Origin of the sequence: Pseudomonas sp. B14(2017) (genome assembly GCF_002113255.1) — a bacterium.
GTDB lineage: Bacteria > Pseudomonadota > Gammaproteobacteria > Pseudomonadales > Pseudomonadaceae > Aquipseudomonas > Aquipseudomonas putida_Z.
In genome coordinates, this window is the sequence record NZ_NEJY01000012.1 from 1 (window position 1) to 188,335 (window position 188,335).

Annotated in this window: 167 protein-coding genes, 4 tRNA genes and 3 pseudogenes; 72 read left to right on the forward strand and 102 right to left on the reverse strand. The window is 62.7% G+C overall.

Features of this window, described 5'->3' with window-relative positions:
* The 6 genes from CAG34_RS13705 to gabP all read right to left on the reverse strand — a co-directional run.
* Positions 1-402: aldehyde dehydrogenase family protein (locus tag CAG34_RS13705; RefSeq protein WP_143516476.1), on the reverse strand; the 402-nt coding region annotated here is incomplete at its 3' end.
* A gap of 2 nt (positions 403-404) precedes the next feature.
* The gene (locus CAG34_RS13710; protein WP_025340215.1) at positions 405-1,307 is read right to left on the reverse strand and encodes a dihydrodipicolinate synthase family protein; all 903 of its coding nucleotides are present in this window, start codon (positions 1,305-1,307) and stop codon (positions 405-407) included.
* Between the two features lie 74 nt (positions 1,308-1,381).
* Positions 1,382-2,710, reverse strand: coding sequence for an MFS transporter (locus CAG34_RS13715; RefSeq protein WP_085590589.1), 1,329 nt, complete (start codon positions 2,708-2,710; stop codon positions 1,382-1,384).
* Between the two features lie 182 nt (positions 2,711-2,892).
* The gene (locus CAG34_RS13720; RefSeq protein WP_025340217.1) at positions 2,893-4,212 is read right to left on the reverse strand and encodes an FAD-binding oxidoreductase; all 1,320 of its coding nucleotides are present in this window, start codon (positions 4,210-4,212) and stop codon (positions 2,893-2,895) included.
* 61 nt (positions 4,213-4,273) lie between these two features.
* Positions 4,274-4,990, reverse strand: a complete 717-nt coding sequence (locus CAG34_RS13725; protein ID WP_025340218.1) for a GntR family transcriptional regulator — start codon at positions 4,988-4,990, stop codon at positions 4,274-4,276.
* A 317-nt stretch (positions 4,991-5,307) separates the two neighbouring features.
* A complete protein-coding gene (gene gabP, locus CAG34_RS13730; RefSeq protein WP_025340219.1) occupies positions 5,308-6,705 on the reverse strand; it encodes a GABA permease in 1,398 nt (465 codons plus the stop codon).
* A gap of 274 nt (positions 6,706-6,979) precedes the next feature.
* Between gabP and CAG34_RS13735 the strand changes: the two genes are divergently transcribed.
* Positions 6,980-7,321, forward strand: coding sequence for a DUF2892 domain-containing protein (locus tag CAG34_RS13735; protein ID WP_085590592.1), 342 nt, complete (start codon positions 6,980-6,982; stop codon positions 7,319-7,321).
* A gap of 132 nt (positions 7,322-7,453) precedes the next feature.
* On the opposite strand, the gene CAG34_RS13740 is transcribed toward CAG34_RS13735, so the two are convergent.
* Together CAG34_RS13740 and CAG34_RS13745 are read right to left on the reverse strand one after the other, a co-directional pair.
* Positions 7,454-8,662, reverse strand: coding sequence for a hypothetical protein (locus tag CAG34_RS13740; protein ID WP_085590594.1), 1,209 nt, complete (start codon positions 8,660-8,662; stop codon positions 7,454-7,456).
* 41 nt (positions 8,663-8,703) lie between these two features.
* Entirely contained in the window at positions 8,704-9,153 is a 450-nt protein-coding gene (locus tag CAG34_RS13745; protein ID WP_025340222.1) for a YcgN family cysteine cluster protein, read from the reverse strand.
* 144 nt (positions 9,154-9,297) lie between these two features.
* Between CAG34_RS13745 and CAG34_RS13750 the strand changes: the two genes are divergently transcribed.
* The gene (locus CAG34_RS13750; RefSeq protein WP_025340223.1) at positions 9,298-9,891 is read left to right on the forward strand and encodes a nitroreductase family protein; all 594 of its coding nucleotides are present in this window, start codon (positions 9,298-9,300) and stop codon (positions 9,889-9,891) included.
* A 127-nt stretch (positions 9,892-10,018) separates the two neighbouring features.
* Here the strand turns inward: CAG34_RS13750 and CAG34_RS13755 are convergent, their stop codons facing one another.
* The 5 genes from CAG34_RS13755 to CAG34_RS13775 form a co-directional block, all read right to left on the reverse strand.
* Entirely contained in the window at positions 10,019-10,951 is a 933-nt protein-coding gene (locus CAG34_RS13755) for a D-2-hydroxyacid dehydrogenase (protein ID WP_085590597.1), read from the reverse strand.
* A 2-nt stretch (positions 10,952-10,953) separates the two neighbouring features.
* The gene (locus CAG34_RS13760; protein ID WP_015271354.1) at positions 10,954-11,247 is read right to left on the reverse strand and encodes a YcgL domain-containing protein; all 294 of its coding nucleotides are present in this window, start codon (positions 11,245-11,247) and stop codon (positions 10,954-10,956) included.
* On the reverse strand, positions 11,244-12,377 hold the full coding sequence (rnd, locus tag CAG34_RS13765; RefSeq protein WP_075046034.1) for a ribonuclease D: 1,134 nt from the start codon (positions 12,375-12,377) through the stop codon (positions 11,244-11,246). Before rnd ends, CAG34_RS13760 begins: the two co-directional genes overlap by 4 nt.
* Before the next feature lie 275 nt (positions 12,378-12,652).
* Positions 12,653-14,290 carry a phosphoethanolamine transferase gene (locus CAG34_RS13770; RefSeq protein WP_085590599.1) on the reverse strand — a complete coding sequence of 546 codons (1,638 nt, stop codon included), beginning with the start codon at positions 14,288-14,290 and terminating at the stop codon, positions 12,653-12,655.
* 165 nt (positions 14,291-14,455) lie between these two features.
* A complete protein-coding gene (locus tag CAG34_RS13775; protein ID WP_085590601.1) occupies positions 14,456-14,821 on the reverse strand; it encodes a 5-carboxymethyl-2-hydroxymuconate Delta-isomerase in 366 nt (121 codons plus the stop codon).
* Positions 14,822-14,937: 116 nt separating this feature from the next.
* Here CAG34_RS13775 and CAG34_RS13780 point away from each other — a divergent pair, with 116 nt between their 5' ends.
* Positions 14,938-15,174 carry a YdcH family protein gene (locus tag CAG34_RS13780; RefSeq protein ID WP_075046038.1) on the forward strand — a complete coding sequence of 79 codons (237 nt, stop codon included), beginning with the start codon at positions 14,938-14,940 and terminating at the stop codon, positions 15,172-15,174.
* Between the two features lie 123 nt (positions 15,175-15,297).
* Here CAG34_RS13780 and CAG34_RS13785 read toward each other — a convergent pair whose 3' ends face one another.
* The gene (locus CAG34_RS13785; RefSeq protein WP_085590603.1) at positions 15,298-16,479 is read right to left on the reverse strand and encodes a PLP-dependent aspartate aminotransferase family protein; all 1,182 of its coding nucleotides are present in this window, start codon (positions 16,477-16,479) and stop codon (positions 15,298-15,300) included.
* A gap of 92 nt (positions 16,480-16,571) precedes the next feature.
* Here CAG34_RS13785 and CAG34_RS13790 point away from each other — a divergent pair, with 92 nt between their 5' ends.
* Positions 16,572-17,033 carry an Lrp/AsnC family transcriptional regulator gene (locus CAG34_RS13790; protein WP_015271359.1) on the forward strand — a complete coding sequence of 154 codons (462 nt, stop codon included), beginning with the start codon at positions 16,572-16,574 and terminating at the stop codon, positions 17,031-17,033.
* 127 nt (positions 17,034-17,160) lie between these two features.
* On the opposite strand, the gene CAG34_RS13795 is transcribed toward CAG34_RS13790, so the two are convergent.
* Complete coding sequence (locus CAG34_RS13795; protein WP_085590605.1) at positions 17,161-19,491, reverse strand: FdhF/YdeP family oxidoreductase; 2,331 nt, start codon at positions 19,489-19,491, stop codon at positions 17,161-17,163.
* 348 nt (positions 19,492-19,839) lie between these two features.
* On the opposite strand from CAG34_RS13795, the gene moaA reads away from it, so the two are divergent.
* Both moaA and CAG34_RS13805 read left to right on the forward strand, forming a co-directional pair.
* Positions 19,840-20,844 (forward strand): GTP 3',8-cyclase MoaA, encoded by a 1,005-nt coding sequence (moaA, locus tag CAG34_RS13800; protein WP_075046042.1) that lies wholly within the window; start codon positions 19,840-19,842, stop codon positions 20,842-20,844.
* Between the two features lie 20 nt (positions 20,845-20,864).
* A complete protein-coding gene (locus CAG34_RS13805; RefSeq protein ID WP_085590607.1) occupies positions 20,865-21,764 on the forward strand; it encodes a bestrophin family protein in 900 nt (299 codons plus the stop codon).
* Positions 21,765-21,894: 130 nt separating this feature from the next.
* On the opposite strand, the gene moaB is transcribed toward CAG34_RS13805, so the two are convergent.
* The gene (moaB, locus tag CAG34_RS13810) at positions 21,895-22,434 is read right to left on the reverse strand and encodes a molybdenum cofactor biosynthesis protein B (protein WP_003259533.1); all 540 of its coding nucleotides are present in this window, start codon (positions 22,432-22,434) and stop codon (positions 21,895-21,897) included.
* 140 nt (positions 22,435-22,574) lie between these two features.
* Here moaB and CAG34_RS13815 point away from each other — a divergent pair, with 140 nt between their 5' ends.
* A complete protein-coding gene (locus tag CAG34_RS13815; RefSeq protein WP_025340233.1) occupies positions 22,575-23,462 on the forward strand; it encodes a LysR family transcriptional regulator in 888 nt (295 codons plus the stop codon).
* Between the two features lie 142 nt (positions 23,463-23,604).
* Positions 23,605-24,507 carry a DUF6216 family protein gene (locus tag CAG34_RS13820; protein ID WP_085590609.1) on the forward strand — a complete coding sequence of 301 codons (903 nt, stop codon included), beginning with the start codon at positions 23,605-23,607 and terminating at the stop codon, positions 24,505-24,507.
* Here the strand turns inward: CAG34_RS13820 and CAG34_RS13825 are convergent.
* Positions 24,473-25,243: an AraC family transcriptional regulator gene (locus CAG34_RS13825; RefSeq protein ID WP_085590611.1), complete on the reverse strand. Its 771-nt coding sequence runs from the start codon at positions 25,241-25,243 to the stop codon at positions 24,473-24,475. The genes CAG34_RS13820 and CAG34_RS13825 overlap by 35 nt on opposite strands.
* Positions 25,244-25,621: 378 nt before the next feature.
* Here CAG34_RS13825 and CAG34_RS13830 point away from each other — a divergent pair, with 378 nt between their 5' ends.
* From CAG34_RS13830 to CAG34_RS13855, 5 genes are all read left to right on the forward strand, one after another.
* Positions 25,622-27,238, forward strand: a complete 1,617-nt coding sequence (locus tag CAG34_RS13830; RefSeq protein WP_015271365.1) for an APC family permease — start codon at positions 25,622-25,624, stop codon at positions 27,236-27,238.
* 148 nt (positions 27,239-27,386) lie between these two features.
* A complete protein-coding gene (locus CAG34_RS13835; protein ID WP_085590613.1) occupies positions 27,387-28,313 on the forward strand; it encodes a 4-hydroxyproline epimerase in 927 nt (308 codons plus the stop codon).
* Between the two features lie 46 nt (positions 28,314-28,359).
* A complete protein-coding gene (locus CAG34_RS13840) occupies positions 28,360-29,307 on the forward strand; it encodes a dihydrodipicolinate synthase family protein (RefSeq protein ID WP_085590615.1) in 948 nt (315 codons plus the stop codon).
* A 189-nt stretch (positions 29,308-29,496) separates the two neighbouring features.
* On the forward strand, positions 29,497-31,074 hold the full coding sequence (locus CAG34_RS13850) for an aldehyde dehydrogenase (NADP(+)) (RefSeq protein WP_085590619.1): 1,578 nt from the start codon (positions 29,497-29,499) through the stop codon (positions 31,072-31,074).
* Positions 31,075-31,076: 2 nt separating this feature from the next.
* Complete coding sequence (locus CAG34_RS13855; protein ID WP_085590621.1) at positions 31,077-32,324, forward strand: FAD-binding oxidoreductase; 1,248 nt, start codon at positions 31,077-31,079, stop codon at positions 32,322-32,324.
* Positions 32,325-32,459: 135 nt separating this feature from the next.
* Here the strand turns inward: CAG34_RS13855 and xenA are convergent, their stop codons facing one another.
* Positions 32,460-33,551, reverse strand: a complete 1,092-nt coding sequence (xenA, locus tag CAG34_RS13860; RefSeq protein WP_085590623.1) for a xenobiotic reductase XenA — start codon at positions 33,549-33,551, stop codon at positions 32,460-32,462.
* A 50-nt stretch (positions 33,552-33,601) separates the two neighbouring features.
* On the opposite strand from xenA, the gene CAG34_RS13865 reads away from it, so the two are divergent.
* On the forward strand, positions 33,602-33,937 hold the full coding sequence (locus tag CAG34_RS13865; RefSeq protein WP_085590625.1) for a helix-turn-helix transcriptional regulator: 336 nt from the start codon (positions 33,602-33,604) through the stop codon (positions 33,935-33,937).
* Between the two features lie 120 nt (positions 33,938-34,057).
* Here the strand turns inward: CAG34_RS13865 and CAG34_RS13870 are convergent, their stop codons facing one another.
* From CAG34_RS13870 to CAG34_RS13885, 4 genes are all read right to left on the reverse strand, one after another.
* On the reverse strand, positions 34,058-34,675 hold the full coding sequence (locus CAG34_RS13870; RefSeq protein WP_085590627.1) for a metalloregulator ArsR/SmtB family transcription factor: 618 nt from the start codon (positions 34,673-34,675) through the stop codon (positions 34,058-34,060).
* Entirely contained in the window at positions 34,675-35,319 is a 645-nt protein-coding gene (locus CAG34_RS13875; protein WP_013973786.1) for a hypothetical protein, read from the reverse strand. The genes CAG34_RS13870 and CAG34_RS13875 overlap by 1 nt, the downstream gene beginning before the upstream one ends.
* A gap of 261 nt (positions 35,320-35,580) precedes the next feature.
* Positions 35,581-37,218 carry a malate dehydrogenase (quinone) gene (gene mqo, locus CAG34_RS13880; protein WP_075046052.1) on the reverse strand — a complete coding sequence of 546 codons (1,638 nt, stop codon included), beginning with the start codon at positions 37,216-37,218 and terminating at the stop codon, positions 35,581-35,583.
* Between the two features lie 328 nt (positions 37,219-37,546).
* The gene (locus tag CAG34_RS13885) at positions 37,547-37,738 is read right to left on the reverse strand and encodes a YhfL family protein (RefSeq protein ID WP_003254720.1); all 192 of its coding nucleotides are present in this window, start codon (positions 37,736-37,738) and stop codon (positions 37,547-37,549) included.
* A gap of 257 nt (positions 37,739-37,995) precedes the next feature.
* Here CAG34_RS13885 and CAG34_RS13890 point away from each other — a divergent pair, with 257 nt between their 5' ends.
* The 7 genes from CAG34_RS13890 to CAG34_RS13920 all read left to right on the forward strand — a co-directional run bounded on the left by CAG34_RS13890 (position 37,996) and on the right by CAG34_RS13920 (position 42,745).
* A complete protein-coding gene (locus CAG34_RS13890) occupies positions 37,996-38,613 on the forward strand; it encodes a LysE family transporter (RefSeq protein WP_025340245.1) in 618 nt (205 codons plus the stop codon).
* Between the two features lie 440 nt (positions 38,614-39,053).
* Entirely contained in the window at positions 39,054-39,317 is a 264-nt protein-coding gene (locus CAG34_RS13895) for a hypothetical protein (RefSeq protein WP_025340251.1), read from the forward strand.
* A gap of 136 nt (positions 39,318-39,453) precedes the next feature.
* Positions 39,454-39,726, forward strand: a complete 273-nt coding sequence (locus tag CAG34_RS13900) for a DUF3077 domain-containing protein (protein ID WP_025340252.1) — start codon at positions 39,454-39,456, stop codon at positions 39,724-39,726.
* Between the two features lie 339 nt (positions 39,727-40,065).
* A complete protein-coding gene (locus CAG34_RS13905; protein ID WP_085590629.1) occupies positions 40,066-40,374 on the forward strand; it encodes a type II toxin-antitoxin system RelE/ParE family toxin in 309 nt (102 codons plus the stop codon).
* A complete protein-coding gene (locus CAG34_RS13910) occupies positions 40,371-40,721 on the forward strand; it encodes an addiction module antidote protein (RefSeq protein WP_085590631.1) in 351 nt (116 codons plus the stop codon). Before CAG34_RS13905 ends, CAG34_RS13910 begins: the two co-directional genes overlap by 4 nt.
* A 260-nt stretch (positions 40,722-40,981) precedes the next feature.
* Complete coding sequence (locus tag CAG34_RS13915; RefSeq protein ID WP_085590633.1) at positions 40,982-41,188, forward strand: hypothetical protein; 207 nt, start codon at positions 40,982-40,984, stop codon at positions 41,186-41,188.
* A gap of 255 nt (positions 41,189-41,443) precedes the next feature.
* Positions 41,444-42,745: a hypothetical protein gene (locus CAG34_RS13920; protein WP_085590635.1), complete on the forward strand. Its 1,302-nt coding sequence runs from the start codon at positions 41,444-41,446 to the stop codon at positions 42,743-42,745.
* A 129-nt stretch (positions 42,746-42,874) separates the two neighbouring features.
* Here the strand turns inward: CAG34_RS13920 and umuC are convergent.
* Positions 42,875-44,150 (reverse strand): annotated as a pseudogene (umuC, locus tag CAG34_RS13925) (translesion error-prone DNA polymerase V subunit UmuC).
* Between the two features lie 80 nt (positions 44,151-44,230).
* Here umuC and CAG34_RS13930 point away from each other — a divergent pair.
* Genes CAG34_RS13930 through CAG34_RS13945 form a run of 4 tightly spaced genes read left to right on the forward strand, consistent with a single transcriptional unit; the run spans position 44,231 to position 49,347 of the window.
* Entirely contained in the window at positions 44,231-45,400 is a 1,170-nt protein-coding gene (locus CAG34_RS13930) for a tyrosine-type recombinase/integrase (RefSeq protein WP_085590784.1), read from the forward strand.
* On the forward strand, positions 45,375-47,051 hold the full coding sequence (locus CAG34_RS13935; protein ID WP_085590637.1) for a hypothetical protein: 1,677 nt from the start codon (positions 45,375-45,377) through the stop codon (positions 47,049-47,051). Before CAG34_RS13930 ends, CAG34_RS13935 begins: the two co-directional genes overlap by 26 nt.
* Complete coding sequence (locus CAG34_RS13940) at positions 47,048-48,937, forward strand: integrase (protein ID WP_085590639.1); 1,890 nt, start codon at positions 47,048-47,050, stop codon at positions 48,935-48,937. The genes CAG34_RS13935 and CAG34_RS13940 overlap by 4 nt, the downstream gene beginning before the upstream one ends.
* Complete coding sequence (locus CAG34_RS13945) at positions 48,934-49,347, forward strand: TetR family transcriptional regulator (protein WP_085590641.1); 414 nt, start codon at positions 48,934-48,936, stop codon at positions 49,345-49,347. The genes CAG34_RS13940 and CAG34_RS13945 overlap by 4 nt, the downstream gene beginning before the upstream one ends.
* Before the next feature lie 241 nt (positions 49,348-49,588).
* Here CAG34_RS13945 and CAG34_RS13950 read toward each other — a convergent pair whose 3' ends face one another.
* A complete protein-coding gene (locus CAG34_RS13950; protein WP_085590643.1) occupies positions 49,589-49,966 on the reverse strand; it encodes a helix-turn-helix domain-containing protein in 378 nt (125 codons plus the stop codon).
* A 99-nt stretch (positions 49,967-50,065) separates the two neighbouring features.
* On the opposite strand from CAG34_RS13950, the gene CAG34_RS13955 reads away from it, so the two are divergent.
* Positions 50,066-50,815 (forward strand): NADPH-dependent F420 reductase, encoded by a 750-nt coding sequence (locus CAG34_RS13955; RefSeq protein ID WP_085590645.1) that lies wholly within the window; start codon positions 50,066-50,068, stop codon positions 50,813-50,815.
* Between the two features lie 107 nt (positions 50,816-50,922).
* Here CAG34_RS13955 and CAG34_RS13960 read toward each other — a convergent pair whose 3' ends face one another.
* From CAG34_RS13960 to CAG34_RS13995, 8 genes are all read right to left on the reverse strand, one after another.
* Positions 50,923-51,486 (reverse strand): TetR/AcrR family transcriptional regulator, encoded by a 564-nt coding sequence (locus CAG34_RS13960; protein WP_085590647.1) that lies wholly within the window; start codon positions 51,484-51,486, stop codon positions 50,923-50,925.
* Between the two features lie 2 nt (positions 51,487-51,488).
* Positions 51,489-52,772 (reverse strand): beta-ketoacyl-ACP synthase II, encoded by a 1,284-nt coding sequence (gene fabF / locus CAG34_RS13965; RefSeq protein WP_085590649.1) that lies wholly within the window; start codon positions 52,770-52,772, stop codon positions 51,489-51,491.
* A 102-nt stretch (positions 52,773-52,874) separates the two neighbouring features.
* The gene (locus CAG34_RS13970; protein ID WP_085590651.1) at positions 52,875-53,420 is read right to left on the reverse strand and encodes a PaaI family thioesterase; all 546 of its coding nucleotides are present in this window, start codon (positions 53,418-53,420) and stop codon (positions 52,875-52,877) included.
* Between the two features lie 31 nt (positions 53,421-53,451).
* Positions 53,452-54,930 carry an MFS transporter gene (locus CAG34_RS13975; RefSeq protein ID WP_085590653.1) on the reverse strand — a complete coding sequence of 493 codons (1,479 nt, stop codon included), beginning with the start codon at positions 54,928-54,930 and terminating at the stop codon, positions 53,452-53,454.
* Between the two features lie 61 nt (positions 54,931-54,991).
* Complete coding sequence (locus CAG34_RS13980) at positions 54,992-55,798, reverse strand: oxidoreductase (protein ID WP_085590654.1); 807 nt, start codon at positions 55,796-55,798, stop codon at positions 54,992-54,994.
* Positions 55,799-55,813: 15 nt separating this feature from the next.
* A complete protein-coding gene (locus tag CAG34_RS13985) occupies positions 55,814-58,945 on the reverse strand; it encodes an efflux RND transporter permease subunit (RefSeq protein ID WP_085590656.1) in 3,132 nt (1,043 codons plus the stop codon).
* Positions 58,942-60,057 carry an efflux RND transporter periplasmic adaptor subunit gene (locus CAG34_RS13990; RefSeq protein WP_085590658.1) on the reverse strand — a complete coding sequence of 372 codons (1,116 nt, stop codon included), beginning with the start codon at positions 60,055-60,057 and terminating at the stop codon, positions 58,942-58,944. The genes CAG34_RS13985 and CAG34_RS13990 overlap by 4 nt, the downstream gene beginning before the upstream one ends.
* A 74-nt stretch (positions 60,058-60,131) precedes the next feature.
* A complete protein-coding gene (locus tag CAG34_RS13995) occupies positions 60,132-60,749 on the reverse strand; it encodes a TetR/AcrR family transcriptional regulator (RefSeq protein WP_085590660.1) in 618 nt (205 codons plus the stop codon).
* 95 nt (positions 60,750-60,844) lie between these two features.
* On the opposite strand from CAG34_RS13995, the gene CAG34_RS14000 reads away from it, so the two are divergent.
* Complete coding sequence (locus CAG34_RS14000; RefSeq protein WP_085590662.1) at positions 60,845-62,302, forward strand: efflux transporter outer membrane subunit; 1,458 nt, start codon at positions 60,845-60,847, stop codon at positions 62,300-62,302.
* 125 nt (positions 62,303-62,427) lie between these two features.
* A complete protein-coding gene (locus CAG34_RS14005) occupies positions 62,428-63,000 on the forward strand; it encodes a TetR/AcrR family transcriptional regulator (RefSeq protein ID WP_085590664.1) in 573 nt (190 codons plus the stop codon).
* Positions 63,001-63,376: 376 nt separating this feature from the next.
* Here CAG34_RS14005 and CAG34_RS14010 read toward each other — a convergent pair whose 3' ends face one another.
* Positions 63,377-63,805, reverse strand: a complete 429-nt coding sequence (locus tag CAG34_RS14010; protein ID WP_085590666.1) for a LexA family transcriptional regulator — start codon at positions 63,803-63,805, stop codon at positions 63,377-63,379.
* Between the two features lie 337 nt (positions 63,806-64,142).
* Between CAG34_RS14010 and CAG34_RS14015 the strand changes: the two genes are divergently transcribed.
* Positions 64,143-65,363, forward strand: a complete 1,221-nt coding sequence (locus CAG34_RS14015; RefSeq protein WP_085590668.1) for an AAA family ATPase — start codon at positions 64,143-64,145, stop codon at positions 65,361-65,363.
* Positions 65,350-66,018 (forward strand): HNH endonuclease, encoded by a 669-nt coding sequence (locus CAG34_RS28110; protein WP_143493930.1) that lies wholly within the window; start codon positions 65,350-65,352, stop codon positions 66,016-66,018. Before CAG34_RS14015 ends, CAG34_RS28110 begins: the two co-directional genes overlap by 14 nt.
* Before the next feature lie 8 nt (positions 66,019-66,026).
* Here CAG34_RS28110 and CAG34_RS29210 read toward each other — a convergent pair whose 3' ends face one another.
* Positions 66,027-67,088: a DNA adenine methylase gene (locus CAG34_RS29210; protein WP_085590672.1), complete on the reverse strand. Its 1,062-nt coding sequence runs from the start codon at positions 67,086-67,088 to the stop codon at positions 66,027-66,029.
* Positions 67,089-67,136: 48 nt separating this feature from the next.
* Between CAG34_RS29210 and CAG34_RS14030 the strand changes: the two genes are divergently transcribed.
* On the forward strand, positions 67,137-67,823 hold the full coding sequence (locus tag CAG34_RS14030; protein ID WP_256573555.1) for a tyrosine-type recombinase/integrase: 687 nt from the start codon (positions 67,137-67,139) through the stop codon (positions 67,821-67,823).
* On the opposite strand, the gene CAG34_RS14035 is transcribed toward CAG34_RS14030, so the two are convergent.
* The 6 genes from CAG34_RS14035 to dapA form a co-directional block, all read right to left on the reverse strand.
* Positions 67,820-68,683: a hypothetical protein gene (locus tag CAG34_RS14035; protein WP_143493928.1), complete on the reverse strand. Its 864-nt coding sequence runs from the start codon at positions 68,681-68,683 to the stop codon at positions 67,820-67,822. The genes CAG34_RS14030 and CAG34_RS14035 overlap by 4 nt on opposite strands.
* Positions 68,684-69,019: 336 nt before the next feature.
* Positions 69,020-69,109 (reverse strand) — tRNA-Ser (locus tag CAG34_RS14040).
* Positions 69,110-69,200: 91 nt separating this feature from the next.
* The gene (purC, locus tag CAG34_RS14045) at positions 69,201-69,911 is read right to left on the reverse strand and encodes a phosphoribosylaminoimidazolesuccinocarboxamide synthase (RefSeq protein WP_004375217.1); all 711 of its coding nucleotides are present in this window, start codon (positions 69,909-69,911) and stop codon (positions 69,201-69,203) included.
* A gap of 30 nt (positions 69,912-69,941) precedes the next feature.
* A complete protein-coding gene (locus CAG34_RS14050; RefSeq protein WP_012273748.1) occupies positions 69,942-70,700 on the reverse strand; it encodes an MBL fold metallo-hydrolase in 759 nt (252 codons plus the stop codon).
* Entirely contained in the window at positions 70,701-71,822 is a 1,122-nt protein-coding gene (gene bamC, locus CAG34_RS14055) for an outer membrane protein assembly factor BamC (RefSeq protein ID WP_004375223.1), read from the reverse strand. It lies immediately after the preceding gene.
* 15 nt (positions 71,823-71,837) lie between these two features.
* Positions 71,838-72,725: a 4-hydroxy-tetrahydrodipicolinate synthase gene (dapA, locus tag CAG34_RS14060; protein ID WP_025340253.1), complete on the reverse strand. Its 888-nt coding sequence runs from the start codon at positions 72,723-72,725 to the stop codon at positions 71,838-71,840.
* Positions 72,726-72,984: 259 nt separating this feature from the next.
* On the opposite strand from dapA, the gene CAG34_RS14065 reads away from it, so the two are divergent.
* Positions 72,985-73,545 (forward strand): glycine cleavage system protein R, encoded by a 561-nt coding sequence (locus tag CAG34_RS14065; protein WP_013973793.1) that lies wholly within the window; start codon positions 72,985-72,987, stop codon positions 73,543-73,545.
* Positions 73,546-73,556: 11 nt separating this feature from the next.
* Positions 73,557-74,030 carry a peroxiredoxin gene (locus tag CAG34_RS14070; RefSeq protein WP_013973794.1) on the forward strand — a complete coding sequence of 158 codons (474 nt, stop codon included), beginning with the start codon at positions 73,557-73,559 and terminating at the stop codon, positions 74,028-74,030.
* 124 nt (positions 74,031-74,154) lie between these two features.
* On the opposite strand, the gene CAG34_RS14075 is transcribed toward CAG34_RS14070, so the two are convergent.
* Together CAG34_RS14075 and CAG34_RS14080 are read right to left on the reverse strand one after the other, a co-directional pair.
* Entirely contained in the window at positions 74,155-75,225 is a 1,071-nt protein-coding gene (locus CAG34_RS14075) for an AI-2E family transporter (RefSeq protein ID WP_075046054.1), read from the reverse strand.
* A gap of 19 nt (positions 75,226-75,244) precedes the next feature.
* Positions 75,245-75,484, reverse strand: coding sequence for a sulfurtransferase TusA family protein (locus tag CAG34_RS14080; protein ID WP_004375233.1), 240 nt, complete (start codon positions 75,482-75,484; stop codon positions 75,245-75,247).
* A 122-nt stretch (positions 75,485-75,606) separates the two neighbouring features.
* Here CAG34_RS14080 and CAG34_RS14085 point away from each other — a divergent pair, with 122 nt between their 5' ends.
* The gene (locus CAG34_RS14085) at positions 75,607-77,043 is read left to right on the forward strand and encodes a M48 family metalloprotease (protein WP_025340255.1); all 1,437 of its coding nucleotides are present in this window, start codon (positions 75,607-75,609) and stop codon (positions 77,041-77,043) included.
* A 109-nt stretch (positions 77,044-77,152) separates the two neighbouring features.
* Here the strand turns inward: CAG34_RS14085 and nadA are convergent, their stop codons facing one another.
* Together nadA and CAG34_RS14095 are read right to left on the reverse strand one after the other, a co-directional pair.
* Positions 77,153-78,211, reverse strand: a complete 1,059-nt coding sequence (gene nadA / locus CAG34_RS14090) for a quinolinate synthase NadA (protein ID WP_003254747.1) — start codon at positions 78,209-78,211, stop codon at positions 77,153-77,155.
* Positions 78,212-78,484: 273 nt separating this feature from the next.
* Positions 78,485-79,993: a YdgA family protein gene (locus CAG34_RS14095; protein ID WP_025340256.1), complete on the reverse strand. Its 1,509-nt coding sequence runs from the start codon at positions 79,991-79,993 to the stop codon at positions 78,485-78,487.
* A gap of 445 nt (positions 79,994-80,438) precedes the next feature.
* Here CAG34_RS14095 and CAG34_RS14100 point away from each other — a divergent pair, with 445 nt between their 5' ends.
* From CAG34_RS14100 to CAG34_RS14110, 4 genes and pseudogenes are all read left to right on the forward strand, one after another.
* Positions 80,439-81,791, forward strand: coding sequence for an APC family permease (locus CAG34_RS14100; protein WP_075046057.1), 1,353 nt, complete (start codon positions 80,439-80,441; stop codon positions 81,789-81,791).
* A gap of 285 nt (positions 81,792-82,076) precedes the next feature.
* A pseudogene (locus tag CAG34_RS29470) lies at positions 82,077-83,063 on the forward strand (HAMP domain-containing protein); the annotation flags it as partial.
* A gap of 102 nt (positions 83,064-83,165) precedes the next feature.
* Positions 83,166-83,921, forward strand: a complete 756-nt coding sequence (locus CAG34_RS29475; RefSeq protein WP_371858046.1) for a methyl-accepting chemotaxis protein — start codon at positions 83,166-83,168, stop codon at positions 83,919-83,921.
* A gap of 147 nt (positions 83,922-84,068) precedes the next feature.
* Positions 84,069-85,028 carry a cation diffusion facilitator family transporter gene (locus CAG34_RS14110; protein ID WP_085590678.1) on the forward strand — a complete coding sequence of 320 codons (960 nt, stop codon included), beginning with the start codon at positions 84,069-84,071 and terminating at the stop codon, positions 85,026-85,028.
* A 178-nt stretch (positions 85,029-85,206) separates the two neighbouring features.
* On the opposite strand, the gene CAG34_RS14115 is transcribed toward CAG34_RS14110, so the two are convergent.
* The 18 genes from CAG34_RS14115 to CAG34_RS14200 form a co-directional block, all read right to left on the reverse strand.
* Positions 85,207-85,282 (reverse strand) — tRNA-Lys (locus CAG34_RS14115).
* Between the two features lie 60 nt (positions 85,283-85,342).
* A complete protein-coding gene (gene queC, locus CAG34_RS14120; RefSeq protein ID WP_013973801.1) occupies positions 85,343-86,017 on the reverse strand; it encodes a 7-cyano-7-deazaguanine synthase QueC in 675 nt (224 codons plus the stop codon).
* A gap of 17 nt (positions 86,018-86,034) precedes the next feature.
* The gene (gene queE, locus CAG34_RS14125) at positions 86,035-86,682 is read right to left on the reverse strand and encodes a 7-carboxy-7-deazaguanine synthase QueE (RefSeq protein ID WP_015271468.1); all 648 of its coding nucleotides are present in this window, start codon (positions 86,680-86,682) and stop codon (positions 86,035-86,037) included.
* Between the two features lie 160 nt (positions 86,683-86,842).
* A complete protein-coding gene (gene ybgF, locus CAG34_RS14130) occupies positions 86,843-87,649 on the reverse strand; it encodes a tol-pal system protein YbgF (RefSeq protein ID WP_004375252.1) in 807 nt (268 codons plus the stop codon).
* 6 nt (positions 87,650-87,655) lie between these two features.
* Positions 87,656-88,156 (reverse strand): peptidoglycan-associated lipoprotein Pal, encoded by a 501-nt coding sequence (gene pal / locus CAG34_RS14135; protein WP_003254755.1) that lies wholly within the window; start codon positions 88,154-88,156, stop codon positions 87,656-87,658.
* Positions 88,157-88,209: 53 nt separating this feature from the next.
* Positions 88,210-89,481 (reverse strand): Tol-Pal system beta propeller repeat protein TolB, encoded by a 1,272-nt coding sequence (tolB, locus tag CAG34_RS14140; protein WP_038408273.1) that lies wholly within the window; start codon positions 89,479-89,481, stop codon positions 88,210-88,212.
* Between the two features lie 26 nt (positions 89,482-89,507).
* Positions 89,508-90,605, reverse strand: a complete 1,098-nt coding sequence (gene tolA, locus CAG34_RS14145) for a cell envelope integrity protein TolA (RefSeq protein ID WP_038408274.1) — start codon at positions 90,603-90,605, stop codon at positions 89,508-89,510.
* Positions 90,605-91,057, reverse strand: a complete 453-nt coding sequence (gene tolR / locus CAG34_RS14150) for a protein TolR (protein ID WP_003254760.1) — start codon at positions 91,055-91,057, stop codon at positions 90,605-90,607. Before tolR ends, tolA begins: the two co-directional genes overlap by 1 nt.
* 14 nt (positions 91,058-91,071) lie before the next feature.
* Positions 91,072-91,767, reverse strand: coding sequence for a protein TolQ (gene tolQ, locus CAG34_RS14155; RefSeq protein WP_015271471.1), 696 nt, complete (start codon positions 91,765-91,767; stop codon positions 91,072-91,074).
* A gap of 2 nt (positions 91,768-91,769) precedes the next feature.
* Positions 91,770-92,222: a tol-pal system-associated acyl-CoA thioesterase gene (ybgC, locus tag CAG34_RS14160; protein ID WP_085590680.1), complete on the reverse strand. Its 453-nt coding sequence runs from the start codon at positions 92,220-92,222 to the stop codon at positions 91,770-91,772.
* Between the two features lie 125 nt (positions 92,223-92,347).
* Positions 92,348-93,394: a Holliday junction branch migration DNA helicase RuvB gene (gene ruvB, locus CAG34_RS14165; protein ID WP_085590682.1), complete on the reverse strand. Its 1,047-nt coding sequence runs from the start codon at positions 93,392-93,394 to the stop codon at positions 92,348-92,350.
* Positions 93,391-94,008, reverse strand: coding sequence for a Holliday junction branch migration protein RuvA (gene ruvA, locus CAG34_RS14170; RefSeq protein ID WP_085590684.1), 618 nt, complete (start codon positions 94,006-94,008; stop codon positions 93,391-93,393). The genes ruvB and ruvA overlap by 4 nt, the downstream gene beginning before the upstream one ends.
* Before the next feature lie 109 nt (positions 94,009-94,117).
* Positions 94,118-94,642 (reverse strand): crossover junction endodeoxyribonuclease RuvC, encoded by a 525-nt coding sequence (gene ruvC, locus CAG34_RS14175; protein ID WP_004375291.1) that lies wholly within the window; start codon positions 94,640-94,642, stop codon positions 94,118-94,120.
* A gap of 294 nt (positions 94,643-94,936) precedes the next feature.
* On the reverse strand, positions 94,937-95,683 hold the full coding sequence (locus tag CAG34_RS14180) for a YebC/PmpR family DNA-binding transcriptional regulator (protein ID WP_013973810.1): 747 nt from the start codon (positions 95,681-95,683) through the stop codon (positions 94,937-94,939).
* Positions 95,684-95,797: 114 nt separating this feature from the next.
* Positions 95,798-97,573 carry an aspartate--tRNA ligase gene (gene aspS, locus CAG34_RS14185; RefSeq protein WP_025340263.1) on the reverse strand — a complete coding sequence of 592 codons (1,776 nt, stop codon included), beginning with the start codon at positions 97,571-97,573 and terminating at the stop codon, positions 95,798-95,800.
* A 95-nt stretch (positions 97,574-97,668) separates the two neighbouring features.
* Positions 97,669-97,890: an FmdB family zinc ribbon protein gene (locus CAG34_RS14190; RefSeq protein WP_003254776.1), complete on the reverse strand. Its 222-nt coding sequence runs from the start codon at positions 97,888-97,890 to the stop codon at positions 97,669-97,671.
* Positions 97,891-97,982: 92 nt separating this feature from the next.
* Positions 97,983-98,312: a ribbon-helix-helix domain-containing protein gene (locus CAG34_RS14195; protein WP_085590686.1), complete on the reverse strand. Its 330-nt coding sequence runs from the start codon at positions 98,310-98,312 to the stop codon at positions 97,983-97,985.
* 239 nt (positions 98,313-98,551) lie between these two features.
* The gene (locus CAG34_RS14200) at positions 98,552-99,025 is read right to left on the reverse strand and encodes a Dps family protein (RefSeq protein WP_025340264.1); all 474 of its coding nucleotides are present in this window, start codon (positions 99,023-99,025) and stop codon (positions 98,552-98,554) included.
* Positions 99,026-99,304: 279 nt separating this feature from the next.
* Here CAG34_RS14200 and CAG34_RS29325 point away from each other — a divergent pair, with 279 nt between their 5' ends.
* A complete protein-coding gene (locus tag CAG34_RS29325; RefSeq protein WP_025340265.1) occupies positions 99,305-99,898 on the forward strand; it encodes a cold shock domain-containing protein in 594 nt (197 codons plus the stop codon).
* A 59-nt stretch (positions 99,899-99,957) separates the two neighbouring features.
* On the opposite strand, the gene CAG34_RS14210 is transcribed toward CAG34_RS29325, so the two are convergent.
* Positions 99,958-100,164 carry a SlyX family protein gene (locus tag CAG34_RS14210; protein ID WP_085590688.1) on the reverse strand — a complete coding sequence of 69 codons (207 nt, stop codon included), beginning with the start codon at positions 100,162-100,164 and terminating at the stop codon, positions 99,958-99,960.
* A gap of 1 nt (position 100,165) precedes the next feature.
* Entirely contained in the window at positions 100,166-100,585 is a 420-nt protein-coding gene (locus CAG34_RS14215) for an HIT domain-containing protein (protein ID WP_025340267.1), read from the reverse strand.
* 692 nt (positions 100,586-101,277) lie between these two features.
* On the opposite strand from CAG34_RS14215, the gene CAG34_RS14220 reads away from it, so the two are divergent.
* From CAG34_RS14220 to CAG34_RS14230, 3 genes are all read left to right on the forward strand, one after another.
* Positions 101,278-102,543, forward strand: a complete 1,266-nt coding sequence (locus CAG34_RS14220) for an OprD family porin (protein ID WP_025340268.1) — start codon at positions 101,278-101,280, stop codon at positions 102,541-102,543.
* Between the two features lie 160 nt (positions 102,544-102,703).
* The gene (locus CAG34_RS14225; RefSeq protein ID WP_085590690.1) at positions 102,704-104,419 is read left to right on the forward strand and encodes a proline--tRNA ligase; all 1,716 of its coding nucleotides are present in this window, start codon (positions 102,704-102,706) and stop codon (positions 104,417-104,419) included.
* Positions 104,420-104,439: 20 nt separating this feature from the next.
* Positions 104,440-105,393: a hypothetical protein gene (locus CAG34_RS14230; RefSeq protein ID WP_023661807.1), complete on the forward strand. Its 954-nt coding sequence runs from the start codon at positions 104,440-104,442 to the stop codon at positions 105,391-105,393.
* Between the two features lie 168 nt (positions 105,394-105,561).
* Here the strand turns inward: CAG34_RS14230 and dinB are convergent, their stop codons facing one another.
* Complete coding sequence (gene dinB / locus CAG34_RS14235; RefSeq protein WP_170978906.1) at positions 105,562-106,620, reverse strand: DNA polymerase IV; 1,059 nt, start codon at positions 106,618-106,620, stop codon at positions 105,562-105,564.
* A 220-nt stretch (positions 106,621-106,840) separates the two neighbouring features.
* On the opposite strand from dinB, the gene CAG34_RS14245 reads away from it, so the two are divergent.
* The 4 genes from CAG34_RS14245 (at position 106,841) to CAG34_RS14260 (ending at position 111,323) form a co-directional block, all read left to right on the forward strand.
* A tRNA-Met gene (locus tag CAG34_RS14245) sits at positions 106,841-106,917 on the forward strand.
* Between the two features lie 134 nt (positions 106,918-107,051).
* Positions 107,052-107,128: transfer RNA gene (locus CAG34_RS14250), tRNA-Met, on the forward strand.
* Between the two features lie 260 nt (positions 107,129-107,388).
* Positions 107,389-110,031, forward strand: a complete 2,643-nt coding sequence (mprF, locus tag CAG34_RS14255; protein ID WP_085590694.1) for a bifunctional lysylphosphatidylglycerol flippase/synthetase MprF — start codon at positions 107,389-107,391, stop codon at positions 110,029-110,031.
* Positions 110,031-111,323, forward strand: a complete 1,293-nt coding sequence (locus CAG34_RS14260) for a virulence factor family protein (RefSeq protein ID WP_085590697.1) — start codon at positions 110,031-110,033, stop codon at positions 111,321-111,323. The genes mprF and CAG34_RS14260 overlap by 1 nt, the downstream gene beginning before the upstream one ends.
* 195 nt (positions 111,324-111,518) lie before the next feature.
* Here CAG34_RS14260 and CAG34_RS14265 read toward each other — a convergent pair whose 3' ends face one another.
* The 3 genes from CAG34_RS14265 to CAG34_RS14275 form a co-directional block, all read right to left on the reverse strand.
* On the reverse strand, positions 111,519-113,429 hold the full coding sequence (locus tag CAG34_RS14265) for a potassium transporter Kup (RefSeq protein ID WP_085590699.1): 1,911 nt from the start codon (positions 113,427-113,429) through the stop codon (positions 111,519-111,521).
* Positions 113,430-113,580: 151 nt separating this feature from the next.
* Positions 113,581-113,907, reverse strand: coding sequence for a helix-turn-helix transcriptional regulator (locus CAG34_RS14270; RefSeq protein ID WP_085590701.1), 327 nt, complete (start codon positions 113,905-113,907; stop codon positions 113,581-113,583).
* A complete protein-coding gene (locus tag CAG34_RS14275) occupies positions 113,891-114,145 on the reverse strand; it encodes a type II toxin-antitoxin system RelE/ParE family toxin (RefSeq protein WP_075046069.1) in 255 nt (84 codons plus the stop codon). The genes CAG34_RS14270 and CAG34_RS14275 overlap by 17 nt, the downstream gene beginning before the upstream one ends.
* Before the next feature lie 310 nt (positions 114,146-114,455).
* Between CAG34_RS14275 and rimO the strand changes: the two genes are divergently transcribed.
* Positions 114,456-115,787 carry a 30S ribosomal protein S12 methylthiotransferase RimO gene (rimO, locus tag CAG34_RS14280; protein ID WP_013973825.1) on the forward strand — a complete coding sequence of 444 codons (1,332 nt, stop codon included), beginning with the start codon at positions 114,456-114,458 and terminating at the stop codon, positions 115,785-115,787.
* A gap of 99 nt (positions 115,788-115,886) precedes the next feature.
* On the opposite strand, the gene CAG34_RS14285 is transcribed toward rimO, so the two are convergent.
* From CAG34_RS14285 to CAG34_RS29215, 4 genes are all read right to left on the reverse strand, one after another.
* Positions 115,887-116,636 (reverse strand): hypothetical protein, encoded by a 750-nt coding sequence (locus CAG34_RS14285; protein WP_024087593.1) that lies wholly within the window; start codon positions 116,634-116,636, stop codon positions 115,887-115,889.
* 55 nt (positions 116,637-116,691) lie between these two features.
* The gene (locus CAG34_RS14290; protein ID WP_085590703.1) at positions 116,692-118,356 is read right to left on the reverse strand and encodes a DUF5666 domain-containing protein; all 1,665 of its coding nucleotides are present in this window, start codon (positions 118,354-118,356) and stop codon (positions 116,692-116,694) included.
* Entirely contained in the window at positions 118,353-119,198 is an 846-nt protein-coding gene (locus tag CAG34_RS14295) for a DUF6502 family protein (protein WP_025340275.1), read from the reverse strand. The genes CAG34_RS14290 and CAG34_RS14295 overlap by 4 nt, the downstream gene beginning before the upstream one ends.
* A 197-nt stretch (positions 119,199-119,395) precedes the next feature.
* Complete coding sequence (locus CAG34_RS29215) at positions 119,396-119,992, reverse strand: hypothetical protein (protein WP_085590705.1); 597 nt, start codon at positions 119,990-119,992, stop codon at positions 119,396-119,398.
* Between the two features lie 200 nt (positions 119,993-120,192).
* Between CAG34_RS29215 and CAG34_RS14305 the strand changes: the two genes are divergently transcribed.
* The 4 genes from CAG34_RS14305 to tsaA all read left to right on the forward strand — a co-directional run bounded on the left by CAG34_RS14305 (position 120,193) and on the right by tsaA (position 122,642).
* The gene (locus tag CAG34_RS14305) at positions 120,193-120,645 is read left to right on the forward strand and encodes a GNAT family N-acetyltransferase (RefSeq protein ID WP_025340277.1); all 453 of its coding nucleotides are present in this window, start codon (positions 120,193-120,195) and stop codon (positions 120,643-120,645) included.
* A gap of 77 nt (positions 120,646-120,722) precedes the next feature.
* Positions 120,723-121,433, forward strand: coding sequence for an rRNA pseudouridine synthase (locus CAG34_RS14310; RefSeq protein WP_013973831.1), 711 nt, complete (start codon positions 120,723-120,725; stop codon positions 121,431-121,433).
* 48 nt (positions 121,434-121,481) lie between these two features.
* Entirely contained in the window at positions 121,482-121,943 is a 462-nt protein-coding gene (locus tag CAG34_RS14315; RefSeq protein WP_013973832.1) for a DUF1456 family protein, read from the forward strand.
* 6 nt (positions 121,944-121,949) lie between these two features.
* A complete protein-coding gene (gene tsaA / locus CAG34_RS14320) occupies positions 121,950-122,642 on the forward strand; it encodes a tRNA (N6-threonylcarbamoyladenosine(37)-N6)-methyltransferase TrmO (protein ID WP_085590707.1) in 693 nt (230 codons plus the stop codon).
* Positions 122,643-122,822: 180 nt separating this feature from the next.
* Here tsaA and CAG34_RS14325 read toward each other — a convergent pair whose 3' ends face one another.
* The 4 genes from CAG34_RS14325 to CAG34_RS14345 all read right to left on the reverse strand — a co-directional run bounded on the left by CAG34_RS14325 (position 122,823) and on the right by CAG34_RS14345 (position 127,333).
* Complete coding sequence (locus tag CAG34_RS14325) at positions 122,823-124,145, reverse strand: dicarboxylate/amino acid:cation symporter (protein ID WP_025340279.1); 1,323 nt, start codon at positions 124,143-124,145, stop codon at positions 122,823-122,825.
* A 411-nt stretch (positions 124,146-124,556) separates the two neighbouring features.
* A complete protein-coding gene (locus CAG34_RS14335; protein WP_085590711.1) occupies positions 124,557-125,903 on the reverse strand; it encodes an ATP-binding protein in 1,347 nt (448 codons plus the stop codon).
* The gene (locus tag CAG34_RS14340) at positions 125,900-126,577 is read right to left on the reverse strand and encodes a response regulator (protein WP_025340281.1); all 678 of its coding nucleotides are present in this window, start codon (positions 126,575-126,577) and stop codon (positions 125,900-125,902) included. Before CAG34_RS14340 ends, CAG34_RS14335 begins: the two co-directional genes overlap by 4 nt.
* A gap of 150 nt (positions 126,578-126,727) precedes the next feature.
* Positions 126,728-127,333: an outer membrane beta-barrel protein gene (locus CAG34_RS14345; RefSeq protein ID WP_013973837.1), complete on the reverse strand. Its 606-nt coding sequence runs from the start codon at positions 127,331-127,333 to the stop codon at positions 126,728-126,730.
* Between the two features lie 129 nt (positions 127,334-127,462).
* On the opposite strand from CAG34_RS14345, the gene CAG34_RS14350 reads away from it, so the two are divergent.
* Positions 127,463-128,254, forward strand: coding sequence for a dienelactone hydrolase family protein (locus tag CAG34_RS14350; RefSeq protein WP_085590713.1), 792 nt, complete (start codon positions 127,463-127,465; stop codon positions 128,252-128,254).
* Between the two features lie 178 nt (positions 128,255-128,432).
* Complete coding sequence (locus CAG34_RS14355; protein WP_085590715.1) at positions 128,433-129,134, forward strand: 4'-phosphopantetheinyl transferase; 702 nt, start codon at positions 128,433-128,435, stop codon at positions 129,132-129,134.
* Between the two features lie 3 nt (positions 129,135-129,137).
* Here the strand turns inward: CAG34_RS14355 and CAG34_RS14360 are convergent, their stop codons facing one another.
* Together CAG34_RS14360 and CAG34_RS14365 are read right to left on the reverse strand one after the other, a co-directional pair.
* Entirely contained in the window at positions 129,138-130,745 is a 1,608-nt protein-coding gene (locus CAG34_RS14360) for an ATP-binding protein (RefSeq protein ID WP_085590717.1), read from the reverse strand.
* Positions 130,742-131,440 (reverse strand): response regulator transcription factor, encoded by a 699-nt coding sequence (locus CAG34_RS14365; protein ID WP_085590720.1) that lies wholly within the window; start codon positions 131,438-131,440, stop codon positions 130,742-130,744. Before CAG34_RS14365 ends, CAG34_RS14360 begins: the two co-directional genes overlap by 4 nt.
* 830 nt (positions 131,441-132,270) lie before the next feature.
* Here CAG34_RS14365 and CAG34_RS14375 point away from each other — a divergent pair.
* From CAG34_RS14375 to CAG34_RS14395, 5 genes are all read left to right on the forward strand, one after another.
* The gene (locus CAG34_RS14375) at positions 132,271-135,150 is read left to right on the forward strand and encodes a ribonucleoside-diphosphate reductase subunit alpha (RefSeq protein ID WP_085590722.1); all 2,880 of its coding nucleotides are present in this window, start codon (positions 132,271-132,273) and stop codon (positions 135,148-135,150) included.
* 681 nt (positions 135,151-135,831) lie between these two features.
* Entirely contained in the window at positions 135,832-137,082 is a 1,251-nt protein-coding gene (locus CAG34_RS14380; protein ID WP_024087598.1) for a ribonucleotide-diphosphate reductase subunit beta, read from the forward strand.
* Positions 137,083-137,194: 112 nt separating this feature from the next.
* Positions 137,195-137,998 carry an FRG domain-containing protein gene (locus CAG34_RS14385; protein ID WP_085590724.1) on the forward strand — a complete coding sequence of 268 codons (804 nt, stop codon included), beginning with the start codon at positions 137,195-137,197 and terminating at the stop codon, positions 137,996-137,998.
* The gene (locus CAG34_RS14390; RefSeq protein ID WP_085590726.1) at positions 137,995-139,059 is read left to right on the forward strand and encodes a DUF262 domain-containing protein; all 1,065 of its coding nucleotides are present in this window, start codon (positions 137,995-137,997) and stop codon (positions 139,057-139,059) included. The genes CAG34_RS14385 and CAG34_RS14390 overlap by 4 nt, the downstream gene beginning before the upstream one ends.
* A 380-nt stretch (positions 139,060-139,439) precedes the next feature.
* On the forward strand, positions 139,440-139,976 hold the full coding sequence (locus tag CAG34_RS14395; protein ID WP_085590728.1) for a Bro-N domain-containing protein: 537 nt from the start codon (positions 139,440-139,442) through the stop codon (positions 139,974-139,976).
* 721 nt (positions 139,977-140,697) lie between these two features.
* Here the strand turns inward: CAG34_RS14395 and CAG34_RS14410 are convergent.
* The 15 genes from CAG34_RS14410 to tagH all read right to left on the reverse strand — a co-directional run bounded on the left by CAG34_RS14410 (position 140,698) and on the right by tagH (position 159,791).
* Positions 140,698-141,159: a hypothetical protein gene (locus CAG34_RS14410; RefSeq protein ID WP_085590734.1), complete on the reverse strand. Its 462-nt coding sequence runs from the start codon at positions 141,157-141,159 to the stop codon at positions 140,698-140,700.
* Positions 141,160-141,190: 31 nt separating this feature from the next.
* Entirely contained in the window at positions 141,191-141,631 is a 441-nt protein-coding gene (locus tag CAG34_RS14415) for a hypothetical protein (RefSeq protein ID WP_075046084.1), read from the reverse strand.
* Entirely contained in the window at positions 141,628-142,521 is an 894-nt protein-coding gene (locus tag CAG34_RS14420) for a hypothetical protein (RefSeq protein ID WP_038408275.1), read from the reverse strand. The genes CAG34_RS14415 and CAG34_RS14420 overlap by 4 nt, the downstream gene beginning before the upstream one ends.
* 125 nt (positions 142,522-142,646) lie before the next feature.
* The gene (gene tagQ, locus CAG34_RS14425; RefSeq protein ID WP_025340301.1) at positions 142,647-143,552 is read right to left on the reverse strand and encodes a type VI secretion system-associated lipoprotein TagQ; all 906 of its coding nucleotides are present in this window, start codon (positions 143,550-143,552) and stop codon (positions 142,647-142,649) included.
* Positions 143,553-143,623: 71 nt separating this feature from the next.
* On the reverse strand, positions 143,624-145,420 hold the full coding sequence (locus CAG34_RS14430) for an SUMF1/EgtB/PvdO family nonheme iron enzyme (RefSeq protein ID WP_085590736.1): 1,797 nt from the start codon (positions 145,418-145,420) through the stop codon (positions 143,624-143,626).
* Entirely contained in the window at positions 145,413-146,615 is a 1,203-nt protein-coding gene (locus CAG34_RS14435; protein ID WP_085590738.1) for a hypothetical protein, read from the reverse strand. Before CAG34_RS14435 ends, CAG34_RS14430 begins: the two co-directional genes overlap by 8 nt.
* Positions 146,615-147,319: an ATP-binding cassette domain-containing protein gene (locus CAG34_RS14440; RefSeq protein ID WP_085590740.1), complete on the reverse strand. Its 705-nt coding sequence runs from the start codon at positions 147,317-147,319 to the stop codon at positions 146,615-146,617. The genes CAG34_RS14435 and CAG34_RS14440 overlap by 1 nt, the downstream gene beginning before the upstream one ends.
* Positions 147,319-150,336, reverse strand: coding sequence for a serine/threonine-protein kinase (locus tag CAG34_RS14445; protein ID WP_085590743.1), 3,018 nt, complete (start codon positions 150,334-150,336; stop codon positions 147,319-147,321). Before CAG34_RS14445 ends, CAG34_RS14440 begins: the two co-directional genes overlap by 1 nt.
* Positions 150,333-151,052, reverse strand: coding sequence for a PP2C family serine/threonine-protein phosphatase (locus CAG34_RS14450; protein ID WP_085590745.1), 720 nt, complete (start codon positions 151,050-151,052; stop codon positions 150,333-150,335). The genes CAG34_RS14445 and CAG34_RS14450 overlap by 4 nt, the downstream gene beginning before the upstream one ends.
* On the reverse strand, positions 151,049-151,705 hold the full coding sequence (gene tagF / locus CAG34_RS14455; protein ID WP_085590747.1) for a type VI secretion system-associated protein TagF: 657 nt from the start codon (positions 151,703-151,705) through the stop codon (positions 151,049-151,051). Before tagF ends, CAG34_RS14450 begins: the two co-directional genes overlap by 4 nt.
* The gene (tssM, locus tag CAG34_RS14460; RefSeq protein WP_085590749.1) at positions 151,702-155,211 is read right to left on the reverse strand and encodes a type VI secretion system membrane subunit TssM; all 3,510 of its coding nucleotides are present in this window, start codon (positions 155,209-155,211) and stop codon (positions 151,702-151,704) included. Before tssM ends, tagF begins: the two co-directional genes overlap by 4 nt.
* The gene (locus tag CAG34_RS14465; RefSeq protein WP_085590751.1) at positions 155,208-156,515 is read right to left on the reverse strand and encodes a DotU family type VI secretion system protein; all 1,308 of its coding nucleotides are present in this window, start codon (positions 156,513-156,515) and stop codon (positions 155,208-155,210) included. Before CAG34_RS14465 ends, tssM begins: the two co-directional genes overlap by 4 nt.
* A 6-nt stretch (positions 156,516-156,521) precedes the next feature.
* The gene (tssK, locus tag CAG34_RS14470) at positions 156,522-157,856 is read right to left on the reverse strand and encodes a type VI secretion system baseplate subunit TssK (RefSeq protein WP_085590753.1); all 1,335 of its coding nucleotides are present in this window, start codon (positions 157,854-157,856) and stop codon (positions 156,522-156,524) included.
* A 15-nt stretch (positions 157,857-157,871) separates the two neighbouring features.
* Complete coding sequence (gene tssJ / locus CAG34_RS14475; RefSeq protein WP_025340311.1) at positions 157,872-158,369, reverse strand: type VI secretion system lipoprotein TssJ; 498 nt, start codon at positions 158,367-158,369, stop codon at positions 157,872-157,874.
* A 39-nt stretch (positions 158,370-158,408) separates the two neighbouring features.
* On the reverse strand, positions 158,409-159,791 hold the full coding sequence (gene tagH, locus CAG34_RS14480; protein WP_085590756.1) for a type VI secretion system-associated FHA domain protein TagH: 1,383 nt from the start codon (positions 159,789-159,791) through the stop codon (positions 158,409-158,411).
* Positions 159,792-160,187: 396 nt separating this feature from the next.
* Here tagH and tssA point away from each other — a divergent pair, with 396 nt between their 5' ends.
* The 14 genes from tssA to CAG34_RS14550 all read left to right on the forward strand — a co-directional run bounded on the left by tssA (position 160,188) and on the right by CAG34_RS14550 (position 178,275).
* Entirely contained in the window at positions 160,188-161,225 is a 1,038-nt protein-coding gene (gene tssA, locus CAG34_RS14485) for a type VI secretion system protein TssA (RefSeq protein ID WP_085590758.1), read from the forward strand.
* A 72-nt stretch (positions 161,226-161,297) separates the two neighbouring features.
* Positions 161,298-161,813: a type VI secretion system contractile sheath small subunit gene (tssB, locus tag CAG34_RS14490; RefSeq protein WP_025340314.1), complete on the forward strand. Its 516-nt coding sequence runs from the start codon at positions 161,298-161,300 to the stop codon at positions 161,811-161,813.
* An 11-nt stretch (positions 161,814-161,824) separates the two neighbouring features.
* Positions 161,825-163,321: a type VI secretion system contractile sheath large subunit gene (tssC, locus tag CAG34_RS14495; protein ID WP_025340315.1), complete on the forward strand. Its 1,497-nt coding sequence runs from the start codon at positions 161,825-161,827 to the stop codon at positions 163,319-163,321.
* A gap of 71 nt (positions 163,322-163,392) precedes the next feature.
* On the forward strand, positions 163,393-163,881 hold the full coding sequence (locus CAG34_RS14500) for a type VI secretion system tube protein Hcp (protein WP_025340316.1): 489 nt from the start codon (positions 163,393-163,395) through the stop codon (positions 163,879-163,881).
* 70 nt (positions 163,882-163,951) lie between these two features.
* Complete coding sequence (locus tag CAG34_RS14505) at positions 163,952-164,392, forward strand: type VI secretion system amidase effector protein Tae4 (RefSeq protein WP_025340317.1); 441 nt, start codon at positions 163,952-163,954, stop codon at positions 164,390-164,392.
* On the forward strand, positions 164,389-164,829 hold the full coding sequence (locus tag CAG34_RS29025) for a hypothetical protein (protein ID WP_178080885.1): 441 nt from the start codon (positions 164,389-164,391) through the stop codon (positions 164,827-164,829). The genes CAG34_RS14505 and CAG34_RS29025 overlap by 4 nt, the downstream gene beginning before the upstream one ends.
* Positions 164,823-165,338, forward strand: coding sequence for a type VI secretion system baseplate subunit TssE (gene tssE, locus CAG34_RS14515; protein ID WP_025340319.1), 516 nt, complete (start codon positions 164,823-164,825; stop codon positions 165,336-165,338). The genes CAG34_RS29025 and tssE overlap by 7 nt, the downstream gene beginning before the upstream one ends.
* On the forward strand, positions 165,335-167,197 hold the full coding sequence (gene tssF, locus CAG34_RS14520) for a type VI secretion system baseplate subunit TssF (RefSeq protein ID WP_025340320.1): 1,863 nt from the start codon (positions 165,335-165,337) through the stop codon (positions 167,195-167,197). Before tssE ends, tssF begins: the two co-directional genes overlap by 4 nt.
* Positions 167,194-168,210 carry a type VI secretion system baseplate subunit TssG gene (tssG, locus tag CAG34_RS14525; RefSeq protein WP_085590759.1) on the forward strand — a complete coding sequence of 339 codons (1,017 nt, stop codon included), beginning with the start codon at positions 167,194-167,196 and terminating at the stop codon, positions 168,208-168,210. Before tssF ends, tssG begins: the two co-directional genes overlap by 4 nt.
* On the forward strand, positions 168,203-170,878 hold the full coding sequence (gene tssH / locus CAG34_RS14530; protein ID WP_085590761.1) for a type VI secretion system ATPase TssH: 2,676 nt from the start codon (positions 168,203-168,205) through the stop codon (positions 170,876-170,878). The genes tssG and tssH overlap by 8 nt, the downstream gene beginning before the upstream one ends.
* A gap of 11 nt (positions 170,879-170,889) precedes the next feature.
* Positions 170,890-172,827: a type VI secretion system tip protein VgrG gene (locus CAG34_RS14535; RefSeq protein ID WP_025340323.1), complete on the forward strand. Its 1,938-nt coding sequence runs from the start codon at positions 170,890-170,892 to the stop codon at positions 172,825-172,827.
* An 11-nt stretch (positions 172,828-172,838) separates the two neighbouring features.
* Positions 172,839-173,273 (forward strand): DcrB-related protein, encoded by a 435-nt coding sequence (locus CAG34_RS14540; protein WP_085590763.1) that lies wholly within the window; start codon positions 172,839-172,841, stop codon positions 173,271-173,273.
* Positions 173,274-173,282: 9 nt separating this feature from the next.
* Positions 173,283-177,683 carry an RHS repeat-associated core domain-containing protein gene (locus tag CAG34_RS14545; protein WP_085590765.1) on the forward strand — a complete coding sequence of 1,467 codons (4,401 nt, stop codon included), beginning with the start codon at positions 173,283-173,285 and terminating at the stop codon, positions 177,681-177,683.
* A gap of 1 nt (position 177,684) precedes the next feature.
* Complete coding sequence (locus tag CAG34_RS14550) at positions 177,685-178,275, forward strand: hypothetical protein (RefSeq protein WP_178080886.1); 591 nt, start codon at positions 177,685-177,687, stop codon at positions 178,273-178,275.
* A gap of 1 nt (position 178,276) precedes the next feature.
* Here CAG34_RS14550 and CAG34_RS14555 read toward each other — a convergent pair whose 3' ends face one another.
* From CAG34_RS14555 to CAG34_RS29220, 9 genes and pseudogenes are all read right to left on the reverse strand, one after another.
* Positions 178,277-179,173 (reverse strand): LysR family transcriptional regulator, encoded by an 897-nt coding sequence (locus tag CAG34_RS14555; RefSeq protein WP_085590767.1) that lies wholly within the window; start codon positions 179,171-179,173, stop codon positions 178,277-178,279.
* 174 nt (positions 179,174-179,347) lie between these two features.
* Entirely contained in the window at positions 179,348-181,384 is a 2,037-nt protein-coding gene (locus CAG34_RS14560) for a pyridoxamine 5'-phosphate oxidase family protein (RefSeq protein ID WP_085590769.1), read from the reverse strand.
* 27 nt (positions 181,385-181,411) lie between these two features.
* Positions 181,412-182,041 carry a glutathione S-transferase family protein gene (locus tag CAG34_RS14565; RefSeq protein ID WP_085590771.1) on the reverse strand — a complete coding sequence of 210 codons (630 nt, stop codon included), beginning with the start codon at positions 182,039-182,041 and terminating at the stop codon, positions 181,412-181,414.
* 274 nt (positions 182,042-182,315) lie between these two features.
* Complete coding sequence (locus CAG34_RS14570; RefSeq protein ID WP_085590774.1) at positions 182,316-182,867, reverse strand: UPF0149 family protein; 552 nt, start codon at positions 182,865-182,867, stop codon at positions 182,316-182,318.
* A gap of 91 nt (positions 182,868-182,958) precedes the next feature.
* Positions 182,959-183,948 carry an asparaginase gene (locus tag CAG34_RS14575; RefSeq protein ID WP_085590776.1) on the reverse strand — a complete coding sequence of 330 codons (990 nt, stop codon included), beginning with the start codon at positions 183,946-183,948 and terminating at the stop codon, positions 182,959-182,961.
* Entirely contained in the window at positions 183,945-185,099 is a 1,155-nt protein-coding gene (locus tag CAG34_RS14580) for a hypothetical protein (protein ID WP_085590779.1), read from the reverse strand. Before CAG34_RS14580 ends, CAG34_RS14575 begins: the two co-directional genes overlap by 4 nt.
* Positions 185,100-185,109: 10 nt before the next feature.
* Entirely contained in the window at positions 185,110-186,006 is an 897-nt protein-coding gene (locus CAG34_RS14585; protein ID WP_085590781.1) for a nitrilase family protein, read from the reverse strand.
* 144 nt (positions 186,007-186,150) lie between these two features.
* Positions 186,151-188,088, reverse strand: a pseudogene (locus CAG34_RS14590) (flavin monoamine oxidase family protein).
* 144 nt (positions 188,089-188,232) lie between these two features.
* A partial coding sequence (locus CAG34_RS29220) for a hypothetical protein (RefSeq protein WP_232109555.1) occupies positions 188,233-188,335 on the reverse strand: 103 nt, incomplete at its 5' end.

Sequence of the window (188,335 nt, forward strand, 5' to 3'; positions counted from 1 at the left end):
CTCGGCGTGCCAGCGGATGGTGTGGATGGTTTCCGGCACGTCGACGTTCTGGCACTCGCTGACCGGCTTGCCGCTGTCCAGCGCTTCCAGCACGGCCAGCTCGTGAGCGTTGTCTTCCAGCAGCTGGGCGAACTTCAGCAGCACGTGCTTGCGGTCGTTCGGCTGCATCTTCGACCAGGTGCCCTGTTCGAACACGCGCTTGGCGGCGGCCACGGCCACGTTCACGTCGTTGACGTCGCAGGCGGCGACTTCGGCCAGCTGCTTGCTGGTGGCCGGGTTGGTGGTGACGAAGGTGTTGCCCGAGATGGCATCGCGGAACTCACCGTCGATGAACGCCTGGGTACGCAGTTGCAGTTCGGCGGCGAGGGCCGCGTATTGTTGCTTGCTCAGCAAATCGGCCATTTTCAGGCACCTCCGGTGATCTGTGCGATGTTGCGCTTGAGTTCAGTGACCACGCGCTGCAGTTCCTGCTTCTCGGCGGCATCCAGGTCATACAGCGGCTTGCGTACGCCACCGGTGCTCAGGCCATTGAGGGCGCAGCCGTACTTGATCGACTGGACGAACTTGCCGCCTTCGAGGAAGTCCATCAGCGGCATCATGGCGCCCATGATCTTGCGGCCTTTGTCGAAGTCCTTCTCGATTACACAGGCCTCGTACAGGGCCACGTGCTCGCGCGGGATGAAGTTGGAGCCGGCGCAGACCCAGCTCTTGGCACCCCAGGCAAAGAACTCCAGGGCCTGGTCGTCCCAGCCGCACGACAGCTGGATGTTCGGGCGCTGGATGGCCAGGCGGTGCAGCTGGCCCATGTCACCGGAGCTTTCCTTGATGGCGACGATGTTCTTCACGTCGGCCACGGCGTCGAAGAACTCTTCACCCATGCTCACGCTCATGCGGCCCGGGTAGTTGTAGAGCATGATCGGCAGGCCGGCGGCGGCGTCGACGGCTTTGACGTGCAGGGCGATTTCCTGCTGGGTCGGCAGTGCGTACGGCGGGGTGCCCACCAGCAGTGCGTCGGCCTTGATTTCCTTGGCGTGCTGGGCGAAAGCCACGGCGTCTTCGGTGCGGATGCCACCGGTGCCGACGATCAGTGGCAGGCGGCCGGCCAGCACGTCCTTGGCCTGGGCGGCCAGGTCGATGCGCTCCTGAGTGGTGTGGGCGTAGTACTCGCCGGTGGAGCCACCAATGATGACGCCGTGGATTTTCGACTCGACCAGGTATTCGAGGACCTCGGCGAACGCCGCCTTGTCGATCGAGCCGTCCGCAGCCAGCGGAGTGATTGCCGGGGTGTAGATGCCTTCGAATTTCACGGTAGGTTCTCCAGTGCGTTGCTCAGTGTTGTAAAGGCCGCAGCGGATCGACGCTGCGGCGGGTCGTCATGAATTCAGCTCAGCGAAGCCGCTTGTTGCAGGTTCAGCGAGCGGGTTTCCGGGGCCAGGGCAACGGAGAACGCCAGGCCGACGAAGGTCACCGCGGCGGCGGCATACATGGTGGCGCCGATGCCATAGCTATCGAGGCCGATGGGCACCAGCCAGGTGCCGACCGCGGCACCGACCCGCGACATTGAGGTGCCCACGCCAACGGCACCGGCACGGATTTCGGTAGGGAACAGTTCGTTGGGGTACACCAGCTGCAACACCTGGGCGCCACCGATGAACAAGGCGTAGGCGCCGAACAGGGCGAGGATCAGCATCTCGTTGCCGTTGCTGAAAGCGCCCAGGCCCAGTAACGCCAGCCCCGACCAGAAGAAGCTGTGCAGCAGCGTGGTGCGGCGGCCGATGGTGTTCAGCAGGCGGGTGCCGATGATGCAACCGACCACGAACAGGCAGGTGATGGCGACCGAGCCGATGGCGGCCCAGTCCCCTTTCAGGTTCAGTGCACCCAACACTTTCGGAGCGAAGGCGTAGACGGCGAACACCGGGATCACCGAGCAGGTCCAGAACATGGTGACGAACAGCATGCGCTTGCCGTAGCCGGAGTGCAGCAGGCTGAGGAACGACAGCTTGCGGGTCTTGGGCTCTTCCGGCAGGTTCTTCAGCGAGAAATCTCTGCCGTAGACGCGCTTGATCACCTGCTCGGCTTCGGCCGAACGGCCTTTGCTGATCAGCCAGCGCGGCGATTCGGGGGTGCCTATACGGATAGCGAACAACAGCGCGCCGATCACCGAGGCACTGGCCAGCACCAGGCGCCAGGCATCATCGCCACCGTGGCGCAGGATCGCTTCACCGACCATGTAGGCACAGGCGGCACCGGCGAACCAGAGCACGGTCAGGGTGGCCAGGCGTGGGCCACGGTTCTTCTTGGGCAGGAACTCCACCAGCAGCGAGGTGGCCACCGGGTATTCGATGCCCACCGCGATGCCGATGGCGAAGCGCAGCAGGAACAGGACCATCGCCGATTCCACCCAGAACTGCGCGATCGAGGCCAGGATGAACAGGGTCGGGCCGACGAAGAACACGCGCTTGCGGCCGAAGCGGTCGGTCAACCAGCCGCCGAAGAAGCCACCGAAGAAAATGCCGATCAGCGCCGAAGCGGCGATCATGCCCTGCCAGAAACTGGTCAGGTTGAGGCCTGCCGACATCTGCACCATGGCAACGCCGATGATGCTCAATACATAGCCATCGACGAACGAGCCGCCACCGGAACGCAGGGTCAGCAACTGGTGAAAGTTGTTGATCGGTACATCTTCAATCGAAACATTTGGACTTGTCATTGTTGTTCCTGCCACTTCTGTTACATGCACATATTCAAGACGAGCGTGCCCGCGAAACTGAAAACAGCGTTCAGCCCCGGGTGACCGGCCTGTTGGCCGATCATCAATTTCGGGCAAAGGGTGCCCGTGCCGGCGAAATCGCCACCGGCATCAAGTGTTCAAAGTTGCAACGCCGTCAGCGGTCAGCTTTCTTTGCCAGCGCGGAACTGCCCCCACATCAGGTTGGCGTTCAAGCCCAGGGAAACCAGGGGCTGCGGCGGGTTTGCACAAGGCCCGGGAGCATTGAGCAAGAACTCGATCAGTTCGTTCTTGTCGCCGGCCAGCCAGTCGGCCAGCAACTTGCCGGTGACAGTGCCACGGGTAACACCCAGGCCGTTGCAGCACAGTGCGCCGACAACATTGGGCGCCAACTTGCCAAAGAACCCCATGTGGTTGCGCGACAGTGCCAGTGCACCGCCCCAGGTGTATTCGAAGTTCACCCCGGGCAACATCGGGAAACGTCGGGCGAACGATTCGCGGTGGCGCTGGACGAAGCGGTCCAGGTATTTGCGGTTGCTGCGCCCGTCGGGGTTGTAGCTGAAGCTGTTGCGGATCAGCAGGCGGTTGTCGACGGTGCGGCGCATGGTGGTGCCAAACGGGTCGGCCGGGATCACGCCCCAGTACGGTTTGCCGCCCAGCCGCGCCTGCTCTTCCTCGGTCAGCGGGCGGGTGATGCTGCCGTAGGTGAACACCGGCAGCATGCGGCCCTTGAGGAAGCCGAAGCTCATGCCGAAGGCGTTGGTGGTGAGCACCAGCTTGTCGGCGGTGATCGAACCGTTGGCATGACGCAGCACTACCTTGTCGCCGTAGTCGACCTCGGTGATGGGCGTGCGTTCATACAGCGAAACGTTGGACGGCAGGCTGTCGGCCAGGCCTTTGACCAGCGCCGACGGCTGCAGCAAGGCGGTGCCGGGGGTGAACAGGCCCTTGCGGTAGAAATGCGTGCCGATGTGCTCGGGCAGGTCGCGGCCTTCGATCACTTCATAGGGCTGGCCGAGCTTGTCCAGGCCGCGGCGGTAGGCATCCAGCACGGCGATGCCGCGGTCCTCGACGGCCGCCTGGTACTTGCCGCAGTGGCGGAACTGGCACTCGATGTCGTAGCGCTCGATCAGCTCCTTGAGGTAGGACTGGCCGCCCAGGTTGAGCTTGAGGATGGTCTTGGCGATGTCGATGTCGCCGATGTAGTCCTCGGCGCCGATGTCGTGCGGCAGGTCGATGGCAAAGCCAGCGTTGCGCCCGGAGGTGCCAAAGCCGACCTCCTGGGCCTCGATCAGCACGATCTCGTCGTCCGGGAAGTTCGTTGCCAGCTGCCGTGCCGCAGCCAGGCCGGTGAAACCGGCGCCGACCACCACCCAGCGCGCCTGGCTGTGGCCACTGTGGGCCGGCCTTGGCGTGCGGGGCTTGCTCAGGTGATACCAGCCACAGGTGGCATCATCGGCAGGTAACGAACTAATTCTTGTCATGTCACTAACCTGGTTCTTGTTGTCGACGGGTGGTCAGCGCCTGCGGCCTGACCTTGGTAACTCATATCTGAATCGGTACATCCAGCCCTTGCGGCGCGGCGTACTCGGCCATGCGCCGGCGCGACAGCTCGAAGTGCTCGCGCACCAGCTGGCCGGCAGCTTGCGGGTCGCGGCGCTCGATGGCCTGAATCATCTGCTCGTGCTGCTCGCAGGCCATCTCGAGGTCGTGCTGCATGTCATCGGTGGTCGGGTGGCGGTAGAAAATCTTGCCCAGCCGGGTGTGGTCGATCAGCAGGCGACGCAGGCTTGGCAGCAGGTAGTCGTTGTGCGCCATCTTGCCGATTTCCAGGTGGAAGGCGTCGTTGTAGAGCACACGGTTTTCCACATCGCGCTCTTCGATGGCCTGGCGGAACATCGCCTGGATACCTTTGAGCACTTCGATCTCGGCGGCGCTGGCATAGGTGGCGGCCAGCTGGGTGGTGGCGACGTAGATCAGCGGGGCGGCGACGAAGAAGCTGTGCAGCGACTCGTGGTTCATGGCAGCGACACGTGGCGCGCGGTTGGCTTCCAGTTCGATGTAGCCTTCGGCGGCGATCTGGCGCAGCAGCTCACGCACTGGCGGGCGCGACAGGCCGAACTCGTCGCACAGGGCCAGTTCGTCCACCACCGCGCCCGGGGCCAGTTCCATGCTGAGGATCCGGCGGCGCAGCGCTTCGGCAAGGACGGCCTTGCGGTCCTGCGGCACTTCTGCACTGAGTGGTTGGACGGTGGCTTTCATGGCGGCCTTCTTTGTTGTCATAGAGCTGTGTCTACTATTTGTATAACGACTATAGGGCACTGTTAGACAATATGTCTACAGCATTTTCGATGAACGGTGAAATCTGTCTGGGCCTTTGTTTTCAGGGGGTCCAGCGGGTTCAGGGGTGAGATTAAACACCCCTTGGGGCTGCATTGCCAAACCGGGCAGGAAATTATCCAGATCAGACAAATGGGCAAAATTTGCCGGCCCTTTCGCGGGCGAGCCCGCGAAAGGGCCGGCACAAACAAAAAAGCCACCTGCAGGCAGGTGGCTCTCTTCCATTCACACAAATCCCTTCACGCGGTTGCCAAGGCCTCCCGCCGCGCATGCCGCTTGCTGGTAATCACCCCCAGCACCAGGATCACCAGGGCCAGCGCCAGGGTCAGCGATACCTCCATGCGGTGCTTGGGCATGACGAACATGGTGCCGAGGGCAAAGATGATGAAACCAATCACCGCATAGGTCAGCCATGGGTACAGCCACATGCGGAAGGCAATCTCGACATTCTGCCGCTGCAGGATGGCGCGCATGCGCAGTTGCGAGAAGGCAATCGCCAGGTACACCAGCAACGCGATCGACCCGGAACTGGCCAGCAGGAAGGCAAACACTTCGGCCGGGGCGAAGTAGTTGACGATGGTCGCCAGCATGCCGATCAGCGTGCTGCCAATCACCGCCGCACGTGGTACGCCCACCTTCGAGGTGCGCTGGATGAAGCCTGGCGCATCACCACGCTTGCTCAGCGAGTAGAGCATCCGCGACGAAATGTAGATCGACGAGTTCAGGCAACTGGCCACCGCCACCAGTACCACGATGTCCACCAGCTGCTTGGCGTAAGGAATGTTCATGATTTCCAGCGCTCGCTGGTACGAACCTTGTACCGGCAGCAGCGGGTCGTTCCACGCCACCACCGAGATGATCACGAAGATCGACAGCAGGTAGAACACGCTGATGCGCCAGATCACCGAACGGGTGGCCTTGGCGATGTTGCGCGCCGGGTCTTTCGATTCGGAGGCGGCGATGGTGACCGCTTCGGTGCCCAGGTAGCTGAACATGGTGGTCAGCAAGGCGCCGATGATTGCGGTCCAGCCATTGGGCATGAAGCCGCCCTGCTGCTCCAGCAGAAGTGGCAGGCCACTGACTTCACGCCCCGGCAATACGCCGGCCAGGGCTGCGGCGCCGAGGGCGATGAAGGCGACGATGGCGATGACCTTGAGCATGGCGAACCAGAACTCGAACTCGCCGTACTTGGCCACGCTGAACAGGTTGGTGGCGGTCAGCAGCACGGTCATGCTCAGGGCGAAGAACCAGGCATCGATGTGCGGGAACCAGTTGTTGAGCACCACGCCGGCGGCAATGGCTTCGATGGGAATCACCAGCACCCAGAACCACCAGTACAGCCAGCCGATGGTAAAGCCGGCCCAGCGGCCGATCGCGCGGTCTGCGTAGGTGGAGAACGAGCCGGTATCGGGGCTGGCGACGGCCATTTCCCCGAGCATGCGCATCACCAGCACCACCAGCGCGCCGGCCAGTGCATAGGCGACGATGGCTGAAGGGCCGGCCGCCGCAATGGCGTGCCCGGAGCCGATGAACAACCCGGCACCGATCACCCCGGCGATGGAGAGCATGGTCACATGGCGTTGCTTGAAGCCTTGCGCCAGCTGATTGCTGGCGCCACTCGCGCTTGTCATTGTCATCCTGATCCCTGCTTTTGTTTTCTTTGTGGGGGGGACGTGAAGCTCCTGGATCGAAACCCAGCGTGGATGAGCTTCGCGCCCGGTCACGGTACGCCAGCGAGGGGGCGGTCAAGTTGCCTGGATCCGCCACGGACTTGACCATAAGTGACATCGGCTGCTTTGAAAGGTGCATGGCAGAGCCTTCCATGCGACAGGGGATGTCGTTCGGCATACCGAGTGAACGATGACAGCGGCCAGCGGGTCAGCTGCTTACACTTCACGAGGAGGCCTTGCCATGCTCGATGTCCATTCCGCGACGGCATCGTCGCAGCACAATGTTCATGGGCTGGAACGGGTCAGCTCGCTGGCCGGGGGGGCGCTGATGTTCAGCAAGGGGATGCGCCATGGCGGCCTGGTCGGCTTGCTGCAGATGGTGGTGGGAGGTTTGGCGGTGGCCCGCGGGGTCAGCGGACATTGCTCGACCAAGGCCTGGTGGCAGCGGCATCGCCAGGAATACCAGCGGTTGCGTGCGGACATCGAGCGCAGTGCGGCGGAGCTGGAGGCGTTGCGGGCCAGTGCCGACGCGGCGACGCAGGGGGTGACGGTGACCGGGAAGGATCCGTTGGCTGGCAGTTGAGTTTTGCACTGCCTGTGCCGGCCCTTTCGCGGGCACGCCCGCTCCCACAGGGACGGCACCGTCTTGAGGGCAGTACATTACCTGTGGGAGCGGGCGTGCCCGCGAAAGGGCCAGCACTGGCAATAGAGAGGCCTAGCGCAACGCCTTGCTCTGCAACACCTCGGAGCGCCGCCCCAGCACGTTCTCGCTGATCTGTATGAAGTCTTCGGTGCTGACGCTGGGCAGGCGCATCAGCCCGCGCGCCACATCGTCCAGCGAGCGTTTGGCCTGGGTATGGATGCGGATTTCCTTGTCCAGCGCCTGCAGCAACATCACCCCCCGCGCCACTTGCGCCGGGGTGGCATGCTCGCCCTTGAGCCGGGTGACCTTGGCGCCCTGCTTGCTCAGGCGCGCCTGCCAGGCCTGGTAACGGTCGTCACTCACCCCGCCCGAGCGGCGCAGCAACTCGCTGGCGTAGTAGTCGGTCAGGCTTTCCACCAGCCAGTCACTGCCGTCACGCCCATGGATCTGCGCAAACAGTTGCACCACTTCGCGCAGCAACGGGCTGCTGCCGTTCTCGCTGACCATAGGCCGGGCACTGTGCAGGTACAACGAGCCCTGCGCGGCCATCGCCCCGCGCCACATGCCGTCGCGGGCACCGACCAACAGCAGCTTCGGCGGGTTGCGCGGGAACACCGCCTGCAATTGCGGCCAGACAAATGTCAGCATGGTCAGGTTGTCCATGCGCCGCATACCCTGCCCCACCGGTGCGGCCACGGTGACCTCGGTTTCGCCCAGGCGGGCGCGGCGGCTACCCAAGTCGCCGGCGAGCATCCAGCCGGTGGGGCGGTCGAACAGGCGCGAAACGTTGTCGATGCGGAACTTGTCCTTGCCGATGCGCGGCCAGGAGGTCTCGATGCTCTTCCAGCCTTCGGGCAGGTCGAACGCCAGCCGCGCCACCAGCTCGGTGCCATCCTGCTGGTCGAGGCGCGCAGGCGGTACCAGCTGGTCGCCGAGGAACAGCGCCCAATGCGGGGTGATGCGCGACGAATAGGCGCCGCTGCCGCGTTTCTGGTCCAGCTGCACGCGGTAGCTGAGGCTGGTCTTGCCGGCCGCCGGTTGCCACACGCCGCGCTGGCCCTGCAGTTGCCATTGGCCATCAGCCTGGAAGCCGCTGTAGGCCCCGGCCTTGCCCAGGTCGAAGTCCAGGCTGCGCACGGCACTGCCTTCGGCCAAGGTGAGGCGGACCTCCGCCTGGCCACTGGCCGGCAACAGGCGCACCTGGTAGTCGAGGTCGACCTTTTTCGCCCAGGCCGGCGAACTGGCCATCAGGCCAAACAGCAACAACAGCTGGCAACGCATACAGAAACTCCTTGTTTCACCGTGGCAGCGGGCCGCGCCGGTCAGCTGGCGCGGAAGATCAGGTGGTCTTCCCAGTCGTCTTCGTGCACATCGTGTTCACTGAGCATGCGCCCCGACTGGGAAATGCGCTGTTCATGGACCTGCTGGCGATCGCCGCAGACCAGGTGGTGCCAGGCCGGCAGGTCCTTGCCCTCACTGACCAGGCGGTAGCCGCAGGTGCTCGGCAGCCACTTGAACTGGTCGGCCTTGCCCGGGGTGAGCTGGATGCAGTCAGGTACCTGGGCGAAGCGGTTGGGGTAATCGCTGCACTGGCAGGTGTGCAGATCCAGCAGTTTGCAGGCGATGCGCGTGTAATAGACGCTGTTGTCGTCCTCGTCCTCGAGCTTTTGCAGGCAGCACAGGCCGCAGCCGTCGCACAGCGACTCCCACTCTTGCGGGCTGAGTTGTTCGAGGGTCTTGCGCCGCCAGAACGGCGCGTTTTCAGCGATCATGACACGGGTTTCCTGCATTCATCTTGGGGCCACGGCGCGCGGCGGCGCCAGTCTAGAGCCTGGCCTTCGGCAAAGCCAGACCGCTTGTCAGTCGCGACGCGACGCAGTAGCGTGCGCGTTTCCCGTCCTTTTGCAGGAGCCGCCATGAGCGCCACCCCCCGCATTGCCGATTACGCCATCAACGAGCAATTCATCAACCGCTGGTCGCCACGTGCCTTCACCGCCGAGCCGATCAGCGAAGAAACCCTGCTGAGCTTCCTCGAAGCTGCACGCTGGGCGCCGTCGGCGAACAACTCGCAACCTTGGCGCTTCCTGTATGCCCGCCGCGACACGCCGAACTGGGAGCGTTACCTGAACCTGCTGGTGCCGGCCAACCGCAGCTGGGCGCAACAGGCTTCGGCGCTGGTGCTGGTGATTTCCAAGACCACCTACGCCGCCCCGGGCGCCACGGAAGAAAGACCGGCGCTGTGGCACACCTTCGACACCGGCTCCGCCTGGGGGCACCTGGCCCTGCAAGCCAGCATCAGCGGCTGGCATACCCATGGCATGGCCGGTTTCGACCAGGAACTGGCGCGTCAGGAGTTGAAGGTTCCTGAAGGCTACGTGTTGCATGCCATGGTGGCGATCGGCAAGCTGGGCGACAAGGCCAGCCTGAACGAAGCGCTGCAGGCGCGTGAAGTACCGAGCCCGCGCAAGCCACTGAGCGAGCTGGCTGCCGAGGGTGATTTCAGCCTGTAAGCCTTGCATTGGCTGTACCGGCCTTTTCGCGGGCTCGCCCGCTCCCACAGGTACAACACACCCTTCGAGGGCGGTGCAATACCTGTGGGAGCGAGCCCGCGAAGAGGCCGGTACAGGCACTACAAAATCAATAGCCCCGGGCGAAGTCCACTTCACCTCGCAACCCCTGCCCCGCCACATACGCCCGCACATTCTCGACAAACAACCGCACCATCGCCGCCGGCGAGGTGGGCGCCGAGCTGTGCCCGGTCAGCAGCAAGCCCCACGCCGTCCAGAACGGGTGTTGCCTGGGCAACGGCTCCTGCCGGCAGACATCGATCACCGCCCCCGCCAGGTGCCCTTCCTTCAGCGCCTCGACCAGGTCAGCGTCGACCACCGCCACCCCACGCCCGGCATTGATGAACAGCGCCGTGGGCTGGAAGCACTTGAACAGTGCCGCGTCATACAGGTCGTGGGTGGCCGGGGTATCCGGCAGCAGGTTGAGCACGTAGTCGACCTGGCCAACCATGCGCGGCAGGTCGGCCAACGCCGCTACCTCGACGAACGGCGCCTGCTCGCGGGCGCTGCTGGCAACGCCATATAGCACCACGCCAAACGCCTGCAGGAACTCGGCCACCCGCTGGCCAATGTCGCCAGTGCCGACGATCAGCACCTTGCGCCCTTCCAGGGTACGCCCCGGGCGGTCGTCCCAACGCCGCTCGACCTGGCTGACCAGGCGCAACAGCACCTCGCGCTCATGGCCGAGCATGTAGGTAAGCATGTACTCGGCCATCACCTGGCCAAAGATGCCCACGGCGCGGGTCAGGCGATAGTCGCGCGGCAGGCCCTCGGCCAGCAGCGGGGTGATACCGGCCCAGGTGGACTGCATCCAGGCCGGCTTGTGGCCCTGGCGCAGCAGGCTTGCCAGCAGGTCCGGCTGGCCCAGCCACACCGGGCACTGTGGCGCCTGGCCGGCCAGTTCGGCGGAGTCGCCGCTGGTCAGGATCTCCAGCTCTGGCGCGGCTGCACGCAAAATCTCGGCGTATCGAGCATGATCATGCTCAGCAATCAGTACTCGCATGATCAGGCAGGGTCGTTACGGCGCAGCAACTCTTCGGGCAGATGCTCGATGTAGTCGTCTTCCGGCGGCGGCATCTGCAGGTGGTAACCCTGGTTGTCGAGGTTTTCCAGCACCTTGGCGATGTCCTCGCGGGCCAGCTTGCGCTCGGGGGTAAGCACCAGGTCAAAGGCGTGCACGGGGGTGCCGAAGAACGGCAGCAGGCCTTCGGGCACGCGCTCCAGGCCGTCGGCCTTGAGCACGTACAGGTACATTTCGTTCTTGCGGGGGCTCTTGTAGATAGAGCAAATGCGTTTCATCGGGTCTCTCCGGCGCCTGCCAGGCTGTCCAGCAGGGCCTGGCCCATGCGCTCACGGCGCCAGCCGCGCAGCGAATCGGGCAATTGATAGGGGCCATTGGGATAGCCGCTCTTGAGCAGCGCTTCCAGGGCTTTTTTGCGCAGCATCAGCTCGGGGGCAATGCCCAGGCGCTCACCTTCGGCCTGGCCGATGGCACGCAGCTGCTTGAGGATGCCGCTGGCCTCGATCGGCAAAGGCTCGGGCAAGGCCTGTGGCCATTGTTCGGCTGGCAGGCTGGCGGCACGCTTGATCAGCTGGATGAGGAACTCACCGTCCTGACGAATGGTGCGTGGATGCATCTCGTCGATCTTGGCCAGCGCCGACAGGTTGTTCGGCTGGCTCTTGGCCATGGGCCACAGCGAGTGCTCCTTGAGAATGCGGTTGCGCGGCACGTCGCGGTTGCGCGCTTCACGCTCGCGCCAGGCGCACAGCTCACGCAGCACTGCCAGTTGCTGGGGGGCCAGCTTCCAGGCCAGCTTGACGTCGCGGTACAGGCTTTCGGGCTCGACTTCGCGGCGCAATGCGGCCACCAGCTCGGCGCCGTCCTCCAGCACCCAGGCGTACTTGTCGTCACTCAGGCGCGGGCGCAACACGGTGAACAGCTCGGCCAGGTGCACGGCATCCTCGGCGGCATAGCTGACCTGGGTTTCCGAGAGCGGGCGCTGCAGCCAGTCGGAGCGGGTTTCGCCCTTGGGCAGGTCGATCCCCAGCACTTCCTGCACCAGGCGCGAATAGCCCATGGAGAAGCCCAGGTTCAGGTAGCCGGCGGCCAGTTGGGTGTCGAACAGCGGCTGTGGCAGCTTGCCGGTCAGGCGCAGCAGCACTTCGAGGTCTTCGCTGCAGGCGTGCAGCACCTTGACCACGCCGCTGTCATCCAGCAGTTCGGCCAGCGGTTGCCAGTTACCGATCAGCAACGGGTCGATCAGGAAGGCACGCTGGCCATCGCCGATCTGGATCAGCCCGGCTTTCGGGTAGAAGGTGTCGACCCGCATGAATTCGGTGTCGACGGCGACAAAGGGCAGCTGATGCCAGTCGCGGCAGTGTTCGGCCAGGCTCTGGTCGTCACGGATCCAGTGTATTTCGATGGCCACGAGGCTCTCCCACTAACATTGGCGCGCAGTATATACGGCGCGGGCACTGCTGGTGAAACCCGGGCCATCCTTGATATCGATCAGTGGTGCTGTTGTGCGTGTTCAGGCAGCAGCAACTCTCGTGCGCAAAATCCGCAAGCTTCGCGATCCCTGTGGGAGCGGGCATGCCCGCGAACACGGGCTAAGCCCGTGCCATCCACCGCGTCGCCTGCTTCGCGGGCATGCCCGCTCCCACAAAGACCGCGCAAGCTAGCGGTTTTTGAATGCGCTTCGCCTTAGCGCTTGGCCGCCAGCCATGGCCGGCAGCTGGCGAACATGTCCAGCGACTGCTGGTAGACCTCGGTGTGCACCTGCAACAGGCCGAGCATCGAGTGGAACAGGTTGTCCTGCGACAGCGGTGCATCGCTGAGCTTGGCCAGGCAGTCGGTGTCGACGCCAAAGTCCTCCTTGTAGCTGTCGGAGAACCAGGTCAGCAGCGGCACGTGCTTCTGCTGCTCGGGGGCGATGGCGTAAGGCGTGCCGTGCAGGAACAGGTTGTATTCACCCAGCGACTCGCCATGGTCGGACAGGTAGATCATCGCCGTGTCGACCTTGTCCTGCTTGCTGCGCAGGGTGTCGATCAGCGAGGCCAGCACCTTGTCGGTATAGGCCAGGGTGTTGTCGTAGCCGTTGACGATTTCCTGCTCGCTGCACTGGTCCAGCGCGTTGCTCTGGCACACCGGGGCAAAGCGCTGGTCGGCGCCGGGGTAGCGCTTGAAGTATTCAGGCCCGTGGCTGCCCATCTGATGCAGCACCAGCACGGTGTCCTTGTCGAGGTTGTCGATCAGCTCACCCAGGCCCTGCAGCAGGATCTGGTCATGGCATTCACCATCAGCGCACAACTGCGGGTCCTTGAGTTTGCTGACATCGATGAACTGCACGCGGTCGCAGGTGCCCTTGCAGCCCGACTGGTTGTCACGCCACTGCACCGCCAGGCCGGTACGCTGGAGGATGTCCAGCAACCCTTCGCGGTTCTTCGCCACGCGGGCATCGTAGTCCTTGCGCTTCATGCCAGAGAACATGCACGGCACCGAAACGGCGGTTTCCGTGCCGCAGGAGTGCACATCGGAGAACGCCAGCAGGCCCTGTTCCCTGGCAAGGTTCGGTGTGGTATCGCGGTTGTAGCCGAGCACGCCGAAGTGATCTGCCCGCGCACTTTCACCCACCACCAGCACGGTCAGCGACTTGCGTTCGTGTTTTTGCCAGGCGGCATCACGCCTGGCATCTTCACCATAATGCTGGAAGGGCCGCGATGCGGTACCGACGCGCTCGCTGACATAACCAATGGAGGCACCCACGATGTTGCTGGGGGTGAGCATCAGGCGCAGTTCGTGGTGGTTGCGAAACAGCGACGACAGGCCCTGGTAGTTGACCAGTGCCACCGAGCCCAGGGCCACCACGCAGGCACCGCCAACCACCAGCTTGCCGAGCAGTTCACGGTGCCAGGCGCGATAGGCGATCGGCGCCTTCCACAACAGCACCGAAGGCACTACACCGAGGCCCAGGATATACAAGGCAAACTTCAACGAAAGCAGGTCACGCACTTCCGCCACGTTGGTTTCCGCGATATTGCGGAACATGCCCGCATCAATAAGTACGCCGTACTGGTTCATGAAGTAAGCCACACCCGCGCCACTCATGAACAACACGATAAGTATTGGCTTCAATACATAACGGAAGGCGAACAACGTGAGGATCAGGTTGAACGCGAACAGCATCAGCACGGCAAACGCCAGGCTCAGCCAAAGCCCCGGCAAACCGGGCGGCACGACCTGTTCAAGATGCTGCCAGAGGAAGACATTGAAGCCGATCAGCAGGTAAAGGCTGGCCAGCAGCGTGACCCATTCAGTCCGCAGGGATTTGAAGTTAAGCATCAGTGTTCGCAATCAAGAGTGATTATCAGCCCGAGGGCCTGCGCGGCACCGGGGAAACTTGGCTGAACTCTAGAAAGCGTGCCATCAATATTTTGTGAAAAAGACGCCAACAAATTCGTGAGCAGGCGCCTTTTCTACATTAAAAGAAGTTCATTCAGCGCTTGTTCAGCCTGGCAGGCGTTCCTTGGCATACGGCTCGCGGTCGATGTCCAGCACTTCAACGCACAGCTGGATGTCCAGCCCCGGTTGCTCGTGGATGGCCTCACGCAGCACATCCAGCAGGCTGGCGGACAGTTGCTTCTTCACCTCGGGCGAGCGCCCGCTGAGGATGGCCAGGCGCACATGGGCAAAGGCACGCTCGCCGGGCGCGGTGCCCACCCGATAGTGCTTGAAGGCTTCGGCGCGGCTTTTGATATCGGCCTCGTCGGCGAACTGGCCACTTCCGACCAGGGCATGGTTCAGGCGCAGTAGCAGGACGTCGACATTCAGCTCGCGCAGGTTGTCGCTGTATTCGAGGTTCAGGTGAGGCATGGCGCAGGTTCCGGGTCACGGGGAGATGCGACAGCCTACCCCAGTCCCCTACCTGCGCAAAGACGACTATCCTCAAAGGTCAGAACCATCCGCCAACCCCCGACAGAGGTGAAGAAATGCCAGTTCCGCATGATCTGCTCGCTGACCTGCACGTTACCGCTGATGCATTCCAGGCGCTCATGGACAAGGACCAGACGCTGCACTCACTGCACAAGGAATACAACGCCAAAGACAAAGAGGTGGTCGCCGCCGAAGGCAACGGCACCAACGACGAGGCCGTCAACCGCCTGCGCAAGGAACGGTTGCTGATCAAGGACAAGATCGAACGGATCATTCATCCGCCCAAATCCTGACAGGAATTCATTGAATCCACCGGCCTCTTCGCGGGTGAACCCGCTCCCACAGGTACAGCGCCAGACCTGAAGGCAGCGGAGCCCCTGTGGGAGCGGGTTTACCCGCGAAGAGGCCAACAGCCCTCACATACCAGCCGCAGCCTTCAACGCCCCATCCAGGTCCTCGACCAGGTCGCGGTAATCCTCGATCCCCACCGACAACCGCAGCAGGTTTTCGCTGATCCCCATCACGCCCTTCTGCTCCGGGCTCAGCGAGCAGTGCGACATACTCCAGGAGTGGTTGATCATGCTTTCCACCCCGCCCAGCGAGTCGGCCAGCACGAAGATCTGCAGCGCCTCCACCAGGCGGTTGAGCGCGGCGCGGTCGCCCTTGACCTTCATCGCCACCACCGCCCCGCCACTGCGCATCTGCCGTTTGCACAGCTCATGCTGCGGGTGGCTCTCCAGCCCCGGGTAATACACCTGCTCGATCTGCGCGTGGCTTTCGAGGAAGCGCGCCACCTGCAGGGCATTGGCACACTGGCGCTCCATGCGCACATCCAGGGTCTTCAGACCGCGCAGGGCCAGGTAGCAGTCGAACGGCCCCTGCACCGCGCCAATCGCCATGCTGATGCGGCGCAGGCGCGCCAACAGCGCATCATTGGCAGCTACCACCACGCCACCGGTGAGGTCGGAGTGGCCGCCGATGTACTTGCTGGCCGAGTGCATCACCAGGTCCACGCCCAGGGTGATCGGGCGCTGGTTCCACGGCGAGCAGAAGGTGTTGTCGATGCAGGTGAGGATGCCCCGCGCCTTGGCCAGGTCGCACACCGCCTTGATGTCGACCAGGTGCAGCAACGGGTTGGTCGGCGATTCGATCCAGATCAGCTGGGTTTCCGGCTTGATGGCGGCGGCCACCGCCTCGAGGTCGTTGAGGTCGACGTAGGTGGTGGTCAGGCCCGAGGTGCGGCTGCGGTAGTCTTCCATGATGCGGAAGGTGCCGCCGTACACGCCGTTCATCACCACCACGTGGGCATCCTTGGGCAGCAACTCCAGCACGGTGGCGGTGGCGTTCACACCCGAGGCGCAGGCGACCGCGCCAACGCCCTCTTCCAGGGCGGCGACACAGGTTTCATAGGCATGCCGGGTGGGGTTGCCGACGCGGCTGTAGGAGTATTCCGGCTTGTCGTCCAGGCTGCGCTTGGTGAACGAGCTGGCGGTGACGATCGCCGGGAAAATAGCGTTATCGGCGACGCTGAACTGCTCACCGGCGTGAATGGTACGGGTGGCGAAATTGCGCGGCTTGTCGGACATGGTCAGGCCCATTGGCAGAGTGAAAGCTGCAACTATCGCACAACCCAAATCTTCTAGCCTTGGGGTAATCTGTGAAATATTTTTCTCCACGGCCCACGCGCGATATGGACAGCTTCGACCAGCACATTCTCACCCTGCTTCAGCGCGACGCCTCGATCTCGCTCAAGGACCTGGCCGAGGCCGTAAACCTGTCTACCACGCCGTGCTGGAAGCGGGTCAAGCGCCTGGAGGAAGACGGCTACATTGTCGGCCGTGTCGCCCTGCTAGACCCGGAACGGCTGGGGTTGGGGCTGACGGTGTTCGTCCAGCTCAAGACCCAGCGCCACGACAGCGCCTGGCTGGAGCAGTTTGCCGCGACCGTGACCGGGTTCGAGGAAGTGATGGAGTTCTACCGCATGTCGGGGGACTGGGATTACATGCTGCGGGTGGTGGTGGGGGATATTGCGGCGTATGACCGGTTTTACAAAAAGCTGATCACCAGTACTGATGGGCTGTCGAACATCACTTCCAGTTTTGCCATGGAGCAGATGAAGTACACCACGGCTTACCCGGTGAACCGTTCCTGATTCCTGTATGGCAGTACCGGCCCTATCGCCGGCAAGCCAGCTCCCACAGGTACGTCACAGGTTCTGAAATCTGTGCGGTCCCTGTGGGAGCTGGCTTGCCGGCGATAGGGCCCTTGCAGGCTACCTGTCAATCCGCGGCCAGCACCGCCGCAATCCGGTTCCCGGCCTTGGCTTTCTCGACCTTGATCGCCACGAACTTCGAGGTCGGGGTATAGGTCCCCTCGCCATAGCTTTCCAGCGGCACCAGCGGGTTGGTCTCCGGGTAATAGGCCGCCGCCTGCCCCTCGGGTACGTCATACGCCACCAGGCGGAAGCCTGACACGCGCCGCTCCACGCCATCCTCCCACAGCGACACCAGGTCCACATGCTCGCCCGGCTCGAAGCCCATCCGGCGGATGTCCACCTCGTTGACGAACACCACTTCACGCAGGCCGAAAACCCCGCGATAACGGTCGTCCAGGCCATACAGGGTGGTGTTGTACTGGTCGTGCGAGCGCAGGGTCTGCAGGATCAGGTCGGGCTTGTCACCGCGCGCCAGCACCTTGGCATTCACCAGTTGCTCCGGCAGCTGGTGCGGGCTGAAGCGCGCCTTGCCTGTGGCTGTGCGCCAGGTACGGTCGGCGGCGTTGTTGCCCAGGTGGAAGCCGCCCGGGTGCTGCAGGCGCTCGTTGAAATCGGTAAAGCCGGGGATCACATCGGCAATCATGCTGCGGATACGGCCATAGTCGGCAACTGCGTATTCCCAGTCGATCGGCTGCTTGCCCAGGGTCGCCTGGGCCATGCCGGCGATAATCCACGGCTCCGAGCGCAGGTGCGGCGAGCGCGGGCGCAGTTGGCCGTGGGAGATGTGCACCATGCTGAAGGTATCCTCCACGGTCACGCCTTGCGGCCCGCTGGCCTGCATGTCGATTTCGGTACGGCCCAGGCACGGCAGGATCAACGCATCGCGGCCGGTGACCAGGTGCGAGCGGTTGAGCTTGGTGGAAATCTGCACGGTCAGCGCGCAATTGCGCATGGCCGCATGAGTGCGCGGCGTATCCGGCGTGGCCTGGGCAAAGTTGCCACCCAGGCCGATGAACACCTTGGCCCGCTCCTCTTCCATGGCTTTGATCGCCAGCACGGCGTTGTGCCCGTGGGCACGCGGCACGCGGAACTGGAAGCGTTTTTCAATGGCATCGAGCAGCGCCGCCCCGGGCTTCTCGTCGATGCCCATGGTGCGGTCGCCCTGCACGTTGCTGTGGCCACGCACCGGTGACAGGCCGGCACCGGGCTTGCCGACGTTACCGCGCAGCAGCTGCAGGTTGACGATTTCCTGAACGGTCGGCACCGAGTGGCGGTGCTGGGTGACGCCCATGGCCCAGCACATGATTACCCGTTCGGCCTTGCGGTACATGCGCGCGGCCAGTTCGATCTCGGCCTGGGTCAGGCCCGATTGCTCGACGATGTGCCCCCAGGGCGTGGCATCCACGGTTTCCAGGTATGCGTCGATGCCACTGGTGTGCTCGGCGATGAAGGCATGGTCGAACACCGCCGGTTCGCCATTGGTCTGGGCTTCGCGTTCCCACTGCAGCAGGTACTTGGCAATGCCGCGCATCACTGCCATGTCACCGCCCAGGGCCGGGCGGAAGTAGGCCGTGTTGGTTGGTTCGGAGCCATTGCTGAGCATCTCGAACGGGTGCTGCGGGTGCTGGAAGCGCTCCAGGCCGCGCTCCTTGAGCGGGTTGAAACAGACCACCTGGGCACCACGCTTCACCGCTTCACGCAGCGGTTCGAGCATGCGCGGGTGGTTGGTGCCGGGGTTCTGGCCGATGACGAAGATGGCGTCGGCCAGCTCCAGGTCGTGGAACACCACGGTGCCCTTGCCCACGCCGAGGGTTTCCGACATGCCCACGCCGCTGGCTTCATGGCACATGTTCGAGCAGTCGGGGAAGTTATTGGTGCCGTAGGCGCGGACGAACAGCTGGTAGAGGAACGCCGCCTCGTTGCTGGCCCGGCCCGAGGTGTAGAACTCGGCCTGGTCGGGCGATTCGAGTGCGCGCAAGTGTTGGGCAACCAGCGCAAAGGCTTCTTCCCAGCTGGTTTCCACATAGTGGTCGGTGGCCGCGTCGTAGCGCATCGGGTGGGTCAGGCGGCCCTGGTACTCCAGCCAGTAGTCGGTCTGCTCGGCCAGCGCACTGACGCTGTACCTGGCGAAGAATGCCGGGTCCACCGAGCGGCCGGTAGCTTCCCAGTTGACTGCCTTGGCGCCGTTCTCGCAGAACTTGACCATGTCGTTTTCCGGCGACTCGCCCCAGGCGCAACCGGGGCAGTCGAAGCCGCCGTTCTGGTTGGTCTTGAGCATGGCCCGCAGGTTCTTGAAGGCATTGTCGCTGCCCAGCCAGCTCTTGGTCACGCTCTTGAGCGCCCCCCAGCCGGCGGCGGCGCCCTTGTAGTCCCTGATGTGTTGGTCCTGGCTCATGCGATGAATCCTCACGCTTCGATGCTTTTTTTCAGCCTATGGAGCGTGGGGTAGAGCCGTCCAATCGAAAGATCTTACGGGGTGATAGGTGGTTTCGATCATGGGCTGGAACCGCGTCGCGGCCTTCGCGGGTGAACCCGCTCCCACAGGGCCACCACTGGTTTCGAGCCCTGCGCTTTACCTGTGGGAGCGGGTTTACCCGCGAATTGGGCGACGCGGTCAACACTTTGAAATACGTGGCCTACAGCCATGATAGAGGCCATCGATCAATCGGTCGGACAAAGCAATTTGACGGCCCTGCGCCCAAGTTATAGCTTGAATCGAGTCCCTACCCATTCGAGCGCGAACGTGGAACAGAACAGCCGGGCCCTGATCGACGGCTTCAACCGGAAAATCGACTACCTGCGGATGTCGGTCACCGACCGCTGCGACTTCCGTTGCGTGTACTGCATGGCCGAAGACATGCAGTTCCTGCCGCGCCAGCAAATCCTCAGCCTCGAGGAACTGTTCCAGGTGGCCGAGCGTTTCGTCGCCCTCGGCACCCGCAAGATCCGCCTGACCGGCGGCGAGCCGCTTGTGCGCCAGGGCATCGTCGACCTGTGCGGGCGCATCGCCGCCCTGCCCGGCCTGCGCGAATTGTGCCTGACCAGCAACGGCTCGCAACTCGGGCGCCTGGCCCAGCCGCTGTTCGACGCCGGTGTCACGCGCCTGAACATCAGCCTCGACAGCCTGGACGCCGAGCGCTTCAAGCAACTGACCCGCACCGGCGACCTGCACCAGGTCATCGCCGGCATCGACGCCGCCCGCCAGGCCGGCTTCAAGCGCACCAAGCTCAACTGCGTGGTCCTCAAGGGCCGCAACGATCATGAACTGGTCGACCTGGTGCGCTTTGCCATCGACCGCGAACTGGACATCACCTTCATCGAAGAAATGCCCTTGGGCGTGATCAGCGAACATGAACGCGGCGAGTCGTTCTGCTCCAGTGACGAAGTACGTGCGCTGCTGGCCGAGCAGTTCACATTGGTCGAATCGACCGAGTCGTCCCAGGGCCCGGCCCGCTACTGGCGCCTGGCCGAAGCCGCCAATACTCGGGTCGGCTTCATTTCGCCACACAGCCACAACTTCTGCGCCACCTGCAACCGCGTGCGCCTCACCGTCGAAGGCCGCCTGCTGCTGTGCCTGGGCAATGAACATTCGGTGGACCTGAAGCAGGTGCTGCGCGCCCACCCCGGCAACCCCGAACGCCTGGAAAAGGCCATTCGTGACTCGCTGCACCTCAAGCCCTACCGCCATCATTTCGAAGTCGGTGGCGACGTGCAGATCCTGCGCTTCATGAACATGACCGGCGGCTAGGCAGCCGTCTCTGGATTTCCATGATCGTCCACCCCACCCCCGATGTGCTGCGTGTGCTGTTCACCCTCAAGGGTTCGATCGTCAAACGTATTGCCCTGCGCTGCCTGACGGTCACCCTGCTGGCCGCGCTGATCGTGTTGGTCGAGCGACATTTCCCGGCGTTTTTCTACCCGGTCAGCGCCACCCCGTTCACCTTGCTGGGCCTGTCGCTGTCGATTTTCATGAGTTTTCGCAACAACGCCTGCTATGACCGCTGGTGGGAGGGGCGCAAGGCCTGGGGCAAGCTGATCATCGAAACCCGTTCGTTCGTGCGCGAAAGCCTGGTGATTACCGACGAAACCCTGCGTGCCGAACTGTTGCGCAGCCTGTGCGGCTTTGCCCATGCGCTGAATGCACGGCTGCGCAGCGAGGACGAACTGGCCGCCGCCCGGCCCTGGCTGGCCCGGCCCGAAGCGATTACCCCGCACAACGTGTGCGACGCCATCCTGCGCGAAATCGGCGGGCACTGCTCGCGGCTGGCAACACAGCAGCAGATCAGTGACTGGCGCTACAGCCTGCTGGAGCAGCGGCTGGTGGGCCTGACCGAAGTGCAGGCCACCTGCGAGCGGATCAAGGGCACACCGTTGCCGTTCCCCTACACGCTGTTGCTGCACCGCACCATCTACATCTTCTGCCTGCTGCTGCCGTTTGCCCTGGCCGAGCCGCTGGGCTGGCTGGCGCCGCTGTTCACCACCATCGTGGGGTATACGTTCTTCGGGCTGGATGCGATTGGCAACGAACTGGAAGACCCGTTCGGGCGCGATGAGAACGACCTGCCGACCGATGCCATGGTGCGGACCGTGGAGCGCGATGTGCTGGCGGGGTTGGGGGAACAACAGCTACCGCCGGCGTTGTTGCCGGTGGACCATGTATTGAGCTGATGGATTGTTGTTGCCTGTCCTGGCCTCTTCGCGGGCTTGCCCGCTCCCACAGGGTCACCACTGCCCTCAAGACCTGTGGAGTACCTGTGGGAGCGGGCAAGCCCGCGAAGAGGCCAGGACAGGAGAAAATTCAGCCCCGGCTTGCACAGGCCTCGATCGGCTTCAGGTGCTTGACGAAGTTGCACGGCCGGTGCCGCGCATCCAGCTGCTCCGCCAGGATGCCCTCCCACGCCGTACGGCAGGCCCCGGTGGAGCCCGGCAGGCAGCACACCAACGTGCGGTTGGACAGCCCGGCCAGCGCCCGGCTCTGCACGGTCGAGGTGCCGATATCGAGAATCGACAGGGCACGGAACAGTTCGCCAAAGCCATCGATGCGCTTGTCCAGCAGGCACTCGACCGCTTCCGGCGTGCTGTCACGCCCGGTAAAACCGGTACCGCCGGTGATCAGCACCACCTGCACCTGCTCGTCGGCAATCCAGGTGGCGACCTGGGCGCGGATCTTGTAAAGGTCGTCCTTGAGCAACGCCCGCGCCACCAGGCGGTGGCCGATCTCCACCGAGCGGCTGGCCAGCAGCTCACCAGAGGTGTCGTTGTCGTAGGTACGGGTGTCGCTGACAGTCAGCACGGCGATGTTGAGCGGTACGAAGACCGCGTCGGGTTGGACGCGCACGGTGGGGCTCCTCGAGTGGCAGTGCCGCCACGCTAGAGGCATGGCCCGGGGGCGTCCAATCGATATGGCGTACCGACTGATCAATGACATCTATCGCAGACGTGGGTTAAGGTCTGCATAACCCGATACCAGGCACTTCCATGGACATCAAGCAACTCAAATTCCTCATCGCGCTCGACCAGACACGCCACTTCGGCCAGGCGGCGGCGCTATGCCATATCACCCAGCCGACGCTGTCCATGCGCCTGCGCAACCTGGAGGACGAGCTGGACCTGGTGCTGGTCAAGCGCGGCCAGCGCTTCGAAGGTTTCACCGAGGCCGGCGAGCGCATCCTGGCCTGGGCCCGTACTCTGCTCGCCGCCCACGACGGCCTGCAGGCCGAGGCCGCCAGCTGCCGCGGCCAGGTGGTCGGCAGCCTGCGCCTGGGCACGGTGCCGCTGGCCAGTTTCAACCCCATGCACCTGCTGCTGCCGCTGCGTGAAAAATACCCCGAGCTGCACTTCCAGATCAGCTCGCTCAGTTCGGAACAGGTCATCGACGGGCTCAGCCGCAACCAGCTCGACCTGGGCATCTGCTACCTGGACCAGGTCAACACCAGTTTCTTCGAAGTGATCGAACTTGGCACCACCACCATGGGCCTGTTGCACGATACCCGGCACTTCAAGTTCACCAGCGACACCCTGCGCTGGGACGAGCTGGGCGACATTCCGCTGGGCCTGCTGAGCAAGGGCATGCACTACCGCCAGTCGCTGGACCTGAGTTTCCGCAGCCGTGGCCTGGAGCCGAATGCGGTACTGGAAAGCGACTCGAGCTTCCAGCTGATCCAGGCCATCAACACCGGCATGTGCTGCGCGGTCATGCCGCTGGGCTGCGGCCTGGAAGACCTGAGCGAGCACCTGCGCATCCTGCCGGTGGCCGACGCCGCCATCCACAGCCCGGTCGGCCTGCTGCTACGCCGCAGCGAACCGCGTTCGGCAATTGCCGAGCAGTGCTTCGATGAGGCGCGGGCGCTGTTCGTCACGTGCTAATTCGCTGGCTAGCGAATTTTCCTACTGCAACATAGGACATTTCGCTAGCGACAAGATGCTCTCCCCGCTTTTATCCTCCTTCGCTCACCAGGCGGTGCGAGAACGCGCAGCCGTTTCTTATCCCATTGTCCAAGGATCTGACATGACGACACCTCCAACCGCTTCCACGCCATTGGTATGGAGTGCCGAAAACTTAGCCCCGCTGGGAGGGCTCGGCGTTCTGGGGATGGTTCTGTTGCTGGTGTGGTTTATCCAAAGCAGAGCCGGGTCGCTCTATTTTCTGCGCGATCTAATCTGGCGAAGTTTTGGTGGAAAAAAAGAGTTCGACGACCTCTCGGAGCTGAACCAGATGCGCAGAGAGTTACGTGAAATCGAGTTTTTCAGATACGAATTCAATATTCCTGCAAACAACTTGCGCGAAGCACGACTCGCTCATCGCTGGATCGTCGCCAACGGTTTTGCCCCAAGCGATATCGGCCGCAGCCGCAGATACATGGATTGGAGCGATTTTGATTCTCCAACATTTGCGGTCAAGCGGTTCACCTGGTGGAAATACACGCTGGTTGTAACGTCGATGCTTTTGCTCATCGGGGCATTTACGCCGTTTTCGCTTTTCGGGAATTCGAAGTACTTGATGGTTTCGTTGAAGAACTCACCCGACACGCCCTCGTTCTACCTATCTTCAGACAACATCAAGTTCAAAATGTGGCCAGATAGGGTTCTAATGCCAGAACAATGCCGCTCAGCCGAAACCTTGAAACCCTTTTTAGAAGACTTTCCTGAAAAGGAGCTGGACACCGTCTGCTCGTTTTTTATGGACCCTGCCTACGAATCACACGTGACGAAAGGGCTTGAGGCGCAACGTTCGTTACTGGCTGGCATAGCGTTCGCCAGTATGATGGGATTGATTTTGCTGGTACTGAAGCTTGCCCGTATGCAGAGGGCGCAATCGCTGTACCAGCAGTGGCAGAACCGCACTCCGTCCGAGTCACAGGCAACGCCCTCGCCCATTACGCCATCGCCCGCCGATACTGCCTCGGCGTGAAGCCGGTCAGTTGCTTGAACTGGCGGCTGAAGGCGCTGTGGTCGGTATAGCCGCAGCACATCGCCACTTCAGTTATTGGTAGTTCCGAGTGCAGCAAACGGTGGGCGTGCTCCAGGCGCGCCTTGTGGATCATCTGCCGTGGCGTGAGGTGGAACACCCGCTTGCAGTAGCGCTCCAGCTGGGCCACGGAAATGCCGGCGATACGGGTCAGCTCGCCCATGCTGATCGGCTGGTGGAAATGCCGACGGATATGCTCGTCCACCGCCGCCAGGCGCTGGTAGGCGGGGTGGCTGTCGGCGGCTGACTGCAAGTCGACCGAGATGCCGACCAGGCCGATGATCTCGCCGGCCTGGTTGTACAGCGGGCGCTTGTGGGTAAGGCACCAGCCAGGCTCGCGGCTGCCGTACAGGTGCAGCTCCAGCTGGTCTTCCAGCACCAGGCCCTCCTTGAGAACGCGACGGTCCTGCTCGGTGTAGCCGGGGCCCAGCTGTGCCGGGAACACTTCGGCGCTGGTCTTGCCCAGCAGCGGTTGCAGGCGCTTGAGGCCACAGCGCTGGACCAGGGTGTTGTTGGCCAGCACATAGCGGGCGGCCGGGTCCTTGATGAAGATCGCGGCGTTGGGGATGGCGTCGAGGATCGGCAGCAGCAGGGACACACCGGCGAGCAGGGCCTCGAGGTTGGCGGGGCGGTGCTGGTCGAGGGACTGGTACAGGGTTGCCAGGGGGGTGTCGGTCATCTGTCGGTTCTCTGTTGGCTGTGCCGGCCCTTTCGCGGGCACGCCCGCTCCCACAGGTCCCCCACAAATTTCGAATCCTGTGCTGTACCTGTGGGAGCGGGCGCGCCCGCGAAGAGGCCAACGATACCCACATACCTCTACAGCCCTTGCTCGGTATGGCTTACAGCCTATCCACCACCTTGCCATCCCGCCATTTCTTTTTTGCAACTGTGCCGATTTCGTCATCCCCCCTGCAGAAAACCATCAAGAACCGCCGCCCCGATCGGTCCACTCTATGCCCCACGCAAGCCGCCCCAAGTCCTACAAGAGCGCGGCCCAAAAAGCCGCATCTCGTGACATCAGACCTGCCTATCCAATAACCAACAAAAAGGCGAACCCATGTCAGGCAAATTCAAAAAACAGTTGTCATTGCTGGACCTCACCTTCATCGGCCTAGGCGCCATCTTCGGCTCCGGCTGGCTGTTCGCCGCCAGCCACGTCTCGGCCATCGCCGGCCCGGCCGGCATCCTGTCCTGGTTCCTTGGCGGCTTCGCCGTACTGTTGCTGGGCATCGTCTATTGCGAACTGGGCGCCGCCCTGCCACGTGCCGGGGGCGTGGTGCGCTACCCGGTGTACTCCCACGGCCCGCTGCTCGGCTACTTGATGGGTTTCATCACCCTGATCGCCTTTTCCAGCCTGATCGCCATCGAAGTGGTCGCTTCGCGCCAATACGCCGCCGCCTGGTTCCCCGGGCTGACCAAGGCCGGCTCCAGCGACCCGACCGTGCTCGGCTGGCTGGTGCAGTTCGCCCTGCTGGGGCTGTTCTTCTTCCTCAACTACCGCAGCGTGAAAACCTTCGCCAAGGCCAACAACCTGGTCAGTGTGTTCAAGTTCATCGTGCCGCTGCTGGTGATCGGCGTGCTGTTCACCTTCTTCAAGCCGGAAAACTTCGAGGTCCAGGGCTTTGCCCCGTTCGGTCTGTCCGGCGTTGAAATGGCGGTATCGGCCGGTGGCATCATCTTCGCCTACCTGGGCCTGACGCCGATCATTTCGGTGGCCAGCGAGGTGAAGAACCCGCAACGCACCATCCCCATCGCGCTGATCCTCTCGGTACTGCTGTCCACCGCGATCTACGCCCTGCTGCAACTGGCCTTCCTCGGCAGCGTGCCGACCGAAATGCTGAGCAACGGCTGGGCCGCAGTGACCAAGGAACTGGCCCTGCCCTACCGCGACATCGCCCTGGCCCTGGGTGTGGGCTGGCTGGCCTACCTGGTGGTGGCCGACGCGGTGATCTCGCCCAGCGGCTGCGGCAACATCTACATGAACGCCACCCCGCGCGTGGTCTATGGCTGGGCGCAGACCGGCACCTTCTTCAAGTACTTCACCCGTATCGACGCCGAGTCCGGCATCCCGCGCCCGGCGCTGTGGCTGACCTTTGGCCTGTCAGTGTTCTGGACCCTGCCGTTCCCGTCCTGGGAAGCGCTGATCAACGTGGTTTCCGCCGCCCTGGTACTGAGCTACGCCGTGGCCCCGGTCACCGTCGCCGCCCTGCGCCGCAACGCCCCCGACATGCCGCGCCCGTTCCGGGTCAAGGGCATGGGTGTGCTCGGTCCACTGTCATTCATCATCGCCGCGCTGATCGTGTACTGGTCGGGCTGGAAGACCGTGTCGTGGCTGCTGGCCCTGCAGATCGTGATGTTCGTGCTTTACCTGCTGTGCGGCCGCTTCGTGCCGACCCAGCACCTGTCGCTGGCCCAGCAAGTGCGCTCGTCGGCGTGGCTGATCGGCTTCTACGCGGTGACCATCCTGCTGTCGTGGCTGGGCAGCTTCGGCGGCCTGGGAGTACTCGGCCACCCGTTCGACACCGTGGTCGTGGCCGCTTGTGCGCTGGGCATCTACTACTGGGGCGCTGCCACCGGCGTGCCTGCCCACCTGGTGCGCCTGGAAGGTGAGGACGAAAGCGAAGCCAGCCATGAACCTCTGGTAGGCCAGCGGCCGGCTGCACTGGCTCCGTAACGGCTACTGGCCCTATCGCCGGCAAGCCGGCTCCCACAGGGGCCGCGCTGACCCAGAGGCCGATGCAATACCTGTGGGAGCTGGCTTGCCGGCGATGAGGCCCGCACAAACAGCACAAGACTTGGCTGATCAAAGAATGGACAAGCTCATGAAACAGATTCACGTCATCGACTCGCACACCGGCGGGGAACCGACCCGCCTGGTGATGAAAGGCTTCCCGCAACTGCATGGCCGCAGCATGGCCGAGCAGCGCGACGAGCTGCGCGAGCTGCACGACCAGTGGCGCCGCGCCTGCCTGCTGGAACCACGTGGCAACGATGTGTTGGTCGGTGCGCTGTACTGCCCACCGGTATCGGCCGACGCCACTTGCGGGGTGATCTTCTTCAACAACGCTGGCTACCTGAACATGTGCGGCCACGGCACCATCGGCCTGGTCGCCTCGCTGCAGCACCTGGGCCTGATCGCACCGGGCGTGCACAAGATCGACACCCCGGTCGGCCAGGTCAGCGCCACCCTGCATGAAGACGGCGCCATAACCGTCGGCAACGTGCCGTCCTACCGCTACCGCCGGCAGGTGCTGGTGGACGTGCCCGGCCATGGCCTGGTGCGCGGCGACATCGCCTGGGGTGGCAATTGGTTTTTCCTCGTATCCGAACACGGCCAGCGCATCGAGCTGGGCAACCGCGAGGCGCTGACCGAGTACACCTGGGCGATGCTCAAGGCCCTCGAAGCCCAGGGCATCACCGGTGAAAACGGTGCCCCCATCGACCACGTCGAACTGTTCGCCGACGACGCCAACGCCGACAGCCGCAACTTCGTGATGTGCCCCGGCAAGGCCTACGACCGCTCGCCCTGCGGCACGGGCACCAGCGCCAAGCTGGCCTGCCTGGCCGCCGACGGCAAGCTCGACGAAGGCCAGACCTGGGTACAGGCCAGTATCACCGGCAGCCAGTTCCAGGGCCGCTACGAGCGCGACGGAGAACACATTCGCCCGTTCATCACCGGCCGCGCCTACATGACCGCCGACAGCACCCTGCTGATCGACGAACAGGACCCGTTCGCCTGGGGCATCTGACCCCGGCTTTTTCCAAAAAAATCGAATATCGCGAGGAGTGACAACAATGACCAACAACATCTTCACCGGCACCATGCCCGCCCTGATGACCCCCTGCACCGCCGAGCGCAAGCCGGACTTCGACGCCCTGGTGCGCAAGGGCTGCGAGCTGATCGAGGCCGGCATGAGCGCCGTGGTGTACTGCGGCTCGATGGGCGACTGGCCGCTGCTGACCGAAGCCGAGCGCCAGGAAGGCGTGGCGCGCCTGGTGGCCGCCGGCATCCCGACCATCGTCGGTACCGGCGCGGTGAACACCCGTGAGGCGGTATCCCACGCAGCCCACGCGGCCAAGGTTGGCGCCGCCGGCCTTATGGTCATCCCCCGCGTGCTCAGCCGCGGCGCCTCGCTGATTGCCCAGAAGCACCACTTCTCGGCCATCCTGGCAGCCGCGCCGAAGCTGCCGGCGGTGATCTACAACAGCCCCTACTACGGCTTCGCCACCCGCGCCGACCTGTTCTTCGAACTGCGCAGCGAGTTCCCCAACCTGATCGGCTTCAAGGAGTTCGGCGGTGGTGCCGACCTGCGCTACGCCGCCGAGCACATCACCTCCAAGGATGATGACGTGACCCTGATGGTCGGCGTCGACACCCAGGTGGTGCATGGCTTCGTCAACTGCAACGCCACCGGCGCCATCACCGGCATCGGCAACGCTCTGCCGCGTGAGGTGCTGCACCTGGTGAGCCTGAGCAAACAGGCGGCCAAGGGTGATGCCAAGGCCCGCCGCCTGGCGCGTGAACTGGAGGCGGCGCTGGCGGTGCTGTCGTCGTTCGATGAAGGCTGCGACCTGGTGCTCTACTACAAGCACCTGATGGTGCTGAACGGTGACAGCGAATACAGCCTGCACTTCAACGAGACCGACGTGCTGACCGACGCCCAGCGCAACTATGCCGAGCAGCAGTACGCGCTGTTCCGCAGCTGGTACGCCAGCTGGTCGGCTGAGCAGAACCTGGCCTAAGCAGCCACTGCTTTCTCTGTGGGAGCGGGCATGCCCGCGAAGCAGGCGACTCGGTGCCTGGCACCGGCTTTGCCGGTGTTCGCGGGCTCGCCCGCTCCCACAGGTTTAGTGCGAGGCTCAGAAAGTGCCCGCTCCCACAGGGTAAGCAGTACACCCTTGCAACTGCATGTAATTTCCAAAGGAGGCTCCATGACCCTCACAGGCAACCTGCTGATCGGCCAGACGCCGGTAACCGGCAGCCGCGAAGCGATCCGTGCCATCGACCCGGCCACCGGCCAGGCGCTGGAACCGGCCTACCTCGGCGGCACCGGCGAACACGTGGCCCAGGCCTGCGCCCTGGCCTGGGCGGCGTTCGATGCCTACCGCGAAACCTCGCTCGAGCAACGGGCACAATTCCTCGAAACCATCGCCACGCAGATCGAAGCGCTGGGCGATGCCCTGATCGATCGCGCCGTGGCCGAAAGCGGCCTGCCCAAGGCGCGCATCCAGGGCGAACGTGGCCGCACCTGCACCCAACTGCGCACCTTCGCCCGTGTGGTGCGGGCCGGCGAATGGCTGGATGTGCGGGTCGACAACGCCCTGCCCGAGCGCCAGCCCCTGCCGCGTGCCGACCTGCGCCAGCGCCAGGTGGCCCTGGGGCCGGTGGCGGTATTCGGCGCCAGCAATTTCCCATTGGCCTTCTCGGTGGCCGGTGGCGACACCGCCTCGGCCCTGGCCGCCGGTTGCCCGGTGGTGGTCAAGGCCCACGGCGCCCACCCGGGCACCAGCGAGCTGGTCGGCCAGGCAGTGGCAAAGGCCGTGAAGCAGTGCGGCTTGCCGGCCGGTGTGTTTTCGCTGTTGTACGGCTCCGGTCGTGAAGTGGGCATTGCGCTGGTCAGCGACCCGCGCATCAAGGCCGTTGGCTTTACCGGCTCGCGCAGCGGTGGCATTGCGCTGTGCCAGGCGGCCCAGGCCCGCCCGGAGCCGATCCCGGTGTACGCCGAAATGAGCTCGATCAACCCGGTGTTCCTGTTCGACACCGCCCTGCAGACCCGCGCCGAGGCGTTGGCACAAGGCTTCGTCGCCTCGCTGACCCAGGGTGCCGGCCAGTTCTGCACCAACCCCGGCCTGGTGATTGCCCGCCAGGGGCCGGCGTTGCAGCGTTTCATCGACGCCGCCAGCGAACACGTGCGCCAGGCTGCAGCGCAGACCATGCTCACCCCGGGCATCTTCAGTGCCTACCAGGCCGGTGTCGGCGCCCTGGCCGCAAACGCCAATGCCCAGGCCGCCGCCAGTGGCCAGGCCGGGCAAGGCCCCAACCAGTGCCAGGCGCAGCTGTTCGTGACCCAGGCCGAAGCGTTCCTCGCCGACCCGGCGTTGCAGGCCGAAGTCTTCGGCGCGGCGTCGCTGGTGGTGGCCTGCGCCAACGCTGAGCAAGTCCGCCAGGTGGCCGAGCATCTGGAAGGCCAACTGACCGCCACCCTGCAACTGGACGATGCCGACATCGACAGCGCCCGCGCCCTGCTGCCGACCCTTGAGCGCAAGGCTGGCCGCATCCTGGTCAATGGCTGGCCGACCGGTGTAGAGGTATGCGACGCGATGGTCCACGGCGGGCCGTTCCCGGCCACCTCCGATGCCCGTACCACTTCGGTGGGCACGGCGGCGATCCTGCGCTTCCTGCGCCCGGTGTGCTACCAGGACTTCCCCGATGCCCTGCTGCCGCAGGCGCTGAAACACGGCAACCCGCTGCAACTGCGGCGCCTGCTCGACGGTAAACGGGAAGGCTGAGCATGGTCGAAACCGCTGAAACCGATATCGCCGTGGTCGGCGCCGGCATTGTCGGCGTCGCCTGTGCCCTGCAACTGGCCCGCCAAGGCCGCCGGGTAACCCTGGTGGACCGCCAGGCACCCGGCCAGGGCGCGTCCTACGGCAACGCCGGGCACCTGGCCACCGAGCAGGTATTCCCGATTGCCGACCTGTCGATTCTCAAACGCCTGCCGCGCATGCTGCTGGACCCGATGGGCCCGCTGCGCCTGGACTGGAAGTACCTGCCCAAGGCCATGCCGTGGCTCACCCGCCTGCTGCTCAACCTGCGCCCGGGCCCGTTTCAGCGCAGCGTGGCCGGCATCCGCACGTTGAACGAAGGCAGCCTGGGTGCCTGGCAGCGGCTGCTGGGTTCGATCGGGCGCAGCGAACTGTTCCAGGAAGATGGCTCGTTGCTGGTGTTCGAGCGGCCGGAGTCGCGCCAGGCCCTGGAGGCCTTGCGCGCCCGCATGCAACAGCAGGCGGTGCCGGTGGACTTCTGGTCGGCCAACACCGTGCGCGAGGCGGCGCCGCAACTGAGCCCGTCGTTGCAGGGTGGGCTGTTCTTCCCACGTACCGGGCACTTCATCGACCCCTACCGGGTGGTGTGCGAACTGTTCGAAGCGGCCAAGGCCAGTGGCGTGCGCTTTATCCAGGCGCAGGTCGATGGCGGGCGGCTGCATAGCGGTGGGGTCAGCCTGGCCAGCGACCAGGGCACCCTCGATGCCCGCCAGGTGCTGATCAGTTGTGGCGCGCATTCTGCGCGGTTGACCGGCGCGCTGACCGGCAAGCAAGTGCCGCTGGACACCGAGCGCGGCTACCACCTGATGTTGCCTGGCGAGCATCAGCGTTTGCCGTTTGCCGTTACATCGCTGGAGCGCAAGTTCATCATGACGCCCATGGCCGAGGGCTTGCGCCTGGCCGGCACGGTGGAATTCGCCGGGCTGGACGCGCCGCCGAGCATGCAGCGGGCGTGGCAGTTGCACCGCTTGAGCAAGGGGTTGTTCCGGAGGGACCTGAGTGTTGAAGGAGCGACGCCGTGGATGGGCTTCCGGCCTTCGTTGCCAGATTCGTTGCCGGTGATCGACCGGGTGTGTGATGGGCGGGTGCTGTTGGCGTTCGGGCATCAGCACCTGGGGTTGACCCAGGCGGCGGTGACGGCGGAATGGGTGGGGCGGTTGGCTGACAGGGAGAGTGGGGCTGATATGGCGGCTTACCGGTTGGATCGGTTCTAAGATTCGGGGGCCGCTGTGCGGCCCATTCGCCGGCAAGCCAGCTCCCACAGGTACCGCATAGACCTCAAGCCCTGTGCGGTACCTGTGGGAGCTGGCTTGCCGGCGATTGGGCTGCAAAGCAGCCCCTTTTATGCCTCAGCGATAACGCTCGAGCCAGTGCGCATACGGTGCCGGCAAGGTCCAGGAGGCTTTCTCCACGCCCAACTCCTTGGCCGCAAAGTAAGCCCAGTGCGGGTCTGCCAGGTGCGCACGCCCTACCGATACCAGGTCCAGCTGGTTGACCTGCAGCGCCGCTTCCGCCAGTTGCGGGGTACCAAACCCCCACGCCGAGGTCACCGGCAGCTTCGCCTCACGACGCACGCGCTCGGCAATCGGCCCCATGAACGCCGGGCCCCATGGGATCTTGGTGTCGGGAATGGTAAAGCCGACACTCACGCTCAGCAGGTCGAGGCCGCCAGCCTTGAAGCGGCGTGCCAGTTCGATCGACTCTTCCAGGGTCTGCTCATCGCGGCCGTCGTATTCCAGCACACCAAAACGCGCGGTCAGTGGCAGGTTCTCTGGCCATACCTCACGCACCGCTGCCAGGGTTTCCAGCAGGAAGCGGCTGCGGTTGTCAAAGCTGCCACCGTAGGCGTCGGTACGCTTGTTGGAGTGTTCGGAGAAGAAGCTCTGGCCCAGGTAGCCATGGGCAAAGTGCAGTTCGATCCACTCGAAACCGGCATCGCGCGCACGGCGGGCGGCATCGACAAAGTCCTGCTTGACCCGGGCGATGTCGTCCAGGGTCATCTCGCGCGGCACTTGTGGCAGGTGCGCGCCGAAGGCGATGGCGGACGGGGCGATGGTTTCCCAGCCGCGGGCGTCGTCGGCGGCAATGTGGTCGTCACCTTCCCACGGGCGGTTGGCGCTGGCCTTGCGCCCGGCGTGGGCAATCTGGATACCCGGCACGGAACCGGCGGCCTTGATTGCCTGCACCACCGGCACGAAAGCCTGGGCGTGGGCGTCGCTCCAGATACCGGCGCAACCGGGGGTGATGCGCCCTTCCGGTGCCACGGCAGTGGCCTCGACCACCAGCAGGCCGGCACCGCCACGGGCCAGGCCGGCCAGGTGCACGTGGTGCCAGTCGTTGATCATGCCGTCCTCGGCCATGTACTGGCACATCGGCGGAATGGCAATGCGGTTGCGCAGGGTGACGTCCTTGAGGGTATAGGGTTCGAACAAGGCGGACATGAGCAAGCTCCCGGGCTGTCTGATTACGATAGTTCGATCATAATCGAACTATGGCAATTAATGATAGCCCCGTTATCATGACGACCATGCGAGCCTATCAACATCCCAACTCTGAAGACCTTACCTTGGAACGCCTGCTCTATGCCCTGAGCGACCCGGTGCGCCTGGGTATCGTGCGCCACCTGGCGGGCGTGGCCGAAGCCAGCTGCGGCGAGCTGGACGGTGGCCGGCCGAAGTCGAGCATGTCCCACCATTTTCGCGTGCTGCGTGATGCGGGGTTGGTGCATACCCGCAATGTGGGGACTACCCATATGAATTCGTTGCGTAGCGAGATGCTGGGGGAGCGGTTTCCCGGGTTGCTGGACTGCATTCTGCGGCAGAGCTGATTTTTCCTGCCCCGGCCCTATCGCCGGCAAGCCAGCTCCCACAGGTACTCCACAGTTCCTGAGACCTGTGGAGTACCTGTGGGAGCTGGCTTGCCGGCGATAGGGCCAGAACAGGCAACATCAGTTCTCTTTCTTGCCCAGGGCAAACCGGCACACCTGCCCTCCCCTGAGCATGCACTCCTCATGGCTGACCTCGGCCCCACCCAAGGCCCCGATCAGCGCCAGGTCCAGCTCGCACACCACCGGGTGCGCCTTGGCCAGGTGATGGAACACGCAATTGTGCGCAACGATCTGCGGCTCGCCCCCCGAGCGGAAGAACACCTGCGCCTCGTACCCGGCATTGTTCATGTGCTCGACGATGCGTGCTTCATCCACCACTTGGTGCTCCAGGTCCGCCGCCAGCTTGCGCCCCAGCTGGCGCATCAGCGCCTGCAATGCCTCCTGTCCCAGCAAGCCGGCCACTTCCGCAATCAGCAGGTTGGCCAGCAACGGGTACTGCCGCGGGAACAGTTCGCGGGCCTGTTCGGTCAGCTCGTGCAACTGCTCCGGGCGGCGCCCGGTGGGCCGGGTAGCGCCACGCTTGACCAGGCCGTCGCGCTCCAGCGCTGCCAGGTGCTGGCGCACCGCCGTGCGGGTGATGGCCAGGGCCTGCGCCAGGTCGTCGATGCTCATGCCGGCCGGCTGGAGCAGCAACGCATGGAGCAGGTCCTGTTGGGTACGGCCCAGGCCTTCGAGCATCAGAATTTGTCCGGGAACTGTTTGACCAACGCCGCAGCCAGGGCGTCGGACAGGGTCAGGATATGCTCGCGCATCATCGCCCAGGTGCGCGCCTCGCCCACGTAGTCAGCGGCCGCCAGCTGGTCGATCTGGGCCACGTGGTGCCCGCCGTGGGCGCTGAGCAGCGTCAGCAGGGTCGGCTCGGGCAGGTTCGGGTTGGCCTTGGCCAGGAACGCGGCGATGGCCTTGGCATTGCTGGTCAGCTCATTGACCGCGGCTTGCTGGCCTTTTTTGTCCTTGGCCACGGTGGCGTCGCTGTAGTGCTTTATGGCGCCCCAGTGGCCGGCCAGCAGTTTCAGCAACTGATCGGCGGCGGGCTGGCCGTACAGTGGGGCAATGCTGTTGGCGATCCTGGTGGCGTCGGTAACCACTTCCTTGGCGGCGACTTCAGCCTCCTTGGCGTTACCGGCCTGGTTGGCGACAGCATAGTTGCGCACCCAGAAGATGTGCTCGACCCAAAGGTCGCGCAGGGCCATGCGCGTGGTCATTGCAGCAGATTCGGCGGGTTTGGCGGCGGGGGTTTCGCTGGAGTAGGAGTAGCTTTGGCTCCATGCCGGCTGGGCGCACAGGGCGAGCAGCAGTAAGGCGGCAATCTTGATGTTCATGACGGCACCCTCCTGGAGGGAGATCGACTGACAAGATTAATTTAAGCATCAAAATATGTTTTTATTGGATTCAGCCCAGATTTCAGATCAGTGGTTCTGCTGTACCGGCCTCTTCGCGGGCTTGCCCGCTCCCACAGGTACACCACAGCTTTCGAGAACTGTGATGTACCTGTGGGAGCGGGCGAGCCCGCGAAAGGGCCGGTACAGGCAACAAAAAAGCCACGAGGTCTCCCCCGTGGCTTCTGTCACAACAATGGCCGCTTACAGCGCCATGTCATTCTCAGGCTTGCTTTCGACCGGCTGGCTCGGTGCAACCGTGGTGCCGACGCTTTCGTCGATCACCGGTGGCTTCTCGAGCTGCAGCACTTCAGCGGTGTAGTTCCACTCTTTCTGGGTGGCCGCCGCCGAGTCGTTCAGCTTGGTGCCGTAGCTCGGCACGATCTGCTTGATCTTGGCCTGCCACTCAGGGGTAGCGACCTTCTCCTTGAACACGGTTTCCAGCACGTTCAGCATGATCGGTGCCGCAGTCGAAGCACCTGGCGATGCACCCAGCAGGCCGGCGATGGTGCGGTCTTCGGAAGCGACCACCTCGGTGCCCAGCTTCAGCACGCCGCCCTTCTCGGCATCACGCTTGATGATCTGCACGCGCTGACCGGCCTGCCACAGGCGCCAGTCTTCCTTCTTGGCGTTCGGGAAGTAGGTACGCAGGGCTTCGAAGCGGTCGTCGTCAGACAGCATCAGCTGGCCAGCGAGATATTCCACCAGCGGATACTGATCGATGCCTACCTTGGTCATCGGCCACACGTTGTGGGTGGTGGTGCTGCTCAGCAGGTCCAGGTACGAGCCGTTCTTCAGGAACTTGGTCGAGAAGGTGGCGAATGGGCCGAACAGGATCACGCGCTTGCCATCCAGCACGCGGGTGTCCAGGTGCGGAACCGACATGGGTGGCGCACCGGTCGAGGCGATGCCGTAGGCCTTGGCCATGTGCTGCATGGCCACGGTCGGGTTCTCGGTCACCAGGAACGAGCCGCCCACCGGGAAGCCTGCGTATTCCTTGGCTTCAGGAATGCCCGACTTCTGCAGCAGCTTCAGTGCGCCGCCGCCGGCACCGATGAACAGGAACTTGGCGTCGGTAGCCGATTCGCTACCGTCCTTCAGGTTCTTGTACTCGACGTGCCACGAGCCGTCCTTGTTGCGGGTGATGTCCTGCACTTCGCTGGACAGCTTCAGGTCGAAGTTTTCCTGGGTTTTCAGGTGGCCGACGAACTGGCGGGTGATCTCGCCGAAGTTGACGTCGGTGCCGATTGGCGTCCAGGTCACGGCCAGCTTCTGGTTAGGGTCGCGGCCTTCCATCATCAGCGGGACCCACTTGGCGATCTGCGCGTGGTCCTCGGAGTACTGCATCGGGCGGAACAGCGGGCTGGCCTGCAGCGCGTCGTAACGCTTCTTCAGGAACTTGATGTTGTCATCGCCCCACACGAAGCTCATGTGCGGCGTGGTGTTGATGAACGAATGCGGGTTCTTCAGCACGCCCTGGCGGACCTGCCACGACCAGAACTGGCGGGAGATCTGGAAGGCCTCGTTGATTTCGATGGCCTTGGTGATATTGACGTTGCCGTCCTTGTCTTCCGGGGTGTAGTTCAGCTCGGCCAGCGCGGAGTGGCCGGTACCGGCGTTGTTCCAGCCGTTGGAGCTTTCTTCGGCCACGCCATCCAGGCGCTCGACCATTTCCATCGACCAGCTTGGCTCCAGCTCGTGCAACCACACGGCCAGGGTCGAGCTCATGATGCCGCCGCCGACCAGCAGCACATCTACTTTCTTGGTTTCTGCGGCGTGCGCTTGCATGACGCTTGCAGCGACAGCCAGACCCAGCAAGGTCTTGCCAGCTTTCTTGAACATTGATCGATTCCAGTCAGGAGAACAGGGGGCGGGCCTGTGGCTGGCCCAGGTAAAGCATGTTCTGCAGCGCAGGCTTGTTGTTGATCATTGTTCAGCAGCCAGAGAACCAGAAAACGACTCGGCCTTTTGTCGAATTGACCGACAAGGCTGAATCGTTTTTCCGATTGTAGCTTAAATGCCAGCACAAACAAATTGCCACCCGGAGCGTCAAGGCGACGGGTTGCCTCAGTGGCAGATTGTCACGCGAAAAAACAAAAACCCCCGGCCATGTACATGACCGGGGGCCTTGGATCACGCCGCAAGCGTCGCGATCAGGGTACCGCCAAGATTACTGCTGCTGAGGCAGTTTATCGATCGGGCCGCAGCCACCGATGATCTTGGAGATGGAAACCGAAGGGTGGAACAGGTAGTCGTAGGTGCAGTTTTTCGGCTGGTTGTAAACCTGGCCAGTGCAACCCGACAGCAGGGCAACACCCGAAACGACAGCAACGGCTACGGTAGCCTTGAACAGCTTTTTCATACTAAGTCCTTTAAATGAATCATCTTCGGCCATCATTCTGATGGCGGCGGGATGATACAGAACCCAGGCATTGGATCCAAGCCGCAAAGTGCACTGGCTGGTTGCACGTGTGCAACAACAAGTTGCCCTTGTAGGAAATTTCTCGCACTTCTGAAAATTCAGAGCTTGTTTCCAATTTCCTGGTAGACGGTTGAAAAGCGGGCCGGTGGCAACGATAGTCTTGAACTCTGCCTACGCACCACCAACAGGAGTTCCCCATGCTCGGCGTCACCGACTACGGCGCGTTCGTCATCGCCTTCATCATCGTCCTGGCCATCCCCGGCCCGGGCAACTTCGCCCTGATCACCGCCACCGGCAAGGGCGGAATCAAGGCCGGCATGGCCGCGACCTGCGGGGTGATCCTGGGTGACCAGGTGCTGCTGTGGCTGGCGGTGGCCGGCGTTGCCACCCTGCTGGCGGCCTACCCTGCCGCCTTCCACGTGGTGCAGTGGGCCGGTGCTGCGTACCTGGCCTACCTGGGCCTGCGCATGCTGCTGAGCAAACCCGGAGGCGCGCCGCGGGCCAGCCGCATGGACAACGGCCAGTACCTGCGCCAGACCATGATGATCACCCTGCTCAACCCCAAGGCGATCATGTTCTACATGGCGTTCTTCCCGCTGTTCGTCGACCCGGTGAAGCACCAGGGGCTGGTGACCTTCGGCTTCCTCGCGGCGACGGTGGCAGTGGTGACCTTCCTGTACGGGTTGATTGCCGTGGTGCTGACGCACCAGTTGGCCGAACGCATGCGCGCCAATCCGCGGATTGCCAATATGTTCGAGCGGCTGGCGGGGGCTTGCCTGGTGGGGTTCGGCATCAAACTGGCGGCAATGCGCTGAAGGCCCTGGGGGGCGCTTTGCGCCCCTTTCGCGACACAAGGCCGCTCCTACAAGCGATCGCACCAGGCTGGACCTGTGCGCGATCCCCTGTAGGAGCGGCCTTGTGTCGCGATGGGCCGCAAAGCGGCCCCCGGTCCTACAGCTGAAACTCAGAATTATCCCCTTCCCTGTAGGCCATTTCCCAAACATACTGCCAACCCGCTCAAACTGTTGCGACGGATTGGGTCGCGCTCTAGTCTCGGCTTGTCGTTGTCAACTCAACGACCGGCTTTGACAGGCCGACAACTTCTCCGTGCACGTACACCCGTTATGGCGGCAGTACGTGGGGCACCTCGTGTGCGCCGAGTCTCCGGAGTCCTCGGTCTGTCAACCCGCGTACCGCTGCCACCCTCTTGTTTGACAGCAAGTCCGTAGCAGCTCGACTGACTCTGGAGCTAACTATGCGCAAGATGGTCCCCGATCCACCCCACTCCCTCGATTCCACCCAGGCTCTGCAAGACACCCTGGTCCAGTCCTCAGAGTACGTACTCTGCGCCCTGTTCGTGGCCCGCCAATCCGTGCAACTCAAACCCACGGCCCCGAGTTCGATCGTGATGCAGGCCGTGATCCATGAAATGGAAGCGGTACAGGGCCTGGTCGAGTCGGCATTGATGCAATTGCAGATGCAGGCCCATTTACCGGCTGAGCCACGAACTTTGCACTAGCAGGCCTGGCCTCTTCGCGGGCACGCCCGCTCCCACAAGGGTAATCATTGCCCTCAAGTACTGCGCCGTACCTGTGGGAGCGGGCGCGCCCGCGAAGAGGCCGGCCCAGACACCCAAGATTCCAGGGAGAAAAACAATGCCCACCGACGACACAAAGCAACCCACCACAGTCGGCAAGACCTGCTTCTACCAAGGCGAAAACAACACCCACCCGCTGTTCCGCATCGAACCCGGCATCCCCTGCCAGGACGCCCGCGAACAGGCATCCGAACTGATGGGCTACGTCCGCGACCTGATCATCACCGGTTTGATGGATGGCGACCAGAAGCTGATCTGGGCCTCGCATTACCTGAGTGCGATGGCCAAGGCGCTGTTGGATGATGCTGAATTGGGGATGATGAAAAAATAAGAAAAAAGAAGCCCTTGGAAACGCAAAACACCCAGGGGCTTCATTCATCGCATCTCGTCGCGATCACTCCCAAATACGCTCCGGCCCCATGCGGTAATGCGACCTCTTCCATCGCGATGTAGTCCATTTCCCAAACAAACATCAAACCCGCTGTATTCGTTGCCAGTGCAAAGCCCGCACCTTAGCCTCGTCTCTTCATCGCCATTCAGACCAACGCAGGAAGGCGATCGTCGGGCTAGGCGCAACCAACCATTGCGTAATGGCCTCCACCTCGTTTCCGCAGGACCACTCGGTCACTCATTCATCGACAAGGAGTAGCCACTAGGCTACATTTAATGCATGCCGAATCAGATCGACACAACGTCTGAATTTGAAGATTGGCTGGATGGCGTAAAAGACCCAATCGGCAGAGGTGCTGTCACCTCAAGGATTGCCAGAGCCGAAAATGGCAGCTTCGGTGATACCGAATCGGTTGGCGATGGTGTCAGTGAGATGCGCGTGTTTGTCGGCCCCGGATATCGAATCTACTTCGTACGAACGGGCCCAACCCGCTACCTGATGCTCTATGGCAGCGATAAAACGGATCAACACAGAGCCATCAAACGAGCCAAGGAAATCCTTGATGCAGTACGAGGTAAAAAACGATGAGCGACAAGTCCACCCCTGAAGACATGCCAATCCTTGATCTGGACTTGAGCAATACCAAACGATTCGAGGCATCCCGGTTTCTCGACAGCCCAGAAACCATCGCAGCATTTCTGGCAGAGGCTATGAAGGCTAACGATGCTCAAATCCTGATGCATGCCCTGGGTGAAGTGGCAAAAGCCAAGGGCGTGAACCAGTTTGCGCAAGACGCTGGCGTCAATCGCGAGTCTCTCTACAAAACTTTGAAGGGCGGCGATAAAACCCGATTTTCTACAATTCAGAAGCTGATGCTTGCCTTGGGCGTAGAACTCACCGTCAGGCCGCTCAAGAAGCTCCCCGCGTCTTCATAGACTCGCCCGCGCAATTGGGATGCTCGCTACAAACAACTTCGCGCCACACAACGAAAAAGCCCCTGGTAACTTTCGTTCCCAGGGGCTTCATCTTGTATGGCGGAGAGATAGGGATTTGAACCCGCCCGAGGATCTCAATAGGCCTCCGGAGGCCAGCATAAACGGCTATTCTGGCTTTAGCGGATGGCCTGCATAGGCCTAACACGCCCTAGGATTTGCCCTAAATTTGCCCTAAGAATTCTCGTATCTGGAGCATGCGCATGGATGACCAAGCCTCGACCACAGCTGACACCCGTGAGCTGTTGCATCTGAACCAGATCGCAATCAGAGCAGCTCTGGAGGAGCTCTCGCTATGGGTGAGCCATCGCGGCTCAGTCCACATACATGAAAACGTCATGGCCGCGTTAGCGACCCTCGATATCCATGCTGAGGCGATCTCATCCGGGGTAGAACGCCTGCGGGCGTGAGCGATCCCGCAAGCAGCACGCCGCTGACAGAAGCCACATGATCAGCGCCGATGATGGATTGGGCATAGTTTTCTTGGAGCCCTTACTCCACTAGGCCTGTAGGCACTGCTAGTTTAGCTTGTACCAATTTTTCCAAACCAATCCAGCGCCTCCACCTTCCCTCTTCATGTATCCAATGGCAATCTGCCCTCAACGCTAACCTGCGCTATGCCTTCTGCGTCGAAGCTTTACAACATTCCATAATACGAGGTGGTTATGAGCAGCTTCTCGATTGAGAATATTTCAAAAGACATCCACTCCCCCAAGACAAGCAAGTACTTCGAAGAAGTAATTTCATCATATCAAAATGGAAATTATCGCTCCGCCGTTGTCATGCTTTGGTCTGTAGCTGTGTGCGACATAGTTCACAAACTTCAAAACCTTGTAGACATTTACAACGACACCACTGCAAAACAAATTCTCGATGAGATGAGTGCAGCTCAAGAAGCCCAACCAACATCATCAGCTTGGGAAATAGCCTTATTTGAAGAGGTTTTCAAAAAAACAGAACTACTAGACTCACCAGAAATTGAAAACTTAAGAAGTCTACAGAAGCAACGACATCTTTCCGCACATCCGATATTGAACAGAGACCGAGAGCTACACTCCCCCAACAAGGACACCACAAGAGCTTTATTGAGAAATACATTAGAAGGACTACTCATCAAGCCACCCTTCTATACAAACAAAATAATAAACGAACTTCTTGCAGATCTTTTAGAGTCTCACGAGGCGCTCAACACCCGAGAAAAAGTCAATCAATATATTGAAAACAGATACCTTCGCCGTTTGAAGCCCGATGCCCAGATGGCTCTATATAGAAGCTTCTGGAAATTCACATTCAAACTGAATAATGAGGAATGCACTAAACATCGCAAACTTCACCTACACGTTCTCGAATGCATCAACGATCGGCAACACTTGCGCATCCCGGACGCCATTAGAGGCGACCACGACTTTTACGGAAATATCGCTTCTGGCGGAGATGCATTAACCTATATGGTTTATTATCTAGCCAGAAACCCTGGGCTTTTCGAATGCCTGCCGGAAGCCGCACAGCTGAAAATTTCACACCACATCGAGAATGACACAGACAGCAGAGTCCTAGGCTGGTTCATCCGACCCAATCTCGAAGCCCACTACACTGATCTTTTAGCTTGGATCACCGGAGATGACTATCCAACGATAGACTCAGAACTCTGGACTATAATCCTCCGGTTTGAAGATTCTGTAGAGTGGCAGAGAAACTGCTGCAAGCTCATGGCGGCTTATTACTGCGCAAGCGTAAGCTTCAATTCTGCAGACTTCAGATTTCAAAGTTCGATCCAACCAAACCTAGAACTATTCGACATTGAAGCACTTCAATTCCTACTGCAAAGTATACGACTAAATAATCAGACATATCATCGAGGACGAGCCGAAGCCGATCACACCAAAATCATAGCGCGAATCACCACGGTAGACTCCACGTTTGATTACAGCGAGCACCCACATTTTTTAAGGCTAATCGAAAACTGAGTATCGAGCAAACATCGATTGCGCTGAAAAGCATTAACTTGAAAAGCGCCCAAGCCATTATACGGAACATTGGGCGCTTTTTGTGTCTAAAATCGAAGCTGCAAAAAACGTAGAATGGCAACCTCACTTTCAACGGGCATAAACTGTCCAAAGTTGATCGACCTGCGTCGTATAAGACTGACTCATCATTTCTCGACGCATCCCCCAATCGGGGGCGCGAGGGACGCTCCCAGCCCGTACTGTTCCTCTGCCATACCGGTCGTTGATTTTATCGAGCGCCAACATCAGCCGGCCACTGGCCACGGGCTGTGCGAGCGCGAATAGGTCATCAGTGAACTCCCCAGGCTGCCGTAGATCGAGCAGCAACACCTCGGCCTTGCTGTAACGATAGCCGGCCTGGTAGACCCGCTCCACAGCTTCCGTTGCAGCCCTGGTTAGCAGAAAGGTGTCATTGGTGGGGTACGGCAGGTCTACCAAGGCCCCCTTGGCGAAGTGGAGTTCGTTGGGGTTGAACATTCCAGTACGGATTGATACTCGCATGCGCTTGCACACCGAGCCTTGGGCGCGGAGCTTCTCGGCTGCCCGCCCGGTGTAGGTGGCCACTGCCTGCTGGATCGGCGTCAGCTCCGTCAATCGCCTCCCGAACATCCGGCTGCAGCAGATCTCCTGCTTCGGGTGATCTGCCTCATCAAGTTCAAGGCATGGCGTGCCGGCCAGCTCACGCGCAGTCTTCTCCACCACCACACTGAACTTGTCGCGCAACATTCTCGGATCCGCTTTGGCCAGCTCCATCGCCGTGTGGATGCCCATGGCCTCCAGGTGCGCAGTCAGCCGCCGGCCGATACCCCCACACCTCTTTCACCCCCGTGTTACGAAGCACCCAGTCGCGCTTGAAGTCGTCTGTTATGTCGACCACACCGCCTGTCTGCGCTTGCAAGCGCTTTGCGGTGTGATTGGCGAGCTTCGCCAAGGTCTTAGTACGGGCGATCCCCACACCGACGGGGATGCCCGTGCAGCGCAGCACCTTGGCGCGTACGTCCCGGCCGAATTGGGTGAGACAGCCCTTCATGCCTGTGAAATCTGCGAAGCACTCATCGATCGAATAGACCTCGGCCGCGGGCACCATGGACTCGATCAGGGACATAACCCGCTCGCTCATGTCGCCATACAGCGCGTAGTTCGACGAGAACGCCACAATGCCATGCCGGCTAAGCTTCTCCCTTACCTGAAAGTAGGGCTCCCCCATCTTCACGTACGGCTTTGCATCGTACGACCGGGCGATTACGCACCCATCGTTGTTGCTCAGCACCACGATGGGAGTCTTGGCCAGATCCGGACGGAAGATTCGCTCGCAGCTCGCATAGAACGAATTGTTCCGGGGCTTGCTAAAGGTTAGGAATGAAATAGGCTTATAAACAATGATTTAAGAAAGATCTAAAAACAGCTTTAGAAGCAATGGGGATGGTCAGAGACGGAGGGATGTTGATGGAGCTTGTGTGGGCTACCGAGGACTTGGTGATTGCCGGTCGTCCTTATCCAGGCTTTCCGATCCTGCTTTGGGACACGATGGACAGTTGCGTCCCGGCCAATGAATTCTTTCGCCACTACCTGTTGCGTGGCGCTATTGGGTCACGAAAGTCATGGCCAAGCACAGGGCGTGCGCTGTATGACTTTTTTAGTTTCCTCCAAGTGCATGACCTTGACTGGCGCGACGTGGAACGTGGCGAGGCCAAGAGTGTCGTAGGGGCCTACCGGGACTACTCCCTGGTGGATTGCAAGTTGGCCTCATCAACAACACGTCAACGGCTGCACTATGTGTGCAAGTTCTACGAGTATGCACAGCAGCAGGGATGGGTGAGCAGACTGCCGTTTGGCTATGAGGAACGAACGGTCAAACGCGTCCTCGGCTTCCTTGCCCACGTTGATGCCGGCGGCGCCAAAGCAATGGTGAACGACGTCATGCCGCGCAAGCATCGGGCGCTTCCGAAGTTTCTAAGCATGGATGAGATCAAGGCATTGCTGGCGACGCAGGAAAATCCGCATCACCGCATGATGATTCGGCTCGGCCTTCAGACGGGACTGCGCCGGGAGGAAATCGCCTCTTTCCCGCTTGCCTACATCTTCGATCCGGATAAAGCCGGTAGGCGCGAGCGCAACATCCGGATTCGCCTCGATCCACACGATGGTCATGGCATGCGCACCAAGGGCAGCAAACCACGCGACATCTACATCAGTCGCCGCTTCCTCGCTGATTTGCATCGTTATGTAGTGCAGGTTCGCGGTGAGCGGGCATCATTGAGCCGCACCAAACATGAGACGCTGTTCCTGAACCAGTTTGGTGAGCCCTACTCTGATGATGGCAAGCGCGTCGCGCGTATCGTCCGGGAAACCGGCAAGCGAGCCGGTATCAGGGTCCATACCCACATGCTACGACACACCTACGCCACCCATACCCTGGTCACGCTCCAGCGAAACCGCGCTGGGGCGGATCCGCTGGTGTTCGTGCAGCGGCAGCTTGGCCATAGCTCCATTCAGACGACGATGGTTTATCTGCACTTGGTCAACGAACTGGCCGACGACGCGGTGCTGGCCTACGACGATGAATTGAATGAAGGGTTGGAGCGGTCTAATGGGCAAACGCAAGGTATTCAATAGGACCGACCTCAGCGTCCCACATGTCGAGCACAGCCGCGATGCGGCGGGTCATGTTGTCGTTCTCCCGGAGGCGATTCCGCCGGCCACTACTATAGTGGCCTTCGAGCGCAATGCCACTCGCTCCCGGGGCATCGACTTCGCCCCTTGGTACGGCACGGGCATTGATCCGATCACTTATGCCTGCCAGCGGCAGATCGAACGCTTCCTGGCCCGACAGGACGGCGGGCTCGAGGCCAGTTCCGTGGCGAGTATCTGTAAAGGTGGTTTACGTCACTTTCTAAACTACATTGCACTGCGCGCAACCGCGCTCGGGCGCGGGCTGACCCTGGACGATATTAATCGCGCTGTAATTGACAGCTTTCTTGGCCACCTCGCTGGACTGGGCATCAGCACCCTTAGCCAGAGGGGCCACTACACCAGCGCGAAGTCCGTCCTTCATGCGTTGGGCCAGCGTAGCCTTATTTCGTTAGTCTCCACGGGGGACGATGCGACTTTCCCACGAAATCCGTTTCCAAACAGTGGCAAGCATAAGGGCGAAACGCCGCTGCCGAAGCGTCAGCGGCAGGCGTTCACCACCGCGCTCAGGCAAGCGGTCATGCCGATCTGGCACGACGATATCCCAGTAACTGGCGAATTGTTGGCTTATGCCCTGCTGACTGTAGCACTGCACACCGGGCGAAACTCCACGCCGCTGCTGGAGATGGAGCGCAATTGCCTGCGCGCCCATCCCAAGGACAACAGCGTATTCCTGGTCCTTTGGAAGCGCCGCGGCCACACCAGCCACAAGGTGGCGCTGCGCGCCGAGAACACGACTGCACATCTGTTGGAATCCACGCCAACCGTCAAGACCAATGTCGAGCGCCTGATACGACGCATCCTTGCCCACAGCGAGCCGCTGTGCGCGGAGTCCCCGGACGAACTCAAGGATCGCGTGTGGCTGTATCGCGTGCATCGCGGCCCAGGCCCCGGCCGGGTCATTGCACTGACTGACGGGACGTTGAAACTGGCGATCAAGAAACTCGTGGCCGACCACGGGCTTACCGATATCGACGGCCAACCGCTGCGCATCAACATCTCTCGCCTCCGCAAAACGTTCGCCAACCGAATTTTCGAGTTACTAGGGGGCGACCTGGTGACTACGGCCATCGCGCTTGGCAACACGCCACAGGTGGCCGGGCGAAATTATTTGGCACCTAGCGGGGACGCGAGGCGCAACTGGAAATTTATGGGCGAGATACTTGTTCAAGAATTACTGACCCGCACCATCGGCGCGACCTACCAGACCACCCCGATGGGGCGCTGTGGCGACCCGATGAATGGCCAGTACGCACCGAAACGTGAAGGGGTAGCGTGTTTTTCGTTCCTCAACTGTCTGCGCTGCAAGCATTACGCAGTGACGGAGGAAGATCTGCACCGCCTATTCAGCTTCTACTTCCGTGTATTCACGGAGCGCACACGCATAGACAAGCGGCGTTGGGCACAGGAATACGCGCACATTCCTCGATTGATTGACGACTACATTGTAGCCGAGGGGCTGCGGCGCGGGACTTTCAAGCCGGCGGCCGTCGAAGCCGCCCGCGAGCGTGCGCGCCGCGAGCCGCACCCGTTCTGGTCGTCCGATGTGGTGGAAAAGCTGGAGATCTTTGCATGAGCGGCAACAACCTAGTCACGCTATCTTGGGCGAACATCGAGTCCCAGCCGGGGGAAATATGCGACCTACCCAAGAGCGATCGCGACGCACTCATCGTGAGCGCCATCCAGGTCGAGGGGCACTGGGTCATCCTCAGCCGCTACGGCGACGATATTTGGCAGCTGGACGGCTTTACCAGCAACGTGCCAGACAACTTGCGGCGCCAGGACTTCAGCCGCGTGCCCTGTGCGTTTAAGGACGTGATGAAGGCTCTGCTGTACCGCTACCTGCGGCGCGGTCGCGCGGGGCAGAAGCGCCCCAAAGCGAGCACTTTGCGAAATTTTTTTGAGAATGCGCTGCCCTTCCTACGGTTTCTAAACGCGCTCAAGCTCAATCACTTCGGCGCGGTGACACCCATGGTCTGCGCGAACTACGTTGCCGAGTGTCGGGCGTACAAGCAGACGAGCCGGAACCAGGGTAAGCCGCTGTCTCAGAGCGCCCTTGAGCGCCGCTTCATGGCAGTCGAGGCGCTTCATGAATTGAGCCAGTACACCCACGATCCGATCCCTCTGCATCCCTGGCCTGATACTTCCGCGAATGCGCTGGCCGGCAGCGGCACGGCTCGTAAACAGGGTGGCAAAACACCGCTGATGCCGGATGAGGTGTTCTGCGCCCTGTTCGAGAGAGCCTATCAACAGGTTCAGCACGGCAAGGCGCTACTCGATTTACGCGATGCCCTCAATGCCGTCGCAGCACAACGGAGAAGGCAGGTTACCAGAACAGTCATAGAGGCTAAAAACCGCCACCTCGCCACTTTGGGCTGGGATGGCGGCTTGGGGGCATTTAATCAGGCGATCCTTGATCTACGGACTGCCTGCTACATCGTGCTGGCCAGCACCTCCGGTTGCCGCAACCACGAACTGGCCAACATCCAGTCGGGCGCGCACCACTGCACAGAGGACGACGAGGGAACGATCTATCACTGGATGCGCTCCAGGTCGGATAAGACCGACACTGGGGTACACGACTGGATGATCCCCGAAGTCGCCGTGCGCGTGTTGCGCCTGATGGAGCGTTGGGCCGAGCCGTATCAGGCTATGATCGCCGCCGAGATTGCCGAGCGAAGAAGGGTCAATCTGCGCGACCCAGAAATCGCCACGGCGCATAAGCATCACCATGCACTCTTTCTCGGGGTGTGCCCTGCAAAGGGCAATTTAGTTCGCACCCTGTCGGGCATTACATGGAACCATGCCCTCAAAGCGTTCGTGCAGGGCTGTGGGCTGGACTGGAACCTCGCCAGCCATCAATTCCGCCGCAAATTCGCCAACTACGCGGCGCACAGCCAATTCGGCGACTTGCGCTACATGCGCGAGCACTTCGCACACTGGTCCATGGACATGACGCTGGGCTACGCCATGGACGAGGACTGGGGTCAGCACCTCGACATCGAGTTGTACAGCGACATCCAGGCAGAACTCGAAGACATCAAGTTCGGCGTCGTTGACACCTGGATGGAGGACGAACCGCTGGCCGGAGGCTACGGTCGCTCGATCAAACGCTGGCGGCGCGATCCGGCGAACCTCGCCATCTTCAAGAGTCATGCATCGATGGTGACCTCAATTTCCGAGAGCACCGCGATCCGCAGCAATGGCCACGCCTGGTGCACCGCCAGCGACGACCGTTGCATCGGCAACACATTAGAGCGGACTCGCTGCGGCGACTGCCACAACGCAGTAATTGGGCGCAGCCACATTGGCGTATACCAGCGTCTCTACGACAACCTGAAGGGATTGCTGGATTGTAACGACATTGGGGACGGTGGCCGCCAGCGCATCTTGCGCGACCTGCAGCGCTGCCGTGACGTGCTCGTGCAGCTTGGATACGCCCCGGAGATGAACCTAGCATGACGACCAAACGCAAACCCTCGGACGCCCGTGAGCGGGATTTGCAACTCGCGCTCGCCCGCATCCAGCGTGGCCGGGCACATACCGGAGAATCCAAGGTCACTATCGCCTCTGTGGCGCGCGAGGCGGGCGTTTCGACGGCGCTGATTCACAACCACTACCCCATAATCGCTGAGGCGATCCGCGATGCTCAAGGGCGTTCCAGTCGCGCCCAACGCGATGTGAAACACCAAGATCTCTGTGCGGAGCGTGAGAAGAATCGCGCGCTTCGCCAGGAGATAGAGGGACTGCGCGCAAAGGTAGCCAGCCTTGCCTCCATCAACGAGGTTTTGCTAGCCGAGAACCGACTTCTACAGGCAAAGCAGAGCGACTCCAAGGTGATCGACCTGCCCCCCGTGCATATTCTGACGTAACCCCGATAGCAGTCATTCTCTAAACCCGCTACTGATAATGCTCCCATAGCACCGCCATTTATGCGCTTTCCGACGATCCAGATTGGGTAGTTGCACAGCCTTTGCCCAGCCATTTGCACTCGATCTGACCAGTCATTTGCATCGAATCTGACCGGCATGCTTCATGACCCTAAACTGGCAGGGAACGACCTGGTGCTTCCAGTTCGGGCAGAAATCGGCCAAAAGCGGTCGATCATCATCGCTAGCTAGGATCGGCGAGCTTCGATTGGTACAGGTTACGAAGTTCAGCCCAATCAATCAGAGCGGTCATAGCCGGCCCTAATGCATGGCCCAGTTCCGTAAGACTGTATTCCACTCGCGGGGGAACCTCCGGATACACCGTCCGATGGACAATGCCGTCCTGCTGAAGCGCCCTCAGTTGCTGGATAAGCATTTTCTGGGTGACGTCAGAAATGAGTTTTTCCAGCTCTGAGAAGCGGAGCGGCTGGCTTTTGGCAGCCATCAGCTCATTGATAATCACGATTTTCCACTTCCCTTCCAGTACACGAAGAGTCGCATTAATCGCCGAAGACCATCGCTGACGCTGTATAGGGTCTTCACATCGCCATTCGCGGTTCATCTAGCTTACCTTTTTGTTCGTTATAGACAAAATCGTCCGTTCTTGTGCTTTTAACGGTAACACCAATACCGTATCCGAACCTGAGATTCTGGAGGCACTATGAAAATCGCTATTGTTGGTATCGGAGCCATTGGCGGCACGCTTGCTCGTCGGCTCGTGGTTCTGGGCCATGACGTCTGGGTGGCCAACTCGCGTGGCAAGGAGGCAGTGCGTGCTTTTGCCGAGGAAGCAGGCGTCGTTCCCGCCGAACTCGAACAGGCTGTCAACGCAGCGGATTTGGTGATCCTGGCCATCCCCCAGCCGGCGATGGCGACTCTTCCCATGGGATTGCTCGCATCGCTGCCTCCTGCGGTACCGGTGATCGATACCAGCAACTACTATCCCGACCTACGCGACGAACGCATTCCGGCGCTTGAAGCCGGGCAGACGGAGAGCATCTGGGTCAGCGAACAGCTCGGTCGACCAGTGATCAAGGCGTTCAATAATATTCTGGCATACTCGCTAGCCAATCTAGCTGCGCCAGGCGGCAACAATGGCCGTCTGGCAGTGGCTGTTGCTGGTGACGACCAGGCTCAGAAGCAGTTCGTCATGAGCCTGGTCGACGACATCGGCTTCGAGCCGGTCGACAGCGGCAGCCTAGCGGAGTCCTGGCGGCAGCAGCCCTGTACCCCCGCGTATTGCTGTGATTATTCGGCAGATGAGATGCGACAGGCGTTGACGGACGCAGTAAGGGGGACGACGGCGCAGAAGCGGGAGGCGTTCCATGCGCGCCTGCCCGAACTCTTTGCCAGCAACCCCAGCCATGAGGACGTGGTTGCCTTCAACCGCACTTTCAACAGGGCTGATTAGCCTTCACCGCCGATGCGGCTCTCTACCCAGCTTGAGGTTGCTCTGGTACTTACCTAAAGCAACCTTACGCGCTGCGTTCAATGCCAACGGATCGGGTGATCTTTGCCTCACGCATAGGCTTGGACGAACAGTTCCACTGCGGCGCTAACGCGCGATTCGTTCACCGCCATAAGGTTGTTGCAATCGATGCTTCCGACCGCCAGCAGAAGAAACTGGATGGAGGCCTGCCTGGGATCGTTGCAGCGTCTGGACTGGGACAAAGCCCTTTCAAGATAGGCCTGGTAGGGGCGATGGCGTTGGCGCCAGCGCTTCTGCGGAATTCGGTTGGATCGCCGCAGTATATGAGTGAGAGCATGAAAGGCCGGATGCGTGCTTTGCTGTAGCAGTTCACCTGCGGCTTCCTGCAGACAGGCGCGCAACCCGCCCGTTGCCTGGCACGACAGCTTCGGCTCCGGCAGCTCCTCCAACCAGTGATCGATGACGGCTCGGAACAGCTGCTCCTTGTCGCCGAAGTGCGCATACAGGGTGGCCTTAGTCACCCCGGCGGAGTCGGCAATGGCTTGCATGTTCGCCAGGTCGTAGCCGAATGCGGTGAACACATCGCTCGCCGCCCCCAGTATCTCGCGCCGACGTTTATCACGGCGCCTGTCCTTCTGCGTGAGGTGGCTCATGCTCAAGACTCCCAGCGGCGAAACAGCAGGCTGGCGTTGACGCCGCCGAAGCCGAAACCGTTCGACAGCGCATGACGGATCGTCATGTGCCGGGCATTCAGGGCGACCAGGTCTAGCCCCTCGGCCGCCTCGTCGGGATGGATGAGATTGAGCGTGGGCGGGACGACCTGATCGCGTAGCGCCAGGACGGTGAAGATGGCCTCGACGCCACCGGCGGCACCCAGTAGGTGGCCGGTACTGGACTTGGTCGAGGTGATCGCCACGCCCGATTCGCTGCCGAACACCGAGCGGATGGCGGCCAGTTCGCCGTGGTCGCCCACCGGCGTGGAGGTCGCATGGGCGTTGATGTGCTGCACCTCGCTTGGCGCGATATCGGCCTGGCGTAACGCCTGCTGCATGGCCCGGCGGGCGCCGTCGCCGTCCTCCGGGCCGGCGGTCAGGTGATAGGCATCGGCGCTGGTGCCGTAGCCGACCAGTTCCGCCAGCGGCTGGGCGCCGCGGGCCAGGGCATGCTCCAGCGATTCGATCACCAACAGGCCGGCGCCCTCGGCCATGACGAAGCCATCCCGGTCGCGGTCGAACGGGCGCGATGCTTCCCGGGGCCGGTCGTTGAATCCGCTGGACAGGGCACGCGCCGCCGCGAAGCTGCCGAGCGTGACGCGATGGATCGCGGCTTCGGTTCCGCCGCATACGGCGATATCCGCTTCGCCACTGCGGATCAGCCGGGCCGCATCGCCGATGGCTTGCGCGCCGGCCGCGCAGGCAGTCACCGGAGCCCCGAGCGGGCCGCTGAAGCCATGGCGGATGGAAACCTGCCCGGCGGCCATGTTGGCCAGAAAGGAAGGTGCGGTGAATGGCGACAGTCGTCGCGGGCCGCGTTCGTCCGTGGTGCGAACCGCCTCGGCGATGGCACCGAAGCCGCCGACACCGGAGGCAATGATGGTCGCAGTTCGTTGTCGCTGCGCTTTGTCTGTCGGCTGCCAGCCAGCCTGTGCCAGGGCTTCATCGGCAGCGACCAGGGCGAACTCGATAAAGCGATCCATCTTCTTGCGCTCCTTGGCGGCGATGGTTCGCTCAGGATCAAAACCCGCATGCGGATCGTCCTCCACGGTAGGTACCCGGCCACCCACCGCGCAGCCAGTACCTTCGCTCAACTTGGCGGGCAACGCTCGAATGCCCGACTGCCCTGCCAGCAGGCGTGACCAGACAGTCTCGGTGCCGCAGCCCAGGGGGCTGACCACACCTGTGCCGGTCACCACGATTCGAACTGCATTGCGGACACTCATAATCTCACCTCGCTTGTCACAGGGTCGGCGCCTCGCAACGCGCACCGCCCGGTTGCTTTCTAGTCGCTTATACGCTCGGTTCCGGCCATGCGCACTTCGCCGTCAAGCCGTCGGCACGTCGAAGACGAAACAGGTAGTGGTCGCATGGGCATAGAGCTTGCCTGTCTCGTCTTCGACACGGGCCTCGGCCGTGGCGATCTGCCGCCCGCCGTGGATCAGCGTGCCGACCGCCCGTAACGGGCCGATCTTGTGGGAGGCAGATCGCACGATGTTGATGCTGAGTTCGGCCGTGGTGTAGGAGCGTCCGGCCGGCAGCGTGGTTTGCACTGCGCAGCCCAGGGCTGAGTCCAGCAATGTGGCGAGCCAGCCGCCGTGCACCGTCCCCAGCGGGTTGTAGTGCTGCGGCAGCGGGATGCCCTGGAATACGGCACGGCCGTTTTCCACCGCCAACAACGTCATGTTCATGGTCTCGTTCATGGGTGGGTACGGCAGCTCGCCGGACATCATGGCTTCGAGAATCTCGCGGCCGCTCTTGCCGGCGAGTTGTTCCATCCGGGCGAGCCCCGGCTTGCCGCCGCCTTCGCGCATGCGCTGCATTGCGTCCGACTGCTGGCTTGTCCAGACAAGGGATTTCTGCTCGATGTCCATAGATCTCTCCGACTGGGCAGGTACAGATTTTTTACCTGGTAGTTTCTCGGCTTGCGTCCGAGTCATTGGGTTTGATGAGGGTTGCTGGCCGCGTGTTGACGGGCAGGCACAAGGCTGCGGTCAACAGCGCCAAGCCGACATGGCACAGGTAAACGGCATCGAAGTCGACGCGTTGCAAACCGGCACTGCCGAGCAGCAGCACGGTGAGGACGACGCCCATGACGGAACCAATTTGCCGGATTGCCTGGTTGATAGCGCCGCCCACGGCGTATTGGTCCGCAGGTAAGCGGCTGACCGCAGCTCCCGACAGCGACGGCATTACCATGCCCACACCAATCCCACTGAGCAGCATGCCCGGCAGCCACTGCGTCAGGTACGCCGGCTCGGCTCCTGGTACCAGCAAAAACCACAGTCCACTGGCCGCGTAGACCAGACAGCCCGCCAGCAGCAGTGGGCGGTGGCCATGCCTACTCGCGAGCCGACCGGACAGAGCGGCGACCGGAGTCACCAGCAGTGGACCAGGTGTAATTGCCAGGCCTGCCAGTGGCAGCGAGTAGTGCCAAATCGAGTTCATGTAGAAGAAGAAAGCGAAAAACATCATCGAAAACGCGATGCTGAAACTCAAGCTTGCGAGGTTGACGTAGCGGTAAGTGGGGTTGCGAAACAAGCTCAAATCCACCAGCGGCGCGCTGGCGACCCGTGCCCAGACGACAAATCCGACGATGCCCATTAGGCCGATACCTGCAACGCTCAGCAGTTCATGGCGTGACCAGGCAGGCGACTCCGATTGCACGATGGACAGCGCCAGGGCACCGATGCCGATAATCAGCAGGCCCATGCCCAGCAGATCCAGTGGACGGGGCCTGGCTTGCTGGGTTGCTTCCGTCAATAGCGTTGCGCCGCGCCACAGTGCAAGCAGGCCCACAGGCAGGTTCAGGTAGAACGCCCACTGCCAGCCGACCGATGCGATCACGAACGACCCCAGGCTGGGCCCCACCGCCGCGGCCAGGCCACCGACGGCCCCCCATAGGCTGACCGCCACGGCGCGCTGGCTTTGCGGGAACGCCGCCAGTACGAGTGAGAGCGATGCGGGTGTCAGCAGTGCAGCGCCGATAGCCTGCAGTACTCTTGCCGCAACGAGCCATCCCACGTTGTTTGCCAAACCACAGGCGGTAGATGCCGCCAGGAACAGCGCAACGCCGCCGAGAAACACCTTTTTTCGCCCATGCTTGTCGGCCAAGCCACCGGACGGGATCAGCATCGCGGCATAGACCATCGTGTAAGCATTGAGCACCCAGGAGAGATCCGCCGGAGTTGCCAGAGGAAAACCTTCTCGCAAGGAACCGAAGGCCGCGAACAGCATGGTGCCGTCCATCGACACCAGAAACACCGCCAAACTGACCACCCCAAATACCCGCCAAGGTGAGGCGTTGCTGGTATGCGTGCTCGGCGCTGCCTGTGCCTTATTGGCAGGAGAGGGCATGATGGTCTGGCTGTCGGGGGCGTTCATGGAGTCTCTCGCTTAATACATGCGTGTCTGTTCAAATGCGATGTGACGCCCGGACGGGATGTCAGGCGAGGCCAAACGTTTTCCTCAGGCCCTTCGCGACTGGGCCGGTCGGCATGAAACGGCGCAGCTTGCTCAGCAGGGCGGCCTCGCCCTTGGGCGTATGGCGCATTTTCCAGGCCCCCAAGGCGGCCTCGACCATGGTCGAGGCGACCCCCTCGGGCTGCGGCGCCTTCTGGACATTCCTTTGTATGGCCTGGGCAACGACGCCGCGCTCGCTGTCGTAGGCCGCGATCCTGGAAGCCGCCTGGGGCGCATTGAGGTCCAGGTTGGTCTTGGTGAAGGACGGCTCGACCAGGGCGACACGAATGCCGAACTTGCGCACCTCGTGATCCAGGGTCTCGGACAGCCCTTCCACGGCATGCTTGGAGGCCGAGTAAAGTCCCATGTACGGCGCCGGCAGGAAACCCAGCACCGAGCTGACGTTGACGATGCGCCCGGCGCCTTGCTCGCGCATATGCGGCAGTACTGCCTGGGTGGTACGCAGGATGCCGAACAGGTTGGTGTCGAACAGCGCCTGGGCTTCAGCAATCGAAGTCTCCTCCGTCGCGCCGAGCAGGGTCATCCCCGCGCTGTTGACCAGCACGTCGATGCGGCTGGCCTGGGCGATGATGTGCTGAACGCCCTGCCTGATCGACGCCTCGTCACGGATATCCATCTCGACTAGCTCGACGCCGGTTATGGGCTGTGCCTTTGCAGTGTTGCGCACGCTGCCGAATACCCGGCAACCGCGTTGGGCAAAGCGCTCCGCGGCGGCGCGGCCGATACCCGATGACACGCCGGTAACAAGCACAACTTTTGAGTTCGCCATGGTGGTTTCTCTCGTTCAGGGAAGTTTAAGGTCTGCCATCTGCCGCACTGGGGGCACCCTGTCCACGCCGGCCAGGCTGCCATCGTTGCCGTTGCCGGGCCTGATCTTGAACCAGATCGAATACATGGCCGGCAGGAACACCAGGGTCAGCACGGTGCCGGCGAAGGTGCCGCCGATTAGGGTGTAGGCGAGCGTTCCCCAGAACACCGAGTGGGTCAGCGGGATGAAGGCCAAAATCGCCGCCAGTGCGGTGAGGATCACCGGCCGGGCGCGTTGTACGGTAGCCTCGACCACCGCGCGGAACGGGTCCAGGCCTGCCTGTTCGTTGTGGCGGATCTGCCCGATCAGGATCAGCGTGTTGCGCATCAGGATGCCCGACAGCGCGATCAGCCCGACCAGTGCGTTGATGCCAAATGGCTGCTGGAACAGAATCAGCGTGGGCACCACCCCGATCAGCCCCAATGGGCTGGTCAGAAACACCATGACCATCGCCGAGATCGAGCGCACCTGCAGAATGATGATGATCAGCGTGACGGCCAGCATGATCGGGAACAGCGGCAGCATCGCCTTGCTCGCTTTGCCCGACTCCTCGATGGAGCCCGCCTGCTCGATACGGTAGCCGCTCGGCAGCTGCTCGATCAGGGGCTGCAATTGTCGGCTAATGGCCGTCGACACATCCGGCGGCTGCAGACCCTCGGCGATATCGCCGCGTACGGTGATAGTCGGCATACGGTCGCGCCAGCGCATAATCGGCTCTTCCATACGCACCTCCACCTCGCCGACCTGCGACAGTGGGATACGCTGCCCGTTGGCACCTGCCAGGGTAAAGTCCATAACCTTGGTCGGATCGAAACGAATATCGCCAGCCGCACGTGCCATCACCTGAACTGTGCGGATGTCCTCGCGCACGGCGGTGATGGGTACACCGCTGAGCAAAAACTGCAGTTGCTGGGCCACGGCGCTGGAGGTCAGTCCCACGGCCTGCAGGCGATCCTGTTGCAGGCTGAAGTGCAGCGTCGGCACGCGCGTGCCCCAGTCGGTATTGACCGTGCGCATCATCGGGCTGGCGTCCATCACCTGCTGTACCGCCGCCGCGATTTCGCGCAGCTTGTCCGGGTTGGGGCCGGTGACCCGATAGGCAACGGGGAACGGCGAGTACGGGCCGAACACCAGCTGGGTAACGCGCACCCGCGCCTCGCTGGCCAGACCCTCGGCAATCGCCTGGCGCAGCCGATGCTTCAATGCTTCGCGCTCGTCCTGATTGTCGGTACGGATAACTATCTTGGCGAACGACGGATCCGGTAGCTCCGGCCCCATGGCCATGAAGAAGCGTGGCGCGCCCTGGCCGATGTAGGCCGTGACAATTTTGGCCTCTTCCTGCTGGGCCAGCCAGGCTTCGACCTTCTCCGTGGCGGCGCTGGTCTGGGCGATCGAGGTGCCGTAGGGCATCTGTACCTCGACCAGCACCTCGGGTCGGTCGGAGATCGGGAAAAACTGCTTCTTCACCAACCCCATGCCGAGTATCGCCGTGACGAAAAGGCCGATCACCGAACCGGCGACCAGCCACTTGCGTGCGATTACGCGGCCCAGCAGACGACGAAAACGGTTGTAGCGCGGGGTATCGTAGATGGCTTCATGCCCACCCTCGATCTTTTTGATCTCGGGCAGCAGCTTGACGCCGAAATAGGGCGTGAAGATCACCGCAACCAGCCACGAGGCGATCAGCGCGATGCCGACGATCCAGAACATGTTGCTGGTGTATTCGCCGGCCGTAGAGCGGGCAAAACCGTTGGGCATAAAGCCCACAGCGGTGACCAGGGTTCCAGACAGCATCGGCGCCGCCGTATGGCTCCAGGCGTAGGCGGAGGCCTGGATCCGGCTGTAGCCCTCTTCCATTTTTACCACCATCATCTCGATGGCGATGATGGCGTCATCCACCAATAGGCCCAGGGCCAGGATCAGCGAGCCCAGAGTGATGCGGTCGAAGTTCTTGCCGGTCGCCGCCATCACCACGAAGACCATCGCCAGCGTCAGCGGCACGGCCACCGCGACCACCACGCCCACCCGCCAGCCCATGCTGATAAAGCTCACCAGCATGACCACTAGCAGCGCGACGAAGAACTTGATCATGAACTCGTCGACCGAAGCGCTGATATTGACGGCCTGGTCGGTGACCTTGCTCAGGCTCATGCCCAGCGGCAGCTCGGCGTTGATTGCACTCACTTCGTCGTTCAGGGCTTTGCCCAGGTCGAGACCGTTCCAGCCTTCGCGCATGACGATGCCCAGCAGCAAAGCCGGTTCACCACCGTTGCGAATCAGGAAGGTCGCCGGGTCCTCATAGCCGCGCCTGACCGTGGCGACGTCCGACAGCTTCAGGGTACGCCCCTGGGCCACCACCGGCGTGTCGCGAACCTTCTGCAGCTCATCGAAGGCGCCGTCCAGGCGCAGGAACACCTGCGGCCCCTTGGTCTCCACGGAACCGGCCGGCGTCAGGGCATTCTGCGCATTGAGCGCGGCGAATACCTCCTGCGGACCGATCCCTAGCGTTGCCAGGCGCTCATGGGAGAACTCAACGAAAATGCGTTCGGCCTGCTCTCCGATGATGTTGACCTTCTTCACTCCCGGCACGTGCAGCAGCCGCTGACGCAGCGCCTCCGCGTCGCGCACCAGCAGGCGCTGTGGCTCGCCCTTGGCCTTGAGCGCTAACAGGGCGAAGGTGACGTCCGAGTATTCGTCGTTGACCAGCGGCCCGATCACGCCGGACGGCAACGTCTTCGCCTCGTCGCTGATCTTCTTGCGGGCTTGGTAGAACTCCTCCGGCACTTGCGAGGGAGGCGTGGTATCGAGCAGCGACAGGGTGGTGAAAGCCAGGCCGGGTCTCGTGTAGGTTTCGCTGCGGTCGTACCAGCGCAGCTCCTGCAGGCGCTTTTCGATTTTCTCGGCGACCTGATCCTGCATTTCCTGGGCCGTGGCACCGGGCCAGGCGGTGACTATGGTCATCACCTTGACCGTAAAGGCCGGATCCTCTGCCCGCCCCAGCTTGAAGAAGGCGAGTAGCCCCGCCAGCGAGATCAGACAGACCAGGAACAGGGTGATGGAGTGCTCGCGTACGGCAAGCGCCGAGAGGTTGAACCGACCGTCGCTCATGGGCGGCCTCCTTCGGCCACCGCAACAGCTGGCTGACCGTCGACCCGAACGTGCTGACCTTCACGCAGCAGGTGTGCCCCGAGCGCGACGATCTGCTCGCCTTGCTTGAGCTGGCCAGTGATGCGGGCATGCTCGTCGTCCAGGTGCAGCACAGTGACCGGCTGCCAGGCTACCTGAGCGGGCTCTCCCCGGATGACCCACACACCCGGCCCCTTGCCCGCGTCGTACAAGGCGCCGATCGGTACCTGCAGGTTGAATTGCTGATCGGCCTGCCCGTTCGCTACCTGCACGGTGATGGTGGTACCCAGGGGCGCTCTGGCGAGTTCGCCTTCCAGCACATAGCGCGCCTCGAAGGTGCGGGTCAGGCGGTCGGCGACATCCGAGAGTTGGCGCAGATGGGTCGCAACGCTGATGTTGTCTTTGCCGAAGAGTGTGGCCTGGGCGACAGAGCCGACCGCAGGGCGCAGGGTTTCCGGTAGCTGGATAACGGCTTCCCGAGGCCCGGCATGCGCCACTCGCACCACGGGCTGGCCGGCACTGACGACCTGACCGGGCTCGACCAGCGTCTCCATGACAATGCCATCGGCATCGGCCAACAGCTCGGCGTAGCGTGTCGCATTACCGGCGACTTCCGCCTGGGCCTCGGCCGCGCTGAGCTGGGCCCGCGCCGCATCCGCCGCAGCCTTGTACTGGTCGTAGGCCGACGCCGATACCGCGCCGGTGCCGCGCAACGCGCGATAGCGGGCTTCATCGTCGATAGCCTGCTGCGCCCGCGCTCGCACCGCGGCGACCGCTTCGCGCTGCGCATGGGCGGCAAGCTTCAAGTCGACGGGGTCGAGGCGCAGCAGAACCTGGCCGCGCTTGACCGATTGTCCGGTATCCACCAGCCGCTCCAGCACCTTGCCGGCTACGCGAAAGCCCAGATCGCTTTGGACCCTGGCTGCGACGATGCCGGTGAATGAGCGCGGCGCGGGTGCCGCCGATTGAGCGAGGGCGACTCGCACCAAGGGCGCATCGGTACGTGGATCGGACGGCGCTTGTTCGCCGCAGGCGACTAGCGCAAGGGGCAATGCGCAGATGACGAGGGATGAGGTGAAGCGGCGCAAAAGCATGAGAGTCCCATTGGCGAGTGGGTTGGGACTCTCACTTTGAATCTAGTGACCAATTTAGTCAATAGTCACAACTGTCAGGGCGACAGGCTACGCAGTATCAAGCTGGACAGCAGTTGTGGAGCCCCGTCGGTGTAGTCGAGGCCGTGCTGCAGGAGCAATGGATTGAGATAGGGGCGCATGACCAGATGGATCGCCATCGCGGCTTCATCGAGAGGGGTCTTGCGCTCGAAATCTCCGCTTTGCCGTCCCTCCTGCAGGATGTCTTGGATCAGCTGCTGGATGCGCCCCTCATAGGCGCGTGCCGACGACCAGCGCTCGGTCGCCGCAGAAGCGGCGATTTCGTAGAGCTTACGGTCCTGGAAGAACAGCCGCAGGCTCGACTCGACCAGCGCCTTGAACATGCGCCGCAGCTTCTCCGGCGGGCGCTCGGCCTCATCGACGGCGGCCCTGACTTCGGCTTCGATCTGGCCCAGACAGTTCGAACAGATTGCCTCGCCGATGGCCTGCTTGGACTCGAAAAACTTGTAGATATAGGCTTTGGAAAAACCGATAGCCTTGGCCAGATCGGAGACCGTCGTCTTCTCGTAGCCATAGAGGCTAAAGTGTTCGGTAGCCGCGACCACGATCTGGTTGCGTACCTCGTGATCGACCGGACCACGGGATGCCGTTTTAGGGGAAGGTGTCTTGTTCATGGGCATAGCCTACAGGCCGATTCGGTGATAGACAATAAGTGACCAAACTGTAATATGGTCACATATCTTCTCCGTCGCCTGTCCGGGAACAAACCATGCCACCCAAACGCCCGCTTGCCCTGCTCGTCCTCGCCAGCCTCTCGGCCGGCTGCACCGTCGGCCCCGACTACGCTCAAACGGACACGCCGCTGCCGCAGCAGTACCAGGGCCAGGCGGCAGTCGATCGACGGCAGGCCAGCACCAGTGCCGACCTTGCTGCCTGGTGGGCGGGGTTCGGCGACCCGCAACTGACCCACTTTGTGACCCTGGCGCTTGAGCAGAACCTCGATCTCACCCAAGCCACTGCCCGCGTGTCTCAGGCTCGTGCAGGATTAGAGGCCGCAAAAGCAGCATTAGTGCCATCCGGCTCTGTCGGCAGCCAAGCAGCCAGAGCCTACCAGTCGGTGGAGACCCCGTTGGGCCAGGTACTGAACTCGACACCTGACTTTGACCGCTACGGCAACACCTATGAAGCTAATCTAGGCGCCAGTTGGGAGCTGGATGTGTTCGGTGGACTGCGCCGTGAGCGCGAAGCGGCACTGGCCGATTACCAGGCTTCGAAGGCAGGCGCTGCCGCCACACGACTAGCAGTGGCGGCGCAGACTGCCGATATCTACATCATCATCCGCGGGCTACAAGCTCGCATCGCCGTTGCACGTCGGCAGGTACAGACGCAAGAAGAGCTGCTGGCGACCGTACACCTGCTGCATGACCAGGGGCTGGCAGCCGAGTTGCAGGTGCATCAGGTCGAGGGCGCGCTTGCCCAGGTGCGGGCATCCGTCCCCGTGCTGGAAACGGGCCTGGACACGGCGATGAACACATTGGATGTGATACTGGGCTCAACGCCAGGCACGCACCGCGCAGAACTTGCCAAGGTGAAAGCCATTCCGCTCGCCCCGCAGATTGCAGCAGTGGGATCGCCGGGCGAACTGCTCAGACGCCGGCCCGACCTGATTGCGGCCGAACGCCGCCTGGTCGCTGCGAACGCACGGATTGGCGCCGCCATCGCCGAGTATTACCCCAAGCTCTCCCTGAGCGGGCTGATCGGCAGCGCGACCTCGATGTCGTCCGGCAACCTGTTCGGCAGCGGCGCCAGCCAGGCCTCCGGTGTGCTAGGCCTGCGTTGGCGGCTGTTCGACTTCGGCCGCATCGACGCGCAGATCGACCTGGCCAAGGGCCGGGAAGCCGAGAGCCTGGCGGCGTACCGACTGGCCGCCCTGCGTGCCACCGAAGACGTGGAAAATGCCTTCTCAGCCCTGGTCAAGCGTGAAGAGCAGGCGGGCCTGCTTGAGCAAGGTGTGGATTCGCTCGCCCGTGCACGACAGGCGTCCTTTGCCTCCTACCAGCAAGGCGTCGTCAGCCTGATCGAAGTTCTACAAGCGGATGAGAGCTTGCTGCGCGCCTCCGATACGAGAGCCCAGGCGCAAACCGAATCGGCCCGTGCCGCCGTCGCGGCGTTCAAGGCACTGGGTGGGGGTTGGTCTCCTCATCCTACCGAGGTGGCATCTAGATAAAAACAAACGAGTTGCGGCCGCCCTGGCTTTGTTGGCTCAACAGCTGCAGTGCAAACCGCCCGGGCGCCCCCTTTAACAGGCGAGCCAATTTTCTCAGGAAGGCCATACCAAGAGGAAATAAGCATATGAGGCTGTCCACCCGCACCAAGGCTGAAGCTACGCGAGAAAGGATTGTCGAAACGGCATCAAGCCTGTTCCGCAAGCATGGCTACTCAGGTGTGAGCGTAGGCGACGTTATGGCTGCCGTGGGGCTGACTGTAGGAGGCTTTTACAAGCACTTTTCGTCGAAGGAGGCTTTGGCCGCGGAGGCCTGCGCCCGATCCTTTCTCAAGGCACAGAAAACCTGGAGCACGGTCCTGGCAGGTAGCTCGCCAGATTCGGCTCCAGCGCTGCGAAATCTGGCGCAGTGGTACCTCGCAGAAACCGCCAAGGAAACGACCTGTCCGATTGTTGGCCTCAATCATGATGCAGCCACTATCCATAACAATTTAATAGTCGAGGCTTATAAACAGGGTGCCAGGCTGCTGCTTGATACCTTACTGGAGGCTTCGGCCGGCGAGACCTCGCTCGACCGTTCGCGAGATCAGGTGTTGCTCCTGTTTACCGCACTCATAGGCGCAAAATTGCTTGGCAGGGCTGCTGGAAACGAGCCTTGGGTCGAGGAAATCCAGCGTGTAGTGCTTAGCCAACTGAAGTAAATCCATCGTCCTCATTGCGGATTCCACGCTGACTCGGACACCGATTCCACGGCCCTCCGCAGAAGCGAGCCATTGCACTCGCTCACCCCCCAAGCTAGCCCATGCCCCTCAAAATGGGCATGAATGGTTTCTATGCCGCTTTCGGGGTCTTGCGTTACGTTGATCCTGCCTGTGAGTAGCCATCGTCGCCTTAAGGAAGCAGCATTTCGTGTGGTGCCATGCAGATCCTTGCCATTGGCTGGATTCAGTAGAATGCGGAGCTCGAAAAATCTATAAATAGTTACAAACAGTAAGACATTGAATTACAGGAATAAAATCAATACTAACGTTTAGTAAGGGTCCGGATGAGTTGCAGTCGATCAGCGCGAACACCTGCTCACTGGGCATGATCGCGCACGCTGTAGCGAACCACACCCCAGATGACGAGATCGTCGCCTTCCAAGATGTGCCGCGGTGGGTAGGCAGGATTCTCCGACTGAAGAACCACCACCCCGTTGCGCCGGTACAGCCGCTTGCCCACCGGCTCCGCGTTGATGGCAGCAATCACGATATCGCCGTGCACAGCTTCGTTACCGCGGTCGACGATCAGCAAATCACCGGAGTAGATCCCCACGCCCTGCATACTGTCGCCCTCCACCTGTACCAGATAGACATGGGGAGCTCTCAAGTCAAAGAGCTCGTCGAGGGAGATGTGTCGCTCCAGATGATCCGCAGCTGGCGACGGGAAGCCAGCCGGTACACGGAACGAGTACACCGGCAGCAACGAGGGGCCGCCCGTGGGCGTACCGAGGAAGGAGATGCTCATAGGGAAGGGTCCAAGGTCAACTGTATATGCGTACAGTTAACTGCGAGATCGTCCCTACGTCAATGTGCACCTACTCGATAACCGCTTCGCCTCAACGCAGCTGGAGCGCGGTTTGCACTTGAAAGCCATTAGCATGCAGGCATTATCATTTTCGTTTGAGGCGGAAGGCTTGGTATCTTCGCTGCCCGTCCCTCCTAGGAACCTCACTCGAATCCAATCGATTGGAATAGCTTCAGTGATCTGAAGGTCTCGTTGCGCCGATCATAGAAATCTAGCAGATTAAGCCGTACACCTATCGTTCCATTACGTTCATACAGCGAATTTGAAGCGAGTAAAAATGCCTCCCCACATCCAAAAAATTAGCGGACAAATCCCCGATTCTGGAATGCAGTTAAATATTCCGTTGAATGGAAAAAACCTAATTATTACAGGCTCCAACGGAGCAGGAAAAACCTGGTTCCTTACACAACTAAAACTCAAACTCCTAAACAAACTTACGATGATGGACCCATCACGATCAACATTACAAACAGAGCTAGACGCGCTCATAGAAAGAGGCGCCCCCGAAATTGGCGACCACTATGGGCACGCCAGAAGAGTAGAACTCCTACGCCAACAACTAAAAAACTACGACTCTGATATTTATCTTGAGGTAGAACCTAAGAAACCAATCATAGGTCATCTAGTCGTGATGTTCTTTGAGGCAGATCGAAAATCCTCTATAGGCGCTGCTTCTTCGGTATCGAGTGTTGAAGACTCCAAAGAACAGTGGCGAAGTGCTATAGAGCACAGCTTTGTTGGCGGCGAACTTGAAAGACACTTGGTAAACTTGAAAAGTCGAGCTGCCATCGTTGAAAAATATGAGAAAAATGCGAAATACGCTCAAAGCATCGACGAATGGTTCGTAGCACAAGAACAAAACCTCAAACTTCTAATGGAAGATGATTCCACGCAGTTAATATATGACTCTAGAAAGGATCGGTTTACCATAACTAGAACAGGAAAGCGCGACACAAACTTTCAGAGCTTATCCTCAGGCTACTCATCCGTATTTAGCGTCTACGCGGAAATACTCATGCGAACTGAGGTACTCGATATTTCTCCCGCCGAGTTCGAGGCAGTTGCGTTTATTGACGAAATCGAAACTCACTTACATGTTTCACTACAGCGCCTTATTTTACCCTTCCTCAAGAAAGCATTTCCCAAAGTACAATTCATTGTAACAACCCACTCACCATTCATAATCACCTCTACAACCGATGCTATCGTGTACGACATAAGCACAAACGTTGTAGTTGATGCCGACCTTTCTCTTTATACGTACTCCGCGATAATGAAAGGCATCATGCATACCAAGCCAACATCAGTAGTCCTAGAGGATATTGTTAAAAACATATCAGAGATAATAAACTCTGAAAAACTGGACGCACTGATACTTCGAACAGAGCTAAATAAACTGTTGGGGTTTTATGAATTCTTAGACGACCGCGCAAAGACCTTCTTCCAATTAGGCCAAAAAGCACTTGCCGACAGCGAGGACAGCAATGTTCAAGGTTGAGCGCCCACACGAGGCACCGGAATGCAATGAGCGAACCGGATACAATACGCCTGAGATCGTTAAAGCTCTTGAGAAAATGTTCTTAGGGAAATGCTATTTGTGTGAGCAGGACGCTTTGAGTGACCCCGAAATAGAACATTTTCAACCACATGAAGGCAATAAAAAATTAAAGTTTGACTGGACGAACCTCTATTATTCATGTAGCAGATGCAACAGCCTTAAAGGCTCAACCCATACGAATCTTTTAGACTGCTGCGATCCGAATACCGATGTATTTTCGCCTATAAAATTAATCCTACCCTCTCGTTACGATGATGATATACAGGTAATCCTCACTGAAGATCAGCCCAGTGAACAAGCGGCAAACACAGCCAAGTTACTTGACAAATGCTATAACGAAGACACCACTGGGCTGCGCGGAATTACCAGAGCGGTGCTAGTTGAGAAGATGCACAGCGATTGGCACCTACTTGTTGGCTACAGAAACATCGTTACTTCCGTCCGGTTCTCTGATGAAGAAAAAATCGTGGCGATGGGGCGTATCAAGACGATGCTGCAAAGCAAATACCCATTTTCAGTTTTTTGGAAGTGGTGGGTGCTCGGCGATAGCAAACTGCTCGAGGCCATGCCTGAACTCAAAGTGCTAGCCAAATGACTAGCCAACTAAAAAAGTTGATCAAGCAAGCCCGGATACCAATTCATGATCACTAATTCACCGGTGACTTCCGCCTTTCCCTGACGCTGGTTCGTATTGCTGTACCGGATATCGAGGCATTCGAAGTGGAAGCCATCAAAGACGCGCCGGATGTCAGGGTGGTCGTTTATGCTGACCATCACCCTCCCCTTGCAGCTCCGCATGAAATTGGCCATGCGTTCGTACTGCTCGAAGGGGAAGTCGAGCCCATAGCCGGCGGTCTGCCAGTAAGGCGGGTCCATGTAGAAGAACGTATGTGCTCGATCGTAGCGCTCGGCGCAGTCGAGCCAGGACAGGTTCTCGACGTAGGTGCCGGCAAGGCGCTGCCATGCGGTCGACAGATTCTCCTCAATGCGCAACAGGTTGATAGCCGACCCAGTGGTGGCGGTACCGAACGTTTGCCCAGTGACCTTGCCGCCGAAAGCATGCTGCTGCAGGTAGAAAAACCGGGCGGCGCGCTGGATGTCAGTCAGGGTCAGGCGCTCCTGCCCGGCCCAGCGGAACGCGGTCTTGCGCGTCAGCTCGTCAAACGCGGCCGTGTCCAGGTTGAAGTAATAGGGCTTAAGTTTCGGGTCTTGCGGCTGGATGATCAGCAGGTGCGGGAACGGCTTCACCGCCTCAGCTGCCGGCGTCATGTCGGCGCCAAGCGCACTGCTCGGAAAGATATTGCCCAGGCTTGGGCTGAGCTTCCCAGCCATGCGATTGATCGCCGCCCCTGCCTTGGCCGCCTGTTCCTTAAGCGTACCCAGGCGCTGCTGCACCTGAGAGGCCGCCGAAACGGCCTGGTTGTACTTTGCCGCCACCTGCCCCGCTGCGGACTGGGCGGTGTTGATCTGCCGCATAGTGCGCTGCAGCTTTTCGCCCACCATCGGGCCAACGATCGGCAGGCTTTCCAGCTCCGAGGCGGCGCCCGTCATGTCACGGACGGCCCCATTCAGCGGACCCAGCATGCCGTCGAGGCTGGTACGGCCGGCCTGGCCGGCCGCCACCAGCGACGACAGCGTCGATCCCATCAGTTCCATGTAGGCCATGGCACCTCCTTAAGCGACATCCGCCGCATCAAACAAGCTAACCGAGGCTTGGGCGTTGAAACGGCTTTTGCCATCGAGCAGCGCCTGCAGGCCGGTACCCGGAGCGAGATCGAGCGGATAGCCGCCGCCGATCCGGAGCGAATGGCAGACAGCCGGATGATCGTCTTCAACTGTTGGGCCGGGCTGTCTCTGTCCGAATTGATTGCGACATCCATAGAGGACGTCGACCTGGTGGCCGGCACTCTGACGATCCGGCGCGCCCTGGTCGCCGGGGAGTTCAAGGTGCCGAAAGAACGCTCGCGCATTCGAACGGTGGAGCTGATCGCGCCGGCCCTGGAGCTGCTGACCATGATCGTGGCCGATGCCAAGGAAGCCGAACCCACGCACATCACCGTTGTGCAGCGAGACAACATCACCAAGAAGCATGAGCGGGTTCGCTTCCTGTTCCGCAGCTCCACCAGCGGCCTGCTGTGGAACGGCAAGACCGTCAGCAACTGGTTCACCGCCCACCTTGAGAAAGCCGGGGTTCGTCATCGAGGCGCCAACCAGGCACGACACACGTTTGCGAGCCAAGCACTGTCAAGCTACGTCCCAATTGAGTGGGTCGCCCGCCAACTAGGCCACAGCGACACCACCATGGTACGCAAGCACTACGGTCGTTGGATCTCAAAAGACACTAAAAGCATGGCAAATCTAGTTTCCGAAATGTTGGGCTTCCCATTTACTAAGGCCTAAGACGATAAATGTACTTCGGTAGCTTTGACCTCAATGATTAACTTCTTCAAAGACTCCAGATCATGAACAGGGGGAGGTAGTCGTTCAAGGCCACCCTCCTCCACTACGCCAAAATCGATTACCGGAAACCCCTTTGCCTTGAAAGGACCATCTAAAACTTTTCCAATCTCAATCATTGCATCATGAAGATACTGAATCACAAAATCAAAATTAGTAAGTACATTCTCGGTAGTATTATATACCGAAATCAGCCTAGCCGGCTCAATTACGGAGACAATCGCAGGAAAATCAACTACCAGATCGTGCCCCAAACGAGAAGAATTCAAAATATCCCTATAGCTTAAATACGTACCATTCCGACCCTTTATATTCTCGAACAAGGCCTGATAATTATGATTAGCATTAAGAACCATATCTACTGCGGTCTTTGCCTTTTCAGCTAGTAAATAATCTATAATCTCCAACCCGATTACCCCCGCTACTCTTGGTGTATCCGGAAGCGTTTGGATAGCCAGAAACCTAAACTCGTGAGCTTTAAATCTTTCGATTGAGTTCTTCTTAATTGCTACTAGATACTGAATTCTTCTCAGATAGTCCAGCTTAGTCATAGAAAGGGCACGATACCCCTCCCGGGCTTCTTTATTTCTTTCATTATGCCCCTGAAACCAAAATGCTGCATATGCACCTGCAATTGCCCCACCGAAGCCTGACGAGACTGGACCAACAACATCTTTTAGAAAAGCGATCGAATTGGTATCAAGCAGCAGCGCGATATCAGGCGAAAAAGAGATCAAGAATAGTGAAAACTGAAGAGCCAGAAACAACCCTAAACCAACACCAATAAATACATGCTTAAACATCTACGACCTCTAGCCCCAATTTATCTAAATCTTTAATAAACCTCTCATTGCAACAATAAACTTACATCAATTACGTGCCCAACAGAACAGACGCTCTCAATAATCACTAAGCGGTCTATTACGAATTCCGCTTATGCCGTTCTTAGCTTAAATTGACTACCCAAACCCAGCTTTTCGGGTATACGCCCTAGTCGAGGTCAACCCCAACGGCCTAGATAGTCCTGAAACGGCCCGACAAGCGATAAATCTGCCCTAAATCTGCCCTAATCAAAAGCCCAGAAACGACGAAGCCCCCGAAAACTTCAACGTTTTCGGGGGCTTCGACTACTTCATGTATGGCGGAGAGATAGGGATTTGAACCCTAGGTACTGTTGCCAGTACAACGGATTTCGAATCCGTCCCGTTCGACCACTCCGGCATCTCTCCAATGCCGCGCATCATACCAGCGTTCTTTTAAAACGCAAACCTTTTTTTAAAAAAAATCGCGTGGTATCAGGCGCTTGCGTGAACGTGCCGCTTACAGCGGCACGCCCAGGCGCTTGGCAACTTCTTCGTAGGCTTCGATCACGTCGCCCAGGCCCTGGCGGAAGCGGTCCTTGTCCATCTTCTTGCGGGTCTCTTTGTCCCACAGGCGGCAGCCGTCCGGGCTGAACTCGTCGCCCAGCACGATCTGGCCGTGGAATACGCCGAACTCCAGCTTGAAGTCGACCAGCAGCAGGCCGGCGTCATCGAACAGCTTGCTAAGCACTTCGTTGACCTTCAGCGACAGCTTTTTCATTTCGGCCAGCTGCTCGGCGGTGCCCCAGCCGAACGCGACAACGTGGGATTCGTTGATGAAGGGGTCGCCCTTCTCGTCGTTCTTCAGGAACAGCTCGAAGGTGGACGGCTCCAGCTTGATGCCCTCCTCCACGCCCAGGCGCTTGACCAGGCTACCGGCGGCGTAGTTGCGCACCACGCACTCAACCGGGATCATGTCCAGCTTCTTCACCAGGCACTCGTTGTCACCCAGCAGCTTGTCGAACTGGGTCGGCACGCCGGCTTCTTCCAGTTTCTGCATGATGAAGGCGTTGAACTTGTTGTTCACCATGCCTTTGCGGTCGAGCTGTTCGATACGCTTGCCGTCGAACGCCGAAGTGTCGTTACGGAACAGCAGGATCAAGCGGTCGGCGTCGTCGGTCTTGTAAACCGATTTGGCCTTGCCGCGGTAGAGTTCGTCGCGTTTTTCCATGATTGGGCTCCGCTTGCTTGAGGTGTTGGGCTAGGCGATTTCGCGCCAGTCGAGCCCGTGTTCCTGATTCGCCACCTGGAGCCAGTCCGGGTCGCACCCAAGGGTGTCGACGAAGCACTGGCGAGCCAAGTGTGGCAGGTTGTTCTTGCTGCTGAGGTGGGCCAGCACCAGGTGTTGCAGGTTGCTCCAGCCCAACTCGTGCACCAGGCGCGCGGCCTGGTGATTGTTCAAATGCCCTTGCATGCCACCCACCCGCTGCTTCAGGAAGGCCGGGTAGTGACCGCGTGCCAGCAGGTCGCGGCAGTGGTTGGCCTCGATCAGCAGTGCATCCAGGCCCTGATAACGCTCCAGCAGCAGCGCGTCGTACGAGCCCAGGTCGGTCAGCATGCCGAAGCGCCGCTGGCCGTCGCTGACCACGTACTGCAGCGGCTCGTAGGCGTCGTGCTCGACCCGCGCCGCGGTCACTTCCAGGCTGCCGATACGCAGGCTTTCGCCACAAGCGAGAAAACCGGCCACCTCCACCGGCTTGCGCATGCCGCGCAAGGTCCCCTGGCTGAGGTAGACCGGTACATTGTAGCGCCGTGACAGCAAGCCGACCCCATGCACGTGGTCGGCATGTTCGTGGGTGACCAGTACCGCACTGAGCTGGGCCGCCGACACGCCGAGCAGCGCCAGGCGCCGCTCGGTCTCGCGCAGGGAGAACCCGCAATCGACCAGGATGAACGTGTCACCACTGGCGATCAGCGTGCCGTTTCCCTGGCTGCCGCTTCCGAGTACCGCGAAGCGCACTTAGCCCAGGTGGTCCTGAATGGCGCTCAGCACGCGGCGGGCGACATCGGCCGGGGCCACGGTGTTGATGTTCTTCTCGACCGTGACCTGCACGCTCTCACCCACCTTGCTCAGGCGAACCTGGTAGCGCTCGGCACGGGCTTCACGCTCTTCCTTGGTCGGCTCGCTGCCGAACATGCGGCCGAAGAAGCCAGGCTGGTTCTGCTTGTCTTCAGGCTTTTCAGACAGGTTGATGTAGTACAGGCCCAGGCTGCGGTTGATGTCCTCGACACGCCACTCGCCACCCTGCTCCAGGGCACGGCCCACGCTGGACCAGGCGCGGTCCAGGTCGGCGCCCAGGTACAGCACCGGGTTGCCGCTGCCGTCTTCGCTCAGGCTGACGCGGCTTGGCGCGTCGAAATCGCGCGCGGCCAGCAGCGATACCGAACCGCCCTTCTCGGCGCTGCGGTTCATGCTGGCAAGCATTTCGTCGACCAGCAGGGCATCGGCACCGGTGTTGCTGGAGGTGGACGGGAAATCGGGCTCGGCAGTGCTGCCGGCCGGGCGCTCGACGCTGACCACATACACCTCGGAGGTGTTGCGCTGCACGCCAGGCTCCATGCGCACACGCACGCGCACTTCGCTGTCAGCGCTGCTGGCAGTGCTGGCCAGGCGCTGGCCGAGCGAAGCCGACAGTTCGTCGAAACGCTGCCAGGTGGTGTTGAATTCACCGGTCTGCGGGCGCTCTTCGGCGATGCGGAAGCCGTTGTCTTCGAAGAACTGGCGAGCCACCGGCCATACCTCGGCCGGCGAATGCTGGGCCAGCACCCAACGGCTGCTGCCGCTGCGCTGCAGGCTGTAGTCGGTAACCTGGGCGGCGCCACCGGTCATCGGTTGCGGGCGCGGCACCTCGAACTCGCCGGTGGCGCTGTCGTCGGCGACGTTGCGCGGGATCGGCAGCAGCGGGTCAAGGCGCTTGACGTTGCTGGCGTCCGGCGGCAGCTGCATCGGCGCAGTCGGGCGCGCCTGCAGGTAATCGCTGCCGCGGTCGCGGAAATAGCCATCCTCGCCCCACAGCCAGCCACACCCACTGGTGCTGGAGATGATCAGGGCAAGGGCGGAAAGACCAGCCAGTCGCTTCATGCGGTGTACTTCCTCTTAAACCAGTACGCCGGACTGGCGCAAGGCAGTACGGACTTTTTCGTGACAGCCTTCGCTCAGCCAGGTCAGCGGCAGGCGAATGCCTTTGTGCATCAGGCCCATTTCGACGAGTGCCCATTTCACCGGGATCGGGTTGGACTCGCAGAACAGGTCTTTGTGCAGCGGCATGAGTTTTTCGTTGATTGCGCGGGCCTTCTCGGCATTGCCCTCAAGGGCGGCCTCGCACAGGTCGGCCATTTCGCGCGGGGCGACGTTGGCGGTGACGGAAATGTTGCCCTTGCCGCCCATCAGGATCAGCTCGACGGCGGTCGGATCGTCGCCGGACATGACGATGAAGTCTTTGTCGACGCCATCGAGGATGGCCTTGGCGCGTACCAGGTCGCCGGTGGCTTCCTTGATACCGATGATGTTCTTGACCTTCGACAGGCGGATCACGGTATCGGCCTGCATGTCGCAGGAGGTGCGGCCGGGTACGTTGTAGAGGATCTGCGGGATGTCGACGGCTTCGGCGATGTGCTTGAAGTGCTGGTACAGGCCTTCTTGCGTCGGCTTGTTGTAGTACGGCACTACCAGCAGGCAGGCGTCGGCGCCGGCGCTCTTGGCGTTCTGGGTCAGGTGCACGGCTTCGGCAGTGGAGTTGGCACCGGTACCGGCGATGACCGGGATGCGGCGGGTGCTGCGCTTGACGCGCTCGACCACGTGCTTGATGACCAGGATGTGTTCTTCGACATCCAGCGTGGCGGACTCACCGGTGGTGCCGACAGCGACGATCGCATGGGTGCCGTTTTCCAGGTGGAAGTCTACAAGTTTGTCGAGGCTTTCCCAGTCGAGACGCCCTTGTGCATCCATGGGAGTGACCAATGCCACCATACTGCCCGCAATCATGTAACTGCTCCTGCCGGAAAAAGAGAGCGGTAATGGTACTGGGGGCATCGGCCTTGCACAAGCGAAGCAGGCGGGCGGAGCATTCCCCTCGGCGCCTTATTTCGCTACCCTTGATGCTTTGATCGGTGCAGCGCGGCCCGCCGGGCCGTCGACCTTGCTCCCCGCCAGCGTCCACGACCTCGCATGCGAGCCCCGGGCCCTGCCGACAGGAGGCTTTCGCCCGTCCTGTGCCGACCGCTCATCGCTTTAGGAATGCTGCATGTCCACCCCCACCGTCCGCGAACAATTCCTTGTCATCAGTGCCCTGGGCCCCAACCCCATGGAGCTGGCCAACGTCCTCAGCCGCGCTGCCTTCGAAAACCGCTGCGCGGTGGTCACCTCGCGCCTGAGCCGCCACGGCGAGACCAGCGCCCTGGTACTGCAGGTAGGTGGCAGCTGGGACGCCCTGGCGCGCCTCGAAGCCATGCTGCCGGGCCTGGGCAAGAAGCACGGCCTGACCCTGGACGTGGTGCGCAGCGCCGACCAGGAAGTGCGCCCGCAGGCCCTGCCCTACGTGGCCTACGTCAGCGCCGCCTACCGGCCGGACATCATCAACGAGCTGTGCCAGTTCTTCCTCGACCACCGCGTCGAGCTGGAAGCCATGACCTGCGATACCTACCTGGCACCGCAGACCGGCAGCAGCATGCTCAATGCCCAGTTCACCGTGATTCTGCCGGCCGGCACCCAGATCAGCTGGCTGCGTGACCAGTTCCTGGACTTTGCCGATGCCCTGAACCTCGATGCGCTGATCGAGCCATGGCGTCCACAGAACCCAATGTAAGGAAACCGACCATGGCCGTAGCACTCGACCAACCCGTTGCCGACTTCCAGGCCCAGGCCACCAGCGGGCAGACCGTCAGCCTGGCCGAGCTCAAGGGCCGGCAAGTGGTGGTGTACTTCTACCCGAAGGACAGCACCCCGGGCTGCACCACCGAAGGCCAGGGTTTCCGTGACCAGCACGATGCCTTTGCCGCAGCCAACACCGTGGTGTTCGGCGTGTCGCGCGATGGCATCAAGTCGCACGAGAACTTCAAGGCCAAGCAAGGCTTCCCGTTCGAGCTGATCAGCGACAAGGACGAAGCTCTGTGCCAGCTGTTCGATGTGATCAAGCTGAAGAAGCTGTATGGCAAGGAATACATGGGCGTTGACCGCAGCACCTTCCTGATCGACAAGGACGGTGTGCTGCGCCAGGAATGGCGCGGGGTGAAGGTGCCCGGGCATGTGGATGCAGTACTGGCTGCTGCCCAGGCCCTGAACAAGGCGTGAGATCGTTGGGGGCGCTTTGCGCCCCTTTCGCGACACAAGGCCGCTCCCACAAGGTCCCGCGTACACCGATCAATGTGGGAGCGGGCGCGCCCGCGAATGGGCCGCAAAGCGGCCCCATTTGCATTCAGAGCATCGGCGAAACGCTAGGCTCCTGCCGCGGCCAGGCATCCAGCACGGCTTTGATCAAGGTCGCCAGCGGGATGGCAAAGAAGATCCCCCAGAACCCCCACAACCCGCCAAACAGCAACACCGCGCAAATGATCGCCACCGGGTGCAGGCTCACCGCCTCGGAGAACAGCAGCGGCACCAACACGTTGCCGTCCAGCGCCTGGATGATCGCGTACACCGTCATCAGGTAGATGAACTGGTCACCCCAGCCCCACTGGAACAATGCGATCAACGTCACCGGCACGGTCACCACCACCGCGCCCACGTACGGCACCACCACCGACAGCCCCACCAACAGCGCCAGCAACGCGGCGTAGTTGAGCCCCAGACTGATGAAGGCGATGTAGGTGGCAATGCCGCAGATCAGGATCTCGATGCCCTTGCCGCGGATGTAGTTGGCGATCTGCCGGTTCATCTCGCTGCCCACCCGGTTCAGCAGGCTGCGTTGGCGTGGCAGGTAGCCGCTTACCCAACGGCCGATCAGTTCGCGGTCCTTGAGAAAGAAAAACACCAGGATCGGCACCAGCACCAGGTAGATCATGGCGTTGACCAGCAGCGGCAGGCTCGATAGCGAGAAGGTCAGCGCCCACTGGCCGAACTTGCCGATTTCCCCGCGCACCGACTCGATGGCATGCAGCACCTGCTCGTCCGACACCAGGTGCGGGTAGCGCTCGGGCAACAGCAACAACAGCGACTGCCACTTGCCGAGCATGCCCGGCAGTTCGTTGAACAGGGTGATCAACTGGTGCCACAGCAGCGGCACCAGCACCAGCATGAACACCGCCAGCGCGCCCATGAACAGGGCGAACACCAGCATCACCGCCAACCGGGTGGGTACCCGCAAGCGCTCCAGGGCATTGACCAGCCCCTGCATCAGAAACGCCAGCACCATGCCCGCCAGTACCGGCGCAAGCATGCCACCCAGGGTGAGTACCGCACTAAAAGCCAGGAACAACAGGACCGCCAGCACCACTGCTTCCTCATCGGAGAAGTAGCGCTGCATCCAGTCGCGAAGCACTTTGAACATTGACGATCCTTGGAAAGACTCAGGCCTTGCGCAGCCAGTAAGTGTAGGTACCGGCCTCGGCCGTTTCCCGCAGCAGGGTATGACCGGCCAACTGGGCGAAAGTGCGGAAGTCGCGCTGGGAGCCGGCGTCGGTGGCAATTACCTTGAGCACCGCGCCGCTGGCCAGGCGGTTGAGCTCCATCTTGGCCTTCAGCAGCGGCAAAGGGCAATTCAGCCCGCTGGCGTCCAGTTCGGCGTCACAGGTCAGGGTTTCACTCATTGCGGGGCTCTCCAAAGGCATTGCCAGGCTGTATCTGGATTTGGCCGGCTAGGATAGCGCCACTGGTCGCCAACGTGTGAGCCCGCTACAGTAGGTATCTTTGACCGACGCGAGCTTCATGCATGAATCTACTGCGCCCTACCCTGCTGACGCTGGCCTGCCTGTTGGCCCTTCCCGGCCATGCTGACGACCTGCCATCACTGGGTGATGCCAGTTCCGCGATCGTCTCGCCGCAACAGGAGCACCAGCTCGGCCGTGCCTGGCTGAGCCTGCTGCGCGGCCAGGTCAACCAGCTCAACGACCCGCAGCTGAAGGACTACGTCGAAACCAGCGTGTACCGCCTGGCCGAAACCAGCCAGCTGCAGGACCGCCGCCTGGAATTCATCCTCATCGATAGCCGCGAGCTCAACGCCTTTGCCGCCCCCGGCGGCATCGTCGGGGTCAACGGCGGGCTGTTCCTCAACGCCCAGACCGAAGGCGAGTACGCCTCGGTACTGGCCCACGAACTGGCGCACTTGTCGCAGCGCCACTTCGCCCGCGGCGTAGAGGCCCAGCAGCGCATGCAACTGCCAATGATGGCAGCGCTGCTGGCCGGTATCGTGCTGGCGGCCGGTGGCGGCGGTGATGCCGGTATCGGTGTGATCGCCGGCACCCAGGCGGCGGCGATCCAGGAGCAGCGGCGCTTCTCGCGGCAGAACGAACAGGAAGCCGACCGCATCGGCATCCAGAACCTGGAAAAAGCCGGCTACGACCCGCGCAACATGCCGACCATGTTCGAGCGCCTGGCCCGGCAGTACCGCTACGACGCCAAGCCGCCGGAATTCCTGCTGACCCACCCGGTAACCGAGTCGCGTATCGCCGACACCCGCAACCGCGCCGAGCAGGCCCCCAAGGGCGGCGTCGAGGACAGCATGCGCTACCAGCTGATCCGTGCCCGGGTGGCTCTGACCTACGAAGGCACCCCGGGTCTGGCGGCCAAACGCTTCCGCGCCCAGCTGGACGAAGACCCCAAGCTGGACGCCGCGCGTTACGGCCTGGCCCTGGCGCAGATCAAGGGCGGCCAGCTGAACGAGGCGCGTGAACTGCTCAAGCCGCTGCTGGCCAAGGCACCCAACGACATTACCTACAACCTGGCGCAGATCGACCTGGACATCACCAACAACCGCCTGGCCGACGCGCAGCAGCGCGCCGAACGCATGCAGGGGTTGTACCCGGGCAACTACCCGCTGAAGCAGGTGCGTGCCGATCTGCTGGTGAAGCTGAACAAGCCCGCCGAGGCGGAAAAGGTGCTGAACGAACTGGTGAAGAGCCGGCCGGATGACCCGGACGTGTGGTACGACATGGCCGAAGTGCGGGGCCTTTCGGGCAATACCATTGGCTTGCACCGGGCGCGGGCCGAGTACTTCACCTTGGTGGGCGATTTCGACCAGGCCATCCAGCAGCTGGATTACGCCAAGCGCAGGTCGGGTGGGAACTTCCCGCTGGCGGCACAGATTGACCAGCGCCAGCGCGAGATCATGGAGCAGCAGCGCATGGTTCAGGAAATGATGGGGCGTTGAGGGCCCTTTCGCGGGCACGCCCGCTCCCACAGGTACTGCACCGCTTGTAAGGGCGGTGCAGTACCTGTGGGAGCGGGCGTGCCCGCGAAGAAAGCGACGCGGTCTGGCGTCAGGCGTTCCCGGACAATTTCAGGCGCGCTGCCTGGGTAAAGTCCAGCATCCGGTTCAGCGGCTTGATCGCCTTCGGCACCAGCGCCGGGTCGACAAAGATCTCGTTCGTGCCATTACGCAGGCAATCCAGCACACGCTCCAGGGTGTTCATCGCCATCCACGGGCAGTGCGCACAGCTGCGGCATGCCGCGCCGTTACCGGCGGTGGGGGCTTCGACGAACTCCTTGTCCGGGCACAGCTGCTGCATCTTGTAGAAGATGCCGCGGTCGGTGGCGACGATGAAGGTCTTGTTCGGCAGGGTCTGGGCAGCCTTGATCAGCTGGCTGGTGGAGCCCACCGCGTCGGCCAGCTCGATCACCGCTTCCGGCGACTCGGGGTGCACCAGAATCGCCGCATCCGGGTACAGCGCCTTCATGTCGGCCAACTGGCGCGACTTGAACTCTTCGTGAACGATGCAGGCACCGTCCCACAGCAGCATGTCGGCACCGGTTTGCTTCTGGATGTAACGCCCCAGGTGCTGGTCCGGGCCCCAGATGATGGTTTCGCCGTTGTCCATCAGGCTTTCGACGATTTCCAGGGCGCAGCTCGAGGTCACCACCCAGTCGGCGCGGGCCTTCACGGCAGCGGAAGTGTTGGCGTAGACCACCACGGTACGCTCGGGGTGCTGGTCGCAGAAGGCCGAGAACTCTTCTACCGGGCAGCCCAGGTCGAGCGAGCAGGTGGCCTCCAGGGTCGGCATCAGCACGCGTTTTTCCGGGGTGAGGATTTTCGCCGTTTCGCCCATGAAGCGCACACCGGCAACGATCACGGTTTCGGCCGGGTGGTTCTTGCCGAAGCGGGCCATTTCCAGCGAGTCGGACACGCAGCCGCCGGTTTCTTCGGCCAGCGCCTGGATGACCGGGTCGCAGTAATAGTGGGCGACCAGCACGGCGTTCTGGGCCTTGAGCTCGGCAGCGATGGCCGCACGGTATTCGGCCTCCTGCTCGGCTGTCAGCGGGTTTGGCTGCTTGGCGTCGAGGTGGGCCTGAACCAACAGGCGTTCGGAAATCTGGGTCATGATCGCTGGACCTGCAGGCGCGTGCGCGCGTCAAATCGAGTGTATCACCCGGCCCTGACAGATCGGCTAAGGGTGCCGGACGGCACGAAGGCCGCCACGGCCCTCTGCGGGCGCGGATTATTATCGGAGGCCGAAGGCTACAGACAATCCAGCGATTTCTAAAGTGGTTTTTGTGTTGCCTGTGCTGGCCTCTTCGCGGGCACGCCCGCTCCCACAGGTACAGCGCTGCCCTCGGGGGCAAAGAGTAACCTGTGGGAGGAACAGGAGAAACGATCAGCCCTGCGGCGACAGGGCCGCCAGCTGCGCCGCCATGAGCATGGCGAACTCTTCCACGGTCATCTTCTTGCCGTTGAAGTCGACCATGCCGTCGGCATAGTGCAGGCTGCTCACCACATCATTGCCCTGCACGGTGGCCATGCCACTCTGCAGCGCCATCATGCCGACCATTTCCCCGGCCTGGCTCGATTGCATGGCAATGGCCTGGGCGTCGGTCTGGCCATCCAGCAGTGCCTGCAAGGTTGCCAGGTCACCGATCATCGGCTTGGACAACGACAGCTTGCTCTTCACCTCGGTGATCAGTTGCTTGCTCAACTGGTCAGGCGGCAGGTCGAAGCTGGCCGGGGCGGAGAAGCCCATCGACAGGTCAAAGCGGCTTTCGCCATTGGCGGTCCTGAACGACAGGTTTTCCACCGCCACCCGGGGCTTGGCAGCCAGCAGTTTCTGCAGCTCGCCCTGGAACCTGGCCTTCTCCTCATCATCCATCTGGATTTCCGGCACCGGCTGGCCAGCGGCAGCCGCGGCCTCGAATTCCGGCAGGTGCGCCTGGTACCACGTCGACAGCGCCTGTAGCGCCGGCGCGTTGACCGACGTGATGCTCACCGCCATCTGCGCCTTGCCCACCGCACGGCCATCCCAGGTGATATCCCCTACCTTGTACTCCACGCGGCCACCCACGGTATCCGGGCCGTCAAGGGTTTGCAGGGCGTTCTGCTCCAGCCCCTTGACCACCAGCACCTGCTGTTTGGGCCCCAGGGTGACCTTGGTTTCGGCCAGCGCCAGGTCGACGTTGCCCACGTAGATGGCCTGGTGCGCGGTGGCCGCCAGTTGGCCGCCGACCTTCAGGCCATTTAGCTCGAAGGTGGCAGGCGGCTGGTCATCGCGTACCAGTTTCATCACGAACCGATCGGCCTGGCCGTGGAAGCTCGAGGCCTTGCCTTCCTGGTCACCACTGACTTGCAGTTGCATGCCCGAGAAATCGAGGCTGTTGCCATCCGCTTCGTCGAGCTTGACCGGTGCCAGCTGCACCTGGCTGACCACATTGCCGTCGTAGCCCAGGCTGGTCTGTGCGCTGACCGGGGCCTGCTCGCCCGCTGCGGCGAACCACGGCGCGGTGGCGTCGTCCTTCTGCAGCGTGCTGTTGCTGACTGCCAGCACCGGCATCAGCTTCAGTGCCTTTACCCGCGACCAGGGGAACGGGCCGTGCTCGATCTGGTCGGTCACGCCAACGTCGAAATTCACCACTTCGCCTTCGCCCAGGTTGATATCGCGGGCCTTGAGCCGGTACTGGGCGGTACTGCTGAAGAAATGCTGCTCCAGCGACACCCGTTCGATGCTCATGCTGCCACCGGTACTCACCAGGGCCTTCTTGAGTTCCGCGTTGCTGCGGACCAGGGCGTTGTCCAGCTCCGCAGGCAGCTGCTTGCCGGTGTACCAGGCGCCAGCGGTGGTTGCGACGGCGATGGCGATAGCCAGGCCGGAAAGGATGCCAACTGATTTCTTCATGAATAGAACCGATTGCTGTCCATATGGGCTTCGTAGGCGGCCAAGGGCCACACAGGACGCCAAGAGTACCACTGCAGCCCAGCCCTGGCGCTGGCCAGGCTCGAGAAATCCGGTTTTTGGGAAACGCCTGACAGACCTTCTAAGGGAAACCGGCATTCGTTAATTTTTGCGAACACCAGAATTGATCATAACCGCAAAAAAACGCGCAAAAACCGAACAAAACCCCACTTTAATCGATAAATATTTCAATCCAGCAACATCTTGTCATGTTTAACTTGACACTAAGCTACCCATCGTTTTTTATTTTCACCACTTTGCGCGCTCCCCCGCGCCCCCGCTGCTCCAACAATAAAGGTGAACAACATGGAGCCCACCCGCTCGCCCTTGCCGCATGCGCAGTACACCGTGCCCGCCGTTTACGCCCAGCCGCAGGAGCCATGCCAGCATGCAGCCTGACCACAGCGCTTCCGGCAACGGCCAACTCCGTAAAACCCTGCGTCTCTGGCACGTGATCATCATCGGTCTGGCCTACCTGACCCCGATGACCGTGTTCGACACCTTCGGTATCGTTTCCGGGATTACTGCCGGCCACGTACCCAGCGCCTACATCCTGGCACTGGCCGGGATCCTGTTCACCGCCGTGAGCTACGGCACCCTGGTAAGGCGCTTCCCGCAATCGGGCTCGGCCTACACCTACACCCAACGTGCGATCAACCCGCACGTCGGCTTCCTGGTCGGCTGGTCGTCGTTGCTGGACTACCTGCTGCTGCCAATGGTCAACGCCTTGCTGGCCAAGCTGTACCTTTCGGCCATGTTCCCGGAAGTACCGGAGTGGATGTGGGTGGCTGGCTTCGTCACCCTGATCAGCCTGATCAACATGCGCAGCGTGAACCTGGTGGCGCACTTCAACCTGCTGTTCGTGGCCGTGCAGGTGGCGATCATCGCCGTGTTCATTTACCTGTGCGTGCGCGGCCTGGACCAGGGTGAAGGGCTGGGTACCGCCTGGAGCCTGCTGCCGTTCGCCGACGACCAGACCCAGCTCAGCGCCCTGGCCGCCGGTGCGACCATCCTGTGCTTCTCGTTCCTCGGCTTCGACGCGGTCACCTGCCTGTCCGAAGAAACCCGCGACCCGGGCAAGACCATCCCTCGCGCGATCTTCCTCACCGCCCTGATTGGCGGCCTGGTGTTCATCACCGTGTCGTACTTCATCCAGGCCTACTTCCCGACCATGTCCCGCTTCCACGACCAGGAAGCGGCACTGCCGGAAATCGCCCTGTACGTCGGCGGCAAGCTGTTCCAGTCGATCTTCATAGCCTGCACCGTGATCAACACCATCGCCTCGGGCCTGGCCTCGCAGACCAGCGTGTCGCGCCTGCTGTACGTGATGGGCCGCGACAACGTGATCCCGGCCAGCCTGTTCGCCCGCCTGCACTCGCGCTACAAGACGCCGGTGCTGAACATCGCGGTGGTGGGGCTGATTTCGCTGTCGGCGATCTTCTTCGACCTGGTCACCGCCACCTCGATCATCAACTTCGGTGCGCTGGTCGCGTTCAGCTTCGTCAACCTGTCGGTGATCAACCACTGCTACCTGCGCGAAGGCAAGCGCCAGGGCCTGGCCAACCAGCTGACATACCTGGTGGCACCCACCATCGGCTTCTGCATCATCGTCTCGCTGTGGCTGGACCTGAACGCACACTCGCTGCTGTTCGGTGGCGTCTGGGCACTGCTCGGCCTGCTGTACCTGGCCTGGCTGACCAAAGCCTTCAGGGACTCCCCGCCCAACTACATCGCTGAATGACCCACGCTGCCGACAACGCCCGCGCCTGATCGCGGGCGTTGCATTTGATCGAAAAGGAAAGCCCTCATGCCGCTGCGTCGCCTCTCCATCCAGTGGAAGATCACCCTGCTCGCCGGCCTGTGCCTGCTGGCCATTGTCGCCCTGCTGGTAACCACATCGCTGGCCCAGGCGCGGCGCAGCGCGGCATTGGTCAACCAGGCCAACACCGAAATGCTCGACAGCAGCGCACGCCTGCGCCTGCAGGCCCATGCCGAAACCCAGGCCCTGCGCATCCAGCGCTATTTCATGGACGCCTACCAGTACGGCAATGGCTTTGCCCGCCTGGTGCAGGTGCTCAAGGCCCGTGGCGGCAACGACCTGCGCGCCGAACTGACGCGCCAGGCCCGCGCCAGCCTGGCCGGCAACCCGGATGTGATCGGCCTGTACCTGGTGTTCCAGCCCAACGCCCTGGACCCGGACAGCCAGTACCTCGGCCAGGATGCAATGGGCAGCAATGAGAGCGGGCGCTTCTCGCTGTACTGGTCACAACCCCGCCCAGGCACCCTGGAGCTTGAAGCCATGCCGGAATCGATGCTCGGTGACGCCAGCATCGGCAGCAACGGTGTGGCGAAGAACCGCTGGCTGACCTGCCCGCAGGACACTGCCAGAACCTGCATGCTCGAGCCATACCTCGACGAAGTGAATGGCCGCCAGGTGCTGATGACCAGCATCGCCCTGCCGCTGCTGGAGCACGGCAAGGTGGTCGGCGTGGTCGGCCTGGACATCGGCCTGGCCAACCTGCAACAGCTGAGCCTTGACGGCCGCCGGGAGCTGTTCGATGGCCAGGGCCAGGTCAGTATCGCCAGCGCGGCCGGCCTGCTGGCCGGCAACAGCCGCGACGACAGCAAGCTCGGCGAGCCCATGGACAAGGCGGTAGCCGACGGCCTGCTGCGTGTTGCCCACCCGTTCACGCCAATCCCTGATGCCGCCCCTTGGCAGGTATTGCTGGAACTGCCGGAAAGCGTGCTGCAGGCGCCTGCCGTCGCCCTCAACCAGCGCCTGGATGCGCACAACCACAGCGCCAACCTCACCAGCCTGCTGGTTGGCCTGGGCGCTGCGGTAGTCGGTTTGCTGCTGGTGTGGCTGACCGCGCGCGGGGTGACCCGGCCAATCCTGGCCGTAGCCGCGCGCCTGGAAGACATCGCCAGCGGCGAAGGCGACCTTACCCGCCGCCTGGACTACGCCCGCCAGGACGAACTGGGCAAGCTTACCGGTTGGTTCAACCGCTTTCTCGACAAGCTGCAGCCGGTCATAGCCCAAGTCAAAGGCTCACTGCAGGAAGCCCGCGGAACCGCCGACCAGTCGGCAGCCATCGCCAGCCAGACCAGCAACGGCATGCAGCAACAGCACCGCGAAATCGAACAGGTGGCCACCGCCGCCAATGAAATGAGCGCCACCGCTCTGGATGTCGCCCATAACGCTTCGCAGGCGGCCCAGGCCGCACGCGCTGCCGACCAAGCCAGCCGCGAGGGCCTGCAACTGATCGACAGCACCCGCCAGGGCATCGACCGCCTGGCCGCCGGCATGAACACCGCCATGGGCGAGGCACGCGCGCTGGAGGGCCGCAGCGGGCAAATCGGTTCGGTGCTGGAAGTGATCCGCACCATTGCCGAGCAAACCAACCTGCTGGCGCTCAACGCCGCCATCGAAGCCGCCCGCGCAGGCGAAGCCGGGCGTGGTTTTGCCGTGGTGGCCGATGAAGTGCGTGGCCTGGCCCAGCGTACCCAGGTGTCGGTGGAGGAAATTCGCCAGGTCATCGAAGGCTTGCAGCAAGGCACCCAGGATGTGGTGGGCGCCATGCACGAAGGCCAGCGCCAGGCCCAGGATAGCGCCGCGCGGATGGAACAGGCGCTGCCGGCGCTACAACGTATTGGCGAGGCAGTGGCGGTGATCAGCGACATGAACCTGCAGATTGCCTCGGCGGCTGAAGAGCAGAGCGCCGTAGCCGAAGAGGTGAACCGCAATGTGGCCGGCATTCGCGATGTGACCGAATCGCTGGCAGGCCAGGCCGATGAGTCAGCGCGGATCAGCCAGGCCCTGAACCGGCTGGCCAACCAGCAGCAGGCGCTGATGGAGCAGTTCCGCGTCTAACCTGTCAGGGCCTCTTCGCGGGTGAACCCGCTCCCACAAGGTCCGGCGCTGCCTTCAAGGTCGGAGCATAACCCTGTGGGAGCGGGTTTACCCGCGAAGAGGCCAGCACATACAACATAGCAGCAGGGCTATTTACCGAGCACAATCATGCAAACCCCAACCAGATCTTCCTTCTTCGACATCACCAGCGAACAGGGCCTGTTACGCACCTCGATCGCCGTCACCCTGTTCATCGCCATCATCGGCATCGCCTTCGGCCTGGCCTCCGGCTCGTTCTCCATCGTCTTCGACGGCGTCTATTCGCTGGTCGATGCCAGCATGAGCGGGCTGTCGCTGGTGGTGGTCAGGCTGATTACCGCGCACACCACCAGCGTGCAGATGTCACGCAAGTTGCGCGAGCGCTTCACCATGGGCTTCTGGCACCTGGAGCCGATGGTGCTGGCGCTCAACGGCATCCTGCTCAGCGGCGTGGCCATCTATGCGCTGATCAACGCCGTCAGCAGCCTGCTGCAAGGCGGGCGTCACCTGGAGTTCGGCATCGCCATGGTCTACGCGGTACTGACCGTGATCGCCTGCGTGACCATCGCCATTGTCGAGGCCCGCGCCAACCGCAAGCTCGGCTCGGATTTCGTGCGCATGGACGTCAAGGGCTGGGTGATGTCGGCCAGCATCACCGCCGCGCTGCTGATCGCCTTCTGCTTTGGCTATGCGGTGCAGGGCACATCGTTGGAGTGGGTGTCGCCGTATATCGACCCGGCGGTGCTGGCGCTGGTCTGCCTGGTGATCGTGCCGTTGCCGATGTCGGTGGTGCGCCAGGCCCTTTCGGAAATTTTCCTGGTGACCCCTGGCGACCTCAAGCTGCACGTGGATGAAGTCGCCAAGGCCTTTGTCGCACGCCATGGGTTGCAGTCGTACCGCGCCTATGTGGCCAAGGTCGGGCGCTCGCGGGAGATCGAACTGTATTTCATCGTGCCGAAGGCCATGGCCGCAAAAACCATCGATGAATGGGATGCGTGGCGCAACGAGATCGGTGATGCCGTGGGTGGTGAAGGGCCGGACCGTTGGCTAACCGTGGTATTTACCGGGGATCCAGAGTGGGCTGAATAAGCCTGGGGGCGCTTTGCGCCCCTTTCGCCGGCAAGCCAGCTCCCACCTCGACCGCATTAGCCTCGAGTCATGCGCAAGCCCTGTGGGAGCTGGCTTGCCGGCGATGAGGCCAGAACAAGCAGCCGAAAACGAAAAAGCCCGCGACCGTTGCCGGTAGCGGGCTTTGACGTACTGCGTATGGTGGGTCGTGTAGGATTCGAACCTACGACCAATTGGTTAAAAGCCAACTGCTCTACCAACTGAGCTAACGACCCGTTGGATGGCGCGTATAATACTGATTTCTAACGGGAAATCAACACCCCATCAAACTTTTTTCAAAAATACCGCGTCGGGTCTTCGACTCCGGCGGCCTTGAAGCCGTCGGCACGCAGGCGGCAACTGTCGCATTTGCCGCAGGCACGGCCGTCATCGTCGGCCTGGTAGCAGGAAACGGTCAGGCTGTAATCCACGCCGCGAGCCATACCGGCCTGCACGATCTGCGCCTTGCTCATGTTCTGCAGCGGCGCCTGGATGCGGAAGCCCTGCCCTTCGACGCCAGCCTTGGTCGCCAGGTTGGCCATGCGCTCGAAGGCTTCGACGAACTCGGGGCGGCAATCGGGGTAGCCGGAGTAATCCACGGCATTCACACCAATGAAGATGTCACGGGCTTCCAGCACCTCTGCCCAGCCCAGGGCCAGGGACAGGAACACGGTGTTGCGCGCCGGCACGTAGGTGACCGGGATGCCTTCACCCGGGGTTTCCGGCACGTCGATGCTGCTGTCGGTCAATGCCGAGCCGCCGATGCCGTCCAGGTTCAGGCCAATTACCTTGTGCTCGACCACGCCCAGGTCGCGGGCAACGCGGGCGGCGGCGTTCAGTTCGGCGCGGTGGCGCTGGCCGTAGTCGAAACTCATGGTGTAGCAGCTGTAGCCTTCGGCCTTGGCCATGGCGACCACGGTGGCCGAGTCCAGGCCACCGGACAACAGGATTACTGCGCGTTTGTCGGTCATGTGTGCTTGCTCCTCAATCAACGTCCGGGTTCGTCGTTCCACAGCAGCTTGTGCAGCTGCAGCTGGAAGCGTACGGGCAGGTTGTCGGCAACGATCCAGTCCGCCAGCTCGCTGGCGTTCACCTGGTGGTGGCTGGGCGAGAACAGCACCTCGCCGGCACGCTCGGCCAGGTTGTACTGGATCAGTTTGGAGACCGCCCAGTCGTAGTCCTCGCGGGAACAGATGACGAACTTGACCTGGTCGTTGCGGGTCAGCTGCTCGATGTTCTCGTAGCGGTTACGGTGCGACTCTTCGGAGCCAGGGGTCTTCAGGTCGACCACGCGGCTGACGCGGGTGTCGGTGCCGGCAATATCCAGCGCGCCGCTGGTTTCCAGCGACACCTCGTAACCGGCATCACACAGGCGCTGCAACAACGGCAAGGCGTTGGGCTGGGCCAATGGCTCGCCACCGGTGACGCAGACGTAGCGCGGCTTGAAGCCGGCGACCTGCTCAAGGATCGAATCGAGGGTGCGGACGGTACCGCCACTGAAGGCATAGGCACTGTCACAGTACTGGCAGCGCAGGGGGCAACCGGTGAGGCGCACGAATACCGTGGGCAACCCAGCCGTTCGCGTTTCACCCTGCAAGGAGTAAAAGACTTCGGTGATGCGTAATGTGTCTTGCATGCTCGCCACGGGCGTGACAGCTAAACAGGCTGCCCGCCTCCGTCAGGCACTGTCGCGGACTCGACATAGCGTTATCCGCAGCAGCGTGTTTACGAAAAAAGGGGAGTGATTCTAACGAAAAAACCCGCGACAGGCGCGGGTTTCTTTCAAGCGGTACTGCTCAGAGCTTCTGCAGGTCACGCTGAGCCAGTTGCGCGGCCGAGGTGCCGGGGTACTGGGTGATGACCTGCTGCAGGATACCCTTGACCTTGTCGGTGTGGCCCATGCGGCGCTCGACGTCGGCCAGCTTGTACAGCGAATCCGGCACCTTGCTGTGCTTCGGATACTTCTGGCTGACCTGGGCGAAGGCCTGGCTGGCAGCCGGCAGGTCGCCCTTGGCCAGGTTCACTTCACCCAACCAGTACTGGGCATTGCCGGCGTACTGGCTGTTGGGGTACTTGCGCAGGAAGGCGTTGAACGCCTGGCTGGCCTTGTCGAAGTCTTTCTGCTTGATCAGGTCGAAAGCGGCATCGTAGTAGAGCTTTTCTTTCGCCGGATCACCGGGCTCGCTACTGGCGGCCGGTTGTTGAGCAGCAGCACCTGCTGCTGCATCGGGGGCGGCATTGGATGCACCACCACCGGAGGAATTGTCAGGGGTCGCGGCAGGCGCGGCGCCACTGTTGATGCGACGGTCCAGGTCCTGGTAACGCTCCAGGTTTTCCTGCTTCATGCGCGACACATCGTTCTGCAGCTCTTCGATGATGCCTTGCTGGCGGGAAAGCTGATCCTGCATCTGTTGCAGCTGCATGAACAGCTGGCCCTGTGCAGAGGCAGGGGCCGAAGCCCCTGACCCGGCATAGGCGCCGCTCGTGCCATAACCCGCAGGCGGATAGCTGCCTGCGTTGTCATCAACTACAGGGACCTCAGCCCAGGCCGCGAGCGGCAGGCTGAGTGCGAGGACGGTTACTACACGGCGGCACATACGCATAAGAACTTACTTACGCAGTTCTACGCGACGGTTCTGAGCCCAGGACTGCTCGTCGTTGCCAGTGGCAACCGGACGCTCTTCACCGTAGGAGACCAGTTCCAGCTGAGCAGGGGAAACGCCCTGCAGAACCAGGTAGCGCTGAACGGCCTTGGCACGACGCTCACCCAGAGCCATGTTGTACTCGCGGGTGCCGCGCTCGTCGGTGTTGCCTTCCAGGACAACGCGGTTGCCGTTGGCTTTCAGGTCCTTGGCGTGAACGTCCAGAGCGCGCATGGCTTCTGGCTTCAGGTCCGAGCTGTCGTATTCGAAGTAGAAGGTGGTGATTGCGCGCAGGGCAGCTTCTTCGCTCAGGGAGCCGTCAACAGCACCAGTGTTGGCACCGTAGCCAGCGTTCGGATCTACAGCAGCGCCTTCGCCTGCGTTGTCACCGCCCTTCGAGGAGCAACCTACAGCTACGGCCATGGCCAGAGCCAGCGCAGCAAATTTACCAAACTTCAGCATTTCCATCGTGAAACTCCTAATGAAACCCCAGTGTGTTAAGCAAAAGTATTACGCCGCAATCAGTTCAGGTAAGGGGACCAGGACGGTTCTCTGACTTCGCCTTGAGCGGTAGGAAGTGGGAGCCTCACGCGGCCATTAAGCGACACGAGCATCAAGACTCCCCGGCCCTGCTGGCGGGTGGCGTAGATTAGCATGGTGCCGTTTGGCGCAACAGTGGGAGACTCATCAAGACTCGTTTCCGAGAGAATCTTTACACTTCCGCGTTGCAAATCCTGGGCCGCAACTTTGAAGTTGGTGAAGCCCTGCTGGCGATGGATCATCACCAGGGTCTTTTCGTCCGCCGACAGTTTCGGGTTGGCGTTGTAGTTACCCACGAAAGTTACACGCTCGGCACCACCGCCACCGACCGACTGCTTGTAGATCTGCGGCTTGCCGCCACGGTCGGAGGTGAAGTACAGGGTGTTGCCATCCTTGCCCCAGAACGGCTCGGTGTTGATACCCGGGCCGGCGGTGACACGGCTGATCTGGCGCGAAGCCACGTTCATCACGTAGATGTCTGGGTTGCCGTCCTTCGACAGCACGAACGCCAGGCGCGTACCATCCGGCGACCAGGCTGGCGCACCGTTCAGGCCTTCGAAGTTGGTAACCTGCTCGCGGCGACCGGTATCGATATGCTGTACGAAGATGCGCGGGCGCTTCTGCTCGAACGAAACGTAGGCGATGCGCTTGCCATCCGGAGCAAAGCGTGGCGACAGGATCGGTTCACGCGATTGCAGCAGGGTAACCGCACGTGCGCCGTCGTAGTCCGAACGCTGCAGGGTATAGCGGGTGTTGTTGGTGGAGAAGCGCTCGGCCGTCACGTACAGCATGCGGGTGGAGAACGCACCCTTGATGCCGGTGAGCTTCTCGAACGACTGGTCGGCAATGTAGTGCGCCATGTCGCGCAGTTGGTCGACGCTGCCCGCCACGCTACCGGTCAGCACCTGCTGCTCGGTGGCGACGTTGAACAGCGCGTACTGCACCTGCAGGCGACCGCCCGACGGCACGATGCTGCCGACCATCACGTACTGCGCGCCCAGCGCTTTCCAGTCACGGAAGATCACTTCGCTGGCCTGCGACGGCTGGCTGATCATGTTCTGCCGCGGAATCGGCGAGTAGTAGCCGGAGTTGCGCAGGTCGTTGCCGATGATGTCGGCCATGTCTTCCGGCAGCACGCTGCCGCCCTGCAGACCGAACGGCACTACCGCGATGGGCGTGGCCCGGTCGCTGCCGCTGGTGACCAGGATGTTCTTTTCCTCTGCCACGGCCATGCCTGCCACGCAGCACAGCATGACCAGCAGTCCTCTCAGACGTTTAATCACAACGCTAGATCCTCAGGTGTAAATGTCATCTTGAACGAACGATATTGGTTGAAATCGCTCGGCTTCATACCCTGCATCTCGGTCAGACGACCGATGTTCTTCACTGCTGCCACCGCCGAGCTGTCGTACGGGCCGTCACCACTGGACCGGGCCACGCTGACGCTGGTGATGGTACCGTCCGGCAACATGTTGATCTGCAGGACCACCGTCATGCCCTTGCGCGCGGAAGGCGGACGTGCCCAGCCCTCGGCCGCGCGCATGCGGATCAGGTCGTCGAAGTCGCCGGCCACCTGGTCACCCTGCTCGTCGGCCAGCGCCTGCTGCCGTTCGGTGGTGTCGGACAACAGCTCGGCCAGGGCCTGGGCTTTCTTGTCTTCCGCCGCCTTGCGGGCCGCTTCCTGTGCCTTTTTCTTCTGGGCATCTGCAGCGGCCTTTTTCTTGGCCTCTTCAGCTGCCTTCTTCTTCGCTTCCTCGGCTACCGCTTTCTTCTTGGCGTCCTCGGCTGCTTTCTTCTTGGCCTCTTCGGCCGCCTTTTTCTTGGCGTCCTCGGCGGCTTGTTTCTTCGCCTCTTCAGCGGCCTCTTTCTTGGCCTCTTCTTCGGCTTTTTTCTTTTCTTCCTCGGCCTTCTTCTTGGCGATGTCGGCCTGCTGCTTCTCGGCAGCCTTCTTCGCCTCTTCGGCCTTCTTGGCTTCGGCGGCTTTCTTGGCCTCGGCGGCTTCGGCAGCTGCCTCGGCTTTTTTGGCTTCGGCGGCCTCGCGAGCCTCTTCGGCCTTTTGAGCGGCGTCGGCTTTCTTTTGTTCCGCGGCCTTCACGGCCTCCTGCTCGACCTTCTTCTGTTCCAGCTGCTCGACCTCGGTCTGGCGCGAAGCGGTTTTCTTCGCTTCCCCGGCAATCTTCTGATTGGTCTGAGTGGTCGCCTGGCTCTTGGACTTGAGCTGGTACAGGGTAGCCTGGACGATCGGCTTGGATGGCGGCAGCTCAGGCGTCATGGCAAAACTGACGAACAGCAGGGCGAACACCAGCACATGCAGGCCGATGGCCCAGATACTGGGCCAGAAGTAGCTTTCCGAGGCGGATGGCTCTCGCTGTTGCATCAGGGCGCCTCGGTAATCAGGCCAACGTTACCGACACCGGCCTTCTGCAACCCGCCCATGGCACCCATGACCGCGCCATAGTCGACAGCCTTGTCGCCACGAATGAACACCTGGGTCTGCTTGCCCTGGTCACGGCCGGCGGCAATGATCTTGGTCACCGCGTCGGTCATGGCAGGCAAGGTCATGGCCTTGTCCATCTGCTTGTCGGTATCGACTTCGCTGCCGAGGTTCCAGTAGTAGGTCTTGTCGGCCTTGATGGAGATGGTGAGGATCTGGACGTTGTTGTCCTGCGGCAAGGCTTCACTGGAAACCTTGGGCAGGTCTACCTTCACGCCCTGGTTGAGCATGGGCGCCGTCACCATGAAGATGACCAGCAGTACCAGCATCACGTCGATGTAGGGCACCACGTTCATCTCGGCGACGGGCTTGCGTTTGTGGCGAACTCGGGCCATGGGCTTCTACCTGATTACTCTTCGCTGGTGTGCACTTTGCGGTGCAGGATCGCCTGGAACTCGTCGGCGAAGGTGTAGTAACGGCCGATCAGCACTTCGCTGCGGGCCGAGAAGCGGTTGTAGGCGATGACCGCCGGGATTGCCGCGAACAAGCCGATGGCGGTGGCGATCAGCGCTTCGGCGATACCCGGGGCAACCGTGGCCAGGGTGGCCTGCTGGGCGCTGGCCAGGCCGCGGAAGGAGTTCATGATGCCCCATACGGTACCGAACAGGCCGATGTACGGGCTGGTCGAACCGACGGTGGCCAGGAACGGCAGGCTCTGCTCGAGTTTTTCTTCCTCGCGCGAGATGGCTACGCGCATGGCACGGGCAACACCCTCCATGACCGCGTCCGGGTCAACGCCCGGCTGCTGGCGCAGGCGCGAGAATTCCTTGAAGCCGGCACGGAAGACCTGCTCGACACCGGAATCCGGGTCTGGGTTGCTGCCTGCCTGACGGTACAGCTTGGACAGGTCGATGCCCGACCAGAAGCGCTCCTCGAAGGCATCCAGCGCACGACGACCGGCGCGCAGCATGGTGCTGCGCTGGAAGATCATGACCCATGAGGTGACCGAGGCGGCCACCAGGGTCAGCATTACCAGCTGTACCAGCACACTGGCATTGCTGACCAGACTCCACATGGAGGTATGGTCGACGACGTTAGCTTCCACGCTTATTCTCCTGCATTCGATTGAGTACCCGAGCCGTCCGCCGCAAAGGCGTCACGCAGCTCCGGGGGTATGGCTCGGGGTTTGAAAGTGTCGGCGCGCACGGCGGCCACCAGGAACTGCCCTTCGCAGAGCAGCGTTTCATCCTTTTCCCGCCAGACCTGCTGCACGAAGCGCAGGCTGGCGCGATTGAGTTCAAGTACTTGCGCGGTGACCCGCAGCTCGTCGTCCAGCCGCGCCGGCGCGTGATAGCGCGCTTCGCTGGAGTGGACCACGAACAGCAGTTTGTCTTCGGCCAGCTGCGCCTGGGAAAAGCCCAGGTGCCGCAGCCGCTCGGTACGCGCGCGCTCCATGAATTTCAGGTAATTGACGTAATACACCACGCCACCGGCATCGGTATCTTCGTAATAGACGCGACAACGGTGTGCGAACGGTTCCAGGCCATTTTGCGCGCGCATACTCTAGTGCTTACTCCTCAGCTTGCCAATCCGCTGTGGCAACTGTTTTTTCTTCATTAATGTCTTATTGCCAGCGCACCCTCGGCATGCCAGCGGTAGGACCACGAAAAGCCGTTTTCGATCTGTCACTCATCGCCCGCTTCGGAAAAATCCCCACCCTCCCCCAGGCGCCCGGGCACGTTCAGGCCAAAGTGCAGGTAGGCATGCCGGGTGACCACGCGGCCGCGCGGCGTGCGCATGATGTAGCCTTGCTGGATCAGGTACGGCTCGAGCACATCCTCGATGGTGTGGCGCTCTTCACTGATGGCCGCGGCCAGGTTGTCCACGCCGACCGGGCCACCGTCGAACTTCTCGATCATGGTCAGCAGCAGGCGGCGGTCGGAGTGGTCGAAACCGCGCTCGTCGACGTCCAGCAGGTTGAGCGCCATGTCGGCAACGGCCTTGGTGATCTGGCCCTTGCCGCGCACTTCGGCGTAGTCGCGCACGCGGCGCAGCAGGCGGTTGGCGATACGTGGCGTGCCGCGGGCGCGGCGGGCGATCTCGTAGGCACCCAGGTCTTCGATGGCCAGGCCGAGGATGCCGGCCGAACGGCTGACGATGGTCGCCAGGTCCTTGTCGCTGTAGAACTCCAGGCGCTGGACGATACCGAAACGGTCGCGCAGCGGGTTGGTGAGCATGCCGGCACGGGTGGTGGCACCAACCAGGGTGAACGGCGGCAGGTCGAGCTTGATCGAGCGGGCCGCAGGCCCTTCGCCGATCATGATGTCGAGCTGGAAGTCCTCCATCGCCGGGTACAGCACCTCTTCGACGACCGGTGACAACCGGTGGATCTCGTCGATGAACAGCACATCGTGCGGTTCGAGGTTGGTCAGCATGGCCGCGAGGTCGCCCGGGCGCTCGAGGATGGGCCCCGAGGTACTCTTGACCGACACGCCCATTTCCTGGGCGATGATGTTGGCCAGGGTGGTCTTGCCCAGGCCGGGCGGGCCGAAGATCAGCGTATGGTCAAGCGACTCGCTGCGGCCACGGGCGGCCTGGATGAACAGCGCCATCTGCTCGCGCACCACCGGCTGGCCGATGTACTCGTCCAGCCGCAGCGGGCGGATCGCACGGTCCTGGACTTCTTCACGGTCGCGGCCACTGGCGGCGATCAGGCGGTCGGCTTCGATCACTTGGTAATCATCCCTTTCAGGCTGCGGCGGATCAGCTCCTCACTGCTCAGGCGGGTCTTGTCCTTGATCGCGGCGATCGCCTTGCTGGCTTCCTGCGGCTTGTAGCCCAGCGAAACCAGGGCGCTGACGGCATCGGCTTCGGCCGTGGATGCGCTGGCGACCGGCAGCGGCCCGTCGGAGACCAGGGTGAACATGGCCGGGGACGTTTCCCAAGCCTTGAAGCGGTCCTTGAGCTCGACCAGCAGGCGTTCGGCGGTTTTCTTGCCAACACCGGGCACGCGCACCAGGGCCGAGGTGTCCTGAGCCTGCACGCAGCGCACCAGCTCGTCCACTTCCAGCCCGGACATCAGCGCCAGGGCCAGCTTCGGCCCTACGCCATTCAGGCGGATGAGTTCGCGGAACAGTTCGCGCTCGCGCTTTTCGGCAAAACCGTAGAGCAGGTGAGCATCCTCGCGCACCACCAAGTGGGTGTGCACGGTTACGGGTTCGCCCACCTTGGGCAGACGGTACAGCGTGGTCATGGGAACTTCCAGTTCGTAACCTACGCCGTTGACGTCGATAATCAGGTGCGGCGGCTGTTTTTCCGCCAGGGTGCCGCGCAAACGTCCAATCACGTTCCGATCCTTCCTCTCGGGGAGCCGGTCAAAGACCGCTCAACCCTATCAGCAAATGCAGCGGGTGAACGCATCACCCGAACAAAATGTGTATCAGCGCATGAAGCGCCTACAGACGCAAGCGCCCGCCGCGTCGCCGTGCCGTGGCCAGGCCATGCGGCACCAGGCTGGAGCGGGTATGGGCGTGGCACAGGGCGATGGCCAGGGCGTCGGAGGCGTCGATCTGCGGCTTCTGCGTCAGTTTCAGCAGGTGCATGACCATCATCATCACCTGCTCCTTGTTGGCCCCACCGGTACCGGCTACCGCCTGCTTGACCTGGGTGGCGCTGTATTCGGCGATTTCCAGGCCGGCTTCGGCGGCGGCGACGATGGCTGCGCCACGGGCCTGGCCGAGCTTGAGCGCCGAGTCGGCGTTACGGGCCATGAACACCCGTTCGATGCCCATGGTTACCGGGCCGTGCTGGGCGATGATTTCACCCACGCCACGAAAAACGATCTGCAACCGCTCGTGCAGCTCGCCGCTGCCGGTGCGAATGCAGCCCGACGCCACGTACTCGCAACCACGGGCGGTCTGGCGTACCACGCCATAGCCGGTGATGCGCGAGCCGGGGTCGATACCAAGAATCAGAGTCATAGTGCCCGTCGTACAAAGCTCATGTTTTAACACCATTGGGGCCGCTGCGCGGCCCATCGCCGGCAAGCCAGCTCCCACAGGTACAGTGCAAGGCTTGAGGGTGGCACTGTACCTGTGGGAGCTGGCTTGCCGGCGATGGGCTGCACAGCAGCCCCAATTGCAGCCTTACCAGTGACCACAGGTGCAGCGCAAGACTTAAGGACTGCACTGTACCTGTGGGAGCTGGCTTGCCGGCGATGGGCTGCACAGCAGCCCCAATAAAGCTACCTGCCTGGCCCGAATGCTCAGGACACCTTAGCCGAGGTTTTCCATGATCTCATCGGAAATCTGGGCATTGGAGTAGACGTTCTGCACGTCATCCAGGTCTTCGAGCATGTCGATCAGCTTGAGTACTTTCTCGGCACCGTCCTGGTCGAGTTCGGCGCTGGTGGTCGGCTGCATGACGATTTCCGCGTCAGCGGCCTTGAAGCCCGCCTCTTCCAGGGCATTGCGCACGGCGTAGAAGCTGTTGAACGAGGTGAACACGTCGAACGAGCCGTCGTCGTTGGCCACCACGTCATCGGCATCGGCTTCCATCGCCGCTTCCATCAGCGCATCTTCTTCCACGCCCGGGGCAAAGCTGATCTGCCCCTTGCGCTCGAACAGGTAGGCCACCGAACCGTCGGTGCCCAGGTTGCCACCACACTTGGTGAAGGCATGACGCACGGCAGCGGCGGTACGGTTGCGGTTGTCTGTCATGGCCTCGACCATGATCGCCACGCCACCCGGGCCGTAACCTTCGTAGCTGAGCTCTTCGACGTTGTCGCTTTCGTTGGTGCCGGCACCACGGGCCACGGCACGATCGATGATGTCGCGGCTCATGTTGGCGCCCAGGGCCTTGTCCAGCGCCAAACGCAGGCGCGGGTTGGATGCCGGGTCAGCACCACCCTGCTTGGCAGCGACCGTCAGTTCGCGGATCCACTTGGTGAAGATCTTGCCTCTCTTGGCATCCTGGCGCTCTTTGCGGTGCTTGATGTTCGCCCACTTGGAATGACCAGCCATAACGACTCCGAATCCTTTGAATCACAAACAGCCCCGCCCCTGTACGGGGCGGGACGGGAAATTGCCTGCGCCGAAACGCAAAGGCGCATCCATGTGGATGCGCCCGGGGACTGCTTACTCGACCTTGGTCTGTTCGCGCAGTCGGATGTGCAGCTCGCGCAGGGCCTTGGCGTCGACCATGCCAGGGGCCTGGGTCATGACGCACGCGGCGCTCTGGGTTTTCGGGAAGGCGATCACTTCACGGATCGACTGGGCGCCGGTCATCAGCATGACCAGGCGGTCCAGACCGAAGGCCAGACCACCGTGAGGCGGTGCACCGAACTTCAGGGCGTCGAGCAGGAAGCCGAACTTCTCTTCCTGTTCTGCCGCCTCGATGCCCAGCAGGCGGAACACGGCCTGCTGCATCTCTTTGCGGTGGATACGGATCGAACCGCCACCCAGTTCGGTACCGTTCAGGACCATGTCGTAGGCACGGGACAGGGCCACGGCTGGGTTGGCCTCGAGCTCTTCCGGGGTGCACTTCGGTGCGGTGAACGGGTGGTGCAGCGCGGTGAAGCTGCCGTCCTCGTTCTCTTCGAACATCGGGAAGTCGACCACCCACATCGGTGCCCACTCGCAGGTCAGCAGCTCGAAGTCGTGACCCAGGCGGATACGCAGCGCGCCCAGGGCTTCGCTGACCACCTTGAACTTGTCGGCACCGAAGAACACGATGTCGCCGTCAACGGCGCCAACGCGGTCGAGGATGGTGTTGAGGTTGGCCTCGGGGATGTTCTTGACGATCGGCGACTGCAGGCCTTCGACGCCCTTGGCGCGCTCGTTGACCTTGATGTAGGCCAGGCCCTTGGCACCGTAGATGCCGACGAACTTGGTGTACTCGTCGATCTTGCTGCGCGGCATGCTGGCGCCGCCTGGCAGGCGCAGGGCGGTAACGCGGCACTTCGGATCGTTGGCCGGGCCGGCGAACACCTTGAAGTCGACATCCTTGAGCTGGTCGGCAACGTCGACCAGTTCCAACGGAATACGCAGGTCCGGCTTGTCGGAACCGTAGCGGCGCATGGCCTCTTCGAAGGTCATGTGCGGGAATTCGCCGAATTCCAGATCCAGCACTTCCTTGAACAGCTTGCGGATCATGCTTTCGGTCAGGCCCATGATCTCGCTTTCATCGAGGAAGCTGGTCTCGATGTCGATCTGGGTGAATTCCGGCTGGCGGTCGGCACGCAGGTCTTCGTCACGGAAGCACTTGGCGATCTGGTAGTAGCGGTCGAAGCCGGCGACCATCAACAGCTGCTTGAACAGCTGCGGCGACTGCGGCAGGGCGAAGAAGCTACCGGCGTGGGTACGGCTAGGCACCAGGTAGTCACGGGCGCCTTCCGGGGTGGCACGGGTCAGGATCGGCGTCTCGACGTCGAGGAAGCCATTCTCGTCGAGGAAGCGACGGATGCTGCTGGTGATGCGCGAACGCAGGCGCAGCTTGTCGGCCATTTCCGGGCGACGCAGGTCGATGAAGCGGTAGCGCAGGCGGGTTTCCTCGCCGACGTCGGAGTATTCGTTCAGCGGGAACGGCGGGGTTTCCGCTTCGTTGAGCACGTTCAGCTGGTAGCCGAGGATCTCGATGGCGCCGGAAGCCATGTTGGCATTCACCGCACCTTCAGGGCGCTTGCGGACCTTGCCGGTGATCTGCACGACGTATTCGCTGCGCACGCGGTCGGCAGCGGCGAAGGTTTCGGCGCGATCAGGGTCGAACACGACCTGGGCCATGCCTTCGCGGTCACGGATGTCGAGGAAGATCACCCCGCCGTGGTCGCGGCGACGATGGACCCAGCCGCAAAGGGTGACTTCCTGGCCGTCCAGGCTCTCGTTCAGTTGGCCGCAATAATGGCTGCGCATCATGATGGTGGTTTCGCTTCTCGTGATTCGTGTATTCGGTGGAGGCCTTGGCCGCCCGGAGAGGGCTAATACTGCAAGACCCGGTCACAGCATTCAACTCAGTCGGCCTTGTCGCCGCCTGCCAGATTCTTTTTCGCCCCGGTCTTGAAGTCGGTTTCGTACCAACCGTTACCGCTCAGGCGGAAGCCTGGCACCGACAGCAGCTTCTTCAGCGCCGGCGCCTGGCAGGCCGGGCAATCGGTCAGCGGCGCGGCGCTGATCTTCTGCAGCACTTCCATGCGGTGCTCGCAGGATGCACATTGATAGTCATAAAGGGGCATGGGTGTCTCTCGTCAACCACAACGCTGGCTGCCGGGGCAGCAAAAAGCGGGATTATATATGGTTAACAAGCACTGCGCAGCCCGCCAGGCGATCAGCGCACACTTGGCGGGTCCTGCAGCCAGGCGACACAGATCACCCGGATCAGCCCGCTGAAGTTGCGCACCCCGCCCTGGCGCAGGTGCACCTCGCGATCCACGTAGGACAGCACCGCGCTGACCGAGCAGCGGTTGGCCGCGGCGATGCGCTCCAGGATGCCCCAGTAGACGGCCTCCAGCCGCAGGCAGGTGGAAAAGCCGTTGAGCCGCACCGAGCGTGACACCGGCTGGGTCTGCAACATGTCGAAATCCGCCTTGAACGGGTCGATGCACTGTTTACCCGGCCAACGCCCCTGGCCAGCCACACGTTTGCTTGCTTGCATCATGCGCCACACTTCCTCGTCACAGGTACCAGGTGGCCTATGAAGCGCTGATGGGCGAGCTTAAAGCAGCGGCAAAATCTTCCAGCACAAAATTGCGCAGGACCTGTAGGAGCGGCCTTGTGTCGCGATGGGCTGCGAAGCAGCCCCAGGGTTTGAGTGCAATTGCACAAATTGCCGGGGCTGCTGCGCAGCCCATCGCGACACAAGGCCGCTCCTACAAGGGCCGGTTCAGCGTTGGGTATCTACTTGCCGTCGAGCAGCACCCGCAGCATCCAGGCGGTTTTCTCGTGCACCTGCATGCGCTGGGTCAGCAGGTCGGCGGTCGGCTCGTCACTGACCTTGTCCACCACCGGGAAGATGCTGCGCGCGGTACGCACCACGGCTTCCTGGCCCTGGACCAGCTGGCGGATCATCTCGTCGGCAGGCGGCACCCCTTCTTCCTCCTTGATCGAGGAGTGCCGCGCATAGAATGCATAGGCCCCCGGTGCCGGAAAGCCCAGGGCGCGGATGCGCTCGGCGATCGAGTCGACCGCCAGCGCCAGTTCGTTGTACTGCTCTTCGAACATCAGGTGCAGGGTGCGGAACGACGGACCGGTGACGTTCCAGTGGAAGTTATGGGTTTTCAGATACAGCACGTAGGTATCCGACAACAGGCGGGACAATCCATCGACGATGGACTTGCGATCTTCTTCACTGATACCGATATCGATTGCCATGAAGTTCCCCTTTCCATAAGGCTTGAGACCCAAGCAGGTGACGACCACTGTAGCAACACTTGGTACACGCCGCATGTGACATGGCGCAACACATCGCCCGTCGCGGCCTGCGGTTTGAGTAGCCTGCGGCTTTACTGTTAAATAGGCATGGTGCCACCCGTGCGGATTGTCATTGCCGGGTGCATAGGCTGGCCTGCCACGTGTTCGCGCTCTACACCTCATGCGCACCGTGCTGCCAGCTCTTCCTGTGATCGGCCTTATCAACTGTGAGCCAACCCCATGTTCAAGATCGTCCATCTGGTGACGGGCGTGGCAGCCTTGCTGCTATCGCTCATACCCAGCCTGAAAACCGATGCGACCCCCTTCCTGCAACAACCCGACGCGGTCTACCTTGCCCTGCTCGGCCTGCTCAACCTGGTGCTGGCCCCGGTCGTGCCACTGTACTACCGCGGCGCGCGGCAGCAGTTGCAGCACCTGGCCTGTGCCCTGCTGGTGGTGGCCGTGGTGCTGCAGACCCTGACACTGCTGGCCCGCCCGGAAATGGGCAACCTGGCCGCACTGGTCTGCGCGGCGCTGGCCGTGGCCGTGCACCTGGCCGTGGGCTTTGCCCGCATCCCGCGCAAGGCACGCGCCAGCCAGCACGCGGCGCAGGACGCCGGCAATCGTGATACCGGTACCGTGAAGTGGTTCAACACGTCCAAAGGCTTCGGCTTCATCTCCCGCGACTCGGGCGATGATATCTTCGTGCACTTTCGCGCCATTCGCGGCGAAGGCCACCGCATCCTGGTGGAAGGCCAGCGCGTGGAGTTTTCCGTGATGCACCGCGACAAGGGCCTGCAGGCCGAGGATGTGGTTGCGGTAACCCGCCGCTGATCCAACTTGCAGCCCCCCCTGCAGGAGCGGGCATGCCCGCTCCTGCAGGGGTTCAGGTATCAATAATGAGGCGGTGGCGCCTCTTCCCCTTCGCTGCCGTACTGGCCAACCATCTCTTCGTAACGCTTGATCAGCTCGGCCATCTGCAACTGCAGCCGCTCGATCACCCGCCCCTGCTCGACCACCACGTCATTCAGCGCCTGGATGGTGTCATCCTGGAACGCCTGGCGTGTTTCCAGTTCGACCACTCGCGATTCAAGCGACATGTCAGGCCTCCTGGTAGCCGGCGAGCTGCAGCCCGCGCAGGCGCTGGCGAATGGCTTGCACCTGGTCGTCGGTGTAGGCCACCGCCGGGCACTTGCCCCACACCGGTGCCGGCCAGGCGGCGTCGTCGCGCTGGCGCACGATCACGTGCATGTGCAACTGGCTGACCACATTGCCCAGGGTGGCCACGTTCATCTTGTCGGCGCTGTAGCTGGCTTTCAGCGCTTCGGCCAGGCTGGTGGTTTCCTGCCACAACTGCTGCTGCTCCGCAGCATCGAGCTCGAACAGTTCGCTGATACCGGCGCGCTTGGGCACCAGGATGAACCATGGATAGTTGGCATCCTTGCTCAGCAGCAACTGGCACAGCGCAAATTCCCCCAGCACCAGCGAATCCTGCTGCAAACGCGAATCGAGGACGAACACGGCAAATCTCCTTCAGGCAGAACCAACCCGCGTCACGCGGAAAACAGGCCTGCAAGGATACCCTGCACGTTCCCGGTAACACAGCGCTACTTTTCGCACCAAAATGAGGCCGCCCATACACCTCGCACCACACTTGCCACCCCAAAGGTGACGCTGCATGAACAAGTTGCGGTAACACATTGACTTTCATGACAGCTTTTCAAATTTTAATGATTCTTGACTGTGATACCCCGTCAGGCGGCTCCCGCCCCGTGTTTACGGCACTTTCCGACCCCCGGTAGCAGGTTTTGTGAAAATTTCATGAAGCGTTGCGAATTTTGAGCACGCTTGTTGCATTCCTTTCACGCCAAGTCGGCACGACATCTGCATCGACAGGTGTACGCGACAAATAACAACAGCGGCATTGGTTACCAGGGAGTTTCCCCAACCGGAATCGGTAGTTACAGGTTCGTTACGGTGAAAGAAACAGCGCTGGTGTTGCACGGCCCTTAAACCGGGGCGTGATTTGCGACATGGAAATACCAAAAAGCGACATGGTGAAAAAGTTCCGAAAAGGATGTTTATACCCATATCGCCAACAACAGTCAGCGTGCTATACATTTTCGCCGACATAACAAGAAAGAGCTGCCCCATATAACTAAAACACTTGGACGCAGCGGTACTCTTCCTAAAAACCAAAGGAGCAAATCACGATGCGCGTGATGAAGTGGAGCATGATCGCCCTGGCCGTTGCGGCAGGGACCTCGCAGTTGGCATTGGCCTCTTCCCAGGACGAGTCCAAAGGTTTCATCGAAGACAGCAAGCTGAACGTAAAGACCCGCATGCTGTACTTCAGCCGTGACTTCCGTAACAACGAAGGCGGCCAGAGCCGTCGCGAAGAAACCGGCCTGGGCTTCCTCGGCACCTTCGAGTCCGGCTTCACCCAGGGCACCGTTGGTGTGGGTGTGGATGCCATCGGCATGCTCGGCCTGAAACTGGACAGCGGCAAGGGCCGCGCCGGTACCGGCCTGTTCCCGACCGGCTCCGACGGCCGTTCGCAGGATGACTACTCCAAGGCCGGCGGCGCGGTTAAATTCCGCATCTCCGACACCGTACTGAAAGTGGGTGACCAGTTCACCGCTCTGCCGGTCTTCGCCACTGACGACAGCCGCCTGCTGCCGGAAATCGCCCAGGGCACCCTGATCACCAGCAACGAGATCGAGGGCCTGACCCTGCACGCTGGTCATTTCACCAGCCTGACCGCCCAGGAGCAGACCAACCGCGACAGCTTCCGCCTGAAGGAAGCCAACGTGGTAGGTGGTACCTACGCGTTCACCGACAACCTCAGCACCAGCCTGTACTACTCGAAGGTTGAAGACTACTGGCGCAAATACTACGCCAACGTCAACTGGGCACTGCCGATCTCGGACAAACAGGGCCTGGTGTTCGACTTCAACATCTATGACACCAAGAGCGAAGGCTCGGCCGAGTACCGCGCATTCGATGGCGACAAGCTGGACAACCGCGCATTCAGCCTGTCGGGCGCCTACAACATCGGCGCTCACACCTTCACCTTGGCCTACCAGAAAGTCACCGGCGACGGCGACTATGGTTATGGCATCGACGGTGGCGGTACCATCTTCCTGGCCAACTCCGTGGCCCGCTCCGACTTCAACGCCGAAGACGAGAAATCCTGGCAGGCTCGCTACGACCTGAACTTTGCCGAATACGGCATCCCGGGCCTGACCTTCATGACCCGTTATGTACGCGGTACCGATGCCAACGTCACCGGCACCAGCAACGGCAAGGAATGGGAACGCGACGTAGATATCAAGTACGTGCTGCAGAGCGGCCCGGCGAAAGACCTGAGCTTCCGCGTGCGTCAAGCCACCTACCGTTCTTCCGATGGCACCTACTACGATTCCCCATCGATCGACGAACTGCGCCTGATCGTGGAGTACCCGCTGAGCATCCTGTAAGCCTGGCTTGCAGTGCCCCGCACCTGAAAAAGCCCGGCGATCACGCCGGGCTTTTTCTTGGCTGACAAGCGTCACGCCCTGGGGCATCCTGTACGCCTTCGTTTCGCCCCCGTACAATGCGGGGTCATTTCAATGTCTTAGGCAATCGACACGGCTCACCATGCGCACCAGTCAATATTTGCTCGCCACCCAGAAAGAAACCCCTGCCGACGCAGTGGTCATCAGCCATCAGCTCATGCTGCGTGCCGGCATGATCCGCAAACTGGCCTCCGGCCTGTACACCTGGCTGCCGATGGGCTTGCGGGTGATGCGCAAGGTCGAGGCCGTGGTGCGTGAGGAAATGAACGCCGCCGGCGCCCTGGAAGTGCTGATGCCCAGCATCCAGCCCGCCGAACTGTGGCAGGAATCCGGCCGCTGGGAACAGTACGGCCCCGAGCTGCTGCGCCTGAAGGACCGCCACCAGCGCGACTTCTGCGTCGGCCCGACCCACGAAGAAGTGATCACCGACCTGGCCCGCAACGAGCTGTCCAGCTATAAACAGCTGCCGCTCAACATGTACCAGATCCAGACCAAGTTCCGTGACGAGATCCGCCCGCGCTTCGGCCTGATGCGCGGCCGCGAGTTCATCATGAAGGACGCCTACTCGTTCCATGCCGACCAGGCTTCCCTGCAGGAAACCTACGACCGCATGCACCAGGCGTACAGCAACGTGTTCACCCGCCTGGGCCTGGACTTCCGCCCAGTGCAGGCCGACACCGGCTCCATCGGTGGCAGCTACTCGCACGAATTCCACGTACTTGCCGAGTCCGGCGAAGACGACGTGATCTTCAGCGACAGCTCCGACTACGCCGCCAACATCGAGAAGGCCGAGGCCATCCCGCGTGAAACCGTGCGCCCGGCCCCTACCGAGGAACTGCGCCTGGTCGACACACCGAACGCCAAGACCATCGCCCAGCTGGTGGAAAACTTCGGCCTGCCGATCGAGAAGACCGTCAAGACCCTGATCGTGCGCGGTGCCGAGGAAGGCAAGCTGGTTGCCCTGGTAGTACGTGGCGACCACGAGCTGAACGAAATCAAGGCGGCCAAGCTGGAACAGGTTGCCGACCCGCTGGTCATGGCCACCGACGCCGAACTGCGCGAGGCCATCGGTGCCGGCGCCGGCTCGCTCGGCCCGCTGAACCTGCCACTGGAATGCGTGATCGACCGTTCGGTTGCCCTGATGAGCGACTTCGGCATTGGCGCCAACATCGACGACAAGCACTACTTCGGCGTGAACTGGGAGCGCGACCTGCCGGTTCCACAGGTCGCCGACCTGCGTAACGTGGTCGAAGGCGACCCGAGCCCGGACGGCAAGGGTACCCTGGTGATCAAGCGCGGCATCGAAGTGGGCCACATCTTCCAGCTCGGCACCAAGTACAGCGAGGCGCTGAAGTGCCAGGTACTGGGCGAGAACGGCAAGCCGGTAACCCTGTCCATGGGCTGCTACGGTATCGGTGTGTCCCGCGTGGTGGCAGCTGCCATCGAGCAGAGCTACGACGACAAGGGCATCATCTGGAACGACGCCCTGGCCCCGTTCCAGATCGCCCTGGTACCACTGCGCTACGAAACCGAGGTAGTTCGCGAGGCGACCGACAAGCTGTACGCCGAGCTGACTGCTGCCGGCTACGAAGTGCTGCTGGACGACCGTGACAAGAAGACCAGCCCAGGCATCAAGTTTGCCGACATGGAGCTGATCGGCATCCCGCACCGCATCGTCGTCAGCGATCGCGGCCTGGCCGAAGGCAACCTGGAGTACAAGCACCGCACCGAGCAGGACGCCCAGTCGTTGCCGCTCAATGAAGTGCTGACCTTCCTGCAGGCCCGCGTTCGCCGCTGATAACCAATGCACGAGTGATCATGTTCAAGCGAAGTACCTTTCCCCTGGGGGGCGCCGCACTGTGCGGCGCCCTGCTCGTCAGCGGCTGCGCCAACCAGATGTCCCAGCGCAGCGACCATGAGGAGCGCGTCGAGCGCAAACTGCTCGAGCACACCCTGCAGATCGATGTCGGCGAGCCGAAGGTGATGGAGCTTCCGCAACGACGTGTGCGCGTGCATGAGCAGAAGCGCTTCGAAGTCACCGAGTTCGAAGTCACCCGCAGCTATGACCGCTACACGCCTTACCAACCCTGGCGGGAAATCTACGAGATCCCGTTGGGTGCGGTGGCCGTGGTGGCAGGCGTGGGTGCCAATGTGGTCAATGTCTTCGCCCTGGGCAACCTGCCGGAAAGCATCACCCACGACTGGCTCAGCTATGGCGTGGACGGGCTCAACCCGTTCATGAACGTGCCGTCCAACGGCCGTGCCCAGCAGAACCTGGCCGGGATCAGCGAAGTACAGAAAGGCAAGCGCGAGGAATCTACCAGCGTGCCCTGGAGCGAGCGCCTGGTCGAGGTCAAGGCCGGCAAGATGACCCACGAGCTGACCACCGACAGGAACGGCGTGCTGCGCCTGAACCTGCTCGACAGCCCGTTCTCCGAGCAGAACCTCAACCACATCGGCACCCTGCACCTGCAGGTGCTGGACGAGGACAACGCGGTACGTGGCGATGCCAGCCTGCTGGTCAGCGCCACCCTGCGCAACAAGCTGCTCGAAGCCCATGAACTGATCTTCGATGACCTCGAAGATGACGATGTCGGCCAATGGGTACACCGGGTCAAGCGCTTGTCCGAACTGGGCCTGGAAGAGGAAGCCAGTGAAATGGAACAGAGCCTGATCGAACTGACCCGCAACGACCCGGAGTTGCAGCAGGAGTTTCTGCAGTCGCTGACCAAGGCCACTGGCCGGTTGGTGGCCGACCCGGGCGCGCAGTAACTGCTGCGGCAACGCATCCCCCCTGTGGGAACGGCCTTGTGTCGCGAAAGGGCTGCAGAGCAGCCCCGACAATTGATGCATCACTGCTGAAATCCTGGGGCCGCTGCGCGGCCCTTTCGCGACACAAGGCCGCTCCCACAGGGGGCCATGCAGCCAGGCCCAGGCCATTTATTGAGGCGGGAACAGCTCCAGCTGCTCATGCGCCCCGCGCAAGTCGCGCAACCTCACGCCTACCCCCAGCAAGCGCACCGGTTTGCCACCACGGGCAAACGCCTGCCCCAGCAATTGTCGATAACTCTCCAGGTCCCTGCCCGCCCCCGCCTGTTCCATGGTGGTCTGGCTGAAGTCATGGAACTTGACCTTGACGAAGGGCTTTTCCGGTCGGTAACTGCTGTCCATTCGGGCGATACGCTCGTTCAGGCTTTCCAGCAGCTCGGGCAGCCGTGCCAGGCAACTGGCCAGGTCCGGCAGATCGGTGTCGTAGGTGTTTTCCACGCTGACCGACTGCCGGCGGCTGTCATTGTGTACCGCACGTTCATCGATACCCCGCGCCAGCCCCCACAAACGCTCGCCAAAGCTGCCGAACTCGCGCACCAGCGCCAGGCGCGACCAGTCGCGTAATTCCAGGCAGGTTTCGATACCCAACCGCGCCAGCTTGTCTGCCGTTACCTTGCCTACCCCGTGCAGCCTGGCCACCGGCAGGGCGGCGACGAACGCCTCCACTTCGCCCGGAGTAATCACGAACAGGCCATTGGGCTTGCGCCAGTCACTGGCGATCTTGGCCAGGAACTTGTTCGGCGCCACACCGGCTGAAACAGTGATATGCAGGGTGCGGGCGACGCGCCGACGGATATCCTCGGCAATGCGCGTGGCGCTGCCCGAATACCACTGGCTGTCGCTCACATCCAGGTAGGCCTCATCCAGCGACAGTGGCTCGATCAACTCGGTGTAGTCGCGGAAGATCGTGTGGATTTCCCGCGAGGCCTCACGGTAGGCCTCGAAGCGCGGCTTGACGATCAGCAGGTCCGGGCACAGCTTCAGGGCGTGCCGCGACGACATGGCCGAACGCACGCCGTAGGCACGCGCTTCATAGTTGCAGGTGGCGATCACCCCACGGTGGTCGGCCGAGCCCCCCACCGCCATGGGCCGCCCGGCCAGGCGCGGGTCGTCACGCATTTCGATCGCGGCATAAAAGCAATCGCAGTCGACGTGGATGATCTTGCGCAAGGACATGGATGACCGTCAGCACTGTAAATTCATACAGATAGTATCGCATGTGCCTTCGAGGCATGCAGCCTGTGCCCGGCATTGGTCGATAATCGGCCTGAAAGCCCCGTCGCGCCTGAGCTGCGCGCTATATTCAAACGCTAAGAGTTTGAACAGGAAAGGTTTTTTCAGAAAAAAGCTTGACACCCACGGGTAAATCCGTAGAATTCGATCTCACAGGCGCGGGATGGAGCAGCCTGGTAGCTCGTCGGGCTCATAACCCGAAGGTCGTCGGTTCAAATCCGGCTCCCGCAACCAGATTCGAGAAAAGGCCACTGTTCACACAGTGGCCTTTTTCTTTTGCGTCAAATAATGCGTTGAAAGAAATTTCAAAAAAATCAATGACTAGCGCTTGACACCCATTCTGAAAGCTGTAGAATGCGCCCCACTGACGCGGGATGGAGCAGCCTGGTAGCTCGTCGGGCTCATAACCCGAAGGTCGTCGGTTCAAATCCGGCTCCCGCAACCATATTCGTCAGAACAAACCCCGCCTGTGTAACAGCAGCGCGGGGTTTGTTGCTTTTCCCCTCCTGCTTTTCGTCGCCCCCAATTCCCCCGCCCTCCAGCCAACCCGCAGGCTTGAGAGGTCGTGCCCAGGATGAACTATCTTTAACCCTGCCAGGCCGCTGAAAGCGCTTGAGGCCGGAGTAACATTGGATACGTTTTCCTAAGGGACTCTCACTTGGCCACACCTTTCCCTCACCTCGCGCTGCAAGCCCGGGGCAATCCATGACTTCGCACAACCCCGAACCCCCGGTGCCGCTTGCCTCGGCGCTACCCGGCGCGGTGCAACGCCTGCCCTTGCTCGAACGCTTGAGCCGCTACCGCCAGCCCATCGGCCTGGTAGTGACCCTGGTGTTGTTCACCATGGCCTTGATCGCCTGCCGCCACCTGTTGAGCGAATTGGACATCTATGCCTTGCACGATGCCATGCTCAGCGTCCCGCCCCAGTCGTTACTTGGCGCCTTGCTGGCTACCGTGCTCGGTTTCGTTGTCCTGCTGGGCTACGAGTGGTCTGCCAGCCGCTATGCCGGCGTGAAGCTGCCGGCGAGCAGCCTGGCGCTGGGCGGTTTCAGCGCCTTTGCCATCGGCAACGCCATCGGCCTGTCGATGCTTTCGGGCGGTTCGGTGCGCTACCGCCTGTATGCACGCCAGGGGGTTGGCGCAGGTGAAGTTGCACGGATGACCGTTTTTGCCAGCCTGTCACTGGGCTGCGCGCTGCCGCCCCTGGCCGCCTTGGCGACCTTGAGCGACCTGCCGGCGGCGTCTGCCGCACTGGGTTTGGCGCCTGGCTTGCTGGCGGGTGTCGCAATAGCCGTGCTGCTGGTATGCAGCGTGCTAGTGTTCGGCTTGTACCGTCGGCGCCTGGCTGAGCAACCACTGGCCAACAGCCTGCTGGTACAACTGGGCCGCCGCACACTGCGCCTGCCTGGCGCACGCCTGGCAGCCCTGCAATTGCTGATCACCGCACTGGATGTTGCCGCTGCTGCCACCGTGCTGTACCTGCTGCTGCCCGAAGCACCGCCGTTCGGTGCCTTTGTGCTGGTGTACCTGCTGGCCTTGGCCGCAGGTGTGCTCAGCCACGTACCGGGCGGCGTCGGGGTATTCGAAGCGATCCTGCTGGCAGCTTTTGCCGACCAACTCGGCGCCGCGCCGCTGGCCGCGGCCCTGCTGCTGTATAGGCTGATCTACGTGGTGCTGCCGCTGCTGCTGGCCTGCGTGCTGCTGCTGGCCAACGAGGCCCGGCGCCTGCTGTTCGCGCAACAGGCTATCAAGGCCGCTTCCGGGCTGGCCGCGCCGATCCTGTCGATCCTGGTGTTCCTGTCCGGGGTGGTGCTGCTGTTCTCCGGGGCCACGCCCGAGATCGACACCCGCCTGGAGCACATGGGTTTCCTGGTACCGCACCGCCTGATCGACGCCTCGCACTTCGGCGCCAGCCTGATCGGCGTGCTGTGCCTGCTGCTGGCCCAGGGCCTGCGCCGGCGCCTTTCCGCCGCCTGGCTGCTGACCACCGTGCTGTTGCTGGTCGGCGCCCTGCTGTCGCTGCTCAAGGGCTTCGATTGGGAAGAGGCCTGCCTGCTGACCCTCACTGCCGCCCTGCTCGCCTTGTTCCGCCGTTCCTTCTACCGCCCCAGCCGTTTGCTCGAGTTGCCATTCTCGCCGGTGTTTCTGGTGGCCAGCGCCTGTGTGGTCGGCGCATCGGTGTGGTTGTTGCTGTTCGCCTACCAGGATGTGCCCTACAGCCATCAGCTGTGGTGGCAGTTCACCCTCGATGCCGATGCCCCGCGTGGCCTGCGCGCCGCCATGGGCAGCGCAGTGCTGCTGGCGGCCGTGGCCCTGACCTGGCTGCTGCGCACCGCACCACCGGTGATCCACCTGCCTGACGAAGAAGAGCTGCTGCGTGCCAACCGCATTCTGCTGGCCTCCGACCAGCCCGATGGCGGCCTGGCCCTGACCGGCGACAAGGCGCTGCTGTTCCACCCTCGCGACAACGCCTTCCTCATGTACGCCCGTCGCGGCCGCAGCCTGGTGGCCTTGTACGACCCGATCGGCCCGGCCCAGGAGCGCGCCGAGATGATCTGGCAATTCCGCGACCTGTGCGACCTGCACCATGCCCGCCCGGTGTTCTATCAGGTGCGCGCCGAGAACCTGCCGTTCTACATGGACATCGGCCTGACCGCGCTGAAGCTGGGCGAAGAAGCCCGGGTCGACTTGCGCCGCTTCGACCTCGAAGCCAAGGGCAAGGAGATGAAGGACCTGCGCTACACCTGGAACCGTGGCGGCCGTGACGGTTTGAGCCTGGAAATCCACGAACCCGGGCATGCCCCGCTGGCAGAGCTGAAGGAAATTTCCGACGCCTGGCTTGGCGGCAAGAACGTGCGCGAGAAAGGCTTCTCGCTGGGGCGCTTCAGCCCTGAATACTTGCAGCATTTTCGCATTGCCCTGATCCGCTTCCAGGGCCGCCCGGTGGCTTTCGCCAACCTGCTGGAAACCCATGGCAACGAACTGGCCAGCCTCGACCTTATGCGTGCACACCCCGAGGCCCCGAAGCTGACCATGGAATTCATGATGATCGGCCTGATCTTGCACTACAAAAGCCATGACTACGCCCGCTTCAGCCTGGGCATGGTGCCGCTTTCCGGCCTGCAGCCGCGGCGTGGGGCGCCCTTGACCCAGCGCCTGGGCTCGATGGTGTTCCGCCGTGGCGAGCAGCTGTACAACTTCCAGGGGCTTCGACGCTTCAAGGACAAGTTCCAACCGGACTGGGAACCCCGCTACATGGCCGTGCCGGCCGGGCTCGACCCGCTGGTGGCACTGGCCGACACCGCCGCCCTGATCGCAGGCGGCCTGACTGGATTGGTGAAACGTTGATGACCCGACGCTTTTGGCTGTACCTGCTGGTTCCCCTGCTGTTGGCCGCCCTGGGAGGCGCGCTGGCGTTCTGGCTATGGACCCGCCCTGCCCCCGAGGCACGCCTGGAACAACTGAGCATCAATGACACCCGCTTCACCCGTGTGACCCCAGGCGTGCACCCCAAGGCCCGAGTGGCCATCGGTGTACCCCAGGACCAGGCGCTGACCGACAGGCAGCTGCTGGACCTGGCCCAGGCCGGCGAAGCGCAACTGGTGCAGGTGATCCTGCCGCCCAATGACTGCAGCAAGCAGCAACAGGCCTTGGACCAGGCCATGGGCCAGCTGCCGGAGAAACCGACCCTGGTCGCCGGTATCGGCCCTGGCGCCTCTCAGGCCTGGCGCTGGCTGGCCAGCCAGAACAACGACAAGGCGCGGGCGATTTCCGTTGACTTCAGCCTGGAACAGCCCGGCTGCCAGGCAGCGCTGCCGAAGTCGGCCGCCCACGGCCACTGGAACGTCGCCTGGAACGACAACCCGGATGACGCCAGCGCCGCCTTCGTGCGCGACCAGGCCAATGCCGAAACCAGCATCAGCGACTACGACATTCACCTGCCACAAGTGCTCAAGGCCCAGCTGACCCAGGCCCTGGTCGGCCACGACGGCAACGCCCTGGCCATCCCGGTGGTCGAGGTGCCAGCCGGGCAGACCACCGACACGGTCACCCTGTTCCTTTCCGGTGATGGCGGCTGGCGGGACCTGGACCGCGACGTGGCCGGGGAAATGGCCAAGCTTGGCTACCCGGTGGTCGGCATCGATACGCTGCGCTACTACTGGCAGCACAAGACCCCGGAACAAAGCGCCGCCGACCTGTCCGAGCTGATGCAGCACTACCGGCAGAAATGGGGCACCAAGCGCTTCGTGCTGACCGGTTATTCGTTCGGTGCCGACGTGCTGCCGGCGATCTACAACCGCCTGCCGGCCGAGGACCAGCAGCGTATCGACGCGGTAATGCTGCTGGCCTTTGCCCGCAGCGGCAGCTTCGAGATCGAAGTCGAGGGCTGGCTGGGCAAGGAAGGCCAGGAAGCGCCAACCGGGCCGGAAATGGCCAGGCTGCCGGCCTCCAAGGTGGTGTGCGTGTATGGTGTGGAAGAAACCGACGAGAGCGGTTGCACCGACAAGACTGCGGTGGGTGAACGCCTGAAGCTGCCGGGGGGGCACCACTTCGACGAAAACTACCCGGCACTGGCCAAGCGCTTGATCGGCGAGATCGAGACGCGCCAGGGCAAATCCAGCGTGGCAGAGCAGAACTGATAAGACCTTGCGGCCCATTCGCGGGTGAACCCGCTCCCACAGGTACAGCGCAAGCTTTGAAAGCTATGCGCTCCATGTGGGAGCGGGCGTGCCCGCGAAGCCGGCAACTCGGTGTAGGGCACCGGCTTCGCCGGTGTTCGCGGGCATGCCCGCTCCCACATGGGACGGGTACTGCCTTGAAATCTGTGTTGCCCCTCAGATCTCGACCTGGGTCCCCAGCTCGATCACCCGGTTCAGCGGCAGGTTGAAAAAGCGCAAGTTGCCGTTGGCATTCTTCAGCAGGAACGCGAACAGGTTGCCCCGCCAGCGCGACATTCCCTCCAGCCGTGAGGCGATCACGGTCTCGCGGCTGAGGAAGAAGGTGGTGCGCATCGGGCTGAAATCCAGGTCTTCCAGGTGGCACAGCTTCAACGCCGCCGGCACGTCCGGTTCGTCCATGAAGCCGAAGTGCAGCAACACGCGGAAGAACCCGTCGCCATAGGCCTCCACTTCAAAGCGCTCCTGCTCCGGCACCCGTGGCCGGTCCTCGCTGACCACTGTCAGCAGCACCACCTGGTTGTGCAGCACCTGGTTATGCAGCATGTTGTGCAACAGCGCATGGGGTACCGCATCGGAGCGCGCCGTGAGAAACACCGCCGTGCCTTCGACCCGGTGCGGCGGCTGAATGCGGATACTGCTGATGAACAGCTGCAGCGGCAGCGCGCCTTCGTCGATACGCTCCATCAGGATCTGCTTGCCGCGCTTCCAGGTGCTCATCAACAGGAACAGCACAGCGCCGGCCAGGACCGGGAAGGCCCCGCCCTGGATGATCTTCGGCACGTTGGCGGCAAAGAACAGCCCATCCACAAACAGGAAACCCAGCAGGATCGGCACCGCCAGCACCGGTGGCCACTTCCACAGCAGCAACATCACCGCCGAGACCAGGAGCGTGGTCATCAGCATGGTACCGGTCACCGCCACGCCGTAGGCCGCCGCCAGGGCGCCGGACGACCCGAAGCCGATCACCAGCAGCACCACGCCAACCATCAGCGCCCAGTTCACCGCACCGATGTAGATCTGCCCCTGCTCGTCGCTGGAGGTGTGCTGGATCTGCATGCGTGGAATGTAGCCCAGCTGGATGGCCTGGCGGGTCAGGGAGAAGGCCCCCGAGATCACCGCCTGCGAGGCGATCACCGTAGCCATGGTGGCCAACCCGACCAGCGGCAGCAGTGCCCAGCCCGGCGCCAGCAGGTAGAAGGGGTTACGTGCCGCCTCAGGGTTCTGCAGCAGTATCGCGCCCTGGCCAAAGTAGTTGAGCACCAGCGCCGGCAGCACCAGGACGAACCAGGCGCGGGCGATCGGCTTGCGGCCAAAGTGGCCCATGTCGGCGTACAGCGCCTCGGCACCGGTCAGCGCCAGCACCACCGCGCCAAGGATGGCCACGCCCATGCCGGGGTGAACCACGAAGAAGTTCACCGCCCAGGCCGGGTTGAATGCCTTGAGCACTTCCGGGCTCTGCGAGATGCCATGCACTCCCAGCGCGCCCAGCGCCACGAACCAGGTGACCATGATCGGGCCGAACAGCTTGCCGATCTTCTCGGTGCCGTGCTTCTGCACCAGGAACAGCGCCACCAGCACCACCAGCGAAATCGGCACCACCCAGTGATCGATGCCTTCGAAGGCCAGCCCCATGCCCTCGACCGCCGACAGCACCGACACCGCCGGGGTGATCATGCTGTCGCCATAGAACAGCGAAGCGCCGATCAACCCGCACACCACCATCAGCGTACGCAACCTCGGGTAGGCCGCCGTGGCCCGCCGCGCCAGTGCAGTCAGTGCCATGGTGCCACCCTCGCCCTGGTTGTCGGCGCGCAGGATGAACATCACGTACTTGAACGACACCACCCACAGCAGCGACCACAGGATCAGCGACAGGATCCCCAGCACGCCGTCATGGTTGACCGGCACTCCGTACCCCCCGCTGAAGACTTCCTTGAGGGTATACAACGGGCTGGTACCGATATCGCCATAAACCACCCCGACCGCCGCCACGAGCAGGCTCAGCGACCGCGTCGCGCCCTGCTTCCCCTCGTGCCCGCCCTCGGCGTGACTGCTTGCCTGAACCATCGACCACTCCCGCAGACGGCCTTGCAAGGCCAGTAGAATTCCCCATGCGCCAGGTGATACTGATACCCCCGACACAATGGCGCGAAGCATAGCGCAGCGTTTGTGGATTTTCTGCTGGTGCGTCTCTGGCGGGGCCACCTGGCGGTTACAACTAGAGGTCCAGAGACTGCATGGGTATGCCCAACGCTGCAGCAATCTTTTCGCGAGTGGCCTTGCGTGGGCGCTCGGCAGCTTCCTGCTGGGCATACGCCGACTGCGAGACGCCCAGGCGCTGGGCAACTTCAGCCTGAGTCAGGTCCAGATGCCTGCGCCAGGCAGCAATGGCGGTCATACCGTCCTTCACCATATAGCCAACGACTTCATTGGGTACCAGGTCCGGTTGTGGATGGCTGGCGATATAATCGGCATACGGCAGCACGACGAAGGCAGGACGCCCGTCAGCATCATTGATGATCTGTACGTTAGTAGGTGTGTTCATCGCGCTTCTTGACCTCCTCGATGCTGACAATTTTGACGCTACCGTCCCAGTCGAAAAGTATCCGGTAGTTACCCACCCTGAGACGGTAACCGTAATGGTGATTGACCAGCGCCCTGATGTTTTGAACGTGCGGCATGTGCATCAATGCCTGAACAGCATCGTAGACCTTCGACTGATCAATCCTGTCGATTTTCCTGAGTTGCTTCACAGCTTTGCGTGACCAGTTGATCGTATTCATTTCCACGCCAGTCTTATAAGAAAACTATAAGAATCGAATAAGTTCAAGAAAAGGTTTCATCGGCGCAGACGAGGGTGACGGGCGGGGTCTATTGATTCAAGGGGAACCATTGCCAGGCTGTGTTTCGAGGTTTTGCCGAGCAAGCAGCTTACGGTTGGCTGGCATAGCGCAGCGTTCGTCGCATTTCTGCTGGTCAAGCGACCCTGCGCTCGCTAGAATTGCGCACTTTTTGATCAGAGGCGCCAAAAGCGCCCGTCAAGATCGCCCCCGATTCCGGTCGGGCGACCTGCATTCAATACCGAGGTTAGTCATGTCCACCACGCCCGCCACCCCCAAGGTAGGTTTCGTAAGCCTGGGTTGCCCAAAAGCCCTGGTCGATTCCGAGCGCATCCTGACCCAGCTGCGCATGGAAGGCTATGAAGTCGTGCCCACCTACGAGGACGCCGACGTGGTGGTGGTCAACACCTGCGGCTTCATCGACAGCGCCAAGGCCGAGTCGCTGGAAGTGATCGGCGAAGCGATCAAGGAAAACGGCAAGGTCATCGTCACCGGCTGCATGGGTGTCGAGGAAGGCAGCATCCGTGACGTGCACCCGAGCGTGCTGTCGGTCACCGGCCCGCAGCAGTACGAGCAGGTGGTCAACGCCGTGCACGAAGTAGTGCCGCCACGCCAGGACCACAACCCGCTGATCGACCTGGTACCGCCGCAGGGCGTCAAGCTGACCCCGCGCCACTATGCGTACCTGAAGATTTCCGAAGGCTGCAACCACAGCTGCAGCTTCTGCATCATCCCGTCGATGCGCGGCAAGCTGGTCAGCCGCCCGGTCGGCGAAGTGCTGAGCGAGGCCGAGCGCCTGGTCAAGGCCGGGGTCAAGGAGATCCTGGTGATTTCCCAGGACACCAGCGCCTACGGCGTCGACGTCAAGTACAAGACCGACTTCTGGAACGGCCGCCCGGTCAAGACCCGCATGCTCGAGCTGTGCGAAGCCCTGAGCAGCCTGGGTGCCTGGGTACGCCTGCACTACGTGTACCCGTACCCGAACGTCGACGACGTGATCCCGCTGATGGCCGCCGGCAAGATCCTGCCGTACCTGGACATCCCGTTCCAGCACGCCAGCCCGAAAGTGCTCAAGGCCATGAAGCGCCCGGCCTTCGAAGACCGCACCCTGGCACGTATCAAGAACTGGCGCGAGCAGTGCCCGGAGCTGGTGATTCGCTCCACCTTCATCGTCGGCTTCCCGGGCGAGACCGAGGAAGACTTCCAGTACCTGCTGGACTGGCTGACCGAAGCCCAGCTGGACCGCGTGGGCTGCTTCCAGTACTCGCCGGTGGAAGGCGCCCCGGCCAACGACCTGGGCCTGGAAGAAGTGCCGGACGACGTCAAGCAGGACCGCTGGGACCGCTTCATGGCCCACCAGCAGGCCATCAGCGCCGCCCGCCTGCAACTGCGCATCGGCAAGGAAATCGACGTGCTGATCGATGAAGTGGAAGAGCAAGGTTCGGTTGGCCGCAGCTTCTTCGATGCCCCGGAAATCGACGGCAGCGTGTTCATCGATGGCGACCACGGCTTCAAGCCGGGTGACAAGGTGCGTTGCCGCGTGGTGGATGCCGACGAATACGACATGTGGGCTGAACCCATTTAATCGCGCTGGAACATAATGCCTGGCAGTTATGTAATTTGGGGCCGCTTCGCGGCCCATTGACGCTATCTGACAGGCATTACCGGGTCTGGGGCTTTTTCGTCAGAACGCGTGAAAAAGCATCAGGCCGCCCTCTGCATCCGGGCTGGCATCCGAGAAGCCTTTGACTGCATAGAGTTGCACTTTCCACTGCTGGTTGAGCTTGTGTGTCAGGAACAGGGTAAGTTCCTTGATCTGCGCGCCCGTCGAGACGACTTTCTGCCGCCAGTCGTAGGAGGCGCCCGCCGAAGTGCCTGCAGCCACGGGCATGGCGAAGCCGAGACTGGCAAATATCGGGTCATCGAAATCGCTGTCGGGCGGGTCGCCGAACTTCTTCCAGCCCAGGGTCGCGAAGCCGGTCACCGGGCCAAAGGCCTTGGCGATGTCGACCTGGCCGGTGTAGTCATACTCACCGGTGCCCAGGCACTGGTCTTCATCGGCAGTGGGGAATTTGACCTTGCCGATCAGGTCCAGCATCAGGCCGCCGTCACTGCCATCGAGCAGGGCATAACCGGCGCTGGCAACCGTGTCCCCCAGCCCGCTTTCCACATCCCGGCAGCCACCGGGCAAGGGGTCACCATTCGGGCCCACTTCAGGGTTGGTGATGCGCAGCCAGGGCACGGTGACCTTGTAGGTCATTGGGCCGGTTTCATACTTGCCGACCACGGGGACGTACCAGATTTCCGAGGTTGTACCCGTGCCATAGTCGCCACTTGAATAGTCCATGCCTATGGCGGCGCTGAAGGTATCGCCCAGGACCGACGCGCTGGCGCATGACAGCAAGCAAGCGAAAAGAGGGAGCGTGGGTCTCATCTGCACCTCGGTATCCCGGACGGGAAGGGTGATCGCACTTACCCAGCCTAGTTGCCTAATGCCCGGATCGCTCTGGATGCTCCACTTTTTCGACTTTCTCTACTGTCTCGGGCCTTTCGACCTTTTCAACCTTCTCTACTTTCTCGACCTTCTCTACTTTTTCTACCTTCTCGACTTTCTCAGGCTTTTCGATCTTCTCGACCTTTTCGGGCTTCTCGGCTTTCTCGATCTTCTCGACTTTTTCTACTTTCTCTACCTTTTCAACCTTCTCTGCTTTTTCAATCTTTTCCACCTTTTCAAGCTCGACCTTCTCTACCCGGTCAGAGCTTCCACTATTGCTGCTCTCGGGTTGCTCCACGGTGTCGACATGTTCCGACTTTCCGGACTTGTCCACGCTTTCAGTACTGTCTCGACCACTGGAATCGTCAGCACCGCCGTGCCCGCTGTGGTCATCGCTGCTTTCAATGCGATCACTGGTCGCATCGCGTCCGCCATGCCCGCTATTGCTGGAACCTTCAGCGTCACGGGTGCCGTGCTCGCTGCCACGCCCCGAATGCCCTCTGTCCGGGTTGTCGGCACGGTCGTCATCGAACTCCACGCGGGTTGCCCGCAGCTCGTGCCTGCCATTGAACACCCCGCTCACCCGCACACGTTGATCGAGCGCCAATGCCGCGGGCTGCTTGCCGACGATCACGGTGCCCTGCCCCAGCGTCACCTTGATGCCTGCCACCACCAGTTGTTGAGCGTGGCTGCGCTGTACCAGCCCCTCGATCACCGCCGTCTGCACACGGCCAGCAAAAGGCAGGCTCGGGTCTGGGCGGGTTTGCGCCACTTCCAGCTGGCGTCCGGTCCACTGCCCACGTACCAGTACTTCCCGCGCAGGTGCCACACGGGTTCCCAGCTTCAGCCCCTGGAGGCTGCCGGCACGCTCAACCGCACCGATGGCACTGGCTTCCCTGAGCCCCGGCGCCCGTTCGATACGGCTGGCTACCACTTCGCCCCTGGCATCGCGCAGCCCACTGACCCTGACCGGCTCGCCCGGGCGCAGCCCTTCAGCCACCCGCGCCCCTGCAGCAAGCCGCACAGGTTGGCCCATGACCCGCAGGGGGGCCGAAGCATTGGGCAGTGCCGTCAGCGGCCCTTCGTAAACGTTGAGGATCGAGATGCGCCCTGCTTGCAGGCCGCGTTTGCCGGCAAATGCCTCCACCGCGACAACCTGGCCGATTGCCAGGTGAGCGCTACTGGCAGGCGCACCGTTTTCACTCACCGGCACGTCCTTGCCAAAGTGCACTTCCAGGCCATTGACGCAAATCGAGGCAAACCCGGTGATGGTGCCGACGATGCCCGTGCCACCGGTACCGCCCGGGCGCAGGATCGGTGCGCCGGTACCGCCTACCCCGCCGTGATCGATGAAGGTGCCGTCCACACCGTCGGCCACCGCACCGGTCCCGCCCGTGCCGCCTGGACGCTGCGGTAGCGGCGCACCGGTGCCACCCACTCCGCCGTTTTCGCTGCGTACACCGGTACCACCGACCCCGCCCGTCCTGGCCCCGGTACCACCAATACCGCCCGGAAACTGCAAGCCCGCCGCCCCCGCCATACCCACTTCGTCACGGCTGACACATACCGGTGCTGCGGCCACCTCGGCAGGCGCCACCAGGTTCAGCCCGAAACCCAGGACCAGTGTGACGACACTGAGGCAGCGCGCGAGGGAAGTCATGGGTCGGGTGTCTTCGACAAATCGGGGTCGGTAGTTTCAGTGTAGAAATAAAGCCCTACCGTGATGCGCTGACGTTGCTCGGCGCTGGGCACATCGGCATCTTCCAGGTCTGATGCGAGCCGACTGAAGGCAAGCAGCATCTGCATGCCGTCCTTGTCCACCGCCGCACGCAGATGGTCGACGCTGGCCGGGCTCAAGGCGTCGTAGTGCACACTGCGTTCAAAGAACGGCTGGCCGTCCCCACTCAGGTTGTGCACTGCTGCGCAGGCATGGTCATGCAGGTTGTGGCCAAAGTACGCGGCCTTTTCGTCGAAGCCCTTCTGCGGCACGAATGCCTGGGCCTCCAGGTGAACACAGTCCTGGTCGTCGAGCCGGACGATACCCAGGCGCAACCACTCATCCAGCACCACCCGCCCGCGGATGTCGGTGCTGATCTTCGCCACCAGCGCATCGAAGGAACAATCGCCGCCAACGCTCGCCAGGCGCGGCAACGGCAGCGCCTGGCCAGGCGCCGAGCAGAACGGCTTGCCAGTGGTCCACATATTGACCAACTGTGCACCTAACGTGATGTTTCCCGGCAGCGCGGCGAGCGATACGCCCCCCTCGCTGCGCAAACGCCGGACATCCTTGCGATGCACGCCCGTGAGCAAGCTGATGCGGCTGTCGGTCGGCGCTGTACCGTCCAGGCGAAACTCGCGATGGGCCACGTCGACGAACACTTCCTTGAGCAGGTCGGCGAACATCGTGTAGGTGACCCCTTTGCGCAGCATCAGGCGCACCAGAGGGCGCATGACACGCCGCAGTGCACTTAACATCGAAGGGGGGATGGTAGGCGATTGCATTGAGCGCATTCCTTGACAGATGAACCCAGTATACGACGCGGGAAAAGATCCCACACCAACTGTGACCATATCCCTGACGAGATGAGGGATAGTCGTCGGCGCTCATTGCATTCGCGTTGAGTGGGGCTGCCGTGTATCCGTACCTGGCCTCATGCAGGCCCGCCCCGTGGGCGCTGCATGAGACCGTTCAGAGCCAGTCAGCTCCTGCTGTTGTCATCACCCGGTTCGCCTGCGGCATGCTCACCGCGGTCATCACCCGGTTCGCCACCCAGATGGTCGCCACGATCATCACCAGGTTCACCACCAACGTGATTGCCGTGGTCATCGCCAGGCTCACCGCCAACATGATTGCCATGATCGTCCCCGGGCTCACCGCCAACGTGATTGCCATGATCGTCACCGGGCTCACCGCCAACGTGATTGCCGTGATCGTCCCCAGGCTCACCGCCAACGTGATTGCCATGATCATCACCCGCTTCAGCGTGGTTGCCGCTGCGCCCAGAGTTCGAGGAGCCGTCATGGCCGCGCCCACTGTTGCCGGCATGGCCATCTCCATCCCCGCCAGCGCCGTGGCCGCCGCCTTCACCGCCATGGCCGCCACCGCCGTGACCACCGCCGCCACCGCCATGGCCACCACCGCTACCTCCGTGACCACCACCGCCACCACCACCATCCTTGGCGTAGGCGCTGGAGCCATTGGATATCGAGTCTGGGATCAGAACGATGGAAGTCGACAGCACGCCAGCAACGGCAACCGCCAATAGCGCCTTTTTGAACAGCACATGTATTTGCATATTTCGTCTCCAGGTCGTCGCCATGAGAAACGCCAAATCAAGCCGGGAATCCTGTGTTCGGTTCTTGCCTTTCATTGTGTGGGAATTTTTCCCACGGGAAAGTAATAGACCGCCAAACCCCGAGGTTCAAGCAGCGCACCGGGAAGCCGACCGGCGGTTGCCCTGCTATGTTTGCCTTATCGTCATGGAGGAACACCGGCATGCATTCGGTACTGACGCTGCAAACCCCGCGCTTGAGTGACTACGGCGAACTGGTACAGGTGTGGGAGGACTCGGTACGCGCCACCCACGACTTCCTGCCGGATTGCTACATCGTCTTGCTGCGCGACCAGGTGCTGCGTCGCTACCTCGATGCAGTGATGCTGATCTGCTGCAAGGACCGCCAGCGCATCTGCGGCTTCGCCGGGGTCGCCAACGGGCGCGTGGACATGCTGTTCGTCGCACCGAAGTACCGTGGCAAAGGGGTTGGCAAGCGCCTGCTGCACTATGCGATCGACGAACTGAATGCCGAGCGCCTGGACGTCAACGAACAGAACCCGCAAGCCTTGGGCTTCTACCTGCACGAGGGCTTCGAGGTGATCGGCCGTTCGGAAACCGACGGCCTGGGGCAACCCTACCCGCTGCTGCACATGCGCCTGCGCAAAACGGCGTAAATGACACAGATTCCCAGCCCCTCTGCCGCGCGGGCAGGTACAATGCAGGTCTTTCCCTGCCTTTGCGAATTGCCGTCATGTCCGAACCCGTCCGCCTGTCCAAACGCCTTATCGAGCAGCTTGGCTGCTCCCGCCGCGAGGCCGAGCTGTATATCGAGGGCGGCTGGGTCACGGTCGATGGCGTGGTGGTCGAGCAACCGCAGTTCAAGGTCGAGCAGCAACGCGTCGAACTGCTGCCGGGTGCCCGTGCCGAAACGCTGGAACCGGTAACCCTGCTGCTGAACCAGCCGGCCAGCGTGGACAGCGAAACCGCCCGCGCCAGCATGAACATGAGCAACCTCAGCGAAGCCCACCGCGAAGGCGTGCGCGCACTGCACGGGCATTTTGCCCGGCAGGCCTGCGTGGCGCCGCTGGAGCGCGGTGCCAGCGGCCTGCAGGTATTCACCCAGGACTGGCGGGTAACCCGCAAGATCGACGCCGACCTGCGCCGCCTGGAACAGGAATTCATCGTTGAAGTGCGCGGCGAGACCACGCCCCAGGCGCTGGAACGCCTGGCGCGCGGTGCCACCCGCAATGACCGCGAGCTGCCTAAAGCCAAGGCCAGCTGGCAGAACGAAACCCACCTGCGCATGGCCCTGAAAAACCCGCAGCCAGGGCAGATCGCCGAGCTGTGCGCCTACCTGCGCCTGGAGCTGGTAGGCATGCGCCGCATTCGCCTGGGTGGCGTGTCGATGGGCAAGCTGCCCCTGGGCCAGTGGCGCTACCTGGCCACTACCGAACGTTTCTAAGCAATACGCCGCGCCACAGGTGCGGCACCTGAACAGGATTCTGCAACAATGAACCACAACGACGTCCTGCGCAGCCTGCGCTACATGCTCAAGGTGAATGACGCCAAGATGGCCGAAATCATCGGGCTATCCGGCCTCGACGTGCATCCCCTGGTGCTGGCCACCTACCTGAAGAAGGAAGACGAGGAAGGCTTCGTGCGGTGCCCGGAACGGGTCATGGCGCACTTTCTCGACGGCCTTGTGATCCACCGCCGCGGCAAGGATGACAGCCGCCCGCCGCAGCCGATCGAGCTGCCGGTAACCAACAACCTCATCCTCAAGAAGCTGCGGGTGGCCTTCGAGCTCAAGGAAGATGACCTGCATGCGATCCTCAAGTCGGTCAACTTCCCGGTCAGCAAACCCGAGCTCAGCGCGCTGTTCCGCAAGGCCGGCCATGACAACTACCGCCCTTGCGGCGACCAGCTGCTGCGCAACTTCCTCAAGGGCCTGACCCTGCGCGTGCGCGGCTGATTGGCCATGCAGCATACGGTTACCCCGGTCGGCATCATCCGCTCCTGTTTCAAGGAGAAGTTCGCCATCCCGCGCCAGCCGCAACTGGCGCCCGCCGCACGCGGCGTGCTCGAGCTGCTGCCGCCGTTCGACCAGGGCGATGCGGTCGAGGGGCTGGAGCAGGTCAGCCATGTCTGGCTGCTGTTCCTGTTCCACCAGGCACTGGAAGACAAACCCCGCCTGAAAGTGCGGCCACCGCGCCTGGGCGGCAACAAGAGCATGGGGGTGTTCGCTACCCGCGCCACTCACCGGCCCAATGGCATCGGCCAGTCGGTGGTACGCCTGGAAGGCGTGGAGCCAGGGCGCCTGCTGTTGTCTGGCATCGACCTGCTCGACGGTACGCCGGTGCTGGACATCAAGCCGTATGTGCCGTACGCCGATAGCATCGCTGGCGCCAGCAACCAGATGGCCAGCCAAGCGCCCGCCGCGATCGCCGTGCAGTGGGGCGACAATGCCCTGCCCCAGGCCCGCGAACATGCACTGCGCCTGGGTGAACCACTGGTGGAGCTGATCGAGCAGTGCCTGGCGCAGGACCCACGGCCGGCCTACCAGGTGCCGCCGGCCGAGCGGGTGTATGGGGTGAAGTTCTGGGATGTGCAGGTGCGTTGGCACTACCCGCAACCGGACGTGATCCGGGTGCTGGAGGTGGTGAAAGATTGAGGATCACAGGCCCGGCCCTATCGCCGGCAAGCCAGCTCCCACAGGGACCGCACAATGCTCAGGCCTGTGGTGATCCTGTGGGAGCTGGCTTGCCGGCGATAGGGCCGGGCCTGAAAGCACAATAATCACCCACAAAAAAGGCGACCCTGAGGTCGCCTTTTTCTTTTCACCATCCCGCGATCAGCGAGCCGGGCCTTCAGCTACGCCCAGGTCGTCGGTCGGACGAGTATCGACCAGCGGCGCACCACCGGAGGCCAGCTCCGATGCCAGCTTGTCGTTGTCCATTTCCTTCACCCACTTGGCCACGACCACGGTGGCAACGGCATTGCCAACCAGGTTGGTCAGGGCGCGGGCTTCGGACATGAAGCGGTCGATGCCGAGGATCAGCGCCAGGCCGGCAACCGGCAGGTGGCCAACGGCCGACAGGGTGGCGGCCAGGACGATGAAGCCCGAACCGGTAACACCGGCAGCACCCTTGGAAGCCACCAGCAGCACCAGCAGCAAGGTGATCTGGTGCGTGATGTCCATGGTGGTGTCAGTGGCCTGGGCAATGAACACCGCAGCCATGGTCAGGTAGATCGAGGTGCCATCGAGGTTGAACGAGTAACCGGTCGGGATCACCAGGCCAACCACCGACTTCTTCGCACCCAGGCGCTCCATCTTGGCCAGCATGCGTGGCAGGGCCGATTCCGAGGAGGAAGTACCCAGCACGATCAGCAGTTCTTCACGGATGTAGCGGATCAGCTTGAGGACACTGAAACCGTGGGCGCGGCAGATACCGCCCAGCACCACCAGCACGAACAGCAGGCAGGTGATGTAGAAGCAGGCCATCAGGTAGCCCAGTTGCACCAGCGAGCCAACGCCGTACTGGCCGATGGTGAAGGCCATTGCACCGAAGGCACCGACCGGGGCCAGCTTCATGATCATGTTGATGATGTTGAACATGACATGGGCGAAGCGGTCGATCATGTCCAGCACCGGCTTGCCGTAGCTGCCCAGGCGGTGCAGGGCGAAGCCGAACAGCACGGAGAACATCAGCACTTGCAGGATGTCGCCGTTGGCGAAGGCGCCGACCACGGTGTTGGGGATGACGTTGAGCAGGAAGCCGACAGTGGTCTGCTGCGCGCCGGCGGCGGCGTAGGCAGCCACGCTGCTGGCGTTCAGGGTGCTGACGTCGATGTGCATGCCAGCGCCCGGCTTGACCACGTTGACCACGACGAGGCCGATGATCAGGGCGATGGTGGAGACGATTTCAAAGTACAGCAGCGCGTAGCCGCCGGTCTTGCCGACCGACTTCATGCTCTGCATGCCGGCGATGCCGCTGACCACGGTACAGAAGATGATCGGGGCGATGACCATCTTGATCAGTTTGACGAAGCCGTCACCCAAGGGTTTGAGGGCGACGCCCGTCTCCGGGTAGTAGTGGCCGAGCAGGATGCCGATGGTGATGGCGACCAACACCTGGACATACAGGGATTTGTACAGCGGCTGACGTGTCGTCATGGCTAATTTTCCTCAAGTGTGCCGGTTCACCCTTCCCAGGGCGATGGGGCACCTGAATCGCTAACCCTCCTGCACCTGGAGGGATTTGTCGTTGTGTTCGAGCTGCCTGGGCAGGCCTCTGCGAGGATCAATAGCAAGGGTGGTGCCAAAATGCCCACCAAGGGTGCAAAGGCTGTATTTGCGAGGGATAAACGCCCAACGACGGGGCGACTTGCCTGAGGAAGGCTGGCGGATTTCCGCCCGGTGGCGGGATTTGTACAGGGGCATTGGCGGGAATCCGCCCATTGTGGTTTGCCTGTGCCGGCTCTTTCGCGGGCTTGCCCGCTCCCACAGGTACTGCACAGGGCCTGAGGGCAGTGCGGATCCTGTGGGAGCGGGCAAGCCCGCGAAAGGGCCGGTACAGGCTACAAATCAATCGAGGTTGAAGGTGATCCTGAACGCCGCGCCCCCCAGAGGAGAATCCCCCAGGCTCAGCTCGGCGTCATAGCTGTCGACGATATCCTTGACCACCGCCAGCCCGATCCCCTGCCCCGGGTGCTGGCTGTCCAGCCGCTCCCCACGCTCCAGAATCCGCTCACGCTGGTCCGCCGGCACCCCCGGCCCGTCGTCCTCGATGCACAAGGTCAACTGCCCAGGCGCCTGCTCCAGGCTTACGCGCACCTGGCCCAGGCTCAGGCGGTAGGCGTTCTCCAGCAGGTTGCCCAGCAGCTCCAGCAACGCGCCCTGCTCCATCGGCACCTGCGCCGCATCGGGCAGTTGCAGCGTCACCTCCACCCGCTTGTCCCGGTACACCTTGGCCAAGGTGCTGCACAGGCTTTCGAGCAACGGCCGCAGCAACACGCTGTGGCGTACCAGGCCGCTCTTGCGCAGGCTGGCGCGTTGCAGCTGGTAGTCGATCTGCTGGCTCATGCGCTCGATCTGGCTCTGCAGCACGCGCGCCTGCTCGCGCTCGCCGCTACGCTGCTGCAGGCTTTCGCCCACCCCCTGCAACACCGCCAGCGGCGTCTTCAGGCTGTGCGCCAGGTCATCGAGCGAATCACGGTAGCGCTGACGCTGCTCGCGCTCGCTGCGCAACAGGCGGTTCAGCGAGCCGGTCAGGCGCAGCAGCTCCCGTGGGTGTTCGCCACTCAGGCCATCCCGCACGCCCGACTCCACGTCGTCCAGCTCGCGGCTGAGCCGGCGCAACGAACGCAGGCCCCAGGTCAGGCCGGCCCACAGCAGCACCAGCAGCGCCAGCAAGGCCGCGCCAAAGCCCAGGTAGAGCTTTTCGCGCAGGCCATCGAGGGTGTGCTGGTATTCGCGCACCGGTTGCAGGGCAACGATGCTGTAGGCGGCGCTCTGGCCACCCAGCAGCTTGATCTCGACGTCATAGACGAAGAACTCTTCGCCATCAGCCTGGTGAATGCGGGCGAATTCGTTGCCGCGGCCGTCGTAGCGCGGGCGGTAGTTGACGTTTTGCGCGGCGGTTGCCCGCGACTGCCAGACCAGCTTGCCGTCGCGGTCGAAGATATAGCCGAGCAGGCCGGTGTACGGCAGGTTGTAACGCTCGTCCGGCAGCAGCGTCGGCATCTGCAGTTGGCCGTGTTCGATGCGCGCAGCGGAAATCAGCGTGGTCACATCCGAGGCCAGGCGTTGTTCGATCGACTCCTGCAGGGCCAGGCTGAAGGCCTTCTGCAAGGCCGGCAGCAGCGCCAGCATGAACAGCAGCGCCAGCACCGCGGCCGCCAGCATCAGGCGCACCCGCAGCGAACGGATCATCGGCAGCGCTCGGTGAACAGGTAGCCCAGGCCGCGCACGGTGTCGATCGGTTTGAAGCCGTGCTCGCCCTCGAGCTTGCGCCGCAGGCGGCCGACCAGCACTTCGATGACATTGGGGTCGCGTTCCTCGTCACCGGGGTACAGCTGCTCCATCAGGCGGTCCTTGGCCACCACCTGCTGGTGATGGCGCATGAGGTATTCGAGGATGCGGTATTCGTAGGCGGTCAGGGCCAGGGGCTGCTCGTCCAGCGTCGCCTGCTTGCGGTTGAGGTCGAGCACCAGCGGGCCGGCGGCAATGGTCGACTGGGTAAAGCCGCTGGAACGGCGCAGCAGGGCGTTCAGGCGTGCCTCGAGTTCTTCGAACTGGAACGGCTTGACCAGATAGTCGTCGGCACCCGCGGCCAGGCCCTCGACCTTGTCCTGCCAGTTGCCGCGGGCGGTGAGGATGAGAATGGGGAAGGTCTTGTCCTGGCTGCGCAGGCGCGTGATCAGCTCCAGCCCGCTGATGCCGGGCAGGCCCAGGTCGATGATGGCAAGGTCGAAATGGTATTGCCCGGCCTGGTACAGCGCCTCCTCGGCATCGGCGACCGCCTCGACCACATGGCCGCTTTCGCCCAGGCGGGTGTAGAGGTGATGGCGAAGCAGGGCTTCGTCCTCGACCACCAGCAGTTTCATGTGCAGCTCCTTGATATGTATTGCCTGTACCGGCCCTTTCGCGGGTAAACCCGCTCCCACAGGTACTGCACAGGTTTGAAGAACTGCGCGATCCCTGTGGGAGCGGGTTTACCCGCGAAGAGGCCGGTACAGGATAACCCGGCTCGCCCGTCAGAACTTGTAGCTTGCAGCCAGGTAGGTCTGCGCGCTGCTGGTCAGGCGCAGGGTGCCGTCCTTCGGCCCGCCGTGCGCACCCACTTCGGTGGCGGCGTTGGTACGCAGGTAACGGTAGCCCAGTTCCACCGAAGCCTTGTCGGTGATGTCCTGGATCACGCCGGCCTGCAGGCCATACGCGTAACCGTAGTCGGTATCCCGGCTGGCACCCGGCGAGTCCTGGGTCAGCTTGGTCACGCCCAGGCTGCCGCCGCCGAACAGCTTGGTGGTGTCACCCACCGGCAGGAACAGGTCGTAGCTGCCCAGCAGGTTTTCCTGGCGCAGCTTCAGGCCGCTGTGGTCGCCCGAGACATTGTCGTAAGTCATGTAGTAGCGGCCCTGGTCATTGATCTTGCCCACGCGCACGCCCCAGGTGTCGTCCTTGCCGATGATGCCGTCGGCGTTGAGGTGGTCGGTGTTGCGCTGCAGCAGGCCGGACTTGCGAACCTTGTCGCTGGTCTGGCCGTAGGTCAGGCTGGCGAAGTTGTCGTCAGCGGCCTGGGCAGTGGTGATGCCAGCGGCGCAGACGGCCATGGCGGCAAGCAGGGTGTTGAAGGTTTTCATGGCTGGATACTCCAGTTGAGTGCGCTGTTTCGGTCTGGAAGCTAGAGTAAGCAGGGCACCCTGAACCGCGACTGAACCCTGGCTGAACCTCGGCTGAACGAACCGTTTGCAGAACAAGGAGTAGTGACCATGCGCGCCCTGCTGGCCTTGACCCTGATGTGCAGCGCCGCCCTCACCCAAGCGGCGGTACAAACCCGCGAGATCCCCTACCAGGACGCCGACGGCAACCGCCTGGTCGGCTACTACGCCTATGACGACGCTATCGAAGGCAAGCGCCCCGGCATCGTCGTGGTGCATGAGTGGTGGGGGCTGAACGACTACGTCAAGCGCCGCGCCCGCGAGCTTGCGGCGCTGGGCTACAACGCGCTGGCCATCGACATGTATGGCGACGGCAAGCAAACCGAACACCCTGCCGACGCCAAGGCGTTCATGACAGCGGCGACGAAAGACCCCAAGGCCGCGGAGCGGCGCTTCGATGCCGGCCTGGAGCTGCTCAAGCTGCAGCCCAATACCAACAAGCACCAGTTGGGGGCAGTGGGTTACTGCTTTGGCGGCAAGGTGGCGCTGGATGCCGCGCGGCGAGGGGAAAAGCTCGATGGCGTGGTGAGCTTCCACGCCCCGCTGGTCACGCAGACACCGGCCAGGCCGGGCGTGGTGCGGGCCGATATCCTGGTGGAGCATGGTGCGGCGGACTCCCTGGTGACCGAGCAGCAGGTGGAAGCGTTCAAGGCGGAAATGGATGCAGCCAAGGTCAACTACCAGTTCGTCAGTATTCCCGGGGCCAAGCACGGGTTCAGCAACCCGGATTCGGACCGCATGGAGCACGGTGAACATGGCGGGCCGGATATTGCCTACAACAAGGCGGCGGACGAGAGCTCCTGGGCGGATATGCAGGCGTTCTTCAAGAAAGTGTTCAAGTAAACAACGCGAGGGTCCGCTTTGCGGCCCAATCGCCGGCAAGCCAGCTCCCACAGGGGCCGCGCAAAGCTTGGGCCGTGCACTGTACCTGTGGGAGCTGGCTTGCCGGCGATTGGGCTGCAAAGCAGCCCCTGCGATTCGATCTCCCACACCGTCGCCTCGGCTGGCACAATACCCCCCCATGAACACACTCCCCGCCTGCTGCGCCCCGCTCCAGCACCACTGGCCCCTGCCCCGCCCACTACCCGGCGCGGTGCTGGTCAGTTGTTACTTCGACCCGGCCCGCCTGGCACCCGACGACTTCCAGCGCGCCGGCGTCGTGCCAGGCGCCAGCCTGCAGCGTTCGGTGGCCAAGCGTCAGGCCGAGTACCTGGCCGGCCGGGTATGTGCCCGCGCCGCGCTGCAGCGCCTGGACGGCCGTGACTACGTGCCCGGTACCCACGAGGACCGTTCGCCCATCTGGCCCGCCGGCATCCACGGCTCGATCACCCACGGCAAAGGCTGGGCTGCCGCCGTGGTTGCTGCCGAGGGCAGTTGCCAGGGCCTGGGCCTGGATCAGGAAGCACTGCTGGAGGACCAGCGTGCCGAGCGGCTGATGGGCGAAATCCTCACCCCGCCCGAACTCGAGCGCCTGGACCGCCGCCAGCTCGGCCTTGCCGTCACCCTGACCTTCTCGCTGAAGGAAAGCCTGTTCAAGACGCTCTACCCGCTGACCCGCCAGCGCTTCTACTTCGAGCACGCCGAAGTGCTGGACTGGTCCGCCGAAGGCCTGGCCCGCCTACGCCTGCTCACCGACCTGTCGCCGCAGTGGCGGCATGGCGCCGAACTGCAGGGCCAGTTCTGCCTGCAGGACGGCCACCTGCTCAGCCTGGTCAGCGTCTGACCGTCACAACGGTGCCTGCTGCCGTGGCCAGTTCAGGCTGAAGCAGGCACCGCCCAGCGCGGCGCTGCGCCCCACCGTGGCCCGCCCCGCGTGCCAGTAGATGATCCGCCGCACGATAGACAGGCCCAGGCCATGCCCGCCCGAGGCGCGGGTACGGCTGTCGTCAAGGCGGGTGAACGGTGTGAAGATGCGGTCCCAGACGCCCTCGGGGATGCCCGGGCCGTCATCCTCCACGTCGATGCGACAGCGTTGCTGCCCCAACTGGTAGCTCAGGCGCACCTCGGCCTCTGCGTGGCGCATGGCGTTGCCCACCAGGTTCTGCAGGGCCCGGTGCAGGTAGCGCGGTTCGGCTTCGACCCAGGCGCCTTCGCCATCCGCGCCCTGGCACTCACCACGCACCACCCGTACCTCGGCACGCAGCGGCGCAAGCTCTTCGATCACCCGGTCGAGCAAGGCGTCCAGGTCTACCCGCTCGAACTTCAGCGCCGGTGCGCCCTGCTCCAGGCGGGCGTAGGTGAGCATCTCGTCGACCAACTTGTCGAGGTCCTGGATATCGCCGTCCATGCCCGCCAGGTGCTTGGCCCGGGCCTGCTCGGTGGTGGCACTTTCGATCATCTCCAGGCCAAAGCGCAGGCGTGCCACCGGCGTGCGCAACTCGTGGGAAACCGCCCGCACCAGCTCGCGCTGCATGGTCAGCGAGCGCTGCAGGTGCTCGGCCATGCCGTTGAAGGCCGCAGCCAGGCGCCCCACCGAGTCGGCATCGCCGGCCGGCACACGGGTGTCCAGGCTGCCCTGGGCGATGCGCGTGGCGGCAATCTCCAGGCCCGACACGCGCCGCTCCAGTTGGCGCACCAGCAGGTAGACCACCAGGCCGATCAGGCACAGGCCAAGAAAGGTGATCAGGACCAGCAACTGCGGCGGATACGGGTTGAGCTGGTACAGCGGGCCGATTTCCAGCACCCAGGGCGAACCCGCCAGCCCGGCGAACACGCGGATCGAGTCACCATCCTTGCCCAGGGCCATGACCGTGTCGCCCTCCTCGACCCGGCGCCGCTGGTCATCGTCCAGGCTCACCCGCTCGATGCGCTGCAGGGCCACGCCAAAGCCGAAGCCCTTTTCTTTCTTGATCTGCGCCAGGCGCTGCTGCTGTTCGGTCACCGGGTAGCGCACCAGTTCGTCGGCCAGCAGATAGAGGGTGGCCCGCGCCAGTTGCTCGCTGATCTGTTTGATCTGCGCTACCAGCATCAGGTCTTCCTGACCGACCTTGCGCAGCACCTGGGCCGCATGCGGGCCGGTCTTCTCGACCACCACCAGGCCGCGGTACAGGCGCGCCCGCTGGCCGCCATCGAGTGTGCGCGCGGTCATCGGTTGCAGCGCCAGCGGCACGCCGAGCAGGCGCTCCCAGATCAGCAGCGAGCGCTTGCGTTCGGTGTCGTTCTGCAGCGCCAGATTGTCGGCCATCAGGCTGAAGGTACCCTGGGCCAGGCCCTCGCGGTGCTGGGCGGCACGCACTTCGTTGACCAGGTGCAGGCTGAGCACCCCGAGCAGGGCCACCAGCACCAGCACGGCCAGCATGCCGCCATAGATGCGCAGGAAGATCGAGTTGTTCATGGGGCCTCGCCGACGAACAGGTAGCCCTTGCTGCGCAGGGTCTTGATCAGCCTTGGCTGGAGCGGGTCGTCGCCGATCTTGGGGCGGATTCTGGAAATGCGTATGTCGATGGAGCGGTCCTGGCCGTCGTAGCCGACGCCACGCAGAGCAGTGAAGATCTGCTCGCGCGTCAGCACCCGCCCGGCGTTGCTGGCCAACAGCCAGAGCAGGTCGAATTCGGCGCCGGTCAGCTCGATCAGCTGTTCCCCCAGACGCGCCTCGCGCAGGCGATTGTCGATGCGCAGCGCGCCGAAGGCCAGGTCCTGGCGCTTGCTGTCCGGTGCTTCGCTGCGGCGCAGCAGGGCCTGAATGCGTGCCAGCAGCAGGCGTGGGCGTACGGGTTTGCAGACGTAGTCGTCGGCCCCCAGGTCCAGGCCCTGCACCTGGTCGAGTTCATCGCTGCGGGCGGTCAGCATGAGGATCGGGCCGGGGTACTGGCTGCGCACCCGGCGGCAGATGCTCAGGCCGTCCTCGCCGGGCAGCATCAGGTCGAGAATGACCAGGTCGGGCTGGCTGTCGACGATGCGCCGCGCGGCGCGGGCGCCATCGCCCTCGACGCTGACTTCGTAGCCGTTGGCCTGCAGGTACTCGGCGGTGAGCTCGGCCAGGCGCTGGTCGTCTTCGACGATGAGGATGCGGGGTGCGGGGTGGTCCATGGCTTGTGCCTTTTGTTTGTTGTTTTTCTATGGCCTGTGCCGGCCTATTCGCGGGCTCGCCCGCTCCCACAGGGACCGCGCCCCTTTCAAGGCTTGCACAGTACCTGTGGGAGCGGGCGTGCCCGCGAAGGGGCCGGTGCAGGCAACATAACCCTTTAACCAAAAAGCAACATCCCCTCGGAATACTACGGCTGCCATGCGGTACTGCCAACCTGCCAGCAGCCCCTAGACTGAACCGTTTTTTGTGATAGGGTTCGCGCCCGAAAAATTCTGCCCCGGGGCAGCAAGGCGCAGAAAAATACTGCAAACCACTTGGCACAAGGCCTACAGCGAATACCCACCATTCACTCACAAAGTACGCACAAGTTATCCACAGGCGCTCGCCTTGCAAAGCCCCCGATACCGCATTATCTTGTATCCCGATCGCAGCGAACCACTAGATATAGGGGTTCGTGCAAAATCACACACAAAAGTCAACCCGCAAAATCAAGCGATTTTTTCGGGTGAACTTCAAGTGATTCCAGCAGCCAAACCGCTCCTGCGGAGGCGACCGAGGCAAGCCCTTCCAGGGCCTTGTTCGGGTATGGGTGTTACAGGCCAGGCCTGGCATCCATCAGCAACAGTTTTTGGGCCCGGCCCAGAACCTTTGACTTCGGCCAGGGAGCGGCGAGCCAATTGCCCTTATTCCTGAGTCTGTCCCGAAGTTGGTACGCCCGCGCGGGCGGATGCGCATGCATTGCCCATCCCCGCCGGGCCATCGAGCAAGTGGACGGAACGGTGGGCGCCCAAAAGGCGCCTGAACAATATAGAAACTGTGGAGACACCCACTCATGCAAACCGACACAACTCGCGAGAACCCGCAGGCCAAGGTGCCGCAGGCCGCCGATTCCAACCAGGATCTGGCCGCCACCGCTCCCGGCCAACTGCGTGTGATCAAGCGTAACGGCACTGTCGTCCCCTACACCGACGACAAGATCACCGTGGCCATCACCAAGGCGTTCCTCGCAGTTGAAGGCGGCACCGCCGCCGCTTCGTCGCGCATCCACGACACCGTCGCGCGCCTGACCGAGCAGGTCACCGCCACGTTCAAGCGTCGCATGCCATCGGGTGGCACCATCCACATCGAAGAGATCCAGGACCAGGTCGAACTGGCCCTGATGCGCGCCGGCGAGCAGAAGGTCGCCCGTGACTACGTGATCTACCGCGAGCAGCGCGCCAAGGAGCGTGCCACCCGCGTCAACACCGAGTCCGTGGTCGAGCCGCACCCAAGCATCCGCATCACCCTGGCCGACGGCAGCCTGGCGCCGCTCGACATGGCCCGCCTGAACACCATCATCAGCGAAGCCTGCGAAGGCCTGGCCGAAGTCGATGGCGACCTGATCCAGCGCGACACCCTGAAGAACCTGTACGACGGCGTGGCCATCAAGGAAGTCAACACCGCCCTGGTGATGACCGCCCGTACCCTGGTCGAGCGCGAGCCGAACTACTCGTTCGTTACCGCCCGCCTGCTGATGGACACCCTGCGCGCCGAAGGCCTGGGCTTCCTGAACGTGGCCGAGAGCGCCACCCACCACGAAATGGCCGACCTGTACGCCAAGGCCCTGCCGGCCTACATCGACAAAGGCGTCGAGTTCGAGCTGCTGGACCCGGCCCTGAAAGGCTACGACCTGGACCGCCTGGGCAAGGCCATCGACCACGAGCGTGACCAGCAATTCACCTACCTGGGCCTGCAGACCCTGTACGACCGCTACTTCATCCACAAGGATGGCGTGCGCTTCGAGCTGCCACAGGTGTTCTTCATGCGTGTGGCCATGGGCCTGGCGCTGGAAGAGAAAGACAAAGAAGCCCGTGCCATCGAGTTCTACAACCTGTTGTCGTCCTTCGACTACATGGCCTCGACCCCGACCCTGTTCAACGCCGGCACCCTGCGCCCGCAGCTGTCCAGCTGCTACCTGACCACCGTGCCGGACGACCTGTCGGGCATCTACCACGCGATCCACGACAACGCCATGCTGTCGAAATTCGCCGGTGGCCTGGGCAACGACTGGACCCCTGTGCGTGCACTGGGCTCCTACATCAAGGGCACCAACGGCAAGTCGCAGGGCGTGGTTCCGTTCCTGAAAGTGGTCAACGACACCGCCGTTGCCGTCAACCAGGGTGGCAAGCGCAAGGGCGCCGTGTGTGCCTACCTGGAAACCTGGCACCTGGACATCGAAGAATTCATCGAGCTGCGCAAGAACACCGGTGATGACCGTCGTCGTACCCACGACATGAACACCGCCAACTGGATCCCTGACCTGTTCATGAAGCGTGTCTTCGATGACGGCAAGTGGACCCTGTTCTCGCCTTCGGAAGTGCCAGACCTGCACGACCTGACCGGCAAGGCCTTCGAAGAGCGCTACGAGTACTACGAAGCCCTGACCGAGTACAACAAGATCAAGGTGTTCAAGACCATCCAGGCCAAAGACCTGTGGCGCAAGATGCTGTCGATGCTGTTCGAGACCGGCCACCCGTGGCTGACCTTCAAGGACCCGTGCAACCTGCGTTCGCCGCAGCAGCACGTGGGCGTGGTCCACAGCTCGAACCTGTGCACCGAGATCACCCTGAACACCAACAAGGACGAGATCGCGGTCTGCAACCTGGGCTCGATCAACCTGCCGAACCACATCGTCGACGGCAAGCTGGACACCGCCAAGCTGCAACGCACCGTGAACACCGCCGTGCGCATGCTCGACAACGTGATCGACATCAACTACTACTCGGTGCCGCAAGCGCGTAACTCGAACTTCAAGCACCGCCCGGTCGGTCTGGGCATCATGGGCTTCCAGGATGCGCTGTACCTGCAGCACATTCCGTACGGCTCCGATGCTGCCGTCGAGTTCGCCGACAAGTCGATGGAAGCGGTCAGCTTCTACGCCATCCAGGCGTCCTGCGACCTGGCCGACGAGCGCGGTGCGTACGAGACCTTCCAGGGTTCGCTGTGGTCCAAGGGCATCCTGCCACTGGATTCGCAACAGATCCTGATCGAGGCCCGTGGCGCCAAGTACATCGACGTCAACCTGGAAGAGTCCCTGGACTGGGCCCCGGTGCGCGAGCGCGTCAAGAAAGGTATTCGTAACTCGAACATCATGGCCATCGCGCCGACCGCGACCATCGCCAACATCACCGGCGTGTCGCAGTCCATCGAGCCGACCTACCAGAACCTGTACGTGAAATCGAACCTGTCGGGCGAGTTCACCGTGATCAACCCGTACCTGGTCCGCGACCTGAAGGCCCGTGGCCTGTGGGACTCGGTAATGATCAACGACCTGAAGTACTACGACGGTTCGGTGCAGCAGATCGAGCGTATCCCGCAAGAGCTGAAGGACCTGTACGCCACCGCGTTCGAAGTCGAGACCAAGTGGATCGTCGATGCCGCCTCGCGTCGCCAGAAGTGGATCGACCAGGCCCAGTCGCTGAACCTGTACATCGCCGGCGCCTCGGGCAAGAAGCTGGACGTGACCTACCGCATGGCCTGGTACCGTGGTCTGAAGACCACCTACTACCTCCGTGCCCTGGCCGCGACCAGCACCGAGAAGTCGACCATCAACACCGGCAAGCTCAACGCCGTTTCCAGCGGTGGCGACAGCGCCCCGGTCCAGGCAGCCGGCCCTGCGCCAGTGCCGAAGGCCTGCGCGATCGACGAGCCTGACTGCGAAGCCTGCCAGTAAGGCCTGAGTGCCGCGCGGGGTGCCCACGGGCGCCCCGCGCGGCATTTTTGTATCCGCCCTGCGCTGAAACCGGCCGCGTAACTTCGGTCGAAGAAGCACGCAGGCATCTCAAGACACGCATTGCCGAAACGTTGCATACAACTCGGTAGCTGCGGATTGACCCGGTTCCTGTAGGAGCGGCCTTGTGTCGCGATGGGCCGCAAAGCGGCCCCGGCGATGTATGTGGCGAAGCTGCAATATTGGGGGCGCTTTCGCACCCCATCGCGACACAAGGCCGCTCCTACAAAGATCGCGCCAACACCACATCCTGTGCTTAAAAAATAAATAACCACAACATATAGTGCCTTTCGCGTTTTACCGCTACACTTCCCCCCTGTATCTGATGACACACGCTTCGTGAACGGACGCACGCCAAAACGGTCGAAAAAGTTACCCTCGCCCGCCAGACACGCACCCCGATCGAAGGCGAATTCCGGTATACTGCGCCCCCTCTGAAAAGGGCACCTTTCAATTGTCCTGGCCCCTCCGAGAGGCCTGGCCAGGTACAAGCCAGAACACACCAGATGTAAACGAGAGTCAGCCTCTCGAGCTGTCCATTCGCCGTAACGGCCTTGCGTCAGGCATCACATTCTTAAAATCCAACCGGTTGCCCCAGGGCGACCCTCAAGCAGGAGCCAAACCATGCTGAGCTGGGACGAATTCGACAAGGAAGACGGCGAAGTAGCCGCCAAAGGCAACACCCCTGCGCAGGCCGCTGCCGCCGCTACCCTCGACAAGCTCGACAGCGCCGGTGGTGCCGCCGCCCTGGAAGCCCGTGCCGCTACCGCTGACGACTCCGACGCCGTCAAGCGCGCCAAGGCTGCCCTGAACGACCTCGACATCGCCGAAGGCCTGGCCGAGCTGGAAGGCTCCGGCGCCCGCGTGCGTGTTGACGAAAAGCGCATGATCAACTGCCGCGCCGACCTCAACCAGCTGGTACCGTTCAAGTACGACTGGGCCTGGCAGAAGTACCTGGACGGCTGCGCCAACCACTGGATGCCGCAAGAGGTCAACATGACCGCCGACATCGCCCTGTGGAAGAGCATGGACGGCCTGACCGAAGACGAGCGTCGCATCGTCATGCGCAACCTCGGCTTCTTCTCCACTGCCGACTCGCTGGTAGCCAACAACCTGGCCCTGGCCGTGTACCGCCTGATCACCAACCCGGAGTGCCGCCAGTACATCCTGCGCCAGGCCTTCGAAGAGGCGATCCACACCCACGCCTACCAGTACTGCATCGAGTCGCTGGGCATGGATGAAGGCGAGATCTTCAACATGTACCACGAGATCCCGTCGGTAGCGAAGAAAGCCGCCTGGGGCCTGAAGTACACCCGCGCCATCTCCGATCCGGAATTCAACACCGGCACCGTCGAAACCGACAAAGAGCTGCTGCGCAACCTTATCGCCTACTACTGCGTACTGGAGGGCATCTTCTTCTACTGCGGCTTCACCCAGATCCTGTCCATGGGCCGCCGCAACAAGATGACCGGCGTGGCCGAGCAGTTCCAGTACATCCTGCGTGACGAGTCGATGCACCTGAACTTCGGTATCGACGTGATCAACCAGATCAAGATCGAGAACCCGCACCTGTGGGATGCGGCGATGAAGGAAGAAGCGACCCAGATGATCCTGCAAGGGACCCAGCTGGAGATCGAATACGCCCGTGACACCATGCCACGCGGCGTGCTGGGCATGAACGCGGCAATGATGGAGGACTACCTCAAGTTCATTGCTAACCGTCGCCTGACCCAGATTGGCCTGAAGGAAGAGTACCCAGGGACTACCAACCCGTTCCCGTGGATGAGCGAGATCATGGACTTGAAGAAAGAGAAGAACTTCTTCGAGACCCGCGTGATCGAGTATCAGACTGGTGGGGCGTTGAGCTGGGATTGATAGTGGCACTATGATGTGATAGAACTACTAATTCTTGTTGGGTTAGTGACCTAAGCCCTGCTAATGCAGGGCTTTTTATTGTCTAAAATTAAAACAGCGATGATTATAGTTCATGCCAACCTTGAATGAGCATACTGCACAAACATTTCAAGAATTTCTTAGCTTTGCTGACATGGGTCAAACAGACGACGATTCAGCGGTCTGGTTCAGAGGAACAGGAAACTCAAGTTACTCTTTGTCTCCCTCAATTCATCGACACTCCAGCATAAATGACAGCACAAAGCTGTTCGAGATCGAAAAAAAATTAATCACTCGTTTCAAAGAGCGCTCGGTACCCTATCTCACATACCGTTTAGAAGATGCATGGGAGTTACTTTTTCTCATGCAGCATTACGGAATGCCAACAAGGCTTCTGGATTGGACAGAAAATCCATTAATAGCATTGTTTTTTGCCCTTAGTTCCGCCAGGCAAAATAGTGCCGGGACTTACGATAATGATGCCGCCGTATGGGTTTTGTCACCCGCAAAATGGAATCGCTGCGTCTTTCGACACAACAGCTACCAAGGAGGTGCGATGTCTCCTACCGAAAGCATGGTATCGAGTTATGCGCCTTCTAAAGAATATCAATATATGCATGAGCATCCGGTCGCTCTTCTCGGCATACACAACAGCCCTAGGATTGTTGCACAACGCGGCTCTTTCTGTTTGTTTGGAAAATCACTCCAACCAATGGAGCAAATTTACACAGCCAACAACTTTGAAGACGACACCCTTAAAAAAATCATCATTCCTGCAAGCAAGATCACCGAGATACTTAACAAGCTAACCTGGATGGGTATTACTGACGCAGTAATTTACCCTGACTTAGAAGGGCTAGCAAAAGAAACCAAACGTCTCTTTGGGTTTTCCGTATGAATACGATTTTCAAAGTCCAAGCACACTCCACCAAAACACTGAGCTGGTGGTATAAGCAAAGAGAAAAAATCGATTTCGAACCTTCATATCAAAGGAAAGGAAATCTATGGGGAGATTACGATAAAGCTTACCTAATTGACTCAATCATAAACGGCTTCGATGTTCCAAAAATATATCTCTCCGACTTCACAATAGTGAATTCACCTTTAAACGAAAAAAGCTTACCGTATGCAGTGATCGACGGCAGGCAGCGCCTTGAGGCAATTTTCTCATTCTTTTCCGATCACATCCCACTCAACCCGGACTTCGTATATTATAGAAACCCCTCCATAAAAGTAGGAGGCAAGTACTATTCCACATTAAAAAACGAACACCCGGACATTGTCGAGGCACTTGAAGAGTTCAACCTAGACATCGTCAGTGTAATAACAGATGACGTAGATAAAATACGTGACTTATTCATTCGATTAAACAAGAGCAAGCCACTTACAGGAGCTGAACTCCGAAATGCAATGCAGGGAATAGTCCCCGACTTAATTCGCGGACTGTCGGACCGTAACTTCTTCAAAAACAAGGTTAAATTTAGTACAACACGCGGCCAAGACAGCAACCTAGCAGCAAAACTCCTTCTAATTGAGTTCAATGAAAGTTTTGTTGACACAAAAAAGAAACAGCTCGACAAAATGGTCAAGGATGGAGCCACCAGCGAAACCCCTGAAAAATATATTGACGCCGCATTTAGGGCTAGCAACATAATTGACTACCTCGAAACCGTATTTGAGGATAAAGATCCGCTTCTGTCTAACCATGGGCTTATTCCGCTCTACTACCAACTTGCAAAACATGAAACAGACCCCAGCACTCTTCGAAATTTTTTGAGTAAGTTTGACGACGACCGAAAACTAAATCAAACACTCTCCAGAATTTCTCCGGAAAAAGCCGATAGCGCGCTACTATCATTCGACACTGCGGTACGAAGCATTAACGATGCGAGCACACTAAATTCAGCTTACAACATTCTAAAAAGCCGCCTCGATAGCTACATAACAGAACTGCTGTGATTGAAAGCCTTCTAGAATATAAGAAAAATCCCACACTGGAGCCCCTTGACCATTCAAATTCCATCTTATAACTTCGCAAGTGGCGCCTAAGAAACGCTTCACACAGCGGCTTACCCGCTCCCGACAGATGCGGCTTTTTTGTGCCTGTGGTCTAATACTGCGCGCATGAAACACTCTGTTACGTCGGGAGTGGGCTAATACAAGACCCGAAAGGGGAATACGTCCGGCCTGCTGTGTGAGGTTTCTTAGCTCCCGACACCAGCCCTAAGAAAGCTGACAACAGACCGAGGTTATCGATATGCCCATCAAAGCATGCATTAGTAGGCCTTTCGTACATGCGTCCCACCTAACAATTTACGCAAGGATCACGGAGGCCAGCCATGACTGACCTTCAAACACCCACCCTCTTCACCCGCCACAACCGCCCCCTCCACACCCTCTGGCTCGAATCCCAAGCCTGGTTCTGCGCCCACGAACTCGGCCGGCTGAGTGGTCACTTCTACGACGAACACTGCATGCGCAAGCTCGACCCGGATCAGTACCGCTCCGTGCAGTTGCTGCGCTATGGCAAGTACCAGGAAACCACGATGGTCAGCGAATCCGGGGCGTATACCTTGTTGGCGCATCACCATGTGCCGGAGAACCGGCATTTGCGCTGGTGGCTGACGCATGAGGTGGTGGCGGTGCTGCGTGATCGGCAGGAGGACGGGGTGAAGGATGTTCCGCGACTGGGGCAGATGTGCTGGCCTGGGGGGCGGAGCGCGACGTTGTTGTATTGGCAGAGTGAGCCTTGGGTGAGGATGCGGGATATGCCGGTGGTGCTGGCTGGGGAAGTGCAACAGCTGCCGCTGGTAGAGAAGCCGAAGTTGAGTTGGCGGGAGTGTGCGCAGCGGGCGCTGCGGTTGCATGGGGTTTAAGCGGCGGGTTTGCCTGGGCGGGCCTCTTCGCGGGTGAACCCGCTCCCACAGGTACTGTGCGGGCTTCGGGTTCACGCTGTACCTGTGGGAGCGGCTTTAGCCGCGAACACCGGCGCAGCCGGTGCCATGCACCGCGTCACCTGCTTCGCGGGCTTGCCCGCTCCCACAGGTATTGCGCTGGCTTCGGGATCACGCAGTACCTGTGGGAGCGGCCGTGGCCGCGAACACCGGCGCAGCCGGTGCCATTCACCGAGGTGCCTGCTTCGCGGGCTTGCCTGCTCCCACAGGTACTGCGCTGGCTTCAAGTTCATGGTGAACGAACACCGGCGCAGCCGGTGCCATACACCGAGGTGCCTACTTCGCGGGCTTGCCCGCTCCCACAGGTACTGCGCTGGCTTCGGGATCACGCAGTACCTGTGGGAGCAACTGTCTTGCTCAATTTCAAAAAGCTGGCGCGATCCCTGTGGGAGCGGGCTTGCCCGCGAACACCGGCGCAGCCGGTGCCATGCACCGCGTCGCCTGATTCGCGGGCTTGCCCGCTCCCACAGGTACTGCGCTGGCTTCAAGTTCATGGTGAACCTGTGGGAGCGGCTTTAGCCGCGAACACCGGCGCAGCCGGTGCCATCCACCGAGGCGCCTGCTTCGCGGGCTTGCCCGCTCCCACAAATGCCGGTGACATCCACAGCTAGTTCATTTGCTTGCCTACAACACCACTGCCCTGCTACTTCCCCTCCCCAACCGGCTCCACCCGCTGCACCACGATCTGCATATGGCTCGCCATGTCGCTCAGTATCACCTCCCCTTCCTTGTACTCCGGGGTGATCATCAGCGAGCGGACAAAATGCTCGTTGCCACTTTCGCGCTTTTGCACGTTCTCGAACGCCACGATGATCGTGTCGTTGCGCCAGTTGCTGATGTCGAAACCGCCCGCAGCAACGAACTCACTAATGTCGCGCTCGTCGTTGAACACATTGGCAGGCAGGATCAGCAGGCGGTCCTTGAGAAACACCTGATAATACTGGCGAGGCCCCACCGGCCAGTTCTGCTCCACCACGTGTTCGATGCGCCAGTGATGGACGTTATTCTCATAGACCACGACACGCTCGACCTTATGGCCATTGCAAGCAACGAGCAAGGGCAATAGCAAACCACCGAGCCAGGTACGCTTTCGGCGCAGATTCATCCCGATCCCCTCGTTACATCAGAGAAAGGTGTCATTTAGAGGTTTTAGCCGCGCGACGGTTGAATTTACGGATGTCCCGATACTCCACCAGGCGCACGCGCATCTCGCGGTAACGCTGGCTGTTGATGATCAGCAGAGCCAGCAAACCGAACACCAGGACGGAAATGTACGCCCCCATGTGCGGGCGATAACCGTAGCTGGGCAATGCGGCGAGCAAGGCAACCACGAGGATGCCGATCACACCGCGCACGCCCCAGGCAAAGCCACGCACCATGGCGATATGCGAGGCGGCGCTCACTACACCGGCTGCCGCCAGCACCATCACCGAGAGTTCAGGGTCTGAGCTGCGCATATAGGTGGAAAACACCAGCGAGACGGTGCCGCCCAGCGCCATGCAGGAAAAGAAAAACTCGGCAATGAACACGCCGAAATAACGGGAAAGAAACGCTTGCAGCTCCTGGTCACGGGTCACTCGGTAATCTCCTCGTAAAGCCCCACGGCAACCGATTGGACGAAGCTACTGCTGCCAAAGCCCGACAAGCCGCCTATCGAGTCTTTGATCAAGGTACGCGTGGCATGCTGAATTTCGGTAGGGGTAAAACGTTTGATCGCAGTACCCGCCGCTTGCTTCAGCTTGAGCTGCTTGGCAGTGAGCGACGGATGCTTGATGAGCAGAAGCTCCTCGGCCAGCGCCTTGCGTTGCTGCCGCGACAGGCTATGGAACAGCTCCCTCCAGCCCTTGCCGGTAGCCGCTTTGCGAGCCTGCAGAAACCGCACGGTGTTCAGGCTCGATGCGCCCACACCTGCCAGCGCGACGCCGTCCAGTATGCTCATCACGGTCTGGACCGTGTCGTTACTGTCGAGCCAGTCGTTCTGCCCTGGGTCGAACACTTCGTTGAACACTCGGTACCCGCCCATCATGCACTGCCCGGTACCCGCAGCCGCGGCGGCATAACCGACCGCCGTCAACACCATGCTGGCGCCGCCAGTGAACGGTACGGCAATGGTGCCACTGAACATGACGACCCAACCAAGATAGGCCGAGAGGCAACCCAGACTGGCGTTCACGGCCTCTGCCATCACCTTGCGCTCACGCGCGCCGGTTTGCAGCTGGGTCATGAACTGTTCAGGTGACTTGTAAGGTGCTGCCTCCTGCAGAATCACACGCTTGGGCGCAATGCTGCAGATAGGCTTGAATTCGCGAAGCACGATCACGTTGTACTCGGCATCGATATACACAACACCAGCACCCACGATACCCGGGTCGGCATCGATGGCCCTGAACAGCTTCTGCTGGTCGACGGTCAGCAGCAGCCGCTGACGCGCCATTTGCTGGCGGTAGCCGCCCAGGGCGCCGGACATCAGATCAGTCACGACAACTCTCCTTGATTCGAAAAGCCGCTGCGCCGGCCCACGCACGCCCCGTGCAGGTCAGGCGTCCTGCCAGGGGCTGCACGTGCACCGGCGCGAGCGCAACGGAGCGTGGGTTACACGTTCGGGCAAGGCACCGGCGCCCAGTCACCCATGTCGGGGCTGCGGCACATCTTGTTGACCTGGTCGACGCCAGCATTGGCCACCTGCTGGGCCTCGGCTTTCTTGGTAGTGGCCTTCTGCAGGGTCTTCTCGGTGGCGACCGCCTCTTGCGGCACGTTCGTGTTCACCTTGACGGCCTGGGTCTTCTTCTTGCCAGTGGTGGTCTTTGGCGGCTCAGCCACGGTTGCCACATCGGTACGAGCCACACCAACCTGCTTGAGGTCCTGCTCGTAGGCCTGGGTGTAGTTGTCGAGGTTTTCCGCAACGCGGCCGTTGACGGTGGCCAGCAGCTTGTTCGACTCCTGCAGGCCCGAGACGATCTCGGCCAGGCGCTTGCGCCCTTCGGTGTCGTTGATGCGGTTGGCCTTGCGGCCGTCGATCAGGCTGGTGAACTCACGCTGGTAGCAGCTTTGCGAAGCCTTGGCATAGGCCGTGGTGCGGTCCAGGTCGGCAGCGCTCTTGTCGATGTCGGTGGCGTACGAGGCAATGCGCTGCTTGTCGTCACTGATCTGCTTCTGGCGCTCGGTGTAGTAACCGGCCGCACCGCCCACCAGGGCACCACCCGCCGCACCGATGGCTGCGTTGCGGCCGCGGTTGTCGCCGTCGACCAGGGCGCCGGTCAAGGCACCGCCGAGGGCCCCGATGACGGCGCCTGTGGCAACCGAGCGGGTCATGTCACCGTCGGTGGAGCGCAGGTGCTGCACGGGCTCGTAGCAGCTCGGGTAGTACTCGACCTTGGTCGTGGCACCAACCTTGGACACCGGAGAGCTGGAGCAGCCTGCCAGCAGAACAGTGCTGAAACCGGCGGCGAGCAGCAGGGCGGAACGGGCATGGGTAGCCGTGAAGATGGTCTTGAACATGTCACTTTCTCACGTGGGTGGTTAAAACGGGGGGCTTCATGCCACCCCGCGGTTGCGTCAGGCAGAAGCCACTACGAAGGCCGCGCGGCGGCCGATGCCAGGAGCTCCTTGAGGATCGTTGCCGGGTCGGCCCGCCGGTTCTGGCGGTACTCCCCAACATGGCGAACGAACAGGGTCGCGCGGCTCACCAGGCTCTTGCCCAGGACCGGTTTGCGGTTGAGTTCTTCCTTGACCCGCTGGAACTGCGCCTGGATCACCGCATCGGTGTAGCGCGTACCACTGGCCAGGTTGTCGATGTAGATCGCCACGGCGCCATCGAGGGCGGCGCGGCCGTTGGCGATGGCTGCGGCGTACATGCTCACGGTGGTCTGGTCGCCACGCGCCTTGGCCTCGGCCTGGGTGTTGCGCAGGTTGGTCAGGCGAATGTTGTAGTTGTTGATGGTCTCGGCCACCAGCGCGGCAGACTGGATCAGGTTGCCGGCAGCCTCTTCGCGCTGGCGGCCGATCAGCGAAACGCTGCGCTTGAGTTCTTCGTTGACCAGCCCCAGCTCGGCCTGCTGGCGCGGGTCGGCGGTGGCGGCGATGATGCTGTCCAGGCGCTTGGTCGGGTCCTGCACGGCATCAATATCGTCGGTCAGGCTGGCCAGGCGCCCTTCCTTTTGCCACTGCTCGAACAGTTCCTGGTAACGCGAACGGGGTGCCGACAAGGCGCCGATGGCCACCCGGAAGCCCGTGGTCTCGTTGCGCTGTTCGGTACCGTCAGCGCCGAACAGCGGGTACTCGCGGCGCATGCCGGTAAACAGCGTGCCCTCGCCTTCCAGGTAGTTGCCGCCCTTGACCACGAAGCCGCCATAGGCGCCTTGCAAGCGGCCGGCATGCACCAGCTGGAACGACTCCTGAACCATTTCGGCGGCATTGCCGATCACATCGAACAGCCCCAGCGGGTTCGGCAGCCGGGTACCGATCGGCATCAGGCGTGCGGCCTGCCCGGTGCCGCCAGCCACCTGGTTGAACACTGCCCAGTCGCCAAGCGGCCCATCGCTGTCACTGCCCTGGACCTTGCGCGGGAACAGCCGCCCTTCCAGTTCCTGGCGGCTTACCGCAGAGCCGCCACGGGCAGCGAACTCCCACTCCACTTCGGTGGGCAGGCGCACAAAACCGACCCCGCCGTCCTCGGCCTTGCTGCCCCGGCCACTGACCGGCAGCAGGTCACGGTGATGCTTGAGCAGCCAGGCACTGTAGACCGCGGCAAAGCGCTCGGCCTCAAAACGCGACAGCTTGACCTTGGGCAGGCGCCCCGCCGCCGTGGTATCGGGCTGACAGGCCGGCGCCGCCTCGCCGCTGGCCAGCGACTGGGCCTGAGCCATCACTTGGGCATACTGCCGGGCGCTGACCTCGTACTTGCCGATGAAATACATCATCGGCTTGAGCGGGCCAGCCTGGTCGAGTACGGGCAGGTTGGGGGCGACAGCCTTCTGCCAGGCGGGCGAAAGGTCCTGGAGGCTGAACTGGCCATTGATGAAGTCACGCCGATAACCGGAAATGAACGACTGCTGGTAGCCGGCCTCGCCCTCGCTGAACGGGTAGCCGAGGTTGACCTCGCGGTCGTCCAGGCTACCCTGGGCCAGCACGTAGACGCTGCGCAGTACCAGTTCGCCGCCGCATGGCAGCGGCAGGCTGACGTCGCCCGGCAAGGGCTTGGGGTTGTCCAGCTTGCTGGTGTCGACCGGCTGTGCCGGGGTGCTGGCGGCAGCGGCGTTGGCCGGCTTGGCCGAATTGGCAGGCGGCTCGTCGGTACCCGGCGAACAGGCCGCCAGGCCCAGCGTGGTCAGAAGCAGGGCCGTAGCCCCGAGACGAAGTTCAGACATCACGGATTCCTTGACTGGCATCGATGCGCGCCACCCGCCAGCCACCCAGGGCAGCAGCGGCTGTGCTGGCCAGCAGCACCGCAGACAACGCAACGAAGTAATGCATGGACAACAGATGGCTGGCGTATTCGCCTGGCACCTGCGTGAAGATCCGGTTGAGGCCCTGCTCGGCCAGCAGGTACAGGCCGCCGGCAACTGCGGCCGCCAGCACGCCGCTGTACAGCGCCTGCAGCACCACGAACAGCAGCAGCGCGGCCGTGCCGAACCCCAGCAGGCGCAGCACCGCCAGCTCACGCTGCTTGCGCTGTACCGCCGCCACCGCGCCAGCGGCGATGGCTGCCACGGCACCGGCCACGGCCAGGCTGGTGATGATCCAGAACACCAGGTCAAGGTTGCGGCTCAGGGCCTGCACCTGGGCGATCTGCGCTGCCTGGGTCGATACCAGCCACTTGCGTTCGGCAAAGTAGGCGCGCAGCTTCTCGACATCAGCCAGCCCACGGGCATACAGGCGAAACGCCGGGTATATCCGCTGCGCATCATTGCCTGCGGCCTCCCCCGGCCAGCCCAGCGCCGGCACGCCGCGCCCGTCGCGGTAGTCCTCGACCGCTTCGAGCAGGGCCAGGGAAGCAAACAGGCCATCGCGCTCGAACGCCGCCAACGGCAGCACGGCAGCTACCTGCAGGCGCGTCTGGCGCCATTGCACCTGGCCGGCCTGCTGCCGGCTGAAGCTGGCCTGCAGCTCATCACCGGCAGCGGCACCGAGCTTCTCGGCAGCGGTAAAGCTCAGTACTACCTGCTGCAGGCCCTGCGGCGGCGGCACCTGTTGCAACAAGGGGTCACCGGCAGCGGTCGGCAGCATCTCGACGGTTACCGCACGCCCCTTGGCAGGCAGCAGCAGCTCTGCAGTGGCGGCGATCTGCCGGGTCCGCGCGATGGCGAAGGCGACGTCCGGTCGCTGCCCCAGGGCATCGATGAAATCGGCGCGGAAACGGCCACCGCCCAAGGGAATGATCTCGCGTACGCTCGGGTCGCGTTGCAGCCGCTCGGTCAGGCTGCCGACCAGGCCGAACTTGAGACCGAACAGCACCAGCAACGGCGCGATCACCGCGACCAGCGCCAGCACGCTGCACGCCGACAGCCGCGCATCGTTGCGGTAGTCCTGCCAGGCCAGGCCGGCGATCAGCCACGGGCGCATCAGACGGCCTGCGCCAAGGTGGCGGTGACGCCGCCGTCGGCATCGCGTCGGCAGACCATGCGCAGCACGCTCAACCCGGCCCGGCGCGCCAGCGCTTCGTCATGGGTGGCGAGCACGCAGGTCACCTGGCGCGCCTGTGCCTCGCGCAGCAGCAACTGCATGACCCGCTCGGCGTTCACCGGGTCCAGCGCTGCGGTAGGCTCGTCGGCCAGCAACAATGCCGGCGCATGCGCCAGGGCCCGGGCGCAGCTGACTCGCTGACGTTGCCCCAGCGACAACGCGGCAGGTTTCTTGGCCAGCTGGTCACGCACGTCCAGCGCCTCGGCCAGGCGTTCGACGCTGCCATCCTCGCCCAGCCCCAACAGCTGCCGTGGCAGGCGGATATTGCCGCGCACATCGAGGAAACCGAGCAATCCGCCGGCCTGCAGCACATAGCCCAGCTGGCGGCTGCGCAGCGCCGCCAACTGGTCGAGGCGGCGCTGGCGCCACAGGCCAGCCACATCGGTGCCGGCGAAGACGAAGCCCTCGGCCGCATCCGGCGCCAGCACCAGCGCCAGCAGGTCGAGCAAGGTACTCTTGCCGCAGCCGCTGGGGCCGACCAGCGCCACCCGTGCCCCTGCCGCCAGCTGCAGCCGGTCGATCTGCAGGCTGTAGCGCTGGGCACCCTGGCCGCGCGTCTTGTGCACCGCGTGCAGGCTGATCATCACGGCAGCGTCGACAGCGGTACACGGTACAGGGCATCGCCCGGCTCGGCCTTGCCGAAGCGCACCCAGTTGGCCATGTCGTTGTGGAAGGTTTCGTACAGGCGGATCTTCGAATCCAGCTCGTCGATGAAATCCTCCTGTTCGGCCACCGACAGCGACAGCCACAGGTCCTCGGTCATGCTCAGGGACTTGCTGCGGTACGGCAGGCCTTCGAGGTATTCGCCCAGTACCCCGCCCTGGGCCAGGTTTGCGCCCTTGCGCAGGGCCCCCGGATCGCGGCTCATGTAGGCGCTCGCGCTGGCGATCTCGTTGAAGAAATCACTCGGTGAACTGCGGGTCTTGCGCGCGGCATCGACGATCAGCTTCAGCGACTGCTGCAGGTCATTGAGTTGCAGCTTGGTCAGCATCACGCACACCTGCAGGCTCGGCAACGCCGGGTTGGCCAGGTCATGGTCGGCGGCCCAGGCGCTGACCAGTTGCGGCGCCTGGCTGGCGCCGTTACGGCCGAGGAAGTCCATGTGCATGGCATAACCGATCGCCTGGGACTTCGCCGCCAGGCTCGCGCCCGAGCCCAACTGGGGCAACGGCTGCGGCTGCTGTTCACGCACCTGGTGCACCAGTTCGGCGAACGTCGAGCCGATCTCGCGCACGCGCTCGCCAAAGGCGCCCACATCGCCGCCCGGCACAGCCACGTACAGGTCACCGATCTGCGGGTTGCTGTCGGCGGTAAGCACGCGGTACTGGCTTTCGGCAGCGCCATGGTTTTTCGCACCGGCCGGGGTGCGCAGGTGCAGGGCGTAGATCCTGATCTGCTTGCTCAACGCAGCCTGGCGAACCTCGGCCTCGTTCATCTGTGTGCTGCTGTAGGGGTCGTTCTTGCGCAGGGCACCGGCATCGCTGACCAGCAGGACGATGCGCCCGCCATAGCCCGACCAGTCCATGCCCTCCACGGCCTGCATCACGCCGGCAAAGGCATCTTCGTTGAACGAATGGCTGGAGACGCTGGTGGCCTTGACCTGCGCGGCAGCCTTGAGGAAGCGCGCCGGGTCGCGGCCCTCCTCCAGGCTGACCAGGGTCTTGCTCAGGTAGTCCAGGCCCGGGGTGCGCTTGACGCTGTTGCGAAAGCCCACCAGGCCGAAGCTGACATTGCCCAGCTCGCCCCGTGCAGCCAGTTGCGCCTGCAGTTCGCTGACCACCTGGCGCACGCGGTCGATGTAGGGTTGCATCGACACCGACGTGTCGACCACCAGGACGATGCCGGTACGGAAGCGGTTGTCCGTTGCCACGGCCGCACCGGCAGCCGTGGCCGCCTGGCTGCGAACGCTGCTGCCGGGGTCGATGGAGGCGACGTTGAGCAACTGCACCGGCTGGCCGTCGGCGCCGAAGCTTTCGCGGTAGTCGAAGATCGGCATCAGGTAGAACTGGTTCTGCGGCACCGCGCTGGCGGCGGGCTCCAGGGCCAGCACCTGGGGCACCTGGTCGGGCTCGTTCTGCGCCTTGAGCAGGTCGGCGCGGGCCTTGCCGGTGTCGTCGAGCAGTTGCTGCAGGTCATCGGCCTGGCGCATGAACATCACCGGTGAACGGCCGGAACGCTCGGTGAACTTCAGCACCAGGCTTTGCTTCCAGTCGCTGGTTTGCGCCGCAGGCAACCAGCCGTCGCGCTGGCCGCTGCTGGAGGCGCCCACTTCCAGCCATGGCTGGCCGTCGATGTCCTTGCGCTGGTACACGTACAGCACCGAGAACGCCGGCAGCGGTTCACCCGCGCTGTTACCGGGCCCTGCGCGCAGTTGCGCTTCGGGCTTGCTCAGCACGCGTTGGAACAGGGTTTTCTTGCCCGGCATCAACAAAGGCCGGCCGTCTTCGCTGGCCGCTGGCGGTGGAGCGGTTGGCGTCAGCGGTTCGCTCGCGGTTTGCGCCACGGGTGGCTGCACGTCCGGTTGGTCGCTGCCACTGCGCAACCAGAACAAGGTCGCGCCCAGGCCCAGCGCCGCGGCTATGGCCACGGCCAGCAGGGCCTTGGCCGGCATGCCCGAGGCTGGTTTCGGCGGCGCAGCGGGCCTGGGCCGGGACGGCTCCTTTGCAGGCGTGGGTGAGGCGACCGGCTCGGCCGTGGCCTGCGGAATATCAATGGACATTGGCGTCAAGCCGCCAAGGTCTGCCTTGCCCGGCATCGCGACCGGCAACGGCCGGATCACTGTGCTGTCCTGGTCATCGGCAGGCAAGCGATCGAGTGCGGCCAGCAACGCGTCGGCATCGGCGAAGCGTTGATCTGGGTCCTTGGCCAGCAGCCCGCGCAGGATGTCCTGGTAGCGCCCGTGCTCGATGGGCAGCTCCGGTAGTGGCTCGGTCAGGTGGGCCAGTGCGGTCGACAACGCATCGGTGCCACGGTAGGGCAGCTCGCCGACAAGGATCTCGTACAGCACCACCCCAAGCGCATACAGGTCGGCGCGGCCGTCGATGTCCATGCCCCGCGCCTGCTCCGGGCTCATGTAGCTCGGGGTGCCGACGGCGAAGCCAGCCTGGGTGAACTGGGTGCGGTCATCCAGCGACTTGGCGATGCCAAAGTCCGAGAGCACCGCCGTGCCGTCGGCGCGGAACAGGATGTTGGCCGGCTTCACGTCGCGGTGCACCAACCCCTGGCCGTGGGCATAACCCAGCGCCTGGGCGATCTGCCGCACGTACAGCAAGCCCTGCTCGGGTGCAAGCCCGGCGGCGATGCGCTCCTTGAGGGTGCCGCTGGGCAGGTACTCCATGGCCATGTAGTACAGTTCGCCGACGTTGCCGATGTCATGGATGGTGGCGATGTGCGGGTGCGCCAGCCGCGCCAGGGTGCGCCCTTCGCGCAGGAAGCGCTCGCAGAAGGTAGGGTCGGCGGCAAGGCTCGCGGCCATCACCTTCAGCGCCACCTTGCGCTGCAGCGAGCGCTGGGTGGCCAGGTAGACGCTGGCCATGGCGCCCTGGCCAATCTCGCTGTCGATGTCGAATCCGGGAATCTGCATGTTCGGGGTGCTCTTCATTTCGCCTTCACCACCACGGCGGTGATGTTGTCAGGGGCGCCACGGGTCAGCCCCAGGTGTACCAGGCTGCGGACCACCTGATAGGGGTCGGCGTGGCCGAGCACGTCGGCGATCTCGTGGTCTTCGGCGGTCTTGTTCAAGCCGTCGCTGCACAGCAGGTAGGTGTCGCCCGGCTGTACCTGCACATCCACCGCCTGGAGTTCGAGCTGGTCCTCGACGCCGATGGCGCGGGTAACGATGTTGCCGCGCGGGTGTACGCGCGCTTCGGCCTCGTTGAGCAGGCCGCTGTCCTGCAGTTCCTGGACATAGCTGTGGTCATGCGACAGGCGCTCGATACGGCCATCGCGCAGCCGATACAGGCGGCTGTCACCAGCCCACAGGCCTACCGCCCGGTCGCCGCGTGCGGCCAGGACCACCACCGTGCTGCCCATCATCGCCACGCCCCGGCGCAAGGTCTCCTCGCGTACGGCGCTGTTGACCTGGGCCAAGGTGTCGCGCAGGGCCTGGGTGAAATCCTCCAACCCATCGATGAGCGGCAACTGGCGCAGGCTGTCCACGGCCAGGCTGCTCACATAGTCCCCGGCGGCATGCCCACCCATGCCGTCGGCAACGGCCCACAGGCCATCCCAGGTCAGCTCCAGGCAGGCGTCTTCGTTGATCTTGCGGACCATGCCTACATGGCTGTAGCTGGCCGCGCTGTAGTGCACGCGGCTCATGCTGGACTCGCCTCGCTGCCCAGCAGGAACGCGGCGAACTGCTCGCTGCGCGGCAGGCCCTGGCTACGCAGCAGGCCAGGTGCGATCCGCTCGCTGCCCAGGCCCCACCACAGGCTCATGCCTGCGCAGGCGCATTCGGCCAGGGCCAACGCCCTGCCTTGCGGCGTGATGCCGTCCAGCCGCTGCAACCCGCCCACGGCCACGCGTGGCCCCTGCAGCGGCGGCCGGGGTTGGTCGAAAGGCTGCAAGGCTGCCTCGAAATGCTCGAAAGCCGCATCCGCTTCAAGCGTGCCCAGCAACGCCGCCTCGACACCTTCGAACCACTCATCGGCCCCACCAACGATGCCTGCGATCGCCACCCCGGGCTCCAGCACCTGCGCCACGCTCAGCGGAAAATACCGCCCCACCCGGTCGATGCTCGGCATCAGCACGCCGACCACCGCGTCCGGGCCACACACCCCAGGCGCCAGGGCAAAGCGCCACAACGGGCTGACCAGGTAGGCCTGCAGCCAGGCCTCGCCAAGCGCCTGCTGGCTGGCCTGGATACCGGCGGCCAGCCACTGGTCCCAGGGCTGGATGAAGGTCTGCGGCAAGCCACGGCTGACGAAGTCGCCGCGACAGGCCAGTTTTCCGTAGAAACCCACGTCGTTCACAGATGCTCCGGCAGGCTGAAACCGCTGACCACTCGGCTGCGGAACGGGTTGAAGGCGCTGCTGGCACGCAGCTCGTACGACACGCTGGCGCCATCCACGCGCAAACGCAGGTTGAAACGTTCCGGCGAGCTGCCAGCCACCAGGTCGGCCTGGTCGAGCAGGCGGAACCACGCCCATGGGCCTTCCACGGTCAGCCCCGAACGGCCGCTGGCCGATGGCGGCGCGATCGACAGGCGAACCACGCCGATGCTGTTCGGGTTGGGCCACTGCAACGCCACCGGGCGGCTCGGGCCGTGGTCGTAGCTGACTTGCTGGCCGTCGAGATCAAGCAGGAACTGGGTGATGCTCGCGTCCATCGCCACCGGCTTGAGCTCGAAACGCACGCTTGGCTGCAGGCCGTTACCGCTGCGGAAGAACGCATCGCGGATGGTCGCCGCGCGCTGGAAGGTGTACAGCACATTGCCGCTGATCCCGAGCTTCTGCGCAGCGCCCGGCTGCCAGCTCCAGGGCGTGCTGGAAGTATTGACGTAGGGCTGCAGGTACTTGCGGAAGTAGTTGTCCATCACCCCACCGACCCCGAAGAACTGGCCGAAGTCTTCCAGGGTGGCGTCGCGCGAACTGCCAGCCACCAGCGGGTAGCGGCCGCTGAGCGACTGCCGGTAGACATTCAGCACTTCGCTGGCCCAGGCGGCATTGAGCTGGTTGCGCACCCCGCCCATGACGATGCCATGGGTCGAGCCGAGTACCGAACTGACCAGGTTCTGCACCACCCTGGGCTGGCGCGCCGCGCCCAGGGCTACCCGTTGCGCCGCAGCCTGGGCCTGGTTCTTGGCCTCGCCGAGCAAGGCGTCGCCGCTGGCACCGACCATGGCGCTGACCTGCACGTAGAGCGCATTGAGGTCGGTGAGCAAGCCGTCGATGGCGGCGGGCTGGCCTTCACCGCTGCCGACCAGCGTGGCCAGCTCGGCGAAGTGCGCGGTCACCGGGTCCTGCGTGCGGGCCGCGGGGCTGTCGACGGGCAGCGGCGCGTCGCCGAGCAGCCCGCCAAGGCGCTGGCGCAGCTGGTCGACACCGGCCTGCTCGGCCTTGTCCTGGACCTTGTCGAGCGTGGTCGGCTGCGCCAGGTTGGTTTCACGGGCCACCGCCTGCAGCAGCTGCTTCATCGGCGAGGTCGGCCCGGACAGCACCCGCAGCACGTCGGCGGCTTGGCCAACGCTGGTGACAGGCACGACGTCCAGGTCGTCGAGCAGGGCATCCCAGTGGCGGATGTAATCCTGGTAGTAGAGTTGCTGCACATCGTCGGCCAGGCGTTTGGCATCGCCCGCTTCGCCCGGCGCGCGGCCCAGTACCCAGCGTTCTTCGGCCAGCGTGGTGCTCTGCGCCAGGCTGGCGACGAGAAATGCCTGGCGGTAGCCCTGCACGGTGAACAGCCCCGGCAGCGGCTCGCTCAACGGCTTGCCGCTCTTGAAGCGAAACACCAGGGCGGCATCACGCCCGGCAGCGTCGCTGACGCGGAAGTCTTCGACCCCGCCTGGCAGCTTCTGGCGCTTGACCCGGTCGTAAACACGCTGGGCCACCGGCAACTGCTGCAGCTGGCGACGGGTGTCGTCGATCAGGCGCTGGTCCAGGCGTGCGTTCGGCGGACGTTTCTCGAACAGCGCCGCCAGGTGCTGCCCCAGGGCTTGGCGCAGGTCGGGCGCAAGGTCGCGGGGTAACTGGCGCTCCCAGTCGAGGGTGATCCAGGCCTTGATGAAGTCTGGGTCGTAGTGCTCGGCATCGGCCAGCATCAGGTAGGCCTTGAGCCCTTCGTAGAGGTAATCGGATGGCCCCCCGGCATACAGCTGTTCCTCGATGCGGGTAACCAGGCGGGGGGCGAAAATGGCGATCAGCAGCTTGCGGTACAGGCTCTGCGATTCGCTTTCGAGCATGTCGCCCTGGTACAGGCCCAGGCCCTCGGCCCAGCTGGGAGGGTCGTCGGCCAGGTGGCGGACGGCGTTGAGCAGCGGCAGCACGTCGACCACGTTGCGCTGCGCAGGGCTCAGGCCTTGCACGCTTTTGCCCAGTGGCTGAAGGCGGCTGTCGACTTCGGCGATGTATTGCTGGTTGGCCCGATAACTGAGGGCCCACAAGGTCCCGACCAACAGCACCAGCGCCACGCTCACGGCCAGCGCACCACGGGCGATCCACCGGCGCCGCCGCTCCACCTTGGGGTTGCTGCCAACCAGGCCGCGCTCGGCGAAGGCCACGGCAGTGAACAACCGCTCGATGAAATAGCTGCGCCCGCTACCGCTCTGGCGTGCCAGGTGCGCACGGTCCAGGCCCATGCTCTGGGCCATGCTGCCGATCAGCCGGTCGATGGGGCTGCCTTCCTGGGTGCCGCTGGTGAAGTACACACCGCGCAGCAACGCCCGTGCTTCGAAGGCGTTGGGCTTGAAGATGCCGTCGAGGAAGGCCTTGAGGTTGCCACGCAGGGCGGCGAACTGTTGCACGAAGCCGTAGACAAGGTCGCGCCGGGCCGGGTCGCGTTCCTGTTGCAGGCGCTCGACCAGGCGCTCACCGAGCCGCCGTTCGAGCAATGCGAACTCGTTGTCGAACTGCGCCAACGGGCCGTCAGCGCCCTGTTCGAGAGTATCCAGCGGGAAGGTCATGCCCCACACCTGGGCGCGTTCGTCCTTGCCCAGGTTGTCGAAGAACTCCATGAAGCCCGGCACCAGGTCGAGCTTGGTCAGCATCAGGTACACCGGGAAGCGCACGCCCAGCTGGCTGTACAGCTCCTGGATGCGCGCGCGGATCGCCGCGGCGTGGGCGGCGCGCTCGGCGTCGCTGCCCAGCAGCAGGTCGGACAGGCTGATGGCGATGAATGCACCGTCGATGGGGCGGCGCGAGCGCTGGGTCTTGAGCAGGTCGAGAAAGCCCAGCCAGGCCGCCTTGTCGACCTGGGCGTGGCTGTCCTGGGTGGTGTAGCGGCCGGCAGTGTCGAGCAGCACCGCCTGGTCGGTGAACCACCAGTCGCAGTTGCGCGTGCCGCCCACACCGCGGATGGCGCCCTCGCCCAGTTGCGCGGCCAGCGGGAAGTGCAGGCCGGAGTTGACCAGCGCGGTGGTCTTGCCCGAGCCGGGCGGGCCGATGATCACGTACCACGGCAGCTCGTAAAGATTGCGACGCTCGTCACCACCCAGGCGGGCCTTCTTCAACAGGGCCAGGGCCTCGTCCATGCGCTGGCGCAGCGCCGCCAGCTCTTCGGTGGTGGCCACGCTGGCAGGGTCCGGGGCGGTTTCTGCGGCCAGGCTCTGCATGACCTTGGCCGCCTGCCGGCGCGCCTGCACGATGCGCCAGGCGCGGTAGCCGCCCCACAGGGCGAACAGCAGGACGATCAGCAGCCAGCGTGGCGTGGGCGACGCCAGCATGTCCAGCAACGGCCCTACGAACCAGATGATCAGGCTCAGGGCGATCAGGCCCAGCAGCGGGATCACCCAGCGAATGACAAAACTGAAAAACGCCTTCACTCGACGCCCTCCGCCAGAACGGTGATTTCAACCCGGCGATTCTTCGCCCGGCCCTGCGCGGTGTCGTTCGACGCCAGGGGTTCGGTGTCGCTCAGCCCTTGGGCGCTGAAGCGCTCGGGTTGCCCGGTGCGCGCGGCGAGGATGCCCTTGACCTCTTCGGCGCGCGCTTGCGACAACGCCCAGTTGGACGGGAAGCGCAACGTCGCGATGCGCTGGTTGTCGCTGTGCCCGGTGACCCGGACATTGCCCTTGACCTTGGCCACTGCCTCGGCGATGCGCAGCATCAGCGGCTGGAAATCGCCCTTGATGCTGGCGCTGGCGCTGGCGAACAGCTCGTCACCGCGAATGGTCACCACCGAGCGGTCGACCGCGTCTTCGACGGAAACCCGGCCGGCCTTGATGTCATCGGCGAGGAACCCGGCCAGGCGCGGGCGCTCCACTGGCTTGGGCTGCAGCACCGGGCGGTCCATGGCTTGTACCGGGATTTCGCCCAGCGCGTGGATACCCCGGAACACCGGCTCGGCATCGGCGGCCAGCTTCAGGCGCAGGCCGAACAACAGCAGCAACAGCAATGCCGCGGCCACCGCCAGGCCCACCCATGGCGGCACGAACTGGGCCAGGCGGTCACGGCTGACAGCCACCCCACGCCAGTGTGGCGAGAGTTCGCGCTCACGTTCGCCACGGGCACTGCGAATTGCCGCAGCGGTGCGCTCGCGCAGCGCTTCGAGCTGGGCGCGGCCATCGTTCATGACCCGGTAGCGGCCCTCGAAGCCGAGGCTGGTGCACAGGTACAACAGCTCCAGCAGGTTGAGGCGTTCGCGCGGGCTCTGCAGGCAATGCTCCATCAGCTGGAACACCTTCTCACCGCCCCAGGCCTCGTTGTGCACCGTAATCAGCAAGCTCTGGCGGCTCCAGTCGCTGGCACTGCCCCACGGCGTGCTGAGCACTGCCTCGTCCAGCGCGGTGCACAGCGCATAGCGCGCCAGCAGCACCTCGTTGCGCACCACCCCGGCGGCTTCGGCACGGGTCTCGAACTGGCGCAGATAGGCCAGCAACTGCGCCCGCAGGCTGGCCGGCGCCGAATGAGCGATGGTGTTGCGCAGGCGGGTAAGCAAGGCCAGCAACGGCCCGGCCGCCTGCTCGAGCGGGTTGACACCCACGCCCTGGCCAGGCGCCAGGGGCTCGGCCGGTACCTGCAACGGCGGCGGCTGCGGCACTGGCGCGGCGGGTTGCGGGGCAGCACGGCCACCGGGGCGCGGCATGAACTGGGTACGGTCGTTGGCCTGCGGATCTTCCGGGTGCATCGCGGGTTATCCTCGAATGGCCCAGAAGGCCAGGCTCAGGCCGGGGAACTCGCCGGCGACGTAGAAGGCAAAGCCACCGGAGTGTTGCAACTGCTTCCAGTGCTCGCTGCCCCGGTCGAGCTCGAAGTAGGTGGAGCCGGCGTGGAACGGGATCTGCCGGGGCGCCACCGGCAACGGCAGCAGGCCGATGCCCGGCAGTTGCAGGTTGACCAGGTCGCGGATGTGCTCCACCGAGCCGATCTTGCTCTGTTGGCCAAAGCGGCTACGCAGCGTCTCGCTGGGCACATCGGCACGCACCACCAGGACGAAACTGGCGCTGTCGAGCAGGCTGCGGTCGGCAAGCATGCCAACGTGGATGCCGTAGGCCTTCTCGACGATGGGAATGGCCACCGCCTTGCTGTCGATCAGCGTCGACAAGGCCTCGCGCAAGGCGGCCATCACTGGAGCGAAGGTCGCCGCCAGGTCGTCGTGCTGATACACCGGGAAGCTGTGCGGGCGGCGGCCATCGCGGGTGAAGGTGGCGAACTCGCCAGCCAGGGCCACCAGCTCGCTGTACAGCCGCTCGGGGTGCAGCGGGCTCAGCTGGTTGAGGTGTTCGACCAGCGGCTGGGCGCGGTTGACCAGTTGCAGCAGCATGAAGTCGGCAATCTCCGACGCCCCGCCATTGGCCGAGGCGACCACCCTGCCCGCCAGCGCTTCGCCACGCTGGTGCAGCAGGCCCAGCAGCTCGCCGCAGAAGCCGAACAGTTGTTGGCTGGCCGCCACGTCGAGTACCGGCGGGATGTAGCTGTCATCCACCACCAGTGCGCGGTCGGCGCGCTTTTCGCGGATGCGCAGCATGCCAAGGGCGGCGTAGTCGCTCAGGCCGTCCTCGCTGCGCAGCAGGCGCAGGGCGCGGCTGCCGAGGGCCAGCGGGGCACGGTTTTCGAACGGCGCGTTGTCGTCGCGCACCTCGCTGACACGGCTGACATAGCGGGCGCCAGCGACGGCTTCGCCCTCGTCGACGGTGTCGCGGGCCCCCGCCCGCTTGAGTGGCAGCCCCAGGTGGACAACGCCATCGCGCAGATCGTCGGGCACTTCCAGCGGCGCAGGTGGCAGGTCGTCGCGGGGGATGTCGAACGGCGTGCCGTCGGGCAGCAAGCCGCGGGCGCTGAGAATCGCCACCTTGCCCTGGGCAAGCAGGCCCTGGTCGAGCAGCAGCTCGGAGAAACCCCACGCGGCCACGCTCAGCGGCCGGTTGCGGGCGTCGACGAGGTGTTCGAGGTAGCGATCATGCTGTTGGAAATGCTGGGTCGTGATGAACATGCCTTCCGACCACACCACGCGATTGTTCCAGGACATGGGGACTCCGATTGCCTAGCGGGCAGGTTCAGGTTGTGGGGTGGCCACGGCGCTGCGCACGGCACGCACATCGAGGCTGATCTGATAGTCCCGCGGCGGCACCGGCAGCACGCTGCGCCACTGGGCCTGGTCGATCTCGCGGTAACCGACCACCAGGCCGATGTGGCGAGTGGCAGGGTCGAGCGGACGTTCCAGGCGCAACTGGCCGCCGGGCTGCAACAGCACTTCGTCCTGGTCGATCAGGTCGGCGCCGAGGGTGGCCTGGGCGCGCTCGGCCAGGGCGAAGTAGTCGGCGCGGGCAAATGCGGCGCTGTTCTTCAGCTCGTACAGGCGCACCCGTACCGGCGCAGGCGTGCCGCCAGGGCCCGGGTTCAGCCCCTCGGCGGCACTGAAATACAGGGTCACGGCTGCGCTGTCCGGTGCACTGTCGGCAGCGGGGGCAACCGGCGTGTCCTTGCTGCAGGCAGCCAGCAGCACCAGGCTCAGGGCTGCGACCAGTCGTATTGCTTTCATCCTTGTCCTCTTGACGTACCGTGGTCTTCCTGGGTGCGCTCAACTACGTTGCAAACGGCTGCTATGGGCCTCGTAGGCGCGGCTGAATTCGCGGCCGAACAGTTCCTGGAAATCGTCTTCGGCTTCACGGGAGATCTGCCCGTAAAGCTCAGTGAACTGCTGCCAGCAGTGGGCCTGGCGCGAGCCACCGAACAACTTGGCCAGCCCCGCCGCAGGTGCCAGGCGCTGCTCCAGGCGCGCCGGCTGGAAACACGCGAGCAGGTGCTTGATTGCAGCCTGCACGCCCGCCATCACCGCCAGCTGGTGGGCGCGCACATCATCGAAGCTTTCGCGCACGGCCTGGTCCGGCGCCATGAACGCCTGGTTACCGTGACGCAACAACAGCAGCAACGCCTCGTCGGCATTGGGGGCGAACTTCAGCGGGTTGTTCTGCACCGGGGCGATGGTGGTCTGCTGCATGCGGAACTCGCCCTTCAGGCTGCTGCGTGCACGCAACACGTCGATCAGGCCCTCCACCATCAAGCGGTAGCTCTGGCCGATGGCCTCCATTTGCGCGGCGGCGTCGGCGGCGTCGATGCGCAGGTGCTCGATACCGGCGCCGCGCAGGAACGCCTGCAGCAACGCATCGCTGCTTGCGGCTGGCGCAGGTGCGGCGACTGGTTCGCTTGCAGCAGGCTGTGCAGGCACTGCAGGAACGGCTGGCGCAGGCGGCGCAGTCGGGGTCGGGGTCGGGGTCGGGGTCGGAGCCGGTGCCGGTGCCGGTGCCGGTGCCGGTGCCGAGCCGAACAGGTTCCAGTCTTCCGGGATCATCCCCGGCGCAGCCGGTTCGGCGGCCGGGGCAGGCGCTACCACCGGGGTTGGCGGGCGGAAGTCGTGCTGCTGAGCCGGCACATGGTCGGGCTGGCTGACCGGCGGCACGCTCGAGGGGCCGAGGAAGTCGAACAGGTCAGGCAGCGTGTCGTGGTTCGACGCACCTTGCAGGAACGCAGCCGGCGCACCGGAAATCGGCGGGGCGGGAACGGCCGGGGCCGCCACCTGGTTGGCCATCAGCGCCTCGAAACTGTGTACCTGGGGTTCGCCCTCCAGGGCGCCAGGCAGGTTCGCCTCGATGCGCGCCTGTATCTCGTATTCCCCAATACGGATAACTTCGCCATCCAGCAACTGCTCACTGTTACCGCGACGCAAGCGAATACCGGCACGAACTAATTCCACACCGTTCGTACTGTCATCGGTCAAAAAATATCGCCCTTCCTTGAACTGGATCACACAATGCCGGGCCGATACCAACCGCTCGGGGTCAGGAAGTACCCAGTCATTTTCCGCCGCACGGCCAAGCGTGATGGCACCGGTTTCCAGCCGCATCTCCGGGCATTGCCCGGGAGTAATCTTGTGGTAACTAGTGATAGTTAGCCAAAGTGCCATCACGCCTCCATGCATCCATTTAAAACATCGATCCATCCATTTGAGTTGTTTTCCCACAACCACTCAAAAACAGCTGTACCCCTTGATTCACGGGGGCTTCGTGCACATAACCGAACGTACGACGGCTATTCAACGCTAATGCCGAGGCTAACCGAATGGAATCGGACGAGTGGTGCTCGGTAACTGCCAACGGATTCACAGCTGGCACTCGGGGGCGCGTAGCTTACCTTGACACTCGCGAATAAATAAACCATAAATGCGCAACTTCGAAGTGCCAAAATAATATCACCATGATATCACCCCGGCACTCTTTGGAAAGTTTGTGCGCCAGTTCACACTTGCAACTTCGCACAACAACACGCCCTCACCAAGGGCCGATATGGAGATCGAATTCTGGTGAACGCATCGCCGCTGCTCGCCGCTGTTTCCGCTGACTTTCCCTGCGGCGATGACCTCGAATATGACGCCGAGTTTCTGCAACTGGAGCGTGACGCCCAGGGCCGCCCCGAGCGCGTCATGGGTGACGCCGTCCAGCCTGCCGAGCCACCACAGTGGCGCGATATCGAGCAGGCAAGCACGACCTTGCTGCAACGCAGCAAGGACCTGCGCATCACCCATTTCCTGCTTCAGGCCAACCTGGCCCTGCACGGCCTCCCAGGGCTTGCCGCCAGCCTGGAGCTGATCCGCGATCTGCTCGGCGAGTACTGGCTGCACCTGCACCCACAACTGGACGCCGCCGACGACAACGACCCTACGGTACGGGTCAACGCCCTGGCCGGCCTGGCCTGCGACACCAACATCGCGCTGCTGCGTGACGCCGTGCTGGTGCGCTCCCGTGCCTTTGGCCCGGTCACCCTGCGCGCGGCACTGCACGCCGCAGGCGTGCAGCATTTCGCCAGCGAACAGCTCAGCGCCGAGGAACTGGCCGCCGCCCTGCGTGACGCCGACGCCGACCAGCTGCAGCAATGCCAAGAGGCGCTGCGGCTGGCCCGCGAGGCGGTGGACGCCATCGAGAGCCGGGTCAACGACCAGGTCGGGTCGGCCAGCGGTATCGATTTGTCAGCCTTGCGCCAGCCGCTGCGCCAGGTGCAGCAGGTACTGGCTGACTACTGCCCCGACGGGGCGGGCCCAGCCCCGCAAGCCGATGACACGCCGGCTGCCGAGCGCGATGACGAGCGGCAGGCGACCGCCAGTGCCGCCCCGGGCACACGGCCGGCTGCCCGCCCCGGCGAAGTCAACAGCCGCGAAGACGTGCAGCAGAGCCTTGACCGCCTGCTGCAGTACTACGCCCGCCACGAGCCATCAAGCCCGCTGCCGGTACTGCTGCACCGGGCGAAGAAGCTGGTCCATGCCGATTTCGCAACCATTGTGCGCGACCTGATCCCTGATGGCTGGTCGCAATTCGAGAACCTGCGCGGCCCCGAGGACAACTGACGTCCTCGGCCCGCATCAACACCGACGCCCGCAACGAACAGCGCCGCCGTACCGGCGACCAGGAGGAACAACGTGGCGAAAGACAGCTCCCAGAAATTCATCGCGCGCAACCGTGCGCCGCGGGTGCAGATCGAATATGACGTCGAGCTCTACGGCGCCGAGAAGAAAGTCCAGTTGCCGTTCGTCATGGGCGTGCTGTCGGACCTTGCCGGCAAGCCGGCCGAACCGCTGCCAGCGGTGGCCGAGCGCAAGTTCCTGGAAATCGACGTCGACAACTTCGACTCGCGCCTGAAGGCGATGAAGCCACGCGTGGCCTTCAACGTGCCCAACGAACTGACCGGCGAAGGCAACCTGAGCCTGGACATCACCTTCGAGAGCATGGACGACTTCAGCCCGGCCGCCGTGGCGCGCAAGGTCGACGCCCTCAACCAGCTGCTCGAGGCCCGCACCCAATTGGCCAACCTGCTGACCTACATGGACGGCAAGACCGGTGCCGAGGACATCATCCTCAAGGCCATCAAGGACCCGGCCCTGCTGCAAGCCCTGGCCAGCGCACCGAAACCCGTCGACAACGAGCCCAAGGCCTGAGGAGACAGCCCATGAACGATCCATTGCGCGACGCCCAGGCCCAGCCGGGAGCTGCCACCCAGGACCCGAGCGAGTTCGCCGCCCTGCTGCTGCAGGAATTCAAGCCCAAGACCGAACGTGCCAAGGAAGCGGTCGAAAGCGCCGTGCGTACCTTGGCCGAGCAGGCCCTGGCGCAGACCAGCCTGGTGTCCAACGATGCCATTGGCTCGATCGAGCAGATCATTGCTGCCATCGACGCCAAGCTGACCGCACAGGTCAACCAGATCATCCATCACGACGACTTCCAGCAGCTGGAAAGCGCCTGGCGTGGCCTGCACTACCTGGTCAACAACACCGAGAGCGACGAGCAGCTGAAGATCCGCGTGCTCAACGTCTCGAAGACCGAGCTGCACAAGACCTTGAAGAAATTCAAGGGCACTGCCTGGGACCAGAGCCCGGTGTTCAAGAAGCTGTACGAGGAAGAGTACGGCCAGTTCGGCGGCGAACCTTATGGCTGCCTGGTCGGCGACTACTACTTCGACCAGTCGCCACCCGACGTCGAGTTGCTGGGCGAGATGTCGAAGGTCTGCGCCTCGATGCACGCGCCGTTCATTGCCGCCGCCTCGCCGACCGTGATGGGCATGGGCTCCTGGCAGGAGCTGAGCAACCCGCGCGACCTGACCAAGATCTTCACCACCCCGGAATACGCTGGCTGGCGCTCGCTGCGTGAGTCCGAAGACTCGCGCTACATCGGCCTGACCATGCCGCGCTTCCTGGCGCGTCTGCCTTATGGCGCCAAGACCGACCCGGTCGAGGCATTTGCCTTCGAAGAAGACACCGACGGCGCCGACAGCAGCAAGTACACCTGGGCCAACGCCGCCTATGCCATGGCCGTGAACATCAACCGCTCGTTCAAGTACTACGGCTGGTGCTCGCGCATTCGTGGCGTGGAGTCGGGTGGCGAAGTGCAGGGCCTGCCGGCGCACACCTTCCCCACCGACGACGGTGGCGTGGACATGAAGTGCCCGACCGAAATCGCCATTTCCGACCGCCGCGAAGCGGAGCTGGCCAAGAACGGGTTCATGCCGCTGTTGCACAAGAAGAACACCGACTTCGCTGCCTTCATTGGTGCCCAGTCGCTGCAGAAACCGGCCGAGTACGACGACCCGGACGCCACCGCCAACGCCAACCTGGCCGCGCGCCTGCCGTACCTGTTCGCCACCTGCCGCTTCGCTCACTACCTCAAGTGCATCGTTCGCGACAAGATCGGCTCGTTCAAGGAGAAGGACGAGATGCAGCGCTGGCTGCAGGACTGGATCCTCAACTACGTCGACGGCGACCCGGCGCACTCCACCGAGACCACCAAGGCCCAGCACCCCCTGGCAGCAGCCGAGGTTGTGGTCGAGGACGTCGAAGGCAACCCGGGTTACTACAACTCGCGCTTCTACCTGCGCCCGCACTACCAGCTCGAAGGGCTGACCGTGTCACTGCGCCTGGTATCGAAGCTGCCTTCGGCCAAAGGGGCCTGACAGCCCCGGGGGCTGCCTGACAGCCCCAACTGCACCAAACCGCCAACCTGACGCGTAATACCGAGGACACCATGGCTGTAGACATTTTCATCAAGATCGGCGACATCAAGGGCGAGTCCCACGACAAGGCCCACAAGGACGAAATCGACGTGCTCAACTGGAGCTGGGGCATGTCCCAGTCCGGCAACATGCACATGGGCAGCGGCGGCGGCTCGGGCAAGGTCAACATCCAGGACCTGTCGATCACCAAGTACATCGACAAGGCCAGCCCCAACCTGATGGCCCACTGCTCCAGCGGCAAGCACATCGACAAGGTCAAGCTGACCGTGCGCAAGGCTGGGGGCGAGAGCCAGGTCGAGTACCTGATCATCAACCTTGAAGAAGTCATCATCAGCTCGCTGAGCACTGGTGGCTCGGGCAGCGACGACCGCCTGACCGAGCACGTGACCCTGAACTTCGCCAAGGTCACCGTCGACTATCAGCCGCAGAAAGCCGACGGCACCAAGGAAGGCGGCCCGATCAAGTACGGCTGGAACATCCGCTCCAACGTCAAGATCTGACCGACCGCGCCCGCGCCGCCTTGGCTGGCGCGGGCGCCTTCCCCCACCTCACCCGCTCACGGTGAACTCCATGGCCAAGCCTTCTTTCATCAACCTCTGGAATGCCTACCCGACCGACTCCTCGCCTTGCGACGGCGGCTGGGACAACCAGTGCGCCATCCGCATGAGTATCGCGCTCAACGGCGAGCACACCATCAAGGTGAACGCCGGTACCTACAGCGAACCACGTTGTGCCCATGGCCATGCCCGGGGTGCCGAATCGCTGGCCAACTGGCTGTGGAAGCACCATCTTGGCGCCCCGCTGCAACTGAGCGGCAGCGCAAGCGACCGCCTCAAGCTCGGCGAAAAGCGCGGCATCATCTTCTTCAAGGACTGCTTCGCCCGTGCCGGGCAGGCATTCGAAAACCGTACCGGCGATCACATCGATTTGTGGGACAGAGGCCGGGTCACGGGCTATTTCGCCGACCAGGCCCATCGTTCCAAGGCCGTCTGGTTCTGGGAGCTGAAATGAAACGTGCGCCCAAAGCCATGCCGGCCCTGCTGGTCGCGTTCGCCCTGAATGCCTGTGCACAGCCCCCCGCTCCCTCGTCGAACGCGACGCCAGAGGTCAGCCTTGCCGGGAAAAAGCTCGTGCTGGTGAACCACGAAGGCCGCTGCGCGCTGCGCAAGGCCGATGCCTCGCTGTTGCAGCTGGAGATGCCCTGGCCCTGCCAGCTCAGCCCGGAGCGAGATGGCGGCAAGCCTCGCGTGGAGCAGTTCAATGGCGCGCAGATCATCATTGTCAGCCATGTGCAGCCAGACCCGTCACAACCCGGCCGTTGCGAAAGCCAGTACCAGGCTGTTCGCCAGCTGGGCGAGCGCCTGGAGCCTTCCATCCTGGCACGTGGCGCCAGCTGCTCGAACGGCCCTGTAGACCAGAAGAACTTCGTGGGGCTGTTCGAGTGGTAGCCGAAATCGCCGCCCGCGACCGTCTGCAGCCCTCGCTGCTGGACCGCCTGACCGACGACGACCCAGGCAACCCGCAGGAAGCGCCGGACAAGCGCGTGCTCAGCCTGCACCAGCTCAAGGCCTCGGTACTGCGCGACCTCGCCTGGTTGCTCAACACCACTTCGCTGCTCGACAGCGCCGCGACCCTGGGCACCCCGGCCGGGGCTTCGGTGATCAACTACGGCCTGCCGGCCCTGGCCGGCAACAGCGCCTCGAACATCGACCTGGCCGCCCTGGAGCGCATCATCCACCAGGCCATCGCTACCTACGAGCCACGCATCCTCGCCCATACCCTGAAGGTGCGTGCCCAGGCCGCACCCGGCGAGATGAATGCCAACGCCCTGAGTTTCGAAATCGAAGGCGACCTGTGGGCCCAGCCGGCGGCCTTGCCGTTGTTGCTGCAGACCGAGGTGGACCTTGAGTCCGGCCATGTGCGCGTGGCCCCTGCCGAACGCCGGAGGCGTGCATGAACCCGCGCCTGCTCGAGCTGTACAACCAGGAGCTGCAGCACATCCGCGAAAGTGCGGCGGAGTTCGCCCGGGAATACCCGAAGATCGCCGGGCGCCTGACGCTGTCCGGGATCGAGTGTGCCGACCCCTATGTCGAGCGCCTGCTCGAAGGCTTCGCCTACCTCACCGCGCGGGTGCAACTGAAGCTGGATGCCGAGTACCCGACCTTCACCCATAACCTGCTGGAGATCGCCTACCCGCACTACCTGGCGCCGACCCCGTCGATGACCGTGGTGCAACTGCAGACCGACCCCGACGAGGGTTCACTGGCCGCCGGGTTCCGCCTGCCGCGTGACAGCGTGCTGCGCGCCAACCTGGGGCGCAACTCGCAAACCCCGTGCGAGTTCCGCAGCACCCAGGACGTCACCCTCTGGCCCTTGCAGGTAGCCCGCGCCGAGTACTTCGGCAACCCCGGCGCGGTGCTCGGGCGCCTGGCCAGCAGCGTGCCGCAAGCCCGCGCCGGCCTGCGCCTGACCCTGCGCAGTGGCGCCGAGGTGCCGTTCGCCAGCTTGCCGCTCAGCCATCTGCCGCTGTACCTCAACGGCGCCGACGAAACCCCGTTCCGCCTCTACGAGCAACTGCTGGGCAGCGCCTGTGCGGTGTTCGTGCGCCAACCCGGCGCTGATTGGGTGGAACGTATTCCGGTCGAACAGGCCCTGCGCCCGTGTGGCTTCGATGACCGTGAAGCGGCGTTGCCGGTGGTGCCCCAGGCCTTCCAGGGCTACCGCCTGTTGCAGGAGTACTTCGCCCTGCCGCAGCGCTTCCTGTTCGTCGATTTTGCCGGGCTGGAGCAGGCCGTACAGCGCTGCACCGGCCAGACGCTGGAAGTGCTGGTATTGTTCGAACGCTTCGACCAGAGCCTGGAGAGCAGCGTCGGCGCGAGCCAGTTCGTGCCGTTCTGCACCCCGGCGATCAACCTGTTCCCGCGCCGGGTCGACCGCCTGCACCTTTCCGATCGGGTGCATGAGCACCACGTGATCGCCGACCGCACCCGGCCCACCGATTTCGAGATCCATTCCCTGCAGCGGGTCACCGGCCACGGCACCGGGCCGGATCAGGAATTCCTGCCGTTCTACGCGGTGCGCGACCCGTCGCGCTACGGCCGCGACCAGGCCTACTACATCGTGCGCCGGGAGCCGCGGGTGCTGTCCAGCGACCAGCGACGCAATGGCACCCGCTCCAGCTACATGGGCAGCGAAACGTTCATCAGCCTGGTCGACGGCCAGCAGGCACCCTACCGCCACGACCTGCGCCAGCTGGGTATCAGCGCCCTGTGCAGCAACCGCGACCTGCCACTGTTCATGAGTGTTGGCGACGGGCGCAGCGACTTCAGCCTGGCCGACAGCGCACCGGTTGCCGGCGTGCGTTGCCTGGCCGGCCCGAGCCGGCCCAAGGCCAGCCATGCCCACGACAACCGCGCCTGGCGCCTGATCAGCCAGCTGTCGCTGAACTACCTGTCGCTGGCCGAGCACGGCCAGGGCGCCGCCGCCCTGCGCGAACTGCTGCGCCTGTATGGCGACCCGCAGGACAGCGCCCTGAACCTGCAGATCGACGGCCTGCGCGACGTCAGCAGCAAGCCCTGCACCCGACGCCTGCCGATGCCCGGGCCGATCGTTTTCGGGCGTGGCCTGGAGATCACCCTGACCTTCGACGAAAACGCCTTCCGCGGGACCGGCGTGTTCCTGCTCGGCGCGGTGTTCGAGCGTTTCCTGACCCGCTACGTGTCGATCAACAGCTTCACCGAAACGGTACTGCGCACCAGCGAACGCGGCGAGATCATGCGCTGGTCGGCCAAACCGGGGCGCAGGCCAACCTTATGAACACCTTGCAGGCCATGCAGGACGAGCCCTGGGCGTACGACTTCTTCCAGGCGCTGCGCCGCCTCGAAGCGCAATACCCCGAGCTGCCACGCTTCGGTCATTCCCTGCGCCTGGCCGACGAGCCTGTGCGCCTGGGCCAGCGCCTGGACTGCGCGTTCGCCCCGTCGACCCTGGCCTCGGTCAGCGCCGACGGCAATCAGCCGGCGCGCCTGGAGCAGTTTTTCTTCGGCCTCGGAGGCCCCAACGGGCCGCTGCCACTGCACCTGACCGAATACATGCGCGAGCGCCAGCGCAACCAGGCCGATTCGACCAGCAAGGCGTTCCTCGACGTCTTCCATCACCGCCTGCTGAGCCTGTTCTACCGTGCCTGGGCCGAAGCCCGACCGACCGTCAGCCACGATCGCCCGGGTGATGACTACTGGGCCGCGCGCCTGGCGGCGCTCAGTGGCCGTGGCCAACCCGAACTGCAAGGCCAGGGCGCGCTGGCCGACACCGCCAAACTGCACTGGTCCGGCCACCTGAGCGCGCAAACGCGCTACCCGGACGGCCTGTGCAGCATCCTCAGCGGGTATTTCGGCGTGCCTGTAACGCTGGAAGAATACGTCGGCCAGTGGCTTGAGCTGCCCGAACGCAGCCAGCTCGGCGTGCGCGCCAACCGCCTGGGCATGGACCTGTGCCTGGGCCGCTACGCCTGGGACCGCCAGCACAAGTTCCGGCTGTGCCTCGGCCCGCTCAGCCTCGACCAGTACCACGCCCTGCTGCCCGGCGGACAGGCCTTCGTCGAACTGGCGGCATGGGTCGCCGAATACCTGGGCCAGGAACTGGACTGGGACCTCAACCTGATCCTCGCGCAGGACCAGGTGCCTGCGCTGCAACTCAATGCCGGCCAACGCCTGGGCTTCGATACCTGGCTCGGCCGCCCTCCGCACGATGCACGCGACCTGAAGCTGGCCCGGTACTACGCCGACCAGCCGGCCGCCGCCCACCATACAAGGAACCAGGACCATGGGTGAAATCAGCCGCGCCGCGCTGTTCGGCAAACTCAACAGCGTCGCCTACAAGGCCATCGAGGCCGCAACGGTGTTCTGCAAGCTGCGGGGCAACCCCTATGTCGAACTGGTGCACTGGCTGCACCAGTTGCTGCAACTGCAGGACAGCGACCTGCACCGTATCGTGCGCCAGTTCGATATCGAGCCGGCGCGCCTGGCCCGCGACCTGACCGATGCGCTGGACCGGCTGCCACGCGGTTCGACCTCGATCACCGACCTTTCCTCGCAGGTGGAAGAAGCCGTCGAGCGCGGCTGGGTATACGGCAGCCTGATGTTCGGCGAGAGCCAGGTGCGCAGCGGCTACCTGCTGGTCGGCATCCTCAAGACACCTGGCCTGCGCCATGCCCTGCTGGGGCTGTCGAACGAGTTCGCCAAGCTGAAGATCGAGGCCTTGAGCGAACGCTTCGACGAGTACGTGGGAGACTCACCGGAAAACCACCTGGCCGCCACCGACGGCTTCAGCGCTGGGCAGCCTGGCGAGGCCAGCGGCGCCGTCGCGCCTGCGGCGATGGGCAAGCAGGAGGCGCTCAAGCGCTTTACCGTCGACCTTACCGAACAGGCCCGAAGCGGCAAGCTCGACCCTATCGTCGGCCGTGACGAAGAGATCCGTCAGCTGGTCGATATCCTCATGCGACGCCGGCAAAACAACCCGATCCTTACCGGTGAAGCCGGTGTCGGCAAGACCGCCGTGGTCGAAGGGTTCGCCTTGCGCATCGTCGCTGGCGACGTGCCGCCGGCGCTCAAGGACGTCGAGCTGCGCAGCCTGGACGTCGGCCTGCTGCAGGCCGGCGCCAGCATGAAAGGCGAGTTCGAACAGCGCCTGCGCCAGGTGATCGAGGATGTGCAGGCCTCGCCCAAACCGATCATCCTGTTCATCGATGAAGCCCATACCCTGGTCGGTGCCGGTGGCGCCGCCGGCACCGGCGATGCGGCCAACCTGCTCAAGCCGGCACTGGCCCGTGGCAGCCTGCGCACGGTGGCGGCTACCACCTGGGCCGAGTACAAGAAGCACATCGAGAAGGACCCGGCCCTGACCCGCCGCTTCCAGGTGGTGCAGGTGGACGAGCCGAGCGAAGCCAAGGCGCTGCTGATGATGCGTGGGGTGGCATCGACCATGGAGCAGCACCACCAGGTGCAGATCCTCGACGAAGCACTCGAAGCCGCGGTCAAGCTGTCCCACCGCTACATCCCGGCGCGCCAGCTGCCGGACAAATCGGTGAGCCTGCTCGATACCGCCTGCGCGCGCGTGGCCATCAGCCTGCACGCGGTACCGGCCGAGGTCGACGACAGCCGCCGGCGTATCGAGGCGCTGGAGGTAGAGCGGGCGATCATCGCCCGTGAAGCCGCCATCGGTGTGCCTACCGGGCAGCGCCAGGCCCAGGTCGACACCCTGCTGGCCGAAGAGCGCCAACGCCTGGCCACGCTGGAAAGCCGCTGGGCCGAAGAAAAGGCCCTGGTCGACCAATTGCTGGCCACCCGCGCCCAGCTGCGCGACCAGGCCGGGGTGGTCGACCAGGACGCGCAGGTGCCAGGCAACCCTGAACTGCGCGAAACGCTGGCCGACCTGCAACGGCGCCTGAGCGCCCTGCAAGGCGAGAGCCCGTTGATCCTGCCGACCGTGGATTACCAGGCAGTCGCCTCGGTGGTGGCCGACTGGACCGGGATTCCGGTGGGACGCATGGCGCGCAACGAGATCGAGACCGTGCTCAACCTCGACAGCCTGCTGGCCAAGCGCATCATTGGCCAGGACCACGCGCTTGAAATGATCGCCAAGCGCATCCAGACCTCCCGCGCCGGCCTCGACAACCCGAACAAGCCGATTGGCGTGTTCATGCTTGCTGGCACCTCTGGCGTGGGCAAGACCGAGACCGCACTGGCCCTGGCCGAGGCGCTGTACGGCGGTGAACAGAACCTGATCACCATCAACATGAGCGAGTTCCAGGAGGCCCATACCGTCTCGACCCTCAAGGGCGCCCCACCTGGCTACGTCGGCTACGGTGAAGGCGGCGTGCTGACCGAGGCCGTGCGCCGCCGGCCGTACAGCGTGGTGCTGTTGGATGAGGTGGAAAAGGCCCACCCGGACGTGCACGAGATCTTCTTCCAGGTGTTCGACAAGGGCGTGATGGAGGACGGCGAAGGCCGCCAGATCGATTTCCGCAACACGCTGATTCTGCTCACCACCAACGCCGGTACCGAGCTCATTGCGCGCACTTGCAGCGACCCACAGGCCCTGCCCGACCCGGACGCGGTGGCCAGCCAGCTGCGCAAGCCGCTGCTGGAAATCTTCCCGCCGGCGCTGCTCGGCCGCCTGGTGACCATCCCCTACTACCCGCTCAGCGACGCCATGCTCAAGGCCATCACCCGCCTGCAACTGGAGCGCATCCGCAAGCGCGTGGAAGGCACGCACAAGGTCGGCTTCGCCTACGACGAAGGGGTGGTGGAGCTGATCGTCTCGCGCTGTACCGAAACCGAAAGCGGTGGCCGCATGATCGACGCCATCCTCACCAACGGCCTGCTGCCGGACATGAGCCGCGAGTTCCTCACCCGCATGCTCGAAGGCAAGCCGCTGGCGAGCGTGCGCATCAGCCGCCGCGACAACGACTTGCATTATGACTTCGGCGCAGCCGACTGACAGGACGGACCATGCTGTTCACGCAGTTCACGCGCCTGGCGCAGATCAACAGCCCGTTGGGGCCGGACAAGCTGATCCTGGCCGAAATGGGTGGCAGCGACGAGCTCGGCCGCCTGTTCGACTATGAGCTGCAGCTGACCAGCGACGACCCGGCCATCGACCTCAATGCCCTGCTGGGCAAGCCGATGAGCCTGAGCGTGCAGCAGGGCCTCGGCACGTCACGTTACTTCCATGGCATCGTCGCCCGCTGCAGCCAGTCGGTGGACCAGGGCCAGTTCGCCAGCTACCGGGTCACCCTGCGCCCGTGGCTGTGGCTGCTGACTCGCACCAGCGACTGCCGTATCTTCCAGCACCTGAGCGCGCCACAGATCATCAAGCAGGTGTTTCGCGACCTGGGCTTTTCCGACTTCGAGGATGCCCTGAGCCGCAGCTACCGCGAACGCGAATACTGCGTGCAGTACCGCGAGACCAGCTTCGACTTCGTCAGCCGGTTGATGGAAGAGGAAGGCATCTACTACTTCTTCCGCCACGAAGCGCAGCGCCACGTGCTGGTGCTGGCCGACGCCTATGGCGCGCACCCGCAGGTGCCTGGCTACGAAAGCGTACCCTTCTACCCGCCGGATGGGCAGCACCGCGAGCGTGACCACATCAACGACTGGCACCTGGCCCAGGAAGTCCAGCCAGGTTCCCTGGAGCTCAACGACTACGACTTCCAGCGCCCCAGCGCGCGCATCGACGTGCGCTCGGCCATGCCACGCCCGCACCAGGCCGGTGACTACCCGCTGTACGACTACCCCGGCGCCTACCAGCAAAGCCAGGATGGCGAACACTATGCGCGCACTCGCCTGGAGTCGCTGCAAAGCCAGCACGAGCGGGTCGAGCTGCGCGGCAACGCCCGCGGCCTGGGCAGTGGCCACCTGTTCAGCCTCAGCGGTTTCACCCGCCAGGACCAGAACCGCGAGTACCTGATCGTCGGCGCACGCTACTACGTGCATCAGGAGCGCCTGGAAAGCGGCACCGGCAGCAGCGCAGCGCAATTCGAAAGCAACCTCAGCTGCATCGACGCACAGCAGAGCTTCCGCCCGCAGGGCAGCACCGTGCGGCCGATCGTCAAGGGCCCGCAAACCGCCGTGGTGGTCGGGCCCGCTGGCGAGGAGATCTGGACCGACCAATATGGCCGGGTGAAGGTGCACTTCCACTGGGACCGCCACGACCAGTCCAACGAGAACAGCTCCTGCTGGATCCGGGTATCGCAGGCCTGGGCCGGCAAGAACTGGGGCTCGATGCAGATCCCGCGCATCGGCCAGGAGGTGATCGTCAGCTTCCTCGAAGGCGACCCCGACCGGCCCATCATCACTGGCCGCGTCTACAACGCCGAACAGAGCGTGCCCTACGACTTGCCCGCCAATGCGACGCAAAGCGGCATGAAGAGCCGCTCGAGCAAAGGCGGCAGCCCGGCCAATTTCAATGAAATCCGCATGGAAGACAAAAAGGGCGCCGAGCAGATCTACGTGCATGCCGAGCGCAACATGGACACCGTGGTCGAGCAGAGCGAGACGCTGGCGGTCGGCATCAACCGTACCCAGACGGTGGGCATGCTGGAAACCATCACCATCGGCCAGGACCGCATCCGCGCCGTGCGCCGTGACGACATGTTGCTGGTCGGCGCCAGCAAGACCGATAGCGTCAGCACCAGCTACCTGATCGAAGTGGGCGAAAACCTGCGCCTGGTGTGCGGCAAGAGCGTGATCGAGCTCAACGCCAGCGGCCAGATCAATATCAGCTGCGAGCAGTTCAGCTTCCATGCCAGGCAGAACGGCGAGATCAACACCGACGGCACCCTCGACTTGAACGTCGGCAGTGGTGCGCAGACCGCGCCCGACAACCAGGGTGTGAAAAAGACCATCGACGACTCGGTGAAGGCGATCTTCTCCGGCTCCGACCAGTAACGAGACCTGTCATGAGTTATCGCGTCAACGAATTCCGCCTGGCCCTGCCCGATGCCGCCGTGCAGGACAGCAGTATCAACATCCTGCGTTTCGAGGCACTGGCCACCTCGCTGATCATCAGCCGCAGCCTGCTGGCCGAAGGCGAGACCTTGCAGAGCAATTTCGATGGCCAGTTGCAGCGACTGCAGCAGCAGGTCAAGGACCTGCGCATGCAGCCCGCCCAGGCTGTGCAGGTAGGCGCCGGGCAGGCGATCGCCGCCATCGAGCTGAGCAGCCAGTTCAGCAAGGGCCAGGAGAAGGTCTATCAGTACCAGCTGGCCCTGGTGCTGCCCGGCACGCGCAAGATGTATGCCCTGAGCTACGTCAAGGCCAGCCCGCTGGGCGCGGCCGAAGCGGCGCACTGGGCAAGCATCAAGCAGTCGCTCGACTTCGACAACCTGGGCTGATCGCGCACCATGTCCGACGCACTGTGGGCCGCCCGCGAAGGCGACGCGCTGATGCACACCTCGATGCTGGCCGACATCGTCGGGGGTGTGCTGGAAATCGCCGCCACGGTGGCCATCGGCGCCCTGGCCACTGCCGCAGTGGCGGCGGCATTCGGCCTGACCGTGGCCACTGGCGGCCTGGGCTGCTTCGTGCTGGGCGCGGTGGTCGGCCTGGTGGTCGGTGTGGTCATGGCCAAGACCGGCGCCGATACAGGCCTTAGCCGATTATGCGAGGGCATCGGCAATTTCCTGTTCCCGCCGTCGGTGCAGGCCAACATCATCAGTGGCTCGTCGAACACTCGCACCAACGGCAAGCGCGCGGCACGTGCTGCCGGCGTCGTCACCGGCCCGCCGGCACCGTTGGCGCAGGCCGGGGCCGAGGCTGGCGAGGCGAAGGAAGAAACCTTCCTCGACATGGCCAAGGGCTTTTTCTCGCAAATGTGGCGGCCGACCGTGGCCACGCCCGCCGCCAATACCTTGCCGGCCCCGGACGACAAGGTGCTGTGCAGCAAGCACCCGCCGATGCCACCGCAGTACCTGGCCGAGGGGTCCAGCAAGGTGCTGATCAATGGCCACCCGGCCTGCCGCAGCGGTGACCGCAGCACCTGCGAAGCGGTGATCGTCGATGGCGGCCTGGTGTCGAACAACGTGCGCATCGGCGGCGAGCCGATCGTGGTGCGCGAGATTCGCAGCGGCAAGACGCCGGGCATCGGCCTGGCAGTGACCGCGTTGATGCTGCTGCGCGGGCGTGGCGGCAAGTTCTACAGCAAGTTCGGCTGCATGCTGCTGGGTGGGGTGAGCAGTTTCGTCTCCGGGCAGGTTACCAATGCCATCGTTCAGGCAACGTCCGGCTCACCCAACCCGGTGCACGCGTCTACCGGGGCAAAGATCCTGTGCGGGCCCGACGAGCTGGATTTCAGCCTGCAGGCGCTGCTGCCCCTGGACTGGCAACGGCTCTACAACAGCCGCGACGAGCGCCGTGAAGGGCTGTTCGGCGCAGGTTGGAGCATCGAGTACGAGGTGTTCGTGCAACTGCACCTGGACGCCGATGGCAGCGAGCGCTTGTCGTTTACCGATGAACAGGCTCGGGTCATCGACATGGGCTACATTGCCCGCGCCGATGCCGTGTTCAGCGCCGGTGAAGGGTTGAGCGTACGCCGCTCGCAACAGGACGAAATCCTGATCGAGGATATCGACAAAGGGCTGTACCGCCTGTTCCAGCCCTCCCCTGGAAAACCAGGCCACTGGCGCCTGAGCGCCATGGGTGACCGCAACGACAACCGCATCTATCTGGACCATGACGAAAGCGGGCGCCTGATCCGGCTGCGTGACACGTTCGACCTTGTACAGGTCGAGTTGCACTATGCGCCACAGTGGCCACAACGGGTCGCCCGCCTGGAACGTCGCCATGCCGATGGCGACCTGCAGTTGCTGGTCAGTTACCAGTACGACGCCTGTGGCGACCTGGCGGCAGTGTACGACAGCCAGGGCAGGCTGCGCCGCCGCTTTGTCTACGACGAACAACGGCGCCTGGTCGAGCATGAGAACGCTGCTGGTCTGCGCTGCTTCTACGAATGGGCATTGACCGAAGACGACTGGCGGGTGGTGCATTACAAGAGCAGTGGCGGTGATGAGTACCAGTTCGAGTACGACATCCCTGCGCGCACGACCCGGATCACCGATGGCTTGCAACGTGTCAGCACGCGACGCTGGAATGCCCAGTACCAGATCACCGAATACATTGATGCAGTCGGCGCGACCTGGCGGTTTGAATGGGACGACGAGCGTCAGTTGCTCGCAGCGGTCGATCCTATGGAAGGGCGCTGGCAATACTTTTACGATGCTTCGGGCAACCTGACCCAGACCGTCGACCCGCTGGGGCGCAGCGAATCGACGCAGTGGCTGGAGCATTGGTCGCTGCCGCGCTCGACGATGGATCCGGCCGGCAACAGCTGGCAGTACCGCTATGATCCGCGCGGCAACTGTATCGGCGAAACCGACCCGCAAGGTAACGTCATGCAGTACCGCTACGACCACCGTGGCCAGCCGACCGAGATCATCGACCCCGCAGGGCATTCGCGAACCCTGCGCTGGAGCGACCTGGGCCTGCTGCTGCAGGAAACCGACTGCTCCGGCCACATCACACGCTATCGTTATGACCGCAACGGCCATTTGCTGTCAGTGACCGATGCGTTGAGCGAACGTACCGAGTTCGAGTACGACAGCGATGGCCTTCTGCTTGGCGTGACACGGCCAGACGGTACCCGTGAAGGTTATCGCTACGATGAGGCAGGAAGGCTGACGCAAGCGATCGACCCCGCTGGTGGTATCACCGCGTACCGCTTCGATGCCCGTGGTGTCCTGCTCCAGTCCATCGACCCGCAAGGACGCACGCTTGGCTACCAGGTCGACCCCTACGGTCGACTGCTGTCGCTGACCAACGAAAACGGCGAGCACTTTTACTTCCGGTGGGATGCCGCCAATCGCCTGGTCCGCGAGCAGTTTCTCGATGGAACCGCCAGGGAGTACCGTCACGACCCGTTGCACAATGTGGTGCAGGTGGCCTACACCCCGACGCCCGGTAACAGCTCGGTCGAGCCGATCGTCCACCGCCTGGAACGTGATGCCCTGGGTCGTCTGATTACCAAGACGACCGCGGATGGCGTTACCACCTATGGCTACGATGAGCTCGACAACCTTACCGAGGTTCATTTCGACGATGCTGCCGGCAACAGCGAAACCCTGCGATTGTGCTTTGACGCGCTGGGACAGCTGGTCGAGGAGCACAGTGGCAACGGCGTACTGCGCCATCGCTACGATGAGTTGGGCAACCTGTGCCGCACCCAGTTGTTCGATGGCCGCTGGATCAACCGCATGTACTACGGAAGCGGCCACCTGCACCAGATCAACCTGGACGGACATGTCATCAACGACTACGAACGCGATCGCCTGCACCGGGAAGTGCAGCGTACCCAGGGCGCGCTGCTCACACACCAGGAGTATGACCGCAACGGACGTTTGCGCACCCGCAGATGCAGGCCCGCCAGCCAACCCGTGCAATTACCCGCACCTTTCCAGCAGCGCTTCGAATACGACCCGCGCGATGACCTGAACCGGCGCGTGCGGCAGGTAGCCGGCCGGGTGCAGCATGACCAGATAATCCAGCTTGATGCTGGTGGGCGCCTGATGGGCAGTCATGACATTGCCAACGGCAATCATGAAACCTACCGCTACGATGCCGCCGGCAACCTGCTGGATGCCACGGCCAATGCGCCAGTTCTGCACGACAGGTTGCTGGCGTACCAGGACAAGCGCTACCGCTACGACGCCTTTGGCCGCCTGGTGGAAAAGCGCAGCAGCCGGCGCGGCATACAGCATTTCAGCTACGACGCAGAGCACCGCCTGGTAGAGGTACGCACTCGCCAGGCAGGGCGGGAACGCAGTGTACGCATGCGTTACGATCCGCTCGGGCGGCGGGTGGAAAAAAGCGAACATGATGGTGCCGGGCAGCTGCTCGGCCTGACGCGCTTTGCCTGGGACGGATTACGCCTGTTGCAGGAACAGCGCCATGGCCAGGTAAGCCTGTACCTGTACGAGGGTGACGGCTATGAGCCGCTGGCACGCATCGACGGCAGCGGGCCGAACCAGCAGGTGCTGCACTTCCATAATGACCTCGGGGGGCTCCCGGAGTGGCTGACCGATGAACAGGGACGCGTGGTATGGCAGGCCAGCTATCTGGGCTGGGGTTCTACCCTCGATGAGTCCCGCCAGGCCAGTTGCCTGCAGGAACAGAATCTGCGCTTCCAGGGGCAATACCTGGATCGGGAGACCGGGTTGCATTACAACACCTTCAGGTTTTATGACCCGGAGGTAGGCCGCTTTACCCAGCCTGACCCGATTGGCCTGTCTGGTGGTCACCAACTGTACCGGTATGCGCCAAACCCGGTGACATGGGTCGATCCACTAGGTTGGCTGACCTTGACCGGTTATACCAAGGGCGGTATCAAGCGAACCACCGAAGCCTGGCGCAGCAGGCATGGTCCGGCGTCAATGCGTGACCACCACATGATCCCGCAAGAAATGTGGCGGGAAGACCGCGATTTCCGTAACCAGATGAAAGCTGCCGGAATTCGCAACCCCAAACGGTACATCGACCAGCAGATCTCGCGCATTCCGAATGCATTCCACGCCGACATTCACGCCAAAGGTTGGAACGAGGACTGGAAGAAGTGGTTCAACAACAACGCGAACTTCACCAAGAAGGACCTGCAAAAGCAGATCAAGGTGATGATGCGCCAATACAATGTGCCCAAGGCGACGAGGAACCATGTGCGTCGCTACGGCAAGAATGGCAAGGGCTGCGGAGGCTGACATGAACATCTATCACTTGGACAACGCGCCGACTCCCTGGGGAGACTGGGGCGCGGTACTGCTCCAGGGCATGATCGCCTGGGACGAAGATACCGATGTAGACAGCATCGAGCGGGCCGGCCCGTACACCCCGGCCGCCTACATACGTTCGGGTTCGCTGGTGCTCACCCAGCCGGTCAAGGAAGCCCTGGAAAAAAGCGGCCTGAAGGGGATCGGGCGTTACGAGCATCTGGAGAAGACCCATATCGTTCACATCGACTGGCTGCACTGGGACACCAGCAAGCCCATTACCGATTACCTCGATCTGGAAGGCGGGCCGAGCTCGATCATCGACTCCCTGCCGCATGACCCTGAGCTTGCCGCGCGTATGCCGGAGTACTGGCAGGCATTCGTGGTGGGCAAGCTCAACCTGCTCAAGGACCCGCAGCATGACCCTGCCGACCTCGGCCAGTATCTCAAGGTGCTCAAGGCCGACGAGCAAGCCGATTTCTTCAAAGGGGATGTCTATCGTGGGTACTTCCTGAGCGAACGGGCCAAGGAGTGGCTGGAACAGCAGTGCCCAGGTTGCTTTACATTCACCCTGCTCGGTTGAATCAGTCCAGCTGCCGAGCCCTCAGTTCCTGCGCCAGCATGTCAATGAAGGCGCGGACCTTGGCCGAACCGTACTTGCTCTCCCGGTGCAGTATATGGATTGGCCACGGCGCCTCTTCGTATTCGGCAAGGATCACCTGCAACTGCCCACTGGCCACCTCATCCGCGACCTGATACGACAGCAGGCGGGCAATCCCCAGTCCGCCACTGGCAGCGGCGATTGCCCCGTCATTGCTGGTCACCGTCAAGCGAGGCTTCATGCGCACCAGAGTCGGCTCATCGGTTACTCCGAAACGCCAGCCGGCTCGCGGCGACAGGTTGGTGGTGCCGATCACCGCATGCTCCGCTAGGTCGGACGGGTGCTTCGGCACGCCATGGCGCGCCAGGTACTCGGGAGAGGCGCACAGCATGCGCCGGACCCTGCCCACCCGCAGTGCTTTGAGCCCGGAGTCGGGCAAGGGGCCGATACGAACGGCTACGTCCATGCCCTCTTCGACCATGTTGACGATGCGGTCGAGGAAGTAGGCGGAAACGTCAACCTCGGGGTACTGCTGCAGGTAGTGGACGATGCATGGCATGACGAACTTCTTGCCGAACAGGATGGGCGCAGTGACGGCCAGGTCGCCCTTGGGCGCGGCGTTGATGCCGGCGGCGGCTTCGTTGGCCTCGTTGATGCTGGCGAGGATATGCCGGGTGTCTTCCAGGTAGCGGCCCCCGGCTTCGGTCAGGCGTACGCTACGGGTGGTGCGCAGCAGCAGCTTGACCCCCAGCTGATCCTCCAGGGCGCTGACGGCACGGGTGACCGCAGCTGGAGAGATGTCCAGGCGGCGGGCAGCAGCGGCGAAGCTTTCCAGCTCGCCTACGGCGACGAACACCTTCATCAGGTGGATCTGGTCCATGCGGGCTCCTGAGCTCTATGAGGTGCCGGGATTATCTTTCATCTGAGCGTTTTGTGTCGCCTGTCCCGGCCCTTTCGCGGGCTCGCCCGCTCCCACAGGTTATCCACCATCTCTGAGGGCAGTGAAGTACTTGTGGGAGCGGGCGAGCCCGCGAAAGGGCCGGGACAAACTACCTTACAGATCCAGCACCAACGCCTGCGCCCCCTCCTCCGACCGGGCCGGCACGGCACAGCAGATCAACACCGACCCCGCCTCCGGCAGCTCGGCCGGCGGGTTCGGGTAATGCACCCGGCCACTGACCAACCGGGTCTTGCAGGTACCACACGACCCACCTCGGCAACTGAACTCCGGCGACAATCCGCGAGCCTCGGCCAGCTCCAGCAGCGTCCCGCTACCCGGCGCCCAGCGCGCCTCCTTGGCTGAAGCCGCAAAGTACACCGGTACCGGCTCGCTGGCCGCAGGTGGCTGTTGCAGGGTGGGCTGGTCATCGTCGGTGTGCCGCCGGAGCGTCGACGGGCCAAAGGCTTCGGCATGGATCCGCGCATCCGGCACATGCACCCCGCGCAGCCCTTCATACAGGTCCTGGGTAAAACTGCCCGGGCCGCACAGATAGAAATCGTAGTCGTCCAGCGCCAGCGTCGCCTTGACCTGCTCGATGCCCAGCCGACCGGCAAACTCGTAATCACGCCCCGCCAGCGCATGCTCTTCCGGCTGGCTCAGGGCGCGGTGCACGTGCAGCAGGCCACCGGCCTGTTGCTGCAAGCTTGCCAGCTCCTCACGGAACGGCAGGTCGGCCAGGCTGCGCGCACCATGGAACAGATGAATACGCCGTGCCTGCCCCTTGCTCAACTGCTCGCGCAGCATGGCCAGTAACGGCGTGATACCCACACCCGCGCCAATCAGCACCAGCGGCCGTGTGCTCTGCTGGTCCAGCGTGAAGCTGCCCATTGGCGGGCGCACGTTCAGCATATCGCCTGCCACGACGCGCTCATGCAGGTGCCGCGAGGCCGGGCCCTGGGCTTTGACGCTGATGCGCAGGTAACCGTCGGAAGGCGCGCTGGACAGGCTGTAGGTGCGGATCAGCGCCGCCTCACCGTCGAGCTGGACTTGCACCGGAACATGCTGCCCCGGCGCAAAGGCCATCGCACTGCCAGCAGGAGGCTCAAGGTAGAACGAGCGGATATCACGGCTTTCCTGCTCCACCCGCAGCACACGCCAGGCTTGCCATTGGCGCTGCCGCTGGCGTTGCTGCAAGCGTATGTCGGCCTCGGCCCAGGTGCCGGTCATCAGGCTGGTCGGCGCGTACTCCTTGAAGGCCCAACGCAGGGAAACGGCAGCCGGGCGCCACACCACCTGCTCGACCTCCAGCGTCCACAAGCGCTCGGCACCTTCGAATGCCTGGATGGCGGGGCTGTCCAGCAGCAACTCGGCATGCCCGTATAGCTGCAACACGTTGCCGTTGCTGAAATCGATGAACAGCAACCCTGCTTGCGGGTTCACCAACAGGTTGCCCAAGGTGTTGAAGTGCAGGTTGCCTGCATAGTCGGGAATGGTCAGGCGGTTGCCTTCGACCTTGACGAACCCGGGCCGCCCGCCACGGTGGGAGACATCCACCGAGCGCTGGCCGTCGTCATGCTCGACATAGCTGGCGACAAAGAAGGTGTCGGCTGCCTGGATCATGCTGACAGCCGAGGCATCGAGTGTCGTCGCATCGACACGCCCTTGGGCGGGTTCCGCGACACGGGTGTAGTCACGCAGCTGGATGTACTGCGGGCAGTTGCCGAACGACTGCTCCACAGTCACCTGCAGTTGCCCGTCGCCGGCCTGGCGAAGCTGGCCGTTGAGGCGGTTGCGCCGGCGGGTGTGCAGTTCGATCCCCAGTAGACCGACCGCCTGCCCGGCAGCCAGCCCCGGGGTAGCAGGATCGTCTGCTGGCAGTTGAGTGTCGATCGTCAGCTGGCGCGGGTCCGGCGAGCTGACGAAACCTTCCGGCCCTTCCAACAGCGTTGCCCAGGGCCGCCCCAGTGCGTCCACGCTGGCGGCGACCATGAACGGCAACTGGTGATAGAAAATGCGATGCTGGTCGGGCATGTAGTCACGAATGACCTTCTGCCCGAACGCCTCCATGCGCTCCGCGACACCGGCTTTTTCCTGCAGGGTCTTCTCCCCCGCATGCCAGGGCGAGGAGTGATGGTCCGGGTTCTGTTGCATGGCGGCGTTCCTCGCAGTGGCGGGATGTCAGGCGCTGGTCTGCAGGCCGATCACAGTGCGTGGCATGGGCACGAAGCCCGGCAGCGCCTCGATCCGCGCCAGCCAGCTGCGTACGTTGGCATAGGGCTCCAGCGATACATTGCCCTCCGGTGCGTGGGCGATGTAGGAGTAGTTGGCGATATCGGCGATGGTGGGTGTGCTGCCGACCAGGAAGGGCGTGTTGGCCAGCTCGGCGTCGATCACCTTCAGCAGGGTATGGGCGCGGGTAATCACTTCGTCGGTGTTGAACGAGGCACCGAACACCGTGACCAGACGCGCGGCAGCAGGGCCGAAGGCCAACGGGCCGGCAGCGACCGACAGCCAGCGCTGGACGCGGGCGGCGGCAGCGGGTTCCTCGGGGAGCCAGGTGCCGTTGTCGTACTTCTTGGCCAGGTACACCAGAATGGCGTTGGAGTCGGCGACCACCGTGCCGTTGTCGTCGATGACCGGGACCTGGCCAAACGGGTTGAGGGCCAGAAAGTCCGGCTGCTTGTGCGCGCCTTTGGCCAGGTCGACGAACACCAGCTCGGTGGGCAGGTTCAGCAGCGAAAGCATCAGCTCGATGCGATGGGCGTGGCCGGACTTGGGGAAGTTGTAAAGCTTGATCGGGTTCGACATGGGCTTGGCTCCTGGTCAGCACCGGGGTGGGCTGGTGGAGCACATGCTGCACCGGTTCGGCTGGCAGCAGAATCCGTGTGGCGGGGAAACCATAATTTCGCAAGGCGAAACAATGGAAATATCCAGATCTGCGTATCCCCTGTGTAGGAGCGGCCTTGTGTCGCGATAGGGCCGCAAAGCGGCCCCCGACTATGGTTTATCGCTGCTGAAATCCTGGGGCCGCTTTGCGGCCCTATCGCGACACAAGGCCGCTCCTACAAAGGCAGGTGCAAGATCAGTGCAGCTTGTTGAAATACCGGAACAACCCGCGCGCAGCCTCGATCACCTGTGGCACACAAGCCTGGATGTCCGCTTCGCTCATCTGGTCCAGCAGTTCGAAGTTGTCCTCGAGCCCATGCAGCGAAATGGCCTTGAGCAGTCGGTCCTGCTCTGGCGGCAGCTCGGCCCAGCCAGCGACCTGAGTGCCGCGCATGTAGCCAAAGCACCACTCCTCCATGATGATCACACTGCCCTCTTCGCCTTCGCTTTCTTCGAACAGCGGCTCAAAGTGGTCGACATCGTCGCCCAACTCCTCCGCCACCTGGCTGGCATAACGCAGCATCAATGCCGTATACGCCTCTTCATGTGCCGGCTTCTTGAATTTCGGCACCTTGCCACCAGCCACCGCGGGCAACCACTGTTCCGGAGTGACAGTGGTCGGTGAGCTGGCCAGTGCAGTGAAAAAGCCATTGAGCTCGGCCAGGTTGAGTACCGAGTAGTCATTGCCGTAGGTGATCAGCAGGTCTTCGAGGCGGTCGAGTTCTTTTTCGCTGAGTGCGGGGAGCATGGGTGAACATCCTGGGAAGCAAAAGTGTGTGCACCCTAGCACAGCAACGCCCGAAGGGCTGCCCGCGCTTATAGCTTTGCGGGCAGATTGCTTAACGTGGCAACCAGCCATGCAGCAGCTGCTGCCTGCCAGTTCCGATCAACAGCCATAGCAGAATGCGACACTTGCGCGGACACAACTGCCCCGCCATGTGTACCCCCTTGCTCTGCAGATCGATCTCGGCACCGGCAAAACCGTAAGAGGCCGTGGCTGTTGGGCCACTGCCTGTGCGGGTAGCAACAATCACTGGCAAGGTGGGCGCGAGATGGCCAAGCACTTCGGACCAGCTACCGGAAACGTGGCCAGCACCAAAACCGGCGATGACCAGCCCCTCGTAGCCCAGTGTCGCTGTAGCCTTCAACAACGCCGTATCTGCGTCCAGGCAAGCTTCCAGCATTGCAACCCGATGCTCGGTGCGATGCGGTAACGGCAGCACCTCCCGTGGGCCAGGCGGTTGACGATATACCACGGCACCTTCCACAACATCGCCCAGCGCTCCGCACCCGGGTGATTCAAATGCAGCCATCGCGAGGCTTGCCGTCTTGCGAACCCTTGCAGCACAGTGGACCTGATCATTCATCAGCACCAGAACGCCGCGCCCACGGCTGCCCGGCGCCAGTGCAACCTGCGCCGCAGCCAGCAGGTTGGCCGGGCCGTCGTTGCCCGGCTGGCTGGCCGCGCGCATGGCACCGGTCATTACCAATGGCGCATCGAACGGCCAGAGCAGATCGAGGAAATACGCCGTTTCCTCGAGGCTGTCGGTACCTTGGGTCAGTATCACCGCGCGTGCTCCGCGAGCCACCTCGCCCCGGGCCCAGGCCAGCACCTCGAGCATCGCCGCAAAACCCAGCGAGGCACTGGGGAGCAGACCCAGAGTGGCAGCTTCAAGCTGGGCCATCTCACGCAGTTGTGGCAACTCGGCCAGTTGCTCAGCGCAGTCAAGCTTGGGCATCACCCCGCATTCGCTTGCACTTGCCCGCATGCTCACCGTCCCTCCCAGGCTGGCGATCGACAACCTGGGCAGGTTTGCATGCGCTTTCATACGCCACCTCCAGCAAGCAGCCCGACCAGCGGAACGATCGCCAGTGTGCTGATGGCCATCGACACTACATTGCCGATGTAACCATGCATGTAGGCCGGCAAGCGCTGACTGATGGCCACCGCCAACGGTGGCGCTACCAGCGCGCCCAGCACTGAACTGGCTACGACCACTTGCCAGCCTCCACCGTGGGTGAGCACAGCGGCAGGTACGATAGAGACGATGGGAATGTAAGTGGGGTACCAGCCTCGCGCCTGCCATTGGCGACGCCAGAGCACGACTCCCACCAGTGATGCCAGCGCCTGCCCGGCAACCATTGGTATCAGCAGCAGCGAACCGTAGACTGGCGCAGCGGGGGCCAGCATGTATGCCAGGAACACCCCCAACAGCAGCCCTAGGCTGGCCAGTTCATTACCAAAGAATGGCGCTTCGCTGAAATCGGCCAGTACACGCCGCAAGGTCCAGGCCACACCGTAATCGGCTTGGGCCGCAACGGGCTCAGGTGCGGCGGGCGGTTGGCTGGGCCGTACCCATGATGGAAAGCGCCAGCACAGCATGAACGCCACCACGCTTGCCAGCGCCATGCCGCTTACGTTGCCGACTACCACCGGCAACTGCAGGGGGTAGCACAGGTAATTGACCATGAACAGGCTGGCTGGCGTTACCAACAGCGCTCCCAGCAGTGCGCCGCTGATGGTCACCTGCCAACCCGCACCAAACAACAGCACCATGGCTGCTGGCAACGATACGAAAGCAACGAAGGTTGGTTGCCAGGTGCCACTGGCCAAGGTCCATCCCCACAACGCGTGACTGAGCAACAAGCCCAGCAGCGAACTGGTGAACACCCACGGCCATAATCCGCTGCCGTAGCAGATGGCAAAGCCGTGCCAGCGATACCCATGCACATGGGCCCAGTGCGCCAGGCAAGCTCCCAGCAGCAAGCCCAGGGCGGGCAACTCATGCTTGTAGAAGGCCACTTCGCTGATATCACCAACTATCCAGCGCAGGCGGCTTAACGGTTGATCGAGCGTCGCGGCCAGTTGCGTGTAGTCCGGCCATTGGCCCTGTACGAGGCTGGCTGCCAGCAGCACCAGCAGGCAGGCAAGGATCAACACCGACGAACGCTGCCGGTTGGGGAAGAGTAGCGTTTTCATGTGCAACTCCTCAGCGGGGCATAGGTGCATGAAGGCGATAGCCAAGCGTCGCATCGTAAAGGTCGGTGCGCCTGTCTCGCGGCAGGTCGTTGAGGCTGTTCCAGATCGGCGCCGAGCGGGCGCTGCTGAGGTCGACATCGGCGTAGAGAATGCCCTCCTCCTCTGCACTGGCCACCTCGCCAATGGGCCAGCCATTGGTACCGGCAATCAGTGAACAGCCCAGGAAGCGACCGCCCCGCTCGCTACCTATGCGATTGGCGGCAGCGATGTAGACGTTGTTGGTGTGTGCCGCCGTCATGGTCAGGTAGGACGCCATGCAGCGCCCTGTTTCATCGAACAGTGGTGGTGGCGTCCATACCCAGTTGTTCAGGCTGCAGATGATGTCGGCGCCTTGCGCAGCCATCAGCCGCGGCACTTCCGGGAACCAGATATCCCAGCAGATCAGCAGGCCGATACGGCCGATCGGTGTCTCGAACACAGGGAAGCCCAGGTCGCCAGGGGTGAACCAGAGCTTTTCCTGGTTCCACAGATGGGCCTTGCGGTAATGCCCGAGCAAGCCTTGCGGACCGAACAGAACGGCACTGTCGAAAAGTTTCAGTCCCTCGCGTTCGGCAAAACCCGCCGCCAGATATACCTGGTACTCCTTGGCGAAATCCGCCCAGGCTTTCAGGCTGCGCCCCTCCTCCAGCGTTTCGGCATGGGCATAGGCCTCTGCACGCGTGTGGAAGGTGTAGCCGGTGTTGGCCAGCTCGGGTAGCACGATCAGGTTGGCGCCTTCACGCGCCGCGCACCGAGCCAATGCCAGGCCCTTGCTCAGGTTGCCATCGCAATGCTCCAGCCCGACCTGAGGGTCGTACTGGATGACAGCGATACGTACGGGGCTGACGGGCGTGCAGTGTTCAGACATGGCGGCTTCCTTTTATGGTTGTTTTGGAAGGGCGCCAGTAAAGCGGGGTTGGGCGGGGGAGTGACAGTCGGGGAGTTCCTATGGGATCGAAGGACAAGAGAAGTGTTCCAGTAGGAAATTCCCCACAAAAACTCCCGGATGCAGCTATTTCCCAGCTTGATAATGTGGGTAGTGGTTCAGGGTAAAGCCACCATTGAACGATGCCGATGTTCTGTTGCACAGGTTGATGACCACATCAAGCGCCGTGCGTAAACACGGCTCGGTCCAGCCGGCGTCAACAGAGAAGGACTCTCCAGCCAGATACAACCCTGAACTGGCACTCAGATCACGGTTGTACTTCATCAGGCTCACTGCATCGTAATAGGTCCCAGCCCGATACAACTTTGCGCAGCCAAGCGCGTTTCGATCAGTCATCCAACGCTGTATGCGAATGTTTCGGGTATCGATATAAGGCGATATGGGTTCAGCCACGTTGCTGCAGCGAAGGAGGATCCGATCGAGTTCCTTCACGCACTTGTCGCCCAGTTCTTCATCTTAGAACGCGGCCAGTTTCGTTGCATCGTCTTCCCAAGTGTAACTGAGCAGGATGCAATCATCAGCGTAATGGTCGTTGTAGCGATAGGCATAGACATCGTGAACGAAACTGTCAGTGACCAGGATTTGCGGAAAAGCTGGGTTGCGGTCCAGGAAGCTTTTCTTCAGCGGAGCATAGACCTTGCAGCTTGTCTCCCAATGAGCATGCTTCCAGGCATCCATGATCGTCTGCGGCAATATCTGACGGCTGAAACCGTCGAGGCGGATGTTGGTTTCGATCAGCCAGGAAGGGATGGTCAAGATCACGCTGTCGAAGTCTTCGTATTGGACGTTCCCCTGCACCGGATCACTGCAATGCCAACGGTATCCGACCCGTACGCGACCATCCTCCAGCTTTTGTAGGGAACAGACCGAAGTGTCAGTCAGTAACCCATCATCTCGTTGCAGCAGGTGGTCATACAGCGAGGAACCGCCCATCCCGGCGTCCAAAAACATGAGGCTTTCGTCCATCGCCGCAAGCCCGATATAGGCTGGCCCCTGAAACATCAATCCTTTACTGTCAGGGACGCTGCTGGCTTCAAGATGGGGCGCAGCGTAAGGCACACCGTCCTGGTCAACACGCCCATGCACCAACTGCAAGTGACTGCTGAAGCCAAAGATTGCTGTACGCAGCGGGTAAAGGCAGCAGACGTCATAAAACGCTCCCCAGCTACCATCTCCAATACCGATTGCATAGAAGATGGCCGACTCGTCGCCACTCATGCCTAGCCCGCCAAAGTCACCAGGGTTTGCAGGGTCCCAAGCTGTAACAGCGGGTAAATGCACCAGATCTCTAAACGATAATCGATGATAGCGCTCGACGATCGCCGACCACATCGATTCCCAACCATAAGTGCCATAAACCGCAGCAATACGCTCGGCGAACTGCTCCGCAAAATGGCGCCATTTATCGTAGACCTGCTGAAGCATCGCAGTGGGTGGTGGTGTCTTTCCTTCGGGATTGCGCCAGATCAACAGCGCAGGGTCTCTGTCACCCGCTAATTGCCCGTCACGAAGATATATTCCAGTGGCATTCACCCAAGGTGTCCCGGGATTTGGAAAATCGGAAATTCGTAGCTCGAACAGCTTGGCGTAATAGGCCATAAGCGAACGCCCATCTTTTGGGGGCTCACCAGTCCTGTTGAAGAACGGCATGCGCATGGCCCCCATTTCAAAAGGGGTTACAGGCTGCTTGTGATTCCCTGCGTTATTCACCATCGTAAGGTGACGCCCACCCACACGTCGGGACTGCTCGATCAAGGTGATACGGGTAAAGCCGCAACGTAGCAATTCTCGGGCTGCAGTTAGCCCGGTAACACCAGCACCGACAATACAGATCCGGTGATCCGGCTGAGTGGCGTATGCAACTCCGCCCTCTTGTTCGAGTAGACGGCGATAATCAAAGCAAAGATCAGGAGGGTTAGGGTAACGCGCAGCCCACGGCTTTACGGACAGGGATGGCTCGATAGCCAGATCAGCAGGATGGTTGTGTGTTGAGCCGATGGTCATGGTCTCGTGTTCTCAATGAGTTGGGAACATGAGAATGATCAATCAAGAGATGCGTGAGGAGGTTGTTAATTAGCACCAACCGGCCACCACAGGATCGTGAGATATCTGTGGTGGCCGGGTTGATGTCAATAAAGCCGTTACGCCTTACACCGCCAGCGCGCGCTCACGCAGCTCGCTGTTGAGGATGCGGTCGTTCTCGCTGTAATCGACCGGGCAGTCGATCACGTGCACGCCCGGGGTCTTGATG

Excerpts from the sequence above, each read along its gene's own strand:
- CAG34_RS14340 (WP_025340281.1), bottom strand. The coding sequence starts at position 126,577 with ATGAAACTGCTGGTGGTCGAGGACGAAGCCCTGCTTCGCCATCACCTC.
- CAG34_RS13910 (WP_085590631.1), top strand. The coding sequence starts at position 40,371 with ATGAGCGACAAGTCCACCCCTGAAGACATGCCAATCCTTGATCTGGAC.
- CAG34_RS13790 (WP_015271359.1), top strand. The coding sequence starts at position 16,572 with ATGGACAGCTTCGACCAGCACATTCTCACCCTGCTTCAGCGCGACGCC.
- CAG34_RS14500 (WP_025340316.1), top strand. The coding sequence starts at position 163,393 with ATGGCTGTAGACATTTTCATCAAGATCGGCGACATCAAGGGCGAGTCC.
- tssK (WP_085590753.1), bottom strand. The coding sequence starts at position 157,856 with ATGTCCTGGAACAATCGCGTGGTGTGGTCGGAAGGCATGTTCATCACG.
- CAG34_RS13940 (WP_085590639.1), top strand. The coding sequence starts at position 47,048 with ATGAGCGGCAACAACCTAGTCACGCTATCTTGGGCGAACATCGAGTCC.
- CAG34_RS14360 (WP_085590717.1), bottom strand. The coding sequence starts at position 130,745 with ATGAACAACTCGATCTTCCTGCGCATCTATGGCGGCATGCTGGCCGTG.
- CAG34_RS14325 (WP_025340279.1), bottom strand. The coding sequence starts at position 124,145 with ATGACGACACGTCAGCCGCTGTACAAATCCCTGTATGTCCAGGTGTTG.
- CAG34_RS14310 (WP_013973831.1), top strand. The coding sequence starts at position 120,723 with ATGTCCGAACCCGTCCGCCTGTCCAAACGCCTTATCGAGCAGCTTGGC.
- CAG34_RS14420 (WP_038408275.1), bottom strand. The coding sequence starts at position 142,521 with ATGTCCGGCGCCCTGGGCGGCTACCGCCAGCAAATGGCGCGTCAGCGG.
- CAG34_RS14385 (WP_085590724.1), top strand. The coding sequence starts at position 137,195 with ATGCCAACCTTGAATGAGCATACTGCACAAACATTTCAAGAATTTCTT.
- CAG34_RS14350 (WP_085590713.1), top strand. The coding sequence starts at position 127,463 with ATGCGCGCCCTGCTGGCCTTGACCCTGATGTGCAGCGCCGCCCTCACC.
- CAG34_RS14390 (WP_085590726.1), top strand. The coding sequence starts at position 137,995 with ATGAATACGATTTTCAAAGTCCAAGCACACTCCACCAAAACACTGAGC.
- CAG34_RS13930 (WP_085590784.1), top strand. The coding sequence starts at position 44,231 with ATGGAGCTTGTGTGGGCTACCGAGGACTTGGTGATTGCCGGTCGTCCT.
- CAG34_RS13855 (WP_085590621.1), top strand. The coding sequence starts at position 31,077 with ATGGTCGAAACCGCTGAAACCGATATCGCCGTGGTCGGCGCCGGCATT.
- CAG34_RS14295 (WP_025340275.1), bottom strand. The coding sequence starts at position 119,198 with ATGCAATCGCCTACCATCCCCCCTTCGATGTTAAGTGCACTGCGGCGT.
- CAG34_RS14290 (WP_085590703.1), bottom strand. The coding sequence starts at position 118,356 with ATGACTTCCCTCGCGCGCTGCCTCAGTGTCGTCACACTGGTCCTGGGT.
- CAG34_RS13970 (WP_085590651.1), bottom strand. The coding sequence starts at position 53,420 with ATGGACATCGAGCAGAAATCCCTTGTCTGGACAAGCCAGCAGTCGGAC.
- CAG34_RS13770 (WP_085590599.1), bottom strand. The coding sequence starts at position 14,290 with ATGCTTAACTTCAAATCCCTGCGGACTGAATGGGTCACGCTGCTGGCC.
- CAG34_RS13975 (WP_085590653.1), bottom strand. The coding sequence starts at position 54,930 with ATGAACGCCCCCGACAGCCAGACCATCATGCCCTCTCCTGCCAATAAG.
- CAG34_RS13870 (WP_085590627.1), bottom strand. The coding sequence starts at position 34,675 with ATGCTCGAAGGCCTGGGCCGTACCCAACAGGACCTGCTCCATGCGTTG.
- CAG34_RS13740 (WP_085590594.1), bottom strand. The coding sequence starts at position 8,662 with ATGCGTTGCCAGCTGTTGTTGCTGTTTGGCCTGATGGCCAGTTCGCCG.
- CAG34_RS14005 (WP_085590664.1), top strand. The coding sequence starts at position 62,428 with ATGAGGCTGTCCACCCGCACCAAGGCTGAAGCTACGCGAGAAAGGATT.
- tsaA (WP_085590707.1), top strand. The coding sequence starts at position 121,950 with ATGCAGCATACGGTTACCCCGGTCGGCATCATCCGCTCCTGTTTCAAG.
- CAG34_RS14260 (WP_085590697.1), top strand. The coding sequence starts at position 110,031 with ATGACCCGACGCTTTTGGCTGTACCTGCTGGTTCCCCTGCTGTTGGCC.
- CAG34_RS14210 (WP_085590688.1), bottom strand. The coding sequence starts at position 100,164 with ATGTCGCTTGAATCGCGAGTGGTCGAACTGGAAACACGCCAGGCGTTC.
- tolR (WP_003254760.1), bottom strand. The coding sequence starts at position 91,057 with ATGGCCCGAGTTCGCCACAAACGCAAGCCCGTCGCCGAGATGAACGTG.
- CAG34_RS13895 (WP_025340251.1), top strand. The coding sequence starts at position 39,054 with ATGCGCAAGATGGTCCCCGATCCACCCCACTCCCTCGATTCCACCCAG.
- tagH (WP_085590756.1), bottom strand. The coding sequence starts at position 159,791 with ATGGCACTTTGGCTAACTATCACTAGTTACCACAAGATTACTCCCGGG.
- CAG34_RS14560 (WP_085590769.1), bottom strand. The coding sequence starts at position 181,384 with ATGCAACAGAACCCGGACCATCACTCCTCGCCCTGGCATGCGGGGGAG.
- CAG34_RS14010 (WP_085590666.1), bottom strand. The coding sequence starts at position 63,805 with ATGAGCATCTCCTTCCTCGGTACGCCCACGGGCGGCCCCTCGTTGCTG.
- CAG34_RS28110 (WP_143493930.1), top strand. The coding sequence starts at position 65,350 with ATGTTCAAGGTTGAGCGCCCACACGAGGCACCGGAATGCAATGAGCGA.
- CAG34_RS13885 (WP_003254720.1), bottom strand. The coding sequence starts at position 37,738 with ATGAAAAAGCTGTTCAAGGCTACCGTAGCCGTTGCTGTCGTTTCGGGT.
- CAG34_RS14580 (WP_085590779.1), bottom strand. The coding sequence starts at position 185,099 with ATGAAAACGCTACTCTTCCCCAACCGGCAGCGTTCGTCGGTGTTGATC.
- CAG34_RS14540 (WP_085590763.1), top strand. The coding sequence starts at position 172,839 with ATGAGTTATCGCGTCAACGAATTCCGCCTGGCCCTGCCCGATGCCGCC.
- CAG34_RS13945 (WP_085590641.1), top strand. The coding sequence starts at position 48,934 with ATGACGACCAAACGCAAACCCTCGGACGCCCGTGAGCGGGATTTGCAA.
- CAG34_RS13985 (WP_085590656.1), bottom strand. The coding sequence starts at position 58,945 with ATGAGCGACGGTCGGTTCAACCTCTCGGCGCTTGCCGTACGCGAGCAC.
- CAG34_RS29215 (WP_085590705.1), bottom strand. The coding sequence starts at position 119,992 with ATGCAAATACATGTGCTGTTCAAAAAGGCGCTATTGGCGGTTGCCGTT.
- tolA (WP_038408274.1), bottom strand. The coding sequence starts at position 90,605 with ATGCAACAGCGAGAGCCATCCGCCTCGGAAAGCTACTTCTGGCCCAGT.
- CAG34_RS29025 (WP_178080885.1), top strand. The coding sequence starts at position 164,389 with ATGAAACGTGCGCCCAAAGCCATGCCGGCCCTGCTGGTCGCGTTCGCC.
- CAG34_RS14565 (WP_085590771.1), bottom strand. The coding sequence starts at position 182,041 with ATGTCGAACCCGATCAAGCTTTACAACTTCCCCAAGTCCGGCCACGCC.
- CAG34_RS14345 (WP_013973837.1), bottom strand. The coding sequence starts at position 127,333 with ATGAAAACCTTCAACACCCTGCTTGCCGCCATGGCCGTCTGCGCCGCT.
- purC (WP_004375217.1), bottom strand. The coding sequence starts at position 69,911 with ATGGAAAAACGCGACGAACTCTACCGCGGCAAGGCCAAATCGGTTTAC.
- CAG34_RS14355 (WP_085590715.1), top strand. The coding sequence starts at position 128,433 with ATGAACACACTCCCCGCCTGCTGCGCCCCGCTCCAGCACCACTGGCCC.
- CAG34_RS14285 (WP_024087593.1), bottom strand. The coding sequence starts at position 116,636 with ATGAGACCCACGCTCCCTCTTTTCGCTTGCTTGCTGTCATGCGCCAGC.
- CAG34_RS13865 (WP_085590625.1), top strand. The coding sequence starts at position 33,602 with ATGGCAATTAATGATAGCCCCGTTATCATGACGACCATGCGAGCCTAT.
- CAG34_RS13760 (WP_015271354.1), bottom strand. The coding sequence starts at position 11,247 with ATGAAACGCATTTGCTCTATCTACAAGAGCCCCCGCAAGAACGAAATG.
- CAG34_RS14505 (WP_025340317.1), top strand. The coding sequence starts at position 163,952 with ATGGCCAAGCCTTCTTTCATCAACCTCTGGAATGCCTACCCGACCGAC.
- ybgF (WP_004375252.1), bottom strand. The coding sequence starts at position 87,649 with ATGCGTATGTGCCGCCGTGTAGTAACCGTCCTCGCACTCAGCCTGCCG.
- CAG34_RS14015 (WP_085590668.1), top strand. The coding sequence starts at position 64,143 with ATGCCTCCCCACATCCAAAAAATTAGCGGACAAATCCCCGATTCTGGA.
- CAG34_RS14275 (WP_075046069.1), bottom strand. The coding sequence starts at position 114,145 with ATGAATACGATCAACTGGTCACGCAAAGCTGTGAAGCAACTCAGGAAA.
- CAG34_RS14000 (WP_085590662.1), top strand. The coding sequence starts at position 60,845 with ATGCCACCCAAACGCCCGCTTGCCCTGCTCGTCCTCGCCAGCCTCTCG.
- CAG34_RS14535 (WP_025340323.1), top strand. The coding sequence starts at position 170,890 with ATGCTGTTCACGCAGTTCACGCGCCTGGCGCAGATCAACAGCCCGTTG.
- CAG34_RS13775 (WP_085590601.1), bottom strand. The coding sequence starts at position 14,821 with ATGCCTCACCTGAACCTCGAATACAGCGACAACCTGCGCGAGCTGAAT.
- CAG34_RS13935 (WP_085590637.1), top strand. The coding sequence starts at position 45,375 with ATGGGCAAACGCAAGGTATTCAATAGGACCGACCTCAGCGTCCCACAT.
- CAG34_RS14075 (WP_075046054.1), bottom strand. The coding sequence starts at position 75,225 with ATGTTCAAAGTGCTTCGCGACTGGATGCAGCGCTACTTCTCCGATGAG.
- CAG34_RS14200 (WP_025340264.1), bottom strand. The coding sequence starts at position 99,025 with ATGGCAATCGATATCGGTATCAGTGAAGAAGATCGCAAGTCCATCGTC.
- CAG34_RS14100 (WP_075046057.1), top strand. The coding sequence starts at position 80,439 with ATGCAGCCTGACCACAGCGCTTCCGGCAACGGCCAACTCCGTAAAACC.
- ybgC (WP_085590680.1), bottom strand. The coding sequence starts at position 92,222 with ATGCGCGCGCAAAATGGCCTGGAACCGTTCGCACACCGTTGTCGCGTC.
- CAG34_RS14305 (WP_025340277.1), top strand. The coding sequence starts at position 120,193 with ATGCATTCGGTACTGACGCTGCAAACCCCGCGCTTGAGTGACTACGGC.
- CAG34_RS14065 (WP_013973793.1), top strand. The coding sequence starts at position 72,985 with ATGTCCACCCCCACCGTCCGCGAACAATTCCTTGTCATCAGTGCCCTG.
- xenA (WP_085590623.1), bottom strand. The coding sequence starts at position 33,551 with ATGTCCGCCTTGTTCGAACCCTATACCCTCAAGGACGTCACCCTGCGC.
- CAG34_RS14195 (WP_085590686.1), bottom strand. The coding sequence starts at position 98,312 with ATGATGCAAGCAAGCAAACGTGTGGCTGGCCAGGGGCGTTGGCCGGGT.
- CAG34_RS14465 (WP_085590751.1), bottom strand. The coding sequence starts at position 156,515 with ATGCACCCGGAAGATCCGCAGGCCAACGACCGTACCCAGTTCATGCCG.
- CAG34_RS14080 (WP_004375233.1), bottom strand. The coding sequence starts at position 75,484 with ATGAGTGAAACCCTGACCTGTGACGCCGAACTGGACGCCAGCGGGCTG.
- CAG34_RS13840 (WP_085590615.1), top strand. The coding sequence starts at position 28,360 with ATGACCAACAACATCTTCACCGGCACCATGCCCGCCCTGATGACCCCC.
- tagQ (WP_025340301.1), bottom strand. The coding sequence starts at position 143,552 with ATGTTCAAGACCATCTTCACGGCTACCCATGCCCGTTCCGCCCTGCTG.
- mqo (WP_075046052.1), bottom strand. The coding sequence starts at position 37,218 with ATGTTCAAGAAAGCTGGCAAGACCTTGCTGGGTCTGGCTGTCGCTGCA.
- queE (WP_015271468.1), bottom strand. The coding sequence starts at position 86,682 with ATGCAAGACACATTACGCATCACCGAAGTCTTTTACTCCTTGCAGGGT.
- CAG34_RS13715 (WP_085590589.1), bottom strand. The coding sequence starts at position 2,710 with ATGACAAGTCCAAATGTTTCGATTGAAGATGTACCGATCAACAACTTT.
- CAG34_RS13745 (WP_025340222.1), bottom strand. The coding sequence starts at position 9,153 with ATGATCGCTGAAAACGCGCCGTTCTGGCGGCGCAAGACCCTCGAACAA.
- CAG34_RS14430 (WP_085590736.1), bottom strand. The coding sequence starts at position 145,420 with ATGTCTGAACTTCGTCTCGGGGCTACGGCCCTGCTTCTGACCACGCTG.
- CAG34_RS13825 (WP_085590611.1), bottom strand. The coding sequence starts at position 25,243 with ATGACCGACACCCCCCTGGCAACCCTGTACCAGTCCCTCGACCAGCAC.
- CAG34_RS13955 (WP_085590645.1), top strand. The coding sequence starts at position 50,066 with ATGAAAATCGCTATTGTTGGTATCGGAGCCATTGGCGGCACGCTTGCT.
- CAG34_RS14380 (WP_024087598.1), top strand. The coding sequence starts at position 135,832 with ATGCTGAGCTGGGACGAATTCGACAAGGAAGACGGCGAAGTAGCCGCC.
- CAG34_RS13750 (WP_025340223.1), top strand. The coding sequence starts at position 9,298 with ATGAGCGCCACCCCCCGCATTGCCGATTACGCCATCAACGAGCAATTC.
- CAG34_RS13795 (WP_085590605.1), bottom strand. The coding sequence starts at position 19,491 with ATGAGCCAGGACCAACACATCAGGGACTACAAGGGCGCCGCCGCCGGC.
- CAG34_RS13920 (WP_085590635.1), top strand. The coding sequence starts at position 41,444 with ATGAGCAGCTTCTCGATTGAGAATATTTCAAAAGACATCCACTCCCCC.
- CAG34_RS14395 (WP_085590728.1), top strand. The coding sequence starts at position 139,440 with ATGACTGACCTTCAAACACCCACCCTCTTCACCCGCCACAACCGCCCC.
- CAG34_RS14315 (WP_013973832.1), top strand. The coding sequence starts at position 121,482 with ATGAACCACAACGACGTCCTGCGCAGCCTGCGCTACATGCTCAAGGTG.
- CAG34_RS13830 (WP_015271365.1), top strand. The coding sequence starts at position 25,622 with ATGTCAGGCAAATTCAAAAAACAGTTGTCATTGCTGGACCTCACCTTC.
- aspS (WP_025340263.1), bottom strand. The coding sequence starts at position 97,573 with ATGATGCGCAGCCATTATTGCGGCCAACTGAACGAGAGCCTGGACGGC.
- bamC (WP_004375223.1), bottom strand. The coding sequence starts at position 71,822 with ATGAAGCGACTGGCTGGTCTTTCCGCCCTTGCCCTGATCATCTCCAGC.
- CAG34_RS13960 (WP_085590647.1), bottom strand. The coding sequence starts at position 51,486 with ATGAGCCACCTCACGCAGAAGGACAGGCGCCGTGATAAACGTCGGCGC.
- CAG34_RS29325 (WP_025340265.1), top strand. The coding sequence starts at position 99,305 with ATGTTCAAGATCGTCCATCTGGTGACGGGCGTGGCAGCCTTGCTGCTA.
- tssH (WP_085590761.1), top strand. The coding sequence starts at position 168,203 with ATGGGTGAAATCAGCCGCGCCGCGCTGTTCGGCAAACTCAACAGCGTC.
- CAG34_RS13725 (WP_025340218.1), bottom strand. The coding sequence starts at position 4,990 with ATGAAAGCCACCGTCCAACCACTCAGTGCAGAAGTGCCGCAGGACCGC.
- CAG34_RS13785 (WP_085590603.1), bottom strand. The coding sequence starts at position 16,479 with ATGGGCCTGACCATGTCCGACAAGCCGCGCAATTTCGCCACCCGTACC.
- CAG34_RS13990 (WP_085590658.1), bottom strand. The coding sequence starts at position 60,057 with ATGCTTTTGCGCCGCTTCACCTCATCCCTCGTCATCTGCGCATTGCCC.
- CAG34_RS14220 (WP_025340268.1), top strand. The coding sequence starts at position 101,278 with ATGCGCGTGATGAAGTGGAGCATGATCGCCCTGGCCGTTGCGGCAGGG.
- CAG34_RS14445 (WP_085590743.1), bottom strand. The coding sequence starts at position 150,336 with ATGAAGAGCACCCCGAACATGCAGATTCCCGGATTCGACATCGACAGC.
- CAG34_RS13875 (WP_013973786.1), bottom strand. The coding sequence starts at position 35,319 with ATGAACATCAAGATTGCCGCCTTACTGCTGCTCGCCCTGTGCGCCCAG.
- CAG34_RS14265 (WP_085590699.1), bottom strand. The coding sequence starts at position 113,429 with ATGGTTCAGGCAAGCAGTCACGCCGAGGGCGGGCACGAGGGGAAGCAG.
- tssJ (WP_025340311.1), bottom strand. The coding sequence starts at position 158,369 with ATGAAAGCAATACGACTGGTCGCAGCCCTGAGCCTGGTGCTGCTGGCT.
- CAG34_RS13735 (WP_085590592.1), top strand. The coding sequence starts at position 6,980 with ATGCTCGATGTCCATTCCGCGACGGCATCGTCGCAGCACAATGTTCAT.
- CAG34_RS14180 (WP_013973810.1), bottom strand. The coding sequence starts at position 95,683 with ATGGCTGGTCATTCCAAGTGGGCGAACATCAAGCACCGCAAAGAGCGC.
- CAG34_RS13835 (WP_085590613.1), top strand. The coding sequence starts at position 27,387 with ATGAAACAGATTCACGTCATCGACTCGCACACCGGCGGGGAACCGACC.
- queC (WP_013973801.1), bottom strand. The coding sequence starts at position 86,017 with ATGACCGACAAACGCGCAGTAATCCTGTTGTCCGGTGGCCTGGACTCG.
- CAG34_RS14225 (WP_085590690.1), top strand. The coding sequence starts at position 102,704 with ATGCGCACCAGTCAATATTTGCTCGCCACCCAGAAAGAAACCCCTGCC.
- CAG34_RS14335 (WP_085590711.1), bottom strand. The coding sequence starts at position 125,903 with ATGATCCGTTCGCTGCGGGTGCGCCTGATGCTGGCGGCCGCGGTGCTG.
- CAG34_RS14555 (WP_085590767.1), bottom strand. The coding sequence starts at position 179,173 with ATGGACCAGATCCACCTGATGAAGGTGTTCGTCGCCGTAGGCGAGCTG.
- tssG (WP_085590759.1), top strand. The coding sequence starts at position 167,194 with ATGAACACCTTGCAGGCCATGCAGGACGAGCCCTGGGCGTACGACTTC.
- CAG34_RS13820 (WP_085590609.1), top strand. The coding sequence starts at position 23,605 with ATGACGACACCTCCAACCGCTTCCACGCCATTGGTATGGAGTGCCGAA.
- CAG34_RS14085 (WP_025340255.1), top strand. The coding sequence starts at position 75,607 with ATGAATCTACTGCGCCCTACCCTGCTGACGCTGGCCTGCCTGTTGGCC.
- pal (WP_003254755.1), bottom strand. The coding sequence starts at position 88,156 with ATGGAAATGCTGAAGTTTGGTAAATTTGCTGCGCTGGCTCTGGCCATG.
- CAG34_RS14270 (WP_085590701.1), bottom strand. The coding sequence starts at position 113,907 with ATGAACACACCTACTAACGTACAGATCATCAATGATGCTGACGGGCGT.
- CAG34_RS14035 (WP_143493928.1), bottom strand. The coding sequence starts at position 68,683 with ATGTTTAAGCATGTATTTATTGGTGTTGGTTTAGGGTTGTTTCTGGCT.
- gabP (WP_025340219.1), bottom strand. The coding sequence starts at position 6,705 with ATGACAATGACAAGCGCGAGTGGCGCCAGCAATCAGCTGGCGCAAGGC.
- rimO (WP_013973825.1), top strand. The coding sequence starts at position 114,456 with ATGTCCACCACGCCCGCCACCCCCAAGGTAGGTTTCGTAAGCCTGGGT.
- mprF (WP_085590694.1), top strand. The coding sequence starts at position 107,389 with ATGACTTCGCACAACCCCGAACCCCCGGTGCCGCTTGCCTCGGCGCTA.
- CAG34_RS13890 (WP_025340245.1), top strand. The coding sequence starts at position 37,996 with ATGCTCGGCGTCACCGACTACGGCGCGTTCGTCATCGCCTTCATCATC.
- CAG34_RS13780 (WP_075046038.1), top strand. The coding sequence starts at position 14,938 with ATGCCAGTTCCGCATGATCTGCTCGCTGACCTGCACGTTACCGCTGAT.
- fabF (WP_085590649.1), bottom strand. The coding sequence starts at position 52,772 with ATGAGTGTCCGCAATGCAGTTCGAATCGTGGTGACCGGCACAGGTGTG.
- CAG34_RS13995 (WP_085590660.1), bottom strand. The coding sequence starts at position 60,749 with ATGAACAAGACACCTTCCCCTAAAACGGCATCCCGTGGTCCGGTCGAT.
- CAG34_RS13950 (WP_085590643.1), bottom strand. The coding sequence starts at position 49,966 with ATGAACCGCGAATGGCGATGTGAAGACCCTATACAGCGTCAGCGATGG.
- tolB (WP_038408273.1), bottom strand. The coding sequence starts at position 89,481 with ATGCTGTGCTGCGTGGCAGGCATGGCCGTGGCAGAGGAAAAGAACATC.
- CAG34_RS14070 (WP_013973794.1), top strand. The coding sequence starts at position 73,557 with ATGGCCGTAGCACTCGACCAACCCGTTGCCGACTTCCAGGCCCAGGCC.
- CAG34_RS13915 (WP_085590633.1), top strand. The coding sequence starts at position 40,982 with ATGGATGACCAAGCCTCGACCACAGCTGACACCCGTGAGCTGTTGCAT.
- tssF (WP_025340320.1), top strand. The coding sequence starts at position 165,335 with ATGAACCCGCGCCTGCTCGAGCTGTACAACCAGGAGCTGCAGCACATC.
- CAG34_RS14575 (WP_085590776.1), bottom strand. The coding sequence starts at position 183,948 with ATGAAAGCGCATGCAAACCTGCCCAGGTTGTCGATCGCCAGCCTGGGA.
- CAG34_RS13980 (WP_085590654.1), bottom strand. The coding sequence starts at position 55,798 with ATGGCGAACTCAAAAGTTGTGCTTGTTACCGGCGTGTCATCGGGTATC.
- CAG34_RS14230 (WP_023661807.1), top strand. The coding sequence starts at position 104,440 with ATGTTCAAGCGAAGTACCTTTCCCCTGGGGGGCGCCGCACTGTGCGGC.
- CAG34_RS14440 (WP_085590740.1), bottom strand. The coding sequence starts at position 147,319 with ATGATCAGCCTGCACGCGGTGCACAAGACGCGCGGCCAGGGTGCCCAG.
- CAG34_RS14550 (WP_178080886.1), top strand. The coding sequence starts at position 177,685 with ATGAACATCTATCACTTGGACAACGCGCCGACTCCCTGGGGAGACTGG.
- CAG34_RS14375 (WP_085590722.1), top strand. The coding sequence starts at position 132,271 with ATGCAAACCGACACAACTCGCGAGAACCCGCAGGCCAAGGTGCCGCAG.
- CAG34_RS14450 (WP_085590745.1), bottom strand. The coding sequence starts at position 151,052 with ATGAGCCGCGTGCACTACAGCGCGGCCAGCTACAGCCATGTAGGCATG.
- CAG34_RS13900 (WP_025340252.1), top strand. The coding sequence starts at position 39,454 with ATGCCCACCGACGACACAAAGCAACCCACCACAGTCGGCAAGACCTGC.
- CAG34_RS13815 (WP_025340233.1), top strand. The coding sequence starts at position 22,575 with ATGGACATCAAGCAACTCAAATTCCTCATCGCGCTCGACCAGACACGC.
- CAG34_RS14365 (WP_085590720.1), bottom strand. The coding sequence starts at position 131,440 with ATGGACCACCCCGCACCCCGCATCCTCATCGTCGAAGACGACCAGCGC.
- CAG34_RS14435 (WP_085590738.1), bottom strand. The coding sequence starts at position 146,615 with ATGCGCCCGTGGCTGATCGCCGGCCTGGCCTGGCAGGACTACCGCAAC.
- CAG34_RS14190 (WP_003254776.1), bottom strand. The coding sequence starts at position 97,890 with ATGCCCCTTTATGACTATCAATGTGCATCCTGCGAGCACCGCATGGAA.
- CAG34_RS13720 (WP_025340217.1), bottom strand. The coding sequence starts at position 4,212 with ATGACAAGAATTAGTTCGTTACCTGCCGATGATGCCACCTGTGGCTGG.
- CAG34_RS29210 (WP_085590672.1), bottom strand. The coding sequence starts at position 67,088 with ATGGCCTACATGGAACTGATGGGATCGACGCTGTCGTCGCTGGTGGCG.
- dapA (WP_025340253.1), bottom strand. The coding sequence starts at position 72,725 with ATGATTGCGGGCAGTATGGTGGCATTGGTCACTCCCATGGATGCACAA.
- CAG34_RS14545 (WP_085590765.1), top strand. The coding sequence starts at position 173,283 with ATGTCCGACGCACTGTGGGCCGCCCGCGAAGGCGACGCGCTGATGCAC.
- CAG34_RS13755 (WP_085590597.1), bottom strand. The coding sequence starts at position 10,951 with ATGCGAGTACTGATTGCTGAGCATGATCATGCTCGATACGCCGAGATT.
- CAG34_RS14585 (WP_085590781.1), bottom strand. The coding sequence starts at position 186,006 with ATGTCTGAACACTGCACGCCCGTCAGCCCCGTACGTATCGCTGTCATC.
- CAG34_RS13905 (WP_085590629.1), top strand. The coding sequence starts at position 40,066 with ATGCCGAATCAGATCGACACAACGTCTGAATTTGAAGATTGGCTGGAT.
- CAG34_RS14410 (WP_085590734.1), bottom strand. The coding sequence starts at position 141,159 with ATGAATCTGCGCCGAAAGCGTACCTGGCTCGGTGGTTTGCTATTGCCC.
- ruvC (WP_004375291.1), bottom strand. The coding sequence starts at position 94,642 with ATGACTCTGATTCTTGGTATCGACCCCGGCTCGCGCATCACCGGCTAT.
- CAG34_RS13805 (WP_085590607.1), top strand. The coding sequence starts at position 20,865 with ATGATCGTCCACCCCACCCCCGATGTGCTGCGTGTGCTGTTCACCCTC.
- CAG34_RS14095 (WP_025340256.1), bottom strand. The coding sequence starts at position 79,993 with ATGAAGAAATCAGTTGGCATCCTTTCCGGCCTGGCTATCGCCATCGCC.
- CAG34_RS14570 (WP_085590774.1), bottom strand. The coding sequence starts at position 182,867 with ATGCTCCCCGCACTCAGCGAAAAAGAACTCGACCGCCTCGAAGACCTG.
- CAG34_RS13850 (WP_085590619.1), top strand. The coding sequence starts at position 29,497 with ATGACCCTCACAGGCAACCTGCTGATCGGCCAGACGCCGGTAACCGGC.
- CAG34_RS29475 (WP_371858046.1), top strand. The coding sequence starts at position 83,166 with ATGCAGCAACAGCACCGCGAAATCGAACAGGTGGCCACCGCCGCCAAT.
- CAG34_RS14110 (WP_085590678.1), top strand. The coding sequence starts at position 84,069 with ATGCAAACCCCAACCAGATCTTCCTTCTTCGACATCACCAGCGAACAG.
- tssC (WP_025340315.1), top strand. The coding sequence starts at position 161,825 with ATGAACGATCCATTGCGCGACGCCCAGGCCCAGCCGGGAGCTGCCACC.
- nadA (WP_003254747.1), bottom strand. The coding sequence starts at position 78,211 with ATGACCCAGATTTCCGAACGCCTGTTGGTTCAGGCCCACCTCGACGCC.